Genomic DNA, 228,827 nt, shown 5'->3' with positions numbered 1-228,827 from the left:
GGTCAGCAGCGCGCTGTGCCACAGCAGTGCGTCCAGGCGGCCCGCCGCGAGGTAGGCACCCGCGGCCACGGCCGCCAGTGCGCACACGGCGCGGTCGACGATGCTCTCGACGGAGAGCAGGGTGGCGCGTGGTGCGCCATGTGGAATGGCGTCGTTGACCAGCTTGCGCTGGAGCGGGTAGACGAAGCCGCAGACGGCGGCGAACAGGCAGAGCAGAGCGATGGCGGTCCATGGGCCGCCGAGGGCGAGACCCGCCAGCGTCCCGGCCATCGCGAGGCTGAGCAGAGTCACCCATGCCGCCGGCCGCAGCCGTGAGCTGAGCCACTGCGGGCGGGCCGAGGCCACCGCCTCCGCGACGGTCATGGCGGCCAGAATCGCGCCGTGCGAGCTCTCGCCGATGCCGTGGTCCAGCAGCACCGGCTGGAAGAGGTTGACCTGGCAGATGCGCGAGAGGGTGAAGACCGCGACGCCCTGCACCATGACCATGGCGAGCCACGGGGTGGCGCGCACCGTGCGCAGCGCCGCCGCGGCGTCGTGCAGGGCCGCGGTCCGGCGGCGCGGTCCGGCCGCGTGCGGGGAGGGGGCCTGGCCCGGCAGGACCAGGGCGCAGAGCAGGGATCCGCCGGCGCTGACGGCGCTCAGTACATACGGTGCGCCGTGCGCGAGGTCCATGAGCGGGCCGACCAGCGGCCAGCACAGTACCTTCGCGCCCAGGCCCCAGGCCCTCGCCTGTCCCTCGGCCTTGAGGTAGTGCTCGTCCGCGCCCTGGGCGCGCAGGCTGTCGTAGAGATAGGCGCTGGCGGCGCCGGAGGTCAGGGAACGGCCGGCGGCGATCGCCAGGAAGTGCACCAGGAAGCCGGTGTAGGTGGGAGCGAGGACGGGGGCCAGGTTCGCCGCGGTCATCACCACGGCGCCGGCGCGCAGGCAGTTGCGGGCCCCGATGTGGTCGGCCACCAGCCCGGTCGGAATCTCGAACAGGCAGAAGGCGACGTAGTAGATGCTCTGGATGCCGAAGATCTGTCCGTCGGAGAGGCCCGCCTGCCGCTGGTAGGCGTAGAAGACCGGCATCCACCACAGCAGGTTGAACAGCAGCTGGAAGCCGTTGTTCAGGCGGATGATCCGGCGGGCCCGCGGGGGCAGGGGCCGGGTCGCCGTCCGCGGTCCACCGGCGCTGCCCGGGCGGGCGCTGCGGCGGCTCATCGCGCGTAGGGGCGGATCTGGACCAGGTGGAACGCTCCCTGATCGGTCATCAGCCACTCGATGTCGAGCGGACGGTCCACGTCCGGTGCGCTGAAGTGCGACTGGAGCAGCCGGCCGGCCAGGGCCAGCTGCGCCAGCCTCTCCCGCGTGGCGGCAGGCAGGTCCGTGCCGGACGAACCGAGCGCGACGGTGCGGCCACCGCCCTCGACCGTGTTGTAGAGGTACTGCAGGGGCAGCGCCGTGCCGTCGACGACGGCCTCGGGCGATCCGGGCGAGCAGTTGAGGCAGACGTTGCGGAAGTCCGCGCGCTTGGTCGGATTGCAGGTCACCAGCACTCCGCCGAGGTCGGCCGGCACATACGGCTGGACGATCACGCCCATGTAGGTGTCGTCGAGGGAGATGCCCGCCTGTTGGCGGAGCCGGACGCTGCGCGGCGACAGCAGGGAGGCCCACACCCGGCGTACGGCGTCCAGGAGTTGGTCCGCGCCGTGCACGGAGGTGACCGAGTCGTAGACACCCGCCGCGGAGAATCCGGGCAGGTCCTCGGCGTTGGCGGACGAGCGGACCACGAGACGGCGTCCGGCGGCCGGTCCGGCGGGCAGTGCCCGGACGATTTCGCGGGTCACCTCGTCGGGGAAGGCAGCGGTGCGGACGAGCTGCTGCAGCCGCAGACAGAGCGGCTCCACCGCATCGAGGGCGCCGCGGTCGAGGGCCGCCTTGAGCCGGTCGATGCCCTGTCGCAGTGCCGGGGAGGAGGTCACGAAGCGGTGCTGCAGGCCGAACGGAAGGGCGATGCCGTCCGGCGCGCTGACGGTACCGGTCACGAAGTCGGCTGCCGCGGCCCGGAGTTGCCCGGGGGCCGCCGGGTGCGTGGTGCCGAGACGGGCGGCAAGATGGCGGTAGAGGTCGGGGCGGGGCGGTCGCGGCTGCCCGTGGAAGGCGGTGAGGTCGGCGGTGCGGGCGTCCAGGACGTGGTGGAGCTCCCCGAGGTTGGCCGCCTTGGTGCCGTAACGGTTCTGATCCGCGCGGCGCAGCCGGCGCAACGGCCGCGCAGAGATGTCGTCCAGCAGCGGAGTTTGCAGCCGGATCGGCTGCCGGCGCCGGGCCGGGGCGGCCGGCACCGCCGCCGGGGCGAGCGGGACGAGGCTGATGTCGTCCTCGGTGACCCGGTAGCGGACCCAGCCGCCGTCCAGGCTCTCGGCGTCGATGAGCCGGTCCAGGTCACGGACGATGGCGTTGGGGATGCCCCAGCCGGCGGCGAGGACGTTGGTGTGCGAGAGCGGGGTGGTCGCCGCGGTGTTGATGAAGCCCGCGACGCGCGGCACGTCATCCGGCAGGCACGGCATGGCCAGGATGTCGGACCCGCCGAGGGCGCCGGCCGCGGCCGCGTACTCCTCGGGGGTACGGAAGTGGCGGAGCCGGCCGGCGGCTTCTCCGGGGTTGAGCGGTGTGCGGGTGCGATGGCCGAAGAGCTCGTGGCTGAGGATCCGCGGCACCCGGACGTCGCTGATCGGGGCGAGGGCGTGCTCCTGACCGTGGTTCGCCGGTTTCAGCAGCAGCGGCAGCCGGCCGTCGAGCCGGTGGCGGACGTACGTGTAGAACTCCTCCAGCAACGCGCCGTCCATCGTGTCGGCCTCGGTCGTCTCCAGGACGAGGAAGGGCCGGCGGCGGCCCTCGGTGTCCTCGTCGGTGTGCAAGGAGAGCACCCCCAGCAGGAAGCGGCGGTCGGGGGCCATGTAGACGGAGGCGTTGAAGGCGTCCAGGCAGGAGTCCAGCTCCGCCGGTTCCATGCCGAGGACGCGGGTGGCGATGTAGTCGACGTGGAAGGGGTGGACGGCGGTGTCGAGCAGGTGCCAGGTGTCCTCGGCGCGGTCCACCACGACCTTGAGGTACGGGTGGCCGGCCAGGGAGCCGGACAGGCTCCGGAACAGCGGCAGGGCAAGGTGCTCGCCGACGGCCGTGCGGTCGGCGACGGGACGCGGAGCGGCGGCCGGCAGGACGGTGGTGGTGTTCATGAGCGGGCCTCCGTGGCGCCGGCGAGGGGCAGGATCTTCGGCAGGGCGTGCACCAGGGCCTGGAAGTCGCGGAGCACGGCCTCCGGGTCGGTGGCGGACAGTAGGCACAGCGCCGCCATCGTGTTGGCGCCCGCGGCCGGGTCGTACACCGGCACCGGCGTGCCGTCCGGGAGCGAGTTCTCGGCCACCACGGACAGCCGGCCGCCGTCGCTGACCGGCACCGTGTCCCGTACCGTCGGGAAATCCCAGACGCGGCGGTCCGGCCAGGCGTCACCGGCGGCATCGACGGCAAGGACGACGAGCGAGCCGGCCGCGCCGCGCGCCTCCTGGGAGGTGAGGGCCTGGGCGGGCCATACGACCGGACGCCCCAGCAGGTGGTCGACGAGCATGCCGATGAGGTCCAGGCCGAAGACCTCCTCGATCTGTGGAACGGTCATCGCGCCACCGAACCGTGCGGCGGTCTCGATCACCCACATCCGGCCGTCCGCACCGAGCTTGATCTCGGTGTGGGTACCGCAGTTCTCCAGGCCCAGCGCGTCGACGGCGTCGCGTGCGAGAGCCACGATGCGCCGCTGGGCGTCGTCCGGCAGTGCCGCGGGGGTGATGCCGGCGCGCTCGGTGAACGGCGCCACGGTCGGCATCCGGCCACTGAGGCACACCGGGCGGAACTCCCCGTCGGCGACGACGCCCTCGACGCTGACGTAGTCGCCCCAGCCACTCTGGTCGAACCAGCCGTCGGCGGTGCCCGGGACGATCTCCTCGACGAGGAAGTCCCCGCCGGCTCCGGCCACATGGAGTTCGGCGTAGCCCAGCTCCGCGGATTCGGCCATCACGGCGCCCGCCCGCTCCCAGGCCGCCGGTATCTCGTCGGCGGAGCGGATGATCTGGTGTGCGGTCGAGCCCGCGCTCCAGGCGGCCTTCAGCAAGAGGGGGAGCCGGAGCGTGGCGGCCGCGTCGCGGAGCTCCTGCTCGTCGGCCACCGGACGAAACCGCGGCTGGGAGATGCCCCGCTGCATCCAGGTGCGGCGCATCAGCCGCTTGTCGCGGGCGAGCGCACTGGAGCCGCCGGCCCCGGCAAGGCCGAGCTTCGCACAGGCCTCGGCGACCGCGACGACCGCGTACTCGGAGAACGTGACGACCGCGTCCGCGCCGACGGCCTCGGCCCGGGAGACGATCAAGGACACCAGGTCGTCCTGTTCGGACCCGGCGGGGCTCAGCACCGAGGCGCACAGCCGCTCGGCGGCCGGGGCGACGGTGGGCGGAAGCGTGCTGAGCGCCAGCAGGTGCACTGCCGACCGCGCGGCGACCCGTGACAGGGCATACCCCAAGGGCGGACCGCCCTTGGCATACACAAACAGCACCGTGCTCACTGGAATCCGACTCCTCTACAGGCGGGTGGGGGGCCGTACCTACCGGTGGACCGGGGCGGCCGACGACGCCCGGATCGCTGTCCGTTCGCCGTACCTCAAGCGAAGCAGCAGGGCGCCGCCCGATGCGCCACTGCGGGCCTCACGCACTCAGGCAAACGCCAGAGTTGTGGAGTTCGCAGTCAGCCGGTGAAGATTCCGTGATGCCGTATGGCGGCGGAGGAAGTGCGTCCGGCGGCCGGGGCGCATGCGTCCAAATCGGCCGAGAAGCGGGTATGCGCCCGGGTGGCGCGGGATACGCATGCCGGTGGCGCGGCATGCGCCGTCGTTGAACTCTTCACCACAGAGAGGCCGTCGTGGACGAGACCGGTCTGAAGTCGCTGCTCGAACACCTTCCGGTGTCCTGGTGGGAGGCCGACCGTGAACTGCGGGTGATCGACAGCGGGGGTGGCGCCTTCGGCGACACGGGGACCGCGCAGCGCTTCCTGGACACCGTGCGCCAGGAGCTGTCCGGCCCGCCTGCTGCCGGCCTCAGCCACTGGCAGGCGCAGTTCGACGGCCGGCTCTTCGAGGTGAACTGGCGTCTCGGCGCGCCGCGGCAGGGCCGCTCCCGCGGGCTCGCCGTGGAGCTGGGCACCGGCCCGGCCGCCACCCGTCGTTACGACGCCTTCGCCGATCTCGCCCCCGCCGCGGCCTTCATCCGGGACGCCGGCGGTCGCCACCTGTGGGCGAACCACGCCTACGCCCATCTGTACGGCACCACACCGGAGCACATCATCGGCAAACACGTCGAGGACGTCGACGCACCCGCCGACGCGGCGCGGGTCCTCGCCCTCGACAAGGACGTGCTCACCCGCGGGAAACCGGTGCGGCACACGCTCACCTACCACCGCCCGGACGGCAGCAGCGGGCAGGCGGCCGGCCATCGCTTCCCCGTGCAGGAGGGCAACCAGACCTGTGTGGCCGGCATCTACATCGACATCAGCGACTACACCCGCGCGCTCCATCAGCGCCGGGAGGCCGAGGAGAGCCTGTGCGCGCTGCGTGACCACAGCGGGCTGCCGTGCGCACTGATCTCCGCGGGCGGCAGGATCCAGCAGGCGAGCGCGGCGGCCGCCGAGCTGCTGCAGATCCGGCTGTCCGACCTGGTCGGCCGCCGGGCCGACACCGTGCTGGCGTCCGCCCCGGAATTACCCGGTCTGCGGCGCGGCTGGCACGATCTGATAGCCCGTCGCAGCCGGCGGATCCAGACCTCCGCCCTGCTCGTCGACGCCCACGGCCGGCAGCGCCGGGCCCGGCTGCACCTGACGACGGTGGGCCGGAGCGCGGCCCGGGCCACCAGCGTCTGGGCGGTCGTCACCCACCAGGGCATCGCCCACGAGTCCCACCCTGCCTTGACGGCCAGTCAGGAACGCATTCTGTCCCTGCTGGCGGCCGGCCGCAGCAACGCGGAGATCGCCACCTCGCTGCACCTCTCCCGGCAGACCGTCGACTACCACCTCAGCCGCCTCCGGGACCTCCTGGACGCCCCCAACAGGTGCGCGCTGGTCGCTCGCGCCTATGTCCTCGGCATCCTCGCCCCCCAGATCTGGCCCCCGCGCCCGGCGACCGCCGGACCGCCACGGAAAGCCACCTGACGGGCCCGGCCGCCCCGGGCCCGGTACTTCCACGCCATCGCATCGAAGCGGGCCGCCGCCGAGGGGCCGTTCCCGACGCCGCCGTTTAGTGACCGTTGATCTCCGGCGGGCAGGATCACCTTCGCAGGCGCGAACCAACGACCACGAGGGGAAAACCTATGGGTGTCCTGAACATCGGCCGGCTCGAATGCGTCAAGCAGGAGGACTGGAACGGTAAGGACGACATCTACATCACGATCAACGGGGGGAAGCCGGTCTACTCGACCCGGATCGGCGAGGACGGCAAGCGCGACATCAACAAGTCCTTCCGGTTCGAGGGCGACGTCGCCGTCGTCCGCATGTACGAGAGCGACAGCGCCGATGACGACGACCTCCTCGGCGAGCAGGTCCCCCTCGCCGGCTACGGCGAGATGAAGTTCCGCGAGGATGACGCCTACTACACGCTCTCCTACAAGCTCGAACCGTAGCCACGGGCAGGATCCAGCAGTCCGTACGTGACAAATCCGGGTTGTAGTGCCGGCCCGGCTTTGCCAGTGGGGGCGGCGGCCGCGAACGTGCCTCAGGTCGACACGATTCCTCTGGCTTACGTGACCGGCCTCTGCCCGAGGCGGCCCGGACGGTCCTGCCGTCGTGCGGTGGGACCGGCAGGGCTGCTTGGCGGGTCAAGGAGCCGCTCTGCCTTCGTGGTGCGCTGGTAGTACACACGGTTTCCCGCGCGGGTGCGCGTGACCAGCCCTGCCTGATGGAGCCGCGTGAGGTGGTAGGAGACCGTCGACGGGCTCATATGGTGCTGTTCGGCAAGTTCAGTGGTGGTGTGCGGCGAGTCCAGGTGCGTCAGCAAACCGAGACGAGTGTGGCCGATGACGTTTCCCCACGGTTGTTCCGCCCTGCCGCCCGGCCCGCCTCGACTGCCTGGCCTGCTCGGGCGGCGCGTCGGATAGATGATGCTGGTGCCGCGCTCATTCCAAGGGTCGACGCTGACCAGCCAGCCGGGAGCCAAAGGGGAAGGGAAGAGGGACAGTCGCCGTCCGCAGTCCACGTGGCTCACATCGGCCCCGCGCCCGCTGCCGACGCTCAGGGTGTTGTCGCGATAAGCGATCATTGGGTGCAAGGAATTGAGGGCGCCGCTCAGGCCCGTCCGGGCGATGGCGTGCGCCCGATCGTCGATGTCGGCTTCCGCCCGCGCAGCGATCGAACTCCACACAGGAGCGAGGCAATCGTTCCAGAACTGCTCCAGCTCGCAGGCGACTTTCTGCGCGAACTCCCGCTCTCCCCGCTCCAGGAATGTCCGGACCGTGGGCTCGGCCGAGGATGCCGGATTGTCCCGTGGGGACGACATGCGCAGCACTCTGTCCATCTGCCGGGCGACGAGATGGGTGGGCGTGGTGGCGACCCGGTGGAGCTCGCCCGCGAGGTCGGACCCTGGACTGTCGCTCTGCCCGGCCATGAAGCCGGGGGCGTAGCCGCGGATCTCACGGCGCAGGGCGGACAGCAGGTGCAGCCGCCGTTCCCGGAGGGTCTCCCTGACTTCTCGGCCCGTGAAGTTTTCATGGTGCGAGGCCGCCGGGTAGCGAGGGTGAATCACGGCCCCCACCTGCATCAAAGGCGATATGGCAAAGCAGGTTGCGGCCAGCGAGTCCGCGCTCAGGCGTAACTGAAGCATCGGCACTTCCCCCGTGTCATTCGAGTCTCCTCGAATCACCTGTACGTGTCCTCTGATTAGCACTTGAATCGTCTCTGTCGCAAGGCGAGGCCCCCTGAGACCACGGGGAAGGGGGCCGGGCTACCAGCCACGCCGCACCGACAGACCATGACCTCATGGGGAGATGACACAGATGAAGCGCAAACTCGTCCTCACGCTCACCGCCGCGTCGCTGAGTGCAGTGAGCCTGCTCGGCCTCGGAACGGCGACCGCCGGTGCCGCGCCTTCCACGAGTTCCGCACCGGCCGTGGCTTCCGCCGAATTCGGTGTGCAGGCCGGCAAGTTCTACGTCTACAAGGACGACAACTTCAAGAACGGGTACTACCCCTTCGCCCGGTCCGACGGGAACGTGGCGAACAACAAGTGGATCGGGGGCGACCACGCCCGCAGGACGATCAACAACGGCACGAGCTCGGTCAAGAACGACACGGACCGCTGGGCGGATCTGTACGCCGACGCCGACGATGGACACGGTTGCGGCGGCGCCAAGTATTCCAGCCGACCGCACAGCAAGGACTCCGACCTGACGAACAACGGCTTTGACAACAAGGCAAGTTGCGTCCGGTTCCGGTAGGAGCGCGTTCGGGGTGGGGCGCCGGGCTCCACCGGTGCCCCACCCCTGACTCATGACTGTCAGAGGGCTCACCATGTCATCCCGTTCCGCGCTTGCCGCCCTGGCTCTCCTTGTCCTGGCCACCGGGTGTTCGTCGGCGACAGCAGAGCCGTCGTCACGGAAGGAAGCGGATGTTCCCGTCGTCTCTTCCATCGGCAAGGAGGCGCGACGCCTGGTCCTGCCTTTCGACGCATACGCGATATCCACTCCTCAGATCCATACCATCGAGTCCGCCGAAGATCTCCTGATCCGTGACTGCATGCGTGAACATGGAAGGGGATGGAAGGCTCTGCCCCGGCCGAGCGGGGTCGACTGGGACCCGTCGAACCGGCGACGTTACGGACTCATCGAATCGGAAATCGCCGCCCGCTTCGGCTACCACCTGCCGCCGGCCCCGCAGGAGCTGACCCGCCGCGAAGCGGCATGGGACGCACGAAAGAAGCTGCCGGAACAGGAACAGTTGGCCGTCTTCGGCAAGAAGGGTGGGGGAGGGTGCTGGAAGCAGGCGCACGAAAGCCTGCTCCGAGGGATTCCGCAATCCGACCAGTCCCTGTTCAACCGGCGCATCGGTGAGGAATTCGACGCCTCCAGGCGCGACAGTGAGGTGGTACGCGTCGTCCGTAATTGGAGCGCGTGCATGAAGGAGAAGGGCTTCCGCTACTCCGCCCCGCTCACAGTCACCGGTGATGCCCGGTGGGGAAAGTCAACTCGACCCTCCCGACGGGAAATCACCGTGGCGCAGGCGGACATACGATGCAAGGAGAAAACCGATCTCGTCTCCGTCTGGGCCGGCGTGGAGACCCGGATGCAGAACGACGCCATTCGTAGCCACTCGAAGGAATTCCGGGTGCTGAAGGCCGAAAAGGACCAGTGGCTCAAGGCCGCCCGCCGGGTCCTCGAACGCGGATGAGCCATGGCCGTCACGCCGCGGGTGGCCTACGGGAACCTTTGCTGCGGCGTCGACCGGTTCACCGACATGAATGCGTCCTTGGGGCTGTCCCGCGATGGCTACGCAACATTGTGCTTGAGCAGGTGGCCAAGGATGCCGGGTACGCGCACGGCGTGCCCTATCACCACGACACACCATCGAGAAACGTAACGGAGAGCATCATGAAGGTCGGCATGATAGCAAGCCACTATCCGCGCCCTTCCCACCATGAGGAGTTCATCTCCCGCGTCCACCGGGTCGCCGAGGAATTTCGGCGGACACCGGGATGCCTGTCGGCCGACTACTGGGTGTCCGCCGACGGCGACGCGGTGATTTCGATTGTGCAATGGGAGTCCGAGGAAGCATCCGCCGCGTCGTTCGCCGCCGTCCAGGCGGCAGGATTTGCTTTGGACCTCGCCTATGACGAGCGTGAATCACGCCCGCGCGAGATTGTCCGACTCGTGGCGCCCTGACTCCACTTCCTCATTTCGACACGCGACCGCGACAGCTTTCGCACATCTGAAGCCGCCCACCGCAGAGACACGCTCGCCCGAACCGCCCATCGGGCGAGCGAGCTCAACTCCACCCGACCCTCACCTGCCGGGCTCGTGCGCGGCCGTTCTCACCCGTCGAGTGCCGCCGCCATGTGGTCGAGGTCGGTGAGGAGCTCGGCGAGACGTTGCTCCGGGACGGCGTCGGTCATGCGCTGGTCGATGGCGTAGACGGCGGAGCGTGCGGCCGCGAGGCGACGGTGGCCCTCCTCGGTGAGGTGGGCGGGCAGAGCGCGACCGCGGTCGGTGGTGGCCGGCCGGGTGATGAGGCCGGCGTCCTGCAGTCCGCGAAGGACGACGTTCATGGACTGCCGCGTGACGAAGGTGCCGCGCGCCAGCTCGGCGTTGGACAGGCCGGGGCGCTGGTCGAGGAGTTCGAGGCAGGCGTACTGCGGCACCGTCAGGCCGTACTCGCGCAGCGCTTTGTCCATCGCGCTGCGCAGCGCTGCGGCGGCGCGCTTGAGGCGGTATCCCAGGCGCGCGGTCACGTCGGCGGCCGGGGCCTGGCTGGAGGGAGTCCCATCGTGCATGTCAGGAGTTTGACATGTCAGAGCGGTGCCGTCTATCTTCCGTCATGTCAAAGTCCTGACATCAATCATGATCGAGGAGTACGCATGACTGTCACCGTCAGCGGGCCGGACTTCATCGCTCTGCAGGTGCGCGACGTCGAAGCGGCTGCCGCCTTCTTCGAGGGGCATCTCGGGCTGCGCCGAGCGCCTGCCTCGCCGCCCGGCGCCGTGGTGTTCGCCACCGAGCCGGTTCCGTTCGCCGTCCGCGAGCCGCTGCCGGGAGTGGATCTCGACGCCGTCGAGCGGCCCGGCCTCGGGGTCGCCCTGTGGTTCCGGACCACCGACGCGCAGGCTCTGCACGACAGGCTCCATTCCGCCGGGATCCCCATCGTCAAGGCGCCCGAAGACGGTCCGTTCGGCAGGATGTTCACGTTCGTCGGCCCTGAGGGCTACGCCATCACTACGCACGAAGGCTGACCATGACCGCCCTCGTCATCACCCCGCGCGGGCCGTTCTCACTTGCGGCGAGCATGCGGTTCCTGGAGGGCTTTACGCCCGCCGGGTACCGCGACGCCTCGGACGGCAGGGTGCTGCGCCTGGCCTTTCCCGCCGACGACGGCCACTCGACGGTGAGCGCGGAGGTGAGGCAGGCGGGGGGCTCAGAGGGCTCGGCGGGCTCCGTACAGGCGAATGCCACCGTGCACACCGGGGGCCTGGACAAGGACGGGATGGGTGCACCATCCGCGGAATCGAATGGTGTGAGTGCGGTGCGGGCGCAACTGGCCCGCATCCTCTCGCTCGACGTCGACGGCAGCGGGTTCCCACGGCTCGCCGAGAAGGATCCCGTCGTGGCCGAGCTCATCGCGGCGTACCCGGGGCTGCGACCGGTGTGCTTCTACTCGCCGTACGAGGCCGCGGCCTGGGCGGTCATCGGCCACCGCATCCGGATGGTCCAGGCCGCCGCGATCAAGGCCCGCATCGCCGAGCACCATGGACAGCACGTCGTTGTCGCCGGACAGTTCCTGCACGCGTTCCCCACCCCGCTGATCTTGCGCGGACTCAGCCGTGTTCCGGGCCTGCCCGAAGTGAAGGTCGAACGGCTGCGCCTCCTCGCCGACGCGGCTCTCGCCGGCGATCTGGACGCCGCCCGGCTGCGCGCGATGCCGGTGGAGGACGCCCTCACTCATCTGCGGACCCTGCCCGGCATCGGCCCCTTCTCCGCGGAGCTCATCCTCATCCGAGGTGCCGGACACCCCGACGTCTTCCCCCGCCATGAACGCCGGCTCCACGCATCGATGGCCGAGACCTACGACCTCGGCGATCCGGACGCCTCCGACGCGCGCCGGCTCGCCGGGATCAGCGACCACTGGGCGCCCTACCGCAGTTGGGTCGCGCTCCTGCTGCGCACCCGCCGCGAGGAGAAGGCCGGGCCAGCAGCCCGCGGTCGCTCGGTGCGGTAGTGCCCGTGGCGGTCACGTTTCCAGCTGCTGAACCGCGGTGTGCGGTGTGTGGTTCATGGGCCAGTGCCAGAACGCGTCGTGCGCGTTCCAGTAGCGGCTTGTCGACCATCTGCCCGTCGACCGTGGTGACCGAGTCACCGGCGTGGAGGACGGCACGTGCCCAGTGCAGTTCCTCTGCCGAGGGCGCGAAACCGTCGGCGACGGCGGGGAGTTGGGCCGGGTGGATGCAGAGCTTGCCCGTGAAGCCCAGGCGACGGGCGCGGGCGATGTCGGTGGTGAGTACGTCCGTGTCCCGTACGGCGGTGGTGACGCCGTCGATCGGTGGACAGATGCCCGCTGCGGCCGACGCGAGGACCAGCTTGGCGCGGGCGTACGCCAGGGCCGCGTGGTCGTCGTGGGCGACGCCGAGTTGACCGGCGAGGTCGACGTTGCCGAAGGCGGCTCGGGCGACGCCGGGCGTGGTGCACACCTCGTGGGCCCGCTCCATGCCGAGAGCCGTCTCGATGAGCAGGATGAGGTCGCACCGTCCCGCCGTGCGGGCGGCGAGGTCCGCGAGTACGGCCGGGTCTTCGGCCTCGGGCGCCATGACCGGGCAGCCGTGGTCGGCAGCCGCGCTGAGGTCGGCCTCGGACCAAGGGGTTCCGGGAGGGTTGATCCGTACGATCGCCTGGTTGCCGAGCGCGAGCCAGGCGACGGCGTTGTCGCGGGCGCGGTCCTTGTCCTCGGCCGCGACCGCGTCTTCGAGGTCGATGACGACCAGGTCGGCGCCGGAGGAGGCCGCCTTGTCGAAGCGGTCGGGCCGGTGTCCAGGCACGAACAGCAGGCTCCGGGCGGTGGCGATGCGGTCGCTGAGCATGGTCATGCGAAGGTCACCTCCGCCGTGGCGTGTTGCGCCTCCCGGTGGGTGGCGATGCGCAGCTCGGCGCGCCCGTCGGAGGGTTTGCCGCAGGCCACCAGGTGCTCGCCGGTGAACACCGGCCGCCGGAGCCGGTAGGACAGCGTGCGCACCTGCTGTACCGGGGCGTGGCGGCGGGCCAGTTCCAGCATGAGGAGGGCCAGCAGCGGGCCGTGGACGACGAGGCCCGGGTACCCCTCCTGGCCCTGGGCGTACGGGGTGTCGTAATGGATGCGATGGGCGTTCGCGGTGAGCGCGCTGAACCGGAACAGCAGGGCCGGGTCGGGGCGTAGCGGCAGCTGCCACGGGTCGTTGGCGTCAGGGAAGGCGGACTCGTCGAGCGTGATGGCGTTCTGTTGTCCGGTGCTGTGTCCTGACCGGTAGACGATGTCCTGTTCCTCGACGAGGCACGTCCGGCCGTGCTGCCGGAACTCACGGCGCTCGGTGACGAACAGCATTTCCCCGGTACGGCCGTGCTTGGCGACCACAGAACTCAGGCTGCTGATGCGCTCGGCCGGTTCGCCGAGGCGGAGCGGCTCGGTGATCTCGCAGCGTCCGCCGGCCCACATCCGCTGCCGGTGGGGGATGGGCGGCAGGAAGCGGCCGTGCAGCGGGTGGCCGTCGGTTCCGAGGTCCCGTTGCGCGGGCCAGTGCAGGAAGTAGAGCCAGTGCCACAGCGGGGGGAGCGGGTCACCGGACTTCGCGACGGCGTCGGGCAGGTTCAGGGTCGCGGACAGAGCTGCCACCGGGCCGGCGGGCAGGGGGTCTTCGTCCGTGACCGGTCCGGGAGTCCACGACTTCACGCAGGAGCTGAGCGGGGGCGGGGTGGGCTGCATCGTCCTTCTGTCCTTGAGGTCTTGCTGTCCTTGCGTGCGGCTGGGCTGTGGTCAGGTGAGCGGGGCGGCCGCAGCGGGGCGCATCGTGTGGGGTGCGGTCGTGCGGAGCCGGCCGCGGGCCCGGGCTGATCCGAAAGACACGCCCTAGTAGGGCTTTGTTAGGTGGTGTCGTAGGGCTGCCATGGGGTGGGTTGGTGGCAGGTGGGGCAGGTGCCTGTCCAGGTGGCCAGGAGGTGTTGGAGGAGGTCCAGGGCCTGGTAGAGGGTCAGGCCCTGGCAGGGGCTTTTGGGCTCCTCCGCGCTTCGGTCAGGAACAGGTGGGCGGCGGTGACGAGGGTGACGTGCCGGTGCCAGCCGGTGAACGAGCGTCCTTCGAAATGGTCGAGCCCGAGGGCGGTCTTCAGCTCGCGGTAGTCGTGCTCGATGCGCCACCGTAACTTCGCGATGCGGACGAGGTCGCGGGCGGGGATGTCGGCGGGCAGGTTGGAGACCCAGTACTTGACCGGTTCGTCCGCGCCCTCGGGCCACTGTGCGATCAGCCAGCTCAGCGGGATCGTGCCGTCAGCGGCGGGTTTGGGCCGACGCCCTGCAAGACGAACCCGCACCAGCACAAAGTGCGAGCTCATCGCGGCCTTGGAGCCCTTGCGCCAGGTCAGGGTCCGCCCCTGGCCTCGCCCTGCAGCCAGCACGTGTTCACGCAAGGACACCGGCCGGGTGCGGTAACGCGGCAGGGGCCTGGGCCCGAGGCCGCTGTAGGCAGGCTGGTGGGGTTCGGCAGCCTCACCATGGGCGGTCATCTCGGCCTTGGCCTGCAGGACGTAGGCCAGGCCGCGGTCTTCCAGGCCGCGGCGGAAGTCGGCGTTGGCGCCGTATCCGGTGTCCGCGACCAGCGCGGCGGGCCTCAGGCCGACGCCGGCAAGTTCATCGAGCATCGCCAGGGCGAGCTGCCACTTGGGACGGTGGTGTTCGTCGTCGGGAATGCGACAACGTCCCCTGCGGCCGTCCGCCTCGGGCGTGTCCCAGCTTTCGGGCAGGAAAAGCCGCCAGGACAGGGGACACGAGGCGGTGTCGGAAGCGGCATGGACACTGACGCCGATCTGGCAGTTGCCGACCTTGCCCAGCGTGCCGGAGTACTGTCGGGCCACACCGGGCGAGGAGATGCCGTCCTTGGGAAAACCGGTGTCGTCCACCACCCACACCTGCGGACGGACCACCCGCACGGCCCGCCACGCCAGCCGGGCTCGCACCGCATCGAAGGGCCAGGTGGAGGACGTAACGAACTGCTGGAGTTGCTGGTGGTCCACCCCGAGGCGCTCGGCCATCGGCTGCATCGACTTGCGTCGGCCGTCCAGCAACAGCCCCCTCAGATACAAGGCACCCTTCTCACGCTGATCCCGCCGCACCAGCGGCGCGAACACCTCCCCAGCAAACTCCTCCAACCGGCCCCGACACGCAGCAAGTTCACCAGACCTCATACAACCAGCGAACTACCAGACACCGACCGTGACAAGGCCACGTAACAAAGCCCTACTAGAAGGTGCTCAGGCCCAGCGCGGCGCGGAAAGAGTTCTTGTTGGCGACGCCGTCCCGCGGCGGCAGGGCGCGCGGTGGCTCGTCGGCGTTGATCAGCACCTGCGCGTACGTGGTCGCCGCGCGCGCCTGGATACGGGCGGCGAGGTCCTCGGCCTGGGCGGCACCGGTGATCCGTACGGCGTCACGGATGCCGAAGCCCTGGGCGACGGCGAGGAGGTCGGTGCCCAGACCGGTGTGGCTGGGCTGCATCCCGGTCTCGCCGAAGTGGGCGTTGTCCAGCACGACGACGGTGAGGTTGGCCGGCAGTACGGCGCCGATGGTGCCCAGCGTGCCGATGCCCATCAGGTGTTCGCCGTCGCCGGTGATCGCGACGACCGGGTGCTCCGGCTGGGCCAGGGCGAGGCCGAGGGCGAGCGGTGCGGCGGCGCCCATCGCGCCCCAGAGGTAGAAGTTGCCCGGGCGGTCGCCGGCCGCGAACACGTCGTAGCAGGGGGAGCCGAGCCCGGTCACCACCAGGGCGTCCTCGGGGAGGCGGGCGATCAGATCGGCGACGAAGCGGCGTCGGTCGATACGGGCCGGGGTGTCGACGGCGGTCATCGGTCGCGCTCCCACTTCTTGCGGCCGATCAGCTTCTGCCCGAGGAGCACGGCGACGCGTTCGCCCGCCTCGAACACCGAGTCCAGAGCCGCCTCGGCGGTCTCCTCGACGTCCTTCGGGTCGTCGGCCCGCAGGACGGTGATGCCCATGAGTTCCAGCGCCTGCTGGGTGGTACGGCCCATGGGCCCCTGCCAGGGGTTGAACTCGGCGTACTCGCCCCGCATCGTCACCAGCGTCAGGAAGGGAAACCGGCACATCTGCAGCAGGGAGAACATGTTGACGCAGTTGCCCACACCGCTGCTCTGCATCAGCAGCACCGCGCGCTGCCCGCCCAGCCAGGCGCCGCTGACGACGGCGACGCCCTCCTCCTCGGTGGTCAGCACCACGTCGTGGATCGAGGGGTCGCGCTGCGCCTCACGGATGGTGTGCGAATGGCCGGAGTCCGGGACGTAGGCGATCTGCTGGACGCCGCGCTTCTTCAACGCGGCGAAGATGTCCTCCTGCCAGGAGGGGGCCGGTGCGTGTGTCTGGCTCATCCGTGCGACTCCGCTGCTCGGTCGGCTCAAGGTGCCAATCATCATGAGCGCTGATGGATGAGGTTGAACAATAGAAAGGCGTGATACCCGCATGCGCTGCTCGTATGGTGGGCGGCTGCGGCCCTGCGACCTGCGGCCGACTACGGGCGGGCTACAACCGTTCGCCGAGGAACGCCCCGACCAGAGCGCCGGCCTCGGTACGGCATTCTTCGAAGTAGGCGTGCCGGGCGTCGGGGAACAGATGCGTCCGGGTGTGGGGGATACGGGCGGCGAGCAGCGGGACGTTGTCCGGTGGCGTGAGCCGGTCGTGCTCGCCGTGCAGGATCAGGGTGGGCGCGCCGATGAGGGGGAGTACGTCCCAGGCGTCGTGCTTGTTGCTGGCCACCAGGTGGCCGCGCCGGGCATGCGGCGGCATGTCGGGGTCGCCGAGGGTGGCGTACGGGCCGGGGTGGTCGATGAGCCAGGCGGGGGAGTACATCAGGTCGATCAGGGCCTGCCGTGCGGCCTTCGGATCGGCTTGGGCCAGGGCGCGACGCACCGAGGTGTCGCGCTCGACGGCGTGCGGGCCGCCGGGAGAGGTGCAGCCCAGCACGAGGCGCCGGACCCGGTCGGGGTGGCGGGCGGCGACCCATTGGGCGACCCGGCCGCCCATGGAGGTCCCGTAGACGTCGGCGCGCTCGACACCCAGGTGGTCGAGGACCGCGATGACATCCTCGGCGAACTGCTGTGTGGAGTAGGGGCCGTGGGGCTTGTCGCTGTCGCCGGTGCCGCGGTAGTCGAGGGTGATCGTGGAGTGCGTGGTGTGGAAGTCCTCGCGTATGCCGTCCCACCAGTGGTGGTTGTTCGCCTGTCCGGCCAGGAGGACGAGTGGATACCCGTCTCCCCGGCGCTGGTAGGCCAGTGCCGTGCCGTCCTGGGCATGGGCGAGGGGGTGGAGATGTTGGCCGGTGTCGGTCATGGGGGTTCCTGAGGGTTCCTTCGACGGGGTGTTCTTGGGTGCTTGGGCAGGCGCGCGTGAGGTCACTCGCCCTCGGTGAGAACGTCGGCTCCCTGTACCTGGGCGGAGGGCCATCTCCCCTGGGCCACCGACGAGTTGATCTGACGGACCAGCTCGCGAGCGACGACCTCCACGGCGGGAGGGGTGCGCCCGAACCTCGGTGTGCCGAGGATGATCGAGCGCCACACGTCGGGTTCGCACAGCGGCGCGGCACTCAGGGCGCCCTGCGCGACGTCCTCGGCGATGCCGACGCCGGGCAGGACGGTCCAGCCGTGGCCGGCCAACACGAGTTGCTTCTGCACCCGCATGGAGTTGGTCTGAACGGCGACGTTCATGTCGGCTCCGGCGCGCACCGCCGCGGCGTCGATCAGGCTGCGCAGCGCATGCCCGGACGCGGGCATGACGAGCGGGTGCGTCGCCGCCTCCGCGAACGGGACGGGACGATCGGCCCGAAGACCGGCCGACGGCGGCGCGACCACCCACAGATGCTCGCGTACCAGCGGCCGGGCGTTGAGCGACGGCGTGCTGTCCAGGTTGTAGAGCAGCGTCAGGTCCAGGTCCCCGTCATCGAGCCACTGCTGCAGATGCCCCGAGTAGGCGGTGATCAGACGCAGCTCGACGCCGGGGTGGCCGCGGGCGAGGGCTGTCACGAGCGGCTCCGCCAGCAGATCGCTGGTGCTCTCCAACAGTCCGACGGTGACGATGCCCGTCACCACACCGGGAGTGGGCTGCACCTCGGCGCGGGCCCGCTCCAGCTCGTTCAGCGCGCGCCGCGCCCGGTCCACCATGATCGCCCCGGCCTCGGTGGGCCGCATGCCCTGCCCGGTCCGTTCGAAAAGGGGGACGTCGAGTTCCTGCTCCAGGGTGCGGATCTGCCGGGTCACCGCGGGCTGTACCAGGTGCAGCAGCTCCGCGGCACGCGTGACGCTGCCGACCTCGGCCACCGTGACGATTGCCTTGAGCTGCTTGATGTCCAAGGAGCTTCCTTCCACCCCCCATCCGAAGCATGCATGGGGTCATTACGTATTGCTATTTCGCCAAGGCTGTCATGACCATTCATGATGGTACTCCCGACCCGGGACCCGCACGCTTCTGGAGGTCACCCCATGACCGAGCTCCCCGAAGAACTGCCGCTCTCCGGCATCACCGTCGTCAGCGTCGAACAGGCGGTGGCGGCCCCCTTCGCCACCCGCCAACTGGCCGATCTCGGCGCGCGTGTCATCAAGGTGGAACGCCCGGGCGGGGGCGACTTCGCCCGCCGTTACGACACCACGGTGCACGGCGAGTCCAGCTACTTCGTGTGGCTCAACCGGTCGAAGGAGTCCGTGACGCTCGACCTGAAGTCGGACCAGGGGCGGAAGGTGTTGGAGCAACTGCTGGGCGGGGCCGATGTGTTCGTACAGAACCTGGCCCCGGGCGCGGCCGCCAGGATGGACCTGGGCGCCGAGGCCCTCGCCGAGCGCTTCCCGTCGCTGATCCCGTGCTCCATCTCGGGCTACGGATCCAGCGGGCCGTGGGCCGGCCGGAAGGCGTACGACTTGCTGGTGCAGTGCCAGACCGGCCTGGTCTCGCTGACGGGGAACGAGCACGGCTCGGCCCGGGTGGGAGTGTCGGTCGCCGACATCGCGGCCGGCATGTACGCCTACTCGGGCATCCTCACCGCGCTGTTCACACGGGCGACCACCGGCGTCGCCCGGTCCGTGGAGGTCTCGCTGTTCGAGGCACTGGCCGAGTGGATGAACCAGCCCGCCTACTACACCCGTTACGGCGGCACCCAGCCCCCGCGCATCGGCACGCAACACGCCACCATCGCGCCGTACGGCGCCTACACCGCGGCTGACGGCAAGGACGTGCTGTTCTCCATCCAGAACGAGCGTGAATGGGCGGCCCTGTGCGAGCGGTTCCTGGGCCTGCCCGGGCTCGTCGGAGATCCGCGTTTCGCCACCGGCCCCGACCGCGTGGCCCACCGCGAGGAACTCAACGCGATCGTGGCCGAGCGGTTCGGCAAGTCGGACAGCGGCGAGGTGATGAAGCTGCTGGACGAGGCGGGCATCGCGAACGCCGGCGTCAACGACATCGACGAGTTCGTGCGTCACCCCGTACTCGGCGCCCGGGACCGCTGGCGCGACGTACGGATTCCCGGGGGAGCGGTGGTGCCCGCGCTGCTGCCACCGGCGGACCTGGCCGGCACCGCCCCGCGTATGGACGCCGTCCCCGCCGCCGGCGAGCACACCGAGAGCATCCTGTCCGAGCTGGGGTACAACACGGCCGACATCGACGGCATGAGGGCCGACCAGGTCATCTGAACTGCCGGTCCAGGGCTGTCGGCGGCAATGACGCCGGCCGTCCCGTCCAACCCTTTCAACGAGGAGCGTCGCAGCATGAGCACTCTCGACATCCTGTCCGAGGACGAGCAGCTCATCGTCAGGACGGTGCACGACTTCGTCGACAACGAGGTGAAGCCCGTCGTCCGGGAACTGGAGCACGCCAACACCTACCCCGAGGCCCTGATCGAGCAGATGAAGCAGCTCGGGATCTTCGGCCTCGCCATCCCCGAGGAGTTCGGCGGCACCCCGGTCTCCGCCCCCTGTTACGTCCTGATCACCGAGGAACTCGCCCGCGGTTGGATGAGCCTGGCCGGTGCGACGGGCGGCCACACCGTGGTCTCCAAGCTGCTGCTGTACTTCGGCACCGAGGAGCAGAAGCGCCACTACCTGCCCCGGATGGCCACCGGCGAAGTCCGGGCCACCATGGCCCTGACCGAACCGGGCGGCGGCTCCGACCTCCAGGCCCTGCGCACCGTCGCCCGCAAGGACGGTGGGGAAGGATATGTGGTCAACGGTTCGAAGACATGGATCACCAACTCCCGGCGGTCCGGGCTGATCGCCCTGCTGTGCAAGACGGACCCGGAGGCCGAGCCCGCGCACAAGGGCATCTCGATCCTGCTCGTTGAGCACGGGCCCGGCCTGACGGTCTCGCGCGACCTGCCCAAGCTCGGCTACAAGGGCGTCGAGAGCTGCGAGTTGTCGTTCGACGCCTACCGGGCGCCGGCCGACGCCGTACTCGGTGAGGTCGAGGGCAAGGGCTTCGCACAGATGATGAAGGGCCTGGAGACCGGACGGCTCCAGGTCGCCGCTCGCGCGCTCGGGGTCGGCCGGGCGGCACTGGAGGACGCACTCGCCTACGCCCAGGAGCGCGAGTCCTTCGGCAAGCCGATCTGGAAGCACCAGTCGATCGGCAACTACCTCGCCGACATGGCCACCTCGCTGACCGCGGCACGCCAGCTCACCCTCTACGCGGCCCGCGAGGCCGAGGCGGGCCGACGCGTCGACATGGAGGCGGGCATGGCCAAGCTCTTCGCCTCCGAGACGGCGATGCAGATCGCCCTCAACGCCGTCCGCATCCACGGCGGTTACGGCTACTCCACCGAATTCGACGTCGAGCGCTACTTCCGCGACGCACCGCTGATGATCGTCGGCGAGGGCACCAACGAGATCCAGCGCAACGTCATCGCGAGCCAGCTCGTCAAGCGCGGAGGGCTCGACGCGTGAACATCGTCGCCCGTGCGAAGCACGTGCCCGACGCCACCGGGGATTCCTTGCGGATCGTGTTGACGACGGCCAGGAGCTACGTTTCCAGGAGGTCGGAGTAGCCGAAGGAGGGGGTTCGATGCCGGACCACACCGCAGACCGCTTCCCGTCTGCCCGGTGGCGTGGCGCGCTGTTCCCGATGCCTGCCCCCGTCGCCTCGCCATGCGCGTGGGCGCTCGTACACGCGATAACCCGCTGCCGTACGGCCGGACTCCAGCTGACCCTGCTCCTCGTAGTAGCGCAGGGTACGGGTCGTGGTCCCCGCCTCCGCGGCCAGTTCACCGATCGGCATTGCAGCCACCTCGAAAGAGACGTCGATGCCTTCGGGCGCGGCCTCGCGCAGCCGGTCCGCGATCGGGCCGTCGTGATAATCGAAGGCCGCGTCGAACCCGAGCTTCTCGGTGAGACAGGCGGCTTTGGCCGGCGATCCGGTGCTGCCGCTCACCCGGGCCGCTCCCTTGAGCCTGGCGATCTGGCCGGCCGTGCTTCCGGTCGCCCCCGCCGCGCTGGAGACGAAGACGGTGTCGCCGGGCCGCAGCTCCGCTGCGTCCATGAGCCCGACATAGGCGACCAGTCCGCAGCCCAGGTAGGTGGTGGGCGTCGGATAGGCGTCCCGGTCGACGCGGCGGAACAGCCCGGCCCGCGCCACTGCGTACTCGCGCCAGCCGAACCTGTGCATCCCAGGTCGCCTTCGCCCAGTGACGGATCGGCGGAGGCGACCACCTCACCGATGGCGTCGCCGTACATCACCTCGCCGACCTCGTAGCGGGGCATCGGCAGGCCGGGCTCGCCCGCGATCAGCAGCGGTCGGCGGGCGTGGTGGTCTTCCCCGCCGCCGACCGATCGTGAACGCGAGCCGCTCGGCCGCGTCAGTGCTGGAGCGCGACCTTGAAGACCACGATGACCAATCCGAGGAGAAGGTTCACCGCACCCGCGACCAGGATCAGACGGCGCGAGGCACCGGCGCGCACGGCGGCCAGCGTGGCCCAGCCGACCTGTCCGGCGAGAGCGACAGTGAGCGCCAGCCATGCCGTTCCCTGAACTCCCAGTCCGAAGAGTGGGCTGATCGCCACGGCAGCGGCCGGTGGGACGGCCGCCTTGAGGATCGGCCGCTCGTCGGCGAACAGGCGGCGAACCTCCTTCCGGCTCACGGGCCCGTGGACCATACGGGCTCCGAAGAGGCGGGAGAAGACGTGCGCGGCCCAGAACACCACACCGGTACCGAGCAGCAGCACCATGAGTTCCAACCGCGGAAACGAGCCGAGCGTTCCGGCGCCGACCACCACGGAGGCAGCGAGCAGCGAGCCGTAGACCGCGCCGCTGTAGTCGACGTGAGCGGCACCGGTCGGTGGCCGAGACTGTGCGTCATGCGCGCGGGTCCGGTGTGTCACACCTCCAGGGTGCCCGAGCAGGCGCGCTTCGCATGGTCACAACGTGCGACGGCCGGGGGAGCGGCCGGCGCTGATCAACCGGTGTCACGCCCCGCCGCGGCCCGTCCCACCGTGAGGGCCAGCCTGCGCACCCTGCGCCAATCCATCGGCGGCTTGCCGCGCGGCACGCCGGGACGGTGGCGGGGCAGTCGTACACGCAGCGCGCCCGGTTCGATCCAGCAGCGTACGGGGGTGGGCACGGTGAGGGCCTCGCCGTCGACACCGACCGGGATGACGGGTGCGTCGGCGTCGACGACCACCTTCTGGGCGGCGATCGAGGCCAGTCCGGGCCCATGACTGCCGCGCAGCATCGCGGCCGCCTGCACCGCGTTGTCGACCGTGACACCGAGCACTCCCAGGACACCGGAGTCCAGCCGTTCCCGGCGCCCCAGGCCCGCGGGGTCTCCCATCCGGTAGGGGTTGTTGCTCACCAGAACGGCTTGGGGCCCGTCGACGGTGACGTCATCAGCGTGCACCTTCAGGCGCGGACCACTGTGGTGGGTCAGCAGGTCGGGCAGCATCTGAAGGGTGGTACGGGCCTTGTCGTCGCGATAGGCCGGGCTCTGCACCACGGTCGCGTACGCGCCGAAGGAGGCGTTGTTGACGAAGACGCGCCCCCGGCCTTCCGCCGCGGGCGCCCCCACGTCGATGAAGCCCAGGTCGACGCGCAGCTCGACACCGTCGGTGAGCGCCTCAAGGCACGCCGAGGGATCCTCACGGTCGAGACCGAGGTCCATGGCGAAATGGTTGCGGGTCCCGGCGCAGATGACGACGAACGGAACGCCGCGCTCCGCCGCCACGCCCGCGACCAGGGCCTGCGTACCGTCGCCGCCCGCGACACCGAGCAGGTCTGCGCCGTCGTCGACGGCCCGCCTCGCCAGCTCGGCCACGTCCTGCGGCTGCGCGGGGTTCAGCACGACGACTTCGGCGCCGAGAGCCCTGGCCCTGTCCGTCAAGTGGAACCTCCCGACCTTCCCGCCGCCCGAGCGTGGATTCATGATGAGGAAGGGGCGTCTCGGAGGAGCGACCCGGCGTTCCGGCGTGCGCGCCGGCCGGGTGTCCTGTGCCAGTGCTGTTCTGCCCGTGACGACGGCAAGCGTCCACAGGGCGAGCGAGACGAGCACCACCCACAGCAGCCCGGCGACCGCGTAGAGCACCAGAACGGCGACCGGCGCGGCTGCCGCCAGCAGGAGACCGAGCACCCTGGCCGCACCTCCGTGCGCGAGCACCCACCACAGGCCGACCGCCGTGGCGGCCAGCCCGGCCAGCCCCACGGCCACCAGCACGACGCTCCGAAGCCCGGCGAACACCAGCAGGACCAGCAGCGCCGCCGTTCCCGCCGCCAGTGCCAGCCGTGCGGCCCAGCGTCTGTCCACGCGATCAAACCTCCCGCCGCCTGCCGCGGCCCCTCCCGCCTTCCACTCCACGGGCGCGGCCCGCGAAGCGCATCACCCGGCGCGGGCGATCCGTCCCCAGGTCGCCGCGTGGCGATCAACGGCCGAGCACGTGACCATGGGAATGCCGGTTCCGGTTCCCCGCCACGAGCCGCTTCACCCGGTGGCGGGAGCGGAGTCCATGCCCGGCCAGGCGCCGTCCATCGCCTCCTGGGGGTGGTGCTCATGCTTCCAACCAGTGCCTCAGGCGCAGAGGGCGGCGAGAACACCGCCGTCACGTCCTTCGTAGCCGGCGTGCCGCTGGACCCGGCCGGGGGCCCACTGCTCGCGGCCAAGTTCTCGGTCCCGGCCGTCGCTCGCGGCTTCGTCCGCAGACAGCGGCTCCTGGACCGGCTCACCGATGGCACGAACGGGCCGCTCACCGTCGTCACGGGCGCGGCAGGTGCCGGAAAGACGACTCTCGTCTCCTCCTGGACACAAGGGGGGACGCACCCGGGGCCGGTGGTGTGGGTGACCCTGGACTCCGACGACACCCCCAATGTCATCTGGGCCTACATCGTGGAGGCGTTGCGCCGCGGGTTCCTCGGACTCACCGGTGACATCGGCATGCCCGTCGGTGCCGGCAGCGCCGATCACTCGATGCTGGTCCGCCTCTGCTCCGCCCTGGAACGGCTTCCCGAGCCGGTGGTCCTCGTGCTCGACGGCCTGGACAAGGTGCCCGGCCGGGAGGTGGCATCGGGCCTGGGCTTCGTCCTGGACCACGCCGGGCCGCGGCTGCGCCTGGTACTGACCAGCCGGGTGGATCCCTCGCTGCCGCTCCACCGCTACCGCACCGAGGACCGGCTGTACGAGATCCGGGGCGCCGACCTGGCGTTCACCCCACGCGAGGTGGCCGTGCTGCTGCGCGGGCACGGGCTCGTGCCGGGCGGGGAGACCGTGCAGGCCCTCACCAGCCGTACCGAGGGCTGGGCCGCCGGGCTGCGGCTGTGCGCCCTGGCCATGGAGGGTTCGGGCGACGCGGACGGCTTTGTGCGGTCGTTCACCGCCTCCGAGCACGCGGTCGCCGACTACCTGACCGCCGAGATCCTCGACGCCCAGCCCGCCGCGACCCGGGAGTTGCTGCTGCGTGTCAGCATCCTGGACCGGGTGCACCCCGATCTCGCCAACGCGCTGACAGGGCGCCAGGACGCCGAGCGGATCCTGACGCGGCTGACGCGTGCCAACGCCTTCGTCGAACCCCTTGCCGACACGGGGTGGTGTCGCTTCCACCCGTTGTTCGCCGCGGTGCTCCATGCGCACCTGCGCAGCCAGCGGCCCGGCCTCGAACCAAGGTTGCACCGCCGGGCCGCACGCTGGTTCACCGGTTCCGGCCAGGTCACCAAGGCCCTGGCCCACGCGGCCGCGGGCGGGGACTGGAAGTACGGCGCCACCGAGGCCGTCCGGCACCTGATGCTCGGACGTCTGCTGGCCGACCCCGAGGCCGAGGGGCTCGAAGGGCTCTTCTCCCGCATGCCCGCGGACGTCCCGGGAGCCGAACCGGCCCTGGTCGCGGCAGCCTGCCACCTGTCCCGGCGCGACCTTGTGGGCTGCCGCGCGTGCCTCGCGCGGGCCGAGTACCACCTGCACCGCAAGGGGGCATGTCCCACGCCCGAGGCGCGGCTCACCCACACCCTGCTCCGGCTGTTGTCCGAGCCGTACGAGCAGCGGCACGGAGGTGCGGACGGCACGGCGGCCGCCGAGGAGGCGGCACGGCACATCGGGGAACTGATGGCGCAGCTGCCACGATTCCGGATCAAGGAACACCCCGAGATCGAGGCGCTGCGACGCCACGGGCTGGCCTGCTCCCTGCTGAAGTCCGGACGCCTCGACGACGCCAGGACGGCGTTCGCGGACGCCGTGCGGGCCTGTACGGCCGAGGTGACGCACCTCGTGCGGCACCAGTGCTTGGGGCGGCTCGCCCTGGCCGAGGGGATCGACGGGGCGCTGACCCTGGCGGCAGACCACGCCCGCTGCTCCCTCGCCGTCGCCGACCAGCACGGCATACCCCAGCCCCACCGTTCGGCGGCCGCTCACCTGGCGCTTGCCACCGTGGCATGCGAACGCGGCGAGGTCAGCACCGCGATTCGCCACATCGATCAGGCCGAGGCGCTCCCCGACACCCACGACGACCCGGTGCTGATGACGGAGAAAGCGATCCTCTGGTCCCGGGTGGAACTGGCGCAAGGCCGGTGGGCAGCGGCTCTCGCGGCCCTGGACGAACTCGTCCCTTCTCCCCACGCCTGGCCCGCCGAACGCCTGGCCGTCGCGCGCTCCACCGCGGCCCTGGCCCGCGGGGACCATGCGACGGCGATCTCCGCCTTGGACGGGGCCGAAGCCGCAAGCCCGGCCCGGACCGTCGCCCTCGCGCTCGCCCACCTCGCCGCCGGACACACCGAGACCGCTCTGCGCCTCGTCGCAGCGATCGAAGACTCACCCGGGCTGAGCCTGCCCGATCGCGTACGGATCGGGCTGCTGCGGACCCGCGCCGCGATGCTGGGCGGCGACCGGGCAGCCGCTCACGCCCTGCTCACCCAGGCTCTGGACGCGGCACGCCCCGAACAGCTGCGACGGCCTTTCACCGAGGCCAGACCCTGGATGCGGCATCTGCTCCACCGCCCGGACGGCTCGCTCGGCGTACATGCCTGGCTCACCGCGCGGCCACCGGACCGTCAGGACGACCCGATCCTGATCGAACCGCTGAGCGGCCGTGAGCGGGAGGTGCTCGCGTACCTGGAGCGGATGATGACCACCGACGAGATCGCCGCCGCCCTGCACCTGTCCGTCAACACCGTCAAGACGCATCTGCGGAGCATCTACCGCAAACTCTGTGTCTCCTGCCGCCGCGAAGCGGTCGAGCGCGGCCGGGAGTTCCGCCTTCTGTGAGCTTGCCGGGCCTGTCGTGCGGTCACCTGCTGTGGGTGATGCCGTCCCGTCGCACGACGGGCAGCATGCGGGAAGACGGTGTTCCAGGCGCGGGGAGGAGCGGTGGGACGCATGCGTTACGAGTTCCGCGTCACCGGCCACGTATCCGCAGGCCTGGCCGAGGCGTTCCCGGAGCTGGACAGGGTGCTGGCTCCCCGACAGACGCTGTTCTTCGGGGCGGTGACCGACGAGGCGCATCTGTACGGGCTGCTGAACCGCTTCCGGGATCTCGGCCTGCGCGTCGAGGAGATGCGCCGTCTCGCGGACTGACGCCGGGAGCATCAAGGCACCCGTGACAGCGACGCATCCGGCCCTCCACGCCACCACCCCGGCCGAGCGAGCCGCCCACGGCAAGGCCGCCTCAGCAGCGCGACACATGGCGGATCACCGCCGCAACCGACTGATACGGCACCGGTCACTCACCCGTCCCGGGCGATGCGGAGCGGCCGCGGCGATGGCCACGGTGGAGATCACCGCCCGGCCAGGGACGGTTCCGCGCGTGACGTGAAGGGAGGAGCCGATGGCCTCGTCCAGCCCCTCCGCTCCCCAAGACTCCGGTAGGCCCGAAGAGGAGCCCGCCCTGAGCGCCGCCGAACGTGCGGAGTACGACAGGCTGCGCAAGGCCGCCGCGGTGCGCCACCGGTGCTGGCGCTACACGGCAGGATCCGTCCTGCTGGTTCTGGCCTTCCTCCTCGCCCCGCTTGCTGTCGTTGCCACCTGGGTGGACAGGGAGGTTGTCGACACCGACCGGTACGTCCAGACCGTGGCACCCCTCGCCTCCGAGCCCGCCGTGCAGAATGTGGTGACCGACCGGCTGACCAACCGCGTGGTCGGCACCGTCGACGTCAAGGCGATCACCGAATCCCTCACCAAGGCCCTCCAGAAAGCCGGCGCACCGCCCGTGGTGGTGAAGCACACCCCGGCGCTGGCCGGCCCTCTGAAGAGCGCGCTCACCGACACGGTGCACGGTGTGGTGTCGAAGGTGGTGACCAGCCACCAGTTCGCCCAGGTGTGGGACGAGGCCAACCGTCTTGCCCACGCCGCGGTGGTGAAGGTCCTCACCGGCGAGGGGAACAGCGCGGTGCAAGCGCGGGGGGACACCATCGTCCTGGACATCGGCACCATCGTCGACAAGGTCAAGCAGCGCCTGGTGGACGCCGGCTTCGAGAAGGCGGCGGACATCCCCAAGATCGACCGGACCGTTCCGCTGTTGCAGGTCGACAAGCTCCAGCAGGCGCAGGGCGCCATGCGCCTGCTCGATGTCGTCGGCACCTGGTTGCCCGTCGTGGGCCTCGCGCTGGCCGCGCTCGCCGTCTGGGTGGTGCCCGCGCACCGGGTGGCCCTGATGAGCGCCGCGATCGGGATCGGCGTGATGATGATCGCGCTGCTCATCGGCCTCGCGGTCATGCGCGGGGTGTATCTGGACTCCGTCCGGCCGGCCACCATGCCCCGGGACGCGGCCGCCACCATCTTCGACACGCTCGTCCGCTTCCTGCGCCAGAGCACCCGCACCGTCCTCGTCATCGCGGTGATCACCGCCCTCGCGGCCTACCTGTACGGGCCCGGCCGCGGTGCCCGCGCCGTACGCTCCGGCGCCGCCTGGAGCACCGGGACCGCCGGCCGGGCCCTGGCCCGCTCCGGCCTGCGCACAGGCGGCCCCGGCCAATGGCTGGACACCCACCGCGGCTGGACCACCGGCATCGTCATCGCCGCAGGCGCGCTCGCCCTGGTGCTGTGGAATTACCCCACTCCGGCATCCGTGGCGCTCGTCCTGGGCATCGTGGTCCTCGTCCTGGCGCTCCTCGGCATTCTCGCCGGAGCGGCCGACAGACCGGGCCGGGCCTCCAAGGGCGCTGGGACGGGCACCGCGAGAGCCCACGACCGGTGAGGCGTGCGCATGGCACCTGGCGGTGGCTGCTCGTCCGGCCGGCGACGCTCATTCGACCAACCCGCGACTGCCGGAATCTCACCCGCGCCGGGTGAAGCGGCCGGCCCCCGTATCGCGCACACTCGGACATCGCCGGGGGTGGCATGGATGGGAGAAGGCAATGGAAAGTTCCGTGTACATGGCGTACGACTATCCGGTACTTGGCGCGTTCTGGACCATGATGTGGATCTTCCTATGGGTCCTGTGGTTCGTCCTGCTTTTCCGGATCATCGTTGACATCTTCCGCGACGACACGATGAGCGGCTGGGCCAAGGCCGGGTGGCTCGTCCTTGTGATCGCTCTTCCCTTCCTCGGCGTCTTCGTATACGTCCTCGCCCGCGGCAAGGGCATGGGCAAGCGCGAGATGGAGCACGCCCAGGCTCAGCAGAAGGCACTCGACACCTACGTGCGTGAGACCGCCCGGGGTGCAGGACGAACCAGTGAGGTCGACGAACTGGCGAAACTCTCGGAGATCCGTGCCAGGGGCGACATCTCCGACGAGGAGTTCCGCCGGGCGAAGGAAAAGATTCTGCACTGACCGCGGCACTTGCCGGCGGCCGCTCGATCGCGGTGATCAGCTCGTCCGGGTCCGGCGAAAGGGGACCGGGGACGAGCAGTGGCTGCCGGCCGGCGACGATGCCTATCGGGGCGGTGGCTGCTGCCGATGTCCGCGCTCGTGCGGGACCAGGGGCGAGGCCCATTCCGCCGGGAGGCGGCAGGGTCGTGTGGGCTCGGTGCCTTCTCTGAACCTTCCACGGTCAAGTGTCGGCCGCCCGTGGCATGCTCGCGCGGAAACGTTCCCACGAGAAAGCAGCGACATGACCGGTCAATCCCTGCTGGACTCCGACGGAAGGGCCCTTCCGCTTCCCCCCGATCCCCTGAGCCCGGTGCCGGACGAGGTCGAACGCGGGCTGGCGGCATACCGGGCGGGTGATGCCCCGGAAGCGCGGGCCCTGCTGGCCACGATCGCCGGCACGGGACGTACAACCGTGTCCGGGCATGCGGCAATGGCGCTGGCGGGCATCGAACTCGGCGAGAACGGGCTCGGCGGCTCCTGCCGAAAATGGCTGGAGCAGGTGGCCGCAGGAGAGGACCCTTGGCTTGGCCCCTTGGCCGCCGTGATGCTCGCCCCGGACTTCCGGTCCGATACATCCTTGGACTCCGACCGAGTGCTCCTTCGGAGCCTCGCGGCCCAACTCACCGGCGACCTGGACACGGCCCGGAACGGATTCGAGCAGGCCGCCGACGTCCACGAAGGCACGGAGACCGGGGACCTCGCCGGCCTCCTCCTCGGCAACCTCCTGCTCCAGAGCGGCGACCAGGCCGCGGCTCTCAAGCCGCTGAGGTACGCACGAGAGATGTGCGACGGCCTGTTCGCGGGCTATGCGGGTTACCTCGAAGGGCACGTACTCATCGGGCAGGACGAAAAGAACCAGGCGGGCAAGGTACTCCGGTACGCGCACAGAGAGTCCCACCCGGCCAGGGGCGGGAGTGCGGGGCTGCACCCCTGGGTCGCCGTCCGGTTCGGCGAGCTGCTGGCAGGCGACACGTTCGCCCTGGACCTCGTCTACGACCAGATGGAAAACAGCGGCGTGAGTGAGGGCGAGGTAGTGCGGGAGCCCTTCGAGTCCGCCCTGGACCTGAAGGAGGTCAGCCGTCCCGCGCTCGTCGACATCGGCTTCCATCTGTTCCCCTACACCGCGGAATTCGGGCCGGTGCACGCGGGACTGGAGCGCCTGAAGACCTGGAGCGACGAACGCTACGAGCGAGGCCGCAGGCTGGTACTCGCGCTCCACACCCATGTCGAGGACAGCCGCAACGAGCGATGCACACGAGGGCTGGCGGAGCTTCGGGAGAAGCTCGACCTTGCCCAACCCCGCTGAGCGCGCCACGGACGGAAGGCGAGAAGCTCGGACCGTCTCTCCGCGCTCCTGGCGGTCCTGGAAACGTGGGCCGGCCTCGTCGCCGCCTGCGTGATACCGAAGAGGCCGCCCAGCTTCGCCAACATGACCGCCGCCACCGGGATGGAACGTTGCCGGGCGGGCCGGCTCAGGCGTGCCAGATCTCCTTGATGCTGTTGACCTTGCCCTCGGAGTCCAGCGTGATGTCGTAGATGTTCCCGGAGCAGCTGTACGGGGCCTTCACCGCGCTCGGGTTCGTCATGCAGTCACCGGCGTGCATCCACAGCTCGCCGACGGGGACCGACTTCGTGCTGCCGGACCCGGTGGCCAGCTCCGCCTTCACGTCCCCGGCGAAGAGGTAGTACTTGGCCTTGCCCTGACCGTGGTAGATCCAGTCGTTGGGCGTGCAGACCGGCTTGGCGTCCTTCGCGGACAGTGAGCCCTTCGACGGGGGCGCGGCGGGCTCGACCATCTTGTGCCCGGCCGGCACCTTCGGCGGCGCCCCGCAGTCGCCGGGGCCACCGGCCTCGTCCGTGGGGCCATCGCTCGGGGACGGCTTCTTCGACGGCCGAGCGGAGGCGCTGGAGCCGCCGGCGCTGTCGCCATAGGGGTCCTCCGGACCGCAGGCGGTGAGACCTCCGAGCGTGGCGACGAGCGCAAACGTGCTGATGAGACGTTGAGTTGGCTTCATGCCGAATTCCCCCGTGAACCGAAAAATGACGTGATCATGCTCGATCGGGGAGAGTTCTACACCAGCGGGCTGCTCAAGGCCAATTGCGCCGCCAGAGGGTGCCGGGAGGGTCCGCCGCGCGGTCCACCGGACAGATTCTGGATGTGAGGTCCGGTGGTTCGCTTCAGCTATGACAGCGGGGTGAACGAGCCGAGTGCCATTGCCGGTTGGAGTGTCGCGCCGGTCCGTCGGCCATGTCGATGCGGGCAACCGGGGAGGCAACCCAGGCGGATCGCCGAATTGTTCACCTGCTCGTCCGGGCGGCGGCGTTCACTGCGGGCCGGGCCCTCGGAGGCGGTCGCGAGGAATGGCGGCCAGAACGGCCAGTGACACTGTGGTCCCGCAGACCCTGTATGATCATGACGTAACTCCGGTGCACCACACGGAGTCACGCGTCTGTGGTCCAAGGAAAGACGCCCGCCAGCCGGCGGGAAATGCAGGTGCAAGGCCTGCCGGGCGCTCCACACAAGGGTCCCTGTCTCCGTCGAGGCAGGGACCCTTCGCCATTCACACCCACTTCTCCTCGAAGGTGGCGTTGTAGCCGGCGTTGAGGAGGATGAGCGTCAGGGTGAGCGTCTCGTCCAGCCGTGCGGTGCCTTGGGTGTTGGTGGTGGCGGTGTACAGGAAGTGGCTGCCGGTCCTGCGAGTGCTCGTGGCCGCGCCCATCATCCCATGCGTGTCGACTCCTTCACTGCGCGTAAGTGAACCGTCCGAATAGCGGGCGTTCACCTCATACGCGCAACACGTCCCCTCACACTCTTGAGGCTCACCGAACGTCTCAAACAATGAACAGGCACGACCATGAGTCGGACAATCACCCGATCACCCCAGGGCTCCCCGCAGGCCGTGCAGAACGGCGAGTCCGTGCTGTCGCATGGCCTCAAACAGCGCCATCTGTCGATGATCGCGCTCGGCGGGGTCATCGGCGCCGGGCTCTTCGTGGGCTCGGGGGCCGGCATCGCCGCGGCCGGGCCGGCCATCGTCCTCCTCTTCGTGGGCGCCGGCGCGCTGGTCATGCTGATCATGCGGATGCTCGGCGAGATGTCCGCGGCCCGGCCCTCCACCGGTGCGTTCTCGGTGCATGCCGAGGAGGAACTCGGCTCCTGGGCAGGGGCCACCTCGGGCTGGATGTACTGGCTGATGCTCTGCGCCGGCGTGGCCGCCGAGGCCACTGCGGCGGGCACGATCATGCACACCTGGGTGTCGTTCATCCCGGCCTACGGCTGGGTGGCGATCTTCATGGCGTTCTTCTGCGCCAGCAATCTGACCGCGGTCAAGAACTTCGGCGAGTTCGAGTTCTGGTTCGCCGCAGTCAAGGTCACCGCGATCGTCGCCTTTCTGGTGCTGGGCGTGCTCGGCATTCTCGGGGTGTTCGGCAGTGCACCCGGCACGAGCCATCTCACCGGCCATGGCGGCTTCTTCCCGACCGGCGCCGCCGGACTCGCCGCCGGGCTGCTGACCGCCATTTCCGCGTTCGCCGGTCTGGAGACCGTCACCATCGCGGCGGCGGAGTCCGACCACCCGAGCCGGAACGTGGCCCGCGCCGTCCGTACCGCCGTCTGGCGTATCGCCGTTTTCTACATCGGTTCCATGGCCGTGGTCGTCACCCTGGTGCCGTGGAACAACCCGAAGGTCGCCACGGACGGCCCGTATGTCACCGTGCTCGACAGGCTCGGTATCCCGGCAGCCGGCACGATCATGCAGATCGTGGTGCTGGTGGCACTGCTCTCCGCGATGAACGCCAACATCTATGGCTCGTCGCGTATGGCGTACTCCCTCGTCAACCGGGGCCAGGGCCCGCGTTTCCTGGGCAGGGTCACCAGGGGCGTGCCGGCGGCGGCGGTGCTGGCGTCCTGCGTGTTCGGCTTCGCAGCCGTGATCGCCGGGATCGTCTGGCCGACCACCGTGTTCGCCTGGCTGCTGAACATCGCCGGCTGCTCGGTGCTGGTCGTCTGGTCCATCGTCTGCCTCACCCAGCTGAAGATGCGCCGCCGTTTGGAGCGCGAGGCACCCGAGCTGCTCTCCGTACGGATGTGGGGCTTCCCCTACCTGACCTGGCTCGCGTTCGCCGCCATCCTCGGTGTCTTCGCCGTCATGGCCGCCAGCGCGGACGGCCGTCATCAGCTCGCCGGTACGGCTGTCGTGGTGGCGGCGCTGGCAGGCGCAGGCCATCTCAAGCAGCGCCGCGACCGGCGGGCCGCCGTCAGCGCCTAAAGGTGTCGCTTCATCTGGCGAGGCGGCGGTTGCTGTTGAGGACTGTGGCCATGCCGACGAAGGCGAGGAAGTGTTCTGCCTCGCCTTCGAGGTCCCGGGGCTGACGGACGTGCAGACGCGCGGGACGACGCCCCGTCAGCCTGGTGGCCGGCGGGGCGTCGGGTTCGGTGACCTCGAGTCGAGAGGGCAGCCGCAGCGCCTGAGCGGGGTCCGATCAGAAGTCGTAAGGCTTGGCAGTGTTCCAGTTCGTGACGTCGGCGCTGGACCAGGTGAACTTCGACGGCACGCCCTTGCTGTCGAAGGCCTGCTGCTCGGTGCCCGGGCCGGTGTCGCCGGTCTGGTCGCGCAGGGCGAGGGAGAGGTCCGCCGACGTGTGGGTCTTCGCGCTGTCGGTGAAGAGGTTCACGGCGGCGTAGACCTTGGTGCCGGGCTTGACCGTGATCCGGGTGCTGCCGCCGGGGGCGTCCTTGGCCGAGTGGCGCAGGACGTTCGAGGTGTCCCCGAGGATGACGGACGGATACGAAGTGATCCAGCAGGGCTTGGAGTCGGCATTCCGTGCGGTGATCAGCAGGTGCTCGCCCTGCTGCTTCGGGAGACGGTGCAGTACGGAGTAGGACATCTCGTCGCCGTTGCACGGACGGGTGCCGGCGGAGTCGGCGACGGTGACCTTGCCGGAACCGGAACCGGAACCGGAACCGGAACCGGAACCGGAACCGGAACGCGAGCCGGAAGTGCCCTGTCCGGTGGACGCCTGGGACGACCTCGTCCCCGTCCCCTTGTCGCCGCCCGTCCCCGCCGTCTTGTCCGTGTTCTTTGAGCCCTCGGCCGTGCCGCCACCCTGGCTCGCGTCGGCCTTCACACCGCTGCCGCTGTCCGAGCCGCCGCAGGCGGTCAGGGTCAGGGCCAGTGCGGCGGTGGCGGCGGCCAGGGCGGTGGTGCCGATGCGGAATGTACGCATGATGAGGTTCCCCCGTGCGGTCGTGCGGGACTCGTGAGTCGTTCCCGCTGTGGAGACCAGCCTGGCCGGACCCATTGGCGTTCGGCTCACGCGCGGCTGACGTCCCGCTAACGCCACCGCGGCGTCTGCTCACGTCCCGGCCATGAGCCGTACCATCGCCGTGTCGTACCGTGCCTGCAGCCCCACATCCGCCGACACCCGCAGCAGCGCGCCCAGCGCCCGTACCGCACCGTCGTCGTAGCCGCACGACTCCGCCTCGCGCGCCGCTTCCTCGAGCCGTCGGACGCCCTCGGCCTCGTCACCCATCCCCAGCAACGCCTCCCCGGCCACTGTGAGTAGCAGCACCCGGGACGCCGTCGATGTGTCCGAGGGGGCGTGGAGGGCATGCGCGGCGATGGACGTCTCGAGGGCCGACTGCCATTCCCTGGCGTCCAGTTGGTGTCGGGCCAGGTGGTAGAGGGCCAGTCGCTCGGTGTGCCGGTCGTTGGCGCCGCGAGCCAGTCGTGCCGCCTGTGCACAGCCCTCGGCCGCCTCTTCCGGGCTGCCGAGCGCCGCTTGGGCAAGCGACAGATTGACTAGCGCGGTCGCCTCGCCGCGCAGGTCGCCGGCCCGGGAGGCGAGCACGGGGGCGGCCTCCAGATGGACCAGCGCCTCGTGGATGCGGCCCTCTTCGGTCAGCACCCATCCGAGCAGGGCGAGGATCCGCGACTCCGCGCGGGTGTCGGCATCGGCCCGTGCCGCCTCAAGTGCTGTCTGCAGCAGGGGAGTCCAGCCGTCGAGGACCCGCCACACCATCTGCGGCCACATGGCCAGGACGATCCGCCAGGTCCTGCTGTGCAGTCCGGCGGTGCGTGCGGCGGCCGCCGCCAGAGTCAGGTCGTCACGCTCGGCCGCGTACCAGGCCATGGCCTGGTCGTGGTCCGCGAACTCCCTTATCGCCTGCGGGGGATGGAAGTCCGCAGGCAGCGCGAAACACGACTCGTCGCCGGGCTCGGCCGCGCCGGCCGCGGCCAGGGCGGTGGCCACGGTGTGGTCGAGCATCCGCACCAGGGTGTCGGGTCCCGTGTCCAGGCCGCGCGCGTACAGCCGTACGAGATCGTGCAGAGTCCAGCGGTCCGGCGTGGCCCGGGTGACGAGGTGTGCCGCGGCGAGCCTGTCCAGCGCGGCCCCGGCCGTGTCCGGGTCCGTGTCCGCCAGGGCCGCCGCCGTATACCGGTCGACGTGTGTGCCGGGGTGGCGGCCGAGATGTGCGAAGTGGTGCGCGGCGTCTTCGGGCAGTCGGCGCACGGTGAGCCTCAGCGCTGCCCGTACGCCCGTGTCCTCCACGTCCAGCAGGCTCAAACGGCGTGACTCGTCGGACAGTTCGACGCTCATCGCGCTCAGGGACCAGTCCGGCTGATCCGCGAGCCTGGCGGCGGTCACTCGTAGCGCGAGGGGAAGCCCACCGCACAACTCGGCAAGCCGCCGAGCGGCCACCGCCTCCGCGAGCACCCGTTCCTTTCCGAGCACCGCGGCAAGCAGGGCCGTGCTGTCCTCCGGTTCGAGGACGTCCACGGGGACGGGACGGGCGGCATCGGAGGCGATCAGGCCGCGCAGCCGGTACCGGCTGGTGACCACGGTGACGCATCGGGCACCGCCCGGCAGCAACTCTCTGACCTGCTCGGAGCCGCGCGCATTGTCGAGTACGACAAGGAGCTGACGGTCCGCGGCAAGAGACCGGAACAGCGCGGACGCACCGCAGGCCGACTCTGGTATCCGGCGCGGTGCGACCCCCAGCGCCAGCAGGAACTCGCGCAGCACCTCGACGAGGGTCGGCTCTCCCGTATCGCTGAAACCGCGCAGGTCGACGTAGAGCAGACCGCCGGGAAACCGGTCGCGGTTGCGGTGGGCCCAGTGCACCACGAGCGCCGTCTTACCCACTCCAGCGGGCCCGGTGACCAGGCAGACGGGTGCTTCGCCGGCGGCGACCCTGGAGAGCGCGGTGAGTTCGCCTGCGCGCCCGTGGAAGCCGCGCGGCATGCGCGGGAGCAGGTCGACCGTGCCCGAGTGGGGGACAGCTGATGGCACCTGCGCCGTGACGGGCACGGGCACGGGCGGCGGGACCGCAGCCGGGGCGTGCGCCGCATCGTCATCCTCCCCGCGCAGCACCACCGCGTAGGCGTCTGCCAGCTCCCGTCCCGGATCGACCCCCAGCTCGTCCGCGAGCAGCCGCCGGGTGCGGTGGAACCAGTCGAGCGCCTCCGAGCGGCGCCCCGCACGCTGAAGTGCCCTCACGAGCCCGGCGGACAGCGATTCGCGCAGCGGATGGACATCCGCCTCCGCGCGCAGCACGGCCGCAGCCCGGGCGTGCTCACCCATCCGCGTGTAGGCCGCGGCCAGCAACTCCACGCAGGTCAGCCGAAGCTCCTCCAGCGCGTGCGCTGCTGTCTGGAGCGGCTGACTCGGATACGCGCCCGTCAGTGCGGGCCCCTGCCACAGCGACAGCGCCTCCTGATACATCGCCACGGCGTCGGCCGGCGCACGCTGACTGCGAGCCAGCGTCATCAGCTCTTCGAAGCGGTGGGCGTCCAGCAAGGTCTCCGGCATCCGCAGGACGTACGCTGTGCCCTGAGTGACCAGTTCGACACCGAACATCTCGGCGTCCGCACCGGCGAGCAGGACCCTCAGACGCGACACATGTCCCTGGATGACACTGCGGGCGCGCTGCGGCGGTTCGTGATCCCACAGCGCGGCCGTCAGCTGGTCCACCGGCACCGGGTGGTTGGGCCTGAGCAGCAGAGCGGCGAGCAGGCTGCGCCGCTTGGCGGGGCCGAGTGGCAGTTCGCCGATCTCGGTGGCGACGGACACCGCTCCGAGCAGCCGGAACTCCACTGGTGCAACTCCTCCTGCGGGGAAAGATCCAGGTTACCGGAGGTGTGGGCGAGTGTGTCCGGTGCCCACGGGCCACCGGTGGTGCCGTGGACACCGCCGTCCATGTGCCTACGGCTGTCTTCGCCGGAGGCCGGGCTGTCGCGTCCCCGATCGCCACCGGGCCGCGGGCGACCTGGAGCCGGCTTCCGGATCGTTACCGGTTCACGAACCAGGTCTCTTTCATCCGGAACGTGGCGCTGCTGGTGTGGCGGACGCGGAAGACGGACATCTGGAGGTCCGGGCGGCCCCACGGGTCGCACGGTCCGAGCGCGAGCCGGCCCAGGGCTCGCCAGTCGATTTCGTCGGACGCCGCGTCCAGGTCGATCTCTTCCTCGGCGAGGGTCTCAGGGCTGATGTCGAGGGCACGTACGACGGCCTGAGGGTCGCCGGTGACGTCCAACGGTTCCACGCAGGGCCAGCCTTCGGTGTGCAGCATCACACCGCCGGGAAGCTGGATGATGTCTTCGGTGTGGACCTCTCCGCAGTCGACGTCGGCCGAGCCGACGATCCGGGCGTCGGGGTAGCGCTCGCGGAGAGTGGCGGATGCCCCGAGCAGCGGCAGATCGCCGATGCTCTCGGCCAGGGCAGGGTCGGACAGGGAGATGACGTTGCCCCAGCAGCCCACCTTGATGATGTCCAGGTCCGCCCGCGTCTCCAGAGCCAGATAGTCGCCTGCGGAGACGGGGGGCAGCTCTTCGAGGATCTCGTCGATGGAGTCGAAGTCTTCGGCGAAGTGGCGGGCCCGTTCCGGGTCGTGGGGAGGCAGGTTCACGGTGCCTGTGGGGAAGGGGGGAAGGACGAGGGTGAGGGTGTAGTCGTCGCTATGTCCCCGGATTTCCCGGTCGGGTGGGCAGGTCCAGAAAGTGGTGTCGGTCATGAGCGGCACCGTAGCGAGGGGCACTGACAGTCCGAACCGGCCGCATGCCGGCGGGCGAGAACCCGAATTCACTTTCACAACAGGCCGGTTACCGGATCAGAGCGGCGGTGGTGGTCCCGCCGCCGCCCTCGGTGGCCGCGCTGCGTACCTGGAAGACGTGGCCGCGGTGCCTGTGGTGTGCCGGGCGGCCGTACGTCGGTCTCCCGTCACGGGCAGGGTCATTCCACGGCAGCGGGGAAGTCGCCGAGGGAAGCGGCGAGGAGGTCGAAGACGTGTGCCGCCTCCGGGGCCACGGTGGCCGCGATCCGGTCGTTGGGGTGCCCGGCGAGCGTGAGTTCCTGGATGCGCCGGAACAGCAGGCGGTGGGCGGCGGCGAGGAGAGCCGCTGCGGCTCGGGGAGCGATGGCCGGGGTCGCGGGGCGAGCGGCGTCGGCGAGTGCCCCAGCGAGGGCTTCTTCTCGCTGGTCGTGGAGGTCGCGCAGGCGGGCGGTGAGGGTGGGGCTGTCGGCGATCATGCGGGCGAACTCGGGGCCGGCGAAGCCCGCGACGGGGTTGCGCTCCTCAAGGGCGGTGGTGAACTCCCGCCGCAGCGCGGCGAGCGCCGACTCGCCGACAGCCCGATCGGTGACGGCGCGGGCCAGGGCGGCGGTGAACTCCTCGTGGTGATCGAGGGCCAGGTCCTCCTTGCGCGGGAAGTAGTTGGTGACCGTCTTCTTGGCGACCCGGGCCGCAGTGGCGATCTCGGTGATGGTCGTCTGCTCGAAGCCCTGCTCCATGAAGAGCCGGGTGGCGTGGTCGGAGATCAGCTGCCTGGTCTCCTGCTTCTTGGACTCGCGGAGTCCCAACGTGTCGATACCCATGAGGGAATCTTACACCCGTAGCAAAATTACCCTTGACGCACGTGGTGCGCCGCGCATAAAGTTACGTCCGTAGCAAAATTCGCCTCAAGGGAAGAGTCATACATGCGAAAGCTCAACACTGCGGGGCTCGCCGCCACCCAGGGCGTCGGCCCGGTCCCGACCGCCCAGCGACTGATCCGCGACCTGCCCCGTACCGGCCGCCGCAAGGCACCCATCCGCACCCAGTACCACGCGCCGCGCCGCACCTACTGACAACCGATCAGCCCGCCACACACCCCGCCGCACGCCTGCCGAGGAGCCGCCGTGAACGTCTCTGTCTCCACCCTTTCTCTGACCGTCGCCGACGTGGACGCCTCCCGCGACTTCCTCACCACCCACCTCGGCTACCAGGTGGCCATGGCCGATGACGGCTTCGCCTCTCTGACCCGTGACGACGCCGCCGTCGACATCGTTCTGCTCCGCCGGGGCATCGAGGTCCTCCCGGACGAGCAACGCGACCAGCAGGCGGCCGGCCTGATCCTGGCGCTGACGGTCACCGACCTCGAAGCGGAAGAAGCCCGCCTGCGTGGCGAAGGCGCCCCCATCACCATGCCCCTGCGCGAAGAGCCCTGGGGCGAGCGCCTCTTCCAGATGACCGACCCCAACGGAGTCGTCATCCAGCTCGTCGAATGGACCACCCCCACTCGCTCCACGGAAGACGAGGACGCGCCGTGCACGTGATCACCCCTTCGCCCGAGAACGTCACATCGCGACCGTCCAGGTGCTGAGTCCGGCGGACGGTCACCACCGGCACCTGGAGATCACCTGTGACGGCCGCACCGAGAAGACCTCGGCCGGCCGGACCGCGATCCTCCCGCCGGACCTGGTCCGCCAGGTCCACGCCCCCCCCAGACGGCCCAGGCGCACGTCGCGATGCGCTGCGACGGCCTCGCCTCGGTCCCCGGCACCGAGGACACCCGCGTCCCGCCCCGGGCCCGGTAACGGCGGGTTGCCGCACGCGGCCCCGGCCGGGCATCCTGCGTGCCGCAAGGTGCCCTGAACAGCTACGAATCAGGACGCACCAGGACGAGTAAATCGCCCGACCCGGCCGAGCAGACGCACTCCGCTCGGCCGGGCACACGGGTGAAAACTGATGCGCGGGCCGGAAGGGCGGCCCACCGCCTCAGGCCGCGACCGGCCCTCCGCATCAGCGCCGGCCCGGACGGCTCGCAGTCGCAAGGCCCCCATTCGCTGACGCGCGGACCGCTGCGAGGAACGCAAGCACGGCGACGATCTCAATGACCGCCCTTGTCAGCGCAGGTCGCACCCCACACCTCCGCCGACACGATCTGACGACTCTCACGGGACCTTGTCCGCATATCGCCCCAACCCCCGTTTGAGGGGCGGGTTTCAGAGGCAGTGCTCGTGCTGCCGGATCGGCTTCACGGTCTTGCTCAACTCCACGAGGAGCGTGTCGATGCCGGAGCCCTGGCCAGAGATCGTGGCCTCCACCGCTGGGTGGCGCCCGTAGGTGATGAGCAGCTTCCGTCCGTCCTGCGACTTGGCTTCCCGCAGCACCCAGTCCACGTCGTCGACATTGACACACGCATCAGTCGTCGGGCGGGGCGGCGTCAGCCCACAGCGCACCACCACCACCCCACCGCCCCAAGCGGCAACCCCCGGCAGATCGGTGTGATCCCGCTCCTGCCCGTTGAGGCGGTCCGGGTACTCCTTCGCGATCCGGGTGCACTCCGGCGCACCGCCCTTCGCCGCGGGCTCGACGCCGAACGTGGACGCGTTCACCTCACATATCACCATCGCGCCGGCGACCACGATCCCGGCGGCGGCCACACCCACCGCAACACGCGACCGACGAGAAAGCCGAACCATCCCAAACCCCCATGCTCTGTGCGGACCCGCACACTTCACTACCGGTCAGCACAGACGCTACGCCCACCCCTCAACTTCCCAGTGCACACCTCTCCTTCGGACACTGCCGACGCGAAAACCCTCCGCCTGGTGCTGTGGCCACGTAGGTTCGCAGGGTTGGTGGTCTCAACTGGTGCAGGCCGACGAGGCGGTGGTGCACGCTGATCTCCAAGTCACCCATACCTCCCGTCGTTCCCGCAGGCCAGCTGGCCCGGAAAGCGCAGCCGGCGGCGCAAGGGCCGCGCCGGGCACCGAAAACCGGCCTCGGGTACAACCCTCGCCCCGCTCAAGTGGTCTTCCCCGTACCGCGGATGCCGAGGAACGCACCGCGACCGCCAGCGCGGGCCGCCCGGCGGGCCGCACATGATCGGAGACCCCACACATCCATGCGCCAGAACCTTCGCCTCGCCCTCGCGGCGACCACCGTCGCTTCGCTCACCTGCGGGCTGCTCTGCCTCCCGGCGGCCGCGGCGACGGCTGCCACCCCCGCGGCTTCACCGGACGACTTCAACGGTGACGGATACCGCGATTACGCGTCCGCTTCCCGGTCCGCCGACGGCGGCGCCGTGCACGTCGTCTTCGGCACCGCGCACGGCCCCGGCACCACCTCCCAGACCATCGGTCAGGACAGCCCCGGTGTCCCGGGCGCCGATGAACCGGACGACATGTTCGGCGAGGTGCGCGCCGCCGGTGACTTCAACCGGGACGGCTACGGCGACCTCGCGGTCTCCGCGCGCGGCGAGGACGTGAACGGACGCGAGGACCAGGGCGCCGTCACCATCCTGTGGGGGTCCAGGCAGGGCCTTTCCGGCGGCACGTCCCTGCCTGGCAAGGCGACCCCGCAGCCGTACGGCTACTTCGGTGACGACCTGGCCGCTGGGGACTTCAACGGTGACGGCAGGCCCGAGCTCGCCGTGATCAATGCCGGGGAGACGTACGTCTACCAGGGCACGTTCTCCCGTACGGGAATATCCGGCCCGGTCGCGCACCCCGACCGGAGCAACCACCACGCCGCGCACCTGATCGCGGGCCAGGTCACCAAGGACAGGGCAACCGACCTGGTGATCCTCGGCGTTGCGGCTTTCCCGGAGTCGCGCACCGAGGCCAATGCGTGGTTCCTCAAGGGCGGCGCGACGTTCACATCCGGCACGGTGCTGAACGTCAACTCGCACGACTTCCACGTCGGAGACGGCCTGATCGCCGATTTCGACAAGGACGGCTATGGCGACATCGCCATCGGAAACCCCGATGACGCGAAGCGCAGGGGCGCCGTGACCGTCTGGAGGGGCGGCGCCCAGGGCCCCACGACCGCCACTCGCATCACCCAGGCCACCGCCGGGATCGCCGGCACCCCCGAGCCGGAGGACTCGTTCGGCGCCTCGATCTCCGCGGGCGACATCAACCACGACGGCTACGCCGACCTCGCGATCGGCGCGTACGGGGAGAAGCTCGGCGACAAGGAGTACGCGGGCGCCGTCCACGTCCTCCGCGGCCGCACCGGCGGGCTCTCCGGAAGCGGAGCCCAGTTCTTCACCCGTTCCGGCCCGGGCGTCCCCGGATCTCCTGACACCGACGACTCGTTCGGCGCGACGGTTCGCTTGCGCGACACCGACCGCGACGGCTTCGCCGACCTGTTCGTCACCGGTACGGGCGGATCGCTCCGCCTGCCCGGCAGCGCGTCGGGCCTCACGACCGCCGGGGTCACCTCCGTCGACGCCGATCTGATTGACGGTTTCCTCCAGTAGGTCTCCGGCGGGGCGGTGCCTGAGCAGCACAGCGGTGGAGAGGCTGGGCTCCTCTGCCGCGAAGACCCGCCGGGCATGCCCACACGGCGCTGCCGGCCCCGCGCCGGGAGTACCGGCGGCACGGGTTGGGCGGCCAGCGGCCGGTCAGGTCGGCGGGGCTCGCTCGGTGGGCTTACTAGGCGCTGGTCCTTCTCGGCTTCTGGCGACTCCGCCGCAAAGCCGATGTCTGGTCGTAGTCACCGAAGACCGACCGACATGCGGAAGCGGCCGAAGGCGCAAGCGAGCCCTGGACGACCGTCCATAACGGGATCGCCGACGCGCGGCCGTGCTCCAGTCGAGTGCTTGCACCGTTCGAATTCCGTTAGGGAAGCGGTCTCGTTGTCCGTATGGCATCGCTTCGCCCGACACGGTGGAGCCGGTCGGGGGTGCGCGGAGAATCAAGGAGGTCCGGGATGTGCGGAGCGATGATGTCGGCGGTGGTGTCGTGAGCGTGGAGCGCGTCGTGGGGTTGCTGGTGGCGGCGGCGCTGGTCGGGCTTCTTGTGGTCGTCGTCAAGTTCCCGGACCGGTTCTGAGGTTGTTCTTGGGTCCGGCCCAGCCCGCGCCGTAGTCCGATCGTCGCGTCTGTCGGCGTTTGGCCGGCCGCCCTGCTCGGGACAGGGCGGCAGTCAGACGGTCACTCGACTTGCGCCAGGCAACAGGGCGTTACGGGTCTCACTCCTCGCCGAGCCCGGCGTCTTCGAGGTCCAGTCTGCGTTGCAGTCGGCGTCGGGTGATGTCGCTGATGTGGTTGTCCGCGTAGAGGCGTTGGAGCTTTGCGGTTTCGGCGGCTATCACGGTGCGGCGTAATTCCCGGTAGCCGGTGGCGGAGACCGAGGAGGACGGGGCGGTGTCGTCGTCCTGGTCGGCGTCGGCCTGGTCGAGGCGGGCCAGCAGGCCGCGGCGTAGCTGGTTGATGAGGGTGGCGGGCGCGGCTTCGGCGGCTTCGAGTTCGTCCAGGCAGTCCAGCCCGGCCTTGGCGAGGCCGGCGCGTGCGCGGGCTTCTTCGCGGGCGGTGTGCTCCGGTTCCAGTGCGATCTTGGACCAGCGGACGACCGGGGCCAGGGTGAAGCCCTGCAGGACGAGGGTGAAGACGACGACGCCGGTGGTGAGGACGAGGATCAGTGGGCGGTGCGGCAGTGGGCTGCCGTTGTCGGCGGTCAGGGGGATGGACAGGGCGGCGGCCAGCGGCATGACGCCACGGGTGCCGGCCCAGGAGACCACCGCAGGGATGCGCCAGGTGACCGCGCCGTTGCCGCGGCGGCGCTGCATGACGGCGGAGAGGGGGAGGACCCCGAGGAGCCGTACGGCGATCACGGTGGCGGCCACCGCGAGCACACCGAGCGGCCAGCTGTGTTCGCCAGCGGTCAACTGGCGTACGAGGGAGGGAAGTTCGAGGCCGATGAGGGCGAAGACGACGCTCTCCAGGAGGAAGACCACGGTGGCGTAGACGGCGTGCACCTGGAGCCGGATGGTGGCGTTGGTGAGCTTGTGGCCGGTGCTGCCGAGCACCACCCCCGCGACCACGACCGCGGTGACGCCGGAGGTGTGCAGGTCCTCGGCGAGTATGTAGGCGGCGTACGGTGTGACCAGGGCGATCACCGTTTCCAGGATCGGGTCCTCGGTCCGCCGCCGGATCAACGCCACCGCACCCGCGACGGCACCGCCGACCAGTGCCCCGCCACCGCCGAGCACCAGGAACTGGCCGCCGGCCGCGGGCAGGGTGACCGCGTGTGCGGCTATGGCGGCGCCCACCGCGACTTTGAAGAGCACCAGGCTGGTGGCGTCGTTGAAGAGGCTCTCGGACTGGACGAGCACCTGGATGCGGGGCGGCAGCGCGATCTTGCGTCCGAGGGCTGTCACCGCGACCGGGTCGGTGCTGGCCAACACCGCGCCCAGGACGAACGCCATGGTGGTGTTGAGCGGGGTGACCGCGGACGCCACGGCGCCCACGGCTGCTGCGGTGGCCAGCACCAGGCCGAAGGCGAGGACGGTCACCGGCCGCCACACCACGCGCAGTTCGCGCCACGGGATCTCCTCGGCGGACGCGTACAGCAGCGGTGGCAGCACGACCACACTGATCACTTCGGGAGCGACCTGGACGTCCGGAATCCAGGGCAGCAGCCCGATGAGTACGCCGCCGACGACGAGCAGCGAGGGGGCGGGAATGCGCCAGTGGCGGGCGCCCGTGGCCACCAAAGTGGCGAACACAATGAGAAGGAGGAGGGCAGTAAGGTCGGTCACGTACTCGTCTCTCGATGGCTTCGGCTATAGCTGAACCGCCGCCGACCAGACTTCCCGGCACTCCGCAAGGAAACCTACCGGGTGTTGTCGGGTTACTGCCAGAGTCCTAACGCCTTATGTCATGGACGGCGGAGAAGGCGGAGCCCAGGTATGCGTGGGTCAGGTGGGCCAAGGCATGCCCGTTGGCCTCCCCGCCTGGCTTGAACGCGTCCTCCGGGATGAGCAGGGTGGTCACAAAGCTGGTGACGATCAGGAAAGCGCTCATGACCACGGCAGCGGCAGCGGTGGCGGTGGCGAGCAGCTTCTTCGGACATGTCGTCAGGAGACCTGACCGCACGGGCTGATTCGACCCACTCTCGCGGATGGCCGCACAAGCTCTCGATGCTGAAATCTGCCGTGGTGCCTTACCGGCCGAGTACGGCCGTGGCCCGCTCGCGGTCGGCACGGGTGAGCGGTCGGTCGGCCTCGTAGACGCGCCCGGCGCTTTGTGTGGGTGGCGCGGAGCCGTCAGGCCGGTCGGGCGCGCCGGTCCGGCGCCCGGTCGAGGAGGTGTCCGACCTTGTCCGCGACGATCCCCGGCTGCGCGGCCTGGATGAAGTGACCCGAGTCGACCCCTTCGAACCGACCATCCGGCAGCGTCTCGACCCAACGTCGCTGATGCTCGGCGATGGCGGCGTGCTGCTGTTCCCGGCCCTTCACGGGGCGGGATGCCGAGAGCAGGACCGTCGGACATGTCGGGAGGCCGGGCGGCTCGGCGCGGAACTGGGGGATGGCCGCGGCAACGGCTTTGAACTCTTTCCTCGTCTGCGCGATGCCGGCCGGGACGAAGTCCTCGGCGAGCATGGTCGCGTAGGTGTCCGCGGGGAAGGCACGGCGGACGTTCCCGCTGGCCATGCGGGCCAGCGGGCGGAACCGGGCCAGCGCCTGCGTCACGCCCAGTGCGCGGTCGACCTTCGCGGCGGTCTCGTCGAACGTGTCGTAGACGGGCGCACTCTCCGGTGTCGGATCGAGCAGCAGCAGCCCGCTCAGTCGCGGCCCCAGACTCTCCGCGGCGCGGCGCGCGACCAGCCCGCCCATGCTGTGCGCAACGAGTACCAGCGGGGCGGGCCCGGGTATCACCGCATCGACCAGCGCGACCAGGTCGGCGGCCATGTCGTCGATTCCCAACTGCTCCGTGGTCCGGCCGCTGCGACCGAACCCGGCGCGGTCGTAGGCCACCAGGCGCGCCCGGTCGGCCAGAAGCGGCATCACCGGGTCCCAGCAGGTCCGCCCCAGGCCCTGACCGGCCTCGAAGACGACCCAGTCGGTGCCCCGACCCGACTCCTCCACATGGACGGACCGCCCATTCACGGCCATCGTCTGCCCCGTCGCCTGCCTCACGCTTGCCCCCCGTAAGCCTACGATTTCATTTTCGATAACGGTATCATTTATGAAATAGTGGAGGGGTGGATATCGCCGAATTGCTTCTCCATCCGGTTCGCCTGCGCGTGGTTCACGCCCTGTCCGGCGGGCGCGAACTCACCACGGGCGAGCTGTGCGCCCGGATGCCTGAGGTGTCGAGGGTGACCGTTTACCGGCACGTCGCCCTGCTGGCGGAGGCCGGCTTCCTTGAAGTGGCCGAGGAGCACCGCGTGCGCAACGTCGTCGAGCGCCGGTACCGGCTGCGCCGTGACCGCCCCTCGATCGACGGCGACGCCGCCGCGGCCATGTCCCTGGAGGACCACCGCCGCGGTTTCGCCGCCGCCATGGCCGTCCTCATCGCCGAGTTCAACGCCTATCTCGACCGCGACGGGGCGAACCCGACAGCCGACTCGGTTTCCTACCGCCAGGGCACGCTCTGGCTCAGTCCGGACGAACTCACCGGGCTCATCGGGAAACTGGTCTCGGCACTGCAGCCCCACCTCGGCAACCAGCCCATCCCGGGCCGTGCGCCGTACCTCCTCAGCCCCATCCTCTTCCCCACCGCGCCGCCATCACCCTGACGACAGATCGTCAGATCGTCAGGTCGGCGAGGGGAGCTGTATGCCGTTCGCCGGCACCGCTACATCAGAGGCTGTGGCGGAGGTGGTTGCCGGGGCTGGGGGATTCACCTGGGCAGCGCGGCTGTCCGCCCGTACGGAGGTGAGGGGCCTGCGGGGGATGGGCACACCAAGCAGGCCCGTCAGGGGCTGAGGCGTGCGGGTACAAGAAAGCTGACGGTTGACGTGATGGTCAGGGCGTGGAGGGTCCTTGCTCATCGGCCCGCAAGGAGAGGACCATGGTCAGCCCGCCTCCGGGCGTGTCCTCGGGGGTGAGGGTGCCGCCCATCGCCTCGGCCAGGCCCCGGGAGAGCGCGAGCCCGAGTCCCAGGCCGGTGGTGTTGTCGTTGTCGCCCAGGCGTTGGAAGGGGACGAAGATCCGGTCCCGGTCCTCCGGCCGCAGGCCCGGCCCCCGGTCGATGACCCTCAGCTCGACTCGCGAGCCGAGGGCGCTGGCGCTGATCAGCACCCGCTGGTGTTCGGGAGAGTGCCGTACGGCGTTGATCACCAGGTTGGCGATGACGCGCTCCAGCAGCGGCGGATCCGCGAGCACATCGCAGATCTCCGCCAGCCCCTGGGACTCGATCGGCACCGACGTCGCGGAGAGGGTGTCGAGTGCCAGGGGGAGGACGTCCGCGAACGCCGTGGGCTGAAGGTGCAACGTCAGGGCGCCGGCCCGGAGACGGCTCATGTCGAGGAGGTTGTCCACCAGGCGGTTGAGCTTGGTGAGCGACTCGTCGGCCGTCGCCAACAGCTCGTCTCGTTCCTCTGCGGAGAAGTCCACGTCCGTGCTGCGCAGCGAGCTGATGGCGGCGCGTCCGCCGGCCAGTGGCGTCCGCAGGTCGTGGCTGACCGCGGCGAGCAGCGCCGTACGCATCCGGTCCGCCGCCTTCACCGGTTCGACCTCGGCCGCGGCCTCCGTGAGGCGGGCGTGGTCCAGCGCAGCGGCGAGGTGCGCCGCGAAGGCGGTCAGCACCCGGTGCTCGGAGGCAGGAAGGCTGCGGCCTCGTAGGACGAGCACGCGGTCCGGCCCGGCCGGCACCTTCACGAGTCCGTCGGCGCCGTCAACCGCTTCGGTCTCCTGGTCCGAACGCGGGACGAGTTCGGCCGACTCCATGCCGAAGGTCTCACGGGTGTGCTCCAGCAGCATCGATACCGCTTGCTCACCACGCAGGATGTTCCCGGCCATGGAAGAGAGGGTCTCCGCCTCCGCGGTGGCGCTCGCCGCGCGACGTGCCAGTCGCAGCGAGCGGTCGACGATGGCGGCGACCGTGACGGCGACCACCACGAAGACCGCAAGGGCGAGTGCGTTGTTGGGCTCGGTGATGGTGAATTGTCCGCTCGGCGGGATGAAGTAGTAGTTCAGCAGGAGGGAGGCGGTGAGCGAGGCGAGCAGTGCGGAGACCACGCCGCCGAGGCAGGCCACGCCGATGACGGTGACCAGGAAGAGCAGGGCCTCGCTGGTCAGGTTGAGCGTGCCGCGGGTGTTGGCGAGGACGACGGTCAGCAGCAGGGGGAGGAGGAGGCCGGCCACCGGTCCCGCGACGCGGCGCGCGTGCGGCAGTTGCCGGCCGGGTACGGGCAACCGGCGTCCTCGGCCGGCTCGTTCGTGGGTGACCATGTGGACGTCGATGTCGCCGGAGAGCTCGACCGTGTCCTCGCCGATGCCGCGCGGCGCCAGCAGACGGGACAGCCAGCTGCGGCGGCTGGTGCCCAGGACGAGCTGGGTGGCGTTCTCGGCGCGTGCGAAGTCCAGCAGCGCGGTGGGCACATGGTCGCCGACGACCGAGTGGTAGCTGCCGCCGAGGCTCTCGACCAGTTCGCGTTGTTTCGCGAGGGCGGCGGGGGAGGCGTCGGCGAGGCCGTCACTGCGGGCGACATGCACGGCCAGCAGATCGCCGCCCGAGGAGCGGTCGGCGATCCGTTCGGCCCGGCGGATCAGGGTTTCGCCCTCCGGGCCGCCGGTGAGCGCCACCACGACGCGTTCGCGGGTCTCCCAGACCGTGCCGATGCCGTGCTCGGACCGGTACTTCTGCAGGGTTTCGTCCACCCGACCGGCGACCCACAGGAGCGCGAGTTCCCGCAGGGCCGTCAGGTTGCCGACGCGGAAGTAGTGCGCGAGCGCGGCATCGACCTTCTCGGGCTGATAGATGTTGCCGTGGGCCATGCGTCGGCGCAGCGCCTCGGCGGGCATGTCGACCAGTTCGATCTGGTGGGCGCGGCGGACGATTTCGTCGGGAACGGTCTCCCGCTGCGGCACGCCGGTGATCTTCTCCACGACGTCGTTGAGCGACTCAAGATGCTGGACGTTGACGGTGGTGACGACGTCGATCCCCGCGGCCAGCAGCTCTTCGATGTCCTGCCACCGCTTGGCGTTGCGGCCGCCGGGAACGTTGGTGTGGGGCAGCTCATCGACGAGTGCGACCTCGGGGTGGCGGTCGAGGACGCGGTCGAGGTCCATCTCGCTGAAGGTGCTTCCCCGGTACTCGCGGTACGTCCGGGGCAGTATCTCCAACCCTTCGAGCTTCTCCTCGGTGTGCGGCCGGGCATGGCACTCGGCGTACGCCACCACCACATCCGTGCCGCGGCGGGCACGGCGCCGCCCCTCGTCCAGCATCCGGTAGGTCTTGCCGACCCCCGGCGCTGCCCCGAGGAACACCTTGAGCTTTCCTGGCCGTACGCCTACGCCCACGCCTGGCGTATCGGCTGCGACAACCCTCGGCGCCACCGAAAGCCCCTCCCTCACCGGTCCTGCACAGCCCCACGTCGCCTGGTGCTGCGAGGGGGACCTCGGGTGGCCGAGCGGCATAGGTGGTGTTCCATGGTCACATCGGCCCGGCAAGATCGTGGTTGAGCCCGACGATGTTGACGCTTTCCTGATCCAGGAACCCCAGGACGCATGCGGAAACGCACTCAGGCGCGGTAGCGCAAGGCACCCCGTCAGGAACCTGTCCCCGTCAAGAACTCGTGAAGAACACCCCTTCCCCCGCCAAAGGTCCGCCAAGGCCCGCGGCGGCAGCCGTCGCGCCGCGCACGCTGGGCTGGTCCAGCACAGTGCCGCACGGAGGTACGACGAACGATGTCGATGGTGTCCCAGCCCGATGGCCGGCCCGAGGAACCGCCGGACACCGCCACCGGCGCCCTCACCACCCGGCCGGTCAGCGGCTCCGGCCAAGCCGCCTCCGACGCCCCGGCCATCGGCTCCGCGAGCGCCGGTGCCCCCGAGCCGGACGCCCGCCACCGGCTCACCGCCCTCCAGGGTCTGGCCGCCCTCTCCCTCGACGCCATGGCGTCCGTCGCCTACGGCCCCGAATCGATCGTGCTGGTCCTGGCCGCGGCGGGCGGCTACGGCCTCGGCTTCACGCTCCCGGTCACGCTGGCCATCGCCGCACTGCTCGCCGTACTGGTCGCCTCGTACCGCCATGTGATCGCCGCGTTCCCCCACGGCGGCGGCTCGTACGCGGTTGCCAGGGCCCACCTCGGCCGCCGCACCGCCCTGGTCGCCGCCGCCTCCCTCATCCTCGACTACGTGCTCAATGTCGCCGTCTCGGTGACGGCCGGCGTAGCGGCTCTGACCTCGGCGTTCCCTGCCCTCTACGACGACCGGGTGGCCATCTGCCTGGCGGTCCTCCTCCTCATCACGGCCGTCAATCTGCGCGGCATCGTGGACTCCGCGAAGGCGTTCCTCGTACCCACCGCGGTCTTCATCGGCGCCATCCTGACGATGGTCGTCGTCGGCCTCTTCCGGGACGCCCCGGCCTCCACCGTCACCGCCGACGGCCATGCCTCCGCCCTCGCCCACAACGCCACCTCTGTCGGCGCCCTGCTCCTGCTCAAGGCGTTCGCGTCCGGCTGCTCGGCGCTGACCGGTGTCGAAGCGGTCGCCAACGCGGTGCCGTCCTTCCGGGCCCCGGCCGCCAAGCGCGCCCAGCGCACCGAGGTCGCGCTCGGTGCCCTGCTCGGCGTGATGTTGATCGGTCTGTCCGTCCTCATCGGCCGCTTCCACCTCCAGCCGGTCGAGGGCGTCACCGTCCTCGCCCAGCTCGCCGACGCCTCACTCGGCCACAACTGGGCCTTCTACGTGGTCCAGTTCGCCACCATGGTGCTGCTGGCCCTCGCCGCCAACACCTCCTTCGGCGGTCTGCCCGTTCTGATGGGCCTGCTCGCCCGGGACAACTACCTTCCGCACGTCTTCGGGCTGAAGGCGGACCGCCAGGTCCACCGGCACGGCGTGCTCGCCCTCGCCGCCGTCGCCGCCCTGCTCCTCGTCTTCTCCGGCGGTGACGTCAACACCCTCGTCCCGCTCTTCGCCATCGGCGTGTTCGTCGGCTTCACCATCTGCCAGATCGGCATGGTCCGCCACTGGCGCCTCGATCGCTCCCCGGGCCGGCGCGGCAGGATGCTGCTGAACGGGTTCGGTGCCCTGCTCACCGGCGTCGCGGCCGTCGTCGTGACGGCGACGAAGTTCACCGAGGGCGCCTGGCTCATCGTCATCGCCCTGCCGCTCCTCGTCCTCGCCTTCGAGGCCGTACACCGCGCGTACGCCCGGATCGGCGAGCGCCTGGGGCTGGGCCGCATCCCCGAACCCCCGCGCCGTGCCCGCTCCCTCGTCATCGTGCCCGTGTCCCATCTCTCCCAGCTGACCTGCGAGGCCCTGAACGCGGCGGTGTCCCTGGGCAACGAGGTCGTGGCGGTCACCGTGACGTACGGCGCTCCCGAGGACCGCACGGCCGCCGAGGCCCTGCGCCGCGACTGGGAACTGTGGAACCCCGGCGTGGAACTCCTCGAACTGCCCTCGGCCACCCGCTCCATAGGGCGCCCGATCGCCGCGTACGTCACCGACCTGACCGCTCGCCACCCCGCCACTCGCATCACCGTCCTCATCCCGGAGGCCGAACCCGCCCACCTCTGGCAGCGGTTGCTCCAGAACCAGCGCGGCGCGGTCGTCGCCCACGCGGTGCGCCGGGACACGGACGCGGTCATCTGCCGGCTGCGCTTCCGCCTGGAGGCGGCCGACCGCACGTGGTAGCGGCTCATTGTCGGTGGCGGCCTCCACCGTGACGGCATGAACTCCACCGTGAGCGTCCAGCCGGCACCGGCGGGCTGGTCCCACGAACGTGGGCGTATGTGAAAATGTCCCGGATATCCCTTGATTCCCGTGCGGGTTGCCCGAAGACTGACGCACAGGGGGAAGGGGTGCAGGGTGGCCGTCGAGATCTGCTTGCTCCACACGATCGGTGCGCAGGTGGACGGTCGGGAGGTGGATCTGGGGCACCTGCGCCAGCGCCAGGTGCTCGCGGCTCTCCTCGTTGACGCGAACCGCCCTGTCTCCGTCGAGCGGTTGATCGACCGGCTGTGGGGCGAATGCCCGCCGCAGCGTGCCGCGACGACGCTCTACAGCTATGTGTCACGGCTGCGTCGCGTCATCGAGGAACTCGGGGCGTCGATCAGCCGCCACCCGAACGGCTATGTGTGCGAGGTGGACCCTCGGACGGTGGACCTGCACCGCTTCCGCGACCTGGTCGCACGGGCCCGTTCCGCCGGGGAGGAGACCTGCGCCGCACGGCTGCTCACCGAGGCGCTGCGGCTGTGGCCCAACGACGCGCCGACCGAGCCGGACACCCCGTGGTTCAACGCGCTGCGCGACACCCTCGAAGGGGAGCGCCTGGGCGCCGAACTGGACCTCAACGACCTGCTGCTGCGGCAGGGCCGGGAATCCGAGCTCCTGGCCCCCCTTCGCCTTCGGGCCCAGGCGCACCCCCTTGACGAGCGGATCGCCGCACAACTGATGCTCGCCCTGCACCGGCAGGGCCGCACCCCGCAAGCGCTGGAGGTCTACCGGGGCATCAGGCGGCTCCTGGAATCGGAGCTCGGCCTCGTCCCGGGCCCCTCGCTCCAGCAACTGCACCAGGACATCCTCGTGGGCGCGCCAGACCTGGACGCCGACAGACCGGCCGGGCCCCTCGGGCCACCCATCGCCGGCTCCGGTTCCGATGACGGTGCCGACGGATCGCCGGCGGCCCCCGCGGCCCGCCCGTTCCCCGTGCCGCGTCAATTACCGCCGCCCCCTCCCTTGTTCACCGGGAGGGGGCGCGCCATGGCGGAGCTCGACCGGCTCCTGGAACCGCCGTCCCGCCGCGGCGGTACGGTGGCGATCGCGTGCATCGGCGGATCCGGCGGGATCGGCAAGACCTGCCTCGCCCTGCACTGGGCGCATCAGCGGCTGGACCGGTTCCCCGACGGACAGCTCTATCTGAATCTGCGCGGCTTCGAGCCCGCGGGGTCGCCGACGACCGCCGCCTCGGCGCTCCGCGAGCTGCTCGACAGCCTGGGCGCGCCCGAGGGATCCGTCCCCACCGGACTGAACGCCCAAGTGGGGCTCTATCGCAGCCTGATCCAGGGACGCCGCATCCTCGTGATCCTGGACAACGCACGCGACGCCGAACAGGTCATGCCCCTGCTACCCGGCAGCCCCACATGCGTCGTCATCGTCACCAGTCGCCACCAGCTGGCCGGCCTGGTCACCGCGCACGGCGCCCGCCTGCTCACGCTCGGCCCGCTGTCCGCCGCCGACGCCGCGTCGCTGCTCACCCGTCGTCTCGGCCGGAAGCGGGTGCGGGAGGAACCCGCCGCGGCCGCCGGCCTTCTCCAGCTGTGCGGCGGGCTGCCGCTGGCCATCAGCATCATCGCCGCCCGGGCCGCCGCCCACCCGACCTTCCCGCTCCAGGTGCTCATCCGCGATCTGCACGGGGCGGGCGGCACCCTCGACACCCTCGACGCGGGAGACGACTCCGCCGACCTGCGGGCCGTCTTCGCCTCGTCCTACGGCGCGCTCAGTGAACCCGCACAGCGGCTCTTCCCCCTGCTCGGCCTGCACGCGGGCCCCGACATCGGCCTGGAGGCGGCGGCCGCCCTGGCCGGGTCCGAGCCCCGCCGGGTCAGCCGGGCCCTGACCGAACTGGTCCGCTCGCACCTGGTGACCGCCCACCGGCCGGGCCGCTACACGATGCACGACCTGCTGAGCGCCTACGCCGCGGAACTGGCCGTGTCGGAGCCGACGAGCCGCCGCGCGTTCGAGCGCCTGGTCGACCACTATCTGCACACCGCCCACGCCGCCGACCGGCTCCTGTCCCCCCACGCGGAGCCGATTGCTCTGACGCCGAGCCTGCCGGGCGCGGCGCCCGTCCAGCCGGCCGACCACCGAGCCGCCCTGGCGTGGTTCTCCAGTGAACGCGCCGTGCTGACCTCCCTCGTGGAACACGCCCTCCACTCCGAACTGCACGCCCAGACCTGGCAACTGGTCTCCGTCCTCACCACGTTCCTGGGTCGACAGGGCCTCTGGGACGACCTCACCACGACGCAGTACGCCGCGCTGGAAGCGGCGAACGCCCTCGCCGACCGCTCGTACCAGGCACGCATTCACCGCGAACTGGGCAACACCTGCTGCGAAACCAGTCAGTTCGACGCTGCGCACGCCCACCTGAAACAGGCCCTCGCCCTGTACCAGGCACTCGCTGACGTGGTCGGGGAGGCCCACACCCAGCTCAACCTCGGATGGCTGTGGGAGCGCCGGGGCGATCAACAGCGGGCCCTGGAACACGATCTGCTCGCACTCGACCGCTTCGACGCCGCGGGCCACGAGACCGGCCGGGCCAGGGCCCTCAACGCCGCCGGCTGGGACCACGCGCAGCTCGGCAAGTACGAGGAAGCGGCCGACTTCTGCCGACAGGCGCTCGCCCTCCAGCAGCATCTCGGCGACCGCCGTGGCGAGGCGAACACCTGGGACAGCCTCGGATACGCGCTCCAGCACCTGGGCGACCACCGGCAGGCCGCCGACTGCTTCCTGCGGAGCCTGCACCTGAACGAGGAACTCGGCCACCAGTACAACCAGGCCGAGGCGCTCGAACATCTCGGCGATACCCACGAAGCCAGCGGTGACACCGCGGCGGCCCGCGAAGCCTGGCAGCGGGCAGCGGACCTCCTGCACACCATAGGGCACAACGACACGGACCTCGACCGGCTGCGTGCCAAACTCCAAAGGCCCTCCTGACCAGCTCATTCAAGAGATGGACAAGGTTTGTCCAAGGCGGCCCGAGCATCGTTCGGGGTGCCAATTCGGCGCCCGGCAACGAGTAGGGAGTATGGACATGTACCGGAAGATTGAAGCGATGGGGAGCAGGCTCCTCGAACGGTTCGTGCCCAAGGCCGAGGCATCTGCCGCCGGCTGCTACGTGTGCGTCACCGGCGGGCCGGGTTCCGGCTGCGCGCGGTGGAACCACACGTGGGTGAAGGACCAGTGCACGAATACGTTCATCCGCTGCGGCTGCTTCTGACGGCGCAGTTCTCACAGGTCGCCGCCGTCCGGCCGGGTCGCGCACTGCGGTGCCGCCCGGTCGGCTCCGGCGCACGGAGGGGTACCCGTACCGTGGAAATTTTTGCCGTAGCCAGCGCGTCCTGCCTTGCCGCCGTCTTCGGGGTGGCGGCGCTGAGCAAGATCCGCAGCCGGGCCGCGTTCTCCCGGTTCGCGCAGTCGCTGACAGCCATGGACGTGCTGCCGGCCGGCTGGGTGCGCGTATGCGCCGTGCTTGTGGCGGGGGGCGAGGTGGCGGTGCTCTTGCTGCTGCTGGCAAGCCCGTTGGCAGCGCCTGCGGGCGTCGTGGGGTGCGCCCTCGCCGCCGGCCTTCTGCTGGCGTTCACCGCGGGCGCGACGCTCACGGTCATCAGAAGAGTACGTGTGGTGTGCCGCTGTTTCGGGGCCTCCGACGCCCCGATGGGCCGGCTTCACATGCTGCGCAACGGTGTGCTGACGCTGATCGCGGCGGGGGGAGCGCTGAACAGCGGCAGCGCGGGCGGGACCACACCGGCGTACTGGGCGGTGGCCGTGGCGGGCGGCGCCGTCATCGGGGCGCTGGTGACCAGGCTCGAAGACGTCGCAGCGCTGTTCCGCCCGTCGCTGCCGGCCCGGCCGGAACACACGCACGACTGACGGGATCAAGGCCCGGCCCGTCACCGCAGGGGCCGTACGGATCAAGAGGAGTTGGGGAATGTCTTTCCTGATGGCGGCAGTGGTGTTCGTCGGAGCGCTGTGCATGCTGGACCTGGTACTCACACTGGGGGTGATCAAACGCCTGCGGGAACACTCCGAGTTGCTGTCCGGGGTGAGTGGGCCGGGCAGTGGGTTCGACACGCTCGATATGGCCGTGGGTGAGGAAGTGGGGGAGTTCGCCACATCCACGGTGGACGGCGAACCGCTGACCCACGGAATGCTGGCAGCGGACACACTGGTGGCGTTCTTCTCACCCGGTTGTCAGCCGTGCAAGGAGAAGATGCCGAAGTTCGTGGACTACGCGCGGACCCTGCCCGGCGGGCGCGAACAGGTGGTGGCTGCCGTGGTCGGCGACCCCGCCGAGGCCGCCGCGTTCGTGGCCGAGCTGTCCCCGGTCGCCCGCGTGGTCGTCGAGGAAGGGCCCGACGAACCGCTGAGCGCCGCGTTCCGGGCGAGATCGTTCCCGACGCTGCTGCGGGTGGCCCCGGACGGCCACGGCAGGATCCTGGTCACCGCGAACCGCGTCGACCTGGACCGACCGGTCACCGCGGCGCTATGAGGGACACGAATGTCACGCCGCGCGGACGCGGGGCGACCCGGGGCCTGGGGGCCCGGGTCACCACGGCGTGGTCGCTCGCGGCCGGAGCCGCTCCCGGCACCCTCGTGTCCTTTGTGCTGCTGACGCTGGCGACCGGTGCGCTGCCGGTCGCCACGGCCCTGCTGACCAAACTGGTGCTGGACCACCTGGTCGCCGGTGCTTCGCTCGGGACGCTGACCGGGCTGGGGTTCTGCCTTGCCGCGGTCGGCGTCGTGGCCGGGGCGGCGCCGCAGGTCAGCCAGTATCTGCGGTCGGAGCTGGACCGCCGGGTGGGACTGCTCATGCAGGACCGGCTGTTCACCGCCGTGGACGGGTTCGTCGGACTGGAGCGGTTCGAGAACCCCCGCTTCCTGGACCGCCTGCGGCTGGCCCAGCAGACCGCCGGAAGCACCCCCAACGAAACCGTCTCCGGAGCACTGGGCATCGTCCGGGCTGCCGTCACCCTCACCGGATTCATCGGGTCGCTGCTCCTGCTCAGCCCCGTGCTGACCGGGCTGGTGCTGGTGGCCGGAGTGCCGGTGCTGCTCGCGGAGATCGCGCTGTCACGACGGCGGGCGCGGATGGTGTGGGACATCGGCCCCGCCGAGCGGCGGGAGCTGTTCTACAACGATCTGCTGTCCAGTATGGAAGCCGCCAAGGAGGTGCGGCTGTTCGGCATCGGGGGCTTTCTGCGCGGGCGGATGCTGGCCGAGCGGCGCACGTCCGACGCCGCCAAGCGAGCGGTGGACCGGCGGGAGGTCCGCGCCCAGGCAGGGCTCGGGCTGCTCGCCGCGCTGGTCTCCGGCTGCGGGCTCTTGTGGGCGGTGCGCACGGCACAGTCAGGAGCTCTGTCGGCCGGTGACGTCACCATGTTCGTGGCCGCGGTGGCCGGTGTACAGAGCGCGCTCGCCACGCTCGCGGTGGAGGTCGCCCGTACACACCAGGCGCTGCTGATGCTCGACCACTACCTGGAGGTGACCACAGCCGGGCCCGATCTGCCCCTGGCGGCGGCGCCACGGCCCCTCCCCGCCCTGAGCGGTGGAATCGAACTGCGCGACGTGTGGTTCCGATACTCCGACGCGCACCCGTGGATCCTCCGCGGTGTCAGCCTGCGCATCCCCCACGGCAAGGCGCTGGCGCTCGTCGGGCTCAACGGAGCTGGAAAGTCCACTCTGGTGAAGCTGTTGTGCCGGTTCTACGACCCCACCAGCGGAGCCATTCTCTGGGACGGGGTGGACCTGCGCGAGGTGGACGTCGCTGCGTACCGTCAACGCCTCGGCGTGGTGTTCCAGGACTACATGCACTACGACATGACGGCGGCGGAGAACATCGCCCTCGGCGATCTGGACGCGCTCCACCACGACGAGCGGCTCCGCGCCGCCGCCGAGCGGGCCGGCATCCACGAGAAACTGGCAAGTCTGCCGCACGGCTACCGCACCCTCCTGTCGCGGATCTTCTTCACGCAGGCTGAGGGGGACGAGGCGCAGAGCGGGGTGATGCTCTCGGGCGGACAGTGGCAGCGGCTGGCGCTGGCCCGCGCGTTCCTGCGTGAGCGGCGGGACCTGATGATCCTGGACGAGCCCTCGGCCGGCCTCGACGCCGCGGCCGAGCACGAGATCCATGCCGCCTTGCGCGGCCACCGGCGCAACCGGACCAGTCTGCTGATCTCCCACCGGCTCAGCGCGGTACGTGACGCAGACCGGATCGTCGTGCTCAAGGACGGCCTCGTCGCCGAACAGGGCAGTCATGACGCACTGATGGCGCTGGACGGCGAGTACGCCCGTCTGTTCACTCTGCAGGCGACCGGTTATCTGACGGACGCCGCGCCGGTGGGCGTGCAGCCCGGTGCGGCAGCGCCATGAGGGCGGTGTCATGGGCCCTGGCGGGGGGCGTACCGGCGCTGGCAGTCGGCCTTGCCCTGACCGTCTCCGCGCTGGGGCGGCATCTGGTCGCGGTCACCGTACGCGGTGCGAGCATGGAACCGGCCTACCGGGAGGGCGACCGTGTCCTCGTGCGGCGCGGACGCCTGCCCGTACCGGGGCAGGTGGTCGTGGTGACGGATCTTCCGGATGCCGGCCCGGCCACCGCTCCGGTACCCGCGGCCGCGGCCGCAGCCCGCCCGGTGCCGAGTCCGGCGTTAGTGATCAAACGCGTGGCCGCGGTGCCCGGGGACCCCGTGCCCCGCGACCGGGTGCCCGCGCTGGCCGGTGTTCCGGAGCGGTACGTGCCCCCGGGAAAGCTCGTCCTGCTCGGGGACAATCCGGAGGCGAGCTTCGACTCGCGCCACAGGGGCTACTTCGCGACCGCGTGTGTCGTGGGAACGGTGTGGCGTTCCCTTCCTGCCTGACCGGGGCGCACCGACATCGACGACGTCGAACTCGACGACGTCGAACTCGACTCCTGACAACCGGTGAGGCCACGTTTCTCCGTGGGAGCGGCACGTGCTCTTCCAGCACCGTCTCCAGCACGCGGACACACCGCCGCTCACCAATTGCCCTCCGGTACAAGGAATTTCGGTATTTTGAAGTTCGATTTCTTCCGCTTCTGAAATGTGGACGGAATTACGAACTCCGCTTCAATCGCCTGTCACCCCGAGGGCGGCAGCGGAAGCTTCACCGCCAAGGTCGCGGCCGTCGCCAAAGTCACCGGCACCACCAGGTGGGATGACCACAACAAGTCCATCGCCGACGGTGAGCGCACCGTCATCCAGCCCCTCGACCCGACGCCCACCATCGCAGAGGCGACGGCGAAGGTGAAGCGTCCCAAGAGCCTGCACGTACAGCACGACATGTTCGCCGACTTCCTCACGCCGGGCTGGGTGTGGCAATCGCATCCCAAGGGCTGCGGCGGCGCCGGAACACCGGCAGTCAAGTGCACCATCGACTATAAGTCGTTCACGGTCCAACAGATCTGACAGACATGGCCGGACCGGAAGCCGGATCCAGGATATCCTGAATCCGGCTTCCGGCGCTGTCGATCGAAAACAAGGGGGCAAGATGTGGTCAGGCAGGCACGACGATTACCTCGAACAAACCGGACGGATGATCGTCGAGGAGTTACAGCGCAACCGCTCCAGACAGCGCGCCAAGGCCGTCAAGTACAGCAGAGAGCAAGTAGAACAGAGCCGCAAGATCGCCCATGAAATCGAAGCCGCCGAACTGGAACGCCTCGCGGTCCTCGGGCAGATCCCGCAGGCCGAATACAAGGCCCGCATGGCCGCCCTGGAAGAAGACACTGCCCGACGGTGGCCTGCGGGATGAGATATCCGGTGACGAGCCGGACGCGTGGACACGGCGCCTCCGGTCGGCTGCCGCGGGCTGGGCGGCCTACCGCCGCAGGCATCCCTCGAACGTGAACTGCCCCTTCACCATCGTCCTGCTTCGGTGAAGGGGCTTCTGTTTCCTGGCGTCTGAGGCTCAGCTCCAGGATGGGCACTCGTCACCCGCTGGTGCCGGTTGTGCCGGACGTGGTGCCGGAGGTGCCGGTTGTGCCGGACGTGGTTCCGGACGCGCCGGACGTGGTTCCGGACGTGGTTCCGGATGCCGTGCTGGACGTCGTGCCGGTCGATGTTGCGGCGATTGCGTTGCATCCGGACTCGGCCAGTGGACCGCAAGGCGGGGGAGCGCCGGGCGTTGTGCCGGCTGATGTCTTCCCGGCCGATGTTGCGGCGATTGCGCTGCATCCGGACTCGGCCAGCGGACCGCAAGGCGGGGGAGAACTGGGCGTTGTGCCGCTGCTTCCGCCGATCGTGCCGCCAGGAGGGAGCTGGCTGCAGCCTCTAGGGAACGTGACGATCTTTCCGGTCTTCGTGCCGGTGCGGAACTGGCAGGCCACTTTCGGCGCCGTACTCGATGTTTCGGCCGTGGTCTTCGCTGTTCGAGGCGCTGTCTCGGCGCTCACCACGCCCATCGTTCCGGCGAGCATCACGGCCAGGCATGACGCAGCGATCAGTCGGGGGATGCGTCTCCAGATGCCGCTCGCCATGACGCCTCCTCCTGAGTGGATGGGTGATGTGGTACCCCCCCCACCAGGGATCGGTTATGTGGGTACTCCCGTCAGAATGGAAAGTCGGCCATGACCGCGGCGTTGAACCGGCGTGACCGCCGCGTGACTTCTGCTCCGTACCGGGCATGGGACCGACGTCTCGTGCAGCCTCCGCACCGTGGTCGATCGGCCTACGGCCTGCGTCGCCTGCGGTCCCCATGACCCATGGCGGTGCCAGTCAATTAATTCGGCATGCGGGGGTGATGGACGAGGTTCAGCATGCCGCTCGGTGGATTCGGGAAGGTCTGTATCGGTCGCTCATTTTCTGAAAACGTGCGGGGTGGAAGGAAATGAATCTGGAATAGTATTCCGGACCCTGAATCTGCTCCGGAGAGCCCATCATCCTGAACGTGGGGCGGCGTCTCGTCGGTGAAGACCGCGGGCCGCTACGTATTCCGAGCCCGGCGCCTGACCTGAGGGGTGGGGGTCGGAGTATGTATGGGGTGCGGCCACGGAAAAACGTCGAGTCGTTTTCAGGCATTGCTGGAGCTCATTCACCTGGGCTGACGTCAGCGGGCCCGATATTATTTTCTTGGCATTCACAGTGTCGGCGAATTTGACTGCCATCGTTGGCGGCGGTCTTCCAAGTGCTGCGGGTGGCACCTGCCCTGGTCCGGGCCATCCTGAATGGGCGATGGGTGGACCGCTGCCCGTCAGCGAGGCAGGCTTTACACATGCGGTCGCCGTTCCGCTCACTTCTTCGGCCTGGAGGGGCTGGTCACAGCCGGATCCTCTTCAGACTCGCGCAGTGTGTACCCTTCGCGATCATCCTGCTCGGGCTGGGCATCGAACTCTCGCCCGCGCACTTTCTGTATACGGGTCCGCTTCTCACCGCGATGCCGGCGCTGGCCGCGCTGACGATGGGCCCCAAAGGCACGCTCTCGGCCGCGGCTGGTGCTCTGGCCGTCAGTGTCACGACCACCACCCTTCACGACGCGTGGGGTGGCATGCAGAGCTACAGCAACCTCCTGGGGCTTCTCGTGGTCTCGGTAGCGAGCGTCATGACGAGTAACGCTGTGCGCAGGCGGAGGCAGACCGAGCTCGACCAGGTCCGCAGGATCGCCGCGGCCGCACAGGAGGTGCTGCTGCCGCCTGTACCCGCCCGGCTGGGGCCCGTACTCGCGGCCGGCATGTACCTCGCCGCCGAGGCCGGGGCGCAGATCGGCGGTGACCTGTACGAGGCCGTGCAGACCCGGTACGGGGTCCGGATGATCGTGGGGGACGTCCGGGGCAAGGGGCTGCCTGCCGTGCGTGCGGCTGCCGCCGTACTGGGCGCCTTCCGGGAGTCCGTGCACTACGACGACGACCCTACGGAAGTTATGAACCACTGTGCCTCCGCCCTGCAGCGCCAGCGCGCCATGCCCGGTGTTGATCCGGAAGTCCAGATGGAAGGCTTCGTCACTGTGCTTGTGGCCCAGCTGTCAGCGGACAGACCTGAAGTCCAGCTGGTCAACCGCGGCCACCCACCCCCGCTGGTGCTGCACCACGGCAAGGCCCATGCGCTCATGCCCACCACACCGCTGCCGCCCCTCGGGCTGGAAGACCTCCTCACCGGGCCTCTTCCAGAGGCGGAGAGCTATCCGTTCGCCCCTGGCGACCGCCTGCTGCTGCACACCGACGGCGTCATCGAAGCCCGGAACCGCGACAACGACTTCTTCAACCTTCCCAAGGCCATGGAGGCCGTGAACGCCGTTACCCCGCAAGAGTTCCTGGAGGAATTGCACCCGGCATTGCTTCAGCACTCCCAGGGCCACCTGGCGGATGACGCGGCCATGCTCCTTGTCGAACGGCTTGACGAAGAAGACGGCACGCCTTTACGCCAGTCTGAAGGGAAGCCACTTGGGCAACAGGATTGAGAGACGACCCTGCCCCCGGCTGGGTGCCCGGCATCGGCTCCATGAGCCGGAGCCGGAGGTGGACCGGGCCGGCCATGACGAGGTCGTGGCGATGTTCCGGGCCGGCCGCTCGGCCCGGGACCGCTACGCGCTGGAGCATCATCAACTGCTGGGTGCCGGCGGAGCGACTTCGTGCTCGTCAACCTCTTCCGCCCGCCATAGGGATCGTCGGTGACTCCCCGAAGCGATCGGTGAGCTGTGTGAATCACTGTCCCGGCGCGCCGACCTGGACCGGCGGATCACTTCTTGGATGTGCGATCGACCGCGTTCCCTCCCCCGGCGCGGAGTGAGGAGGGCGTCCGGTGACGGTCACGCCCGACAGGATCCACCTCAACCACCCAGAGCCGCACAGCTTGTTCGCCCAAAACGTGGGTTGAATCTGCGTAATCCTGTCCGACCTTGTTGACATGTGCGCGATCGTGGTTTTAATACTGGGCAACTGGCTTGCTGTGCAATTTCACGTAGGGCTGGCCGCAATGCGCCTACCGGGAGACCAAGTTCGGCAGGTACGACTGCCCACCCGGGCCATCCCTCCGGCGGTGCCGCGGTCCGCACCGCACCGCGCAGCGAGAAGCGAACCGCCGCACCGCGGCAGGCGCGTTCCGTCTTGAACCTGTGGCGGCCAGTCCCCGAAGTGCCCGCTTCTCGGGGCACTCTCCCTCAGTCACGTCGAGGAGCGGATCAATGAAGTGCTCCGCCCCGCCTAGAGGCCCTGACGCAACGGAGTGATCATGTCCCTGGCTCGTGAACCGCACCGCACATTCCGGCGCCGGCCATCGCTGGCGCACCATGGCGACGTCATGCTTGGCCGCACGCGCCAGGAGAAGGCACAGGGCACGCCCGGCGGCGGCACACCCACGCCGATCGATGCCCGTGACGTCACCGGAGTCCGCGTCCGGCGGCGTGCATCAGGCGCGGACCCCGCCAGGCTGACGTAAAGGACGAACCTGCCCCGGGTGGACCGGTCTTCCCACTCCCGGCCGGGGCCGACACTCCGGGCCGGGGCCAACACTCCCGGCCGGTGCCAACACCCCGGGCCCGCCTCCGTGAGGTGCTGGTCCGGCGCAGAGGCGCTCAGACGAGTGCTCCATGTTCGCGAAATCCTTCAAGGAGTCTGCATGACCTGGAAATCACGCAGTCACACCTGCCATCTCACTGTCCTGGCCCTGCTCTTGGGCACATTGTTCGGTCTGACCTCCCTCGAACCCGCGCATGCCGCGCCCTCGACCACGATCACTGTGGACGGCACCAAGCCGGGTCGCACCTTCGACGGCATCGGCGCGATATCCGGCGGCGGCGGGAATGCGCGGCTGCTGGTCGACTACCCCAAGGCGCAGCGCACGCAGATCCTGGACTATCTGTTCAAGCCGGGGTACGGGGCGGCGCTGCAGATGCTCAAGATCGAGATCGGTGGCGACACCAACTCCACCGACGGCGCCGAAGCCAGCCACATGCACACGTGGAGCACGGTCGACTGCAACCAGGGCTACGAGTGGTGGATGGCCAAGGAGGCCAAGAAGCGCAACCCCAACATCAAGCTGTACGGGCTTTCCTGGGGCGCTCCGGGCTGGGTCGGCAACGGGAACTTCTGGTCCCAGGACATGATCGACTACCTGATGTCATGGATGGACTGCGCGAAGCGGCACAACCTGACCATCGACTACATGGGCGGCTGGAACGAGCGCGGCTACAACGTGCAGTGGTACGCGAAACTCAAGCAGACTCTGAAGGCCAAGGGGTATGCGACCAAGGTCGTCGCGGCGGACGAGTTCAACTGGTCCGTGGCCGACCACATGACCACGGACCCCGTGCTCAAGTCCGCGGTCGACATCGTCGGCGCTCACTACCCCTGCGGTTACATGGGCGACTACAAGACGTGCAACAGCACGGACGCCGCGAAAGCGCTGGGCAAGCCGCTGTGGTCGAGCGAGGGCGGCACGCTGCCCACAGATGAAGGCGCGGCGTCGGTCGCGCGTGCCCTGAACCGGGACTACATCGACGGGAAGATGACCGGGTATCTCAACTGGCCGGTCATCGCCGCGCTGTATCCGAACCTGTTCTTCTCCAAGGCCGGGATGTCCCTTGCGAACCAGCCGTGGTCCGGTGCCTACCACATCGGCAAGACAACGTGGGTGACCGCGCACACCACGCAGTTCACCCGGCCCGGCTGGCGCTACATCGACTCCGCGAGCGGATACCTGGGCGGCAACCGCGACAACGGCAGCTACGTCTCGCTCAAGTCCACGAACGAATCCGACTACACCACCGTCATCGAGACCATGGATGCGACGGAGGCGCAGACCGCGAAGTTCACCGTTACCGGCGGCCTGTCCACCGGCCACGTCCGCGTCTGGGCCACGAACTTGACGTCGGGTCGGTCCAGCGACTGGTTCGTGCGCCAGCCGGACGTGACACCGTCCAACGGCTCGTACACCCTGACATTGCAGCCCGGCTACCTCTACACCGTCACGACCACCGCCACAGGGGGTAAGGGAACGGCGGCCTCCCCGCGGCGGGCGGCGCTGAAGCTGCCGTACGCGGACACCTTCGATGTCCCCGCCACCACCACGTCTCCGAAGTACTTCTCCGATATGAATGGCGCCTTCCGGACCGTCGGTTGTGGCGGCGGCCGCAGCGGCACCTGTCTGCGCCAGATGGCCCCCCAAACCCCGATTCGCTGGACGGACGAGCCCCACAACAGCCCGTACACGATCATGGGAGACGGTTCCTGGGGCAACTACACGGTCTCCGTCGACACGATGCTGCAGAAGTCCGGCAGTGTCGAGGTCCTGGGCCGGGTCAACCGGCAGGCCAAGAACAACAACGGCCTGAACGCCTATCACCTACGGGTGAGCGACACCGGCGCGTGGTCGATCCTCAAGAGCGACACCTCTTGGAACTTCACCACGCTGGCCGCCGGTACCACGAGCGCGCTCGGCACGAACCGGTGGCACACCATCGCCCTCACCATGCAGGACTCGAAGCTGACCGCGAAGATCGACGGCGCCGCCGTTGGCAGCGTCACTGACGGCAGCTTCACCAACGGTCAGGCCGGCCTGGGGGTCATTGGCTACGAGACCCATCAGTTCGACAACTTCGCCCTCACACCCGGCACAGGCTCTGCAGACCACGTCGGCGCCGTGCCCTCGGGGCTGTCCGGTATGTGCCTCGGAGCCGAGGGCGGCTCGGACGCCGACGGCACCCCTGTCCAGATCTGGGGCTGCGACGGAACCGGCGCCCAGGTCTGGACGTGGGTCAACGGCGAACTCACCCACAAGGGCAAGTGCATGGACGTCAGCGGCGCGGGCACGGCCGGCGGCACCAAGGTGGCCCTGTGGGAGTGCCACGGCGGCGCCAACCAGCAGTGGGTCCCGCAGTCGGACGGAACCCTCAAGGGCGCACAGTCCGGGCGCTGCCTGGACGTCCCGGGCGGGAACGCTGCGAATGGCACTCAACTGGTCATCTGGGATTGCGACGGCGGCGCGAACCAGAAGTGGACGCTGCCCTAGGGCCTGCCGTCAAAGTGATCTTGAATTGTGGATCACGGGGTCGCGATACGCCGTCATGAACTGTCCGATGCCGAATGGGAATTCGTGCAGTCGTTGCCGCCTCGACCCGTGTGTGGGGGCGGCTGCGGCTGGGCGACCGGATAGTCCTCAACGGGATCGTGTGGAAGTTCCGGATCCTGGGTCCATCGGTAGGCCGGGCCGGGCCGGTGCCCCGCACGTCCGTGTCCCGCCCGCCTGGTTCACCGTGCTCAGTCACGAACCCTTGTGCTCGTTTCTGTTCTACATAACACTCTCAATGCACAGAAGCGCGCACCACTGAACATGTTCGAACCTTGGGTGACGGCAAGCCGAGTCGAGGAGCAGACATGACACAGTTCAGCCGACGTAGATTTCTGAGCGCGGCCACGGTGGGGGTCGCGTCCGTGGGTGTCGCCCTGGGCAGCGGCCGTACGACCCTCGCCCAGGCCGACAGCCCGCGGGGGCTGACCATCCGTGGGAACGAATTCCTGCTGGACGGCGAGCCGTTCCGGATCCTCTCGGGTGCCTTCCACTACTTCCGGACGCATCCCAAGGACTGGCGCGACCGGTTGCAGCGGATGCGGGCCATGGGCCTGAACACGGTGGAGACCTACGTCGCCTGGAACTTCCACCAACCGTACGAGAAGAAGGCCGACTTCACCGGATGGCGCGATGTCGCCGCCTTCGTACGGACCGCGGACGAGGTCGGGCTCAAGGTGATCGTGAGACCGGGACCGTACATCTGCGCGGAATGGGACTTCGGCGGACTGCCGGCCTGGCTTCTCAAGGACAAGGACGCGCCGCTGCGCCGCTCCGACCCCGCCTACGAGCGGGCGGTTGACGCCTGGTTCGCCGAACTGCTGCCCCGGTTCGTCGATCTGCAGGCCACGCGCGGCGGGCCCATCATCGCCATGCAGGTCGAGAACGAGTACGGCAGCTACGGCGACGACCATGCGCACCTGGAACATCTGCGGGACACCATGCGGGCGCAGGGCGTGGACAGCCTGCTCTTCTGCTCCAACGGGGCCACCCAGGAAGCGCTCAAGGACGGCAGCCTTCCCGACCTCCTCTCCACCGTCAACTTCGCCGGCGACCCCACCGGACCCTTCGCCGAGCTGCGCAAATTCCAGCCGGACAAGCCCCTGTTCTGCACGGAGTTCTGGGACGGCTGGTTCGATCACTGGGGAGAACCGCACCACACCACCCACCCGGCGCAGACCGCCGCCGACGTGGAGAAGCTCCTCGAAGCGGGAGCGTCAATCAACTTCTATATGGCGGTGGGCGGAACGAACTTCGGTTGGTCCGCGGGTGCCAACCTGAGCGGCAGCGCCTACCAGCCCACCGTCACCAGTTACGACTACGACTCCCCGATCAGCGAATCCGGCGAACTCACGGAGAAATTCCACAAGGTGCGTGACGTACTGGCCAAGTACACCACCCTGCCGAACACACCCCTGCCGGCCACACCGCGCCGCATGCCGGCCCAGAGGGTCGCCGTCCGCGAGTCGGTGCCGTTGATGGACGCGCTCGACGCGCTGAGCACTCCGGTACGGCGTACCACTCCCGTCCACATGGAGGCGCTCGGGCAGTCGTACGGACTGATCCACTACCGCACTCGGGTGCGCGGGCCGCAGGGGACCAAGGGCCTGAGGGTCACGGGCCTGGGCGACCGTGCGCTGGTGTTCGGCGACGGCAAGCGGATCGGCACTTTCGACCGTAACCAGCCGTACCACACCGTCGACTTCACCGTGGCCGGCGCGTCCAGCACCCTCGACCTCCTGGTCGATCCCACCGGGCGGGTCAACTTCGGCCAGGGACTCAACGACCCCAAGGGCATCAGCGGCAAGGTTCTCCTCGACGACGAGGAACTGAGCGACTGGGAGATCCGCCGGCTGCGCCTCGACAACCTCGCGGCTCTGAAGTTCGGCAGCGGAGACACGCCGACCGGCCCCGCGTTCCACCGGGCCCGGGTCCATGTCGACACCCCCGCGGACGGCTTCCTCGCCTTTCCGGGCTGGGACAAGGGCATGGTGTGGCTCAACGGGTTCGCGCTCGGCCGGTACTGGTCCCTCGGGCCGCAGGTCACCCTGTACGCGCCGAGCCATCTGTGGCAGCGGGGGCGGAACGAGCTCGTCGTCCTGGAGATGGAGCGGACGGGGGACCGGATCGAGGTACGGTCCGAGCCCGACATCGGTTAGGTTCCGCTCACCGGGAGTTCGACCATTGCGCGCCGGCGTGTCGCGCGCTGCTTTCACTGCGGCTCAGATCTTCGGGAGGGCACCTGCTGTGCCGTAGGCAGTCACCCCCACGAGGTGCTTCCGCGCCGCGACAAGAAGGCGGGCGTGCCCAGCGCGCATACGGGCGCCGCAGCGCACATCGTGGGGCGCGGGCGTGATCACCGTGTTCACGGTATTCCTCACAACCCTTCCATGCCTCGTGTCAGCCCTGGTACTGGGCGAATGCTCCTATCACCGTTGCCGACAGGGCTTCAACTCTCTTTGCCCGCGTGACAACGGGAAAGCCAGCAGCGACGCGGGCCTCCTCTCACCCTGCACCAGGAGGAACGTCGTGAGGATCAAGCACATCGCCCGGAGAATCAGCGCGCCGAGCCGCCCCGGCCGCCCGGCTGGACGGCTCCGCACGCTGGCCCTCGTATCGGGTCTGGCCGCCGCGTTCGCGTTAACCGCCCCCGGAACCGCCGACGCGGACCAGGGTCGGCCCTTCAGCGCCGGAGACCTCAAGGCGGCGAGTGACGGGGTCCTCGCCGCGGACGTCGGCGGCACGGCGTGGACCGTCGAAACGGGAAGCAAATCCGTCGTCGTCCAGGCTGACAGCACCGTCTCGGACGCCGAACTCGCCAAGATCAAGAAGGCGGCGGGCCGGAACGCCGGTGCGCTGCGCATCGAGCGCACGCGGGGCAAGCTCACCAGACTGCTCTCTGGCGGAGACTCGATCTACGCTTCCGCGGGCTGGCGCTGCTCGGCCGGCTTCAACGTGCACGTCGGCACCTCGTACTACATCCTGACCGCCGGGCACTGCACCCAGGGCTATCCGACCTGGCGCACCCCCCTTGGCCTGTCCATCGGCCCGACGGCCTACTCCAGCTTCCCGGTCAACGACTACGGCTACATCTCCTACACGAACGCGTTGTTGCCGCACCCCAGCAACGTGAACCTGTACAACGGCACTTACCGCACCATCACCGGTGCGGCCAATGCCAGCGTCGGCATGCTCGTCGAGCGCAGCGGCAGCACCACGGGCCTGCACAGCGGCACCGTCACCGGACTCAACTACACCGTCAACTACGGCGACGGCGACATCGTCTACCAGTTGATCCAGACCAATGTGTGCGCCGAGCCCGGCGACAGCGGCGGTCCACTCTTCTCGGGCAACACAGCGATCGGCCTCACTTCCGGCGGCAGCGGCGACTGCGACTTCGGCGGCATCACGTACTTCCAGCCGGTCGTCGAGGCCCTCAACAACCATGGGGTGAGCCTCCCGTGAAGGCTCTGGCATGAACAAGCCTCCCGCCGGCACGGTCGACAGGGAGGGCTTCGGGCCGGATCCGTCATAGCGCCTCCGTACCGGTGAGACGATGCTCGGGCGGTTCGATTCTCGGCGTGTGGCACCATGCCCTGGCTGATGTGGGGGATGGACGAGGGGCGGAGACGAGAGAGGTGACTCGAAGGCCGCGATGGTCACGCCGACGCGTGGGGCTGGGCGTGCTGGTCGCCTTTCCCGTGTTGGTCGCAGCTGCGACCTGGGCGCCTATCTACACCGCAAACCACCAGGTGCGATTGGCGAAGATCGCTTCGCCCGGCGCTGTCGTGGGCACCTGGAAGGTCTCCGGTGGGGCTGGGCAGATCCAGTTGGAAGCCGACGGCCGGTTCTCGGCGACGGACCCCGACGAGTTGTTCACCAGCGACCCATCGCAGGGCGGGGTGACCAGCACTACCGGAACGTGGACGCTCACTCGCGGGGGCGGTCACGTGGCGCTCGTTCCGCTCGGTTCACGGTCCGGAACGGAGCCTGACACCGGTCTGGCTGTCGTCGAAACCAACCACGTCCAACAGCTGTGCGTGCTCTCGGGGTCCCCAGGAGTCCTCTGCGACGTCCTGCTGCAACGCGTACCCCATTGACAGGCACGAGCAGGGCCGCGGTCGGGTACCGAGCACGGTGGTGCTCGTGATCCACACTGCGCGATCATCTGCCGGCGACGACGGACAGCGGCGACACCGGTGGCCATGGCGTCGAGATCGTCACCGTGTCCCGCGCCGTCGCCATCTGCGACTTCAAGAACCTCGACGGGCCCCTCGTTCACCTTCACCCTGAATGCCGTCACCGCCTTCGTCCGCGCCTCCGCGAGCAGTGAGACCGGTACGCGCCGGTAGCGGAATCCGGTCTTCAACTGTTCTGTTCCGCTTCACTTTTGAAGTTCTGACAACTTCACGACGGCCCTCCTACGGTTGCCTCGCTTCAACGAGAAACGCCACTCCCCGCGCCGTCCACGGTTCTTTCTCGGAGGTCCGCTGTGTCCATGCTCTCCCGTATTCGACGGCCGCGCTGGTCCGTCTCGATCTTCGGTGTCGCCGCCGGCCTTGTGGCCGCCTCGCTCGGGCTGTGGGGCGGCGCCCCCGGCGTCGCGCAGGCCGCGACGTTGCCGACGCCCGACCACGTCGTGGTCGTGGTGTTCGAGAACCACGCCTACGAGCAGGTCATCGGCAGTTCGAGCGCTCCGTACCTGAACAACACGCTCAAGGCCGGTGGCGCGAACCTCACCAACTCCTTCGCACTGACCCACCCCAGCCAGCCCAACTACATGGACCTGTTCTCGGGCGCCACGCAAGGCGTCACCGACGACAGCTGCTACTCCCCGCAGTTCTCCGGCGCCGCCAACCTCGGCTCCGAGCTGATCGCCGCCGGCAAGACCTGGGGCAGCTACAACGAGGGCCTGCCCTCCGAGGGCTCCACGGTGTGCACCAACAGCGCCACCAAGTACGCCCGGAAGCACAACCCGTGGTTCGGGTTCAACAACGTGCCGCTGAACACCGCCCACACGTTCAGCCAGTTCCCGACGAACTACAGCACGCTGCCGAAGGTCTCCTTCGTCGTGCCGAACCTGTGCAACGACATGCACGACTGCTCGATCACCACCGGCGACAACTGGCTGAAGAACAACCTCGACGCGTACGCCCAGTGGGCCAAGAACAACAACAGCATGCTCCTCGTCACCTTCGACGAGGACGACCGGTCCCACAACAACCACATCGCCACGGTGCTGTACGGAGCGCACGTCGCCCCGGGCAGCTCGTCCTCCGCGACGTACAACCACTACAACGTCCTCCGGACCGTCGAGGACCTGGCCGGCCTGACCACGCACGCCGGCAACGCCGCCTCCGCCTCCGACATCACCGGCATCTGGAACTGACACGCCGTGTACGTAGCAGACAGCCGTACCACCCCTGCTCCGGCCGACCCGGGTACCCGCCCGGGCGGCCGGGGCAGGGCCCTGCCGCACACCAAGGTCGCGACCGCATTGCGGGCCGTGCCCCGGACCGTGTTCGTTCTCGGCACGGTCAGCCTCATCACCGATATCTCCTCCGAGATGGTCACCGCCGTCCTCCCGCTGTACCTGGTCGCCGCACTGGGTCTGTCCCCGCTGGGCTTCGGCCTGTTGGACGGTGTCTACAACGGCGTCAGCGCCCTGGTCCGGCTGGCCGGCGGCCATCTCGCCGACCGCGGTGGGCGGCACAAGGCCGCTGCCGCAGCGGGGTACGGGCTCTCCGCGCTGTGCAAACCGGCGCTGCTGCTGGTTCACAGCGTGCCGCTGATCAGCGTGGTGCTCGCCGCCGACCGCACGGGCAAGGGGCTGCGCACGGCACCGCGCGACGCGATGATCTCGCTGGCGTCCACGCCCCGGACGCAGGGGCGCTCGTTCGGTGTGCACCGTGCGATGGACACCGCCGGCGCCCTGCTGGGCCCGGTCGCCGCCTTCGCCATCCTGCGGGTGACGGCCGGGGGCTACGACGCCGTGTTCACCGTGAGCTTCTGCGTTGCCGTGACGGGTGTGCTGGTCCTGCTGCTCTTCGTGCCGGGCCGCACCCCGACGGCCGGGACCTCGGCGCCCACCGCGCGGGTCTCCCTGGCCGCGGCGGTCGGGCTGCTGCGCCGGGCCGAGCTGCGACGGCTGACCCTGTGCGCGCTGCTGCTGGGGCTGGCCACGGTCTCCGACTCCTTCCTCTACCTGCTGCTGCAGCGGCGCCTGGACCTGGCCCAGGAGTGGTTCCCGCTGCTGCCGATCGCCACGGCGGGCTCCTTCCTGCTGCTGGCCGTCCCTCTCGGACAGGCCGCCGACCGCTGGGGCCGGTGGCGGATCTTCCTGGCCGGGCACATGGGCCTCCTGGTCGCGTACGGGCTGGTGCTGGCGCCGGTCCACGCGCGGGTGTTGCCGGTGGTAGCCGTGGTGCTCGTGCTGCACGGCGCCTTCTACGCCGCGACCGACGGGGTGCTGATGGCGGCGGCTGCCGGGGTGACGCCGCCGGAGCTGCGCTCCAGCGGTCTGGCCCTCGTCCAGACCGGGCAGGCCGGGGCTCGCTTCGCCTGCTCCGTACTGTTCGGCGCGGCCTGGACGGCGTGGGGGGAGCGGACCGCGCTGTCCGCCGCCGCGGTGGCGCTGGCGGCGTGCGCGGGTGTCTGCGCCCTGCTCCAGCCGCTGCGTACGACGACCGAGGTGGCTGCGACCGACGAAGGCCCTGCGGACGCCTCCGCCGCGGCCGAACCGCCCACGACCGACTCTGCCGACTCTGCGCCTACGACGGAGGCCGCTGAATGAACACCCGTACCCGCATCGTCGTCCTGCTCGTCGCCGTGCTCGTACTCAGCGGCGTCGCCGTGGGCTCGGTGCTGCGGGCCGCCGACCAGGCGAGTCGCAAGGACCAGCAGCAGAGCACCGGTCCGCGGGTGACCGCAGGGCACGTGGCACTGGCCGGAGCAGCCTCGGTGCGACAGCCCCGACTGGTCTTCCGCAGCACGCTGTGGGGCCCGCACCGCGACGAGGTGGTGTCCGTACCGGCCTCGGACCCCTCCGGCCCGCGTACCGCATCCGGCCTCCGCTGCCTGCGCTTCTACACCGCCGCCGGCACCGGCAGTTGTCTGCGCGCGGTGCCCGGCGCGATGGCGGGCCACTACGAAGCCCTCGTGCTGGACTCCCGGCTGCGGGCACGCAGGCACGTCCCCCTGGTCGGGAGCCCCACCCGGACCCGGGTCTCGCCCAGCGGGCGGATGGTGGCGTGGACCGTGTTCGTCAGCGGAGAGTCGTACACCGGGCTCAACTTCTCCACCCGCACCTCGATCCTCGACACCCGCACCGGGAACCTCCAGCCCAACCTGGAGAACTACCGCGTGATCAAGGACGGGCGGCCGTACCGCAGCCCGGACATCAACTTCTGGGGGGTGACGTTCGCCGACGACGGGCACTTCTACGCCACGCTGGCCACGCGCGGGACCGCCTACCTGGTACGCGGGGACATCGCCAAGCGCACGGTGACCGCCCTCCGGAGCAATGTCGAATGCCCGTCGCTCTCCCCGGACGGGACCCGGCTGGCGTTCAAGAAGCGTCTGCCGGGCCTTCCGGCGGACGCACCCTGGCGACTGCACGTGCTGGACCTGCGCAGCATGCGCGATCACCCGCTCGCCGAGCGGCGCAGCGCCGACGATCAGGCCGTCTGGCTGGACGACCACACCGTCGCCTACGCCCTGCCCGGAGACTTCGAGACCGACGCCTGGGCCGTCCCGGCCGACGGCACCGGCCACCCGCGCCGCCTGATGCCCGCGGCCCAGGCCCCGTCCGCGGTCCGCTGACTTCCCGTCGGCCCTTGAGAGGCCCCCCGGCCAGGAAACCAGGCTGCCGCGTGCGTGTGGGGCACCTTGCCATTTGGACAGAGTGTTCTTGTCCGCGCCAGGGCGGATCTCAGGCCGTTGACTTCAGTTTCGTGTGGATCACCCGCGGTGACGCGCCGGCTTTCCCCGACATGGTGGCCCGCCTGCACGTTCCTCGTCGCCGCGGGCGACCTCGCGTCCGGCCTGGCGTGGTCCTGGCCGACAACGCGTACTTCTCACGCGCCATCCGCGAGCACCTGCGCAAACGCGGTATCCGGGCGGCCATCCATGACACGGTCAGTGGAATCGGGACCCCGACTGCACGGACACCAGGTCCGGCCCGGGTGTTGCTGAGGTGGCACCTTTCTGGTGGCGGGGCGCGTCAGCTCCCTGCCAGTCCCTCATCCCAGGCGTTCCGGAGAGCGGTCCGCACGCTGCCACCCAGCACGTGGTGCACGGTCATGCCCGGCAGGGTGGGCAGTTCTGCCCAGTGGGTGACGGGTTCGGCGCAGGGGCGGCCATAGGGCAGGCGGACGACACGGTCGGAGTCGACGAAGCAGTCGCGGTACTCGGTCCCGTCCGCCCCGATGTGGCGGGTGGTGAAGTACATGGGCAGCACGAGCCAGAAGTCCTGCCCGAACGCCGTATCGGGCTCCGCCGCGTCGGGCGGGTAGCGGCCCGACGTCGCCGCTGCCACGGGCATCCCATCCCTCGGCAGCCTCTCGCGTGCGTCCACCCACTCCACCACTGCGTCCATGTCCGCTCCCGGCTCGGGTCCCATCAAAAACGCCATTCTCGCCGCTCAGGCCTGGCGTGTCAGAGACTTGCGGCTGCACGCCGCTCACCGCCACCGTGGTGCCGCGGCCCATCGCCTGGGTGAACACCGCCTCGGCGGACGGCACGCACAATCTCGCACCTGCGAAGTTCTGAGGAAAGCGGTGTCGGGAGTCGCGGCTTTGGCCCGCCGCATCGTCGGCCACCGGCCGGTCCAGAACGGCGGACAGGACACGGTCGCAGAGTGCCTCCAGGGGGAGTTGATGCTCGGCGAGCACGCGGGTGAGGCGGCCAATCCCTTCGTCCATGTCGTGGTGAGGGGTCTGGACGAGACCGTTGGTGAACAGGGCGATGGGGCTGCCCTCGGGCAGGGCGATCTCCACGGACTCGAAGGGCAGACGGTCCACTCCCAGCGGCGGGCCGACCGGCGCGTCCGGGCAGGTCACGGTGTCGCTTCGGGCATCGACGACGGCCGGGAGCGGGTGGCCCGCCCGAGCCGGCGCGCAGCGCCCGGAGACGGGGCCGTACACCGCGTACAGGCCGTCGCCCCCACGGCCTCGTCCGCCCACGGCTCCGGGGCGCTTCCCCCTCCCGGTAGCGATGCCCCTTCCACGGTGGACCGCCCGATCAGGTCAATGAGGCGCGAGAGGAGTTCGTCGGGTGCAAGGTCCAGCCGCGCGAAGGCCCGCGCGGTGGTGGGCAGACGTCCCATGGTGCGGCGGCGCACAGGCGGCCGTGGCCGACGACGTGGCCGACGACCAGGGCGACCCGGGCGGCCTGGCCAGGGTGGTGGCGGACGAACTCGGGGAGCCGCAGGGAAAGGTTACGGTCGAGGATCTGCCCGACGGCGACCAATCGGTGGGCTGAGCCGAGCCGTCCGTCGCGCGTAGGCGAGGCGGCCGTACGCAGGAGTTCCGAATGGTGTGAGCGGGTTCGTGCACGCGTCAGCGGCGAGTGTGCCGAAGACCGTCTGGGGAGTGGGTCATGAGGCGACGAGCCGGTCACAGGCACCCCTCAAAAAAGCGCGGACGGTTGAGAGGACGTCGACATCGCTTTGCGAACGGTGATGGGGGCCGGAAGGGCGCTGCTTGACACATGGGAAGCGGCTCCGCACAAGATGCCTGATCATCACCATCGGCCTTGGCCTGGGGCACAGAACGGAGCGGCAGGAGTATGCCAACGGACCACACCATGCAGGAGCCCGGCGAGACGGCGGTAAACGAGCGGTGTCGGCCACGGAGGTCACTGTGGGCTCCCGTCCTGGTCAACCTGGTGCTCGGCGTGCCCGCGCTGGCCCCGTTGTACTGCGCCCAGTGGCTGCTCACCGAGTATCTGCCGATGGACTGCCGCAGTTCCGCCGATATTGCAGGTTCGACCAGCTGCGACCACCACACGCTCGACCACGCCGGCCCGATGATGGTGGTCCTGGTGTTGACTGGCGCCTTCGTCCTGGCCCTGATGGTGGTGGTCAATAGTGCGCTGCCGCTCGTACACGGTCACCGACTACGATCCTGGCTGGGCTCGGCCGCCCTGCTTCTCGTCCCGTACGCGGCGCTCTGGGCTCTATACCTGACCGGCCTCGGTCGCTGACCCGATCAACCAGCACGCCTTGCGGCTTTGTCAGGTTACGGACAGTCTTTAGCGATCAACCACGTTCCTCGCTTCCAGGCCGCTGCGTGATGAGGCGTTGACCTGGGCTGTTGTTCCCTCTCGTCCAATCTTCCCGGTGGCAAGTCCTGCTGCTCCGTCGCCGAACAGCGCCTGCAGATGAAGTGGATCGGGATTCAAACGCGGCCTTTGCGTGAACTGCTTGTTGGTAGACATGCGCTGACCGGCGTTCGGCGCCTCATGGCGAGGCCAGGAAGAGACATTGGGGGATCTCCAGCATGGCCTTGAACAAGATCATTTCGGGTTTCGGGGCGACGGTTGCGGCCGTCGGCCTAATGTTCGCCACGAGCCCGCCCGCAGCGGCAGCGGCAGCGGGCAAGTCGTGCAATAACTCGGTCTGAACGAGACGTACGACACGGGCACTTACCTGGGCAGGGTGGAGGTATCGGTCACCAACATGAACCAGCCGCACAGGATCAGCGCATGGGTGTGGACCACCAATGTGTAACACCGATGGAGCTGCTGCTCACGATCGACGGCTCCGAGTGGGACGGCGGCAGCGGCAGCCGGACCCGCTGGAGGGCCAGGACCTGCCGGGGCGTCTGCGATCCGACGCGCCGACCGAGGTCACCATGGGCCGCCGCGGTGAGCTGAACGTCTTCGCCTGCCTGGCCGATCCGGCACACCTGCATCGCCGGAGCATGCGGTAGACCGCTGCGCCGCCGGACAGTCGTCGTCCGGCCTCATGCTGGAAGGGAGTCCCCGGCCCAGCCAAGGACACGCCCGACCGGCCCGCTCCCGCAACGCCGCCTGCACGAACTGGCTGATGTAAACGGGACGTTCCAGGCTGTATCCCCACCGGCGGTGCACTCAGCACCAGCCTTGTCAAAGACCCCGCGTTTCGGTAGAGCCGCGGTTAGTGGCTCCGCAGTCGGGGATGGTTCCTCCATACCCAGTCGTCCCGAGGCAAGGTCGCGATGGACAGGAGGCCGGATGGCAACGGAACCGGTGGGGACAGTTGATCTGGCAGCACTGGGGGAGGACTTCGTCCGCAATCCGTATGAGGTGTACGCGCGGCTGCGCAAGCAGGGCCCGGTGCACCGCGTACGTCTCCAGGAGGGCACAGTCGTCTGGCTGGTCGTCGGCTACGACGAGGTGCGCGCGGCTCTCAGCGATCCTCGTTTGTCGAAGGAGTGGCGGCACGCCTCGTCGGCGCAGCCGATGCAGCCGGTGTCCAGCGGTGTGTCGATGCTCCGCTCCAATGCACCGCAGCACACCCGGCTGCGCGGACTGGTCTCCCGCGCCTTCACCGTGCGCCGGGTGGCGTCCCTGGCGCCGCGCGTCCAGGAGTTGACCGATGAGCTCCTGGACGCGATGCTCGCCGCTCCCGAAGGCCGCGCCGACCTCGCCGAGGCGCTGTCCTTCCCCCTACCGATCACCGTCATCTGCGAGCTCTTGGGCGTGCCTTTCCTGGAGCGGGATGCCTTCCGTACCTGGACCGACATCCTGATGATTGGCGCCGCGACGCCGCAAACCAGGGAAGCCCTGGCGGCCATGACGGGCTATCTCGAGGGCCTGGTGAAGACGAAGCGCGCCCACCCCGGCGACGACCTGCTGAGCGATCTGATCGCGGTGAGCGACGAGGAAGGAGACCGGCTCAGCAAGGGCGAACTGCTGGGAATGGCCCAATTGTTACTGATTGCCGGCTACGAGACCACGGGCAATCTCATCTCCAACGGTGTCCTGGCGCTGCTCTCCCACCCCGATCAACTCGCCGCGCTGCGCGCCGATCTGTCCCTCATCGACAACGCGGTCGAGGAGATGTTGCGCTATGACGGACCGCTGGAGACGTCCACCTTCCGTTTCACCATCGAATCAACCGAGATCGCGGGCACTGTGATACCCGGTGGCGGCGAGGTCGTGCTCCCCGTGATCGCCGACTCGGGACGTGACCCCGTCCGATTCGACGATCCCGACCGCTTCAACATCACCCGCGACGCCCGTGGCCATGCGGCCTTCGGCCATGGCATCCACTTCTGCCTTGGTGCCCCGCTCGCACGGCTGGAGACGCGGATTGCGGTGCGCACGCTCCTGGAGCGCTGCCCGAAACTGGAGCTGGACGCCCACCCGGCCGACCTGCGCTGGCGGTTGGGCGCGCTGCTCCGCGGTCCGCGGCATCTCCCGGTCCGCTGGTCGTGAAAGGGCAACACCAGCGTTCCCACCACCATGGTGCGATGAAGTGGCCGGACCACACGCGCACGACTGAGGACGCCTCGAAGGCCCCAGCCCAGGAGGCGCGGCGGTAGACACAGTGAACACACGCCCACTGGGGGAGTCGGCCCGCCGACCGCGTCGGACAGGGCTTGAATCTGCCCCGCCAATTCCCTCCAGATCTAGAGTGCTTACGGCGCGACTGCAGGCTAAGACGGGGGTGAGCATGGGGCGTGTGGTGGCTGTGCATGGTGTTGGGAAGCAACTCATGGGAGAGGACACCCTCCTGAAGGACTGGTATCCGGCACTGTGTGATGGGATCCGGCGTGCTGGCGGCCCGCTGCCGTCTGCGGCTGAGGTCGCCGTGGGGTTCTATGGAGATCTGTTCCGGCTGTCGGGGCGTGCATTGACCGTGGGGGAGCCCCGGTACACCGCCGCCGATGTCGAAGAAGGCTTCGAGCAGGACTTGCTGATGACATGGTGGGAGTCGGCAGCCCGTGCGGAGTCCTCCGTGGCGCCGCCCGGAGCGGGGACGCTCGTGCGCACGCCGAGAGCAGTGCAGACGGCGTTACGCGCTCTGTCGGGTTCCCGCTTCTTCTCGCGACTTGCCATGCGGGCGCTGGTGTCCGACCTCAAACAGGTGCGCCTCTATCTGATGGACCAGCATGTCCGGCAGTCGGCGCGGACGAGAGTGGCCGCTCTCATCGACGACGACACGCGTGTCGTCGTGGGACATTCGCTGGGTTCGGTGGTTGCCTACGAGGCGCTCTGCGCGTCGCCTGGGCACCGGGTGCGGGCTTTCGTGACCCTAGGTCCCCCCTGGGAATCCCCGTGATCTACAAGCGGTTGATGCCAGAACCGGGACGTTGGCCCGGTGGCAGTGGGCTGACGTGGACGAACATCGCGGACGAAGGCGATGTGGTGGCTCTGGTGAAGGACCTGCGCCCTGTTTTCGATGAGCGGATCCGCTCGATCGTGGTGAACAACGGGGTGCACGCGCACGAGGCATCGCCCTATCTGACTGAACGGCTTACCGGGGCTGCGATTGCCGGGGGCCTCGATGCCGTCTGAATCCGAGCCGCGCCGGTTCCTGATCGCTACGGCTACCGCGCACTATAAGAATGAGCCGTCGTGGGACCGTCCCGGCCTGGTCGACGCGCGCCAGGACATCATCGACCTGTTCACGAAGCAGTTCGGCTACGAGCACGTGAGTGATCTCGGTCTCGACCCCAGTCAGCATCAACTCACCGAACGGCTACGTGCGTTCTGTAGGTCCTCCGAGCGCGAAGACGACGACCTCGTGGCGGTGTACCTCGCCGGCCATGGCGAGGTGCTGGACGAGGAGGACGGTGGTGGGCACGTTCTGCTGACGCACGACACCGACCCCGACGACATCACCGATGCCCTGCCGACCGAACTGCTGGCGCGAAAGATGTTGTCCGGAACTCGGGTTCGACGCCTGTTGCTCTTGCTGGACACGTGCTATTCGGGCCAGGGCGGAAATGAGCTGACGGCGGCGGCTCTACGGAGGCTGAACCGTGCCTGGGGCACCGTGTCGGAAACAGGATTGGTGATCGTTTCTTCCGCGCAGCCCTTCGAGCAGGCGGAGGCCGGTGCCTTTCCCCGGATGCTGCGCGAGGCGGTGGAGAATGTCGCCACTGCCGGGCACGGCCCCAAGGCCTTGGCGCTGGAGGCCGTGGTGCAGCAAATGAACGCCCAAGGTGGGCACCAGCGTGTCGGCCTCACCCAGGTGGGACTGACGGGCAAGGTTCCGGCTTTCTTCCCGAACCCCCGTCACGATCCTCAGCTGACGCATGTCGACCTCGCTGTACAGCAGGAGGCAGCCTGGCAGCGTGAGGCGGATCGCCGTGACGTCGAGTTGCACACCCGCCTGCTGAAGCGAGCGATGGGCAGTGCCGACCCGGGACGCCATGGATGGTGGTTTGCCGGACGCCGAACCGCGCTGGGCGACATCACGGACTGGCTGGCAGAGCCCCGATCCGAGCCGACGCGCTGTGCACTGGTAGTCACCGCGGGGCCCGGTTCCGGAAAGACCGCTGTGCTTGGCCTGTTCGCCGCCCTCGCCCATGACGGCGCTCGACGGTGCTCCGGTTGCCCTGAGCGGCGGCAACTGGGCAGACCTGCAGATGTGGGACGTGTCGGCCCGGCGGCCCTACAGTCACCTCTCCACCCAACGCCACTCCGACCGCTGCACGGCCATGGCGTGCACAGTCCTCGACGGCAGGCCAGTGGCAATCAGTGGAAGTCATTCAGCCTGGAATGGCGGCCTGCAGATCTGGGACCTGCAGAGCGGCACCCCCCGTGACTTCCTCAGTCCACGCGGGCCCGTGACGGCATTGGCATGCGCGCGGGTGAACGACGTACCGGTTGCCGTCATCATCGGAGCCGCCGGGGTCACCTCTGCTTACGTGTGGGACCTGGCGAACGAAAGCCTCCGCAGCTGTGTTGAGACCGGACACTCCGACACGATCACCACAGTGACATGCACAGTCTGGGATGATGCGCCCCTCATGGTGACTGGTTCCTGGGACGGGACCGTACGCGTGAGGGACCTGACGAGCGGGCAACCGTACGGTCCACCCTTCGTCGGCCATACGGATCGGGTGACCTCGGTCGCGTGTGGCGTTGTAGACGGCAGAGCCCTTCTCTTCAGCGGCTCCCGGGACCACACTGTTCGGGTCTGGGATCTCGTCAGCGGATCGACCACGGCGGTGCTCAAGTTGCCCGCAGTGTGCTCGACGGTGGCCTTTGCGGCCCCGGAGCTGCTCGTCTGCACCTTCGGCAGCGACATCGCTTCGTTCGGGTTCCGTACCTGAGCGATCGATGTGGCTGGTGTATCCGTGGGCGCTCAGGCAGTGTCCTATGTGGTGAGTTGAGGATTCGCTTGTAGTAGGGCAGGGCAGGGCAGGGCAGGGCAGGGCAGGGCTGCTGCGAGGCCGAGAAAGGCCAGGTAGTTGCGGGGGTGTTGGAGCTCAGCTCAGCGTCTTCAGCGCCGCCGCGTCGTACGGCTTCAGCTCCTCGAACCGGTCCGCCAGAACCTTCGCCGCCCACTCCGGGTCCTGGAGCAGGGCGCGGCCGACGGCGACCAGGTCGAACTCGTCGCGCTCCAGGCGGTCGAGGAGGTTGTCGATGCCCTGGACCGGGGCACCCTCGCCCATGAAGCCGCGGATGAAGTCTCCGTCGAGGCCGACCGAGCCGACGGTGATGGTGGGCCTGCCGGTGAGTTTCTTGGTCCAGCCCGCCAGGTTCAGGTCCGAGCCCTCGAACTCCGGGAGCCAGTAGCGGCGGGTGGAGGCGTGGAAGGCGTCGACGCCGGCCGCGGCGAGCGGGGTCAGGATCGCCTCCAGTTCCTCGGGGGTCTCGGCGAGCCGCGCGTCGTAGGCCTCCTGCTTCCACTGCGAGTAGCGGAATATCACCGGGAAGTCGGGCGAGACACTCTGGCGGACCGCGGCCACGATCTCGGCCGCGAACTTCGTACGGGCCACGGAGTCGCCGCCGTAGGCGTCGGTACGGCGGTTCGTCCCCGACCACAGGAACTGGTCGACGAGGTAGCCGTGGGCGCCGTGCAGTTCGACGCCGTCGAAGCCGATGCGCTCGGCGGCCTCGGCGGCCTCGGCGAAGGCGCCGATGACGTCGTCCAGGTCGCGCTGGGTCATCGCCTTGCCGGTGTCCTCGGTGCCGTCGACGCGGATGCCGGAGGGGCCGACGGCGGGGGCGTCGGCGTAGGGCGGGTCGCCCTGCTTGCGCACCATGCCGATGTGCCACAGCTGCGGAACGATCGTGCCGCCCGCCGCGTGAACGGCCTCGGCGACCTTCGCCCACCCCGCCAGCTGCTCCTCACCGTGGAACCGCGGCACACGGTCACTCTGCCCGGCCGACTCGTGGCCGACGTAGGTCCCCTCGGTGACGATCAGGCCCACACCTGCGGTGGCGCGACGGGCGTAGTACGACCGCACGTCCTCACCGGGGACGCCACCCGGGGAGAACATACGCGTCATCGGCGCCATCACGATGCGGTTCGGGACGGTCAGGCCGTTCAGCGCGACGGGCCGGGAAAGGATCTCGGCCGCGCGGGAGGCGGCGGACGCAGTGACGGTCACGGGGGTGCTCCTCGTAGGTACCAGACGGTATGTGCACATGCATTGAACGCGTGAGGGGGTCAACCGTCCCGGCGGTCATGGCATTCCGCGCGTCCGGCGAGCCGCCCTGTGATCCCGGACACGCGCCCAGAGTCAGGGGCGGTCGGTGCTCCCGCAGCCGGGCACGGAGTGCCGAAGTGCTTTGCGGGCGTTGCCGTTCAAAGCCGCTTCGAGTCCGCGCGATGGTCGGCCCACCCTCGGCGGCTGTCAGGTGGAGACGGCAGGAAGGACTTGGCTCAGCAGGCGCTGGAAGGAGTGCCGGTCCTCCTTGCCGAGGCTTTCCAGCCCCGTGAGGTTGGACATCAGCTCGGAGCGGATCTGCCGAACGGTCTCCTCGCCCTCCTCGGTCAGCATCACCATCTTGACCCGCCGGTCAGAAGGGTCGGCCTCGCGGCGTACCAGACCACGCGCCCCCAAGCGGTCGACGATGCCGGTGACGTTCGAGGCGTCGCAGGCCAGCAGGTCGGCGAGGGCCCTCATCGGCATCGGCCTCCGCAGCAGGCTGAGCATCTTGCCCTGCATCAGGGTGAGATCACGTTCCGCCGCCACGGCTGCGAAGTTCCGGTAGTAGAGGGCCGCGGCCTGCGCGAGCTGGTCCATCAGCTGCACGGGCGTGGGTACGGGAGCCTCCGGCGGTGAGACCGATGGCGGTGCCGGCGGCTTTGGGCGAGTCATGACTCCAGCCTAGGCGAGAATACTTGACTTTCTCAACCATTGAGGTTTACCTTCACCCCGTTACTTGAAGGCTTCAATCATGTAAGGCTTCAATCTCCCTGGAAGGTGAGCCGCCCTTCATGCGTCACGTCTCCCCTTCGCCCATGCCGCGGTGGGCGGCCCCATTCGCTGACCTCCGTCATCACAGCCCGCCCAAAGGAACGACACCATGACCACCTGGCACCCCATCGACCACCGCGCAGCCGTGGCGTCCGAGACCGCCAAGTTCACCGCCGTGCTCAAAGGGGCCGACCTGGCAACCTCTGTGCCCACCTGCCCTGACTGGACGCTGGTCGACCTGGTCAAGCACACCGGCAGCGTGCAGCGCTGGTTCTCGGCCCTGCTGCACGCACGCATCCAAAGCCCCCCGCAAAGCCGCGAGGTGGAACTTCGGCTCCCGACGACGACGGACGCCTACCCCGGCTGGCTGGACGAGAGTGCGGCCGTGGCCGCCGACGCGTTCGCAGCCACCGACCCGAACCTGCCGATGTGGGCATGGGGCGCCGACCAGCATGCCCGCTTCTGGGCGCGCAGAATGCTCTTCGAGACCTTGCTGCACCGGGCCGATGCCGAACTGACCCTCGGACTCCAGCCCGCGATCGACCGCGCGCTCGCGGTTGACGGGATCGACGAGTTCCTCGTCAACCTGCCCTTCGCCACCTTTTTTGCACCCAAGGTGGCCAACCTGCGCGGGAACGGCGAGACCATCCGCTTCCGCACCACCGACGGGAACGCCGACTGGCTCGTCAGCCTGCGTCCCGACGGCTTCGGGATCGACCAAGCCGGCGCAACAGCAACCACCGCCGCGGACGCGACCGTCCAGGCAACCGCGGCCGACCTGCTGTTGGCCCTCTACGGCCGTCGGCACCACAACACCGAGGCCGTCGAGCACGAGGGCGACCAGGAACTGCTGTCGCGCTGGTTCGCCAACTCCGCCTTCTAACTGATCATTTCCCTGCCCTTGAACATGCCCTGGACCTCATCAACACCGGCTCTCCGGCCCTGCTGACCGGATATCAGACCCCCGGTGGCGATTCGCCGCGCGGGCGTCCGCCGCCTCACCACGTGGTTGCGTGACCGCAAGGTCTACAACCCCGCCGCTCTTGCCGCCAAGGCGGTGGGACACAGCGGCTCCCCTCGGCGAGGCAGGCCGAACGATGACTGCCTCGGCCGCCGCCGAAGTCAGCGCGAGCGAAAGCAGCCTGAGGGGAAGCGGCCTGACGGACGCCTTCGTCATCGCCTCCGTCTTCGCCGGGCCGGCGAAGACGGATCAGCCGCCGACGGTCTTGGCCCAGTTCTCACGGACGGTGCGCAGCGCCTTGTTCAGCTGGGCCTCGGTCGGGAACTGCGGTGTGCCCTCGACCGTCGGCAGCCGTGAGGCCAGGGCCTTGTCGAGGGTGCCGTTCTTCGCCATGGCGGCCATCAGCACCGGGCGGGCGTAGTCCACGAGGCGGAGGTTCTGGCCTTCCGGACTGTAGAGGTACTCCTCCCACAGTCGCGCCGCGGCCGGGTGGGGGGCGTCCTTGTTGATCGCCTGCGCGTAGTACTGCGAGAAGCTGCCGTCGAAGGGAATGGAGACCTTCCATTTCACGCCCGTCCCGCGGAGCTGGTCGATGTGCTCCAGGTTGAGGTAGTCCCACTCGATGCTGATCGGGGTCTTGCCCTTGGCGATCGCGGCCGGGTTGGGGTCGGCCCGGTTGTAGTTGCCGACCTTGTCGAGCCGGGCGAAGAAGTCGATGCCCGGTTGGATGTTGTCGAACGACCCCCCGTTGGCGAGCGCCGCCGCGTACACGGCGGCGAAGGCCGATCCCGCGATCGTGGGCTGTCCGTGCATCGAGACCAGGCCCTTGTACTCCGGCCGGAGCAGATCTGCGAAGGACGCGGGGCAGGTCCGGACACGGGCGGCGTCGCAGCCGATGGAGACGTAGCCGCCGTAGTTGTTGTACCAGCGGGCCTTGGCGTCCTTCTGCTCCGGTGGGATCTGGTCGAACTGCGCGACCCGGTAGGGGGCCAGCAGGTGCTGCCGCGCCGCGGACTGGGCGAAGGAATCCCCGAGGTCGAGTACGTCGGGGGCGCGCTCCTGGCCACGGTAGCGCTTGACGGCATCGATCTCCTGCTGGCTGTGGCCGTACGGATCGTCGACGACGACCTTGATGCCGTACTTCTTCTCGAAGCCGTCGATCAGCCTGCCGTAGTTGGCCCACTGGCGCGGCAGCGCGATCGCGTTGAGCCTGCCCTCCTGCTTCGCCGCCTTGATCAGTGCCGCCGTCCCGCCCACCTCCGCGGCGGACCCGGCCCGGGAAGGCGCGACCGGCCGGGTGGTTCTCTCTTCCTGGCAGGCACCGAGACCGAGCGCCGCAAGGCCGAGACAGCACAGGAGAGCGCCTGCGCGGACCCGGTGATGTGTAGCCACGACGCCTCCAGCAGGGCCAAGTGGGGGAGTGGTCCGCCGAGCGACGGGGCCTCGCAGGCTTGCCGAGCGGGCGTCCTCGGCACTCCCGCAGGGCCGCCGACGCCTTGGCACGCGGGCGGTCCTGGCGCCACCCCGCCGCGACGTGTCACTGCCCGAGACTTCTCTCTGCAGCAATGGTCCGAACCAGCGTACTCCGCCCCCTTGCGGGCCTCCGTCAGGACGATGATCGGGCCAGGTCATGGCGGCGAGTAGGCGCCACACGCGTATGGAGGCAGCACGCTCGTCCCCGGGCACGGGCGCCAAGCCACGGCCTCACCGCCCCTCGCCGTCCTCCCAACGGCTGAGGAGGTCCTCCCACGGCTCCTCTTCCGAGGGCAGGGCGTCGGGGCCGATCGCCTGAGCGGCCCAGATCGTCTTGCCCCTGGGGGAGTAGCGGGTGCCCCACTGTTCGGCGAACTGCGCGACGAGGAAGAGGCCGCGGCCGTCTTCGTCGGTGTCCTTCGCCTGGCGGATGTGCGGGGAGGTGCTGCTGCCGTCGGACACCTCAGAGATCAGGGTGCCGCGGGTGTGCAGGAGCCGCACGTGGATGGGCTCGGCGCCGTAGCGAACGGCGTTGGTGATCAGTTCGCTGAGGATGAGCTCGGCACCGTAGGCGATGTGCTGCAGACCCCAGTCCGCCAACTGGCTGACGCAGGCGTTGCGGACCGGGCCCACCGCCGCCGGGTCGCGGGGCACGTCCCACTCGGCGACGTGTGCCGGGTCCAGCCGCCGGGTCCGGGCCACCAGCAGCGCGACGTCGTCGGCGGACCTCGCGGGCAGCAGCGATTGCATGACGGTGGCGCAGGTGTCCTCCGGCGTACGGTCCGGTCCGGCGAGGGCCGCACGCAGTGCTTCAAGCCCCGCGTCCAGGTCGCGGCTGCGGTTCTCGACCAGCCCGTCTGTGTAGAGCACCAGCCGGGAGCCCTCCGGCAGCGACAGCTCAGCGGTCTCGAAGGGCAGGCCGGTGCCCAGACCCAGCGGCGGGGAGACCGGCGAATGCAGGAACTCCACCCTCCCGTCGGGGTGGGCCACGGCCGGCGGCAGATGGCCCGCCGTGGCCGCGGTGACCCGCCCGGAGACGGAGTCATAAACGACGTACAGACAGGTGGCGCCGGTGATCGCCGGTCCCTCCTTGGCGTCCTCGTCCTGGACGTCGATGTGGGTCACCAGCTCGTCCAAGTGGCCCAGCAGCTCGTCGGGGGAGAGGTCCAGGGCCGAGAAGTTGTGCACGGCGATGCGCAGCCGGCCCATGGTGGCCGCCGCGTGCAGGCCGTGTCCGACCACGTCGCCGATGACCAGCGCCACCCGGGCGCCGGGCAGCGGGATGACGTCGAACCAGTCCCCGCCCACTCCCGCCTGGGCGGGGAGATAGCGGTGCGCCACCTCCAGGGCGTCCTGGTCGGGCAGGCCGCGGGGCATCAGGCTGCGCTGGAGCGTCATCGCCATCGTGCGTTCACGGGTGTAGCGCCGGGCGTTGTCGATCCCCACCGCGGCCCGCCCCGCCAGTTCCTCGGCGAAGGACAGGTCCTCGTCGTCGAACGGAGGGGAGGGCCTCGACCGCCAGAAGTCCACCAGCCCCAGCACCACTCCCCGGGCGCGCAGCGGTACGACCGCCAAGGAGTGCACCCCGTGGTCCAGGATGCGTTGGGCGCGTTCCGGGTCCTGGGACCGCCAGGCGGAAGAGCCGGCCAGGTTTGGCTCCACCATGGAGCGGACCTGGTCCACACCCGCCGCCGGGGTGCCCGGGACGAACCGGATCAGCTCGCCGACGGGATAGAGCGGATGGTCCGTCGCCAGGCCGGCGATGGCCGTCCGGCACAGCTCGGCACCCGCCACGGCCGGCTCCTCGCCCTTCAGGACCGGGTCCAGCAGCTCGACGGTGACGATGTCGGCGAACCGGGGGACCGCCACCTGGGCCAGTTCCTCGGTAGTGCGCTCGACATTCAGCGTGGAGCCGATCCGTACCCCGGCGTCGTAGAGGAGTCGGAGCCGCTCCCGCGCCACCTCGGCGCGCCCTGACAGCCACCTCAGCTCGGTGGTGTCGCGCAGGGTCACCACGCTTCCCTGGTGGGCTCCGTAGGGGGTGGTGGACCGCTTGTTGACGGCCAGCAGTCTGTCCTGGGCCAGGTGCACCTCGTCGGTGGCGATGCGGTCCGACGCCAGGAGTTCGGCGGTGCGGTGATCCAGCTCCAGGTCGCCGATATGGCGGCCCTCCGCGTCCGCCGGCAGGTCCAGCAGCCGCCGTGCCTCGTCGTTGGCCAGCAGCAGCCGCCCGTCGTGGCCGAGGATGAGCACGCCCTCCCGCACCGCGTGCAGGACCGCATCGTGATGCTCGTACATCCGGGTCATCTCGGCCGGTCCCAGACCGTGGGTCTGCCGGCGCAGCCGACGGCTCAGCAGCCCCGCGCCGCCTCCGGCGAGTGCCAGCGCCCCGACCGCGGTGCCCAGGAAGATGGGCAGCTGCTGGTTGACCGATTTCTGCACCTTCTCCACCGTGACCGGCGCGGCGACGATGGCGACGACCTTGCCCGAGGAGTCCTTGACGGGCGCCGCAGAGATCACGGAGAGGCCCAGGGCGCCCTCGAAGGTCCTGGTGAAGGGCTTGCCCCGGGCGGCGTCGGCATACGGGCCGATGACGTGCTTGCCGATCTGCCGCGGGTCGCTGTGGGTGAGGGTGATCCCGTCGAGCTTGTACACGATGAGGGCGTCGACGCCGGAGGCCTTCCGGGCCGCCTCGGCGAGCGGCTGGAGCTTCGCGGTCGGATTGTCGCTGTTCAGCGCCTCCTGGAGCCCCCAGGAGTGCGCGAAGGACTCAGCGGCGGCGAGCGTCCGGTGCCGGGCGTCGGTCATGGTGTCCCGCTGGGCCTGGACGACGATGGCCACCACTGCCGCCGCGACGAGCAACACCACGAGCACCAGCTGGAGGAGGAAGACTTCCCGGGCGACGCTGTGCGTGGCCAACGAGGGCCGTATGTGCTTCGGACCTCCGGCCCCCGCAGGGCGTTCGTCCTGCCGGGCGCCGGTACCGCTCCCGGCAGGGGTCACACCCGGAAAAGCGGAACGGCCGGGCGCGCGGCTCAGCCAACGCCGGAAACGACCCGAATGTCCGCTCATGGTTCACATTTATCCTGCTTTGCCTGGGCGCTGGCAAGGCGTGCTACGGCAGTTGCCCCGCGGGCCGGCGCGAGCCGCCAGGCTGCGGCTGCACCGGCCCTCGCCTGTCGGTCATCTGTGATGACGGCGGTTCCCTCCAGCGTCGACCAGCGACGTCCCCTCGGCCTGGCTGACCACGACCAACGTCGGAAGGCTTGCCCTCACCCCTGAGGGCCGTCGCCTCTACGTCAGCACCGGTACCCGACCTGAGCTGGGCCAGGGCTCCGCACAGGACGCCACTCCGGTGGCGATGCGCCCAACCGGTGATGGCCGTAAAATCATGTCTCAACGCATGAGACGCGGCCGGTCATGTGACGCTGTAGCGAATTCTTGCTGCCATAACAGCCACATCGAGATCGCAAGCACATCGAGAGCGCGAGGACAGGTCAATGCGCAACTCGGCAACTCACTGGACCGGATGATATCGGGCTGAGTGGCGGCGACGGGCTGACCGCACGCGATCGGCGTGAAGGAGTCAATCGTGTCGCACTCCACAGGAACGCGGGTACTTCGGCGAGGTGATGAGGGCTACGAGCAGGCACGCCGAGCGGTCATATGGCACGCGGGTGCCCCGAATCGCTTTCCCGAGGTGATAGTTCGGGCACGCGATGAGGACGACGTCATGGACGCTGTTCGGCTGGCCCGGGACGAGGACCGGCAGATGGCCGTGTGCTCGGGCCACCACAGTTGGTCCGGCTCGCACCTGCGGGACGGGATCGTGCTGCTGGATCTCGCCGGACTTCGGGATGTGTCGGTCGACTCGGAGGCTATGACGGCAACGGTGCAACCAGGCGTCCGGGGGTCGGAACTCGGTGCGCTGCTCCATGAGCGCGGGCTGTTCTTCCCGGTCGGCCACTGCGAGGGCGTCTGCGTCGGGGGGTACCTGCTGCAAGGCGGTTTCGGATGGCGTGGCCGTGAACTCGGCCCCTCATGCATGAGCGTCACCGGTATCGACGTGGTGACAGCGGACGGCAACCACACCTACGCGGACGGCACGAGGAACACGGACCTGTTCTGGGCCGCGCGCGGCGCCGGACCAGGATTCTTCGGCGTCGTGACCCGGTTCCACGTCAAGCTCTATTCGCTGCAACCCGTCACCCTGACCAGCTTCTACCTCTACCCTCCCGATGTTTGGGAGGAGTACCTGCGATGGTCACGGTCGGTCGAACCCACGCTGCCGGCCGAGGTGGAACTGTGGAACCTCATGTACCGCGACGAGTCGGTGAGTTCCGAGGGGCCGGTCATCTCGGTGAGCGCGACGGCGTTCGTCGACACCGAGGAGCGGGCCCGCGAGGCGCTGGCCCTCTTCGAGAGGTGTCCGGTACGGGATCGAGCGTTGATCGCTGAGGTCAACAGGGAAACGACCACGAGTGAGCTCACGGCGCGCAACACGCACTATCCGCCGGACAGACGCTTCATCGCCGACAACACGTGGACCCACGCCTCGTTCGACGAACTGCTGCCCGGGCTCCGTGCGATCCACCAGGACTTCCCACCGGCCCCCAGCCACCTGGTGTGGTTCCCCTGGACTTTGACTCCACAGCGCCCGCCCATGGCGTACTCGGTGGAAGACGAGCTGTACCTCGCTCTCTACGCGGGCTGGGAACACCCGGCCGACGACGAGACCTACCGGCGCTGGGTGACCGAGCGCATGCGTGCCATGGAACCACTCGCCACCGGCATCCAGCTGGCCGATGAGAACCTGATCAACCGGCCCCGGCGTTTCGTCACCGAGGACAGCCTCCACCGTCTCGACGAAATCCGGGCCCGGTACGACCCCGACGGGCGCTTCGTGTCCTGGCTCGGCAGACCCCAGTTCGCGCATGTGCCGTAGCGAGGTGACTCGTCATGGCTGACCGTACGCAGACCACAGGGGCTCTGGCGCGTCCCGCGCTGCCACCGGAAGGCGAGCACGACTTCCTGACCGACCATCCCTTCGACATCACAACCCACCGGCTCCCACGGGACGTCCTGGTCGAACAGGCTGCCATCCCCATGCGAGATGGCGTACGACTGGCAGCGACCGTCTTCCGGCCCGACGCCGGGCCACGGGTTCCGGTGATCACCACCGCGACGCCGTACGGCAAGGACCGATTCGACCAGTGGAACTATTTCCGGGACGCTCCCGAGGGATCCGTCCCCGGCGGCGGTGGTTTCTACCTCGGGCGGCTGGAGTTCTCCGACCACACCGCGTTCGAGGCCCCCGACCCAGGGTTCTGGGTACCCAGCGGGTATGCCGTCGTACTCGTGGACCTGCCGGGGCGAGGGAAGTCCGAGTCGAACCCGTCCGGCACCCCGGGGCCCGAGGCACGCTGGTGGGACGTGATGGCCTGGCTGGAACGGCAACCGTGGTGCACCGGCAAGGTCGGGATGAGCGGGGTTTCGGCGCTGTGCGCGACGCAGTGGATCGCGGCCAAGGACGAGGCCCCGCCCCAGTTGAAGGCGATCATCCCGTGGGAAGGCATCAACGAGACGGGCCCCGGAGGCGGCTACGGCGGAATCCGGGAAACGGCGTTTGGCCCCTGGTTGGAGTCGCAGTGGCACCAACCGAACATCAATCCTGGCGCCGCGGGGCCGGAACCGTACATCGCCGACTGGGAGTTCGACACCTCCGCCATCATCATCCCGGCGCTGGTCTGCGCCAGTTTCTCCGATCAGGAATTGCACACCTGGGACACCTTCGACGCCTTCACCCGTATACGCAGCCCGCACAAATGGCTGTACAACCACCGCCGGCAGAAGTGGGCCGCCTACTACGGAGCCGAGGAACTGGCTTTGCAGAAAAGGTTCCTCGACCGTTTCCTCAAGGGCGACGAACACGCCATGGACGGTGTTCCGCCGGTTCGCCTCGAAGTGAACACCGACCGCTTCGACCACAAGGTGGTGCACGCCACCTCATGGCCGGTCGAGGGCACCCGCTACGACTCCCTGTACCTGAGCGCCGGCTCCGCCACGATGGCGGTAGAGCCGCCCACGATCGCTGCCAGCACCAGCATCGCCCCGGCACCCGTCGGCGACCCGGACAACCGTGCCGTCTTCGACCATTGTTTCGAGGAGGATACGGACGTGGTGGGGCACATGGCGCTCACCTTGTTCGTGGAAGCGGTCGGTAGCGATGACGTCGACCTGTTCGTCGGTGTCGAGAAACTCGATCACCACGGTGACAAGGTGTACTTCTTCAGCGCCTCCGGCGGCAACGCCAACGGACCGGTGTCGCGCGGCTGGCTGCGAGCCTCCCGCCGCGAACTGAATACCGAACGCTCGACCCCCTGGCGGCCGGCGCCTTCCTTGACCACCAGATCGCCGCTGTCCCCGGGGCAGATCGTCGAGACCAACATCCCGATCATGCCCTCCGGCACGACGTTCCTTGCCGGGGAGACGCTGCGGCTGATCGTCCAGTCCTGGTCCGCGCCCGGCGAGTTCGAGGGCGGCGAAACCCGGCAGTGGGACTCGATCACCACCGGCCGATGCCGCCTGCACACCGGGAGGCAACACCCTTCAAGCCTGCTCATCCCCATGGTGAGCTGAGGTTACTTGGCCAGCGCCTCGATGCATTCACTGAGTACGCCGAATGCATCGTCAACGTTCTCCGCCTTGTCGGCGAAATTGCTTTACCTGCTCTGCGAGTCGGTAGCCCACCTGCTTGAAGTCCCGGGAGAATGCCCGGAGTTCGCCCGCATGGATGGTGAAGTGATCACAGCAGCGCGAGCGGGTGGTCACTTCTCCGGGGCGTGGACGGTTTGGCCGCCGAGCAGCGTCCGGGTGGGGTTGAGGTCGCGCAGCTGGTCGGTGTCGCAGGTGGTGGGGTCGGTGGGCCAGATGGTGAGGTCGGCGAGGCGGCCGGGGGTGAGGGTGCCGCGCAGGTGGCTCTCGCCGAGGAGGCGGGTGGCATTGGTGGTGTGCAGGGCCAGGGCCTCGTCGCGGGTGATGGCGTGCTGGGGTCCGCGTATGCCGGTGACGGTCTGGCGGGTGACCATGCCCCAGACAGATCGCATTGCGCCGTAGGCGCCGACGGGGAAGTCGGAGCCGCCGGTGACCAGTGCGCCCTGGTCGATCCATTCCCGGGCGGGGAACAGGTTGTTGACGCGCTCGGGGCCCCAGAATCCGTCCTCGACCTCGGCGGTGTCGTGCAGCAGGGGCTGCTGCACGGTCACCGGGATGCCCAGGGCGACGGCGCGGGCGCGCTGCTCGGCGTCGGCCAGGCCGCCGTGCTCCATGACGAGCATCCCGCCGGGCAGGCCGGGGTTTCGGTCCAGGACCTGCTGGTAGGCGTCCAGCAGGTTGCGTACGCCGCGGTCGCCGTAGGCGTGGGTGCCCACCTTCCAGCCACGGCGCACCACGGCCTCGACGGACCGCACCAGAGCGTCGGGCTCCCACAGGAGCGTGCCGTAGAAGTCTGGATGGTCGCAGTAGGGCTGTTCGGTGGCGCCGGCTTCCAGGCCCCCATCGAGCATGAACTTCACCCCCCATACCCGCAGCAGCGGATCGTCGGTGCAGCGCCAGTCCTCCATGCCGTCGAGCAGGTCCTCGATCTGGGCCGGGTCGGTCATTCCGATCGTGGACACCAGGGCGCGGACCCGGGTGTGAAGTGCGCCCTGCTGCTGGGCTGCGCGCAGGACGGCGAGGTCGGCGAGGGGGACCATGGCGTCGCGGACCGTGCCGATACCGGTGGCGGCGTAGTCCCTGGATGCCTGCCGCAGGCCGGCGACGCGGGTGCGCAGGTCCGGCGCCGGTAGCAGGTGCTCGACCAGGCCCATCGCGTTGTCGATCAGACGCCCGTTGAGACGTCCCTGCTCGTCGCGGCCGATCTCACCGCCCGGGGGTGTGGGGGTGTCCTCGGTGATGCCGGCCAGGCGCAGGGCGAGGGTGTTGGCCACGGCGTTGTGGGCGCCGCGCTTGACCAGGATCGGGTGCCGGTCGCTGGCCTGGTCGAGCTCGGCGGCGGTGGGCATGCGCCGCTCGGCGAGGTTGAGTTCCTGCCAGTTGCTGGTGGTGCGGATCCACTGCCCCTCGGGCGTGGTGGCGGCCCGCTGCCGGATCAGGTCCAGGAACTCGCCGATGGCGCGGGCCTGGTGCACCGGCACGTCATGGGCGCCGTGCCCGGCGAAGATCAGGTGGGTGTGGGTGTCGTCGAACGCGGGGAGCACGGCGGCGCCCGGCTCGTCGATGACCGTGGTGCCCTCGGTGATCCAGCCGTCCAGGCCGTGCGGATCCTCCGACAGTGCGGCGATGCGGTCCCCGACCACCGCCAGCGCGCGCCGGGGCTTCTGCCCGGCCACCAGGGTGTGCACCGTTGTGGCACGCACCACCACATCTGCTCCTCGAACAACCATGATCAACTCCAAAGTAGATGCTGTTGAGCCTGGTGGGACGGCGCGCCCGACGGGTGCCGAGCGCGCGTTCGGCACCCGTCGCCGTGCCCGGCGTCACGACACGTGCGTGGAACCGGTGACGGCACGGGGCCGGTTGCGGGGTAGCGCTTGAAGTCGCCGACGTCGTAGCGGAGTTCGGCGCCGAGCTTGTCGGCGGAGGCCGGGAAGTCGGGGTCGTCGGCGCACGGCGCAGCATGGTGAGAGTGGTGTTGGGCAGGTGCTACCGGGCGTGTGGGGGCGGCGCGCCCGGGGCTGCAATTGGCGGTCAGGTGCCGGCGGTCTGCAGCTCGGGGACGGGTTCGTTGCGGCGGGCGGCAGGGATGGCCAGCATGACAAGCATCCCCAACGCGGCGGGAATGGCGAAAGCGTAGAAGTTGGCGGACAGCCCCCAGCCGGAATTTATGACGAAGGCGCCGTAGAGGGGGCCGAGGATGGCGCCGAGCCGGCCGATGCCCAGAGACCATCCCAGTGCGGTGGCGCGCATATGGGCGGGGTAGAACGTCGCGGTGTAGGAGTTCACGATGATGGTCGTGCCGATGGTGCAGGCTCCGGCGACAGCGACGAGGGCATACAGCACGGCTGGTGGGAGGTTGTAGCTGAGCGCCCAGATGCAGGCGGCGGCTGTCAGGAACATTCCGGCGGAGACCTTCTTGGCCCCGACGCGGTCGGCCAGCCTGCCGAGCAGGGGAGTGCCGATGATGGCGCCGAGATTGAGTGCTATGAGGAATGCCAGGGACGATCCGAGACCGTAGCCGGCCTTGCGCATGATCTGGGCGAGCCAGGTGTTGAGGCCGTAAACGAGCAGCAGCCCGAACGCGGTGGCCACCCAGAACAGCAGCGTCGCGACCACGTAGCGCCCAGAGAACAAGGTCCGCAGGCCGCTGAGTGCACTCGGCTTGGCGGCGCCGGTGCTGTGGACGGGTTCTTCGAGTGTCAGGTCGAAGCGTGCCGCGAGGGCTTCAGCTTCGGCGCGCCTGCCGCGGTTCAGCAGGTAGCTCGCCGACTCCGGGAGCTTGAACCACATCAGGGGCAGTAGCACCAGGCCGAGTGCGCCGCCGGCGGTGAACATGGCGCGCCAGCCGAACTCCGGAATGATCCAGATGGCCGACAGGGCGGCGACGATACCGCCGGTGGGATATCCGGAGAACATCAGGGCGTTGGTGGCGTTCTGCCGCTGGGGATGGGCGTACTCGACGGTCAGCGCTATCGCGGTGGGGACGACGCCGCCGAGACCCACACCGGCGACGAGCCGTGCCAGGCCGAACAGGTCGGGGTTGGGGGCGGCTGCCGCGAGAAACATGGCGGCGGAGAACCACAGGGTGCAGGCCATCATGATGCGGCGGCGTCCGAAGATGTCGGTGACGGTGCCGATGAGCAGCGCCCCGATGAGCATTCCGATCAGTGTGTAGGAGCCGATCCGGCCGGCTTCGGCAGCGCTGAGCGTCCATTCGGCGCCGCCGCCGAGCAGGGTCGGCAGTACCGTGCCGTAGACAATCAGGTCGTAGCCGTCGACGACGATGGTGGCCGAGCACAGGGCCACTGCCAGGAAACGTGCGTGCGACCGGCCTTGCGGGGTGGGACGCGTCATCTCGCTGCTTCCTTACGTGGGGACCGGCGCAAGGGCGTGGTCGGCGGCCGTGAGGTGGTAATTCCGAGCGGGGCGGGCGGTGTTGTGGGAGCGGGCATGGCGTTCCCCTCTTGGCGTGGGCAAGGAGGTCGTGACCGACCATGGTGGATCGCCGGGCGCTGGTGTGCTGTCCACCCAGCGCCGGGTGCGGCAGCCGCCGCAGATGCGGGTATGGGCGGTGGGGCCGGTGGCCGTGTGCAGAGGGGGGTGGCTCCTTGCCGGCTGGCAAGGAAGCTACTCATCAGGCCGGGATGCCTGCGCTTCGGGCCATGTACGGGACCGGTGGGCACAGTGGATGCGAAGCCATGTGGGCCTGTCGGCACCGGCTGCGGGAGATGAAATCTGAGGCCAGGTGACGTTTGTGACGCGGCGTTCTCCCTTGGAGAAACAATGTATGCCGCTTTCAAAACGGTCGTCAATGATTCGGCAGAGATGATTGCGCTTCGGATGCCGGGTCATGTGCCGGGGCCGGAGCGGCCTGGACCGTACGCCGGACACCCGCGGGGTGCCGGGCAACCCAGCGGGTCTTGCCCGGCCCAGGAGCGCCGGCCAGGCGCCTACGGAACCGCGACTGCCGTCCCGTAGGGCCGTACGGAACGCCTCCTGCTCCTCCGGGCCCGGACAGGGTGAGCAACTTCTCCAGCTGGTCGACGGCGAGCAGCGTGGGGCGGCTGTCGGGACATTCCGCAAGGCACCGTTCGAGGGCGCCGATCGGGTCCAGGCCCGGCGAGAACGGTGCGGCGACGGCCCACCGCCCCGCCGCCGAGTGCGTGCTTGAGCGGCCGTCGATCCCATACAGGAGCGCCTCGGACAGGTTTCCGCTGACGCTACCCGTGCCTGTGGATCACCGAGAGAGCGTGCTCGCGCGCCGGTGCGCTCAGTAAGCTGTTCAGCTCGTCGAACAACGCGCCTGCTGTCACCCCACTCCATCCCGGGGGCAGCAGCGACAGCGGAATCCCCGGGTCGCGGTAGGGCAGTCGCCGCCACTGGGTGAGCATGGGTATGTACGTCCGGAACGCCTCCAGCGGCGTCGTCCCGCCGGACGAGGCCGCGTCGAGGACCGGGCGGTGGCGTCGCAGGAAGTCCTCGTACAGCTCGGTGAGTTCGCCCAGGTCCCACCACGTGCGGACCTTCGACCGCAGGTTGCCGAAGGCGAAGTGGTCGCCGGTGAAGATGTCGACGTATTCGGACAGCCCGCGGCATTCCAGGGTCCGCCGGGTCTCCGCCGCCAGGTTCCCCGGTGCGACCCATACCCCGGGTGCCGCTGTGCCGAAGCCCAGACGGGTCAGGCTCGACCGGAGCTCGTGCCGCTTCTCGCGCTCGGACTCGGGCACGGAGAACACGACCACGAGCCAACCGTCCTCGGTGGTCGCCCGGCAACGCTCGAAGATCCGCACGTCTCCCTCGGCGAGCGCATCCAGGGTCGATTCGGCGAGAGAGTAGCCCGCGGCGCCCGCGTGGCGTTCGCTGCGGAGCACTCCACGACGCTTCAGGCGGGAGACCGAGGACCGCACGGCCTGCCCCTCCACCCCGAGGTCCGCCATGAGCCTCACCACAGACGCCACGGAGAGCCAGTTGCGCTCGCCCCGGGCGTACAGCCCGAAGACCGTGATGATGAGCGGGCCGAGGCGGGTGTCACGGCCGCCTGCGGCATTGGGGGCCGACTGGGACTCCGCCGTCATGTCCGCACCATCGTCACCGTCGTCGAAGACTTCCCAACGCCGGCATCCGACGGAAACCGCATTCGGACGTCCCGCGCCATCCAGCCCTGCTCTCTTGGTACGCCGGGTGTCTGTGTTCGCCTCGGCTCGCTGGCGCCGTTCAGTGCCGTCTCCTCGTCCTTCCCGCGGGTGGCTTCCGGCCACCGGATGATCGTCTGGCAGTCTATCGTTTGACGTCGTTATCGCTCTCGGACGCTTGCGTCCACGATCATCGGGCAGCGGCGCCTGATGCCCATCACCTCCTGAGTGGGGCGTGCCCACCGTTCGGGGCGGTCGCCGGATGGTCCGCCCCAGGGGAAGCCGACCGCGACGCACGTGGTGGGCGCCCGGACTCAGCTGCGACGCACACGCGGACCGTCATCCTGCGGGACCGGCATCCACCTCGGTCACGTAAGCCGGGTCGACGCCACTTTGTTGCGCAGTTCGCCCAGCCCGCTGACCCGGGTGACGACCACATCACCGTCCCTCAGGAAGATCTGCGGTTCGCGCGCGTTGCCGATGCCGCTCGGGGTGCCGGTGAGCACCACGTCCCCGGCACGCAGCGTCATGCCGCGGCTGAGCTCGGCGATGATCCGGGCGAACGAGAAGGCCATCTGGGCACTGGAGGCGTTCTGCAGCAGGACGCCGTTGACCTCGCACTGCACCCTGAGGCCCATGGGGTCGTCGATCTCGTCGGCGGTGGTGAGCCACGGGCCGAGCGGCATCGTCGCGTCGATGCTCTTGCCCTTGAGCCACTGGCCGCCGTGCGCTCGCTGGAGGTCGCGCTGGGAGACGTCGTTGGCGACCAGGTAGCCGAAGACGTGTTCCAGGGCCTTTTCCTCCGGGATCGACCTGGCGTCGCGGCCGATGACGAGGGCGATCTCGGCCTCGTAGTCCCACTTGGCGGAGAGATCGGGGTCGTAGGCGATGTCGTCGGCGGGGCCGATGACGGTGTCCGGGCCCTTGGTGAAGAACGTGGGGTGCTTGGGGCGGGAGGAGGGGTCCTGGCCCTCGCGTTTGCCCTTGGACTCCTCGAAGTGGTCCCAGTAGTTCCAGCCGGTGCACAGGATGTCGCGGTTGAAGCGGTGCAGCGGCGACTCCAGGCGGACCTCGGAGAGTGGCAGCGTGTCGGCGCCGGCGAGCATGGTCCGGGCCGCGTCGAGTGCCGCCGGGCCGCCGCGGACGATGTCGTCGACCGTGCCGGCGGACGCGGGCAGCAGCGCCACCGCGAGCCCGGCCTCGTCGACGGCCCCCGCCCGCCGGACGCCGTCAACGGTAAGAGATGCGAGTTTCACTCTGGTCGTCCCTCAGCTCTCGGTTCCGGCGGTGGAGTCGTCCATCGCGGTGACGGCGCGCGTGACGTCGGCCTCCCGGACGATGGGATCCGGAGTGGTCTTGGTGCCGTCGCGGACGATCGTGCTGGTCATCATGTGGTGGTTCCTCACTTCCCGGTTGCTTCCTATGGGGTGTCGCATGCGGAGTACGGGGGTGCGTGACCCACAGCGAGCCTGCCCCGGCCGTGCCGCGGCGCCGGGGGCCCGTTACGGGCCCCCGGGCGCGCGGGTACACGGGACGCTCGGCCGTCCGGACAGCTGCGTCCGTCGTTCCTGTCACGTCTTCGCCCCGTCCCCGGAGCGCAGTGCGTTCCCTTTTCAGTCGTCAACGAAGGGCTATATCTGTTGCGTGTGGGGCTGCGTGCGCTCGTGGCTCGGACGTACGGCCACGGCTCGGAGGGATGCGGCGCTGTGGATCGCTAGTGGCGCGGTATCGCGAGTCGGTGTTCCGGGATGACGGCCACTCCGAGGATCTCGATCATGGCCTCGGGCTGCCACAGGGCGGTGCAGCCGATGCCGGCCATGGCTGGGTAGACGGGGCCGGCGAGCTCGCGCCAGACCTTGCCGATCTCCTTCCCGTGGGCCTGGTAGTCGGGGATGTCGGTGAGGTAGATAACCACGCTGACCAGGTCTTCCGGTTGGCCGCCCGCCTCGTGCAGCGTGGTGAGCACGTTGCTGAACGCCTGGCGGAACTGCTCGACGATGCCGCCCGGGACGATCTTCATATCGGCGTCGAGAGCGGTCTGTCCGCCGAGGTGGAGGGTGTTTCCCACCAGGGTTCCGTGTGAGTAGCCATGGGGAGCGGGAAGGGCGTCCGGGTTCACGGCAACGGGTGTCATGAGGCCTCCAGTTCGGGTGGGACTCGGGGGTGGGATGGGTCCGCCCCGTCCCTCGATGTGTATTGACAATAGATGACGGCCGTGAAGAATACGAGATATCGCTCGCTCGCTTTGCTCGTCAGAAGGGCAGGGGACGAACCGGTGGGGCCGCTGCGGCCCAGGGGTCTGTACGTGACCCGCACGCAAGGCGGCACCGGAGCCCCAATGGCCCTGCGACGGCGATCTCTTCGAAAGCGAACAGCGGCACCGGCACCCCGTGCCGTCAGGTCCGCCACGCCAGGGCCTCCCCGACCACCACTGAAACGGAGCCGATCCCATGGAGCCTGACTTCAGCAAGTACCGACTCGAAGGCGACAACTCGATGTACCGGCTGACCAGCGGTCTCGTCGCTCCTGTGGTGACGCGCGGCGGCTTGGAGGACGCGGGCACCGCGGACTCGGGCGGGGCCGTCCGGATCTCGGGTGTGAGCATTCAGCACACCCCGGCCACCAGGCTGTGGTTCGGGAAGGTCAGCAACGATCCCGGCTACCGCTCGGTCTCCCACCACCACGGCGAGGCCGAGACCGGCGGCTACGTCCTGTCGGGCCGGGCGCGCATCTACTTCGGCGCGAAGTTCGAGGACTACGTCGACATGGAGGAGGGCGACTGGGTCTTTGTGCCGCCCTTCATGCCGCACGTCGAGTGCAATCTCTCGCGCACGAAGCCGCTGACGTGGATGACCACCCGGACGCCGGAGAACATCGTCGTCAACCTGCCCGACGTCGACGACGCCGATCTGCGCGACTGGATGGACCGATGACGACCGGGACCGGAGCAACGGCGATCGAGACGCTGCCGACCTCCGCCGTCTTCACCGCAGCTGTCACGCTGACGCCCGCCGACCCCGAGCACTTCGACCTCGCCTTCACCGCCGTCACCCAGCCCTGCCCGTGGCCCAAGGCGTACGGCGGCGACCTGGTCGCCCAGGCCGCGGCCGCGGCGATGCGGTCGGTGACCGACGGCAAGATGCTGCACTCGATGCACAGCTACTTCCTGCGCCCGGCCGACATCGGGGCGAGTGTGCGCTACGAGGTGGAGCTGCTGCGCGACGGCCGCGGATACAGCACCCGGCAGGTACGCGGCTACCAGAACGGCAAGCCGCTCTACGTCTGCCTGGCCAACTTCGCCGCCGGCGAACCCGGTGGGACGTTCCAGGCCGAGCTCACCGAGGCCGTTCCCGACGCCGGAGACCTGGCCGGCGCGGCGGCGTACCTCGCGGAGCGCAGCGGCGGCTCGATGACCGAGGCGACGAAGAGCTACTGGTCGGGCGGACGCGGCTTCGACATGCGGCACGTGCCCGGCCCGGTCTACCTCACCGTCGAGGGAGAGCGGGTGCCCCACCAGGCGGTGTGGCTGAAGCCGTTCGACCCGCTCCGGCCCGTCGCGGGACTGACCGACGCCCAGCGGGACCTGGCCGCGCTCGCCTACGTCTGCGACTACACGATCCTCGAACCCGTCCTGCGGGTGCTCGACCTGCCCTGGGCCAAGCCCGGGCTCATCACCGCCAGCCTCGACCACGCCATGTGGTTCCACCGCACGGGGCCGGTGGACGACTGGCTCCTCTACGTCCAGGAAGCGGTCGCCGCCGATGCGGGCCGCGGCCTGGGTACCGGCCGCTTCTTCACACGCGACCACCGCCACCTGGCCACTGTCGTTCAGGAGGGCATGATCCGCCCCGCCTGACCCGCCGCATCCGCTGCGTGCTCCCGGAAGGACTCCCCCCGTTGACTCTTCCGCTCTCTCTTTCGAGCTCGGCACACCTGGACACCTTCGCTCGCGACCACCTTCCCCCCGCGCACCTGTGGCCGACGGTCGAGTTCACCACGCCGGAACTTCAGTACCCGGACCGGCTCAACGCCGCCACCGAGCTCATCGACATCCCTGTATCGAAGTTCGGGGCCGACCGGCCCGCGCTGCGTACGCCGACCGGGGAGACCTGGTCCTACGGCGAGCTGCGGACGCGCGCCAATCAGGTCGCCCAGGTGCTGACCGAGGACCTCGGCCTGGTGCCCGGACAGCGCGTCATGCTGCGCTCGCCCAACAACCCGTGGACGGTCGCCGCCTGGCTCGGCGTGCTCAAGGCCGGCGGCGTCGTCGTGACCACCATGGCCGCCCTGCGGGCCCGCGAGATCGCACCGGTCGTCGAGCGGACGCGCCCCTCGATCGCGCTGGTGGACCACCGGTTTGCCGAGGACGTGTACACCGTCCGGGACACCACACTGCCGTCGCTGACGGTCGTGGAGTATGGCGGCACAAGTACGGAGGATCTTGTTGCGCGCGCCACGGCCAAGTCCGGCGAGTTCACCAATGTGGACACCGCCGCCGACGACGTGGCGCTCCTCGGACCGACGTCCGGAAGCACCGGCGTCCCGAAGATCACCATGCACTTCCACCGCGACATTCTGTCCATCGACAACACCTTTAGCCGCCATGTGTTGGGACTGGTCCCGGGCGACCTGGTCGCCTGCACAGCACCCTTCGCCTTCACGTTCGGCCTCGGCATGCTCGTCGTCTTCCCGCTGCGGGCGGGTGCCTGCGCCCTGCTGATAGAAGCTGCCACCCCGCCGCAGCTCGCGGAGCTCGTCGAGCAGGTGGGTGTCACCGTGCTCGCTACGGCGCCCACGGCGTACAAGGCGATCGTTCGAGACGGGAAGGAACAGCAGCTCGCCGGGCTGCGGGTGGGGGTATCGGCCGGCGAACACATTCCCCAAGACACGTGGGAGCAGCTGCGGGACCGGCTCGGGCTCAGGGTCATCGATGGCATCGGCGCGACCGAGTTGCTGCACATCTTCATCTCGGCCGCCGCTGACGACATCCGTCCCGGCGCCACCGGAAAGCCGGTGCCGGGCTACCGCGCCACCATCCTCGACCTTGATGGTGTGGAGCTCGGCCCCGGTGAGCCGGGGCGGCTGGGTGTCATCGGTCCGGTCGGCTGTCGCTACCTCGACGACGAGCGCCAGAAGGACTACGTCGTGAGCGGCTGGAACGTCACCGGCGACATCTTCCACCGGGACGAGGACGGCTACTTCCACTACCACGCCCGCAGCGACAACATGATCGTCTCCTCGGGCTACAACATAGGCGGGCCCGAGGTCGAGGCCGCCGTCGACACCCACCCCGATGTCCTGGAGTGCGCCGTCGTCGGCCGCCCCGACGCCGAGCGCGGCTCGGTCGTGTGCGCCTTCGTCGTGCTCCGCGAAGGAGTGAGAGGCGATGCCGCCAAGGCCAAGGAGATCCAGGACCACGTCAAACAGGTCATCGCCCCCTACAAGTACCCGCGTGACGTGCGGTTCTGCGACTCCCTGCCCCGCAACATCAGCGGCAAGTTGCAGCGTTTCGCACTCCGTAAGATCGTCGAAGACGAGCAGGCCCCAGCGCCCGCCGCCGAGCAGTGAGAGGAACTCCCTTGAAGATCGCGATTGTTGGTGGTGGCCCAGGTGGCCTCTATCTCGCTGCTCTCATGAAACAGCTCGATGCGGCCCACGACATCACCGTCTGGGAGCGCAACGCCCCTGACGACACCTTCGGGTTCGGCGTGGTGTTCTCCGACGAGACGCTCGGCGGCATCGAGAACGCCGACCCCGAGTTCGCCGAGGCCATGGCGCGGCGGTTTGCCCGATGGACCGACATAGACATCCACTTCGGTGCGGAGAGCCGCACCGTCGGTGGCCAGGGCTTCGCCGCCATGAGTCGCAAGGAGCTGCTCCGCCTGCTGCAGGAGCGATGCCGTGACCTCGGGGTCGTCGTGCGCTTCTCGACGCTCGCCCCCGATGCCGACGCTCTTCGCGCGTCGTACGACCTGGTGGTCGCGGCCGATGGCGCCAACTCCCAGGTCCGGGCGGCCTACGCGGACTTCTTCCGCCCCGCTCTGGACCGACGGCACAACAAGTACATGTGGCTCGGCACGGACCGGGTGTTCGAGGCCTTCCAGTTCTTCGTGAAGCAGACGGAGTGGGGGACCATGCAGGTCCACGGGTACCCCTACTCCGAGACCGGCTCCACGTTCATCGTCGAGATGCACGAGGACGTCTGGCGCCGCGCCGGCTTCGACGCCACCGAGGGGGTCGACTTCCCGCCCGGCGTCTCCGACGAGCAGGCCGTCGAGCGCATGCGCGAACTCTTCGCCGAGGAGCTCGCGGGGCACCAGGTGTTCGCCAACAACTCGAAGTGGCTCAACTTCACCACCGTACGCAACGAGCGGTGGCACTACGGCAACCTCGTCCTCGTCGGCGACGCCGCGCACACTGCGCACTTCTCTATCGGGTCGGGGACCAAGCTGGCGATGGAGGACTCGCTCGCCCTCGCCGCCTGTCTGCACGAACACCCGGACGTGGACTCCGCGTTGACCGCCTACGAGGCCGAGCGGCGCTCTGTCGTCGAGTCCACGCAGCGAGCCGCCCAAGCCTCGCTGGAGTGGTTCGAGAACATCGGCATGTACGTCGACCAGGAGCCGACCCAGTTCTGCTTCAACCTGCTCACGCGGTCGCGCCGCATCACCTACGACAACCTCCGTACCCGCGACCGGGAGTTCGCCGACCACGTCGACGCCGCCTTCGCCAAGTCCCAAGGACTCGACGGCACCGCGCCCGCGATGTTCCAGCCGTTCCGACTGGGGCAACTGGAGCTGAAGAACCGGGTCGTCGTCTCCTCGATGGACATGTACAGCGCGGTCGACGGCCTGCCCGGCGACTTCCACCTCGTCCACCTCGGCTCCAAGGCCATGGGTGGTGCCGGACTGGTGATGACGGAGATGGTCTGTGTCTCGCCCGAGGCCCGCATCACCCCCGGCTGCACGGGTCTGTGGACCGACGCACAGCGCGACTCCTGGGCGCGGATCGTGTCCTTCGTCCACGACCGGAGCACCGCCCGCATCGGTCTCCAGCTCGGCCATGCGGGCCGGAAGGGCTCCACCCGGCTCATGTGGGAGGGCATGGACGACCCGCTGCCGGAGGGGAATTGGGAGATCACCGGCCCGTCACCGCTGCCGTACGGTCCCGGATCGGCCGTTCCGCGCGAGCTCACCCGCGCCGACATGGACCGGATCACCGCCGACTTCGTGGCGGCCGCGCGCCGCGGCGCCGAGGCGGGTTTCGACCTGCTCGAACTTCACTGCGCGCACGGCTACTTGTTGTCCTCCTTCCTCTCCCCGGTCGCCAACCACCGCACCGACGAGTACGGCGGCCCGCTGGAGAACAGGCTCCGGTTCCCCCTGGAAGTGTTCGACGCCGTCCGTGCCGCCTGGCCGGCAGAGCGGCCTGTGATCGTGCGCATCTCCGCGACCGACTGGGTCCCGGACGGCAACACCGAGCACGACGCGGTCGAGATCGCCCGCGCCTTCATCGCCCACGGGGCGGAGGCGATCGACGTCTCCTCGGGCCAGGTCACCAAGGGCGAGCGCCCCGCGTTCGGCCGCTCCTACCAGACGCCGTTCGCGGACCGGATCCGGCACGAGGTCGCTGCCGCCACCGGTACGGCGGTCATCGCGGTCGGCGCCATCGCGTCGTACGACGACGTGAACTCGATCCTGCTGGCGGGCCGCGCCGACCTGTGCGCCGTCGGCCGCACCCACCTGTACGACCCGCACTGGACCCTGCACGCGGCGGCCGAGCAGGAGTACCGGGGCGCCGCTGCAGAGTGGCCGGTGCAGTTCAAGGCCGGCCGCCGAAAGCCGCCGACCTCGCGCACCGATGCCGTACGACCCCGGCTGTCGCTGCTACGGGCCGACGAGTCCGACCAGACCGTCCACCTGCGCTGGACGCCGTCACGTGAACCGGCCCCCGTCTCCTGAGCCGGTGGACGGCACGAGCGTGACCCGTGCCGTCCACCGCTCCCGCGTGGGGTGGATGGACACCGACGCCGCCGGACACCACCACAACACGGCCGTAGTCCGATTCGTCGAGGAGGCCGAGGCGACGCTGATGAGGGAGCGCGGCATCACCGGCTACTTCGGCGCCGCACCACGCGTGCGGTACGAGGTCGACTTCGCATCGCCACTGTGGTTCGGGCAGGAGGTCACCACGACCGTCGTCCTTGAGCGCATCGGCACGTCCTCGTTCACCTTTCGCTTCGAGGTGTGGGGCGAGGAGACCGACCGCCACGCACGTCGGCTTGCGGCATCGGGGCGTTACGTCACGGCCCATGTCCCTCGGGGCGCGGACAGGAGCGCGCCGTGGCCCGTCCCCTGGGTCACCGCCCTCAAGGGCGACGCCCACACTGCGTAACCCGAGCGGGGGCAGTGACCGCCATGCCTCACGACGGTCACAGCCCCTGTTTGACGCCTCCGCCGAGTTCGGCAGCCTGGCCCCGGTACTTGCCTGCGTAGGCGACCATGCCCGCGTAGCGGGGATGGTGGAGCATCTTGGCGATCATCGTGGAGGACCAGGTACGGGCGACAGGAGGCCTGCTCGGCCGTTGTCGCGCGGGACGGCGACCGCGTCACCGTCTCAACGGGCCACGCCGACACCGAGTATGGCTTCACGGGCTCCGAGGCGTGACCTGCCTGGGGAGGTCATGGTCCCAGGACCTGAGCCGTTCCAGCGCCTCCCACTCGGCGCGGAGCAGGGACAGGAGCGCGAGGTCGTAGCGGCGGCCGCGGTGCAGACACGCCGAGCGGCGTACGCCCTCGCGGACGAAGCCCGAGGCGGCGAGGACGGTGAGGGCTGCGGCGTTCTCGGTGTGGGTGACCGCTTCGAGGCGGTGCAGGGGGAGTTCGCCGAAGGCCAGGTCGGCCAGCGCGTCGAGGGCGTCCCTGCCGTGGCCCCGGCCGCGGCTCTGCGGGGCCAGCATGAGGTATACCTCGGCCGTGCCGTCGGCGAGGTCCTGGGCGATGAGGGCTATGTGGCCGATGGGGGTGCCGTCGGGCAGCAGGACGAGGAAGTCGTCGCGATTCTGATCGTCGATGTCGCGCTCTATGCGGTCGCGGAGCGAGGACAGGGGGCGTGGCCAGAGGCCGATCTCATGGGCGGCCGTCGGGTCGGACCGCCACTTCTGCAGGAGCTCGGCGTCATCGGTCTCCAGCGGGGTGAAGCCGACGCTCCGCCCCCGCCAGCAGGGCTCCCGGCCCCTCTCCGCTGCGATGTCCTTACCCAAGTTCTCGGCCACGGGCGGAGCGTACTGGCCGGGGCGGGCGGTCGGCCACGGAGTTTCCGCGTGGTTTCCGCGCCGGGGCGGTGGAAGCCGGCCGCTGTGGCTATGCCTGCAGACCGCGCAGGACCAGCTCGCGTACGGACTCGAAGTCGGCGGTGATGTCCGGGCGGGACCTGGTAGTTGTCGCTGGTGGGGACGAGCGCGGGGGGAACGTGCGCCTGGTCCACTCGGACGACATCCTGGCCCTGGGCATCCTGTGCGAGGCGTACGGCTTCGGCATACCCACCGCGGTCCTGCCGTGCCTGAACTCGGCACAGGCCGCGCATTCCGCGTACAGCAGGGCCTTGACCGGCTGCGCGAAATGGGCGTCGTGATCGGCGTGTACGAACCTCACAAGCCCATGGCCGGTGGTGGAGCCGACGGCTTCCGCTGGGACGAGGCGCTGGAGCTGCTCACCCCTGGGAGGTCGTGGGCCAGATGCTCGACCACGCCGCGAACGGCGCCCGTTACCGGCCCGCCGCGCTGCTGCGGCGCTCTCTCGAGGAGGCCTGTAAGGCCGACGGCCGGTTGCTGGAGGAGGCGTACGGGTGCCGTCGTGGCGTTGGCCGGGGCGAGGCGGACGGCGCCAACGGGTGACCATGGCCATCGCAGGCGAGGTGGATTTTGCTGGTCAACTCGCTTCGGGAAGGGACGAGGGAGCGAGCGTCCGGTTCTCGTGGGGACGTTGACAGGGGAGTCGCGTCATGTAGCGGTTCGGGTGGTTTACAGTCCTCGTCCGTGTGAATGCACTGGCTCCGCGTCGCTCGTATGCCAAGTGTGATGCCCGATGAGTACACAACATATGAACACTCCAGGCGTGAGCACTCCGAGCACGAAGAACACGGACGCATCGAGCGAGGAGCGACTCGCGTCGGATGCTTCGCGCGCCTCGCACCCCTCGCCTCGGCCGCACGGCGCTCAGCCCTCACGGCGCTCCGTGGTCACGGCGACCGGTGCCTCGGCGCTCGCTGCCGGACTCACCGCCGCCTCGGTCGCGCCCGCGACCGCGTTGAGCCCTGCCACCACACCCTCGACGGCGCCGGCCGTGGTGCCGCCCGGCGTCGATCCCAAGGCGTACACCACGGTCGCCCGCGCCATCGCCGTCTACGACGAGCACGACAAACCCCTCGTCCCGGCCTACCTGAAGGCCATCGAGAACGGCTTGCCCGCCAGCCGGGCGAAGGCAACGAAGCGGGTCCTGATCGTCGGGGCCGGACCGGCCGGCCTGCTCGCCGCCAACCTGCTCAACCGGGCAGGCCACGATGTCGTCGTGATCGAGGCCAACGGCAACCGCGTCGGCGGCCGAATCAAGACATTCCGCAAGGGCGGCCACGAGAACGGGGAGCAGCCCTTCGCCGACCCCAAACAGTACGCCGAAGCCGGGGCCATGCGGCTGCCCGACAGCCACCCGCTCCTCATGGCACTGATCAAGAAGCACGACCTCGCGCTCCAGGAGTTCTACCTGGTGGATGTGGAGGTCGACAACCCGACGAAGAAGGCCAACCGCACCTGGATCCACGTCAATGGCATCCACATGCGCCGTGCCGACTACGAGAAGAACCCCGAAAAGATCAACGACACCTTCGGTGTCACGGGCCCCAACCGCACGAAGACCGCCTCTGCCATCCTCGCGCACGCCCTCGAACCCGCACACCGGCTCATCCGGGGCAAGGAGGGGACGGCCCTCGTCAACGGATGGGTCGAGATTCTCAAGACGTACGGCCACTGGTCCATGTACCGGTATCTCACCGAAGTCGCCAGGCTCGACACCAGGACCATCGACCTCATTGGCACCATCCAGAACCTGACCTCCCGACTGCACCTCTCCTTCACGCACAGCTTCCTGTCCGCCGCGCTGATCGACCCCAAGACCAAGTTCTGGGAGATCAAGGGCGGCACCGCACTGCTCGCCGACGCGCTGTACACGCCTGTGAAGGGGAAGGTAAGGCTCGACAGGCGCGTCGTACGTATCGAACACAACGGCGGCAAGGTCAGGGTGCACACCGTTTCCGAGGACTGCCAGACCGGCGAGGGGGGTGTCACGGAGGTCTTCGAGGGCGACGAGGCGATCATCACCGTCCCCTTCTCCGGACTGCGCCACGTGACCTTCGACCCTCCGCTCACCTACGGCAAGCGCCGGGCCATCACGGAACTGCACTACGACGCCGCGACCAAGGTGCTGCTGGAATTCTCCCACCGTTGGTGGGAGTTCACCGAGGCGCAGTGGAAGGAGGCGCTGAACTCCATCGAGGACAAGCTCTACGAAAAGTACAAGGCTGGCGGGGTCAAGCACGGCAAGTACCTCGGCGCGCACAAGTCCGTGAAGAACCTGGGGGTGACGATCCCCGACGAACTCAAGAAGTGCTTCGCCGTCTTCCGGCCCGTCATGAGCGGCGAACCGGACGCCGCTCATGTCCGTGGCGGCGGCTCCGTGAGCGACAACGCCAACCGCTTCATGTACTTCGAGCACGCGCACCCTCTGGAGGGCAGCGACGGAGGCATCATGCTCGCCTCCTACAGCTGGTCCGACGACGCCCTCAAGTGGGACGCCTTCGCCGACGAGGAGCGGTATCTGCGCGCGCTCGCTGGAGTGCAGGCTGTCTTCGGCCGCCGCTGCGAGGTTTTCTTCACCACCAAGTGCAAGACCCAGTCGTGGATGCGCGACCACTACGCCTATGGTGAGGCTTCTGTGCTCTTCCCCGGCCAGCACACGGAACTGTTCCCCGACGTCCCCACATCCGAAGGGCCGCTGCATTTCGCGGGGGACCACACGTCCATCAAGCCCGCCTGGATCGAAGGCGCCCTCGAATCCGCCGTCCGGACGGCATTGAAGGTCCACACGGGCTGACAGGGGGATGGGACGCCCCGGTCCGGCGCCCCACTCGCCGGGACACCGGACCGGGGCGCCCGTCCGCTCAGCGCCCCCGCTATTTGTTGTGCGGTCCTGCAAGCAAGAGGGCCGCTGGGCTCCGGGCCCGACATGGCTGTGCCCCCTGTCGAAGGGATGACCTGGGGGGTGGTGTCACCGGGCCCGAGGGGTGCCGTTGGAGACGCTGATGAGGGGTCCGACTACCGCCCGGCCGAGCGCAACGCCCGGCCGAGCGCAACGCCCGGCCGTCTGCGGGCGGCAGGTCTGCATAACGTGGATGCGCGCGTACGGCGCCGACACCAAGGCCAGCGCACGACCAACCCGTTGGGAGAGGGTGCGATGCACGACACTGACGACGTGGGCGTCTTCCTCGGCCTGGGCGTCTTCCGCGGCCTGGACGTCGGCGAGAGTGCCCACCACGGGCACGGGCTCACGCCCGCCGGCAAGAAGGTCTTCGACAAGCAGCTGCCCAACAGCGAGCCCCTTCCATCGGCGCGGAGCTTGCCCATGCCTTTGTCGACGGGCGAGTTCGAACACACTGTTCTCAGCTGACTGGTGCGACACGAAGAACACCGGGACCGCAAGTGTCCGAACCGCCTGTGTGCCGTGATGCGACCACGGTGGAACGTGCGCTCCGCGCGACCGTGTCACGTTGATAGCGAGGCGACCGATGTTGGCCGCACCATGCCGGCCAAGGCCCCCACTGTCAGCCACAGTCCTGTGGCCAAGAGCTCTTAACACGATCACGGGTTGGTCTTCTTGAGGCGTATTCAGTAGACGAGGCCGAAAGCCGGTTGACGTGGGGCGTCGTGCAAGTCGAGGCGTCCGGGGACCGAACCACCCCAGATTTCGAGGTGGAAGCTCCCGAGAAGCCACTGGGGCAGGTGCGGCGCCCGCGTGGAGGCCGCACACGAGTGCCGGACCTCGACTCAAGACTGCGGCCGACGTTGTTGGCGTTGGTCGAGCCGAGGGGTGATCCGGGGAACATGGCCGGCCAGGCGCCAGGCCCTTCGGTAGTGCGGGCCGGCACGCCCCCGGCGGGCTGACTGACCAGCCCTTTTCGCAATGTGCCGCGCTGGGGTCGGGGCACGACGCCGTGTGGCCGTGACAGATGTCGGACGGCAGGCGCTACTCGGCTCCGCCGGAGAAACCGTAGTACAACCCGCGGCCCGGGACGGGCAGTCCTGCGGGCAGCCGAGGACCAGACAGCTCGGGTACGGCGACGGCATCCCAGTCCACGAAGCCGTCGACGAGGTGCTGGTCGAGGTCGATCGAGCTCACCTCGGTGGCGTCCACATACGTAATCAGGGTAAGGGCGCCAAATCCACCCTCGGACAGCGCCAGCCACTTATCGCAGGCCCAACGGATCTCATCGGCGTCGGACGCGACCACGGTTGCGCTGTGCCGCACGGATCCGCTCTGTGCCTCGTCCTCCAGCACATAGAAACTGTACGCCGCCTCCGAGGCGGGCTTGCCGCTCACACCGAGTAGCACGGCCAGCTCGTCCAATCCGGCCTCCGCATGGCCGAGGGGTCCGGCCGCGCGTATCCGGGCATACAACTCCTCCGCCTCGATCTGCCGCCGTCCGACGGTGTCCTCGTCCTCCCCGTACTCCGCCATGACGTCGGGGTTCATGTCCAGCACGGCCTCCCAGTAGGAGATCTGCTGGGCAAGACGCCCCGTCAGCAGGGTCAAGGCCTCGACATCATCTGGGCGTGCCTTCACGGCGGCGCGCAGCCAGTGCTCCTCGGGCCAGGTCGGGCCGCCGTCGCCAGACTCCGCCGGGTCCAATGCCGTCAGGCACAGCAGCCGCCCCAGCTCCAGCGCAGCCTGGGCGTCGCCGGCAGCAGCAGTGCTCCGCAGCCGTGTGATCGTCTCGTTCGTGATCGCCATGGGCCGACGCTACAACCCGCCACTGACAACGGGCATCCCGCAGATCCGGCGAGACACCCAACGAGCCGTGGCAGTCCTCGCCCGGCGTCCGGCGGGGTCGGGCAGAGCCTGCCCCTGGTGCCCCACCCTGCCGGTCGGGCGGCGAGGACTCGACACGCCACCCGCCCCTGGTCACCGTGCCATCCCTGCGTGTTCCCATGAGCATGAGCCGCTGCCGATCCGAGAGACCTGACCCAGGCACTGTCCGATGGGCCGTGTGACCAGTCCAGCATTCACATCGTTCCGGCCGGTGTGGGGCGGGGCGCAAGACGTCAGTACTCAGTGCTTGGCGGGCTCGCGCGGCGGCATCCAGTGGTGGACCGTGTAGTCACCCTTCTCCAGGGTTTCGATGGGGGCGGAGCCCAAGCACTTGCCGACGCTGTTCTTCGGCAGACCGTCTATGGCCCAGCTGTAGCCCAGCCGGTCCTTCTTGCCGTCGTCCAGCACGGTGAAGCCGAATCGCTTGCCCTTGAGCTCGCCGATTTCCGGCATGCCCGGTGCGCCCTGGAAGTGCGACTCGGTCACGATGCCGGTGGCGACGGCGACCGGGCCGCCGGTCACCAGGCAGTCGATTCGGCCCTTGAAGTAGCCGCCCCACTGCTTGCCGATGTGGTGGCTGGCGTAGAAGGTGCCGCGTGCCTTGTCGGCGAATCCATGGGCGTCAAAGGTGAAGTGGACGTTGTCGCCCGGCTGGCGCTTGAGCTTGGCCGACCCCTTGAGCAGCGGTTCATCGGCGGTGTGCCGGGCGGCATGGGTCCCGGTCGCGGCGGGGGCTCCGACGGCGGATTCGGCCGCGGTGGCCGCGTCCGTGGTGCCCAGGGTCAGTGCGGTCGCCGCGCCGAGTGTGAGGGCCGTGGCGGCAACGAGGAAAGGGTGGCGAACGCGGGCGCGGGTGCGGAGCATTGCTTCCTCCAACGGAAGTGGCGTCGAGCGGACCGTCATCGGGTCCGTCGGCCGGGAGATTCCCGGCCGCTCACCACAGTGCCGACCGCGCTCGTATCACCACATCGCACCACAGGCCGGTGTGCCTCCGCCGTACGGCGGAAGGAGGGGCGGTACGCCAGGCCGATGCGGGAGAGCCCGAAGGGCTGAGGCGTGTCCGACGAGGGGCATGACTGGTCCATCGGTAGATCGTTCCGCTCGGTGTGAGGCGGGGAGATCTTGAGATCTCTCTGACACGGAGTGGGCTCAGCTTGGGCCGCACCTTCCGAAGATCTCGGGGCGGGTGGGCGCTGAAAGTACCACCGCATCGTCGTCAACGGGATCTTCTTCCGTCAGCGGACCGGCATCGCGTGGCGCGACCTGCCTGCTCGGTTCGGGAAGTGGAGAACCATTCATGATCGCCACCGGTGGTGGTCGGCGGCTCACGCCGGAACCGGCAATACCTGCGGCGACGGCAGATCCGGCACACGATCCCGAGCGCCGGGACCAGCGGGCCAACCGCCGACGGCGCGGCAGTCGGGGCGGTCGCCCCGCTGGCTTCGACGGGCGCGCTACGCCTGCAGGAACGAAGTCGAGCGGACGATCAATCAGCTCAAGGGCTTCCGGGCCGTCGCGACCCGGTCCGACAAGAGAGCGTACGTCTTTCACGGCACGGTAACCGTGGCCGCGATCCGGCTGTGGATTCGTCAGCGGTCCGCCGGACAGCCCTTAGGCGGGGAGGGAGAAGCCCTCGGGCGGCGCGCCCTCGAAGAACAGCATCCCCACCCGAACCTTGCCCTCTCGTATCTCCCGGGCCCGCCGATACTCGGGGGAGTCGTACCACTCCCGGATCCGGTCCATGTCGGGAAACTCGATGACCATGAACCGGGAGGAGTCCCAGGTGCCTTCGACGGGCTTGGGCGTGGGGCCCGCGACCAGGTAACGGCCGCCGTGGCCAAGGATGGACTTCTGGGCCACGGGTGCGTAGGCCAGGCCGGCCTCCTCGTCGAGCACATCCACATTGACGATGACGTAAGCGGGCATGGGAGTCCCCGTTCGCTTGGGCACGGCGTGTACTGATGTCGCGGTAGAGACTATTGACCACCGCTGCCCTGCTCGGCAGCGCGGGCACCACCGCCGGGCCGAACCTCAAAGCGCGTTGGGAGCCGACAGCTCACCAGCCCTCGGAAGAGCGACAATTCCATGTCGCGCTCTTGGCCACGTCATCGGCGTATGCGTCATCCACGACCCATCGGACAGCTCCTGGCGCCTGTCCGCTGGGTCGATGTCCAAGCTGAACACGAACGACTGTCTTCCATCGGTCACATTTCTCTGTCGCGATCCGTCAGGGCAGTGACAGCAACATGAAAGCCCGAAGGAGACGGCGATGGAAACACGTTCGATCACGGCGGAGGTCCCGATGGTTCCGCGGATGGCCGAGGACCCTGCGGAGCTCGTACCCGAGCTGGCAGCGGTGTCGGCGGCGCTGTTCAAGGTCACTGGCAACGGTTCGGTACCGCGCTCCACGATGAGCCTGGTCCAGCTGCGTGCAGGCCAGATCGTCGGCAGCACCTACCTGACCGTTCTGCACACGGGCTTCCTGCGCAAGGCCGGGGAGTCGGAGGAGCGCATCACGTCGGTGGCCTCCTGGCAGGACTCGCCGTACTTCACCGGTGCCGAGCGTGCCGCGCTGGCACTCGTGGAAGCCGTGCTTCAGCCGTCCGCGCACGGCGAGAGGGTCTCCGACGAGCTGTATGCCCAGGCAGCGGAGCACTATGAGGCCAAGGCGCTTGCCACCCTGATGTTCGCGATCGGCCAGGTCAACTTCTTCATCGCCGTGGCGCTCATCGCCAAGCCGGTGCCCGGCCGGTCGTTCACCGACCCGTGGAAGTGAGACCGCCCGGGTAAGGCTCGACGTTCGGATCCCGTGCGGGATCCGAACGGGCCGACCCGCAGACGCATCGAGCCCCAACCGGCGCGTCATGCGACTCATCGGACACGCCCGACAGCGAGCCGTCTGAACTGATGGAGCAGTGCGAAGGTCTGCTCGATGACATGGCGGAGCTGGCCCATGCCCTGGATATTGAGGGCGTCCTTGCGGGAGATGACGGGCAGGATCCGGTGCTTGCGCAGTTCGCGGCGGTTGGGGGCGGAGTCGTATTCCGTATCGCCGAGCAGGGCCTCGGGCCGGCGGCGCGGTCGGCCGGGACGTCCGGCGACGGGTGGGATGGCATCGACCAGGGGAGGGTCTGGGTGACGTCGTTGACGTTGGCCGCGGTGGTGATGCCCTTCAGCGGTGTGCCGCGTCCGTCGCAGATCAGATGGTGTTTGCTGCCCGTCTTCCGCCGGTCGACCGGCGACGGAACGGTGTCGGCTCCCCCTTTCGCGCGGATGCGACCAGATCGCCAACCGCAGGAAGCGCGGATCCCGCGGTGGCCGGCCGCCGAAGTTCGACAACGCCGACTACAAAGAGCGCCACGCGGGGGAGTGCGGAATCAATCGCCTCGAGCGACATCGCGCCGTCGCCACGAGATACGACAAACTCGCCGTCCGCTACGAGGCGACTGTGCTGGTCGCAGCCATCAACGGGTTGCTGTGACCGGCACTTTCAAAACGCACCCTGGCGTCGCGGTCCTGGGAACATTCCGTTGGGCCGCCTCGTTGGGCTCAGGACCACTGCCCTTCATGTTCTCCGAACCGCGAACCCTGGGGGATTGCCGTGCCCGAAACCGCACCCACCGCCACCCGCGACCTCGCTCTCCCCTCCCTCGCCGCTCAGGCCGAGCGCCTGATCCAACTCGAAGTGCACGAGATCGCTGGGCTGTCCGCCGCCGAGCTGCTCGCCTTCGCCGAAGCCGCCACTGACGAAGGCGGCGGCCTACTTGCCGTCCACCCGGACCGCGCCCCCGCCTCCGCCCTCGCACCGCTGCTCCGCCACGATGGCAAGCCCGGTTTCGTCGTCACCGACATGACCGACGTCGACCGGTTCGCCCCACTCGACACCGTCGAACTGCCTGGCTCCCCTCTCTACCTCCTCACCGGCGTCGACCGCGGCGACCGCATGGCCAACTGGAGCCCGAACGAGGCGCTGCCCGCCCTCACCGCGGAACGTCGCACCCCGCTGCTGCTCACCGAGGGCATCCACTGGCTGCTGCAGCAGCCCGCCGCCCTGGAGCCCAACCACTGCTTCATGACCATCGGCTCCCGGCTGCGCAAGGCAAACAGCACCCTGGACGCCCGCACCCCGGCAATCTGGATCAGCAACGGCACCGGGCGGGACGGCCGCGAGCGCCGCAACGCCCCCAAGGTCGGCTGGTGCTGGGCAGGTAACCGACACACCTGGCTGGGCTTCGCCTCGGCGACGAGCCGCAGGCCCCCAGGGTCTGATTCCAAAGTGATCAATGGGACCGCCGTGCCCATCACAGCCACTCGTTGATGGCTGCGACCGGCACGGTCCCTTGTAGCGGACCGCGAGCTTGTCGTATCGCGTGGCCACGGTCCGGTGCCTTGTGAGGCGGTTGATACCGCACTCGACAGCGTGACGCTCGCGGTAGTCACCAGGGTCGAACTTCGGAGGTCGGCCGCCGCGGGATCCGCAATTCTTGCGGTTACGGGCCTGGTCGGCCTCATCCGGAATGGTGCAGCGGATACCACGCCGACGGAGGTACGCACGGTTCTTGCGGGAGGCGTACGCCTTGTCGGCGCGTACGCGATCGGGCCGGGTACGGGACCTGCCCGGCCTGAGACAGCAACAGCATTTCCAGCCGGACCCACTGCGTACCGTCAGATCCCCACGAACCACGAACAAAGATCGTCTGACGCCCGGGGACCACTTACGAAACACGCCCTGGTGGTCGTCGGCTGCAGCGCAGATGCACCACTGGGGGGCCTGTTAGCGCCGTGCCGAGGCTGGTGCATGATGATGCTGCCGAGCAGGACCGTGGGCGGCGTCAGAACCGAGGGGTGGCGTGTGCCAAGCGCGGAAAAATGGCCGCAATGGCCGGAACGACCGGCCGGGGCGCGGGCTTTCGTCCCGTCCGAGCGACCGTGGAAGAGGCGCGTCGCCGGCGGTTGCGTCGGGGCTCTTGGTTGCGGATTGGCACTCCTTCTCGTTCCTGTGGCGCTGATCGCGTGGATCGCCCTGAACCGCCTCTGGGTCCCTGGCGCTCCGGGCGACGCCCTCGTGCTGACGAATGCAGAGCTGGCGGGAGCGTGGAAGGACGACCAGGGCGGAAGGCTTGTTCTGGCCGGGGACGGAACGTTCAGCGCCTCGTCCGCCTGTGGCGACTACCTCGACGGTGAGAGTGACGCCAGCTCTGGGTTCGGTCTCGCGTCGACCAAAACGGGCAGGGGTACCTGGGATCAGTGGGAGTCGGGCCTGCCTCGCGAGGACAGTCCGCATGTGTGGGAGATCCACCTCGAATTCGGCTCCGGCCATATGAGCGCCGAGTACGAGGTGAGCGGCACGACCAAGGCCCCGATGCTCTGGACGTACATCGGTGATCCCGACGACGGAAAGCGCTGCATCCTGACGAAGGTGACCTCCCGGTGAGCGATGGAGGGCCCCGTCGGGAGCCTCCAGCGCTCACACAAGCCGGACGTGAGGCCGCAGGTCATCTCCTGGGCTCTCACAGGGAAGAGGGCGCACCGCAATCGGCCATCGGCGGTTACGCGGGCGTCGGTGGTGGTGATTGCTCCGCGGCCGCGATGGTTGACACGGTGCACGGCGGCGGTTCGCGAGGCGCCGGGGGCGCGGCAGGCACGCACGGGGTCGGCATGGGCGGCCCATGGGGGACCTTCCGCGCCCCCTCCGGGGCGGTCAGCCGCGTCCGGTGAAGTTCTGCCCGACGCCGAGCCCGCGCAGGTTGGCGAGGACCTGAGGGTCTTGCACATCGAGCCAGTCGCACAGCTGGCGGAAGGAGACCATCCGGACGTCCTTGTGCTTGTCGTCGGCGATGTGCTTGATCGTGTCCTCGACGGCGTCCATGTAGATGCCGCCGTTCCACTGCTCGAAGTGGTTGCCGACGAAGAAGGGGGCCCGGTTCGTCTCGTACGCCCGCTGGAAGCCGGCTATGTAGGCGTCGGTGGCCTGCTTGCGCCAGGCCGGGTAGTTGGCCGGCGGGCCCTTGGTGGAGTTCCTCGACTGGTTGGCCAGGATGTTGTAGTCCATCGAGAGGACCTGGAAGGAGTGGCCGGGGAACGGCATCGACTGGAGCGGGAAGTCCCAGAGGCCCAGCTTCTTGGTGGGCCAGACCTGGACGCCGCCGGGGGAGCTGGCGTCGTACCGCCAGCCGCGCTTCTTCGCCGTCGGCAGCAGGTTGTTCTGCCCCTTCAGGCAGGGCGTACGGCCGCCGACGAGCTCCTTGCTGTAGTCGAACGGCAGCGGTTCGAGGTCGGTGAAGCCGGTGTTCGTACGCCACTTGGTGACGAAGTCCATGGCCTGCTCGATCTCGGAGTCCCACTGGGCGGGGGTCCAGTGCTCGACCGAGCCGGTGCCGTCGCAGAAGTGGCCGTTGAAGTGGGTGCCTATCTCGTGGCCCTCCAGCCAGGCCGCGCGCAGGTTCTTCAGCGTCTCCTTGACGTGGTCATCAGACAGGTAGCCGATCGCGGAGGCGCCGACGGGGTTGTTCGGCGGCCGGTACAGGCGCTTCTTCGACTCGGGCAGCAGATAGAGCCCGGAGAGGAAGAAGGTCATCGAGGCGTTGTGATCTTTGGAGATCTTGCGGAACCTCGGGAAGAGGCCGTTGCCCACCTCGCCCGCCCCGTCCCAGGAGAAGACCACGAACTGGGGCGGCTTCTGGCCGGGCTCCAGCTTCTCCGGCTTGGGCGGCTGGCTCGGCTGCTTGCCCGTGTAGGCGGTCGAGCCGTCGCCGATCGGCTTCGCCCTCGACTGCGTCGTCCCACCGGGCTCGGTCCCGACCATGCCGGATCCTGACGACCCGGAGGAGGAACAGCCGGCGACGGACAGCGCCGCCGCCGCTCCTACCCCGAGTCCGAGCATCCCCCGCCGGCTGAATTCGCGCATAACGGTACCCATCGCATTCTTTCCGCTGGAAGTCTTCATATCCGGACGCCTGGAATCCGGACGTGCTGTTCACCGGATCCGTCGAATCCGGCCTGTTCAAGGGGGAATCGCCTGCCGGCTTGACGCGGTCGGCAGCTCCAACCGCACCTCGTGCTTGGCCCCGAATAGGGGAGAAGGTCTTTGCGGCCACCGCCGGGATGGCCATCAGTCCCAAGCGAGCCGAACATCGGGGTGGCCGGGGCCGTTCCGGTGACGCACCAGCCCCGGAACGGCCCCGTGGCCCGAGAGGGCGGGTGTCAGCCCAGCGACCCGGCCTCCACCGTGGTCACGGTGAAGGTGCCGCCGCACACCCGCAGCCCGCCGCTGCTGGTGGTCATGGACTCCTTGGAGCCGGGCGGGTAGACGGAGACGTTCTGCGAGTTCTTCCAGCACGGGGTGTCCGAGACCCCGTCGTTGACCGTGTGGAGCACGGCGTGGGCGCTCTGTCCGGGCTGCAGCCGGACGCTGCCGCCGGCGCCGCCCTCGCGGCTGGCGGGCTTGCCGATGGCCGACCCGTCGCGCTGGGTCAGCGAGACGCCCGGGAAACCGCGCAGCGAGCACGCCTTCTTGCCCTTGTTGGTGAAGATCAGCGGGACGCGGATGTTGCCCGCGCCGATGTCGGTGCGCCCCAGCCGCAGAGACATGTCAGTGGTGGTGCAGCGGTCCGACGCCGTCATCGCCGAGGCGTTGGCCTGGCCGGCGTTGGTGGCGCCGGCGCTGTTTCCGGAGGGCTTGGCCGGGTGGGACTGCTGGGCCGTGTTCGGCTGGGACTGCGCGGCGGCGTCGGCCGACGAGGGGCGGGACGAGGCATCCGTGCCGCTCTGGCAGGCGGTGAGTGTCAGCGCCGTAAGGGCGATCAGCGATCCGGCGACGACACGGCGGCCACGGCCGACGGTCTTGATGGTGAGCGACATGAGTCAACCTCGTGCGTAGGTGCTTCGTAAAAGTGGGTGCGTACGGTCCGTCCGTTGCGCTTCCAGCGTGCTGCCGCCCGCTGCCGGTCAGCTAACGAGGCACTAACGCACCGCTAATGAGGCCACGCGAGCCGTATGGCACTGCCCGGTGGCTGTACGACCAGCCCACCCGCACAGCCCGAAGCCCGCTACTTCTGCGATCCGAGCTCAGCTCGATAGCACTCAGTCACATAGGGCATCTCCATCGGACGCTTTGCGTCCAGTAGCGCGCGGACCCGCCCCAGCAGTTCCTCCCGCGTTGCGGGCTCCAGAGTGATCACGTAGCTGCGGGAGGCGACCATGTCCATGACCTCTCCAGCCGTCATCGGATTGCTCCAGGGGAAGTCCTGACGCTCAACGGGACCGAACGGCTTGCCCACGCGCTCCACTTGACGGTCTTCCGTCGGCGCTGCGGCACAGTCGCGCAGGATCCGGTCCAGCTCTGCGACCCAGGGCACCGACACGTCACGGCAGTTCCACACCAGGCCCAGCCGCCCGCCTGGGCGCAGCACCCGGGCTGCTTCCGGGACCGCCCGCTCCGGGTCCACCCAGTGCCAGGCCTGCGCGCAGACCAGGGTGTCCACGCTCGTGTCCGGTAGTGGGATCGACTCCCCTGTCCCTTCCAGAACCCGCACATCAGGGAGCACTTGGGAGAACTGCTCGCGCATCCCGACCGAGGGCTCCACCGCGACGACCTCCCGGCCTGGTGCCCGCAGGGCACGGGTCAGCTTGCCAGTGCCTGCGCCGAGATCAACCACGGTCCGTGCGTCCTCGGACACCAGCCAGGCCACCGCCTCCGGCGGGTAGGGCGGGCGGCCACGCTCATAGGCGTCCGCTGCGGCTCCGAACGAGCCCGCCTGACGGTGTTTCTCCTGCTCCTCGGCTGTCGTCATGCCCGCATCCTCCCAGGTGGCCGCTCGGTGCAGCCTCGCGGACCGGGACACGTATGCCGATTTGGACCGGAAGTAGCGTCACAACAAGACCCGCCCCGACGACGCGACCACCAACCCGGCGAACCTTCCCGGTCAAAGCACTGGGCGGTTTGGTTCGGATCAGCGAGCTGGTCAGCGGAAGATCGCAGTGCCCTTGGTCACAGGCCCATGTACCTGGCGAGCACGCCGACGAGCACAGTTGCGACGATGCCAATGACGGCCCACAAGGCTGCCGCCCGGGTGCACTTGCGTTCCGCCTCGACACGTCCCTGCCTTCCCACGACTGAGGCCCTGCCGCTCTCCCGCTCCGCGCGATCAGCCGAAGTGACGACGCTGCCGCCAGGCTCGGGCATCATGTGCGCCTGAGGGGGATGCCATGTGGTCTCGTCAACCGGTGACGCGTCTATCTGGCACGACACTGGCACGGCGGTGCACTCGGCCCCGGAACCGGGGTGTTCCCGTAGGAGGAGTCTCGCTGCGCGCCACGGGCTCTGCTGCCGGCGGTGCACGGATTGGTTGCGTGAAGGGATGCGCCTGCCGGGTGGAGGCGCGGTTGCGTGACGGTCAGCCGGCCTTGGCGATGGCGCGGAGCGCGTCGAACGTTTCCTGTTCGTCCTGCTGGTCGCCGTAGTCGCTGAGTTTGACGATGACGGGTTTCGTGTCGGGGCTGAGGTGGATGTACTGGCCGTAGAGGCCCACGGCGGAGAAGTCCTTGCCGTCGCCGCCCGGGGGATGCCATCACTGGGCGGAGTAACCCCAGCCGTCGACCTTGTGGGGGGTGGGGGTGGCGATGCGCTTGATCCACGACTACGGGATGATGTGCCTGCCGTGGAACTGCCCGTCATTCAGGACGAGTTGCCCGAGCTTGGCATAGTGGCGGGCGGTGGCGTTGATGCAGCAGCACGCCTTTTCGTTGCCGCCGTCGTGGTCCAGGTTCCAGGTCGCGCTGTCCTGTGCGCCCCATTGGCGCCCAGATGTTGCGGGCCAGGAGGTTGGCCAGCGGCTGTCCTTCGACCTTGGCCAGGACTTGGCCGAGGAGTTCGGTATCGATGCTGCGGTAGGTGCCTTTGCTGCCCGGCTGATACCGCACACCGCAGCTTGCCTGCCTCGATGGCCTGCCCGGTCAGCAAGGACACCACTGATGTGGCGGCCGACCAGGAGGACAGGCGGGTAGCCGGTCCGATTCCGTCGCGGTACCACTCGTGCGTGTGTCAGCCGGCCATCGCGTGCAGTACCAGGAACGACTGGGCCTCAACTGCGGAGCGGGTGCCGGGAATGTTCGTCTGGGTGGTCACGATGGGGCGGGAGGGTTCTGGCCCGCGGGGGAGGGCGGAGTCGGGGTGGGTGAGCTTTCCAGGGCGACCTACTGGGCGGGACGGTGGATGGCGATGAGGGCGGCGTCGTCGTCGAGGCGTCCGCCGGCGTGGTGGAGGAGGTCGCGCCGGAGGTGGTGCAGGAGTGCCTCTGGGGAGCTGCCGGTCCACTGGGTGGCCCGTTCCGCGAAGGGGTAGAAGTTTCCGTCTCGGTCGCGCGCTTCGATGACGCCGTCGGTGTAGAGGAGGAGGGTGTCGCCGGCCTCGAAGGTGACCACGTCGACGGTGTAGTCCGGTGGCCCTGCGCTGCCGACTCCCAGTGGGGGCGCGGGGTGCAGGCTCGTCGCGGTGACGGTGTGGGCGGGGTTGAGCAGGAGCGGCGCGGGGTGTCCGCAGCTGGTCATGTGGGTGATGTGGCCCCTGTCGGGGATCTCCAGCAGCAGGGTGGTGACGAATCGTTCCCCGGCCTCGTCCTTCGGCTCGAAGTCGGCCTGGTAACGGGTGACGCTCTGCTCCAGGGCGGCGACCAGGGCGGGCAGTGTGGTGTGCTGGTGGGCGGCCTCGCGGAAGGCTCCGAGCAGGAGGGCGGCTTCTCCGATGGCGGCCAGGCCCTTGCCCCGCACGTCGCCGATCATCACCCGAGTCCCGTCGTCGATACGGGTGGCCGCGTACAGGTCGCCGCCGATCTGCGCCTCGTCCTCGGCGGCCAGGTACAGGGAGGCGATCCGCAGCGGCCCGATCCGGGCAGGGAGCGGCCACAGCAGGACGTGCTGCGCTGCTTCGGCCACCGACCGCACCTGGGCCAGCTCCCGTCTGCGCCGGTCGCGCAGGACGCAGTAGAAAACGACCAGGACGGAGAGCACGGCAAGGGCGACGATCTGCACCATCACGTTCCGCGAGGACAGCACACCGAAGTACAGACCGATGTATGCCTGGGCCGCCACGGCCAGCAGGCCGATCACCGCGGTCAGCAGCGGGCCGGCGAAGGAGGCAGTGATCGCGGGCGCGATCACCAGCAACGGTCCGAGGTGCACGTCCTCCGGCACCAGGATGTCCACAATCGTGATCACGATGATGAGCACCACAGGAATCGCCAGCAGCGCATGACCCGGCCGCCATGGCTCCCGCAGACCCGTAAAGCGCTCCCTGAGGCCCACGTCTTCCACAGTGCACCGCCCACGGGCGGCGGACGAGTCGACCAGGCGTGACCGACTCCGGTTCCGGGTTGTGACGGTGTTGCCGGTGTGCCGCCCCGTACGGCGGACAGCGCCCGTTGGCCTGGCGTACCGGCAATTCTCGGAGGCAACGCTGCTGCCGAGCAGGCGAGCCAACGCCCTCGTCGCCAGAGACGGATGTTCGCGGCAGCCGCCCCAGGTGCAGCTGCTGTGGCTGACCTCTGGACGGTCCAGCAGGAGTCCCGGCGAACGCATATCGACGGTCCTGCGCAGTCGGCAGCAGTCCGCTTATGCCTGGTCAGAGGACATCTGGCCGACGCCAGGTCCAGCCCCGGGCGGCCCGTGTCACGCCGTCCGCTCACGCATCGCTCACGCCGTCCGCTCACGCATCGCTCACGCATGGCGGACGACTGGCCAGTCATCCGGCGCGGTTGATCAAGGGGGTGCGGCGTCGACCCACTGCACCACCAGGGCTCTCGTCCCCGCGGACGGCCTCTGGGCCCGTGGCCCCACAGCCCAGAGAGAGGGATCATGGAATGGAGGTCATCTGTGGGCACTGGGCCCACACCCGCTCGGCGCGGGAAGTGAAATTCGATGATGTTCTGGCATGACCACTATGGCGTCGGCGCTTGGGGCTGGCTGGCGATGTCGGTCAGCGTGTTTCTGTTCTTGGCGTTGATCATTGCCATCGCTGTCCTGATCGTCCGCGCCCTGAGCCGGCCGGGTCCTTTCCGCAATGGGCACACAGCCACTCGCGGCGGACCTACCCCCGAGCAGATCCTCGCTGAGCGGTACGCGCGCGGCGAGATCGACGAAGAGGAGTACCAGCGACGGCTGGCCACCCTCCGCGGCTCCCCGCCGTGAGGACCCGGCGCTGACGCTTCGGCTTACGGGCTCGGCACGCGGTCTGGGTGATTCGCCAGAGGCGGGGTGGGGTGGCAGGTCGCCTTCCTCGAAACGGGTGGAGCCCGCGGCGGCGAGGGGTTCCATCAGCCTGCGACGGGCAGCCCCTCGCGCGTGTAGGCGGTAAACCATGCAGCCCCTGAACCGATCGCTGCGAGCTGCCTGAGTAGTCTGCTCCGCGCAGCACGTGCGACAGCTGAGGGGCAAATAGACATGCAGGGCATGCTGGGGCGCAGCATGAGAGTCGGCCTGCTGATGGCAGGCATTCCGGGCATCCCATGGGCTGCGCTCGCGATGGCGGTGGCCGCGGTGGAGTTCCTCAGAGGAGGGGACACGCAGCTTGCCGCTCGTGATGTGCGGTACTGCGGGCTGCTCTTCGGAGGTAGCTTGCTGGCCGGTGTGCTGATGGGCTTGATCATCGCTGGAGGACTGGCCCTTGCCTCTCTCGTCGTCACCCGGACATGGGGGCTTGCCCTCGTCGGAGCACTGCTGGGAGCGCTGGCCTTCCCTGCCGAGTTCGTGGTCGTCGGCGTAGGCACGGATGGGGCTTACCTGCAACTTGGGACGACCCTCCTGGCCTGGCCGGCAATGGCGGCGGTGGCAGCCGCGCACAGCGCCGACATCGTCGGCCGAACCCGCACGCGTACATGGCTCTGGACCTCAGGAGCGGCCCAGCGGCTCGGGCGAGGCTGACAATTGGCAAGCCTGGGTGTCCGCGCCTGCATCCACGCCGTTCTGAGCCCGCTCGACGCGTCAGACCCCACCCGTCCGTAGTTGCGGGACAGCCCTTGGGCCGGGAGGGGATGGCACGACCGGATCATGGGCTGGTGGCAGAGGGATCTCTACGACCTTGGCCCCGACGGTTTGGCAGCCGCCGCCCCTATGGCCGTCTAGGAGGCGCGTCTGCGCGGAGTGCGCTCGCCATCGGAACTCGGTATTGCGGACGTCAGGTGCGAGGGAGGCAGCCTACTGACGCTTCCCGGCCTTGCTCTCGGCCACTGAGGCTCGGCTGGGGCACGGCCTCGCAGGGCTCTGGGCGCTGAGCATCGTTGATTGACTATCTGGACGTTCGACGGGAGGACAGCCGTCACACGTGGAGGATCACGTCCACAGAGCCAGGGGCTCCGGGGCACGATCGTGTCCGCTACCGGATCGGGAAAGACGATCACGGCTGCTGCGTCCGCGCTGGATTCAGTTGCTTGGATCTTGGAAGGCCTCGCTCCGTCTCGCCCTCGTGCCACGCCGTGGACCCGGACACCGCGAGACGGCGCACCCCGGCTCATCCACGGCTCATCCACGAGAGCCCAAAAAAATCGGACGGCGATGTCGAGAACCCGTGGCCGGCTCCGTCCCCGCTGTGAACGCGAACCACAATGGGTCGCACCAGCACCGAGGAGAAACACGATGGCCAAGTACTTGCTGCTCAAGCACTACCGCGGCGCTCCGGCTGCGGTCAACGACGTGCCCATGGACCAGTGGACGCCGGAGGAGATCTCGGCCCATGTGCAGTACATGCAGGACTTCGCGGCCCGGCTCGAGGGGACCGGCGAGTTCGTCGACGGTCAGGCGCTTGCCCCCGAGGGGACGTGGGTCCGGTACGACGGTGAGGGGCGCCCGCCGGTCACCGACGGCCCGTTCGCCGAGACCAAGGACCTCATCGCCGGCTGGATGGTGATCGACGTCGACACCTACGAGCGCGCCGTCGAGCTGGCCGGGGAACTGTCGGCCGCCCCCGGGGCGGGCGGGAAGCCGATCCACGAGTGGCTCGAGGTGCGCCCGTTCCTGGCCGCGCCGCCCACCATCACGGAGTGACCTCATCGATGAACGAGGCCCTGCTCCGGAGCCTCACACCGAGCGTGCTCGCAATCCTCGTCCGCCGCGGAGCCGACTTCGCGGCGGCCGAGGACGCCGTGCAGGACGCGCTGGTCGAGGCGGTCCGCGTCTGGCCCACCGACCCTCCGCGGGATGCCAAGGGCTGGCTGGTCACCGTGGCTTGGCGCCGGTTCCTCGACGCGACCCGGGCGGACGCCGCCCGCCGCCGGCGTGAGGACCTCGTCGACGAGGAGCCGGCGCCCGGGCCCGCGCCCGCGGTGGACGACACGCTCCGGCTCTACTTCCTCTGCGCCCACCCCTCGCTGACGCCGTCGTCCGCGGTCGCGCTCACGCTGCGCGCCGTCGGCGGGCTGACCACCCGCCAGATCGCCCAGGCTTACCTGGTGCCCGAGGCGACCATGGCGCAGCGCATCAGCCGGGCCAAGCGCACCGTCTCCGGAGTGCGGTTCGACCAGCCCGGCGACGTCGCCACCGTGCTGCGCGTCCTCTACCTGGTCTTCAACGAGGGCTACTCCGGCGACGTCGACCTCGCCGCCGAGGCCATCCGGCTCACCCGGCAGCTCGCGGCCGCGATCGACCACCCCGAGGTGGCGGGGCTGCTCGCCCTCATGCTGCTCCACCACGCCCGGCGCGCCGCCCGGACCGCGCCCGACGGCAGCCTGGTGCCGCTCGCCGAGCAGGACCGCGGCCGGTGGGACACCGAGTCGATCGCCGAGGGCGTCGAGATCCTGCAGGCGGCCCTCGCTCGCGACCGGCTGGGCGAGTTCCAGGCCCAGGCCGCCATCGCGGCACTCCACGCCGACGCGCCCACCGCCGAGGAGACCGACTGGGTGCAGATCGTCGAGTGGTACGACGAGCTCGCGCGCTTGACCGACAGCCCGGTCGTCCGGCTCAACCGCGCGGTGGCCGTCGGCGAGGCCGACGGACCGCGCGCCGGCCTGGCGGCGCTCGCGGCGCTGGACGACTCACTGCCCCGCCACGCCGCGGTGGCGGCGTACCTCCACGAGCGCGACGGCGACCTGGCGACGGCGGCACAGCTGTACGCCGAGGCGGCCCAAAAGGCACCCAACCTCGCCGAGCGCGACCACCTGACGCGCCAGGCCGCCCGGCTCAACGCCCGTCGGTGTCGCTGACGGGTCGCGCTCGGATTTCCCGCGGCACTTGGCGCGGCCCCGTGGCCAGAGCGTTCGCCTCAAAGTGAGTAGGCGGGTCGAGACCAGCTGCACGACGCGTTGCCGGCGGGGAAGCTCCGCGGCGACGACAGGCGCGCTGAAGGCGTGGTGTCTCAATGGACCGGCACGCTGAAGTGCCCGGTGAAGATGGCCCATCTGCGACGGTTCGGCTGCCCGAAAAGCGGCTCACCCAGGCTTATCTACGAAGAGCCCGTTTTCTTTGACGAGGGAATGCCCGACGCCACCGAGTTCCGCGGGGCAATGTTCACCGGCGTCGACTTCCGAGGCAACGTTCACCGGTCAAGCCTCCTTCCGCAAGGCAACGCTGGGCGACGCAGGGCTCGGCGGGGCGACGTTCACCGGCAACGCCCTGTTCGACAACGCGACCTTCACCGGCGACGCAGACTTCACCGGCGTCGACTCACCGGCGACCCCGACGCCATTGACGCTGCCTTCGCCGGCCATGCCTCCTACTCCGGAGCGACGACGTTCACCGGCAAGGCGGGGGGAAGGTTGATCGCCGTTCACGTCCCCCGCTCCACCTGCAATACCGGACCAGCGCCGCGCCGCAGGGTCTAATGCATCCGTTTCTGCTGTACCGCGGTGACGGCACGGACGACGAAGACGCCAGCCACGGCCGCGCCGACGAGGGCCGCATCGACCACCAGCAGCAGGGGTACGTCCGTGTAGGCGCGGGCGATGACGGCGTCCGTGGTGCCGGCGTACAGGCCTGCCCCGACCAGGGAACCGACCAGCCACAGGCCCCACCACCAGTTCACGGCGCGCGGCAGGCGCTCGCCGGGGGCGCTGGCGCGGTGGATGTCCGCGACGATCCCTCGGGGAATCCACAGGTTGGCAATGGGGACGATCCAGCCGGCGTAGACCCATGGCCAGGCGTAGCGCGGGCGCTGTCCCGAGAGGGCGCGCGCGTTGTCCCGGACGCGCCACAGCCAGGCCAGGAAGGCGATCATGCAAAGCACCGTGGCCGCGTCTCCCAGGGCACTGACGATGTGGTACGCGTTCTCCAGCGCGGTCAGCGTGCGGTGCCGGCCGTCGCCCTGGTCCGGCGGTCCGGACGGCGGCTGTCCAGCCGTGGCGAGCAGGATCTGCCACACGGCCCGGGCCGCCCAGGCTGCGCCGGCGAGGACGAGGGCGGCCACGGCGCAGCGGGCCGCTCCCCGGATCGAGCGCAGGGCGGGAGGGGCTATGTGATCGTTCACGCGCTCATCCTTTCTACGGGAGGTCGCGTCCGCCACACGTGACACCGACGCCCCCGCCTCGCCCCTCGACGAGCGTCAGTCATCGAGGGGCGGAGAGTTTGGGGTGGCCCGCGGGGTTGAGGAGCGGCTGGCCCTCATGGCGCGCCGTTGCGCGGGGGGCTCCGAACGGACCTTCTGGCTACTGTACCGAAGCGATCCTTTAACGCGTTGACCTGCGTGGTTGATCTTCAGTGGCATAAACCGCGCGGTCCACCGGGTGTGGCCGATCGCCTTCCGCGCCACCGAGCTCGCCGACGCCGCGACCGCCGAGGAGAACGGGTACGGCGATGAGTACACAGCCGACGACGAAGAAACATGCGCATGAACACCGCCGTCCCCGGACCCCGCACAGCCGCCGTCCTGGCGGCCCGCCGCCGCAAGACCGAGACCGCCCTCCAGCGGGTCCACTCGGCAATCGCCCGCCTCCGGTGTGAGAAGGCGCAAGTCAAGTGTCGCCGCCATCGCCCGCCGTACGGACGTCTCCCGCACCTTCCTCTATGACAGCCCCGAGGACAGAGCCGCGGTCGACAAGGCCATGACGGAGGCAGGTGAACGCTGCGGGCAGATGTTCGCCGACCAGGGCGACGAGCGCGAGGCGACCTTGCGCGAACGCGCCCTCAACGCCGAGGACGCCCTCAAGAACGCCCACGCCGAGATCCTCGCCCAGCGCACCCACATCGGTGAACTCCTCGGCTGGAACAGCGACTTGGAAGTCAATCGGACCGAGGAGGCCATCCGGCGGATCACCACCGGGAGCAGCGGGCTCAAGCAGCGCGTCCGCCGCCTCACCACCGACAACCGCACCCTCGACGAGCGACTGAAGGCCGCCCGCTCGAACCACCGTTTCCACGACTGCCGCGTCGCCGACCTCGAAGCCCGCATCGCCCCTCGAAGCCCGCATCGCCGACCCGGGATCAGCGACGCGACCGCGTCCCGCTGACGTCCAAGCCGCGTGATCAGTTTCGGACGGTACCGTTCACACTCGGAGCCCTCCCGGCGTCCATTTTCAGGGCCATCAGCGCCCTGTCCAGCGACCAAAGGTTCCTCATAGCTGGTGACCGTAGCGAGCGAGGGCTGCTTCCAGTTCGGCCCATTGCCGGTCTGTCATCGGCCCGAGGGCACAGACAAGGATCAGCCCGTTCGTGCGGACGATGGTCCTCTCGTGGTACCGCGGCGGCCAACCTTCCGGACGCGGCTCGACCGAAGGCTCATCATCCTTTGTGACCTTGATGTGGAGCCCGGTGTACCGGTAGAGGGGATCGGGGGGCGCGCTGACGTCGACCTCTTTGATGGCGAACCCCTGCACCTGGCTCCATCGGTATTCACGCCTGCCCATGGCGCTGGTGGTCCCGATGCTCCGCGGTCCGATGCTCCGCGGTCCGATGCCCCGCGGTCCGATGCCCCGCGGTCCGATGCGCAAGGACCAGCCTTCGAGCATCCGGAACACGCGCGCCAGTGCAGGCTGCCCGAGCAGGAATCCGAGCGCGAACAGCCCGAAGGTAACTGACACCGAGAACATGCCCACCATCGCGCCGTCTGGCTCAGCCCCCAGGATGCCCCCAGGCCCCAGCGAGATGATGACGCCCGTGGACGTCGCTACCAACCCGATCGCCGACCCGCGGACCCAGTTGTCCTTCCCGCGAGAATCGGTGTAGGTGGACAGCGGTTCCTTTCCCGTCCAGCGAGACGGAGAACGGGGCGTCCGGTCCGGCCTGGGCGGCCGCTGCGTGTCGTCCGTTGCCTGTGTGCGCGACAGCGGTGGCTGCACCGCGGTGGTCTGCGGCCCCGACCTGCCCGCATTCCCCGGGCCAAGGGCCGACTGCAGTTGCGCCTCCCGAGCTGTCGCCGGTACTGCACAAACTGTGCGGACGCGTACGTGTGCGCGACTCCGCGCAGCGGCCGCTGAGCCGGTGCAGGCGCGCTGACGATTGCGGACTTCCCTGCGCAGAGCGCGGAGGGCGTTGAGTTGTCAGACGGCGCCGGTGCATGCGGTGCAGACCTGCTCGGCGATCTCGTCCAAGACGTTCAATCTTCCGCACTGGAAATCGACCTGGCTCAGTCGCGGTCGACCTCTTTGATGCAGGATTTTGCCGGTCGCGCCGTCGCGACGGCGCGACCGGATTCATCGGCTCCCATCTGCCGCCGCGATGTTGCGAGTGGTACCGAGGTGATCGGAGTCGATCATGGCCGCCGCCACTGGCATCGCCCAAGAGGGCGACGAAACGGCGTGCCGGTCGGCGGCCGCGCGCCGCTCCGACGACCAATGCCCGCAGCGTGATCAACGTTGGTAAGTGCCCACGAGCGTGCCGCTCGCCAACTCCTGGCCTCTCACGGCACGATGCACAGCGTCGACCGTCGGTTTGCCGTGCAGGGAAGGCGACTCCGAAACGGCCCACAGGCGAAAGAAGTAGCGGTGCACGCCGTGCCCTGGCGGAGGCATCGGACCGCCCCAGCCCACCCGGCCGAATCCGTTGGGCCATTCCTGGCCGCCGTGAGGTGACTCTCCCTCCGCTACTCCGGAACTCCCAGGATCGATACCCGTGACCAGCCAGTGCAGGAACGACCCGCCCGGCGCGTCAGGGTCCTCGCAGAGAAGAATCAACTCCGACGCACCGTCCGGCACCGCCGACCAGGTCAGCGGCGGTGAGATGTCGTCGCCCTCCCCACTGTGGCGTCGAGGGATTGCTGCATGGTCGTTGAACGCCACACTTCTGAGCTCAATTCCCGTCATACGCGCGGCTCTACCCCGATCGGCCCGGTCGGCACCGGTCCAGGCGGGCAGAACACCCGACTGGCCGCGTACGCCGACCAGCGCGCCGGGAATCCTGTAAGACGCACCCGATACGGAGCACAAGATGCCGACGAGAATCCTGCTTGAGGGACGCCCCGGTGTGGGCAAAACGACCGTTGTCCGCCGACTGGCCGCGCTGCTGCTCAACCGCAGGGCCGTCGGCTTCACCACGGAGGAGATCCGGCAAGGCGGCGCCCGGACCGGTTTCGCGCTGGAAGCACTGGACAGCGGTCTACGGGCCGTCCTCGCCCACGTCGACTTCCCAGGTCCACCGCGGGTGGGCCGGTATGGCGTTGACCTGGGCGTCATGGAGCGGCTCGCCCTGCCACCGCTCAGGTCAGCGGATCCGGCTCGTGGAGAGCTCGTGCTGATCGACGAGCTCGGGCGTATGGAGTTGGCATGCACCGCGTTTCAGGACGTGGTCCGGTGTCTGTTCACGTCCGACATCGACATCGTCGCCACCGTCCACGCGAAGAGCGCCCCGTTCACCGACGCCCTCAAGCTGCGCGCCGACATCGAACTCGTCCAGGTGAACCGGGCGAACCGGGACGCCCTCCCCGAGGATCTGGCAGCCCGGTTCGACAGCCCCTGACGACCTTCACCGGGTCGAGGCCCCCGGTCTCCAGCGGCTCCCGCCACCCGTTCGGCTACGCCGATCACCCCAGAGAGGTCACCACTGCTGAGAGTGCGTTGTTCTGGTCGGAGAACGACATCTCTCGCCCCTCGCCCCTCGCACCGATCACAGATGTGGGCCGTTCCTCGGCCTGCGGCAGGCGACAGCGTCCAGGTCGAGAGGCCGGCTCGGGCCCTCGTCCATATGGCGTCGGGCTTCGGTCCTCTGGTAGTCGGCCTACCACGCGGGGAGTGCATCTGTACCTGGAGGTGTGGCGGCGGTGGCGAGGGTGACGTGGCGGTGAGATGCACGGTCGCCCGCTGCTCCACCCGTTCCCCAAGGTCAGGGCGGCCGAAGGCGAGCAGGCCAACGCCCGGCACAACCCGATGCCGCCACGCCGTCGGCAGTCCCGGCTGGCGGAGTACCAGCCGCAGGAGCCCCGGCGTAGCCCACGCAGCATCCCCGACCAGGCGTTCAGCGAGCTGTTCGCCGGTTTGGCGTCGCACCGGGACCGTGCGCTGGTTGCGTTCTGCATCTCGACCGCCGCCCGGGTCTCCGAGTTGCTCGCTTCGTTCGCCCAGCCCGATACCTTTCCGACCTGGCGGCCGAAGTTCTTGCCCTGACCACGGTGAACTGGAACCCGACCCGCCTCGACGGACGCTCACTCCGTGGAGCGAACCGGTAGCCGAAGACCTGCAGGACATCGTTGGTTGGCGCCGCACCTCTCGGGGGGCTGGCGCGGTGCCGGTGGTGCGGGTGCGGCTGCCTGGATCGTCGAATGTGGAGGCATCCGGGTGTGGCTCGGGTCAGCTTTGCGGCTGGCTGATGTTGACCATCCAGGGGATGCCGAAGCGGTCGGTGCACATGCCGAACACATCGCCCCACATCTGCTCCTCCAGTGGGACGGAAACCGAGCCGCCGGTGGACAGCCTCTCCCAGTAGCCGCGCAGTTCGGTGTCGTCGTCGCCGCTGAGGCTCACCGAGAAGTTGTTGCCTTTGGCGAGCTCCATGCCGGGTGGGGTGTCGGCGCCCATCAGGGTGAAGCCGCTGGGCGTCTCCAGCATGCTGTGCATGATCTTGTTGGCCTCCGGGGTGTCCTTCTGGCCGAACTCCCCGAAGGTGTTGAGGCGGAGTGTGCCGCCGAAGACCTCCTTGTAGAACTCCATCGCCTGCCGGGCGTTGCCGTCGAAGCTGAGATACGGGTTAAGGCGCGAGGCCATGACAACCTCCCCGAATGGGGCAAATGGTCAGATGCGGGCAGACTAGCGCGGGCCGCTGACAACGGCCTGCCGTGCGCGACTGCATGACCCGTTCAACAACCGTCTGTGAACGTGACGGGTGAGATTCCGCGAGGCGTGCGGAGGACTGCTGTCGGGCTTTACGAGGCCGCAGGGCTCACGAGCACATCGGCGAGGCGGCCGAGCACGTCGGACCGCCGTCCCCCATGTCGTCGAAGGCGGCCTTGCCGGGGGGAGTCGAGGGCCGAAGCCCTCGTCGGTGAGGAAGAGCCAGACGCCGTGGCCTTCGGGTTCCAGGCGCTGACACTGCGACGGGCGCGGACCCGGTGTCGGCGGTCCTGACGGTGCCAGGGACGGACTTCGACGCGGGGCCCGGTCGAACACCCTCGGTCCGTGGGCGCCGCGTCCGCAGGAACGACGTTTCCACTTCTGCCGCGGCAGGCCGGGGAACAGGTCGTGGACGGGATGGTCGAGGGCCCAGCGGGTGACGACGGTGTCATGGCTGGTGGTGGCCATGACGTGGAAGACATCGGCGGTTGCGGCCTTTGCGTCGATGGTGGCTGGCGGGACGGTTGCGCGCTGCCGCGGCCGTTATCTGCGCCTACTCCTCACGAGCGCGAGTACGAGTACGGGTACGGGTACAGGTGCGGATACAGGTGGCGTACCCCAACAGCCCATGGAAGAACGGCCATTGGCCTGATCGCCTTCCCCATACCGCCGTCACCCCCCAATCACTCCCCCCAATTCCCCCAATCAACCCCCCCCACTCAACCCCTGATCTACGGCTTCCGGGATTTCCGGGATTTCCGGGGTTTTCTGGGACGACTGGCTCACCGCTTCCACGCTCGTACGGCCGCTCACTCTGGCGCGCTTCTACACCCTCACCATCCCGGCGGCCCTGGCCGTCTCCGCCATCCTGTAGGCAGCCTCGGATTGCCGAACGCCCAGGGAGTGGTTCCATGGAATTAGGTGTGTTATAGCAGCGGGCCCGAGGGCTGGAGACGCCGTCGGGCCGCGGTACCTGGGGCGCGCGGCGTCCGTATCTGGCCGATCGTGCCCGCGAGCATCTCGGCGAAGGAGGCGACCATGACGCGCACGATGTTCGACGCGGTCACGCCCAGCAAAATCCCGTCCAACGCGACGATGGTGGCTGGGTACGTCGATGGCCAGTTCGCCAACATGGGCAAGATGGCGGCGCGGTTCCCACGCGCGAAGCGGGTGTCGATCGCGATCAGCCGCAAGACCAGGGCGCAGGTCCTGGACGTGGAGCCCGGCGGTGCCGATCCGGACGGCGCGGTCTTCTGGTGCACCCACACCATGGCCGACACACCCAACAAGGAGCTGACCGTCTACTGCAACACCTCCACATTGCCCACGGTACGTGAGAAGTTTCGCCAGAGGGGGGTCACCGAGCCGAACTACTGGGTGGCGCGTTTCGACGGCGTGGCCCAGATCCCGGGCGGCGCCATCGCCAAGCAGTTCGAGAACACCCCTGGATTTGACAGGTCGGTGGTGGCGGATTTCTGGCCCGGCGTGGACGGGCCGAGCACCGAGCACGGGGAGCCGACGACCAAGCCGCAGTTCGAGCCGTTCCCCGGTGCGTCGTTCTTCCACACCGGACAGAAATCGCCGATCATCGCCGCGATGCACAAGCGGCTCGTCGCCGAAGACTGCGATCGATACGAGTCCACCAGTAACACCGATGTGTGGGGCTCGGGCGATGTGAAGTCCTACGCCGCCTGGCAGCGGAAACTCCACTTCTCGGGCAGTGATGCCGACGGCGTCCCTGGCAATTCCAGTTGGGACCAGCTGCGCGTCCCCAACGTCTGACTGACCGATCGCGCCGGATTGGCCGCGGTTCGCGGAGACGGTCAGCGCGGACCGGGCGCTGCGGCTGCATGCGCTGGGCGAGTCTGGGGCGGAGGCGATGCTGCGGACGTTCGGGCCCCTGATGCGGTGGCGGCCGCCGGCCGGCCTTATGTCGGTGCGCGTCATCTCGGTCGCGGTCGTCCACGCGGCTTTCCCATTCTGGTACTTCACGATGCACCGGGCCGGCGGTCCGCCCTCGCCGTGCCCGGAGAGCTCGAGCCGGACGCCGTGTTCGCGGTCGGGCAGGTAGGTGCCGACCGCCTGTAAGGTGCTCGACCAGGCCGCGTAGATGACCCCTTCGAGTGCCTCGCCCTGCTCCGGGGGCAGCGGGTCCTCGGTGAACACCAGGACGTGCCGGTGCGGGTGCCAGTTGTTCTCTTCGCCCTAGGTGACCTCTCAGGCCCGGACGAAGCTGACGATGCCGACCCCCTTCTTCGCCGCACGTCAGTTGCGGCCCGCGTTCTGCCCCAGGCTCCGCTTCCACGCCTCGTGCTGCTGGGCGACCAGCGCAAGTTGAGGGTGACTTGACCGACGCGGGTGTGGGCGGGGCCTCGAAGTCTTGCCAGACGGTGGGGGCTGCTGCGGGCGATGTCGGCTTCTGGTGCTCGGTGGCTCGACACCGGGCACGCTCCGGCGAGCCCAGCGTCTGGGTGGTGTCGTAGAGCTGCTGGAGGACCCGCGCCTGCCTACCTGGTACTGATCACATGCGTACTGACTTTGATCCCGCTGTCATGTCCCGCAACGACTTCTACCGGCTGCTGACCGCCACACTGGTGCCGCGGCCCATCGCCTGGGCGTCCACCACCTCGGCGGACGGCACGCACAACCTTGCCCCTGCGAAGTTCTGAGGAAAGCGGTATCGGGAGTTGGGACGTTGGCGCAGGTCAGCGCGCCGGAGCAATTGGCGTTCCGATGCTCTCCTCGCGGTCACCGGAGGCGGGGATGGCGCTGGTCTGCATTTCCTCTTCGGCGGCCTTCACGTTGGCGAGGACCGCGAGCACGGTGCCGCGGTTCGAGGTGAAGACACCCCGCAGGTCGCCGATCGAGGTGGTTGAGCAGCTGGAGCGGGCAGGAGGTCGCAAGGGGGCGGCGAGACGGCTGCAATGGTCACCCGTGTGGGCTACGCCGAGTTGACCGCCGTCTGAGCTGCGTATGTGTCGGGCAGCCGGCCTTGTGCCGTACCGGCCGGTGTCCCGGAGCGTCGGTGGTCAGGCGTTGACGCCGTGCCCGGTCGGACGAAGTTGCGGCGTCCGGGGCACGGCGTGACGCTGTGGGAGAGAAGCCGGAGGCCGGGGAGCCGGAGGCGAATCGTAGGGAAGGACGACAAGCCAGTGACCGACCCTGTACAGATCCTGTGGATGCCTTCCGGGATATCCCTGCCGTCGTTGGGTTCGCGCGCCCTGGCCCACGTACACGACGGGGACACGCCGTACGTCGAGATGCCGATCCGCATGCTGTCCGTCGACACTCCGGAAACAACAGCGGATACCGCTGAGGGGGCCAAGAGGGTCGACGAGGAGTTCAAGCAACTCGCCGCGTGGATACGGGACGGCATCGCACCCATCTCCGACGACCTCGCGGAGTTCCTGCTGCCGAAGATCGAGACGGGGAACGCGGGCAGCTTGCAGTTCGGCCAGGGCACGGCGGCAGCCACGTTCAACACGGAGAACATCAAGAAGAGGCTGGCCGAGGGCAGGGACCCCGGCAAGGAACGCGGCATCTTCATCCGCACCGCCGGTGATTTTTTCGACGACAACAACCGCTTGCTCGCCTACATCGCGCCGAACTATTCAAAGAAGGAACTGGACACTCTTCCGAGGGAGAAGAGGCCGACGTTCAACCTCGATCTCATCACCGAAGGATGGGCGGCACCCTTCGTCATCTACCCCTCCATCCCCGGCGAACTCGACCTGCCCCTCTTCCTCAGGGCCGCCGACAAGGCTGTCAAGGACGAGAAGGGGATCTGGAAGGATCCCCACACGCTGCTCGCCTACGAGTACCGGGCCCTCGAAAAGCTTCATGGCGTGACGAAGAAGAAGGCCGAGGGGAAAAAGCTGGAGCCCGGCGAGGCATTCTCCTGGCGGACGCGGTACTGCGCAGATATGCGCGATCGTGAACTGCACGGTCCGGAGGACTACTTCCGGGTACCGCCGATCTACCGGTTGTGGCTCTGGCCGCAGGACGTGAACGAGGCTTTCGGCCATCTCAACCTGACACCGTCGCAACGGCTCACCGGAAGCGGCAGCCGCACGCGCTGAGATCATCTGGAAGCGGGGCCCCCGGCGCGAAGATCTTGTTGGCCCGCTTTAACTCCGCTATTTCCTTGTGGAGTTGTTTCGACTCCTCGCGCTCGGCGATGGCCAGTCGATCGTCGCGGTCGCCGACATCCGCCTCGACCTCGCGGACCGCCCGCTCGTGGAGCTGGTCCGGGTATGCGCGTGGTGCTGGCACTGCTCGTGTGTCTCCGTACGACGAGATCGTAGATCTGGCTCCAGGGACGCTACGAAACAGGGCGCGGCTCACATTCCGTGACTGTACGACGGCGGTTTGCCGCGACCGGATTGTTGGTTAGGGTGACAACTAGAGGCTGATCCCGATGCCCTTGGCCAGGGCGATGGCCAGGCTGGCGAGTTCGGGGCTGCACAGGCTGACGGATCCCGCGAAGTCGTACAGGCCGGGAGCGGGTGTCCGCGAGGCGGTTATGGTCGCTGGAGGGTGGGTCGGACACGACGGGGGGCTCGCGTTGGATCGCCTGGCCGGAGCGGACCTTGAAGTCGGCCCAGTCCAGTTCGTGCTCGACGGGTTTGTCCTCTTGCTCGGTCCAGCCGCGCAGCCCGTACAGGATGACGATCCCGGCCATGTCGGCGGGCGGCAGCGGACAGTTCTTGCGCGGCTCGACCGCCGCCACGTGGGGGGTTGCGGCGCGGTCGAGTTCGGCAATGAAGTGCGGGTTTTCGTTGGGGCCGTAGAAGCAGTCGGCGACCAGCGCCCGAAACGCGATGCCCTTGGCGCGGGCCCGGGCGGTGGTGGCCGTGACGATGCCGTTTCCGACCTGCCCGCGGGAGCCGAGGTACTGACGGGACACATAGGCCGTGGCGTGCCCGGACTTACGGGCACCGGAGTCGTCCGGAAACAACGCCCCGCCGTCGTGGGGCGCGGTCACCGGCTCCGCCAACGCGGTCAGCGTCTTGTTGCGGTCCCGCGGCGCCGGCAGGGCGGCGACGTAATCCCGCAACGCCCGACGCTGCGCACGGCAGACAAGAAGGTCACTACCGCACGTCGACCGGACGCGGTGGGCGTGTGACCGGCCGGTCTGCGCCCGCGGTGCTGCCCCCATCGCTGCGCGCGTGGCTCGGGCTGATCGCGGCGCTCGCCACGCTGGTGGTCGTCGTGCTCGGGGTCCTGTATGCCGACGACAGCAAGCCCGGCATGGTGGACGCGCGGATCTGGGCGGCGGTGGACGGTGTGGGGCCGCCGTGGCGGCAAGTCGCTCTGGCCACGGACTTCTTGGGGGAGCCCGTAGGAGCGGCGACGCTGGTCGTGGCCGCCGTGACGGGCTGCCTGCTGCTTCGGCGTCCTCGCGCAGCGGTGCTCATCGTTGCCGGCGTCGGCATGGCCGTCGGGACGGCGACGCTGCTCAAGCACCTGGTGGGACGCACCATCCACGGCGACGGCAACCTGTCCTATCCGAGCGGGCACACCGCCTTCGCCACCGCGCTCGCCCTCGTGGTGGCGCTGCTCGCGACCGGCCGGCTCGGCCTCGGCAGGACGGCCGGCACGTTACTCGTGCTCGCCGCGGCGCTGGTTGCCGGCGCTGCCATGGGCTGGGCGCAGGTCACCCTGGGCGCGCACTACCCGACCGATGTCCTCGGCGGCTGGTGTACCGCGCTGGCGGTGATACCGGCGACCGCGTGGCTGGTCGACCGGCTGGGTGATCGGATGGCCGACGCCGGTCGGCGGGAGCGCCGCTGACGTCACGTCACGTCTCGTCACGCCAAGCGGCGGAATACCGGCTTTACCGGTCGCCCGGCCAGCCAGGGAGTGGGGTCAGTGGCGTCAAGTGCCTTTCGGTACACCGCACATGCCTGGGCCACCACCTCGACGGTGCGGTCGATGTCGGCGTCGCCGAGCGCGCTGCTCACCACGAACGACGGGGCCAGCACCCCGCCCGCGAGGAGCCGGCGCAGGAACAGGGTGCGGTACTGCTGCGACGGCTGCCGGTTCTCGTCGAGGGTGGCGAAGACCAGGTTGCTGGCCCGGCCCCGGACGACGATGTGGTCGCCGACGCCCATGCCGGCCGCGGCCTCGCGGACACCGGCGGCCAACCGCTCGCCGAGGGCGTGCAGCCGCGCGGTGACGCCCTCCTCGACGTAGGTGGTCTGCACGGCCATCGCGGCGGCCAGCGAGTGCGTTTCCGCACCGTGCGTGGTGGACAGCAGGAACACCCGGTCGCCGGAGTGACGCAGCCCGCCCCGCTCCATCAGATCGCGGCGCCCGGCCAGCGCGGAGACGGCGAACCCGTTGCCCAGCGCCTTGCCGAACGTGGAGAGGTCGGGGACGACGCCGTACAGGCCCTGGGCGCCAGCCTCGGACCAGCGGAAGCCGGTGATCATCTCATCGAAGATCAGTACGCAGCCGTGCCGGTCGGCCAGCTCGCGCAGGCCGGCGAGGTACCCGGGAGTGGGGTCTCCACTTTTCTGGGGGCACCTCCCGGCCGAAGGCTGGGGGAGAAGTTGAGAGCTTGGGGAAGGCTCGGTGTGGGTGGCGGGTTCGAGGATCAGGCAGGCGACCTCGTCCTGGTACCGAGTGAGCAGCTCCTCCGTGGCGGCCAGGTCCCCGTAAGGGAACGCCACGGTGAGCTCGTTGGTCGCCGCCGGAACACCGGCGGACATCGGCGTGGTGCCGATGAACCAGTCGTCGACGGAGAAGAACGGATGGTCGGCGCAGATGGCCACCCGCGGGCGCCCGGTGGCGGCGCGGGCGAGGCGCACCGCGGCGGTGGTGGCGTCGGAGCCGTTCTTCGTGAACTTCACCATCTCGGCGGTCGGTACCGTGGCCAGGAAGCGTTCCGCGGCCTCGACCTCCACGATGGACGGCCGGACGAAGTTGCTGCCGCGGTCGAGTTCCCGCCGCACCGCCTCGATCACGCGTGGGTGGGCGTGGCCGAGGCTGACCGACCGCAGGCCGGAGCCGTATTCGATGTAGCGGTTGCCGTCGATGTCCCATACGTGGGCACCGCGGCCGTGGCTGATGACCGGGGCCAGGTTCTCGGGGTACTGGTCGTCGCCCTTGGCGTAGGTGTGCGCGCCGCCGGGGATCATGGCGTGCAGCCGTTCGTTCGCCATCCGCGACCGGGGCAGGAGGAACTTCTCGGTCTCTTCGGTGTGTTCGGTGTGCTCGGTGTCCACGCCGACCCTCACTTCTCTGTGTGCTTCAGGACCTCGGCGAGGCTCGGCGCCTCCCGGTCCCGCTGGGACATCGATGTGACCGGCAGCGGCCAGGAAATGGCGAGCTCCGGGTCGTCGAAGGCGATCGTCACGTCCTCGGCCGGATCGTGCGGGCGGTCGATCCGGTACGAGGTGTCAGCGGTTTCGGTCAATGCCTGGAAGCCGTGCGCGCACCCCGCCGGGATGTACAGGGTCGCCTGCGTGTCACCGGACAGCTGGAAGAGGGCCCGGTTGCGGTAGGTCGGCGAGTCCGTCCGCAGGTCCACGACGACGTCGAAGATCCTGCCGTACGAGCACCGCACCAGCTTGGCCTCGCCGGCGCCGGAGCGCAGGTGCAGGCCGCGCAGCACGCCCCGGACCGAGCGGGACAGGCTGTCCTGGACGAAGGCGTCCGGGTCGAGGCCCACCGAGCGGATCACGTCGGCGTCGAAGGTGCGGCAGAAGAAGCCGCGCTCGTCGGCGTACGGCGTCGGCTCGAACAGGTACGCGCCGTCGATCTCCGGGACTTCGGTCGCTTTCATGGAGCCTCCTGCCGAGCGTGGGAGTGGGCGTGGTCGGTCGCCGGGAACAGGGCCGCGGTCAAGTCGGTGAACTGGTGCTCGAGTTGTCGGGCGGCGGCCTGGTTCCGCTCGATGAGCGTCTGCCGCAGCTCGGCCGATCGCTTCTCCAGCGCCCGGAACTGCTCGAGCAGCCGGTCGGCGTCGACCTCGCGGGCCGGGTGGCAGTACGCGCCCAGACCCATCTGGGCCATGAGCGCCTCGCTCTTCGCCGCATAGCTGAGGGCGAGCACCGGCGTGCCGGTCTTCAGCGCGCAGATCAGGTTGTGGTAGCGGATCGCCACCACGGTGTCGGCAGCCGCCATCTCCTTCATCAGGTCGGCCAGTGAGGACGGCTCGGCAGCGGTGACCAGCGGCGAGTCCACCGCGTCGAGGATCGCGGCGACCACCGACGCATCGCACGCGTCGCCGGTGAGCAGTCGGACCGGCCTGCCCTCCTCGACCAGCGTGCGGACGAACCGGGTCGTCCCCTCTAGGTAACGCCGGTATATCTCATCGGCCCGGGCGCGGTCGTCGTTGCCGCCGTGGAAGTCCATCACACCGACGCAGACCGGGCCCGGCGAGCCCGAGGGCGCTTCCCCAAGCTCTCCGACAGGCTCCGAGCAGGGGATACCCCATTCCCGCGGCGTCGGCAGGGCGAACGCGAGGTCCGGGTAGACCTCGTCGCGCGCGGTGTCCACGCCCATCGCCCGCATCGCCTCGCGGGACTGGGCGTCCCGGTACGACCGGTACGCGGCCAGCCGCGCCGACCAGCGCACCAGGGCTCGGGTCGGCCGGTTGCCGATCTCGGCCGCGCCGACGCTGACCAGCGCGACCCGGGTGCGCAGCAGCCGGCCACTCGCGCAGAGCAGGAACAGCGAGTACGGGAAGCCCCACGGCCGCAGCGGCAGCGTGGCCTCCAGGACGCCCATGCCCGGCACGATCACCACGTCGTGCCGGCGCACCCAGGCGGCGGTGCGGACGGCGTCGACGAGTTTGCCCAGACCCTTCGCCGCGATCGCGCCCGCACGCGACGCGGTCCGGTACTCCCCGCGGTACCAGTGCAGCCGCGTCGCGGGGATCCCGAACCGGGCTGCGACGGCCTCGGGTCCGCCGCACAGCGCGTCCACGGCCGCCTCCGGGTGCTCGGCGCGGAGGTACCCGAGCACGGCCTGGAGCGACCCGTCGTTGCCGAGGTTGCCGGAGCCGAGCAGGCCGAACACCCCGACGCGCACCGGAGTTTCGTCCGCAGACGTCATGCCTGTCTCCCCTCACGTCCGGCGACGAGGGCGTCGACGGAGACGGTCAGCTTGGCCGGGTCGACCGGGGCGCGGTCCTCGACCCGCTCGCCGGCGCCCGGCCGGACCCGGCTGGTCATCCATGCGGCCAGGTGGCGGTAGCACGCGCGCCGGTCGGCCGCGGACAACGGGGCCCGCCGGATCGCCGAGGCGAAGCCCCAGACGTACTCGGCGAGCAGCCGGGGCGTCGGGTGCAGCAGGCCCGCCCGGCGCGGGTCCAGGTTGACGCACCGGGAGCGCTTGCTCGGGTTCGCCCGCTCGGCGCGGGTGGGGTGGTCGCGGCGGAAGTACAGGAGTTCCGGCACCTGGTGGAAGCGCCCGTGCAGGGCGATCTCGGCGACGAACGTGCGGTCCGCGTGGTGGTAGCTGTCCATCGGCTTCACCCGGCGCAGCGCGTCGGCCCGGATCACCCCGTAGAAGTCGTCACCGCCGGGCTCGAACAGCATGCTCCGGAAGCGCTCCGGCGGGTGCGGTGAGTCGGTGGCGAGCGTGTACGCGTACGGGACCTTCACCTGGCCGTCGCCGTCGATGACCGCCTGGTCGGCGTGCGCGAGGATCACGTCCGGCCGCTCGTCCAGCGCCTGGACGCAGCGCCGCAGCAGATCGCGGGCGTAAAGGTCGTCGTGCGAGGCCCACTTGAACAGCTCGCCGCGGCACTCGGCGAACACCCGGTTGTGGTTCGGCGTGGCGCCGATGTTCCGGGGCAGCCGGAGGTACCGGATGCGCGCGTCCTGCGCGGCGTACTTGCGGCAGATGTCCTCGGTCCCGTCGGTCGAGGCGTTGTCGGAGATGACCAGCTCGAAGTCCTCGTAGGTCTGGCCGAGCAGGGCGTCGAGCGACTCGGCCAGGTACTCCTCGCCGTTGTACACGGGCAGGCCGATGCTCAGCCTGGGTTGGGCGGTCATGGGGTCCTCACTTCGGGGATGGGGTGGTGGTGGCGCTCGCGCAGGGCGGACCGCAGTTGCAGCCACCACACGGCCGAGCCGCTGACGGTCGCGGCGGCGACGCCCCAGGCCGAGCCGACCGTGCCGGCGACGGCCGCCCCGCCGAGCCCGCCGCTGACATAGCAGGCCGAGGCGAACAGCTGGCAGCGCAGGCTGCGCCGGGCCGCGCCGAGCGCGCGCAGCCCGGCCGCCGCCCCGGTGCCGAGGCCGGCGCCCGCGACGCCGAGGGTGACCGGCACGACGAGCTGTGCGGCGGAGTGCCAGACGCCGCCGAGCACGAACTCGCCGAGCCGGTCCGGCATCAGCAGCAGCGCCCCGCCCCAGAGCAGCGCGCCGGCGACCTGCCCGCCACCCAGCAGGAGGCAGAACGCGCCAAGGCGGTGCGGGGCCCGCCGGAGCACCCGTGCCGCCTCCGGGACGGTGACCAGCGAAAGGCCCATCAGCACGGCGAGGAACGGGCCGAGCAGGAGCTCGGCGCCCCGCACCGCACCCACCGCGCTGAGCCCGACGATCGCGCCGAGCCCGTACGCCCGCAGCTGGCTCGCGCCGCTGAGGCAGGTGTTCTCGACCAGGTACCGGTAGCCGAGATCGCGCTGCTCGCGAAGCCACCCGCGCGCCCCGGTCACCCGGGGCCGGATGCCGGACTGGAGGTAGCCGTACCCCGCCGCCACCGTGGCGGACGCGCCCCAGGCGAGCACGAAAGCGGCCACGCTGCCCACGCGGGCGGCCACGATCATGGCCGGGACGAGCGCGACGCCCCACACGACGTCGTTGACGAACGCCTTCCGCCCGGTGCCGGCGGCGAAGAACGAGAACCGCCAGGCGTCCTGCAGAAGCAGCCCCGGCAGCATGACGCCGAGGCAGGCGAACGCGGGTCCCACGCGGCCGCCGAGGGCCGTCCCGACCACCAGACACGCCGCGCCGATGGCTGCACCTACGCCGAGTGCGGTACCCGACGACCGGGCCACCGCCCCGCGCCAGGACGCGTCCGACACGCCGCTGAAGCGCACCACGAGCGGATCGGTGGCCAGCCCGCGGGAGATGTTGAGCACCACGCCGTAGGTCACCCAGGCCAAACTGAACACGCCGAACGCGGTCACCCCCAGCGAGCGGGCCACGTAGATGCCCACCGCGAAGTTGGACATGCTGGAGGCCGCCTGGTCGGCCAGTCCCCAGGACAGCCGGCCGACGAGGGCCCGCTTGGCGGATCCGGCCGGTGTCGTCGTTGTCTGCGGATTCTCCCCCTCGGTGGTCATCGGCGTCATACCTTGATCAGCCCGGCGCCGCGCAGGGCGTCGGCCGCGACGGCGACGGCGCTGAACGGCAGCCCGGACCGCTCGGCGACGTCGAGCAGACTGTGTTCGCCGTCGGAGAGGTTGAGCACCCAGAGCATGGCCATCTGGGCCTGTTTGGTGTCGCTGCGGCCGCCGAGCGCGTCGTACAACCCTCGTCGGCCCAGCTGCGGTTCGCCGTAGGGGCTGAGGTTGATGTACCGCCGGTTGCGGTCCAACACGGCGAATGCCTCGCGGCAGACGGCGAGCGTGTCCGCCATCGCCTCCGAGGAGACGAAGTCCAGGTTGTCCGCCGAGGTGTGGTACTCGGGGTAGCCGGCGTACGGGGTCCGGGTGAGCGAGCCCACGCCGAGGTCGAACCCGGGCGAGCAGAACTGCCGCTCGTCGTAGCCGTAAGGAGTGAACTCGGCGACGTGGTGCGGGCGTTCGGAGACGGCCAGCACGTGCCGCATCACTCGGTCGATCTCCGCGTCGCCGCGCCTGCTCTGCTTGTACGTCAGGCTGCCCGGGTCGCCGGCGCAGGCCAGCACAAGCCCGTGCTTGACCCTTCCCCAAGCTCTCGACTCCTCCCCCAGCCTTCGGCCGGGAGGGGCCCCCAGAGCAGGGGATACCCCTTTCACCCGCTCCGCGTTGCGGGCCAGCCAGGTGATCGCCCCGATGGTGCCGGGCGCGAACAGGAACCGGTAGGTGTAGTACGGCGTCTGTTCCGCCAGTGCCCGGGCCAGGAACGTCGCCACCGCGATGCCGGCCAGGTTGTCGTTGGCCAGCGACGGGTGGCAGACGTGGCAGGAGACGATCACCTCGTCGGGGACCTGTCCGGGGACCACGTGCTCGGCGTAGGTGAGGTGGCCGTCGGTGAGTGTGGAGTTGATGCGCACCTCGTACTCGCCGTCCGGCAGCGCGTCCAAGGTCTCCTGGGCCAGGCAGAACCCCCATTCCGGCTTGTAGTAGCTGGTGCGGTACGGCACCCAGGACGGGTGGTCCGGCAGGGTGTGCAGGTGCGCGCGAAGCTCGGCCAGCGGCATGGTCGTCGACACCGGCACGCTGTAGCCGAGCACGTGCAGGCTGGACGCGGCGAAGTCGACGACCCGGTTGCCGGCGGTGTCGGCGATGTACGCGTCCCGGATGTTCCACTCCTGCGGCACCGTCCAGTCGAGCACCTGCGTCCCGGTCGGTACCTCGTGCACCTGCAGCGGAACGTACTCGCCGACGATCTCCAGGGTGGCGCGCACACCGTCGCCGGTGATGCTCCGGCACAGCGGGTACAGCCGCTCCACCAGCGCGTACATCTCTTCGCCGGGCTCGGTCATCGGCGCCGCCGCAGGGTGTCGTCGACGGTGCCGGCGTCGGACGCCGCGCGCAGCACGGCAAGGCGGGTGAAGCGTCGCTCGAAGTCCTCCCGGGTCAGCCCGAACTTCCGGTAGGCGTCGGCGAGTTCGAGCGCGCCCTGCTTCACCGTCCACTCGCAGTCGAAGCCGGGTATCGACGTGCGGAACCGGGAGAAGTCCACCCGGTACGAGCGCGGATCGGCACCGGTCTCCCCGGTGATCACCACCTTCGAGCCGGACACCGCCTCGGCGACCTGCTCGGCGATCTCGGCGACCGTGACGTTGTTGATCTCGCTGCCGATGTTGAACGCCCGGTCGTGCACCGCTTCGCGGGGCGCGGTCAGCGCGGCCGTGAAGGCCCGTGCGATGTCGGCGGCGTGCACCAGCGGGCGCCAGGGGGTGCCGTCGGAGAGCACCAGCACCTCGCCGGACAGGAGCGCGTGGCCCACCAGGTTGTTCAGCACGATGTCGGCGCGCAGCCGGGGTGAGTAGCCGAAGGCGGTGGCGTTGCGCATGAACACCGGGCTGAAGTCGCCGTCGGACAGTGCGTGCAGGTCGTCCTCCACCCGCACCTTGGACTCCGCGTACGGCGTCACCGGGCGCAGCGGGGCGTCCTCGGTGACCAGGTCGTCCCCGCCGGCGGCGCCGTAGACCGAGCAGGTCGACGCGTACAGGAAGCGCCGTACTCCGGCGTCGCGGGCCAGCCGGGCCAGCCGCACGGACGCGTGGTGGTTGATGTCGTAGGTGAGCTCCGGCGCCAGCGATCCCAGCGGGTCGTTGGAGAGCGCGGCCAGGTGGATCACGGCGTCCACCCCGGCCACGTGTTCGGCCGTGACGTCGCGCAGGTCCACCCGATGCCCCTGCGGGTCCGCGGGCGGCTCGCCCAGCACGCAGTCGGCGAACAGGCCGGCGTCAAGGCCGACGACCTCGTGCCCGGCGGCGGCGAGGACCGGGGCCATCACGGTGCCCAGATAGCCCTGGTGTCCTGTCAGTAGTACGCGCAAGGTTCAACCCCCCAGGTTGAGCGTGAGTTTGGTGACGGCGAACGCCTCGGCGTATCGCGCGTGGCATTCGATGCCGCGGATCCGCGCAAGACCGAGGAAGGCCTCCCGGTCGTACCAGGGCCGGTGCCGCTGCGAGGGGTAGTGCTCCTGCAGCAGCCGCACCTTCTGTTCGGCGATCTCCGGCGACAGCGGCTGATACGCCGCCATACGGCCGAGATCACCGTCCCATTTGACGATCTCGTAGCCGAGCACGAGGTGGTCGCGGAAGGCGGTGGGTATCAGCTTCGCCAGGCCGCGGTGATCCTGGTGCGCGTCATCGGTCCGCGGAGCCAGGATCAGATGCGGGTCGGTCTGCTCGCGCAGCTCCTCGACCGCGGCCTTGGCCTCCTCCCAGTGCGCGGGCAGCCGACCGTCCGGCAGCTTGTGCACGGTCAGGCGCAGGTCGGCGCCCGGGCAGAAGGCGGCGAGCGCGGCCTGCTCCTCCTGCTCCCGCTCGCTGCCGCCGCCGGAGAGAACCAGTGCGTCGACGCGGAGACCCGGCCGCGCGTGGCACAGCGTCAGCAGTGTGCCGCCGGCGCCGATGGCGATGTCGTCGCAGTGCGCGCCCAGCGCGACGATCCGGTCCGGGCGCCCGGCACCGAGCCGGATCACGCTCTCACTCCGGAGCCGTTGCTGCTGGCGGTCGCCCCCTGGAGACCAGCCCCCGCGCCGTCCCGTTCCCACACGGTCCACGGGCGGTCTCCCCGGGCGTAGGCGGCGTCGAGTGCGGCCCGCTCCTTCACGGTGTCGGTCGGCTTCCAGAAGCCGCGGTGCTGGTGCGCCACCAACCGGCCGCGCTTGGCGAGTTGGGCGCATCCGTCAGCGACCAGATCCCCGTTCTCCGGGATGTGGTCGAAGACCTCCTGGCGGAGCACGAAGTAGCCGCCGTTCTCCCACAGCGGCAGTTCACTCACCGCGGTGATGCCCCCCACCAGGCCGTCCTCGCCCAGGTCCACGCAGTGGAACGAGGACTGCGGAGGCACCACCATCATCGACGCACCGGCGTCGCGCCGGGCGAACCGGTCGATCATCTCCGGCAGCGGGGCGTCGGTGAGTACGTCGGCGTAGTTGGCGAGGAACATCTCGTCGCCGTCCAGGTGGTGCCGCACCCGGCGCAGCCGCTCCCCGATCGGCGACTCGATGCCGGTCTGCGCGAACGTGATCGTCCAGGAGGCGATGTCGGTGGACAGCAGCTCGGTCTGCCCGTTGCGCAGCACGAAGTCGTTGGACGTCGTCTCCTCGTAGTTGAGGAAGAAGTTCTTGATGTGGTGCGCCCCGTACCCGAGACACAGGATGAACTCCGTGTGCCCGAAGTGCGCGTAGTAGCGCATGACGTGCCAGATCAGCGGCCGCGGGCCGACCATCGCCATCGGCTTGGGCATGTCGTCGGAGGCTCCGCTGCGCATACGCAGCCCGTAACCGCCGCAGAACAGAACGACCTTCACGACTTGACCTCGACAATGCTCAGTTCCGGGATGGGAAAGACCAGCCGGCCGCCCCAGTCGTGCACGAAGGACAGTTGCTCGACCAGCTCGGCCCGCAGGTTCCACGGGAGGACGAGGACGTAGTCCGGTCTGTCGGCGGCTATCTGCTCGGGCGGCAGGATCGGGATGCGGGTGCCCGGGGTGAACCTGCCGTGTTTGTAGGGGTTGCGGTCGACCGTGTACGGGAGCAGGTCGGGCCGGATGCCGCAGTGGTTGAGCAGGGTGTTGCCCTTGCCCGGGGCGCCGTAGCCGACGACCGTCTCGCCGCGCTCGGCCGCCTCGATGAGGAACCGCAGGAGGTCCCGGCGCACCTTGGCCACCCGGGCGGAGAACTCGGTGTACCCGGACAGCTCCTGCAGCCCGGCGGCCTTCTCCCGGTCCAGCACGTCGGCCACCCTCCGGGTCGGCTCGCCGGCCACCTCGGCCGGCCGGGCCCACAGCCGGATGGAGCCGCCGTGCGTGGGCAGTAGCTCGACGTCCACGAGCGCGAGTCCGCCGCTCGCAAGGGCTCGGATCGCGGACGCGACCGTGTAGTACTGGAAGTGCTCGTGGTAGATCGTGTCGTACTGGTTTTCCTCGATCAGGGTCAGCAGGTGCTGCACCTCGATGGAGACCCAGCCGTCGTCGGCGACCAGGGCGCGCAGCCCCTGGGTGAACCCGACCACGTCGGGGATGTGCGCGTACACGTTGTTGGCCACGACCAGGTCCGCCGGGCCGTGCTCGGCGCGGACGCCCGAGCCGGTGGCCGGGTCCAGGAACTCCGTGAGCGTGGGCACACCCGCGTCCCGCGCCGCGGCGCCGACGTTCACCGACGGCTCGATGCCGAGGCAGCGGATCCCGCGGTCCACCACGTGCCTCAGCAGGTACCCGTCGTTGCTCGCCACCTCGACCACGAAGGCGTCGGGGCCGAGACCCACCCGCTGTACGGCGTCGGCGACGAACGTGCGCGCGTGCTCCACCCAGGAGGTCGAGTACGAGGAGAAGTATGCGTACTCCTTGAACGTCTCCTCCGGCGTGATCAGCGGCGGGATCTGCGCGAGCCAGCAGTCGGTGCAGACCCGCAGGTGCAGCGGGTACGCCGGCTCCGGCTTGTCCAGTTGGTCCGCGGCGAGAAAGCTCTCACATGGTGGCGTCGCCCCAAGATCGACGACGCTCGTCATCGCTTCCGAGCCGCAGAGTCGGCATCGTGTCATCTGCTATCCCCATCCCCCCTGCTCGCGCGGGTGTCCCCGCCGCGAGCCAGTGCTGACCGACCCGCGATCGCGGTGCGGTACCCCTCCACCAGGCGCTCCAGCCCGACGGCCGGGCTGAAACCCTGCTCGTAACGGCGCCGGGCCGCCTGGCCCATCTCCCGGTTGCGGGCCGGCTCGGCCGTGATCCGGCGCACGTAGGACGCGAGCGAAGCGGGCTCGCCCGGCCGGTGCAGCAGCCCGGTCACGCTGTCCTCGACGAGTTCGACGAAGGCGCCGTGACCGGCGGCGACGACCGGGACCCCCGCCGCCATCGCCTCGACGACCACGAGACCGAACGCCTCCAGCCACGTCGAGGGAGCCACTACGGCGACCGACCGCGCGATGGCCTTCTGGCACTCCGCCGTGTCGTACAGGCCGACGTATTGCACGTCGTCCCGGCCCGCCGCCCATGCGGTCACCTCTTGCTCCAGCGGTCCCGTGCCGGCGATCACCAGCGGCACGCCCACGCCGCCGTCAGCGGCGATCTCGTCCCACGCGGCCATGAGCAGCCGCACGCCCTTGGCCTCCGCGAGCCGGCCGAGATAGAGCAGATGCTCGCCGGCGCCTTCTCGGCAGGCGCCCGGGTCGGGCACGAAGTTGTGCTTCACCGCCAGCCGCTCGGATGGCATGCCGGCCTGCACCAGGACGTCGCGCTGCGCCGCGGAGATGCAGAAGAACCGCTCCACGCCGGACCACCACCGCCGCCGGTTGACCGACAGGCTGACCGCGAGCGGCACCGTCGCCAGCCGGGAGCTCCGGTAGCAGCCGTGCCGGACGGCGGGCAGCGGCGCCGACCCGACGCACTCGGTGCACGGCCGGCCGTCCCGCTGCAGTGTGCCGGGCGGGCAGACCTGGGTGTAGTTGTGCAGCGTGGCGACGGCGGGCACGCCGGCGTCGGCGCAGGCGGCCAGCACCGCGGGCGACAGGAGCGGGAAGACGTTGTGAACGTGCACCACGTCCGGCCGCTCGCTGCGCAGCCGGGCGGCGAGCTCCGCGCGGACCGCCGGGTTCCACGGCACCAGCAGCGGCACCGCGGCCTTGCCCAGCAGGGACCGGGCGGCGATGTCGTCGCTGCGCCGCTCGAACACCTCGACCCGGTGGCCGGCCGCGCGCAGCAGCTCCACCTCCTGGTCGACGACCTTGTTCTCCCCGCTCGGCTGCGCCGAGGAGTAGCGGTTGTGCACCACGAGGACGTGCATGCTCAGGTCACCTCCGATCTTCGGGCCCATCGCGGTATGTGTCGTCGAGGGACTTCGGGCGTCGAGAGGGGAGTGGCCGCGGCGGCCACGGCAGGTGCCGCCAGCAGCGAGGCGGCCAGGGCCAGATGCAGCAGATACGGCGAGGCGTCGCCCAGCCCTGCCTCGGTGTACGACGCGATCGCGCAGTAGCTGATCAGGAAGATCGCGCAGGCCCTCGACAGCGACGGTGGCCGCAGCAGCGCGACGCCGCCCAGCACGATGATGATCGCCGCCACCAAGGCGACGCCGATCAGCCCCTGTTCGTTGTAGACGGCCAGCCAGCTGTTGTCGATCGGCAGCCCGCCGAACGACTTGTCGCCCAGGCCCGCGCCGAACAGCTGCTCCGAGGTCGTCCGGGGCGCTGCCAGCAAGGCGTCCCAGACCTTGGCCCGACCGGTGAGGTTGGAGAAGTTCTCCTGGCTCTGTCCGCGCAGGAACCATGCCTGTAGCGCGGAGCTGAACGCCACCGCGGCCACCGTGGCGCACAGCACCGCCCAGGTGAAGAACCGGCGGGCCGCGGCGCTGGTCAGGATGAGCGAGCCGATCGCCAACGCCAGCCCGATGAACAGGCCGAGCGTGGCCGTCCGGGTATGGGTCAACGCGAGCAGGACGAGTGACGGCACGATGACCACCGCCGCGCTGGCCCTGTCGGTCCGGCGGCCCAGTACGAGCAGCACGGTGAGCCCGATGATCACCGCGGCGTACTGTCCGATCTGCGGCGGGGTGAGCGGCCACAACGCGCCGACCAGTCGCCCGCCGTAGAGATCGGGCAGGGCCGCGCCCGGTGAGACGACCAGGCCGGCGGCCACCGACCCGAGCACCGCGAAGTACATCCGGATGTGGCGCCGGACGAACGTCAGTCCGCCGTCCCACCAGCGGCTGAGCAGCCACAGCGTGCCGACGAAGAGAGCCAGCCGGGTGCAGCGGAACAGCGCGCCGAACCCGGCCTCCAGGTTCGCGCTGGAGATCACGCTCGGCACCAGCAGCAGGGTGAGCAGGAGCACGTAGGCGCTGGCCCGGATGCGCAGCCGAAGATTGACCGCGAGCGCCAGCGCGAACGCGGCGACCAGCGCGCCCATGGTGACCATCTGGATGAGGGAGCGGGGCAGCGGGATGATGGTCTTCGCCCCGGCGGAGCCGAGCGTGTTGAGGATCAGCAGCCCCCAGACCGTCCCGACGCTCTTCGACGTGTGGTCCGCGCCCACCTCAACCACCGGTCCGTGGGTCGAAGGTGCTGCCCGCGTCCTGCTGGTACGGCGTGCCCTGCCACTGCCCGGAGTCGAGTATCCGGCTCGGGTCGTGGGCGACGAATTTCCATGGTCCGAGGTAGACGTTGTCGTGCCAGCGGTTGTGCTGCTTGCGGGTGATCGCCTCAGCGACCCGCTCGCCCTGGTACGGCGACCAGTCCGGATAGGTGCCGTAGTTGGCCAGCATCGCCATTCGGTCGCACTTCACCGTGCAGTCGACGATGGACTTGTCCAGCACGAAGCGGTTGCCGTGGATGTCCACCCGCTGGGTCTTCCACCGGCAGTCGGCGTAGAGCGGTGCGGTGGCGATCGCCGGCCGCGCGCAACGCTCTGGGCGCCGCGCCAGCAACGTGCAGTCACCGGACGAGGTGTTGGCCGGGCTGTTGCAGAACCGGTCGGCGTTTTCCCACAGGGTGATCCCGTTCCAGTTGTTCTCCAGCACGTTCCGGTAGAACTCGATCTTGTCCGTGCGGGCTCGGATCCGTGGTTCGCCGCCGGACTCGGACAGGTAGATGGTCGCCAACGGGAAGCTGTCGTCGCGGTCGGCGTACCTGCGGCCCTCGACCCAGTTGTTCCGCCGGATCGTGTTTTTCCGGATGACCGCGTTGTAGCTGGTCTCGTAGATCAGCGCGGCACCGTCGTTGGCCTCGAGCACGTTGTCCTCGATGCGGAAGTCGTTGTTGTTGGTGTCCGCCCATAACCCGGAACCTCGGTTGTCGTGCACCCAGTTGCCGCGTACGTCGGCGCCGTTGACGGCCCAGAACTTGACGCCTCCAGTGCAGCCGCAACCCGGCTTCCGCCGCTCCCAGTCGTCGGTGTTGTTGGCCACGATCTCGTTGCCCTCGACCACCAGGCCGCGGATAGGGTCGCCGGCCTTGTACGCGTTCATTCCGTACTGTCCGTTGCCGCGCAGGCAGCTGGCGCGGACCCGCTGGCGGGCACCGGCCATCAGCCCGGCGCCGGAGTTGTGCTGGATCGTCGCGTGCTCGATCACCCACCCGTCGGCCGAGTCATGGTTGACCACGCCCTCGTTCTGCGGCGCGACGAAACCCTGCACGGTCAGGTAGCGGATGGTGACATTGTGGGCGGTACCGCCGAACGCGTACTGGTTGATCTTCCGGCCGTCGAACACCGCGCCTGGCGCGCCGAGGTAGCGGTTTCCCTTCTTGGGGATGACCTGGGAGTAGCGATCCCGCTCGAGCCTGTGCTTGCCCGGTCGAAGCCAGAACGTGGTGTTCGGAGGGTTGCTTCGGGTCTTCGCAGCCAGGTCACCGACCACCGCGGGGTCGACCGTCACCGCGCCCGCCGGTGCCTTGGCCGGCCCGGCCGCAGGCTTGGCACACACCCGGGCCCGGGCCACGGACGTGGATGGTGCAACGGTCGGCTCCGCCGCCGGGGCGCCCGGCGTGCTCACACAGCCGGTCGCCAGCAGGGCCAGCGCCAGCGCCGCCGCCGGTAACGCCCAGTTCCGAGACTTGATCACCACGCGTCCTCCCTAGCCGCGGAACCTGAGTACGGTGGTGAACCCCTCCGCGCCGTCGGCGAAGCCGGTGCCGACCAGCGTGGTGGTGGGTTCCTTGCGCCCGAAGCCGGCGGAGTACCAGCCCAGCGGTGGGTCACTCTCGCCGCGATGCGCCCGCCAGCTCAGCTGCCCGGGCAGGTCGAGTACCGCGGAGCGGTCCTCGCCGTCCCGGGTCCAGGTGAGCACTGCCCGGTTCCCCACCAGGTCCGCGGTGATCGCCGGGCCTAGGTGGAACGCCAGGTGCGCGGCCCGGCGCGGGCCGCGCACCTCGTCGACCACCCGCAACTCCTGGCTCGCGGCGGTCAGTTCCACCCGGCGGCGGTGCACGGAGCGCTGGTAGCCGTCGTGCTCGGCGGACCAGCGGGCCGTCCCCCCGTCGGAGGCGCCGGATGTGTCCGCGGCCAGGACGCGGCTGCGGGCATGCCGGGTCCACAGGAACGGGCCGCCGGAGACGGACTGGTCAACGCCATCCAGCTGCAGGGTGTTGTGGCCGAGGGTCGACCGGAAGTACTGCCGCCACTCGGGCTGCCCGTGGTAGCAGAACGTCCCTGGGTCGGCGAGCACGTCGATCCCGTCGTGCCGGACCTCAACGGACAGCGCGTCCGCGTGGGCATGCGCGGCGATGGACAGGAACCCGTGCGGACCACCGTCGCAGCGGCACCAGATCTCCTCCGGACCGCGCAGGATGGTCATGCCCGCGTCGGCGAAGTGGGCCGGTCGGCTTGCCGGGCGGGTCACGGCCGGTGCAGTTCCATCTTTCGAGTACGGCCGGATGAGCGCGGCCAGCAGCGGGGTGCGCACATCGGTGCCGGTCACCGCCGGCCACCAGGCGAGCCGGCCGAACACGGCGTCCCCGGTAGCCAGCAGCGAGGCCCAGCGGTCGGTGCCCGCGCCGTCCACGACAAGACCGTGGCCGTCGTCCGCGTCCCCCTGGCGCGGCGGCCGTAACCGACTGTCCACGAGGGCCGCGAGCGCGTCGGTCATCCGCAGCAGCACCAGCCGGACGGACCCGGGGACCGGCACGCCGGCGGCATCCGCCTCGGCCACCGCGGCCAGGCCGAGCTCCAGCACAAGTCCGTGATACTCGGTGGCCAGCTCGCGGTTGAGGCCGGAGGCGAAGGTGTTGCTGCGCAGATGCCGCTCCAGCGACCGCAGCGCGTCGGCTCGCCAACGCGCCGAGGAGGGGAACCACCCGAACGCGCAGGCCGCGGCGAACTGCCCGGCGGCCTCGGCGATGATGTGGTTGTTCGCCGAAGACCCCCGGCTGGGGAAGGCGGCCAGCCAGCGCTGGTGGTGCCAGATCTGGTTCAGAGCCACCTGGTTGCCCTCGAACAGCCCGGCCACGCCCGGCCAGCCGTCGAGCAGCCGGCGGATCCACACCCAGGACAGCAGCCGGATCCCCAACTCGATGCCGCTGACCCAGTGCACTCCGCGCAGCGGCGCGTTGGCCGCCCACCACGACCGCAGGTGCTCGGCCACTCGCTCGGCGTACCGCTCGTCCCCGGTGATCGCGTAGGCGACGGCGAGCACGGTGAGGTACTGATGCCGGGACAGCTCCCAGATCTGCTTGATGTCCCCGACCGCGTCCTCGTTCCGGTACGGCACGTCGAAGGCGTAGCCCCACGGAGCCCGGCGCCCGGTCTTCGGGTCGTACCACCAGTCCGGGTCGGCCAGGTCGTCGCGGTTCACCCCGAAATACTCGGCGTGCCCGGCCATCAGCCGGTCCGCCTCGGCGATGAGACGTTTCGCGGCGTCCGGAGGTATTGCGGCGATCGTCCCTGCGGGCAGTACCGCGGTGAACCGGGCGCCGGTCACGCTCGGGCAGTCCGGCCGCGCCGACCGCCACCGCCGCCTGCGCACCGCGTCTCCCACCCGGCCGCCGACCTCCCGCGGTCCCATCCGCGACAGCCGCCGCAGGTACCAGCCCGCACTCCCCGAGCTCACCGTCATCGCGCCCTCGCCAACGTCACCGGCGCGCCGCCGACCAGGCCGGCCTGCACGGCGAGGGTGGCCGAGGTGGTGGCGACCAGCGACTCCAGCGGCACCGGCATCGGCCCGCCGGTCCGCACGGCCTTGATGAACGCGGCCAGTTCGGCGGACTGGCCCTTGTCCCGGGCCTTGGGCAGCCGCGAACTGACCCACCGCTTGCGGCCGTAGACCGAGGCGCGGACGAAGTCGTCGAGCCGCAGCACCTTGCCGTCCGCGACAAGATCCAGTGTCTCTTTGGGGAAGCCGGGTGCGCCGGTGGTGACGTAGCTGATGGTGGCAGTGGACCCGTCCGGGTAGCGCAGCACGACCTGCAGGTCCTCGTTGCCGGACGTGGCGACCGCGTACACCGATACCGGGTCGGCCTCAAGCAGCCAGCTCGCCGTGTCGATGAAGTGCCCGCCCTCGCCGGCGAACCGCGAGCCCTCGGTGCCCTGTTGGAGGTACCAACTGCCGTGCTGCAGCCGGCCCGCGTTGACCAGGTAGCGGAGGCTCGCCGGACCGGTCCGGGCGCCGAACCGCTTCCTGGCCTCATTCAGCAGCGGCGCGAACCGGCGGTTGAAGCCCACCTGCAGCCGGTCATTGCCGGACTCCTCCACCGCCGCGAGCACGCCGGCCAGCTCGTCCTCGGTGAGGGCCAACGGCTTCTCCACGAACACCGCCTTGCCGGCCAGCAGCGCCCTTCGGGTCAGTTCGGCGTGCGAGCTGTGGCGGGTGACCACGAACACCGCGTCGATGGACTTGTCGCCGAGCACGGCGTCGAGGTCGGTGGTCGCCTCGGCGAAGCCGAACTTCCGCTGCGCGTTGGCCGCGGACAGCGCCGTCGTGGTGACGACTGTCGACAACTCGACGCCGTCGCGCTGTGCCAGGTGCGGCAGCAGCATCGACGTCGCGTAGTTTCCCGCGCCGACGAACGCCAGCCGCACCGCCTTGGCGGACCGGGCCGGGGTGGGCGCTTTGCCGCTGCCTCTCTTCACCGCGGGCACGGCCACCACCGGGGCCTCCGCCTCCACAGCTTGGTCGGGGTGGCCGGGGTACCGGAACAGCACGGCCACGGCCTTCAGGTCGCCGTCCTTCAGGCTCTGGTACGTCTCGACGGCGTCATCGAAGTCGGCGATGTGGGAGACCAAGGGCTCCACGTCGACGCTCCCGCGGGAGAGGAGATCGAGGAAGCAGGCCAGGTTGCGGCGCTCGGTCCAGCGCACGTAGCCGATCGGGTAGTCCCGCCCCTCGAGCTCGTACTCCGGGTCGTAGCGCCCGGGGCCGTACGAGCGGGAGAACCGGACGTCGAGTTCCTTCTCGTAGTAGGCGTTCCACGGCAGGTCCAGGCGGCACTTGCCGATGTCGACGACCCGGCCGCGGTCCCTGCTCAACTGGGCTGCCAGCTCGACGGGTTGGTTGCTGCCGCCGCCGGCGGCCAGGTACACCTGGTCCACGCCCAGGCCGCCGGTGAGTTCGGCGACGGAGGCTTCCACGGCCGCGGACGCGGGGTCGCCGCAGGCCGCGGCGCCCAGGCGCTCGGCGAGTTCGCAGCGCACCGGGTCGGGGTCGACGCCGATGACGCGGACTCCCGAGGCGGTGAGGAGCTGCACCACCAACTGCCCGATCAGGCCGAGGCCGATGACCAGCGCCACTTCGCCGAGTTGGGGCTCGCCGCGGCGGACACCCTGCATCGCGATCGACCCGACGGTACCGAAGGCCGCATGCCGCGGCGCGAGGCCGTCCGGCACCCGGGCGTAGAGGTTCTTCGGCACCCAGTTCAGCTCGGCGTGCAACGCGTGCTCGTTGCCGGCGCAGGCCACGAGGTCGCCGACCTTCACATCGTCGATCCCGGGGCCGACCTGCTCGACCACCCCGCACAGCGAGTAGCCCAGCGGCGTGTAGGAGTCCAGCTTGCCCATCACCTTGCGGTAGGTGGCGGGCACCCCGTTGGTGGCCACGCTCTGCATGACCTTGGCCACCTGGTCCGGCCGGGAGCGGGCCTTGCCCAGCATCGACATGCCGGCCTCGGACACCTTCATGAGCTCGGTCCCGGTGGATATCAGCGAGTAGGCGCTGCGGACCAGCACACCGCCCGCCTTGCACCCCGGCACCGGCACGTCGAGCACCGCCAGCTCGCCGCTCTTGTAGTTCTGCACAACCTGTCTCACCCGAGCTCCTCTTGTTTCCACGCCGTCAAGCCGCCCGGCTCTGGCCGGAGCCAGAGGTCGCGCCGCGATACCAGTACTCGAGGGTCAGCACATGCCACAGATGCTTGGAGTAGTCCCGCTGCCCGGCGGCGTCCTCGGCGACGAGCCGCGCCAGCGCGTCGCGGCGCAGGAACCCGGAACGGACGAGCACGCCGTCGTTCACCACTTCGCGCACCAGCGGTGCCAGATCCCGGCTCATCCAGGCGCGCAGCGGGGCGCTGAACAGGCCCTTGGGCCGGTAGACGATCTCCCGGGGCAGGACCGAGGTGGCCGCTTCCTTGAGGACGGCCTTGCCCTGCCGTCCGACGATCTTGCGATCACCGGGTACGGCGAACGCCGCCTTGACCACCTCGACGTCCACGTACGGCACCCGCACCTCGGTCGACGCGGCCATGCTCGACCGGTCCGTGTACGTGAGGTTCAGGCCCGGCAGGAACATCCGGGCGTCGCCCAGGCACATGCGGTTGACGAAGTCGTCGAGGTCGTTGTCCTGATAGATGTCCGCGTGCTCGGTAAGCACGTCCTCGACCGTCCCGGCCAGGTCCGGATCGAGCAGGGCGAGCAGCTCGTCCTGGTCGTACATGGTGTAGCTGCGCCGGAACGCGGTCTCCTCCGGCAGATCGGCGAAGGAGAGGAAGCGCTTCGCGAAGCGCACCGACCGGTACCCGCGGCGGGCCGAGGCGACCGGCAGCCGGTCCACGACCCCGGACACCCCACGCCGCAGGGGCCGCGGGACGCGCTGGTAGCGCAGCGCGAGCAGGTTGGCCAGGTGCTTGCGGTACCCGGCGAACAGCTCGTCGGCGCCCATCCCCGAGAGCATCACCTTGACCCCGGCCTCCCGGGCGGCCGAGCAGATCAGGAACGTGTTGATCGCGGCGGGGTCGCCGATCGGCTCGTCCAGGTGGTACGTCATCTGCGGCAGCAGGTCGAGCACGTTCGGAGCGATCTCGATCTCATGCAGGTCGACGCCGAACCGCTCGGCCACTTGCCGGGCATAGCGCAGGTCGTCCGGCATCGCCTCGAACTTGGCGTCCTCGGCGCGGAACCCGATCGTGTACGCGGAGATCCCGGGTCGGTCGCGGGCCGCCAGCGCGGTCAGGTAGCTGGAGTCGAGACCACCGGAGAGGAAGGTCGCCACGGGTACGTCGGAGAGCAGGTGGCGCCGAGTCGACTCCTCGACGATGGCGGCCAGGTCCGGCTGCTCGCCGCCCCGGGCCCGCTCCCGGCCCTCGGCGGCGACGTCCTTCAGGTGCCAGAACCGGCCGCGCTCCACCCGGCCGTCGGGCCGGCACCTGAGCCAGCTCCCCGGCGGCAGCTTCTCCGCTTCGCGGAACGCGCACCGTGAGTCCGGCACCCAGTAGTAGAGCAGCGAGGCCACCAGTGCCGCATGGTCCACCTCCAGCGACCCGCCGGTCGCGGCGGCGAGCGCCTTGAGCTCGGAGGCGAACACCAGGCCTGCACCGCGCCGGAGCAGGAACAGCGGCTTGATGCCCAACTGGTCGCGGGCGAGCACCAGTTCACCGGTGCGCTCGTCGAAGATCCCGAACGCGAACATGCCGCGCAGCCGGGGCAGGCAGTCCGTGCCCCAGCGCCGCCAGGCCTCAAGGAGCACCTCGGTGTCGGAGGTACCGCGGAAGCGCACCCCGGCGGCTGCCAGCTCGGCACGCAGTTCGGGCGCGTTGTACAGCTCGCCGTTGTACGTCAGGACGAGGCCGCCCGAGACCATCGGCTGGGCGCCGGTCTCGGACAGGTCGATGATGGCCAGCCGACGGTGCCCGAGGTGCACTTCGCCGTCACCGACGGGGTGGCCGTACCGGCCCGCCCCGTCCGGACCGCGGTGGGCGAGGGTATCGGTGAGCCGGTCGGTCACGACCTTCCCGTCCGGCCATCGGTAAGTGCCTGCGATGCCACACATGTCCTACTGCGCCTCCTGGTTGCTGTCCGGGACCCGGGCCGCCCACATCGGCAGCCGCTCCGTCCGCCGCCGGCCCGTCCCGTTCTGTCGGGCCAACCGCTCGTTCTGGCCGCGCAGCGCGGTGTGCAGCCCGTCCCACAACGTGCCGTCGGTCCGGTCACGCGGATCGGGGTCGATCAGCACCACACCGATCACCGGAATGCGCTGGTCCGCGAGCTGCCGCGCCACGGTGTGCAGCCATGCGGCGCTGCCGTGCCCGGCACGCACGACGAGCACGGTCTGAGTGCCGAGGTACTGCAGGTCGGTCCACGTCGCGCCGGGCGCCACCGAGCCGACGCCGAGCCGGCGCTCCTGATGCGACACGGCCGCGGCATGCTCGCCGCTGACCACGGTCGGGTCTCCTGGCTTCGGGCGGCGGTTGGCGAGCTGCGGGCCGGGCAGACCATCGATGATGACCACTGGCCCCTCCGCCGCCAGTGCCCTGGCGACGTTCAGGGCGATCACGCTCGTGCTGCGCGCACAGCCCAGTTCCAGCAGCGACACCGGTTCCGCGGAGCTGCGTACGGTGCGGGCCAGGGACGCGGTGAGCCGTTCGCGTGCCGCCCGGATCCGTCGGCGCTGCCACAGCCCGGCCGGCCGGTGGGGCGCGCGGCGCAGCTCCGCGATGACCGAGGCGCCCAGGTTCGCTGCGATATCCCGGCGCAGCACGGGGCGGTCCGCCACCACCGTGCCGACCGCGGCCACCGCGAGCCCGAGGACGAGCCCGAGGACGAGCCCGATCGCGCCGTTGGTGGCAGCGGCCCTGAGCAGGGAGTGCTGCACCGCGCGCGGGGCGTCCACGATCTGCGTGCCGGCGATGAGCCGGGGCGTGCCCATGCGCGCCTCCTCGGCGCGCTGCTCGAAATCGGCGATCCGCGAGGTGAGCTCGGCCCGGTGGGCGAAGTGCGACTCGATGCTCGCCGACGCCTTCGGGTCGCTCTCCGGCGATCTGCCCCCGATCGCCTTGTTGACCTGGGCGAGTTCGTCCCGCATTCGGTCACGCTGGTCGCGCAGGGCCTTGGCCTCGGCCTTCGCGGCTTCTTGCATCCGCCTCACATGGTCCGCGACGAACGCATCGGCCAGCGCCTTGGCCCGGGCCTCCGCATCCGCGTCGCTGTCACCGGTCACATCGATCTGCAACAGGTTGTTGGTCAAGCCGGTACCCCGGTAGTCCCGCATGAAGTCTTCCGGGAGTTCCGGGGACTTGAGGGACTGCAAGGCCTTGTCGGCGATCCGCGTGGTCCCCAGCAGCTCCACGTCGGTGCGGATCAGCGTTCCGGTGTCGTTCGGCTGGTCCTCCTTATGCGCGACCAGCACCTTGGTCACCGCGGCCGGCGGCGGCGGCATCAGGACCGCCACCGCCGCGCCGACCAGCAGTCCCAGCAGCGCCATGGCGCACCAGAGGCGGCGGCGCCTGCGCACCGCCACCACCAGCGCCTGTAGGTCCAGCAGCGGAGGGGCGGCCGACGACTCCGAGGTCGTGCTCGTCGTCACACTGAACCTCCCGTCGCGTGGCCGCGAACCGCGAGCGCCGGAGTGGCGTTGTCCGGAGGATGGTCGGCAGACCGCGTCGGACGGGCCCGGACCGTGCCGGCGACGACGATGCCGGCGACGACGATGCCGAGGACCTCATGCCCGCCGTCCGCACACGCCTCGGCGATGCCGGCGAGCTCCTCTGCGGTCCAGCTGCCCGCGCTGAGCACGACCAGGGCACCGGACTCGGTGCCGCGGTCCGGCACCAGTGGCCGGGACCCCGAAACTCCCACCACCCGCAGCAGCGGGTCGCTCTCGGCCTCGGCGACGAGCTGCCCGGCGGCCCGGCGGGCGATCTCGTCGCCGTCAGGGACGACAACCAGCAGCCGCCGGGGGACCGGCAGTTGGTCCCGGAGGCGGGCGCACACCCGCCGGTAGCGGATCTGCCTGCTGGCCTCGTCGCCGGACGTCTGCGGGGTGGGTAGGTCCCACCGGATGTCGACGCCCAGCAGCCGGCGGATCCGGGCCCGCGGGCCACGGCCTTCCGGCCGGTGCGCGGGTCGTTCACCAGGTACGTCGACGGTACCCAGCAGCGCCGAGCCCAGCGCCGCGGCGATCTCCGGTTCGGTGCGCAGTCGGCGACTCATCCGTGCGGTGGTGAGATGGCCGATGACCGCGAGCAGGAAGAACAGCAGCGCCCCGGCGACGATGAGCTGCATTCTGGTCGGCGGTGCCTCGGCGGCCGGCCGGGCCGCCGGCCCCATGACGACCATGTTGGCCTTGTTGGTCGTCGGGTCGGCCTCGTCCAGCTTCTTCATGGCCTCCTGCAGCGCGGTGCGCAGCTTCTCGAGCTCGGTGCGCGCCTGCACGCCCTCCACGGTCTGCCCCGGATCGGCCGCATCGGCCAGCTCGGTGATGCGGCGGCTGGTCTGCACCACCTTCTGCCGCAGTGCCTCGGGCCGCGCCGCCGCTTCAGCGTCGGTGCTGTCGCCTGCGATCCGCGCGGCGAATGTGACGAATTGCTGGGCCACCTGGTCGGAGAGCCGCCCTGCGCGCTCCGGGGTGTCGGCCGTACCCGAGATCTTGATGATGTTCCCGTCGGTGGCCTTGGCGCTCACCCGATCCCGCAGCTCGCTGCCGCTGACGCCGGTCCAGCCGAGCGTGGCGGCCGCGCGGTCGACCACTGCCGAACTGGCCGCGATCTCCGCCTGAGTCAGCAGCTCGCGCTCCTCCCACTGCCCCGCCAGCAGTACCGATGTCGATGTCGTGTAACTCGGCGGGAACAGCAGAGAGGCGCCGTAGCCGACGAGCGCGCCCACCACGGTGACGATGACGAGAAGCCGCCAGCGCCGACGGAAGATCCGCCCGATCGTGACCAGGCGTATCGTGTCCTCGCTCAACGGCGCGGCCTCTTCCCTGCCCGGTACGGGTCGCCCGCCGACACCGGAGCGTGGTCACGGCAGGCAGTGGCGTAGGCGGCGAGCAGCGATCGCTGGGAGTTCCGCCAGGAAAGCTGCCCGCTGATCCGCTCCTGGCCGATCTTGCCCATCCGGGCCCGCTTCTCCGGATCGTCCAGCAGCAGCGCGATGAGCTTGGCGAACTCGGCCTCGTCGTTGGCGGGCGCGTAGACGGCGGCATCACCGGCGGAGACGCGCGCCTCCCGGAGGTCGAAAGAGACGATCGGTCGGCCCATCGCCATGTACTCCAGGACCTTGTTCATGGTCGACACGTCGTTGAGCGGATTGCGCGGGTCGGGGGACAGGCACACGTCCGCGGCGGACAGGTAGCGCACCAGGTCGGCGTCCGGAATGCGCCCGGTGAACTGCACCTGCTCCGAGAGTCCGAGCCGCCGGGACAGCTCCACCATCGCGTCGAAGGCGTCGCCGGCGCCGACGAACACCGCATGCCAGTCGGTCCGTCCGAGCTCGTCGCGCAGCTTCGCAAGGGCCCGCAAGGCGTAGTCGACGCCGTCCTGAGGACCCATGACGCCGAGGTAGCACAGCAGATGAGGCTTGCCACGCTTCAACTCCGGCTCGGGCGGCACCGGTTGGAACCGTTCGATCGCGGGCGCGCTGCGCACCACGAAGACGTCCTCCGGCCGCCGACCGCCACGGCGCATCGCGACGTCCCGGTAGCTCTCGTTCGTGGCGAGCACGACGTCCGCGGCCCGGTAGGTCAGCCGTTCCAGCGCGCACACGGCGCGGTAGAGCAGATCCTCGCCGCGGTCGAACCGGGAGAGGTAGAGCTCGGGTACCAGGTCGTGCTGGTCGAAGACGAACCGCGCGCCGCGCCGCTTCAGCCACAGCGCCGGCAGGAACAGCAGGTCGGGCGGGTTGCAGGCGTGGACCACGTCGACCGGGCCGACCTTCCGGGCCAGCCGGACCGTATGCCACAACGCCGATCCGTACTCCCGCAGGTAGCCGGCCGGCCCTCCGGTGGCCGCGCGCAACGGGTAGCGGTGGATCCGCACCCCGTCGATCTCCGCCTCCGGCTCCGTGTCCCGCTTTTCCCCCCGGGGGCAGATAACGTGCACCTGCCAGCCCGCGTCGCGCAGCGTCGTGCACTCCTGCCACACCCGCCGGTCGAACGGCACCGACAGGTTCTCCACCAGGATCAGCGCGCGTCGGTTCGAGCCGTCGCCGCTGATTGCGTTACCAAGCAAGGCCTATGTACCCCGGTTCGGTCCGGCGCGCCTCGGCGTCGGGAAGGTGGATGAGGTCGACGATCATCGGGCCGTCGCCATGGGGCAGCGCCGACAGCACGGCCGGATCCCTCGTCCCGACCAGGCACACCTCGGCGTGGTCGAGCACCTCGTCGACGGACTCCGCGAGCAGTTGCGCGAGGTGCGGCAGCCGGGTCTCGATGTACTCGCGGTTCGCGCCGATCAGCCGGGACAGGCTCACGTTGGCGTCGTGGATCCGCAGGTCGTAGCCCTTGCCGAAGAGCCTCTCCGCCAGCTCGACGAGCGGGCTCTCGCGGAGGTCGTCGGTGCCGGGTTTGAAGGACAACCCGAACAGGCCCACCCGGCGCTTGCCGGTGCGCTCGACCAGCTCCACCGCGCGCTGCAGATGGTCGGAGTTGGAGGGCAGCACGTGGGCGAGGATGGGGACCGAGATGTCGGCCCGCCGCGCCGCGTGGACCAGGCTGCGCAGGTCCTTGGGCAGGCAGGAGCCACCGAAGGCGAAGCCGGGCCGCAGGTAGGCGGGGCTGATGTTCAGCTTGCGGTCGGCCAGGAACACGTCCATCACCTGGTGCGAGTCCACCCCGAGCGCCTGGCACACCGCGCCCAGCTCGTTCGCGAAGCCGATCTTGAGGCCGTGGAACGCGTTGTCCGCATACTTGATCGCCTCGGCCGTCGGGACCGGCACCCGGAACACCTCGCCGGGCAAGCCGTCGTACAGCGCCATCACCGCATCGCCGCTTGCCGGGTCGAGCTCGCCGATGACGGTCTTGGGCGGGTCGAAGAAGTCCCGCACGCTCGTGCCCTCGCGCAGGAACTCCGGGTTGACCGCGACCCCGATGTCCACCCCGGCCGTGCCGCCGACGTACTTCTCCAGGATCGGCACCAGCAGGTTCAGGCAGGTGCCCGGGAGCATGGTGCTGCGGAACACGACGGTGTGCCGCCCGCTGCGCTCACGACGATCCGCCAGCGCGGCGCCGATCTGCTCGGTGACCCGCTCCAAGTACGTGGTGCACAGGCTGCCGTTGGGCTCCGACGGCGTGCCCACGCAGACCAGCGACACCTCGCTGCCCATGATCGCCTCGCGGACGTCGCCGGTGGCGCGTAATGCTCCGGTCCGCACGACCTCGGCGATGAGCTCGCCGATCCGCTCCTCGACCACCGGGGCCTTGCCGTCGTTGACCAGGTCGACCTTCACCTGGTTCACGTCCACCCCGATGACCTCGTGACCCATGCTGGCCAGGCACGCGGCCGACACGCAGCCCACGTAGCCGAGCCCGAAAACGCTGACTCTCATGACCCGTTCCTCCCCCCAGGCAGGCCCTTCCGGCCTGCGGTCCGCGCGCCGGCGGGACCGTTGAGTTGCAGACCCCCGCGCATCAGTAGGCCCCCTGCCCATAGAGCACCGCACGCAGCGTCTTCCACAAGATCACTGTGTCCAGGGCGAGCGACCAGTCCTCCACGTACCGCAGGTCCAGCCGGACCGCCTCCTCCCACGACAGGTCGCTGCGTCCGCTGATCTGCCACAGGCCGGTGAGCCCGGGCTTGACCAGCAGCCGCCGCCGGATGTCCGGGCCGTACGCAGCGGACTCCTCCGGTAACGGAGGCCGCGGACCCACGAGCGACATCGATCCGGTGAGCACGTTGAAAAGCTGCGGGAGCTCGTCGATCGAGTACCGGCGCAGCACCGCTCCCACCCGGGTCACCCGCGGATCCTGGCGGAGCTTGAACAGCAGGCCGGCGCCCTCGTTGAGGTCGGCCAGCTCGGCACGTGCCCGGTCAGCCCCGGCGACCATGGTGCGGAACTTGAGAATGGTGAACTCGCGGCCGTCCTTGCCGACCCTGCGCTGGCAGTAGAACGCCCCACCCCGGCTGTCCACCAGCACGAGCAGCCCGACGAACACCATCAGCGGCGCGAACAGCATCAGCAGGATCGCTGCGCCCATCCGGTCGACGACCCCTTTGACCGCCCGGCGGCCCCCGGTGAAGGTCGGCATGCTGACCCGCAGCAGCGGGATCCCGAGCACCGCGTCGACGTGCAGCCGCGGGCCGGCCACCTCCATCAGCACGGGGGCCACGACCATCTCGGCGTCGCTGCCTTCGAGGTTCCAAGCCAGCCGCTGCAGCCGGTCCGGTGACCAGTGCGGGTCCGGTGTGACCGCGACGACACGGTAGCCGTCGCGGCGGACGTGGCCCGCGACGTCCGCCAGTCGGCCGACGACCGGCACTCCGTCCAGTTGGTCACCGTCGAGCCCGAGACCGTCCGTCGTGCACACCGCGTCCACCCGCCAGCCGAGGTGCGGGAACTTGCGGGTTCGGGTGATCAGGTCGCGCACGGTGGCCAGGCTCCCGGCAGCGAGCACCGGTCGCAGGCACCGTCCTTCCTTCCGCTGTTTGTGCAGCCAGAGGCGCAGCAGATACCGCGCGGTCATGGCGATGAGCGCGATCGCGGGGATCGCGACGAAGATCCAGAGCTTGATGTTGCGCGAGGTGAGGGCGATCCCGCCGAGCGCCAGTACGACGGTCGCCGTGAACAGTGAGCGTCCGAGCCGGCGGAATTCCTCGGCGCCCTGGCCGAGCACGGCCGGAGCCCACGACCGGGTCACCGCAAGTGCCCCCAGCACCAGCAGCTCGGTGCCGAATGCGAGAATTCCCCACTTCTCGTGCCAGTTGGCCGCGTCGCGGGCCCCGAAGAAGTTGCCGATCGCCGCCACCACGAAGGCGGTGGCCACGGTATCGCTGGTGATCACAGTACGGCGGTACCGCTGCTCCCAGTCGATCGCGGGCTGACTGATTGCCCCGTTCACCGGACGCCCGCGCGCAGATAGAAACGGGCTGACTAATTCCCCCTGCTGCACAGACCCCCCAAGGTCGCCAGTGGGCTCGACGTGTTCGCTCCACACGGTTCCTCCCCCCGGGAGGCCCGTGCCCCCCGCACCGTTCCTCCCCTCGGGAGGCCCCCGCCCCCCGCGCCGCGCTGTTCCTCCCCCCGGGAGGCCCCCGCCCCCTGCGAATGACATCCCGGCTAATGCAGCGCTACTTGAACACCCCACGCAGGCGGCAGCGGACTCGCATGTTCTGCCGGACTCTCGAGGTGCGCGGGAACCCGTCGAACCCTCGGGCTCCCCACCCAAGGCCCCCTCTCGGGCTCCAAGAATTGATCAACCCCACGACTGGCGCCGGGGACGCGACTGCTGGCTTTCCGTAGCGCCGAACCCATAGATCATCATTTGTCGCCTCGTGTCCGCATGTGAAGCACGGTCAATCTAGACCATCGGGGCCCGTCTGAAGAGAGGATGTGTGGAACTTGTGCTCAACCCTTGAAGCTGGATCCACCGAACGATCACCACTTGCGGGTGCCTTGACGACGAAGACGTACCTTGTGACCTGTGATGACGGGAGTTCTCCGGGCTGCTGGCACCGGCAACCCCGAGGCGTCCCGGCACTGCCGGCTGGGCCGCGCTTAGTAGTGCTTCGTCAGGTTCTGGCTCGGGTGAGGTTCCGGCCGCAGGTGGTGCAGGTACCGGTCCAGCACCGCAGCAAGCCCTGCAGGGCATCGAGGACTTGGTGACGTGGTGGTGCCGGCCGCGCCAGCTGCGGCCCTCGAAGTGGTCCAGGCCCAGGCCGTGTTTCAGCTCCCGGTAGTCGTGCTCGACGCGCCAGCGCATCTTGGCCCATCGCACCAGGTCCTCAATCGGTGTGGTGACGGGCAGGTGGGAGATCCAGTACCCGGTGGGAGCCGAAGTTTCCGGCGGCCATTCGACCAGCAGGGTGCGGGTGGTCAGCACACCATCCCAGCGGTTGCGGCCCCCGCCGGCCTCCTGCGCGGCCCGGGCGGCGAGCTTGCCCGCCGGACGGATTTCCAAGGCGGCGAAGTGCGACGTCAGGCCCGCCTTGCTGCCCTCGCGCCAGGAGATCTCGGCGAACTCTGTGTCAACGGTGGGGAGTTCGGGCAGCGCCCGGTGGCGGCCGCGATAGCGCGGCAGGGTGGGCGGCCCCAGGCCGCCGTACTCCGGCCGGTGGGGCACCGCGCCGACGGGCCGGGCGGTCTCCTTGGGCTCGACGCCCGGTCGGTGGCCGCATGCACGCTCACGCCACCTGGCAGTTGGCCCGTTCCCCCAGCACACCGCAGTACTGCCGGGCCACCCCCACCGAGCCGGTGCCGCACTTGGGAAACGAGACGTCGTCGATCACCCACACCTCGGGGCCGATCGCCTCCACCAACCGAGCGGCGATCCGCCGCCACACCGGCAGCGGATCCCACGGCGACTGGTTCACGAACTGCTGCAGGGCCTGCATGTTCCCGTCCGGCAGCCGCGCGGCCATCGGCTGGATCGACTTCCGCCGCCCCTCCAACATCAGACCGCGCAGATACACTCGCCCCACCGCCGCTGATTTCGCCCCGGCAACGAACCGAAGGCATCGGCCACGAACTTCGCCAACTCACCCCGGAGCCGGTCCACTTCCCCAAGCTTCATGCCCGCCAGCGTGCTCCCGACCAGGAAAGGTCGGCACACCTGACGAAGCACTACTAGGCATGTGGCTGGTATGTGGAAGGCAGGCCACCGTGCGGATGAGGGTGACGTCTGGCGTGGATGTGGGCGGAGCTTCGAAGCCCCCTCAGGCAGACGGTGGTCGCTGCGGGGCAGCAGTGTCGATCCTGGCCTCAGCGCTTACCGGTGCCGGGCGACCTTCATCAGATCTCGCGGTTGGTGGTGCCGTGGATCCCCGGTTGGCGTGCGGGGGTGCCGCACGGTGCATACTGCGGATCATGCGTGTTGACTTCGATCCTCGGTCCATGACCAGCCGGGACTTTTAAAAGCTGCTGACGACTACCGTGGTGCCGCGGCCCATCGCCTGGGTGTCCACCACCTCGGCGGACGGCACGCACAACCTAGCCCCTGCGAAGTTCTGAGGAAAGTGGTATCGGGGTTGGGACGATACCGGTGGTCGGCATGGTGGGGCCAACTTGAGACCGGCTGACCACAGTCGTCGGTGTCAATTCCCGCAACCGGGCCCACGATTGAAGCGGCCGTCAACGGTTTCCAGACCTCCCGGGCCGACTGTGCCGGGGGCGTGGACGGTGCGTTCCGCAGAATCCGCTCACCGTCGGCCGAGCGGGTCATCAACCCGGACGATGCGACAGAGGCTGACTGTTGCGGTGGCGCCCTGTGTCTGCCATGTCTGGCCGTCCGGCTGCACGGCGAAGCCTTCGTAACCGCCGAGCGACTCGAGCCAGGCGCGAGCGGCCGGGCCCATGGCGAAGGCGGCGGTGGCGTAGGCATCGGTGAGTGTCAGGCTGCGGCCGACCACCGTGACGGAGGCAGGGCCGTCGGCGGGGGCGCCGGTGCGCGGGTCGAGGATGTGGGGACCGCGTTCTGCGGTTCCGGATGTGGCGATGGCGAGGTCGCGGCCGGTGACCACTGCGCACAGTTCACCGGGGTGTGAGGGGTGGGCGATGCCGATGCGCCAAGGGGATCCGGGTGCCGCTTCGCCGTTCAGCTGGAGGTCGCCGCCGCCGTTCACGCAGGTATTGCGTGCCCCCGCAGCGTGAAGAATCCGAGCCGTGCGCTCGATGGCCCAGCCTTTGACCAGCCCTGACGGGTCGAGGGTGCCGTCCGTCGTGTGGCTGAACCAGCCGTCGGTGGCGCGTCCGACGCGCTCGCAGAGGTCAAGGACCTCGCTTACCTCCGACGAGCAGTCGTCGCGTCCGATCTCGCCCCGTGAGAGCCGGCTGATGATGCTGTCGTGGCGGTAGGTGGAGAACACCTCGTCGACGTGGTGCAGCCAGCCCACGGCCTGACCGAGGGCATCGGCGATGGCGGTGGTCGGTGTGTCCCGGATGTCGAAGGAGAACACGGTGCCCATCGCATGCTCGACGTGCCGCAGTCCCCATTCCATGTCAGACACCGGCCTGGTCCAGTGCGCTCTGGAGGGACCGGATGTAGCCCGCGCTGGTGTAGCTGGCGCCGGATACTGCGTCGATGCGGGCGCTGTGGACGCTCAGCGCCTCGTGCGTCAGACGTGGCAGGGCGTAGGCGGCGATTTCCCGGTCGCGGCCGTTCTCGGACGGCGCGCGAAGCACCTTGACGGCCGCCAGCTTGCCTGCCTTGACGGTGGCCGCGACCTGCACGGTGCCGTAGCGGGTACTGATCGGTGCGCCGGTGTACGTGCCGTTGGCGGGGTGGGTGCCCCGGTGCGGGGTGCCGGTCGGTGCCGGAGCCGGTGTGGTGTCCGGCGGCGCGGCTTCGCCGGTCAGGCCGGCACTGTGGTGCGGCTTGAGGGTGAGCAGCAGGATGACCAGGGCGCTGGTGGACGCGGTGGTGAGGACGGCTCGGCGCACAGGGTGACTCCTCAGAACTCGAATGACTCGTGGTGGATGTGACGGCGCGGCACGCCCGCCCCTCGTAGGGCACGCATGGCGGCTTCGGTCATGCCGGGCGGGCCGCAGAGATAGACCTCGTAGGCGGCCAGGTCCGGTATGAGGCGGTTCAGTGCGCGGGCCGTGAAGGGCATGGAGTACGCGGCCGGTTCGCTGACGACGTAGTGCACGACCGCGCCGCGGGCGGCGGCGATGGCGTCGAGCTCGGCGCGCAGCGCGAGATTCTCGGGCCGCCGTGCCCGGTAGAGCAGTGTGACCTCGCCGGGGAGGGTTTCGAAGAGGGCGCGCAGTGGTGTGATGCCGACACCGCCTGCGATGAGAAGCACCTTGGGGGCTCTGAGGCGGGCCGCGGTGAGCGCACCGTACGGGCCTTCGGCCCACACCCGCGTTCCCGGCCGCAGTCGTGCGAGTGCCGCGCTGTGCCCGCCGGCCTCCTTCACCGTGATGCGCAGGCGGTGGGGGAGCGGCGGCGCCGAGAGGGAGTAGGGGCTGGCGGTCCACCACAGTCCTGGTGCCAGAAAGCGCCAGCGGAAGAACTGGCCGGGCTGCGCGCCCAGTTCGGCCAGGTGGTGACCGGTGAGATGGACCGAGACCACGCCCGGTGCCTCCTGGCGGACGTCGGCGACGCGGAGCCGGTGGCGCAGCGCCCGCTGTACGGGAAGCAGGAAGCGGTACCAGGCGATGAGCGCCGCCACCGCGAAGTAGAGGGCGTACCAGGCCAGTTGGGCAGGACGGTGGCCAACGAAGTCGGCACCGTTGGAGAGCTGGTGGCCGAAGGCGAGGAAGACGGTCAGATAGGTGGCGAAGTGGAGGTAGTGCCACGTTTCGTAGCTCATTCTGCGGCGTGCCGCCCGCGCTGAGACGATCCCGGTGGCGATCAGGAGCAGAAAGGCCGCGGTCGCTTTGAGCATGTCGGGATAGTCGAAGACGAGATCGCTCGTCTCGCTCACCACGTTGTTGTGCGAGGCCAGCGAGTACCCCCAGATGATCAGCAGGGTGTGGGCGAGTACGAGGGAGATGGTGTACCGGCCGCCCATCGCGTGCCAGCGGGCCAGGCGGTCCGTTCCCAGACGGTGATCCAGCAGGGGAACCCGGGCCATCAGCGCGACCAGCACCGCGCAGGCGTATCCGGCGAGCAGGCCGGTGATCCGGCCGGCGCCGGTCAGCCAGTCCGCGGGGCCCACCACCGAAGCGGTGCCGGTCCACCACAGGCCGAGGACTCCGGCGGCGCCCGTCCAGATGACTCCCTGGGCCAGCAGCGGTGTGAGGGACGGTGGCAGGCTGCGGGGTGCACCGCGGCGGGTGTGCGAGATGGTGCTCATATGGCTCCCTTTCCGTGGTGGGCGCCAGCGTCGCAGTGCAACCTCTGAAGAACCTCTGAGCGCCGCGACGACTCCGCACTGCACGGGGAACCCAGAGCGCAATTCATAGGAAACTCAGAGCAAGCTCTTAACCTTGCGCGCCGGAGTGCGGGGGATGCTGGACAGACCATGAACACTCACCGCCCCGCTGCCCATCCGCGAAGCGACGACGGCTCGCCGATGCGTGTCCTCGTGATCGACGACGAGCCGGACCTCACCGAGGTGCTGTCCGGCGTTCTGTCCGGCGAGGGGTGGCAGGTCCGCACCGCGGCCGACGGCGGCACGGCGCTGGCCGTGGCGCGGACCTTCCGCCCCCACGCCGTCGTCCTGGACTGGATGCTGCCCGACATGGATGGCCTGCGAGTGCTGCACCTCCTGCGCCAGGAGCTGGAAACGGTCCCTGTCCTCTTCCTGACTGCCCGAGACGCCGTGGAGGACCGTATCGCCGGGATCACTGCGGGCGGCGACGACTATGTGACCAAGCCGTTCAGCCTGGAAGAGGTGCTCGCCCGACTGCGTGGCCTGCTGCGCCGGGCCGGCAGGACACCGGAGACGGACGGTGACCGCCTGGTCGTCGGGGATCTGGTGATGGACGAGGAGGCCAGGGAGGTCATCCGCGCGGGCGAACTGATCGACTTGTCCCGTACGGAGTTCGAACTGCTGAGATTTCTGATGCGCAATCCGCGGCGGGTGCTGTCCAAGGCACAGATCCTCGACCGCGTCTGGTCCTATGACTTCGGCGGCCGGTCACATGTGGTCGAGCTCTACATCAGCTATCTGCGCAAGAAGATCGACGCAGGCCGGGCCCCGATGATCCATACGGTCCGCGGCGTCGGATACGTCCTCAAGCCGCAGTTGTCATGATCAGCGCCCCCATTACCCGGGCCTTTGTGAAACGGCTGCTCCCGCGCACGCTGCGCAGCCAGCTCACCGCGGGGCTCGTCGCGCTCCTGGCGCTCGCGTGCGTGGCCGTGGGGGTGACCACGGTCGTCGCGCTCGAGGGCTTTCTGGTGCGCCGCCTGGACCAGCAGCTCGCCGCGTCGGCCGGCCGGTTCGCGGTGAGTCTGGAACACGAGGCGCGGCCGGACGCCGACAACCGGCCCGATACCCGCGGCCAGTCGGAGGGCACCTTCGGCGCACGGCTACTGCGCGGCACACCGACGCAGGCAGCCGTCGTGCGGCGGCAGACGGATGCCACGGTGCCGCTCACCGCCACCGACCGCCGGGCTCTGGCGGGCCTGCCCACCGACGGCACCGGCCACGGCATCCGCCTGTCCGCGCTGGGCCGGTACCGCGTCAACGCCGTAGTGGGGGACGACGGCGATGTGCTGATCACCGGCCTGCCGCTGCACCCGGTCGAGGAAACCGTGCACCGGCTGGAAGCGGTGGAGACGGCGGTCTTCGGCGGGGCACTCGTGGTCACCGGCGTGCTGGGGGCGCTCTGGGTACGGCTGTCGCTGCGACCGCTGCGGCGCGTGACCGCCACGGCTGCGAGCGTGGCGGAGCTGCCGCTGGCCAGTGGTGAGGTGGCCATGCCGGCGCCCGTGCCGGTGGCCGACCCTCGCACCGAGGTCGGCCAGGTGGGCACCGCCCTCAACCGCTTGCTCGGCCATGTCGGAAACGCCCTGGAACGCCGTCAGGCGAGTGAGGAGCGACTGCGTCACTTCGCTGCCGACGCCAGCCACGAGCTGCGGACCCCGGTGGCCAATGTCCGCGGTCACGCAGAACTCGCCCTCCGCCACAAGGGGCCCGTGCCCGGCGAGGTACGGCGCGCCCTGGACCGTATCCAGTCCGAATCGGAGCGGATGAGCCGCCTGGTGGACGACCTGCTGCTGCTCGCCCGCATCGACGCGGGCCGTGCTCTGGAGCGGAAGCCGGTGGATCTGACCCGACTCGTACTCGATGCCACCGATGACGCACGGGCGGCCGGGCCCGACCACCGGTGGCTGCTCGACCTTCCTCGGACGGCGGTGACCGTTGCCGGGGACGAACACCGGCTCCACCAGGTCATCGGCAACCTTCTCGCCAACGCCCGTACCCACACCCCGGCCGGCACCGCGGTGACGGTACAGCTGGTGAGTGGCGAACAGGGCACTCGGCTGACGGTTGCGGACGACGGCCCCGGCATCCCCGAAGAACTCCGGCCCGAGGTCTTCGGCCGCTTCGTACGGGCCGATCACAGCCGTTCGCGTACCGCCGGCGGCACCGGGTTGGGTCTCGCGATCGTCCAGGCGGTGGTCATCGCGCACGGTGGCACGGTCACCGTGACGAGCCGTCCCGGGGGCACGGCGTTCACGGTGGCGTTCCCTCCGAACCCGAGCGCCGGAGGCTGACCGTTCGGCTCCGGGGGCTTCGTCGGGCGCGGGCTGCCACCCTGCAGCGGCGGGATCGGTTCGGCCAGGAACTACGGACGCCGGTGCCGCATGCACCGGTTCGATGCCGCGGGCGAGGTCACGTCGTCGCACAGATGGTTTCGACGAAGTGCCCCACCTTCTCTTCCGGGAGGTGCCGGGCCAGGTCGGCTTCACTGATCATGCCGACCAGCCGATGGTCGTCGATAACCGGCAGCCGCCGGATCCGGTGTTCCTCCATGGCGTGCAGGATCTGCTCCGTTCCCGCTTCGGCGCTGATGGTGAATGGCTTGCCCTGGGAGAGCTCGCCGGCGGTCATGGTCTTGGGGTCCTTGCCCCTGGCGAGGCACTTCAGGACGATGTCGCGGTCGGTGATGATCCCATGGAGCCGGTCGTCAGGACCGCAGATGGGAAGTGCGCCGACATCGAGGTCGTGCATCCGGCGTGCCGCGTCCACCAGGGTCTCGGTCTCCTGCACACAGGTAGCGCCACTGTGCATGATGTCGCGTGCGGTAGTCATTGCGCTGACGTCCTCAAGTTCGTACGGGATGGGCGTGCGGCCTGAGCTCCCGCGCGCCGCCCTGTGGGGCCTGGAACCAGTGTCCGGCTCATGGACTGCGGGTTGAAATAGGTCGAATGGCCCCGCCTTACGCGGCTGAGCAGCAGGACTGCCGGGCGAGCGGCCTCGAAGCGGTGGTCATCCCTTGAGCACTCCCATGGGGACGAGGCCCGGGGCGGTGCAGTGTGGAAGCCGTGCGACGGAACCATGCCGTGACTCGCCACCTCGTCCGAGTGGGGCCAGGGTGCCGGTCGTGCCGAGAACGGCCAGCATGGAAGAAGCAGAATCAACTGCCGCCCATTCGCGGAGGTGAACCGCGATGACTCTGCCCATACGACACCGCCATGGCAGCCTGATGGAGCGGGGATTTCCCTGGCATGAGCCGATGACGGCCGATTTTGAGGACCTGTTCGAGAGGATGAACCGGTTTCTGCAGTCGGCTTCCCTCACACCGTCGTTGACCGAGACGATGAACTGGGCTCCGCTCGCAGACATGCACGAGACCGACGATGCGTACACGGTCGAATGCGAACTGCCCGGCATGAAGCGTGAGGACATCGACGTCGAGATCACCGAGCGCGAGCTGTGCATCTCGGGAGAGCTGAAGGAACGTGAACGGGAAGGCGTGCTGAGGCGCCGGGGACGCCCCACCGGGCGTTTCGAGTACCGGGCCTTGCTGCCCACCGACGTGAAGGCCGAAGACGTCCAGGCAACCCTTTCTGACGGGGTCCTTACGGTGACCATTCCCAAAGCCAAGGCGGCCAAGCCCCGCCACATCGAGATCCAGGGCTGAGTCTCAGGCCGCTCAAGAGCTGACCGTCCCTCGCGCAACCGGTGCGGCCCGTACCTCAGCCGCCTGTGGCCGCCTCACCCAGGGCATGGTTCCTCGCGGTGCACAGCCGCCCGGCGCGGAGGACGGCCACCGTCACGCCGGCTGCGGGACCGGGCAGGTATGTCGTCACCTCGCCACAGTCCGGTTCTGCCGCCGGTGGAACGGGTCAGGGATCTTCCGGGTGGCGTTGACCACGGCGGCCAACTCACCCAACTGCCCGGTGACGAACCAGAACAGGTCGTCGAAGGAGACCACTCCGACGAGCCGCCCTTTGTCCACCACGGGCAGATGGCGGGCTTCGATCGAGCGCATGGCATGCATCGCGGCCGGGACCGGGGTGTCCGCCTCCACGGTGACCGGGTCCGTCGACATCAGAGCCTCGACCCGCACTGTCGGCGAGAGCCCGCGGGCCATCGCCCGTACGACCAGATCCCGGTCGGTGATCATGCCCACCACGTGATCGTCTTCGACCACGGGCAGAGCCCCGACGCAGGCGTCGGCCATGTGCCGGGCCGCATCCTGCAGTGACGCGTCCAGGGGGACGCTGGCCGGGGGAGTAGTCATGAGGTATTTGATCTGCATCTTCTTCGCTGCCTTCCTGGACGGTTCCGGTGCCCGCCCCTGCCTGGCCAGGGGAGTGGGCACGCCCGCCTGCCCAGCGCACGAAGGCAGGCGAGGTGGTTCAAGGGCATGACGGGTTCCTCCTGGCCGATCGTGCGGGTTTCCACGGGTCGTCGACCGAGGCCGGGAGCCACCCAACAGGCCGACGGTTGGATATGGGCCGCTTCACCACGACGTGAACCGCAGCAGCACTTCCCAGACTGGTCCCCGATCGACGGTGAGCGGAGGGCTGAAGGTCCCTGCAGCCGGACAACCGGCCCCCAAGCCGGGACGACGCATGTGAGGTCGCGGGTTGCCGTGTTCCGTTCTGCAGGACGTGGGAAAAACGTCGACCGTGGAAGGGAGACGACGGTCGCGACTCCCGCCGTCCGTATCGCGGAAACGGCCTCGTCGAAGGGCCTGCCCCGCGTCAAGGGAGCTGTCAGTGATCACAGCAGTCCGCCTGTCAGGCCGCCATCCGACGCGGTCGGCCAAACCGGGGCCACCACGTGAGCCGCCCAAACCGCCGGCTCCGTCGCCGGCTCCCGCCTGGCGGCCGTGGCTGCTACCCATCGCCCTGGTGATCGTGTTCGTTGTCCTCCTGATGCGTTCCCAGACCTCGCCGGGGACTGCGTTCTCGTACAGCGACTTCCTCGGCAAGGTGAACACCGGCCAGGTCAAGACCGTCGACATCAACGACAAGGGAGCCGTTGACGGGACCCTCATGGACGGACGGAAATTCACCACCCGGATTCCTACCGCGCTGGACAACAGCAGCCTTGAGCCACGGTTGCAGTCCAAGAAGGTGGACATCACCGCCTCCAGCAGCGGCGGCAGCAACTGGCCGGGGACGCTGCTGGCGGTGCTCCTGCCGCTGGTGCTCCTTGGTGCGCTGTTCCTGTGGACTGGGCGGCAGGCGGCACGCACGCTGTCCGGAGGGCTGAGTGGCATCGGACGGTCCCGGGCGAAGATCATCGAGGCCGAGCGGCCGACCACCCGCTTCGCCGATGTCGCCGGGTACGAGGGCGTCAAACAGGAGATCAGTGAGGTCGTCGAGTTTCTGCGCCACCCCGAGCGCTACGCGGTGGCCGGCGCCAAGGGCCCGCGCGGTGTGCTCATGGTCGGGCCACCAGGCACCGGCAAGACCCTGATCGCACGCGCCGTGGCCGGGGAGGCGGAGGTCCCCTTCCTGTCAGTGACCGGATCGGCATTCGTGGAGATGTTCGTCGGGGTCGGTGCCTCCCGGGTACGCGACCTCTTCGCCGACGCACGCAAACGTGCTCCGTCGATCATCTTCATCGACGAGATCGACGCCGTCGGCAGCCGTCGCGGCGGGGTGCGGCTGGGAGGTAACGACGAACGCGAGCAAACCCTCAACCAGCTCCTGGCCGAGATGGATGGCTTCGACCAGAGCAGCGGCATCGTGGTGCTCGCCGCCTCCAATCGCCCCGAAGCGCTCGACCCCGCACTGCTGAGGCCAGGCCGCTTCGACCGGCATGTGACCGTACCGCTGCCCAACCAGGCCGAGCGCGCGGCGATCCTGGCCGTCCATGCCCGCGGCAAGACACTGGCCCCCGACATCGACTGGAACGTCGTCGCCCGAGCCACCCCGGGCTTTTCCGGTGCCGATCTCGCCAACCTCGTCAACGAGGCCGCCATCAATGCGGTCCGTGCGGGCGGCACCGTCATTTCCGCCCAGGACCTGGACACTGCCCGCGACCGGGTCCTGCTCGGACGGCGCGAAACCTCCAACGCCCTGCTCCCCGAGGAACGCCATGCAGTCGCCGTCCACGAGTCCGGCCACGCCCTCGTCGCTGCCCTGTGCGAGCATGCCGACCCGGTCGCGAAGGTGACCATCCTGCCCTCCGGACCGACCCTGGGCGCCACCGAGCAGCTTCCCGAAGCCGAGCGGCACCTCTACAGCGAGGCATACCTGACCGACCTGCTGACCGTCCGGCTGGGCGGCCGAGCCGCCGAACTCGTCGCCTTCGGTGAAGGCTCGACCGGAGCCGCCGACGACCTGGCCGGCGCCACTCAGATCGCCGGCCGCATGGTCCGCGATTTCGGGCTGTCCCCCGCCCTCGGCCCGGTCGGCTACGCCGCGGGCACCCCTCAGCGCATCGGCGGCGAGACCCCCGAAGAAGCCCTGCAGCGGCCCTACTCCGAGCAGACCCAGCGCATCATCGACGAGGAGACCGCCCGCCTGGTACGGCAGGCCGAGAAACGCGCAGTGGTCCTGCTGCGCGAACACCGGACGGCGCTGGAGACCCTCGCCGGGCTGCTCACCACCCGTGAAACCGTCGATGGTTCCGTCGTCCTCGGCGTACTACGAGAACACCGGCCAACCGGTGATCGCGATGTCGATGCGGCGGGCAACCCCACGACGTTGTCCTGATCGCAACAAGGTCGGCAGCCAAGGCGCATCCGGAGAGTGCGGTGGCGAGGCGGCCCCCGGTGGCCGTCCGCCGGACGACCCGCGGCCGGCCCGCCCAGGTGGTCCCGCCATGACAGCTCTGGCAGGCCTCCTCGGCCGACCGGCCACGGAAGGGTCCGGACGGCCCCTGTCGGGCGGGCCCCGGCGCATCCGAGGCTGGAGGTGTCACCGGGGCCATGTGACGCCGGTCCGCGTACCGAGGAGGCATCATGCTGAACACCCCGCACATCGTCCGTGACGTGATGACCGAGACGGTGGCCGCGGTCGACCGGGAGGCGCGGTTCAAGGAGATCGTCGAGACCATGGAGCGCTGGAAGGTCAGCGCGCTGCCGGTCCTGGCGGGGGAGGGCCGCGTGGTCGGAGTGGTGTCCGAGGCCGATCTGCTGCCGAAGGAAGGGTTCCGGGAGGCGGACCCCGGCCGCCTGGAGCAGCTGCGGCGGGTCGACGACGTGCGGAGAGCGGAAGCGGTGACGGCGGGGGAGCTGATGACCAGCCCCGCTCTGACCGTGCGAGCCGACGCCACGCTCTCCCAGGCCGCGCGGACCATGGCGCGAGAGTCTGTCAAGCGGCTGCCTGTGGTGGACGGGCACGGCGTACTCCAGGGGATCGTCAGCCGTGCCGATCTGCTGAAGGTCTTCCTGCGCTCGGATGAAGACCTCGCGGAGGATGTCCGCCGGAACATCCTGGGAGAGCTGTTCGCGGTGCCTGCCAAGGATTTGCAGGTCACGGTCGTGGACGGGGTCGTCACGCTCAGCGGGCGGGTCCGGGACACCTCACTCATCCCGGTGGCCGCACGGCTGGTGCGCGCGGTCGAGGGCGTGGTGGACGTGGAGTTCGACGTGACCGGCCCGGATCCCGCGCGGACGGGGCCAACGACGGTCAAGGACCGGCACATCTGACCGTGCGGTCGCCGCTCTGACGACGATGCCGTCCCGGGTGCGCTGGACGATGGCGAGCAACTCCGCCCTTTCCTGCTGGGCGACGTGGAACTTGTCGAGCGCCCGGTGGAAGTCGTCGATGAAGGTGTTTGGAACGACGGCACTGTCGTGTCCACGAACGTGGGACGGCCAGCCTCTCGTCAGAGCGGCTGGCCCTCGAAGGGGTCGCCGGAGCCGGGCTTGAACGTCGTGCCGAGGTCGTACTGCGCGATCCCGAAAGGTTGAAAATCGGCATCGGCAAGGACGCGGTAGAGGAACTCAGAGGTGGACATGTCGTACCGGTGCCATCCGCCGACGTCATTGGACCGCGCAAGGACGGGGTACTCGCCCGGCCGCTCGGCATCGATCAGCCAGAAGTACTCGTCGGCCCATTCGGTGGAGCCCCACTCAACCAGCCCCTTGCCGCCCGGCGCGTAGATCGCATAGGGATCGACGGCGGAGGCGCTTCCGAGCTTGCTGTCCTGGTCGGTCGACAGGGAGACCCGCCACTGTGTCAGGAAGTCGAACGAGATGCCCTCGTCGCGCCCCAGAATGTAGACGGAATCACTGAAGACGCCGCCGCTGAACGCCTCGTAGAGCTCCTTGTAGTCCGCCGGCAGCGGAACCCCCAGCTCTCCCTCGATCGCCGCCCAGTCGACGGAGATCCCGAGTGGCTCCCACCCGGTCAGTTCGATCACTCGCTGAACCCACATACAACAATCTTTTAGCACTGGTTTTCGTTCCGATGTCCCTCACCCCCTCGTTGCTCACGTCAAGATCGGCAGCTATCGCACTCAGCCGACCTCGGCGGGTTCCTCAGCCGGGGCTCGTGTGCTGACGAGGCGATAGGAGTCAGTGCCGGTCTCGATGATGGTGCCGCTGAGGGTGAGGCGGTCGACGAGGGCCGCGCAGAGCCGGGGCGTGCACGGACGTGAGGGGACGCATGCGTGGCGTGCCCGGGACCGGCCGACCGGCAGGGGTTGGGGCCGGACGGCCCCTGCCCGGGGCGGACGGGAGAAAGCAGGCTGGAGGTGTCACCACGGCCGTGCGACGCGGTCCGTATCGGTCCGTATCGAGAGGAGGCGTCATGGAGCACTCTCCGCACACCGTCAGCGATGTGATGACCCAGACCGTGGTCGCGATCGGACAGGATGCGCGGTTCAAGGAGATCGTCGAGACGATGGAGCAGTGGAAGGTCAGCGCTCTGCCCGTGCTCGCGGGGGAGGGGCGGGTGATCGGGGTGGTCTCCGAAGCCGACCTGCTGCCGAAGGAAGAGTTCCGGGAATCGGATCCGAGTCGTCTGGAGCAGCTGCGGCGGCTGGACGATGTGCGCAAGGCCGGTGCGCTGACGGCGGGGGAGCTGATGAGCGCGCCCGCCCTGACGGCGCACGCCGGTGACACTATTGCCCAGGCGGCACGGACGATGGCGTACAAGTCTGTGAAACGGCTTCCCGTGGTCGATGGTGAGGGGCTGTTGCAGGGCATTGTCAGCCGCTCCGACCTGCTGAAGGTCTTTCTGCGCTCCGACGAGGACCTGGCGGAGGAGGTGCGTACCGAGATCATCGGGCGGCTGTTCGCCGGCGCCTCGACGCATCTGGAGGTCACCGTCACCGACGGCGTGGTTACCCTCCGCGGCACGGTCGGCAACACTTCGCTCATTCCCGTCGTGGCACGCCTGGTGCGGGCGGTCGAGGGTGTCGTGGACGTGACGTTGGACGTGAAGGGTTCGGCTCCCGCCCGGATGGGACCGCCGGTGGTGGGTCCTCAAATCTGAGAGCTGCTGTGCATCGCAGGGCCGGTCGGCTCGCGAAGGGCACCGGGTGGCCCTCGTGAGGATGGTCCGCGACAGCAGATCGTGAGAGTCAGATCCCTGGAGAAGGGCATCGCGATGACACACACCACCTCCGGTACGCGTGAGGTCTGCGCACTGCTGGCCGACGGAAGCACGGTACGGCTGCGTCCGGCGTGCCAGGAGGACCGCGGACAGGTACTCCAGCTCTACGACGAGATGTCCGCCGACAATCTGCGCAGAAGGTTCTTCGCAGCGAGCCGCCGCTCCGGAGAGCAGGCTGCGGACAGGCTCTGCGCGCCGCCTGGCCCCGGACACCGCACGCTGGTCGCCGTGCATGGCGACCGGCTGGTCGGCGTCGCCGAGTACGAGACCATCGACGACCCCGCTTCCGCGGAGATAGCCCTGGCGGTGGCTGACGACTTCCACCATCGGGGCGTGGGCACCCTGCTGCTGGAGCATCTCGTCCACACCGCCCGCGAGAACGGGGTCGCTGTCCTTACCGCCGACGTACTCGCCGACAACCATCCCGTACACAGGGTCTTCGCAGACCTCGGGCTGCATGTCACCCGGCGGTACGAAGGCACCACGGTGCGCGGCATCATCCGCCTCGCGCCGGACGAGCGGTTTCTCTCGGCGGTGGACATCCGTGGCCGTACGGCTGACATCGCGAGCATGCAGCCGCTGCTGCGCCCCCGTTCCATCGCCGTCATCGGAGCCGGGACCCGGCCGGGGTCGGTCGGGCGGGCCATCCTGCACAACCTCCGCGAGGCTCACTTCTCCGGGCTCCTCCACGCGGTCAACCCGCATGCACACGCCGTGTTGCGCATCCCGGCGTACGCGTCCGTCGCAGACCTTCCCCGGCCGCCCGACCTCGCCGTCATCGCGATACCGGCTCCTGCTGTTCCCGAGACGGTGGTCCAGTGCGGAAGGGCGGGGGTCAGAGCGCTGGTGGTCGTGACATCCGGTCTGGACGCGAGCCGGACCGCGGAGTTGACGGCGGCCTGCCGTCACTGGGGGATGCGGCTGGTGGGCCCCAACTGCCTGGGCATCGCCAATACGGAAGAGCCGGTCCGTATGGACGCGACCTTCGCCGTGAGAAAGCCGCTGCCGGGAACCGCGGGGGTCGCCGTGCAGTCCGGCGGGATCGGCATCGCGCTTCTCGACGGGCTCTCCCGCTTGGGCATCGGCATCTCCAGCTTCGTCTCGCTCGGTGACAAACGCGATGTGAGCAGCAACGACCTCCTGCAGTGGTGGGAGTGTGACGGCCGAACCGATCTGGCGCTGCTGCACCTGGAGTCGTTCGGCAATCCGCGCGCCTTCTCCCGTACGGCCCGGCGCGTCGCGCGCCGCATGCCGCTGCTGACGGTCGACGCCGGGCGTTCGGGCGCAGGCCGTCGCGCCGCCGCCTCGCACACCGCGGCCGCGGCGACCCCGACCATGACCCGCGGGGCGCTGTTCACGCAGGCCGGTATCACCGCCACCCGCACCCTCGGCGAGCTGCTGGACGCCGCGGCTCTGCTGCACTCCCAGCCACTGCCCGCAGGCGGAAGGGTCGCCGTGGTCTCCAATGCCGGCGGGGCCGGAGTGCTCGCCGCGGACGCGTGCGTGGACGCGGGACTGACCGTCCCCGAGCTGCCATCGGACCTGGTGGGCGAGCTGCTCGCCATGCTTCCGGGAGGCGCCGGCGCCGGAAACCCCGTCGACACCACGCCGGCGGTGAGCGTGCGGACGATGAGCGACTGCGTGGACCGGCTCGCGCATTCCGGAGCGGTTGATGCGGTCCTGGTCACCCTGGTACCGACCGCGCCGGCCATGGCGGTCGGCGCTGACCTGGTCACCGCGTTGACGGTCCGGGCGCCACGGGCCCGCACCGGCCGGCCTGTCATCGCGGTGCTGCTCGACCAGGTGGAGCGGGTCCGGCTGCTCCGGACCGAAGACGGGCAGACGGTGCCTGCCTACGGTGAACCGCAGTCGGCGGCTCAGGCGCTCTGCCACGCGGCCGGACGCGCCCGCTGGCTGGCCAGGCCGCAGGGCAGCGTCGTGGAGCCGGCAGGCGTCGACCCCCAACGGGCACGCGCACTGGTGGAAGCTTTTCTCGCGCGAGCCCCGGCGGGCGGCCGGCTGGATGCGAGAGAAACCGAGCAGCTCTTCGCCTGCTACGACATTCCACTCCTGCGGCAGGCATGCGCCGTCACCGAGCAGGAAGCGGTCGATGCCGCCGAGCGACTCGCGGGCACCGATGGTGACGTGGTGCTCAAGGCCCAGGGGCCCGAACTCCTGCACAAGAGCGACTGGGGCGCCGTTCTCCTCGATCTGCACGACGAGCAGCAGGTACGAGCCGCTCACCGTGACCTGACGGCCCGTCTCGGCGCGGCCATGACCGAAGTCCTCGTGCAGCCGATGGCCGCCCGGGGCACGGAACTGCTGGCCGGCATCGTCCAGGACGACGTCTTCGGCGCCCTGGTCCTCTTCGGACTCGGCGGCACCACCAGCGAACTGCTCGCCGACCACGCTGCGCGCCTCGCCCCGCTCACCGACACCGACATCCGCGAACTGATCACCGCACCGCGCTGTGCGCCGTTGCTGTTCGGCTACCGGGGCAGCGCCCCGGCCGATGTCGGTGGCCTGGAGGACCTGCTGGCGCGTCTGTCCCGGATGGCCGATGACCTGCCCGAGCTGGTCGATGCCGAGTGCAATCCGGTCATCGCCAGGCCCGACGGAATCACCGTCGTCGATGCCGGGGTCCGCCTCCTGCCACGCCGCGCGATCGATCCCTACCTGCGCCGGCTGCCCTGAGCCATGACCACGAGCTGAGAGCGGGGCCGAGGTGAAGCGTCGACGTGTTGGAAGCGTGATGACCGGTGATGTCGTGAGCGCGCGGAGCGGGACACCGGTCGACGAAGTAGCGCGGTGGCTGGCGGAGTACGACATCAATGGCCTGCCTGTGGTGGATGCCGATGACAGGGTGATCGGCATCGTCTCCACGACGGACCTGAGGCGCACACGGCGCGCGACAGGCGCAGACGGCGGGCTCACCGTCGGGGCTGTGATGTCCGCTCCGGCTCGTACGGTCCGTGCCGACGACTCCGTTGTTCATGCGGCCCGCATCATGAGCACAAGCGGCATCGAGCGTCTCCCCGTGGTGGATGAGGAGGCCCGCTTGGTCGGCATGGTCACCCGGCGCGATGTGCTGCAGATCTTCGCCCGTCCTGACGCGGATATCCGCGACGAAGTGACCGACGAGATCGTGGTGCGGGCGCTGTGGCTGGCCGCGCAGAGCGTGGACGTCGCGGTCCATGACGGTGTGGTAACCCTCAGGGGGAATCTCGAGAGCAGCGGCGAAGTGGCCATCGCGGTACGGATGACACGACAGGTCGACGGCGTGACAGCCGTGGTCAACCGCCTCACCTATCGGCGTGAGGCTTCGTACCGGCAGGTGGTGTAGCCAGCGGCTCACGTCGATCTACTCCAGATGACCTCCGCGCTGATGACGTGGCCGCGCTCGGCGCGGAAGAAGGGGCACGTTTCGCGAGCCGCCCGGCACATCCGCCGCGGTTCAGGGCTGCCGATGTCCCCATTGGGAGTCCGTTTCCGCCCAGTCCTTCTCCCACTGAGCGTAGCGTCGGCGGTTCAGCAGGGCGACTCCGGCTTTGTCCGCGCCGAAGAGGAGCAGACCGGTACCGGACGCGGCGACAATGCCGACCGCGATGCTCTGGGCGACGGCATCGTCAGGAGTGACGGGATTTCGCAGCAGGGAACCGTGCCGGTCGAGCCGGGCGGTGGTCCGATCGCCGGCCCGTAGGCCCGGTGGCACGGCCGTCTCTCCGGTTCGGGCCGTGCCGTCCGTGGCCGTCCACCGCACTGTGGCGAGGACCCGGCCACCGGCGCCGTCCGCGGAACCAACGCCGATACGAGCGGGGGGATCTTCCGTGAGCACGGCGGACACGCTCCGCCACTCGTGGCTCTGCCGCTGGGACGCGGCGTCCAGTGCACTCGCGGCCGCCACACCGGCGGCGGGCGCCGTCACGGCGATCAGGACCGCAGTGGCCAGGAGCATCCAGGACTCAGCCACGTCCGTGCCGCGCTTCAGCGGGCTGCGCAGCCACAGTCGGCGGATCTTCTTCAAGGGCATCGCGCACCCCTTTCGCCTGTCCTTCGACCTTGGCACGCCCGACGAGCACAGGTGAGGGGCCGAACGGCCTCAGCAGAGACGCGGGCGGCGGCGCCGGTACGGCGGGCGTGGGACCGTTCGGCCCTGGCGCGCTCATCCGGCACGATTCACGATGGGCGGTAGGCGGGGCGGACGTCGTACCCCAGCCCGGAGGGCATCATGAGCGACGCGGAAGGATTCTCACCTCAGCGGCCGATCCGCGTGTTCCTGCTCGACGATCACGAGGTCGTCCGCCGAGGCGTGCAGGACCTGCTCGACGCCGAGCCTGATATCGAGGTGGTGGGCGACGCCGGTACGGCCGAGCACGCGCTTGCCCGGGGCCCGGCGCTGCGGCCGGATGTCGCGGTGCTGGACGTGCGCCTGCCGGACGGCGATGGGGTCTCCGTATGCCGGGAGCTGCGTTCTCGCATGCCGGGGCTGGGCTGTCTGATGCTCACGTCGTTCGACGACGACGATGCGCTGCTCGACGCGATCATGGCCGGTGCGGCCGGCTATGTGCTGAAGGAGATCAAGGGTGCCGATCTTGTCGCCGCGGTGCGTTCGGTCGCCTCCGGTCGCTCGATGCTCGACCCCGCGACGACGGCGCGGCTGATGAGCACTCTGCGGGGCGAGTACTCCGACGAGGAGCCCGAGGCGGATGCGCTGTCGAGTCTCTCGCCACGGGAGAGGGAGATCCTCGGACTGATCGGCGAAGGGATGACGAACCGTCAGATAGGAAAGCGGCTCTACCTTTCGGAAAAGACCGTCAAGAACCACATCTCCCGGCTGCTGGCCAAACTCGGTGTGGAGCGGCGTGTCCAGGCAGCCGTCCTCGCCACTCAGGCCGCCGCGGCACCGGACCCGGCAACGGGTCGGCATCACGACTGAGGCGTGTGGCGCGTACCGCTACCCCGAGGGCAGCGGTACGCGCCACACCAGGCGGGCTCCGCCTTCCGCGGGTGCCTCAATGGTCATCTCTCCGCCCATGCTCTCCGCCCGGTTGGCCAGGTTGTTCAAACCGCTGTGCCGACCGTCTCCCGGGATGCCCTCGCCGTTGTCCTCGACCGTCACCGTCAGCCCCCGGTCGCGGACGGTCAAGGACACATCCGCCGCACTGGCGTGAGCATGCTGCGCGGTGTTGGACAGCGCTTCGCCGAGCACGGCCAGCACATGATCGGCGATCTCCGCCGGCACATCCGTGTTGAGGAGTCCCTCCATGCGCAGGGACGGCGTGAACCCCAGCGTGCGGGCCGCCTGTTCCACCGCAGCGACCGTACGGGACCGCAGGCCCTGTGCGGCCCGCCCGGAGTCGTGGGCGCGGAGGCCGAAGATGGTGGACCGGATGATCTTGATCGTCTCGTCCAGATCGTCCACCGCCCGGAGCAGGCGTTCACTGGCCTCTGGATGATCGACAAAACGCAGCGCGCTCTGCAGTGTCATGCCGGTGGCGAAGAGCCGTTGAATGGCCAGATCGTGCAGGTCACGCCCGATGCGGTCATGGTCCTTGAGCAGAGCCAGCTGTTCGGCGTCCTGGCGTTGGTCGGCCATCTCCATGGCGAGGGCCCCTTGACCCGCGAACGTCAGCAGCGGCGCGGTCTCCGGCTCGGTGAACGGATCGCGGCCGTGGAGCCGGGCCAGCAACAGCACACCGCGCACCCGCTCGCCGGTAATCATCGGGACGGCGACCGCGGGCCCCAGTCCTGTCCAGCGGGGCGGGCCGGCGGTGATTCTGGGATCGTGCTCGACGTCAAGGCTGATCAAGGGACTCCGGGCGGTGAGTGCCGCCCCGACGAACGACCCCTGGCGGGGGAGGACCAGGCCGTGGTGTGCCTCGGCATCCACGCCCGCAGCGAGGGCCACACTCAAGCTGTCGCCATCGATGGGCAGCGCCAGCACGCCGAGATCGGCGGAGAGAATACGCACGGCGTGGTCGACGATCATTTTGAGGACGTCGGTGTCGCCCGCGCCGGGCAGCAGACCGGCGACGATCTCACCATTGGCCTCCAGCCACCGTTGCCGGTAGCGCGCTTCCTCGTACAGTCGGGCATGCTCAATGGCCACACCGGCCGCCACCGCCAGCGTCGACAGTACGGTCTCGTCCTCGGCATCGAATTCCCTGCCGCCACGCTTCTCAGTGAGGTAGAGATTGCCGAAGACCTCGTCGCGGATCCGGATCGGCACCCCGAGGAACGAGTGCATCGGCGGGTGATGCGGCGGCAAGCCGTATGACGAAGGGTGCTCACCCATTTCGGTCAGGCGCAGCGGTGCGGGATGGTGGATCAGCTCACCCAGAATTCCGTGGCCGGCCGGGAGGTGACCGATGGCCTCGGCCTCCTCCTCGGAGATCCCGACGGTCAGGAACTGGGAGAGCGGGGAGTTCTCCCCGATCACGCCGAGCGCCCCGTACTCGGCGTCCACCAGGACGGCGGCGGCCTCGACGATACGGCGCAGCACCTGCGACAACTCCAGCCTGCTGCCCACGTTCATCACCGCTTCGAGCAGGAGACGGGCCGGTCTGCCGGTGCTCTGTTCCACCGCCTGGAGGCGCTCCTGGAGGTCAATCGGCAGCGCGCTCAGCCGCGAGCGTGTGACTTCGTCTCGGCCAGGTCTCTCGTCAGGCACGTCACCCTCCGCGGTGGCCACCCGGTGCGCGGCCACACCTTCCACGGTAGCTACCGCGGACGTACGAGCACTTCGAAGCGAGGTGAGGGGAACCGGAGAACAGTAGGCCATTCGGCCCCCTGGCCGCGCCCACCGGCTCATTGATCGGAGGAGGGAGCGTCCAGCAGGCTCGATATCGGGCGACGTCCTCACCATTCGTGTCGAGCGTGCAGAGCATCCGAAAAGCAAGGAGAATTCTGAATTCCACCGTCGGCGCCATACCCTCCGTGCCGCCGTTCCTCTCAGGTACACAGCCCTCTCGTTGGCCCGGTCAGATCTGTTTCCCTTTCTCCGTTCCCCGAAAGAAGGAAAGCCATGGAGCCGGAATTGATCACTGTGGGGCTCGACGGCTCACCGGAGAGTCTGGCGGCTGCACAATGGGCAGCTGACGAGGCGGACCGTCGGAATGCAGTGCTGCGACTTCTCCATGCCTGGATCCTGCTGGCTGCCGAGGCGCCGGATACACCCCCCGAGCGCGACCAGAACGTCGGCGCACGGCAGATCGTGCACCAGGCCGCGCAAGAGGTGCGTGAACGCCATCCCCATCTGCAGATCATGGAAGACCTGGTGGGATCCGAGGCCGAGCCGGCACTGCTGCGCGCGGCGGACGAGTCACGGATGGTCGTGCTCGGGTCACGGGCTCTCGCGCCGTTGGAGAGCTATGCACTCGGAGATGTCAGCCTGGACGTCGTGGGCCGGGCAGAAGGGCCGGTCGTTCTCGTCCGAGGGGAGAGGCGTGCAAAACCACCGCGGCCTGCGCCACAGGTCCCGGAGCCACGGGTCGTCGTCGGCGTGAGCCTGAACGGGCCCTGCGAACCCCTGCTCGCCTTCGCCTTCGACGCCGCGGCGAGCCGTGGACTTCCGCTGCAGGTCGTGCACGGGCGTACGCTCCCTGTGCACGCCTACGTGCCTTGGGGGATCGAGCCGGAAGTCGCAGAGGAGGTCACCAAGGAGGCGGAGGACGTGCTGCGGGAGACCGTACGTCCTTGGCGGGAACGCTTCCCCGACGTGCCGGTACGGCTGACCGTGTTGCCGGAAAGTCCGACCCGGGCCATGGTGCAGACAGTTCCCGGGGCGGCACTTCTGGCAGTCGGCCGCAGGCGGCACCGCCCGTTCCTCGCGCCGCGCGTCGGCCCCGTTGCGCACGCCGCGATCCACCACGTGACCTGCCCTGTGGCTGTGGTCCCGCACGACTGAGGGAACGGCTGGCGGCGGCAAGCCCGGACATACAGGCGACCGGGATCAGTCGCTCAGCGGGCCGCGGTGCGCCCTCGTCGGTCGGCTTGACCGGTCGGCTGCTTCCGGTTCCCGATTCCGCGCGACGAGGCCCGTACGCCCTCCAAGTCGTCGTAGGCCGTTTTCATCAACTGGGCTGCCAGATCGCTCATCGCCCGGCGGCCGCCAGTTCGTCGCCGATCTCGGGGACGTCCACGTCCTCCGGCCGGCACCGGGCCCTGCCGTGCCCGGTGAGCGCTGTGGTGCCGGTATCGACCACCATGCGTGCCTTGGTCGGCCGGTCTTCTTCGAAGAGGTAGAGACGGACTGTCCATTCTCCGGTCCTGGTCATGACCTGCCTCCTGTGTCGGGGCAGGTGGACGGAGCCCCGGTGTTGAGTGGCTGCGCCGGGGCCGTTGCGGGCCGCCGATGGATACGGTGCCTTCACTGTGGGACGACGCCGCTGCCGACAGGGAGGGGCTGAACTTCCTTGGGTCGGACCCGACCGGCCGCCTTGAGGGAGAAATCGTTGAGGGCCCGTGAGTCGTGTGCCGAGGGTGGCCGATGCCAGGAAGCCGCAATCACTCATCGGCCCGAGCGTGGTGTACGAGGTCCTCTTGGATCCGCTGGACGAGCGGTCCGACTGCGGCCGCGACCTGCGGCGACAGCCCGGTTCCCGGACTGGTGTCGGCGGCCTCGACGGCGTAGACGAGCAGCTGCCCAGGCAGTCGATCCAGTGTGCGGGCGAGCCGGACGGTGTCGCCCAGCGCGAAGCCGTGCGAGCTGTTTGTATCGCGAGGCGTACGCGGCGGACCGCCGTCGAGCGGCAGGCGGTGCACGCGGCCGGGGCGGGCAGGATGGGCGTGTGCGGCGTCCACGACGATGGCCAGGCGCGCGTCTTCCCAGGCGCTGATCAGGCGCGTGGGCTCGCCATCGGTGCGGGTCAGCCTGGTGCCGTCGGGGAGTGGCCGCCGCGCTGCCCGGTCCGCGAGGCCGGCCACGACCGCCCAGCCCACGCCGTCGTCGCGCCGGAAGTCGTTGCCGACACCGATGACCACGATCTGTGTGGTGGCAGGAGAAACGTCCATGACCCGATGCCTTCCCACGCGCTGCCGTGTGCCGGGCTTTCTGTAAGCGCAGCTGTACCCGCCAGGCCCGTCCGGGGCACGGGGCAGGTCCGTATGGGCCACAGCAGGGACCGTCGACCCACGTCTACGGACGAGGGCGGCACATACTGGCCGCGTTTTCATGATCGGGCTGGAAGGTGGGCGATGACGGGCGACGGCAGCACCGCGGTGATCGGCACGGACGGGCTGGCGGCGCTGATCCGCGTCCTGGCCGCGCGGGGCCGTACGGTCATCGGGCCGACCGTGCGCGATGGGGCGATCGTGCTGGCCGAAATCGCCGACGGCGACGAACTGCCCTATGGCTGGGGCGTCGAGCTGGAGGCCGGGCACTACCGGCTGCGCCCGCGCGAGGACGGCGCGGCCTTCGCGCACAGTGCGGGGCCGCAGTCGTGGAAGACGTTTCTGCACCCGCAGAGGGAGCGCGAGTGGACCGCTGACCGCGGGGCCGACGGCGCGATGACGGTGACCACGGACGACACCCCACCGCCGGCGTACGCCTTCCTCGGGGTGCGCCCGTGCGATCTGCGGGCCATCGCGGTACAGGACAAGGTGCTGTCCGGCGGGCCGCACACCGACAGCCGGTACCGGGCCCGTCGCGAACGGGCCTTCCTGGTGGCGGTGGAGTGCACGGAGCCAGGAGCCACCTGCTTCTGCACGTCCATGGGCGCCGGACCCGCCGCGGAACCTGGCTACGACCTGGCGCTCACCGAGGTCGTCGACGACGGCGGCCACCGCTTCTGGGCACGGGCCGGCAGCGACGAGGGTGCATCCGTACTGGCCGAGCTCCCGCGCAGGCCCACCGACGGTACGACCGAGACCACCGCCCGGGAACGGGTCGCCGAGGCGGCCGACCGGATGGGTCGCAGCATGCCGCCCGTGGACCTGCAGTTGCTGATGCGCGACACCCTGCACGCCGAGCGCTGGAACGATGTCGCTTCGCGCTGCCTGACCTGCGGCAACTGCACCATGGCGTGCCCCACTTGCTTCTGCACCAGCGCCGAGGACGTAACCGACCTGACCGGGGACCACGCCGAGCGGTGGCGGCGCTGGGAATCGTGCTTCGACCTGGAGTTCTCCCATCTGCCCGACGGCCCGGTGCGCGCCTCCGGCCACAGCCGCTACCGGCAGTGGGCCACCCACAAACTCGGTACCTGGTACGACCAGTTCGGCAGCTCGGGCTGCGTCGGCTGCGGGCGGTGCATCGTGTGGTGTCCGGTGGGCATCGACATCACCGAAGAGGCCCATGCGCTGAACGAGGAGCGCGGGGCATGACGGCGCCTCTCGGGCACGGAATCCTCGGCGCATTGTCGCCCCAGCACCGTGACCGGCTGCTCGGCTTCGCGCGGGACGTCTCCCTCCCCGCGGGCATCCGGATCTTCGAGGAGGGAGGTGTGGCCGACCGGTTCTGGATCCTCCGCTCCGGGCTGGTGGCCCTCGATGTGCACGAGCCGGGACGTGGCGCGACCGTCGTCGAGACCCTCGGTGAGGGCGAACTGCTGGGCTGGTCCTGGCTGTTCGAGCCCTACCGATGGCACCTGGGCGCGCAGACCAGGCGCGACGTGGAGGCGTACGAGTTCGACGCGCACCGGGTCCGCGCCGCGATTGATGACGATCCTGCCTTTGGCCTGGCCGTGACCCGGTGCGTGGCTGCTGTGGCGATCGGGCGACGGCTGCGGGCTGCCCGTACCCGCCTACTGGACCTGTACGGCCCGCCCGGCAGCAAGCCCGCGGCAGTCGGTGGTGATGCGCCATGACGGCCGCTCCCCCTGCCCTGATCCCGTTCCCCTACCGAGTGGTTGGGCGTACGGACGAGACCTCTGACACGGCCGAGATCGTCCTCGAACCTGTGGCATTGGCGCTGCCGCCTTTTGTCCCAGGGCAGTTCGCGATGGTGTACGCCTTCGGTGTGGGCGACATCCCGCTGTCGCTGAGTGGTATCGACGGGAGCCGGTTGACGCATACCGTCCGCGCGGTCGGGGCGATCTCCGGCGCCTTGCACCGCGTGCGACCAGGTGAGGAGGTCGGAGTACGCGGGCCACTCGGCACCGGCTGGGACCTCGCCACCGCCGTCGGCCACGACCTGGTGGTCGTGGCCGGCGGCCTCGGCCTGGCACCGCTGCGGCCGCTGGTCGTCGCCGCGCTGGCCACGCCCCGACAGTACGGCCGTCTGAACATCCTCATCGGCGCCCGTACACCCGGCGACCTGGTCTGCGAGCGGGATATCGATGGCTGGCGGGCGGCCGGCGCCCGCGTGCAGGTCACCGTCGACCGCCCCGACGACAGATGGCACGGGGACGTGGGCGTGGTGACCGCCCTCCTCGACCGGGCCCGATTCGACCCGGCCAATGCGACGGCCTTCATCTGCGGTCCCGAGGTGATGATCCGGGCTACCGCTCGCGACCTCGCCCACCGGGGGCTCGCCGCGGACCGGATCCGGATTTCCCTGGAACGCACCATGCACTGCGGGACCGGTCACTGCGGCCACTGCCAGCTCGGCCCGCTGCTGCTGTGCCGGGACGGGCCGGTCGTCACCTGGACGCAGGCCGAACCACTCCTCGCCGTAAGGGAGTTGTGACATGGCGTCCACCTCCGACCGGCGTCCGCAGCTGGCCGTGTGGAAGTTCGCCTCCTGCGACGGCTGCCAGCTCACCCTGCTCGACTGCGAGGACGAACTCCTCGGTATCGCCGAGCGGCTGGGGATCACCTACTTCCTGGAAGCCTCGAGCGCGCCCGGTTCCGGCCCGTACGACCTCTCGCTGGTCGAGGGCTCGGTCACCACGGCACAGGACGCCGAGCGGATCCAACAGATCCGTGCCGCCTCCCGCCGCCTGGTCACCATCGGTGCCTGCGCCACCGCGGGCGGGGTCCAGGCACTGCGCAACTACGCCGACGTAGCGGAGTTCCAGGCCGCGGTCTACGCCCGGCCGGACTACATCGACACGCTCGCCACCTCCACCCCCATCAGCGCCCATGTCCCCGTCGACTTCGAACTGCGCGGCTGCCCCATTGACCGTGGCCAGCTCATCGAGGTCATGACCGCCTACCTGGCCGGCCGGACGCCCGATGTGCCCGCCCACAGTGTGTGCTTCGAATGCAAGCGACGCGGCACCACCTGTGTGACCGTCGCGCACGGCACCCCCTGCCTGGGCCCGGTCACCCACGCCGGGTGCGGCGCGCTGTGCCCCGCCTACGGGCGGGGCTGTTACGGCTGCTTCGGCCCCTCGAACTCGATCAACTTCCCCTCCTTCATTCCACTGTTGCGCCGCGATGGCATGGACACCCTGGACGTGGTCCGGGTGCTCCGTACCTTTAACACCGCCGCGCCGGAATTCGATGCAGCCTCACGGAAGGAACTGCCCGGGTGACCCACCGCGAAGCGAAGGTGCTGCGGGTGTCCTCGCTCGCCCGGGTCGAAGGCGAAGGCGCGCTGCATCTGCGACTTCACGACGGAGAGGTGGCCGAGGCGCGGCTGAAAATCTACGAACCCCCGCGGTTCTTCGAGGCCTTCCTACGCGGACGCTCCTACACCGAGCCGCCCGACATCACCTCCCGGGTGTGTGGAATCTGCCCGGTCGCCTACCAGATGAGCGCCTGCCGCGCGGTCGAGGACGCCTGCGGCATCGTCGTGGACGGGCAACTGGCCGCGCTGCGTCGGCTCCTCTACTGCGGCGAATGGATCGAAAGCCAGACCCTGCACATCTACCTGCTGCACGCCCCCGACTTCCTCGGCGCCGACAGTGTCATCGACCTCGCCCGCACCCACCGCACCCACGTCGAGCGCGGCCTCAGCCTCAAGCAGGCCGGCAACGCCATCATGGAGCTGCTCGGCGGCCGCGCCATCCACCCCATCAACGTTCGCCTCGGCGGCTTCCACCGCGTACCGACCAGATCGGAACTGCGGCCCCTGGCGGAACGGCTCAAGCGCGCCCGGGACGATGCGGAGGCGACCGTTCGTTGGGTCGCGGGCTTCGACTTCCCCGACGCCGGGATCGACACCGAACTCCTCGCGCTCACCGAACCCGGCACCTACGCCATCAACTCCGGCACCCCCACCGCGATGGCCGCCCCGAGCACTGCAGGACTGCCCGCGGACACCAACCGCGCCCTGCCCACCCGTACCTTCCCACTCCCCGCCTTCCCCGACCACGTTGTCGAGACCCAGGTGCCGCACTCCACCGCCCTGCACTCCACACTCGACGGACGGCGCCACCTCACCGGCACGCTCGCCCGCTATGCCATGAGCGGCCGCTGGCTGCCACCCCACGTGCTGTGCGTCGCATGGGAGTCCGGACTCGGCGACCCCCGCGAGGGCACGGTGTGCCGTAACCCGTTCCGCAGCATCATCGTCCGCGCCATCGAGGTGCTGTACGCGGTCGACGAAGCGCTGCGCCTCATCGACGCCTACGAGCCCCCGCCCCGCCCGTACGTCGACGTGCCCGCGCGGGCGGGCACCGGCCACGGCGCGACGGAGGCGCCCCGCGGCCTCCTGTACCACCGCTATACCCTCGACGCCGACGGCACCGTCACCGAGGCCGCCCTGGTCCCGCCCACCGCCCAGAACCAGGCCACGATCGAGCAGGACCTGCGCCGCACGGTGCAAGAACGCCTCAGCGCCGGCCCCCACCCCACCGACGCCGAGCTGACCGCCCTCTGCGAACGGGTGATCCGTAACCATGATCCGTGCATCTCCTGCTCCACCCACTTCCTCGATCTGACGATCGCGCGCGACTGAGGACGCTCGGGCCCACCAGGCCCGGTGGTGTCCCACCCGGCCCTACCCAGGAGCTCCGGGGAGCGGCAGGCTCGTCAGCACAGGACTCCCGGCGGGGGAGCCCGAGAACCCCAGACCAGGCGTATCCCGGAAGGACCGGCCCGAGATGAGGCATCGCAGCGTTGCCGATCTGATGACACCCGACGCCGTCGTCGTCCAGCCGGGCACCCGGTTCAGGGAGATTGCGCACCTGCTCGAGGAGTACGACATCACCGCCGTGCCGGTCATCGACGAGGACGAGCGGCCGGTGGGAGTCGTCTCCGAAGCCGATCTGCTGCGCCGACAGACCGACAAGTTCGGACCGAGTACCGCCGAAGCGATCATGACCAGCCCCGCTGTGGTGGCGCACCCCGAGTGGAACGCGGTGCGGGCGGCCAGGACGATGGAGGAGAAAAAGGTCAAACGGCTGCCCGTGGTCGACGACTCGGGCCGTCTCATCGGTGTGATCAGCCGCCGTGACCTCGTGCAGCTCTTCCTGCGGCGCGACCGGGCGATCCAGGAAGAGATCCTGGAGGACGTGCTGACCCGCACGCTGGGTGTCTCACCGTCCGCCGTCACGGTTGATGTCGCTCATGGCACGGTGACGCTCAGCGGCAGCTTGGAGCGCAAGAGCCTGGTCCCCATCGCCGTGCGGCTGTGCGAAAGCGTCGACGGCGTGGTCGAGGTGAACGACCGGCTCACCTTCCTGCAGGACGACACCGCCACCCAGGGGCGGAAGGCAGCGGAGCCGGCCCGGTCTGTCCAGGGCCTGCCTCCGGAAGGAGAGGGAGCATGACCAGCTACGACGTACACAAACCGGTAGTAGTGGGGGTCTCCCGCTCGGCGGCGGCCCGAAGTACGGTGAGCTGGGCGGCGGATGCCGCGGCCAGACGGGGGCGGCCGCTGTGCTTGGTACACGCGCAGGAGTGGCCCGCCGGGGCCGCCCCGAAAGACCGGCACGACGCGCCGGAGCAGGTCTGGGCATCGCATTTCCGCGCCGGCGGGCAGTCACTCCTGAACGAGCACCGGGAGTCGGCCGCGCAGCGCGTACCCGGACTGGAGATCACCACGAAACTGCTCGACGGCCGCCCGGCGTCCGTTCTGCGCGAGGTGGCCGAGCAAGCTTCCCTGCTGGTGGTAGGCGTTCATCGGGTGTCCGGGCCGGGCGAGGTCGTCACATTCGGCGGTGTCGGGCCGGCTCTCGTCGGGCACCCTCTGTGTCCGGTCGTGCTCGTCATGGAGCCGGCACACGGCGACCCGCTCGGGCCTGTCATGGTGGGGGTGGACGGTTCCGCGGCCTCGGCGCCTGCGGTGTCGTTCGCCTTCGTGGAGGCCGCCGCGTGGGACGCGGACCTGTTGGCGGTGCAGGTACGCCGCCCACGCCACGGCGATTGGCCTGAGGACCTGGAGGAGTCTGCCATCGACGTCTCCGAGGCGCTCGCCGGTTGGCGGGAAAAGTACCCGCAGGTCATGGTGCGAGAGCAGGTGATGGTCGGAAACCCGGCGGTCAAGTTGGCCGAGGCGGCCGCGGACGCGCGCTGCCTGGTGGTGGGGACACGCGGGGTGGGCGGGTTCCGCGGCATGGTGCTCGGTTCGACCAGCCGCACCCTCTCGCACATGGCGCCCGGATCCCTCGTCGTTGTCCCGGGGGAGGCCGCATCGGGGTGACTACCGTGTGGTGAACCACCGTTCAGAGGGGTACGTCCTGAGCGCGTTCGACCAGGAATCGCGTACAGCCGTCCAGAGTGGTCAGGCGCGGGGTGTCCTCGTCGTCGATTCGGATTCCCGTGCGCCCGCTGAGGATCTCGACAAAGCTGAGGAAGTCCAGTGAGTCCATTTCGAGAGCGTCCCGGAACGTGCTGTCGGGCCGCAGCGTGTTTCTCGCCTTGCACGGAAGTGTGCCGGTCGACGGCCTCGTACGCCATGTTCAGCCCGCCGCCGGGAAGCCCTGCCAGGGCTTCCCTCGCCTGTGACCAGGTGAATTCGGCCCGTGCCCGGTCGTAGTCGGTGAGATTCGGGGCGACGCGCGCCGCGGTGACATCCTTACAGATCGTCTCCCAGGTCATGGCGGCTCCTTCCGGCGCGGGGCCTGCTTCCACGGTCCCTGAAGGGTGGCCCGGAACGCATGGGGCCAAAGGGCCCGGAACCGGGGCCAGTAGGCCGCCCGTAGCCTCGGAGGCCCCACTTCCTACCGGCCTGACCCGGCGCCTTTCGCCGCCCAGCGCCGACGGACCGCGTCCTCGTGCTCCGACTGCTCCAGAGCGAGCTCGACGGCGGCGAGGTCCTGCTGCAGGCGGGGAATCCGCAGCCGACGCAGTGCTCTGACCCGCAACCGTGTGCTGCGCACATGCGCTTCGACCATGCGGGAGGCGGCCGCGGCGGCAGCGTACTCGGCGGCTGCTGCGACGGCCGCGCAGTACGCAGTCCGCGCGTGGACCAGTGCCGTATTGCCGGGGGCCGCGTCGGATGCGGCTCCGGTGCCCGCGGAGAAGGCTGCCCCGTCCGGGTGCCGTACGCCGAGGGAATCGCTCCACTCCACGGCGACGTCGGCTGCCGATACCCGCGAGGCGGTCCGCAGGGCGCTCTCACCACCGAGCAGCAGTCCGCACCGCAGCCAAATCCGTGCCTCGCGCACGCGCGCCTCCCAGGCGGCACGGGCGGTTGCCTCGGCCTGCCGTCTGCGGTCCAGTTCGCTCTGCAGGAGGTGCAGCTGCCGGTCGAGCAGGTCGGCGCCACGCGTGGCGACCTGGAGGCTGTGGCGCAACCGCAATCGAGCCGCACGGCCGACGGGCGGAGGAGAGGCCGGTGTCACGGCGCGGCCTCGCTCTTCGGGGCGATGACTTCGCTCGGGAGACGCGCATCGAGCAACGCGGCCGGAAGCATGCCCAGTTCGCTGCGCGGCAGTGTCAGCAGGACCTGCCAGGCTCGCTCCAGGGACTCGTCCAGAGTCAGTCTCTCGTTACGCCCTTGGTGCAGAAAGCTGTGCAGGAAGGCCGGATACATGGCGAGGTAGTGGCGGTCGGCCGGGCTCAGGGCGGATTCTCCGGCGAGATCGGCGAGTTCACCGGCCTGCCGGGCGCGGGCGAGCGCGGCGAGGAGTTGCGCCGCCACGTCCAGGTGGTCGGGGCGGGTCCTGCCGGGGCCGGCGCCTTTGCGCATCAGCCGGGAGAGCGAGGACAGGGCGTCCACAGGGGGGTAGACGCCCTGGGCATGGACCCGCGGGGAGAGCACGACCTGGCCTTCGGTGATGTAACCGGTCAGGTCGGGTACCGGGTGGGTGATGTCGCCCGCGGGCATGGTGAGGACGGGCAGCACCGTGACCGAGCCGGGTCGGTCGATGATGCGCCCGCACCGCTCGTACAGGGAGGCCAAGTCGCTGTAGAGGTATCCGGGGTAGGCGCGGCGGGCCGGAATCTCACCGCGGGCGGCGGACACCTCGCGCAGGGCCTCGGCGTAGGCCGTCATATCCGTCATGATCACCAATACGTGCCTGCCTCCGGTGAAGGCGAGATGTTCGGCGACGGTGAGTGCCAGGCGCGGTGTGAGGATGCGTTCGATCACCGGATCGTCCGCGGTGTTGAGCAGCAGGGAGAGTTCACCGGCTGCCGAGCGTTCCTCCAGCGCGTCGCTGACGAAGAAGGCGTCCGCGTGGGTGAGACCCATGCCCGCGAAAACGACGCTGAATCGCTCGCCCGCGGTCGTGGCCTGAGCCGCGATCTGCACAGCCAGTTCCAGATGGGGGAGCCCCGCCACGGAGAAGATCGGCAACTTCTGTCCGCGTACCAGCGTGGTGAGCGCATCGACGGCGGCGACGCCCGTGAGCACCGGCTCGGCGGGCGGCTGTCGGCGCACCGGATTGATCGCCACCCCCTCCACCGGTGCCTTGGCGGCCCCGAAGACGGGTGGTCCGCCGTCGAGCGGGGTGCCCTTGCCGTCGCACGTCCGGCCCAGCCAGCCCTCCCCGACGGGAATCCTCAGCGGGGACCCGCTGAAGGCGACCCGCAGCGCGGCCGGGTCCATGCCGCTGGTGTTCTCCAGCACCTCGACCACGGCGAGATCGTCCTTCACCTCCAGCACCACGGCATGCCGGCGCTCCCCCGAGCCGAGGGTGATCGTGGCGAACTCGTCCCAGCCGACCCCGGTGACCCCCGCGACGACGACGAGGGGCCCGCGCAACTCCCGCACCGTGGTGTACTCGACGGGCTCGGGACCGGTAGTCACGGCAGATCTTCCAGCACGCCGAGGACCGCGTCACGACTGGCCTCCACCACGGTGGTGTCATCCGGCCCGGCCTCTTCGCGGGCTCTGAGGAGGGCGGTGAAGTCCGTTTGTTCGACGCTTTCGGGCGGGACCCCGGAGGTGACGAGGGCGCGGCACCGTTCGACGACGGCGAGCACGGCGTCGACGAGCGCAGCCGTCTTGGCCGGAGTGCTGTGGGCGTCGGTGGGGGAGAGGGCGCTCTGTTGCAGGACGGCCTCCCGGACCAGACGGCCGGCGAGGACGCTGATGCGCTCGTGCGCGGGCAGCGCGGTGATGCCGACCAGATCGACCAGGTCCGCCAGGCGGTCGGCCTCCGCCAGCAGACCGGCCACGGCGGCGCGCCGGCCGGCCGCTTCCTGCTCGGCTCCCGCGGCAGGGCCGCCGGCGAGGATGTCGGCGTCACGGGAGAAGGAGCGCGACCATGAAAGTGCCGGGTAGTGGCGGGCGTAGGCCAGGTCCCGGTCCAGTGTCCACAGGCCGCGCACGAACCGTTCGGTGTGTGAGGTGACCGGCTCGGCCATATCGCCGCCGGGCGGGGAGACGGCACCGATGACCGTCACCGAACCGGGCCCCGCCCCCAGCGTCGTCACCGCCGCGGCCCGCTCGTAGAACGCCGCGAGGGCGGACGCAAGACCGGCCGGATAGCCCTCTTCCGCGGGGAGCGCACCGGTACGGGAGGCGAACTCCCTGAGGGCCTCGGCCCATCGGGACGTGGAGTCGGCGATGACCACGACGTCGTACCCCATGTCCCGGAAGTACTCGGCGACGGTGACACCGGTGTAGACGCTGGCCTCGCGGGCCATCATCGGCATGTTGGAGGTGTTGGCGATGATTACGGTGCGGTCGGCGAGGCGCCCTCCGGTCCGTGGGTCGCTCAGGGCGGAGAAATCCGTGATGACATCGGCCATTTCGTTGCCGCGTTCCCCACAGCCGATGTAGACGATGACATCGGCGTCGCACCACTTGGCGATCTGCTGCAGCAGTACGGTCTTGCCCGTGCCGAAACCCCCGGGCACAGCGACGGTGCTGCCGCGCGCCACGGGAAAGAGCAGGTCGATCACCCGTTGCCCGGTGGCCAGTGGAGCCCGGGCGGGGACCCGCTCGCGGACCGGACGTGGACGGCGTACGGGCCAGCCGGTCCCGGCCCGGATCTCGACGCCGCCGACGACGGCGAGCACTGCGTCCTCGGGATGCTCCCCTTCGGCGGCTACGAACTCGACTTCGCCCGAGCATCCGGGCGGTACGAGGACGCGGGGCCGCAAGCGCCCCTCGGTGGCTACTTCCCCTACGATGCTCCCTTCCGTCACGTGCCGGCCGTGGGGGACGGACGGGCTGAACAGCCAGGTGCGGCGCGGCTCGGCTTCCCCACGCGTCCCTGGTGAGAGCCAGTCCCCGGCGGCCGACAGAGGGCGCAGCAGCCCGTCATACACACCGCCCAACAGTGCGGGAGACAACTGCGCGGACACCGGAACACCCAGTGAGCGGGCGTGGTGTCCCGGTGCCAGACCACCGGTGTATTCGTAGGCCTGGACCGTGACGCGGGACGAGGTGATCGCGACGACTTCGGCGGGCAGTTGTACCGCGCCGAGCAGAACCATGTCGTTCATGGCGACATCGCCCGCGTACTCCAGCTCGACGAGAGGTCCGGCCACCCGCAGGATGCGGCTGGACCGAGACCGGGTGGCGCTGCGCCCCGTGGCGGTCAGGTCTTCCACAGGGACTCGATCTCCGCCCCGGCGCAGTCCAGCGCCCGGGCGGCCATGGCGTCGAGGCTCAGGTCGGTGGTGCGGCCGGGAGCCGTCCCGATCACGCCGCCGTGTGGGTGATCGGTGACGGTGGTGCCGGAGCCCAGGGTGCGGCGGGCACGTTGGGCCAGCCGGTCGCGAACGGCCGGGTACGTCTCCTCCCATCGGCAGTCTCGAACGTGTTCGACAACCCGCCGGTGCAGGTCATCGCACGCCTGCGCCTTGGCCTGGAGGAGCTCGCTGCGGGCTTCGCGGCGTGCCTGGGCCAGGGCGGCTTCCGCATCGTGTGCACCTTCGGCCTCGCCCTGGAGGCGGGCCTCGCGGAGGAGTGCCTCGGACTGCGCGCGTGCTCCGGCGATCACCGCCACGGTGTCGCGGCGGGCGTCGGCGATGAGCTGGTCGGCCTCCTCCCGGGTGGCGTGCAGCAACGCGGCCCGAACGGGGCCGAGTGGGTCGGTCGGGACGGTCGGGGCTGCGGTCACGGGGGCATCACCACCGTCAGTGGCTGCGGCGCGTTGAGCGCACCGGGGCCCAAGGCCACGGCGGCGGCCGGCGTGAGGATCACCAGGGCGACGTCACCGGGGAGCTCCTGCCAGACGGCACGGACACTGTCGGGTGCTTCGGCAGGCCGCACGATCACGCCCGCAAGGGCAAACCCGGAGGTCTTCACCCCTTCTCCTATGGCGACGACGGTGCCCATGTTCAGGCCTTGCCGATCAGCAGCACGGCGACGACCAGGCCGTAGATTGCAATGCCCTCCGCGAGACCGACGATCACCATGGCGCGGCCGAAGAGTTCCGGGCGTTCGCTCAGCGCGGCCAGTGCCGCGGCACCGGTGTAGGCGACGGCGATGGCTGCCCCGATCGAGGCACCGGCAACCGCGATGGCGGCTCCGATCAACGCTGCGGAGTTTGTGCCGGCCGGGTCGGCCGCGGCTGTCGGCGTGGCCTGTGCGGCACCTCCGCTCAAGGCCACGATCAGCAGAGCCAAGGCTCCCGCCAGGAGCACCAGGTTCGCACCGACGGTGTAGCGCAAAGCGCTCTTGCCGCTTCGGCGGGAAACCGCGCGGCCGGCGCAGAAGACCACAGCGATGACGGGGAGAGTGAGGAGCCAAGTGATCACAACGCGACCTCCGAACGGCGGACCGGAACGTGCCACGGGCGGAAGGGGCGGCCTTGGCCGTCGTAGACCCGGGAGAAGAGTTCGAAGTACTCCAGGCGCAGCGCCTGCACGCCGGCCACCAGCGCCTCCAGCAGGAAGACGAGCGCATTGCCCACCAGGAAGAGGGCCACGGCACCCACTACCCCGACGGGGCCGTGATGGCTCAGCCCCAGCGTGCCGCTCCAGACGACCTGGCTGAGTGCCGCGTGCGTGAGCCCGAAGGCCGCGAGGCGGGCGAAGGACACCCCGTTCGAGGCGATGCGGATGACGCCGTCGAAGAGCTGCACAGTGGTCTGAAGCAGGCCGGCGATGCCGCGCGCTGTGCTGGTGTAGGTGCCGACCGCAGCGAGGGCGACACCGGCGACGGCAAGCACGGATCCGGCCAACAGGAGCCAGGTCAGGTGCAGGGCGGCACCTGTTGCCAGCCCGGACAGCCCCAGGAAGGCGGTTCCTCCGGCGATGCCGGAGAGGGCGTACAGCGCACCGGGAAAGCCGCCCTCCCGCCACCGGTTGACGGCCCCCGCCACATACGCGAGGAGGAGGAGAACGGCACCGACACCCACCGCCGTCAGCAGCAGTCGCTCAGGTTGGCGCAGCGGCTCCAGCCACAGGACAGGCAGCACACCGGTCGGCCCGAAGAACTCTCCGTAGGCGAGCCCGGCCACCATGCTCGTCGCCGCGGCCGCCGCGGCGAAGGGCCACGCATCGTGCCAGCGGGCGAAACGGCGGGGACGGCGAAAGTACAGGCCCAGCGCGCCGAGCAGCAGCAGCGCACCGTGCCCGACGTCGCCGAACATCATGCCGAACATCACGGCGTACAGAGCCGCGGCGGCCCAGGTGGGGTCGAGGTCGGCGTAGGGCGGGGTCCCGTACGTGGTCACCAGAGAGGTGAAAGATCTGCGGACCGGCCCGGTGGTGCGCAGCGCGGTCGGCGGGTCGATGCCCCGTGGAGCCCGCAGCGGCACCAGTACGCTGCCGAGGCCGGCCAGGCGTGCATTCACCTGTGCCACCTCGGTGGCCGGGCACCATCCGGCAAGGGCGGCGACGGTCCCGCGGTGCACCGCGTCGTTCAGACGTTCCGCCAGCTGTGCCTCCCCGGCCAGCAGGTCGGCGTCTCCGACACGTTCCAGGGCCTGCAGATCAGGGCGGGCGGCGGAGAGCGCCGGTTGGGCCGGAGCCTCGCGCAGCCCCCGTGTGCGGTCTGCCGTCGGCGCGCCTTCGGCCTGCCCGGGGCCGCCCACCCTGTCGAGGTCGATGCAGCCGACGTCGGCGATGCACACCAGGGATTCCCGCAGGGCCGCGTGCGGCGTCACGAGCGCCACGCGCTGCATGGGGACCGGTGAAAGCTGCTCAGACCAGTGCATCGAAGCCCTCCGGCGGAGCGGTGTCGTCGGCGGCGAGTTCCAGCACGGCGCGCGTCCGCCAGGCGTCCGTGGAGAGCACCGCGACAGCTCCCACGACGGGAACCATGTCGTACCGTGCACGGCGCGCCATGCGCAGCCCGTCCTGCTCGATGTCCCGCCACCATCGGCCTTCCGCCTGCCACAGGTCGGCCGGGTCATCGATGCCGTGCAGTGCCCAGCCGGCCGACGCCGGCAGACGGCGGCGGTAATCGCGGTAGGTGGGGGCACGGGCGGCGGTCCCCAGGACACCGGCCGCCGGGCCGTCGGCGGTGGCGGGCAGCGGCCGGTCGTGTACGAACCGTTCTCTGGCGACGAGGAGGGCGGCACGGCCCGCCGACCAGCGTGCTGCGGGTGGTATCCGAGCGGCGATACGGGCGGCGGCGGTGAGCCGCAGGGTGACGGCCATCGTGGCTGCGGTACCGCCGGGATCGCGCCATGGGGAGGCGGTGAGAGCGGCACGCAACCCCTCCGGCTCCGTCGCGCGGGTGACCCTGCCCCATACAGTGGCGAGTGCTCCCAGCGCATAGGGCGGCGGCTCCTCGCCGCCCCCGGCCAGCCGGCGCGAATGCGTCTCGATGTTGGCGATCTCGAAGCCGGACGCCAGCAAGCGGAGGCACTCCACCCCGCGCCGCGGAAGCCAGCCGGCGAGCACCCGCAGATGCCAGAGCAAGGTGGCCGTGACCGCTCGTTGCGCCGCCGGCAGGGAGGTGTCGGGATTCAGTTGCCGGCTGTACGGGGTGGTGCCCAGCCCCCGCAGTGCGTCTTCCAGCGTCGCGGCGGCCGCGATGTGGCGGGCGCCGGGTATGCCCAGACGCCGGACCAGCATGCCCCGGGCCCTGGTCACCCCTGCTACCCACGCGGTGCCCATGAGCCTCCTTCCGTACTGCCGGGCGGGCGGGGCTGTCGGTCGGGGAGCCCCAGCTGACGACGCACCTCCGAGATCACCTGATCCTCCACAGCCGGCATGCGTGACGCGGCCCGATGTCTCAGTGCGGCTGCTTCTCGTTGCCCGGCCGTACGGATCGCCGCAGCTTCGCGTCGGCCGACTTCGCGCCGGTGAGCGGCGGCTCGCGTTCGTACGCTGTCGCAGCGGTCGGCTACCTCCGCCATGAGCTGTTCGGCTTGTTGTGCGGCATCCCTTCGGATCCGCTCGGCCTCGTGCCGCGCCGCATCACGTACGGCTCCGGCTTGTTCGGCGGTCCGGTCCAGGAGGGCGAGGGCGGGTGTCAGCTCAGCCGCCAACTCCGCGGTGCGGTCGGCAGGTACGCCGGTCGCCGCCGGTCCCGGTGTGCTGACAGGACGGAAGCGCATCAGGAGATCACGTAGACCGGCCATGAGCACTCCTCCCTGTGTGCTGGCCTTGCTTCCAGTTTCCATAGAAAGCGGTATATGTCGCCCCCAGGTAAGCTGCTGCCATAGGGCCAGCGGCAGCGGTCGGAGCGCTGCCCGGCCCAACGCCGAAGCAACGAGCGGCGCATGCGATCGACTTGCCGGACGCTGGTCCGGCAAGTCCTCGCTGCAATGCCGGGAAGGCTGCGGTAGCGCACATGACGACACCTTCCAGAGGCGGCCGCCCCATCGTCGTCGGCATCGAATCCCACGCTCATCACCGACTACCTCTGGCCTGGGCCGCGGACGAGGCGGCTCGCCGGCGCTTGTCGCTCGTGGTGGTGCACGCACAGGGAATGCCCACGCCGACCGGTGCTGAAGGGCACCTGCCGTCCTGGCAGGAGTGGCGCGGCATCGTGCACAAAACGGCGGAGAACACGCTTGCCGAGGCCCTCTCCTTCGCCGAGTCACGCCATCCTGACCTGCGTGTCAGCGGCCTGCTGGCCGAGGGCGAGCCCTCCTGGGTCCTGCGCGAGCAGGGCGCGGAAGCGGCAATGATCGTGCTCGGGACCCGCTATCTCTCAGCCCGGCAGGAGCTCTTCACCTCCACTGCCGTGGCGCTTCCCGTGACGGCTCACGCCCGGTGTCCCGTGGTGGTCGTACGGGAATGGGAGCATGCTCTCGAAGCAGACCCGTTTCTCGTCGTCGGTGTCGACGGCAGCCCGACCTCGCAGGCCGCGGTGGACTTCGCGTTCGAGGAGGCGGCGCTGCGCCGCGCCCGGCTGCGCGCGGTGTCGGTGTGGCAACGGCCGCTGCTCGGTGTGCTGGACGAGGAGGCGGTTCTCGGTGAGTGCCGGGAGACGCTGTACGAAGCGGTCGCCGGACGGAAAGAGAACCATCCGGACGTCGATCTGCACCATGAGGTGATGACCGGTCACCCGGTGGAAGTCCTTGTCCGGGAGTCACGGCACGCCCTCGCACTGGTGACCGGAACCCGGGGGGTGGGTGGATTCGCCGGCATGCTCCTCGGATCGGTGAGCCAGGGAGCGCTGCACCACGCGCAGTGCCCGGTCGTCACCGTTCCCCCGTCGGACGGGCGCCCCTAGCCGCGCTGGTGGTGAATTCTCAGATGCGCGGAACGACCGCCACGGGGCAGAAGGAATGGTGCAGGGCGGCGAAGACGACAGGGCCGAGGAGCATGGGTGTTCTGTGCATGCGGCGCCCGACGACCAGCAACCTCGCCTGTGAGCAGGTTCCCAGCAGTACGGGTGCGATTCTGCCGCGCTGTACGTGTGCGATGACGTCGACATCGGGGAACTTCGCCCGCCAGGGTGCCAGGATGCCGGCAAGCTTCTTCTCCTCTCCGGCCGCGAGCTCCTCGTCGTTCGGTGGGTGGGCGGGGGCGGTGGGCACGAAGTCTGTGACCGTGGCGGGTTCCCAGGCGCGCACGCTCGTGTGGTGGGCCTCGGCGGCAGAGAACGCGAAATCCAGCACTGCCTCACCTTGTGTCCCGGCCTCCTGGACACCGACCACGACCTCGGGTCTGCCGTAGGTGGTGGCTTCCTCCTCGCGGACGGTGACCACCGGGCACTGCGCGCGTCCGAGAACGTGCAGGCTGACCGAGCCGAGCAGGAAGCCGGCGATCGCGCCGTGCCCGCGCGATCCGAGCACCATCATCGTGGCCTGCCTACTACGGTCCACCAGTGCGTCGACCGCTTGCTCCGAGACCTGTTCGGCCGTCACGGAAATGCCGGGGTGCAGCTCAAGCGCCATCGCTTCGGCTGATTCGAGCACCTCGGCTCCGTAACGCTTCTTGTTGGCGGCTTCCTGGGCGATGGGGAGGTTCAGCGGCTGCGAGACCCAGGAATGCAGAAGGTGAAGCGGGAGGCCTCGGGCCGCTGCCTCCTCGGCGCCCCAGCGCACTGCCGGCACGCTGTTTCCGGCGCCGTCCAGCCCTACGACAACAGACCCGCCCATGACCTACCTCCGCGCAACCGGCGCTACGGATTCAAGCTTCCTCGCTTCCAGCATCGCCGCAGCCCAGAAGCAAACCATGGGCCGAGCGGGCCCTACCGGGGGCCATGTGGCGTGCTCAGGGTGCTGCTCTCGGTGTCGTGCTCGCCACAGGAGGCCCCGATGTGGCGATCTGCATTCGGGGTCCTTCGGCCCATCGCCTTCCCGCCTTGCTTCAGGTGAGTCTGTAGGGGCGAGGACATCGGTAGCGAGGAGGCGCAGGCGGCCATGTCGGTTCGCATACGGGCGCGCCCCCAGTGACAAGACCACTGGCTCCGGCGGGTCGGCCACCGAACTTGGCGACGTCCAGCAATTGCCGCCTGCCCGAACGCACTTCCGATTCCCTGTAGGTACTGGTGCCGCACCGATGCCGCGTACTGCGGGGCGGGGAGGCGAGCGACATCCCGGTGGTGGGCCTTGTTCCCGGTGACGTGGTGCTGTGGGAAGCGGGGGACGCCGTGCCCGCTGACTGCCGCTTGGTCGAGGCTCATGACGTCACCGTGAACAACGCGGCGCTGACGGGCGAGAGCGCCCCCGTGGCCCCGCAGTGCGGAGGCGGTGGATGCGGGCCTGGTGCTCCAGGACCGCAATCGCGTCTTCATGGGCACCGATGGCATCTCCGGGAGCGCCCGCGCCGTGACGTTCGCGACCGGAACCGGCACCGAGTTCGGTCGCATCTTCAAACTGGCCGCAGTCGCCCCGAGGCAGAAGCCCCCTTGCAACACCAGGTTGCCGCGATGGCCCACCGAGTGGCGGGGACGGCCATCGCGATCGGTGGTCTGCTGTTCGCGGTACGCCTGCCCGCCGGGGAAGGGCTCGTGCCCTCCTTCGTCTTCGCACTTGGAGTGATGGTCGCGCTCGTTCCAGAAGGTCTACCTGCCACCTTGTAGGTGTCGTTGGCGATCGGCGTACGCGCATGGCACGGAGCCACGCCTTGGTGAAGAAGCTGCTCGCGGTCGAGGCGCTCGGGTCGACCACCGTGGTGTGCACCGACAAGACGGGCACGCTCACCCAAGCGGAGATTGACCGTCCCGCGGATCTGGGACGGAGGCAGGACACACGTTGTCTCGGGCGTGGGGTACGCCCCTGCCGGAGACGTTCACGATCCCGCCGGGTGCGGCAGCTGCTGCTCAGCGCCGTCCTGCGCAGCAACGCGCGGCTTCTCCGGCCCGCAGGGGCGCGGGCACTGGTGGGTTCTGGGGGACACCACAAGCGGTCCTCGCAGGGTGCACCGACATCGCCTGGCAGGGACGCAGTCGGCCGCTCGACGAAACCGCCCGGAAGACGGTCGATGCGGCCAACGACGAACTCGCTTCCCAAGGACTGCGTGTCCTGGCCGTGGCGGGTCCGTACCGCAACCAGGGCGCCAGGAAGCCGAGTCCGGGCTGACCTTCCTGGGCCTGGCCGGCATGCTCGACCTGCCGAGGCCCGAGGCCAGAGCGGCGGTCTCCGCCTGCCGCCGAGCCTACCTGATCGAGGAGGCCACCGGAGCCACCGACACCGTCGCGCTGCTGCGCCTGAGCAAGGCCGGCGTCGAGGTGATGGAGACGGTGATCACTTCGCGGTCCCGTACGGCGGGCGCCGCGCTGTCGGACATCGTGTTGCCGAATGGGACGGTTATCGCCACAGTGGTGCGCGACGGACAACCCACTGCCCCCGAACCGGACATGCGACTGCGTCCCGGCGACGAAGTTCTCCTGGCGTCCCACCAAGCGACGGAGCAGGACGTCCAGTCGGCCTTTCAGTGAGCGGCAGAAGTCAGGCGGTGTCGGCTCTCCTCCTGCCGGCCTTCGTTCGGGCGGGACCGGGCGTGGTCGTCCCAGCAGGGTGCTCAACATGCCGGATGTGCGCGTCGGGCCCAGGAAAGACGACCGATACATGGTTGGTGTCCGACCAGCGCACGTCATAGGGCGGAGAGCCGTCCTCGTGGTGCAGTCCGATGATTTCCCCATCCCGCCGAGTGGCACCCGTGGTCGGACTCTCGACCACGAGCTGATCGCCGATGTCCGCCTTCACGGTCCTCACTCCTCTGCGCGCGCCAATGCCATGTTCCGACCGTGCCACGGCGAGGGGTGGGCGCGTATGGGGCGAAGCGCCCGTGCCAGGGGCCGGATGGCCCTCGGCCGAAAGCAGGGCCGGTCGGCCCATGGACAAGGCCCGACCGGATCTCGTGCATGGCGGGCGTGTGAGCTTTACTGAAAGTGACGAGGAGGACAGGGAGACGCGGAGCAGCGGAGCGATACCGCGCACCGCGCAATCGGGGCCCGCGAGAAGTGGGCAGTCCTCCTCGCCTCTGTGTGCGCCTGTCCGGCGATGGCGTTACCTGTGATGGTGGTCAGTCGGCACTTCCTTCGGCGGGAACGATCGCGATGTTGCACTGCGCGTAGTGCAGCATCGCGTGGTTGACGAGTCCCAGCTGCAACGCGAGCGCGTCTCTCCGCCGTCGAGCTCCCACCACCAGCAGATCTGCGGCGGCAGCGGCCTGCAAGAGTGCCGGTCGCGCACGGTTCTCGACCACGACACGACGCACGGGCACATCAGGATGCATGGCCGTGGGCCGTGCGAGAGCCTCATCCAGCCACCGCTTCGCCTGCTGTTCATGGGAAAGCCGGGTCTCGTCGAACTCTCCGGCGCGCACGGTGGCGCTTTCCCGGCGCGGACGCGTCCAAGCGTGCACCACTTCGACCCCACAGCCGCGCAGAGCCGCTTCCGTGAAGGCGAAATCGACGGCCGCGGTCGTGGTGCCCGGCGTTCCGAGCCCGAGCACGACCCACCGTTCGCGCGTCGCGCCCGGGGCATCGCCACGTACCACGATGACCGGACAGCGGGCACGAGCTGCGACCGTCAGGCTCACCGACCCGAGGATGATGCCGGAGAGGCCGTGCCCCCGGCTGCCGACAATGATCGCGGCAGCACGGTCGCTCGCATCGAGCAGTGCGTAGACCGGGTCCTCTTCGCAGACGTCGGCCGTCACGGCCACCTCCGGGCGCCGCGCCCGCGCCCGCTCTTCAGCGGCGGCGGCAATGCTCCACGCGGCGCTGGCGCGCTGCGCCCGGGGCCGGCCACCGACAGAGAGCGCCGACGCTTCATAGCGTGCCCACAACGATGCGTACAACAAGCGCAGCGGACATCCGCGAAGTGCCGCCTCATCGGCGGCCCAGTCCACCGCGTGCAGGGCATCAGCGGAACCGTCGGTGCCTACGACCAGGGGAGTGGCCATCTGCCTCACCGCCTTGAAGGAAGGCCCGCCAGAAGCCATCGTGCGGCCTGTGTGGAAGGGAGGACAGAGGCTCAACGGCCCAACGGCGGGCCTTTCGGCCTTGGGGCGGGTAGGGAAGGGGCTGTGGACCGGCGTCGCCATGCGCGGTGCCTCACCGCGTCGGAAGCTGGTGGGAGAGCATGAGTGCGCACGGCGGTGCTGGGAGTGCCGACCGGATTCCGCATCGCGGAGGTAGCCATGAGCAGCCAGCCGAAGGAAAGCGGCCGCATCGTCGTCGGAGTCGATGGATCGGAATCGTCCAAAGATGCCTTGCGCTGGGCGGTGCGTCAGGCGGAGCGGACCGATTGCGTCGTCAACGCGGTGATCGCATGGGAGTACCCGCCGCTCTACGGTTCGGTCGGCCGGCTCGATGCGCCGCAGTCGATCGCGGGGGACATGAAGGTGTAGGCGCACCAGGCCCGCCGCCCCGCCACCCCCGGAGGTCGACCGTGCCTACCGAGCAGCAGAGAGCAGCACCGGATGCCACGCCGGGGCTCTCCGAGCACGAAGCGACGCGACGCCTCGCGGTGCACGGTCCGAATGTGATCGCAGCACGCCAACCGACACCGTGGTGGCGACGGGTCTGGTGGCAGATCCGCGATCCGCTGATCGTGGTGCTCCTGGCAGCTGCCGCACTGACCCTTGCCACCGGGGACCTGGCCGACGCAGCCGTCATCATCCTGGTCATCACGGTCAACACCACTGCCGGGTACATCCAGGAGGTCAAAGCGGAGCACGCGGTGGCGGCCCTCTCCGCGATGAGCGCCCCTGCGGCCAGAGTCCTGCGTGGTGGCGCAGACCGCTCTGTGGCGGCATCGGACGTGGTACCCGGCGATCTGATTCTCCTCGCTGAGGGGGACATCGTCCCCGCTGACGCGAGAGTCGTGGAGGCGGTGCGGCTGCTGGCCGATGAATCATCGCTCACAGGCGAATCCGCGCCCGTGGCCAAGGAGGTCGCGGAGGGATCGCAGCCCCCGCTTCTGGCGGCCGGCACGGTTGTCGTCCGCGGCCGCGGACGTGCGGTGGTCACTGCTACGGGCTCCGACAGCACCTTGGGCCGGATAGCCACGATGGTGACCCGCGCGCCAGGACCGACACCGCTGCAGCAGCGTCTGGCGGCGTTCGGCCGACTGCTGGCAGCGGTGACGGTTGCCCTTTGCGCCGTGGTGCTCGCTCTCGGCCTGGTGCGCGGCCAGCCGGTGGAGTTGATGGTCGTGGCCGCCATCAGCTTGGCCGTGGCGGCCGTACCCGAGTCCCTGCCGGCCGCGGTGACGCTTTCGCTCGCGCTCGGGGCGCGCCGCATGGCCGCACGGCATGCCATCGTGCGGCGGTTGCCCGCCGTGGAGACGCTCGGCTCCGTCACGGTCCTCGCCAGCGACAAGACCGGAACCCTCACCCAAGGCCGCATGCTGGCCGAGCGGCTGTGGACTCCCACCAGCCGGGCCACCGTCACGGGAAGCGGGTACGCGCCGGCCGACCGTCTGGAACGGGCGGGCAGCACCGTTTCGCCCGAGGACGCCCCCGACCTCGTGGCGCTCCTGGAAGCCGCGGTCCTTTGCAACGACGCGGCGTTGCAGCCCCCGGACCAAGGCGACTCCGCATGGCGTGCGTTGGGCGATCCGACGGAAGCGGCGCTGCTTGCCGCAGCGGCAGGTCTGGGCTTGGACAAGACAGCAATCGACCGCAGGCTGCCGCGGATTCAGGAAGTCCCCTTCGACCGACGTCGCAAGCGCATGACGACCATCCACCGCCTCCCGGCAGGTGGCTTGCGGGTCGTCTGCAAGGGCGCTCCCGAGTCCGTGCTGCGGCCCGATGAGGTACTCAGCACCGACGCGGCACTGTGCGAGCGGGCCGTGGCACTTGCCGACGAGTGGTCGGCCGAGGGCTACCGCGTACTCGCCATCGCCTCCGCCGACATACCGGAGCAGGAAGCACCACGGGAGCGCTGGGAGTCGCATCTGTCCCTCGTCGGCCTCGTCGGCATTCTCGATCCTCCCCGTGAGGCATCCCGCGCCACCCTCGCCACCTGCCGCGAGGCAGGCATCACGCCGCTCCTCATCACGGGAGACCACCCCCTGACCGCCACCGCCATCGCGCGCCGTCTGGGCATCGTGGCCGATGCAGACCAGGTCACCACCGGGGACCGTCTTCGCGAGGGGAGCAGCGGGCAGTTGACCGGCTCTCGGGTATATGCACGTACCAGCCCGGAACAGAAGCTGGACATCATCCGGGCATGGCATACCGCCGGGCATGTGGTGGCGATGACGGGGGACGGCGTCAACGACGGCCCCGCCCTGCGTCACGCTGACATCGGCGTGGCCATGGGGCGGCGCGGAACCGAAGTGGCCCGCCAGGCAGCGGACCTGGTCCTGGCCGACGACAACCTCGCCACCGTCGTATCGGCGGTGGAAGAAGGCCGACGCATCTACGCCAACGTCCGTCGCTACCTGCTGTACGCCCTGACCGGAGGGACCGCGGAAATCCTCGTCATGCTGATCGGGCCGTTCATGGGCCTGGCGCTGCCGCTGCTCCCCGCACAGATCCTGTGGATCAACCTGCTCACCCATGGGCTGCCCGGAGTGGCGCTGGGCGCGGAGCCGGTGGAACCGGGCGTCATGCGGCGTCCGGCGCGCCCTCCTGAGCAGAGCGTTCTCGGGGCGGGGCTATGGCCTCGCATCCTCGCGATGGGGGTCGTGGTCACGGCGGGCACCCTGGCAGTGGGCGTCTGGGCACAGCAGACCGGACGTCCCTGGCAGTCCCTGGTCTTCCTCGTGCTCGGCGCGACGCAGCTCGGCGTCGCCCTCGGGTCGCGCAGTCGCCCGCGCAGCCTTGCCAACCCCTTCCTCCTGGCTGCGGTGGCGGCTGCCCTGGCCCTTCAGGTGGCCGGCATTCTCCTGCCGCCCTTGCGGTCTCTGCTGGGAACCGAGCCGTTGGCCTGGCCCGATCTGGCGCTTGGCCTTGCGTCTGTGTGCTGGGGATATCTGGCGATGCGTGTCCAGAGCAGATTTTTCCGAGCGGCTCCCGCAGACCAACGTGGCGGCCTCCAGTCCCGGTGAGCTCCCCTGCCCTGGGGCCCTTCGGCCCACCACAGCGCGCCGAACAGCCCCTGCACCGAACACCGACCGCGTGCGCACTCTGGTGGTGACCGGCTTGTGCAAAGCCGGCGGCCGCACGTCGTCGGCGGAAATCCGGGAGAAACCGCCATGACCACCACACCACTGCTCAATGCGCTTCCAGTCGACGGGCGCGAACGCCTGATGCAGTTCGCCCATGAGGTGTCGTTTCCGGCAGGGACGCGGATCTTTGAGGAACACGGGCTCGCCGACCGGTTCTGGATCATCCGCACCGGCTCGGTAAATCTCGACGTGCAGGTAGCGGGCGGGCGGCCGGCAGTTGTCGACATGCTGGGCCATGGCGACCTGGTGGGCTGGTCATGGCTGGTACCGCCGTACACCTGGCGCATGGGCGCGGAGGCATTCACCCCCGTGCGGGCATACGAGTTCGATGCGACGGCAGTGCGTGCCCTGTGCGAGGCGGACCCGGCGCTCGGCCTGGCAGTGACCCGTCGCGTCCTCGACGTGGTCGCACGCCGCCTCCAGGCCACGCGGCTTCGTCTGGTCGATATGTGCGGGCCCGGAGCAAGCACCATGCCGGCCCCGCCGTGAAGGCAGCCGGTCGACGTAACACTCCTTCGCCGACGCGGGAAGGCGGTGGGGGCGATGGTGCGCCCCCTGGTCGTCGGTGTGGACGGATCGGATGCCGGTTTCCTGGCGTTCGACTGGGCGATGGACGAGGCTGCCCTCCACGAACTGCCGCTGCGTCTGGTGTACGCCTCCCGATGGGAGCGTTACGAGGACGCGGCGCTCGGGCTGAGCCTGAAGCGCCCTGCCGGGTGGCTTTGTTCACGACGAGAAGGGACAGCAGATATTCACCATTGTGGGAGGCGGTCACGGGGGCTGCAGCGTTCGAATTGTTCACGAGCTGCGGCAGCGCCGTTGCCGATGCTCAGTGGCGGTACGCGGCTGTCGCGATCTCGATGAATGATCGGATCAACGGGTTGGTGTCTCCTTCGTTACACACCGCCACCACTCGGCTCGGTGCCATGTCGATCAGCGGTACCACGGTGAACTCCGCGGGCAGGTCGTGTCCGAGCGGGGCCAGGCCGACCGTGCCGTTCCACAGCACAGCCTGCAGGCATTCCTGGACGGCGCGCACCACTGGTCCCTCGCGCGGCCTGCCACCGTTCCAGTACGACTGCCAGATGGGGTCGGTGCCCTGCGGAAACTGGAACCAGCGGCGGTCGCGCAGCTCGGCCAGCCGCAGCCCATCGCGGCGGGCCAGCGGATCGTCGGCGCGCAGGACCACGCCGACCGGATCGGTCCGCAGCGCACGCACCGTCAGGGCGGTCTCGTCGAACGGCGCCCGGGTGAGGGCGACGTCGACCAGTCCAGCGCGCAGTCCGCACGTCGGGTCAGTCAGATCGGTGTCGCGGATGCGGATGTCGACTCTGGGGTGGTTTCGGCGGTAGGCGGCGGCCAGCCTGGCCACTCCGGGGTCGGTGCCGTCGCCCAAGATGCCGACGGTGATGGTCGCGACGTCGGCTGCTGCGCTCACGCGTACCCGGACGCGGTCGGCGTGGTCGAGTAGGGCTCGCGCCTCGTCGAGCAGCACCGTGCCCACCGGAGTGAGCGTGACGCCGGTGGTCGAGCGGGCGAAGAGCAGAGCCCCGACCTCGGCTTCCAACTGCTTGATCGCCCGGCTCAGCGGCGGCTGACTCATATGCAGTCGGGTGGCGGCCCGGCCGAAGTGGAGTTCCTCGGCGACCGCCACGAAGTAGCGCAAGGTCCGTAGCTCCACGCTGCAACGATACCCATGAGGTATCGGCGCTGCTGAATAGGTCTTGGACACCGGGGAGGTCCCGGCGGTGCACTCGTGAACATGACCGAAGAAACCAAGACCAGCGAGCCGCAGGCCGACCCCGCCGTATCGGTGGTGGGTCCCCGCGACGGCGAGACGATCGTTCTGGGCACCACGCGCATGCGCATTCTGGAGGACGGCAGCCACACCGGGCACCGCCTCGCGATCACCGAGTCCGTCCTCGCCCCGCACACGCAGGGTCCGCCGCAGCACCGCCATGGCCAACACGACGAGGGCTTCTACGTCCTCTCCGGCAACGTGCGGTTCACCGTCGGGGACGAGGACTACGACGCCACCGCGGGGACGCTCGTCATGGTTCCGCCCGGCACCCCGCACACCTTCGCCAACCTGACCGACCAACCCGCCGTCATGCTCAGCACATTCACACCCGACCTGTACGTGCAGTACTTCCGAGACCTTCAGGAGGTGCTCGCCGGCGGCCGGCCGCTGACGCCACAGGCCAACATCGACGCGATGAGCCGCTACGCGACACAGCCCGCCACCGACCTCGCCTGAAGCGGACGGGACGGAACGGCTCGGCCGCCCTCCTTCGACCTGTGGGGCGTGGCGCTCCCGTCTTTCGCGTCCGAACCCCTCGGACGACGGACCGGCCTTCTCCAGGGGCTTCCCTGACACTCGACGCAATCGACAGGCCCCCGCGAACCGGGGCCCCATGAACGGGAACCATGAACATCGCCTATTGGATCGTCGCGGGACTGCTCGCGCTCTTCTACTTCTACGCAGGCACGCTGAAGGTGATCCGCAGCCGCGATCATCTCCGACCGATGATGGCTTGGGTCGACCGCATGCCCTTGCCTGCCCTCAGGGCGCTGGGGGCGGTCGAAATAATCGGCGCGACCGGTCTGATCCTGCCACCGCTGACCGGCACCGCTCCCTGGCCGGCGCCGGCCGCAGCCGTCGGCTTCGTACTCCTGCAGACCGGTGCGATCGCCGTTCACCTGACCGGCGAAGACCGCGGGATCACACTCAATGTCGGACTCACCGCCACAGCGGCCGTGACCGTCTGGTTGGCCACCAGGCCGTGATCGTGGCTCAGTCCTCGACCGGCGGAGGCGACTGCTGGGCCGGCCGCCTGACGGCCGCTGCCACTTCTCATGAACATCGAACACGCCGCCGTCCACGCGCTGCCCGGTGAGGCGTACATCTGCTGTCGAAACTCGTGAACAAAGCCATGCCGGGGAAGTACTCGCCGACAACATCGTCGGGGCCGCGGTCGAACGCGCCAACCTGCGCAACGCGGACGTCAACGTCTCCACACAGGTCCTGCGGGACGACCCGGAATCCGTGCTGCTGCGCGAAGCCGACCGTGCGTTGCGGTGATCGTCGGATCGCGCGGCCGCGGCGCATTCACCGGCCTGCTGCTGGGATCGGTCGGACTGGCTGTCGGAGCCCGGGCCCGGTGCCCCGTGATCGTCGTACGCGGAGACAAAGCGGGGCTCGAAGCGACACATGAGCGCGTTCTCCTTGGCGTCGGTGACTCAACAAAAGGCTCGGAAGTCGTCCGGTTCGCCTTCCGGGAAGCGGCAGCCCGTGGCTGCACTCTCGATGCCGTCCGCGCCTGGCGCTGCCTCGCGCACGAGACCACTGACCACCCGCTGCTCGCCGGAGATCCGGAGCGCTACCACGAGGAGCGGGCATCGGCCGTACTGGACGAGGCGCTGGAGGAGACGGCTGGTGAGTATCCGACGGTGCGGGTACGTCGAGCCACGGTTGAGGGACCGGCCCACAAGGTGCTGATCGCGGAGTGTCCCGTGGCGGTCGTGCCGCAGCCGGCGTGAACGCGGGCCCGGCCCCGGCCCCGGAGGGAGGAACCACGCATGCGAACCCGTGATGTGATGCGGACACCGGTGGTGAAAGTGTCGCCCGACGCCACGCTGACAGAGACCGCACAGAGGATGCGCGAGTGCACCGTCGGGTGCGTCGTGGTGGCGTCCGGCGAGACGATTCAAGGGGTTGTCACGGACCGGGACTTGACCGTGCGCGGACTGGCGGCGGAGGCGAGTGCGACCACTCCGGTCAGCGACGTGATGACGGCACCGGCCATCACCGTCCGAGCGGACGACGATGTGGATGAGGCGTATCACACCATGCGCCGAGCGGGCGTTCGGCGGCTTCCCGTCGTCGAAGGGCGCCGGCTCACGGGTCTGGTGGCGCTGGACGACCTGCTCTTGGACGTATCACGGCGCATCGGCGAACTGCTGGAGCCCCTGTCGTGGTGTGCACTTGGCGAGCCACCCGGGCCGCCGCACTCGACGGACGATACGGATGCGCACAGCCGAGCGCCGGGACTGTGAACTCCGTGCGTCCGACCGGCCTCCTCCTCATCTCCTCGTCCTCATGAGGTGGCTGTCGTTGGCGCATGGGCACCCATGACGCGAATTCGCCGGCCGGTGATCCGAGTCGGGTGGATCGCGATCCACTGATGGCGGCCATCACCCACCCAAGGGGCGGTGTGCGCGTGTTCCTCCAGCCGACGCGACTCGTAGGAGTTGGTGACCACATGGGCGCGCCCGACGACCAGGACACTCCACCCCTGGCTGAATGCGTCATCGATGTGATCGACCTCCAGCGCGACCTCTTGGCCGGCCGCCGCGGCCGGTCCGGCTTCCGGGGCGGTGCGATAGGCGATCAGCTCGTCGGCGACGGTGTAGTTCACGGGGAAGACCGCAGGTGCGTCATCAACGGTCACAGCTACTCTGCCGACGCCGTGGGTGGAGAGCCTCTCGTGGCACTCAGCGGGGCTGAGAACGAGCACCTCGGGATGGGCCGCGGCCTTGCCGAAGCCCGCCGGCAGCTCCATCGTCCCTCCTACCAGCTCGGCCACCGTCGTATCCAGCGCACCGGCAAGGCGCAGCATGAATCCGATGCCCGGTTCGGCAGCGCTTTCCTCCACGTACTGGAGATACCCCGGCGAGGCAGCGGCCCGGGCCGCGACCTCCTCGCGAGTCAGCCCCAACTGCTGTCGGCGCAGCGCGGCGCGCCGCCCAAGGTCACTGCGGGTCCGGACCGGCTCCGAGCGGGAGTCGGGCTCCTTGTCCGTCATCGTGTACACATCCCTTCGTCGAACGGGGTCAGCGGTACTCCGGCGGCGGTTCGCGCAACGGACGCGGTCAGTGCGGTCATGGGGCGGGCCCGTTCAGGACGACCTTGAGCGCGCCGCTGTCGGCCGGGGTGGAGAAGACGTCGTAGGCCTCTTCCATGCGACCGAGGGGGAACGTGTGGGTCACCAGCGACGAGAGGCCGAGCCGTCCAGCTGCCGCCATCCGCAGCAGCACGGGGGTCGTACAGGTGTCCACGAGCCCGGTTGTGATCGTCACGTCCTTGATCCACAGATCTTCGAGGTGCAGCAAGGCCGGCTTTCCGTGGACGCCGATGTTGGCGATGTGGCCGCCAGGGCGTACGACGCGGGTGCACAGCTCGAAGCTCTCCGGCACCCCTACCGCCTCGATGGCGACATCGGCGCCGAATCCGTCGGTGAGGTCCGAAATCATGTCTTCGGGCGCCTCCGAGGCCTTGACGATTGCGTCCGCTCCGAGCCGACGAGCCGCCTGTAGACGGGACTCGGCCAGGTCGACGGCGATGATCCGGGCGGGGGTGAGGAGCCGCGCCGTGACGATGGCAGCCAGCCCGATGGGTCCCGCACCGATCACGGCGACCGTGTCGCCCGGCCGGACGGCTCCGTTCAAGACCCCCACCTCATAGGCCGTGGGGAAGATGTCTGCTGGCATGACCGCGTCGTTGCTCGCCACGGAATGCGGCAGCGGATGGACGGAGAGGTCGGCGAACGGGACGCGTACGTATTCGGCCTGCGTCCCGTCGATCAGGTGCCCGAGAACCCAGCCGCCGCCTCCCAGGCACTGGCCGTACCGGGCTTCTTTACAGAAGCGGCAGCGGCCGCAGGCGCAGATGCACGACACCAGTACCCGGTCGCCGGGGTGGACGGTCCGTACGTCGCCGCCGATCTCCATGACCTCGCCGACGGCCTCGTGCCGCAGCACAGTGCCCGGTGCCACGTCGGGCACATCCCCTTTGAGAATGTGCAGGTCAGTGCCGCAGATCGTGACGGCGTCGACGCGGACGACGGCGTCGGTCGCGTCCTTGATGCCAGGATCCGGGACCTGGTCCCATGAGGACTGGCCGGGCCCGTGGTGGACGAGTGCCTTCATGGTGCGCATCTCCGTGCACGAGGCGAGTGCGTTGCCTTCATGCCCAGCCTCTGGCGGCGCGCATTCCTGGTACATGGGCCGGTCGGTCCCCACACGGGGTGCATCGGCCCCATCTGCCCAGGTGCCGCGCGTGTGACCGTTGAAGGTGATGCACCGTGCCCTCAGCGGCAGGAGGTTTCGCCATGGGAGGTGCTGTCCTTGTCGAGAGCGACCACGCCCGTGGAGTGCGGACTGTTCCACGGAATCTCCGAACCGCGGCGCCGCAACTGGCGCCGGTTGCCGTGCGACGCGGACTCCATCCACACGGTAGTGCTGACCCACGCGCACCTCGACCCTTGCGGTTACCTGCCAAGACTGGTCCGCCATGGCTTCCGCGGGCCCATCTTCGCGACGGCCACGGCGCGGCTGGTCGAAGCACCGCCCCTCCCGCCCTCTCTACACCAGCGACGACGCCGAGCGCACGATGAGCTTCTTCGCCTCAGTGCCCTTCGACGAGCGGGATCCAGGCGTGCAGCAGCCGAAGCCGCGCCTGGCGCAGCTCCGCCTCCCGCGCTGCCCACAGCGCCGCGGACAGCGACTGGAGGGTGCCGTCCGGACCGACCGTGATGAGGTCCTTCATGCGTGTGCTCCGCTTCCTTCGGCAGAGCCGGCCTCGCCGGCGGCCATCGCCGGCTTCAGGTCGTCGGAGACCGAGACGACGCCGTCGACACTGGCGCACATGCGGACAAGAACGGGAATCAGGAGAGGGTCGTCCACCGAGCCGTGCAGTGCCACCTGCCCCTGCACGACGTCAGCGGTCACACTCGACGCGCCGAGGCGTGCGGTGCGCCCGATGACCTCCCGCGAGATCTCCTCCTGGATCGCCTTGTCCTGACGGAGGAAGACGCGCAGCAGATCGCTGCGGCTGACAATGCCCAGCAGCATGTCCGTCTCATCGACTACGGGCAGCCGCTTCACGTTCTGCACCTCCATCAGCCGTGCCGCCTCCACCACGGTCCATTCCGGGTGGGCGCAAACTGCTGGAGCGGACATGAGCTCACCGGCGGTACGGCCCTCGGCTCGTGCACGTTCCCATGCCTCCAGGTGAGGCAAGGGCGTCCTGCCGGAGAGATCGGGCTGGTCGGCCGCCTTCCGCAGCAGGTCGGCCTCCGAGACGATGCCGGCCGGCCTGCCGAGGCTGTCGAGCACCGGCACAGCGCTCACCGCGTTGTCGGCGAGGACCTGCGCGATGTCCTTGAACGGCGTATCGAGCTGAACGCTCACGACCTTCTTGGCCATGAGCTCACTTATCGTGCGGTGCTCCATCTCCAGCTCCTCTCGCCATGGCGGACGACGCATTGCCCCCACCTCTCCAGCGTGGCCGGAGCAGCGGCTGTCTTGGCATGAGCCACTCGGCCCCATCGGCCGGCCGGCAGGCCCGAAAGGCCCGGGTGGCCTGGGGTGAGGGACGTATGGCCCCTGGCGCGACCCGAGCACCCCCAACCACGCTGAAAAGGATCATCGATCCACCGTCTGCCCATCCGGGAGGCCCCCGGTGTTCACCAAGACCCTCGATGACACCTTGGTCAAGAGCCTCGTCGCCGACGCCGTCACTGCGCCGTCCATGCACAACGCCCAGCCATGGCGCTTCAGTTACACCCGCCACAGCCGTACCTTCACCCTCTCCGCCGACCTCGAACGCGCGATGCCGCACGCCGACCCGACGACTCGCGGCATGCACCTGGGCTGCGGAGCCGCGTTGCTGAACCTGCGCGTTGCCGTGGCCCACGCCGGCCATCGCACATCGACGATCCTCCTGCCCGACCCGCACGCCCCGGCGCTCCTTGCGGCCCTGCGCCTGGACGACCCTCATGGGGCCGGGGACGAGTCCCTCCCCGGCCTCCACCCCGCAATCCGCGATCGCCACACCAGCCGGTATCCCTTCACCGAGCGGCAGATCCCGGAGAACGTCCGCGCCGTCCTCACCGACGCCGCGGCTCGACAAGGCGCACAGCTGAGCTTCCTCACCACCCCGCACCGCGAGACCGTCCTGGACCTGATCATGCATGCCGAGGGCTACAACCGCATGGATGCCGACCGTGACGCCGAACAACGCCGCTGGACCCGTGACACCGCTGCCGGCGCAACCGTCGACGACGGCATTCCGGACTACGCCTTCGGACCCCGGAAGCGCGTCGGCTCGACTCCCGTCAGGGACTTCGCCGGCCGGCGCACGCTTCCCGGCCGCGCCTACGCCGACTTCGAGAAACACCCCCAACTGGCATCGCTCAGCACCGCGGGCGATACCCCGGCTGACTGGCTACGTGCCGGCCAGGCATTGGAGCATGTGCTGCTCCTGGCCACCCTTCAGGGGCTCGTCAGCTCCTTCGCGACGCAAGCCGTCGAATGGCCGGACCTGCGATGGATCCTGCGCGACCCGGTCTCCGGCACCGGCCATGTGCACATGATCCTGCGCCTGGGGTACGGCCCACAGGGGCCCCGCACCCCGCGCCGACCGGTGGACGAGGTGCTGACGATCAAGCCGTGAATGATTGCCGGGCGGGCAAGCGAAGGCGAGGAAGACCACCGCAGGGCCGGGCGTTGCGGTTTCGCGTACGTCAGTTCGGCGCTGACTGAGGCTCTCGCCGGCGCCGAGCCGGTGGCTCACGTGGAAGTGGTTACGCCTCCCAGTTTTCTCCGGCCGACGGGGCCGGCCGGCCGACGTGCCGATTGCGCGACCAGATCGCTGTGCGGTGGTGACGGCGGGCGAGGCTGCCTATCCCTCCGCAAGGCCGCACACATGAGGCCGGAGCCTCGTCCGCCGCCGTAATCGGGATCCGGGCCGTTCGGCCCCGGGGAAGGGCCGGTCTTCCCTCCCGGGCGGAGCCGCAGCCGACGCATCTTGGACGTAACGGATGCCGGCGCACCGGCCCTGGGAAGGTGAGCGATGATGTGGTACGACGGCTGGGGCTGGGGTGGCTGGTACGTCATGGCTGTGGTCATGGTGTTGTTCTGGGGGCTGATCATCGTCGGTGTCGTGGCGCTGGTCCGGTACCTCACGAGCAGTCATCACAGCCACCCGAGCGGTCCACAGCCCCCCTCTTCCGGTGAGTCCGGGCAGGGGAGCAGGCGGGCCGAAGACGTGCTCGCCGAGCGGTTTGCCCGTGGGGAGATCGACGAGGACGAGTACCAACGCCGGCTGAAGCTGCTGCGGGAGCACCGGTGAGTGTGAACCGCCCGCGCGGGATGTGGCTGGCCGTGGGAGCAGTCGCCGCACTGGTACTGGGTATCGCGACAACCTTGCTGATTGCTGCCGTCGGCGGCTTCGGCGGCGATGGTGGGCCGACGACCTGGCGAGGTCCGGGAGCGCAGTGCAGTGCGCCCGCCCTGAAAAGCCACACTGTGCATGTGACCGTGGGGGACATGGGGCCGGGCATGAGGGGGCGCCCCGACGACGGAGGTTCCCCCAACGGCGGCCCTGGCGGCGGGCATGGCATCGGCATGATGCGTCTGCGCGCCACCCCGAGCACGGTACCGGCGGGTGTGGTGTCGCTGCGGGTGGTCAATGCAGGCGCCCTCACCCACGAGGTGGTCGTTCTCCCCCTGCCGGCGAGGCAAGCGGCGGGGGAGCGCCCCACCGGTGCTGACGGGCGCGTTGATGAGGCGGGCAGCTTGGGTGAGGCTTCGCGCAGCTGTGGTGCGGGGGCAGGGGACGGGGTTGCCCCCGGAGCGATGGCCTGGACCACGGTGACGCTGCAGCCCGGACACTACGAGCTGGTGTGCAACTTCCCCGGCCACTACAGGGCCGGCATGTACGCCGAGCTCGACGTCACCCGGTAACCACGGTAGGGGAGCTGCTGCCGGAGCTGGAGTGTCGCCGACGGCGTGCACAGGGGGCGCCCCCGGGGCGATCAGTGACATGGCGTTCGCTTCGGATGCGCATCTGTGGGGGCAGGGCCAGGACATGCTGGAGGGCGGTTGTCGCCCCGGTGGGGTCTCCCTGGAGGATGCCGGCGGTGATCAGATCGATATGGGCCAGGGCCTCGTCCCCGTACGAGCGCTCTTCTCTCGGGCCGCTGCGGTATGCGGCGATAGCGGCGGTGGAGTGCTGGTGGGCCTCCTTGTACATCCCGAGCAACGTGTAGGTGCCACCGAGGTAGTAATCTCACCTTCACGGCCGGCGGACGCAGCAGCGTCGTCAAGCAGACGGCGATCCGCGCCGGGACGGTGGTCGTGGTGGTCTCCGGCTCCTCGGCGCCAGGGCTCTACTCGATATTGTGCCCGACGGCGAGTTCGGCCACGCCGAGCTGCGCGGCTCAGGGCCGGCCGACGCCGAAGGCCGACTGCGCTCACTCGTCCGCAGATGCCTGTCCGACCTGGACCGCGTGGCCGGCGCAGCGTCGCACGCCGTTGCTGCAGCACCTGGTCGCGGCGGTCGGTGTGGTGCCCGGATGCTGCGCATCCTGAACGTCACGCTTTCGCGGTGCACTGACTCTCCCAGCTGATGCCGGTGCCGCCGCTGGTTGCGCCCCGAGCATGGGGGGGGGACGACTTGGCGGCAGCCGGCCCCGGACCGAACGCCCTTGCGCGCCCTTGGCGGCTTCCTTGAGCTTGGAGCCCGCGGAGCCCTTCGTGCTGTAGGCCGACGGGGATGTCGATCGGGTCGCCCTGCGACGATATGGCACAGGCGGGCATGAGCAACCCTTCGATCACATGAGCCTCGACTACCCACATGATCAAGGCATCCATGCCCGCCCACCCGCGAAAAGATGCCCTACGCTACGACTTTGCCGCGGCGTCGGGCAGCACGTCGGGGATCTGCCACAGCTGGCCGGCCAAGTTGCTGACGTAGATCTTGCTGGTGTCGCTGTCCAGCCCGACGCCGCAAGCATCGCCGAGACCGGTGGCCACCACGCGCTGCAAGCCCTTGGTCTCTTCCTTCAGATCGACCTCATGCAGGCAATCGCCCAGATGGTCGGAGACGTATGCGTTGCCCTTGCCATCCAGCGCTACGCGGGTGCTCGCGGAAAAGGTGGCCACCTCGCGCTTGGTGGGGTGGGGAGAGGCATTCAGGTCGACCTCGTACAGGGGACCGTTGTCATACCGGCCGACGTACGCCTTCTTGCCTGCCCTGTCCAGCGCTACTCCGGAGGCATGTGTCATGCCTCCGATGATCGGCTCGGTCCTCTTCTCTTCGTCCTTGAGGTCGTCCTTCAGGTTGACCGCGATCAGCTGCCCGTTGTTGTAGTCGGTGACGTACGCCTTGTTGTTCGGCTCGTCCAGCGCGAGACCGTACGCGTAGGGGACCTTGGCGACGTCGACGACCTCGACGGCCTTGGAGTCATCGAACAGGTTTTTCACCTTGCGCAGGCGGCCGCCGCTGTAGTCGGCGACGTACGCCACTTTCTTCGACCGGTCCAGCGCCACATCGACGATGTCGCCCAGGCCGCTCGCGACCTCGCGCCAGTTGCCGGAGGGGAGATTCGAGGTGAGATCCACCTCGTACAGCTTGCCGCTCCGGTCGGCGACGTACGCCTTGTTGTTCGGCTCGTCCAGCGCGAGACCGTAGGAGCTCCCTAACCCGGTGGCGCGCACTGATGGAGCCTTTTTCGAGCTCTCTCGCTCTTCGCCGCCGTCCTTGTGCAGAGGGTGATCCTTCATGTCGAAATTAAGTTTTTCAAGCTCGAAGACCTCGTGCACCCCGGCGAGGGTGGAAACGACCTCGGCCTCCCCTTTTTGCATGAACGGCTTGCCTTCATCGGTCAAGTCGAAAGTCTCCGTAGCCGTACCAGTCTCGCCGAGTTTCCATGCAATCACCTTGGAGTATTTCGGCTCCTGGGCCTGTGGGCCGCTGGGGCGGGTCTCCTTTACTTCTACTGGCTCGGGGTAATGCAAAGCGACCCACCCACCGAAGGAGATAGGGAATTCGTAGTCGAACCTCCTCACCTGACGTCGCTGCGTGGCCAGGACGTCTACCCGGCTGCCAACTTCCCCGCTCAGCGTGGACGATGTTTTGAACGCAGTGGTCAACGAACCACTGACAGAAGCAGTGATCCCAAGCATCAGCTGTGCCGATAATTCCCCGGTGCCTGTGGCGGTACTCGTTGCTGTTGTCGTGCTTGTCGTTTGTGACTGAGACTCCGTGTCAACGCCCTGATTGTCTTTGCTGTTCTTCAGAGTGGTCTTCTGGGATTGGTTCAGCGCCATGCTCTTCTGCAGTTGCTGCTGCAGTGATGCAATGGCTTTTGCCCCGAAAGTGAGCTGTACCTGTCCCTGGAGCGACCAGCTGATGGTGTTCGAAATCGAGAATTCGACAGTGTGTGACCATTTGGTGGGGGTGGGGTCGGTTCGATTGACGTACGTTTGCTTGGAGATCACGTCGGGAGGGGGTTGTGCAATGTCGCCTCGCTCTTCGATAAGCGGTACACCCACCGTCATGTAAGCGCGCCACCCGCGCTGGTGTGCCGTATCCTCCCCATCGGGAAAGTCGCCGAATCGCCCCTTGTTCAGAGAAAACCCGGTAGGGGCGATATACCGGTCCCTTCCATCTGCTGATTTCTTCTCGGCCTTCCTCTTCAGTTTCTCCTTGTCCCGCTCAAGGATGACAGAGGTCTTGTCGGCAATTTTGAGCTCCTTCAGGTTTCGCCCTGTCAGTGGGTGGCGCATAAATCGTTCGCCAAGATGAGTTGTACTCACGTTGTTTTTGGTGGGGCCGCTCATGGCCTTCAGCCTCCTTGCGCAGCAGAACTGAACGATTTGTGAGTGATTATTCGTGAGCTGTTTCCAGCCTGGCGTGACCTGGTGAGAAGTCGTCAGGCTACCGAGCTGGGGCGTTGCTACTGTTCAAGGGCAGGATCACGAAACCGGTACTTTTGAACAGCCTTCCGACCTGCGAGCTGACTTCGAGATCGACCCTCACCCCTTGGTCGACCCATCGTCAGTCCTTTTGATGTCTTTGGCCGATTTGGAGTTGTCCTTTCTCGATTCTTCTAGCTGTTCATTGCTGATCTTTGGCCGGTCTTCTTCGCTAATCTTTGGCTGGTCTTCATGCCTAATCTCCACCCCCACCTTTTTGAATGCCTCATCCTTGGTCGAAGATGCCATACCGGATGTCGATTCGGGATTCTCGCTGGCTTCTCGCTGCTTGGCTGCTACCGTCTGGGTGTTCTTGAATAGGGGGGTGATGAAGTTGTTCATGATATTGAGCGCCTCGGGCGACGTCTCGCGCACAATCTTCGGGTCACGCGCAGCTTCAGGAATGCCGTCGTAGAGCTCCGGATCGACCCCTTCCTGTTCAGGCCAAGCGCCGGGAATTTTTTCAGAGACCTTTTGAGCGGACTCTTCGGCGGACTTGGCTTCATTTCCGCCGCCGTCGAAGATGTTCTTAAAAGACATGAGCTTCCCTTCGGATCCTCTCGGTGGACGCAAAATCACCCCTTGCAAAGAGGATGATTTTTCTCGCCATGATCAAGTTTTTCGCATTCGAAGACCTCGCGCACCCTGGAAAGGGTAGCAACGATTCCGGCTTCCTTTTTTGCGTAAACTGCTTGCCTTTGTTGGTCGGGTTGAAACTCTCCTTACTGTTGTTTCCAGTCTCGCCGAGTCTCCACGATCACCTTGGAGCATTTCGATTCCTCGGCCCGTGGTCGTCTGGGTGGACTCCTCGACCTCTACTGACTCGGGGGAATGCAAAGCGACCCACCGACCTCGAGTCTCCTTGCGTCATTCGCCGTGTGCACCAAGATCTTCGTGTGCTGCCTACCCCTCCGGTGATCAATCTATCCAGCTCGGCCCTGCGGTTTCTCGCCCATCACCTGGCCTGGCTGGCTTGACGTTGTTATTTCGACCACCATGACGGCTGAAAGTGATCCCCGGTTGATTTCCGATTGAACGATGCTCTGAAATGGCCCTGCCTGCGACCTGCGACGACCAGCTTGGAGGGGCCGCTTCAGGGCGTCGTCGAACTGAAGATTCCGTTGATTCCTGGCCAACTCGGTGGTCCCCAATATTGAGCCGAAACTGGTGGGTCTCCTGCTTATTGGTCGGGAGTGAGTGTCGAAAGTGGGGACATGCGTCGGCTGGCGCCCGTGGCGCAGGAGGATCTGCGGCTGCGGGGCGTTGCGGCCCTGGAGTCGGGGCGGGTTCGGACGTGCGGCCAGACCGCAGAGGTCTTCAGGGGGGCCGAGCCGTCGGTGGGCACCTGGTGGCGGCCCTTTCGGCCGGTCGGCAGGCGGCACTCGCGGCGGTGCGGCAACTGCGCACCGGAATGGGTGAGTTGCTCGATGCCTCGGTGCGCGGAGGCCTGGTCCTCAACGCCGTGGTCCTGTGGACCCCCCCGCTACCTGGCCGCCGCGGTCGCCCAGCTCCGCGCCGAGGGCCACGACATCAAGGACGAGGACGCCACCCGCCTTTGCGGCGAGGACGAGCGGTCATCGATCCGTTCGGCTCTGGCATGGGGGAGCAACTCGTGGGCCAGTCGTACCGGGTGTGTGTGGCAGAACTTCTTGCGGACTCTCCGCTGACCTCGGAGGCTGTCATTACGGATGTGCGCCACCTGATTCAGCACGGCGCGGAGGCATTGGCGTTCGACACGGCGCGCTCGTGGATCTCTGAGGACGATCTGCCCGTACCCGGCAGTACCACGCACGACTTGTGGCACTGGCCACTGAGATGGAAACCCCCAAGTCCGTGCAGGCATGACGAGCTGCTGGTCGACCGACACCACCTTCTCGGTGATCTTGCTGAGGGATGATCCTCTCCCATGGCCGGTGTGATCACGGCGTCGGAACCTTCCTGGATAGCCCCCGTTCACTGGGCTGCGCCCTCGTCAGTTCAGCGTGCTGATCAACGCGATGCGGCGCGAAGGCGCGGATCTGTGCGCAAGGCCCGGCCGTGGAGCCTGTCGCTGGAACTCGCTCCACGGCGATGCTGTGCTGGGCGAGGAAAGCATGGGCTCGCGACCGGAAGGCGACGGCACAGCACATCGAGAAGGCGGTGGGAGGACGACCTCAGATGGTGAGCGAGAGCCCTCTGGTCACGCGCTTCGCCGCCGGTATCAGCCGATCACGGACCTGGTTGATCTGCGAGAGCCGGTCCACTCGCAGGGACACACTCCGAGCGAACCGGGTGTCTGCCCGCGGAAGACCGGTACCGCAACGCAGTACGTCCCGAGCGCGTACTCCTCCCTGCCCGTGACGACCGGCGAGCGGGGCGAGGTGTCGAGCCGCCGCACAAGTTCGGAGCGGCCGGTGATGGTGCGCGGCGTGAGGTCGGCGAGCGGGTGCCGGGAGAGGTAGTCGTTGCGCGCCTCGTCGCCGAGTTCGCGCAGGAGGCACTTGCCCAGCGCCGTGGCGTGACCCGCGTCCTCGAAGCCCACCCAGATGTCGACCCGCGGCGCCCGGGGACTGTCGACGATCTCGGCCACTTGGATCTCGCCGTCCTCGTAGAAGGTCAGGTAGGCGGCGACCGAAAGATCGTCCCCCAGCGATGCAAGAGCCGGGCGGACGTAGCTGAGCTGCGTCTGTTCACGGCCGCTGGATTGCAGGGTGTCCAGCCGGT

The 228,827-nt window shown here is 69.4% G+C and carries 204 protein-coding genes and 19 pseudogenes (2 of these 223 running past the window's edge); 110 read left to right on the top strand and 113 right to left on the bottom strand.

The window, feature by feature from the left end:
• The 3 genes in view from KI385_RS04115 to KI385_RS04105 are tightly spaced (each overlapping or abutting the next) and all read right to left on the bottom strand, a layout consistent with a single transcriptional unit that may run on beyond the window.
• A protein-coding gene (locus KI385_RS04115; RefSeq protein WP_238570858.1) for an MFS transporter crosses the window boundary here: on the bottom strand, positions 1-1,200 show its 5' portion. 150 nt of this gene lie to the left of the window's left edge; the window shows 1,200 of its 1,350 coding nt (coding positions 1-1,200); it begins with the start codon at positions 1,198-1,200; its stop codon lies beyond the left edge, outside the window.
• Entirely contained in the window at positions 1,197-3,215 is a 2,019-nt protein-coding gene (locus KI385_RS04110) for a PEP/pyruvate-binding domain-containing protein (protein WP_238570857.1), read from the bottom strand. Before KI385_RS04110 ends, KI385_RS04115 begins: the two co-directional genes overlap by 4 nt.
• Entirely contained in the window at positions 3,212-4,585 is a 1,374-nt protein-coding gene (locus KI385_RS04105) for an ATP-grasp domain-containing protein (RefSeq protein WP_238570856.1), read from the bottom strand. The genes KI385_RS04110 and KI385_RS04105 overlap by 4 nt, the downstream gene beginning before the upstream one ends.
• Positions 4,586-4,938: 353 nt before the next feature.
• Between KI385_RS04105 and KI385_RS04100 the strand changes: the two genes are divergently transcribed.
• Together KI385_RS04100 and KI385_RS04095 are read left to right on the top strand one after the other, a co-directional pair.
• The gene (locus KI385_RS04100; RefSeq protein WP_238570855.1) at positions 4,939-6,219 is read left to right on the top strand and encodes a helix-turn-helix transcriptional regulator; all 1,281 of its coding nucleotides are present in this window, start codon (positions 4,939-4,941) and stop codon (positions 6,217-6,219) included.
• Positions 6,220-6,377: 158 nt separating this feature from the next.
• Complete coding sequence (locus KI385_RS04095; RefSeq protein ID WP_238570854.1) at positions 6,378-6,686, top strand: hypothetical protein; 309 nt, start codon at positions 6,378-6,380, stop codon at positions 6,684-6,686.
• 116 nt (positions 6,687-6,802) lie between these two features.
• Here the strand turns inward: KI385_RS04095 and KI385_RS04090 are convergent, their stop codons facing one another.
• Positions 6,803-7,882 carry an ArsR/SmtB family transcription factor gene (locus KI385_RS04090; RefSeq protein ID WP_238570853.1) on the bottom strand — a complete coding sequence of 360 codons (1,080 nt, stop codon included), beginning with the start codon at positions 7,880-7,882 and terminating at the stop codon, positions 6,803-6,805.
• A 163-nt stretch (positions 7,883-8,045) separates the two neighbouring features.
• On the opposite strand from KI385_RS04090, the gene KI385_RS04085 reads away from it, so the two are divergent.
• From KI385_RS04085 to KI385_RS04075, 3 genes are all read left to right on the top strand, one after another.
• Positions 8,046-8,495, top strand: a complete 450-nt coding sequence (locus KI385_RS04085) for a hypothetical protein (RefSeq protein ID WP_238570852.1) — start codon at positions 8,046-8,048, stop codon at positions 8,493-8,495.
• 73 nt (positions 8,496-8,568) lie between these two features.
• Positions 8,569-9,444: a hypothetical protein gene (locus tag KI385_RS04080; protein WP_238570851.1), complete on the top strand. Its 876-nt coding sequence runs from the start codon at positions 8,569-8,571 to the stop codon at positions 9,442-9,444.
• 122 nt (positions 9,445-9,566) lie between these two features.
• The gene (locus KI385_RS04075; RefSeq protein ID WP_238570850.1) at positions 9,567-9,935 is read left to right on the top strand and encodes an antibiotic biosynthesis monooxygenase; all 369 of its coding nucleotides are present in this window, start codon (positions 9,567-9,569) and stop codon (positions 9,933-9,935) included.
• Between the two features lie 149 nt (positions 9,936-10,084).
• Here the strand turns inward: KI385_RS04075 and KI385_RS04070 are convergent, their stop codons facing one another.
• Positions 10,085-10,543 carry a MarR family winged helix-turn-helix transcriptional regulator gene (locus KI385_RS04070; RefSeq protein ID WP_238570849.1) on the bottom strand — a complete coding sequence of 153 codons (459 nt, stop codon included), beginning with the start codon at positions 10,541-10,543 and terminating at the stop codon, positions 10,085-10,087.
• An 84-nt stretch (positions 10,544-10,627) separates the two neighbouring features.
• Between KI385_RS04070 and KI385_RS04065 the strand changes: the two genes are divergently transcribed.
• Both KI385_RS04065 and KI385_RS04060 read left to right on the top strand, forming a co-directional pair.
• Positions 10,628-10,999, top strand: a complete 372-nt coding sequence (locus KI385_RS04065) for a VOC family protein (protein WP_128512405.1) — start codon at positions 10,628-10,630, stop codon at positions 10,997-10,999.
• Positions 11,000-11,001: 2 nt separating this feature from the next.
• Positions 11,002-11,982, top strand: coding sequence for a DNA-3-methyladenine glycosylase family protein (locus KI385_RS04060; protein ID WP_238570848.1), 981 nt, complete (start codon positions 11,002-11,004; stop codon positions 11,980-11,982).
• On the opposite strand, the gene KI385_RS04055 is transcribed toward KI385_RS04060, so the two are convergent.
• From KI385_RS04055 to KI385_RS04025, 7 genes are all read right to left on the bottom strand, one after another.
• Positions 11,879-12,844, bottom strand: coding sequence for an HpcH/HpaI aldolase/citrate lyase family protein (locus tag KI385_RS04055; protein WP_238570847.1), 966 nt, complete (start codon positions 12,842-12,844; stop codon positions 11,879-11,881). The two genes, KI385_RS04060 and KI385_RS04055, sit on opposite strands and share 104 nt — an antisense overlap.
• The gene (locus KI385_RS04050) at positions 12,841-13,713 is read right to left on the bottom strand and encodes an HTD2 family dehydratase (protein ID WP_238570846.1); all 873 of its coding nucleotides are present in this window, start codon (positions 13,711-13,713) and stop codon (positions 12,841-12,843) included. The genes KI385_RS04055 and KI385_RS04050 overlap by 4 nt, the downstream gene beginning before the upstream one ends.
• 265 nt (positions 13,714-13,978) lie before the next feature.
• Positions 13,979-15,187: an IS701 family transposase gene (locus tag KI385_RS04045; RefSeq protein ID WP_238570845.1), complete on the bottom strand. Its 1,209-nt coding sequence runs from the start codon at positions 15,185-15,187 to the stop codon at positions 13,979-13,981.
• 55 nt (positions 15,188-15,242) lie between these two features.
• A complete protein-coding gene (locus KI385_RS04040; RefSeq protein ID WP_238570844.1) occupies positions 15,243-15,842 on the bottom strand; it encodes a thiamine pyrophosphate-dependent enzyme in 600 nt (199 codons plus the stop codon).
• Positions 15,839-16,378: a thiamine pyrophosphate-binding protein gene (locus KI385_RS04035; RefSeq protein WP_238570843.1), complete on the bottom strand. Its 540-nt coding sequence runs from the start codon at positions 16,376-16,378 to the stop codon at positions 15,839-15,841. Before KI385_RS04035 ends, KI385_RS04040 begins: the two co-directional genes overlap by 4 nt.
• 151 nt (positions 16,379-16,529) lie before the next feature.
• Positions 16,530-17,336, bottom strand: coding sequence for an alpha/beta fold hydrolase (locus tag KI385_RS04030; protein WP_238570842.1), 807 nt, complete (start codon positions 17,334-17,336; stop codon positions 16,530-16,532).
• A 62-nt stretch (positions 17,337-17,398) separates the two neighbouring features.
• Entirely contained in the window at positions 17,399-18,352 is a 954-nt protein-coding gene (locus tag KI385_RS04025; RefSeq protein WP_238570841.1) for a LysR family transcriptional regulator, read from the bottom strand.
• Positions 18,353-18,481: 129 nt separating this feature from the next.
• On the opposite strand from KI385_RS04025, the gene KI385_RS04020 reads away from it, so the two are divergent.
• Positions 18,482-19,681: a CaiB/BaiF CoA transferase family protein gene (locus tag KI385_RS04020; protein WP_238570840.1), complete on the top strand. Its 1,200-nt coding sequence runs from the start codon at positions 18,482-18,484 to the stop codon at positions 19,679-19,681.
• Between the two features lie 75 nt (positions 19,682-19,756).
• Positions 19,757-20,926: an acyl-CoA dehydrogenase family protein gene (locus KI385_RS04015; protein WP_238570839.1), complete on the top strand. Its 1,170-nt coding sequence runs from the start codon at positions 19,757-19,759 to the stop codon at positions 20,924-20,926.
• A 76-nt stretch (positions 20,927-21,002) separates the two neighbouring features.
• Here KI385_RS04015 and KI385_RS04010 read toward each other — a convergent pair whose 3' ends face one another.
• The 3 genes from KI385_RS04010 to KI385_RS04000 form a co-directional block, all read right to left on the bottom strand.
• Entirely contained in the window at positions 21,003-21,644 is a 642-nt protein-coding gene (locus tag KI385_RS04010; protein WP_238570838.1) for a MerR family DNA-binding transcriptional regulator, read from the bottom strand.
• Positions 21,645-21,834: 190 nt separating this feature from the next.
• Positions 21,835-22,356: a hypothetical protein gene (locus KI385_RS04005; protein ID WP_425356864.1), complete on the bottom strand. Its 522-nt coding sequence runs from the start codon at positions 22,354-22,356 to the stop codon at positions 21,835-21,837.
• 74 nt (positions 22,357-22,430) lie between these two features.
• Positions 22,431-23,771, bottom strand: a complete 1,341-nt coding sequence (locus tag KI385_RS04000; RefSeq protein ID WP_238570837.1) for a diacylglycerol/lipid kinase family protein — start codon at positions 23,769-23,771, stop codon at positions 22,431-22,433.
• Positions 23,772-24,014: 243 nt separating this feature from the next.
• Between KI385_RS04000 and KI385_RS03995 the strand changes: the two genes are divergently transcribed.
• The 5 genes from KI385_RS03995 to KI385_RS03975 all read left to right on the top strand — a co-directional run bounded on the left by KI385_RS03995 (position 24,015) and on the right by KI385_RS03975 (position 30,560).
• Positions 24,015-26,711: a winged helix-turn-helix domain-containing protein gene (locus KI385_RS03995; protein ID WP_238570836.1), complete on the top strand. Its 2,697-nt coding sequence runs from the start codon at positions 24,015-24,017 to the stop codon at positions 26,709-26,711.
• A 111-nt stretch (positions 26,712-26,822) separates the two neighbouring features.
• A complete protein-coding gene (locus KI385_RS03990; RefSeq protein WP_128512396.1) occupies positions 26,823-27,020 on the top strand; it encodes a hypothetical protein in 198 nt (65 codons plus the stop codon).
• A gap of 250 nt (positions 27,021-27,270) precedes the next feature.
• Positions 27,271-28,638, top strand: a complete 1,368-nt coding sequence (locus KI385_RS03985; RefSeq protein WP_238570835.1) for a hypothetical protein — start codon at positions 27,271-27,273, stop codon at positions 28,636-28,638.
• A 160-nt stretch (positions 28,639-28,798) separates the two neighbouring features.
• On the top strand, positions 28,799-29,215 hold the full coding sequence (locus tag KI385_RS03980) for an SHOCT domain-containing protein (RefSeq protein WP_238570834.1): 417 nt from the start codon (positions 28,799-28,801) through the stop codon (positions 29,213-29,215).
• 280 nt (positions 29,216-29,495) lie between these two features.
• Positions 29,496-30,560 carry a hypothetical protein gene (locus KI385_RS03975; RefSeq protein WP_238570833.1) on the top strand — a complete coding sequence of 355 codons (1,065 nt, stop codon included), beginning with the start codon at positions 29,496-29,498 and terminating at the stop codon, positions 30,558-30,560.
• Between the two features lie 166 nt (positions 30,561-30,726).
• Here KI385_RS03975 and KI385_RS03970 read toward each other — a convergent pair whose 3' ends face one another.
• Positions 30,727-31,269 carry a hypothetical protein gene (locus KI385_RS03970; protein ID WP_238570832.1) on the bottom strand — a complete coding sequence of 181 codons (543 nt, stop codon included), beginning with the start codon at positions 31,267-31,269 and terminating at the stop codon, positions 30,727-30,729.
• A gap of 546 nt (positions 31,270-31,815) precedes the next feature.
• The gene (locus tag KI385_RS03965; protein ID WP_238570831.1) at positions 31,816-31,977 is read right to left on the bottom strand and encodes a hypothetical protein; all 162 of its coding nucleotides are present in this window, start codon (positions 31,975-31,977) and stop codon (positions 31,816-31,818) included.
• Between the two features lie 132 nt (positions 31,978-32,109).
• Between KI385_RS03965 and KI385_RS03960 the strand changes: the two genes are divergently transcribed.
• Positions 32,110-33,522 carry an amino acid permease gene (locus KI385_RS03960; protein WP_238570830.1) on the top strand — a complete coding sequence of 471 codons (1,413 nt, stop codon included), beginning with the start codon at positions 32,110-32,112 and terminating at the stop codon, positions 33,520-33,522.
• 214 nt (positions 33,523-33,736) lie between these two features.
• Here KI385_RS03960 and KI385_RS03955 read toward each other — a convergent pair whose 3' ends face one another.
• From KI385_RS03955 to KI385_RS03940, 4 genes are all read right to left on the bottom strand, one after another.
• The gene (locus KI385_RS03955; protein WP_238570829.1) at positions 33,737-34,480 is read right to left on the bottom strand and encodes a DUF4232 domain-containing protein; all 744 of its coding nucleotides are present in this window, start codon (positions 34,478-34,480) and stop codon (positions 33,737-33,739) included.
• A gap of 129 nt (positions 34,481-34,609) precedes the next feature.
• Complete coding sequence (locus KI385_RS03950) at positions 34,610-37,351, bottom strand: AfsR/SARP family transcriptional regulator (protein ID WP_238570828.1); 2,742 nt, start codon at positions 37,349-37,351, stop codon at positions 34,610-34,612.
• Positions 37,352-37,544: 193 nt separating this feature from the next.
• Positions 37,545-38,267, bottom strand: a complete 723-nt coding sequence (locus KI385_RS03945) for a DUF6333 family protein (RefSeq protein WP_238570827.1) — start codon at positions 38,265-38,267, stop codon at positions 37,545-37,547.
• A 218-nt stretch (positions 38,268-38,485) separates the two neighbouring features.
• Positions 38,486-39,127 carry a TetR/AcrR family transcriptional regulator gene (locus KI385_RS03940; RefSeq protein ID WP_238570826.1) on the bottom strand — a complete coding sequence of 214 codons (642 nt, stop codon included), beginning with the start codon at positions 39,125-39,127 and terminating at the stop codon, positions 38,486-38,488.
• A gap of 102 nt (positions 39,128-39,229) precedes the next feature.
• Between KI385_RS03940 and KI385_RS03935 the strand changes: the two genes are divergently transcribed.
• Both KI385_RS03935 and KI385_RS03930 read left to right on the top strand, forming a co-directional pair.
• Entirely contained in the window at positions 39,230-39,379 is a 150-nt protein-coding gene (locus KI385_RS03935) for a hypothetical protein (RefSeq protein ID WP_238570825.1), read from the top strand.
• A gap of 51 nt (positions 39,380-39,430) precedes the next feature.
• Positions 39,431-39,847, top strand: coding sequence for a VOC family protein (locus tag KI385_RS03930; protein WP_238570824.1), 417 nt, complete (start codon positions 39,431-39,433; stop codon positions 39,845-39,847).
• A gap of 669 nt (positions 39,848-40,516) precedes the next feature.
• Here the strand turns inward: KI385_RS03930 and KI385_RS03925 are convergent.
• A complete protein-coding gene (locus tag KI385_RS03925) occupies positions 40,517-40,963 on the bottom strand; it encodes a DUF3515 family protein (RefSeq protein ID WP_238570823.1) in 447 nt (148 codons plus the stop codon).
• A gap of 458 nt (positions 40,964-41,421) precedes the next feature.
• On the opposite strand from KI385_RS03925, the gene KI385_RS03920 reads away from it, so the two are divergent.
• Both KI385_RS03920 and KI385_RS03915 read left to right on the top strand, forming a co-directional pair.
• Positions 41,422-42,780 (top strand): FG-GAP-like repeat-containing protein, encoded by a 1,359-nt coding sequence (locus KI385_RS03920; RefSeq protein ID WP_238570822.1) that lies wholly within the window; start codon positions 41,422-41,424, stop codon positions 42,778-42,780.
• Positions 42,781-43,234: 454 nt separating this feature from the next.
• The gene (locus KI385_RS03915; RefSeq protein WP_220377977.1) at positions 43,235-43,354 is read left to right on the top strand and encodes a K(+)-transporting ATPase subunit F; all 120 of its coding nucleotides are present in this window, start codon (positions 43,235-43,237) and stop codon (positions 43,352-43,354) included.
• Positions 43,355-43,493: 139 nt separating this feature from the next.
• Here KI385_RS03915 and KI385_RS03910 read toward each other — a convergent pair whose 3' ends face one another.
• The 3 genes and pseudogenes from KI385_RS03910 to KI385_RS03900 all read right to left on the bottom strand — a co-directional run bounded on the left by KI385_RS03910 (position 43,494) and on the right by KI385_RS03900 (position 46,418).
• Positions 43,494-45,062, bottom strand: coding sequence for a Na+/H+ antiporter (locus tag KI385_RS03910; protein ID WP_238570821.1), 1,569 nt, complete (start codon positions 45,060-45,062; stop codon positions 43,494-43,496).
• Positions 45,063-45,177: 115 nt separating this feature from the next.
• Positions 45,178-45,369, bottom strand: a pseudogene (locus KI385_RS03905) (hypothetical protein); the annotation flags it as partial.
• Between the two features lie 200 nt (positions 45,370-45,569).
• Positions 45,570-46,418, bottom strand: a complete 849-nt coding sequence (locus KI385_RS03900; RefSeq protein WP_238570819.1) for an alpha/beta fold hydrolase — start codon at positions 46,416-46,418, stop codon at positions 45,570-45,572.
• Between the two features lie 89 nt (positions 46,419-46,507).
• On the opposite strand from KI385_RS03900, the gene KI385_RS03895 reads away from it, so the two are divergent.
• Complete coding sequence (locus KI385_RS03895; protein WP_238570818.1) at positions 46,508-47,044, top strand: helix-turn-helix domain-containing protein; 537 nt, start codon at positions 46,508-46,510, stop codon at positions 47,042-47,044.
• A 229-nt stretch (positions 47,045-47,273) separates the two neighbouring features.
• Here the strand turns inward: KI385_RS03895 and KI385_RS03890 are convergent, their stop codons facing one another.
• Entirely contained in the window at positions 47,274-49,697 is a 2,424-nt protein-coding gene (locus tag KI385_RS03890) for a sensor histidine kinase (RefSeq protein ID WP_238577553.1), read from the bottom strand.
• Between the two features lie 462 nt (positions 49,698-50,159).
• Between KI385_RS03890 and KI385_RS03885 the strand changes: the two genes are divergently transcribed.
• The 16 genes from KI385_RS03885 to KI385_RS03810 all read left to right on the top strand — a co-directional run bounded on the left by KI385_RS03885 (position 50,160) and on the right by KI385_RS03810 (position 74,029).
• Positions 50,160-52,109, top strand: a complete 1,950-nt coding sequence (locus tag KI385_RS03885) for an APC family permease (RefSeq protein WP_238570817.1) — start codon at positions 50,160-50,162, stop codon at positions 52,107-52,109.
• A 174-nt stretch (positions 52,110-52,283) separates the two neighbouring features.
• Positions 52,284-55,130 (top strand): AfsR/SARP family transcriptional regulator, encoded by a 2,847-nt coding sequence (locus tag KI385_RS03880; protein WP_238570816.1) that lies wholly within the window; start codon positions 52,284-52,286, stop codon positions 55,128-55,130.
• Between the two features lie 375 nt (positions 55,131-55,505).
• On the top strand, positions 55,506-56,066 hold the full coding sequence (locus KI385_RS03875) for a MauE/DoxX family redox-associated membrane protein (protein WP_238570815.1): 561 nt from the start codon (positions 55,506-55,508) through the stop codon (positions 56,064-56,066).
• Between the two features lie 58 nt (positions 56,067-56,124).
• Positions 56,125-56,685: a TlpA family protein disulfide reductase gene (locus KI385_RS03870; protein ID WP_238570814.1), complete on the top strand. Its 561-nt coding sequence runs from the start codon at positions 56,125-56,127 to the stop codon at positions 56,683-56,685.
• On the top strand, positions 56,682-58,565 hold the full coding sequence (locus tag KI385_RS03865; protein ID WP_238570813.1) for an ABC transporter ATP-binding protein: 1,884 nt from the start codon (positions 56,682-56,684) through the stop codon (positions 58,563-58,565). Before KI385_RS03870 ends, KI385_RS03865 begins: the two co-directional genes overlap by 4 nt.
• Positions 58,562-59,050 carry a S26 family signal peptidase gene (locus KI385_RS03860; protein WP_238570812.1) on the top strand — a complete coding sequence of 163 codons (489 nt, stop codon included), beginning with the start codon at positions 58,562-58,564 and terminating at the stop codon, positions 59,048-59,050. The genes KI385_RS03865 and KI385_RS03860 overlap by 4 nt, the downstream gene beginning before the upstream one ends.
• Before the next feature lie 204 nt (positions 59,051-59,254).
• Positions 59,255-59,617 carry a hypothetical protein gene (locus KI385_RS03855; RefSeq protein ID WP_238570811.1) on the top strand — a complete coding sequence of 121 codons (363 nt, stop codon included), beginning with the start codon at positions 59,255-59,257 and terminating at the stop codon, positions 59,615-59,617.
• 127 nt (positions 59,618-59,744) lie between these two features.
• Positions 59,745-59,963: a hypothetical protein gene (locus tag KI385_RS03850; RefSeq protein ID WP_238570810.1), complete on the top strand. Its 219-nt coding sequence runs from the start codon at positions 59,745-59,747 to the stop codon at positions 59,961-59,963.
• Between the two features lie 197 nt (positions 59,964-60,160).
• On the top strand, positions 60,161-60,781 hold the full coding sequence (locus tag KI385_RS03845; RefSeq protein WP_238570809.1) for a hypothetical protein: 621 nt from the start codon (positions 60,161-60,163) through the stop codon (positions 60,779-60,781).
• A gap of 640 nt (positions 60,782-61,421) precedes the next feature.
• Positions 61,422-62,603: a PP2C family protein-serine/threonine phosphatase gene (locus KI385_RS03840; protein ID WP_238570808.1), complete on the top strand. Its 1,182-nt coding sequence runs from the start codon at positions 61,422-61,424 to the stop codon at positions 62,601-62,603.
• A gap of 1,157 nt (positions 62,604-63,760) precedes the next feature.
• A complete protein-coding gene (locus tag KI385_RS03835; protein ID WP_238570807.1) occupies positions 63,761-66,151 on the top strand; it encodes a ricin-type beta-trefoil lectin domain protein in 2,391 nt (796 codons plus the stop codon).
• Between the two features lie 365 nt (positions 66,152-66,516).
• Positions 66,517-68,367: a glycoside hydrolase family 35 protein gene (locus tag KI385_RS03830; RefSeq protein ID WP_238570806.1), complete on the top strand. Its 1,851-nt coding sequence runs from the start codon at positions 66,517-66,519 to the stop codon at positions 68,365-68,367.
• 370 nt (positions 68,368-68,737) lie between these two features.
• A complete protein-coding gene (locus KI385_RS03825) occupies positions 68,738-69,673 on the top strand; it encodes a S1 family peptidase (RefSeq protein WP_425357058.1) in 936 nt (311 codons plus the stop codon).
• Between the two features lie 1,033 nt (positions 69,674-70,706).
• The gene (locus KI385_RS03820; protein WP_238570805.1) at positions 70,707-71,597 is read left to right on the top strand and encodes an alkaline phosphatase family protein; all 891 of its coding nucleotides are present in this window, start codon (positions 70,707-70,709) and stop codon (positions 71,595-71,597) included.
• Positions 71,598-71,603: 6 nt separating this feature from the next.
• Complete coding sequence (locus KI385_RS03815) at positions 71,604-73,001, top strand: MFS transporter (protein ID WP_238570804.1); 1,398 nt, start codon at positions 71,604-71,606, stop codon at positions 72,999-73,001.
• The gene (locus KI385_RS03810) at positions 72,998-74,029 is read left to right on the top strand and encodes a TolB-like translocation protein (RefSeq protein ID WP_238570803.1); all 1,032 of its coding nucleotides are present in this window, start codon (positions 72,998-73,000) and stop codon (positions 74,027-74,029) included. The genes KI385_RS03815 and KI385_RS03810 overlap by 4 nt, the downstream gene beginning before the upstream one ends.
• Positions 74,030-74,429: 400 nt before the next feature.
• Here KI385_RS03810 and KI385_RS03800 read toward each other — a convergent pair whose 3' ends face one another.
• Entirely contained in the window at positions 74,430-74,804 is a 375-nt protein-coding gene (locus tag KI385_RS03800; protein WP_342593432.1) for an AQJ64_40280 family protein, read from the bottom strand.
• Between the two features lie 56 nt (positions 74,805-74,860).
• On the opposite strand from KI385_RS03800, the pseudogene KI385_RS03795 reads away from it, so the two are divergent.
• A pseudogene (locus KI385_RS03795) lies at positions 74,861-74,974 on the top strand (flavin reductase family protein); the annotation flags it as partial.
• Between the two features lie 95 nt (positions 74,975-75,069).
• On the opposite strand, the pseudogene KI385_RS03790 reads toward KI385_RS03795, so the two are convergent.
• Positions 75,070-75,351 (bottom strand): annotated as a pseudogene (locus KI385_RS03790) (SpoIIE family protein phosphatase); the annotation flags it as partial.
• A gap of 205 nt (positions 75,352-75,556) precedes the next feature.
• Between KI385_RS03790 and KI385_RS43850 the strand changes: the two are divergent.
• Both KI385_RS43850 and KI385_RS03785 read left to right on the top strand, forming a co-directional pair.
• On the top strand, positions 75,557-75,688 hold the full coding sequence (locus KI385_RS43850; RefSeq protein WP_281066791.1) for a hypothetical protein: 132 nt from the start codon (positions 75,557-75,559) through the stop codon (positions 75,686-75,688).
• Between the two features lie 306 nt (positions 75,689-75,994).
• On the top strand, positions 75,995-76,411 hold the full coding sequence (locus tag KI385_RS03785) for a hypothetical protein (protein WP_238570801.1): 417 nt from the start codon (positions 75,995-75,997) through the stop codon (positions 76,409-76,411).
• 48 nt (positions 76,412-76,459) lie between these two features.
• On the opposite strand, the gene KI385_RS03780 is transcribed toward KI385_RS03785, so the two are convergent.
• Complete coding sequence (locus KI385_RS03780) at positions 76,460-76,645, bottom strand: hypothetical protein (RefSeq protein WP_238570800.1); 186 nt, start codon at positions 76,643-76,645, stop codon at positions 76,460-76,462.
• Between the two features lie 329 nt (positions 76,646-76,974).
• On the opposite strand from KI385_RS03780, the gene KI385_RS03775 reads away from it, so the two are divergent.
• The 6 genes from KI385_RS03775 to KI385_RS44500 all read left to right on the top strand — a co-directional run bounded on the left by KI385_RS03775 (position 76,975) and on the right by KI385_RS44500 (position 81,477).
• Positions 76,975-77,139, top strand: a complete 165-nt coding sequence (locus tag KI385_RS03775; protein ID WP_238570799.1) for a hypothetical protein — start codon at positions 76,975-76,977, stop codon at positions 77,137-77,139.
• 283 nt (positions 77,140-77,422) lie between these two features.
• The gene (locus KI385_RS03770; protein WP_238570798.1) at positions 77,423-78,628 is read left to right on the top strand and encodes a cytochrome P450 family protein; all 1,206 of its coding nucleotides are present in this window, start codon (positions 77,423-77,425) and stop codon (positions 78,626-78,628) included.
• 280 nt (positions 78,629-78,908) lie between these two features.
• The gene (locus tag KI385_RS03765) at positions 78,909-79,475 is read left to right on the top strand and encodes a lipase family protein (protein WP_342593431.1); all 567 of its coding nucleotides are present in this window, start codon (positions 78,909-78,911) and stop codon (positions 79,473-79,475) included.
• Positions 79,472-79,711 (top strand): hypothetical protein, encoded by a 240-nt coding sequence (locus KI385_RS44150; protein WP_342593430.1) that lies wholly within the window; start codon positions 79,472-79,474, stop codon positions 79,709-79,711. The genes KI385_RS03765 and KI385_RS44150 overlap by 4 nt, the downstream gene beginning before the upstream one ends.
• Positions 79,701-80,966: a caspase family protein gene (locus tag KI385_RS03760; RefSeq protein ID WP_238570797.1), complete on the top strand. Its 1,266-nt coding sequence runs from the start codon at positions 79,701-79,703 to the stop codon at positions 80,964-80,966. The genes KI385_RS44150 and KI385_RS03760 overlap by 11 nt, the downstream gene beginning before the upstream one ends.
• Positions 80,860-81,477 carry a WD40 repeat domain-containing protein gene (locus tag KI385_RS44500; protein WP_425356863.1) on the top strand — a complete coding sequence of 206 codons (618 nt, stop codon included), beginning with the start codon at positions 80,860-80,862 and terminating at the stop codon, positions 81,475-81,477. Before KI385_RS03760 ends, KI385_RS44500 begins: the two co-directional genes overlap by 107 nt.
• 156 nt (positions 81,478-81,633) lie before the next feature.
• On the opposite strand, the gene KI385_RS03755 is transcribed toward KI385_RS44500, so the two are convergent.
• Positions 81,634-82,761, bottom strand: a complete 1,128-nt coding sequence (locus KI385_RS03755; protein WP_238570796.1) for an NADH:flavin oxidoreductase — start codon at positions 82,759-82,761, stop codon at positions 81,634-81,636.
• A gap of 246 nt (positions 82,762-83,007) precedes the next feature.
• Positions 83,008-83,475 (bottom strand): MarR family winged helix-turn-helix transcriptional regulator, encoded by a 468-nt coding sequence (locus KI385_RS03750; RefSeq protein WP_238570795.1) that lies wholly within the window; start codon positions 83,473-83,475, stop codon positions 83,008-83,010.
• A 208-nt stretch (positions 83,476-83,683) separates the two neighbouring features.
• Between KI385_RS03750 and KI385_RS03745 the strand changes: the two genes are divergently transcribed.
• Complete coding sequence (locus tag KI385_RS03745) at positions 83,684-84,457, top strand: maleylpyruvate isomerase family mycothiol-dependent enzyme (RefSeq protein ID WP_238570794.1); 774 nt, start codon at positions 83,684-83,686, stop codon at positions 84,455-84,457.
• Positions 84,458-84,784: 327 nt separating this feature from the next.
• Here the strand turns inward: KI385_RS03745 and KI385_RS03735 are convergent, their stop codons facing one another.
• A complete protein-coding gene (locus KI385_RS03735) occupies positions 84,785-85,927 on the bottom strand; it encodes an ABC transporter substrate-binding protein (protein WP_238570793.1) in 1,143 nt (380 codons plus the stop codon).
• A gap of 312 nt (positions 85,928-86,239) precedes the next feature.
• Positions 86,240-88,927, bottom strand: a complete 2,688-nt coding sequence (locus KI385_RS03730) for a SpoIIE family protein phosphatase (RefSeq protein WP_342593429.1) — start codon at positions 88,925-88,927, stop codon at positions 86,240-86,242.
• A gap of 658 nt (positions 88,928-89,585) precedes the next feature.
• Here KI385_RS03730 and KI385_RS03725 point away from each other — a divergent pair.
• Both KI385_RS03725 and KI385_RS03720 read left to right on the top strand, forming a co-directional pair.
• Positions 89,586-90,953: an FAD-binding oxidoreductase gene (locus KI385_RS03725; protein WP_342593428.1), complete on the top strand. Its 1,368-nt coding sequence runs from the start codon at positions 89,586-89,588 to the stop codon at positions 90,951-90,953.
• A gap of 14 nt (positions 90,954-90,967) precedes the next feature.
• Positions 90,968-92,647 (top strand): CocE/NonD family hydrolase, encoded by a 1,680-nt coding sequence (locus KI385_RS03720; protein ID WP_238570791.1) that lies wholly within the window; start codon positions 90,968-90,970, stop codon positions 92,645-92,647.
• Positions 92,648-92,835: 188 nt separating this feature from the next.
• On the opposite strand, the gene KI385_RS03715 is transcribed toward KI385_RS03720, so the two are convergent.
• From KI385_RS03715 to KI385_RS03695, 6 genes are all read right to left on the bottom strand, one after another.
• Positions 92,836-94,428, bottom strand: coding sequence for an amidohydrolase (locus KI385_RS03715; protein WP_238570790.1), 1,593 nt, complete (start codon positions 94,426-94,428; stop codon positions 92,836-92,838).
• Between the two features lie 328 nt (positions 94,429-94,756).
• The gene (locus tag KI385_RS03710; protein WP_238570789.1) at positions 94,757-96,079 is read right to left on the bottom strand and encodes an MFS transporter; all 1,323 of its coding nucleotides are present in this window, start codon (positions 96,077-96,079) and stop codon (positions 94,757-94,759) included.
• An 866-nt stretch (positions 96,080-96,945) separates the two neighbouring features.
• A complete protein-coding gene (locus KI385_RS03705) occupies positions 96,946-97,800 on the bottom strand; it encodes a PaaX family transcriptional regulator (protein WP_238570788.1) in 855 nt (284 codons plus the stop codon).
• Positions 97,801-98,225: 425 nt separating this feature from the next.
• Positions 98,226-99,113 (bottom strand): fumarylacetoacetate hydrolase family protein, encoded by an 888-nt coding sequence (locus KI385_RS03700; protein WP_238570787.1) that lies wholly within the window; start codon positions 99,111-99,113, stop codon positions 98,226-98,228.
• Positions 99,114-99,125: 12 nt separating this feature from the next.
• Entirely contained in the window at positions 99,126-99,248 is a 123-nt protein-coding gene (locus KI385_RS43845; RefSeq protein ID WP_281066788.1) for a hypothetical protein, read from the bottom strand.
• A gap of 323 nt (positions 99,249-99,571) precedes the next feature.
• A complete protein-coding gene (locus KI385_RS03695; protein ID WP_238570786.1) occupies positions 99,572-99,991 on the bottom strand; it encodes a RidA family protein in 420 nt (139 codons plus the stop codon).
• A 316-nt stretch (positions 99,992-100,307) separates the two neighbouring features.
• Between KI385_RS03695 and KI385_RS03690 the strand changes: the two genes are divergently transcribed.
• Genes KI385_RS03690 through KI385_RS03670 form a run of 5 tightly spaced genes read left to right on the top strand, consistent with a single transcriptional unit; the run spans position 100,308 to position 106,251 of the window.
• Entirely contained in the window at positions 100,308-100,790 is a 483-nt protein-coding gene (locus KI385_RS03690; protein ID WP_238570785.1) for a cupin domain-containing protein, read from the top strand.
• Positions 100,787-101,713: an acyl-CoA thioesterase gene (locus KI385_RS03685; protein ID WP_238570784.1), complete on the top strand. Its 927-nt coding sequence runs from the start codon at positions 100,787-100,789 to the stop codon at positions 101,711-101,713. Before KI385_RS03690 ends, KI385_RS03685 begins: the two co-directional genes overlap by 4 nt.
• Positions 101,714-101,754: 41 nt before the next feature.
• The gene (locus KI385_RS03680) at positions 101,755-103,425 is read left to right on the top strand and encodes an AMP-binding protein (protein ID WP_238570783.1); all 1,671 of its coding nucleotides are present in this window, start codon (positions 101,755-101,757) and stop codon (positions 103,423-103,425) included.
• An 11-nt stretch (positions 103,426-103,436) separates the two neighbouring features.
• Positions 103,437-105,818, top strand: coding sequence for a bifunctional salicylyl-CoA 5-hydroxylase/oxidoreductase (locus tag KI385_RS03675; RefSeq protein WP_238570782.1), 2,382 nt, complete (start codon positions 103,437-103,439; stop codon positions 105,816-105,818).
• Positions 105,819-105,822: 4 nt separating this feature from the next.
• On the top strand, positions 105,823-106,251 hold the full coding sequence (locus tag KI385_RS03670) for an acyl-CoA thioesterase (RefSeq protein ID WP_238570781.1): 429 nt from the start codon (positions 105,823-105,825) through the stop codon (positions 106,249-106,251).
• 37 nt (positions 106,252-106,288) lie between these two features.
• On the opposite strand, the pseudogene KI385_RS03665 reads toward KI385_RS03670, so the two are convergent.
• Positions 106,289-106,426: pseudogene (locus KI385_RS03665) on the bottom strand (recombinase family protein); the annotation flags it as partial.
• 78 nt (positions 106,427-106,504) lie between these two features.
• Entirely contained in the window at positions 106,505-107,131 is a 627-nt protein-coding gene (locus tag KI385_RS03660; RefSeq protein WP_238570779.1) for a GNAT family N-acetyltransferase, read from the bottom strand.
• Between the two features lie 218 nt (positions 107,132-107,349).
• On the opposite strand from KI385_RS03660, the pseudogene KI385_RS03655 reads away from it, so the two are divergent.
• The 4 genes and pseudogenes from KI385_RS03655 to KI385_RS03640 all read left to right on the top strand — a co-directional run.
• Positions 107,350-107,576: pseudogene (locus tag KI385_RS03655) on the top strand (flavoprotein); the annotation flags it as partial.
• Positions 107,577-107,584: 8 nt separating this feature from the next.
• Positions 107,585-107,752, top strand: coding sequence for a hypothetical protein (locus KI385_RS03650; RefSeq protein ID WP_238578087.1), 168 nt, complete (start codon positions 107,585-107,587; stop codon positions 107,750-107,752).
• Positions 107,753-107,942: 190 nt separating this feature from the next.
• The gene (locus KI385_RS03645) at positions 107,943-110,003 is read left to right on the top strand and encodes an FAD-dependent oxidoreductase (protein ID WP_238570778.1); all 2,061 of its coding nucleotides are present in this window, start codon (positions 107,943-107,945) and stop codon (positions 110,001-110,003) included.
• Positions 110,004-110,363: 360 nt separating this feature from the next.
• The gene (locus KI385_RS03640; protein WP_281066999.1) at positions 110,364-110,576 is read left to right on the top strand and encodes a hypothetical protein; all 213 of its coding nucleotides are present in this window, start codon (positions 110,364-110,366) and stop codon (positions 110,574-110,576) included.
• Between the two features lie 576 nt (positions 110,577-111,152).
• Here KI385_RS03640 and KI385_RS03635 read toward each other — a convergent pair.
• Positions 111,153-111,917: a hypothetical protein gene (locus tag KI385_RS03635; RefSeq protein WP_238570777.1), complete on the bottom strand. Its 765-nt coding sequence runs from the start codon at positions 111,915-111,917 to the stop codon at positions 111,153-111,155.
• Positions 111,918-112,235: 318 nt separating this feature from the next.
• On the bottom strand, positions 112,236-112,859 hold the full coding sequence (locus tag KI385_RS03630; RefSeq protein ID WP_238570776.1) for a hypothetical protein: 624 nt from the start codon (positions 112,857-112,859) through the stop codon (positions 112,236-112,238).
• Positions 112,860-113,169: 310 nt separating this feature from the next.
• Here KI385_RS03630 and KI385_RS03625 point away from each other — a divergent pair.
• Positions 113,170-113,585: pseudogene (locus KI385_RS03625) on the top strand (transposase); the annotation flags it as partial.
• Between the two features lie 21 nt (positions 113,586-113,606).
• Here the strand turns inward: KI385_RS03625 and KI385_RS03620 are convergent.
• Positions 113,607-113,921, bottom strand: coding sequence for a DUF1330 domain-containing protein (locus KI385_RS03620; protein WP_238570775.1), 315 nt, complete (start codon positions 113,919-113,921; stop codon positions 113,607-113,609).
• Positions 113,922-114,264: 343 nt separating this feature from the next.
• Between KI385_RS03620 and KI385_RS03615 the strand changes: the two genes are divergently transcribed.
• The 3 genes and pseudogenes from KI385_RS03615 to KI385_RS03605 all read left to right on the top strand — a co-directional run bounded on the left by KI385_RS03615 (position 114,265) and on the right by KI385_RS03605 (position 116,313).
• On the top strand, positions 114,265-114,771 hold the full coding sequence (locus KI385_RS03615) for a carboxymuconolactone decarboxylase family protein (RefSeq protein ID WP_238570774.1): 507 nt from the start codon (positions 114,265-114,267) through the stop codon (positions 114,769-114,771).
• Between the two features lie 501 nt (positions 114,772-115,272).
• A pseudogene (locus KI385_RS44495) lies at positions 115,273-115,476 on the top strand (IS5 family transposase); the annotation flags it as partial.
• 120 nt (positions 115,477-115,596) lie between these two features.
• Positions 115,597-116,313: a DUF5701 family protein gene (locus KI385_RS03605; protein WP_238570773.1), complete on the top strand. Its 717-nt coding sequence runs from the start codon at positions 115,597-115,599 to the stop codon at positions 116,311-116,313.
• Here the strand turns inward: KI385_RS03605 and KI385_RS03600 are convergent.
• Positions 116,297-116,613: pseudogene (locus KI385_RS03600) on the bottom strand (transposase); the annotation flags it as partial. The gene KI385_RS03605 and the pseudogene KI385_RS03600 sit on opposite strands and share 17 nt — an antisense overlap.
• Positions 116,614-117,060: 447 nt before the next feature.
• Between KI385_RS03600 and KI385_RS03595 the strand changes: the two are divergent.
• Positions 117,061-117,429, top strand: coding sequence for a hypothetical protein (locus KI385_RS03595; RefSeq protein WP_238570772.1), 369 nt, complete (start codon positions 117,061-117,063; stop codon positions 117,427-117,429).
• Positions 117,430-117,696: 267 nt separating this feature from the next.
• Here KI385_RS03595 and KI385_RS03590 read toward each other — a convergent pair whose 3' ends face one another.
• The 6 genes from KI385_RS03590 to KI385_RS03575 all read right to left on the bottom strand — a co-directional run bounded on the left by KI385_RS03590 (position 117,697) and on the right by KI385_RS03575 (position 123,296).
• On the bottom strand, positions 117,697-118,902 hold the full coding sequence (locus KI385_RS03590) for a polysaccharide deacetylase family protein (RefSeq protein WP_238570771.1): 1,206 nt from the start codon (positions 118,900-118,902) through the stop codon (positions 117,697-117,699).
• Between the two features lie 296 nt (positions 118,903-119,198).
• The gene (locus KI385_RS03585) at positions 119,199-119,855 is read right to left on the bottom strand and encodes a DUF4232 domain-containing protein (protein ID WP_238570770.1); all 657 of its coding nucleotides are present in this window, start codon (positions 119,853-119,855) and stop codon (positions 119,199-119,201) included.
• Between the two features lie 188 nt (positions 119,856-120,043).
• The gene (locus KI385_RS03580) at positions 120,044-120,787 is read right to left on the bottom strand and encodes a class I SAM-dependent methyltransferase (RefSeq protein ID WP_238570769.1); all 744 of its coding nucleotides are present in this window, start codon (positions 120,785-120,787) and stop codon (positions 120,044-120,046) included.
• Positions 120,788-121,390: 603 nt separating this feature from the next.
• A complete protein-coding gene (locus KI385_RS43840) occupies positions 121,391-121,525 on the bottom strand; it encodes a hypothetical protein (RefSeq protein WP_281066787.1) in 135 nt (44 codons plus the stop codon).
• Between the two features lie 142 nt (positions 121,526-121,667).
• Positions 121,668-121,916 carry a serine hydrolase gene (locus KI385_RS44490; RefSeq protein WP_425356862.1) on the bottom strand — a complete coding sequence of 83 codons (249 nt, stop codon included), beginning with the start codon at positions 121,914-121,916 and terminating at the stop codon, positions 121,668-121,670.
• A 273-nt stretch (positions 121,917-122,189) separates the two neighbouring features.
• Positions 122,190-123,296 carry a PP2C family protein-serine/threonine phosphatase gene (locus KI385_RS03575; RefSeq protein ID WP_238570768.1) on the bottom strand — a complete coding sequence of 369 codons (1,107 nt, stop codon included), beginning with the start codon at positions 123,294-123,296 and terminating at the stop codon, positions 122,190-122,192.
• Positions 123,297-123,911: 615 nt separating this feature from the next.
• Here KI385_RS03575 and KI385_RS03570 point away from each other — a divergent pair.
• The 5 genes from KI385_RS03570 to KI385_RS44485 all read left to right on the top strand — a co-directional run bounded on the left by KI385_RS03570 (position 123,912) and on the right by KI385_RS44485 (position 127,739).
• Positions 123,912-124,178 (top strand): SHOCT domain-containing protein, encoded by a 267-nt coding sequence (locus tag KI385_RS03570; protein WP_425356861.1) that lies wholly within the window; start codon positions 123,912-123,914, stop codon positions 124,176-124,178.
• A gap of 252 nt (positions 124,179-124,430) precedes the next feature.
• Positions 124,431-124,910 (top strand): hypothetical protein, encoded by a 480-nt coding sequence (locus tag KI385_RS03565; RefSeq protein WP_238570766.1) that lies wholly within the window; start codon positions 124,431-124,433, stop codon positions 124,908-124,910.
• Between the two features lie 711 nt (positions 124,911-125,621).
• Positions 125,622-126,029: a YciI family protein gene (locus KI385_RS03560; protein ID WP_238570765.1), complete on the top strand. Its 408-nt coding sequence runs from the start codon at positions 125,622-125,624 to the stop codon at positions 126,027-126,029.
• Positions 126,030-126,037: 8 nt separating this feature from the next.
• Positions 126,038-127,183 (top strand): RNA polymerase sigma factor, encoded by a 1,146-nt coding sequence (locus tag KI385_RS03555; protein WP_238577550.1) that lies wholly within the window; start codon positions 126,038-126,040, stop codon positions 127,181-127,183.
• Between the two features lie 259 nt (positions 127,184-127,442).
• Entirely contained in the window at positions 127,443-127,739 is a 297-nt protein-coding gene (locus KI385_RS44485) for a pentapeptide repeat-containing protein (RefSeq protein WP_425356860.1), read from the top strand.
• A gap of 58 nt (positions 127,740-127,797) precedes the next feature.
• Here KI385_RS44485 and KI385_RS03550 read toward each other — a convergent pair whose 3' ends face one another.
• Positions 127,798-128,442, bottom strand: a complete 645-nt coding sequence (locus tag KI385_RS03550) for a DUF4328 domain-containing protein (RefSeq protein ID WP_238570764.1) — start codon at positions 128,440-128,442, stop codon at positions 127,798-127,800.
• 220 nt (positions 128,443-128,662) lie between these two features.
• Between KI385_RS03550 and KI385_RS03545 the strand changes: the two genes are divergently transcribed.
• Positions 128,663-128,806: a hypothetical protein gene (locus KI385_RS03545; protein ID WP_238570763.1), complete on the top strand. Its 144-nt coding sequence runs from the start codon at positions 128,663-128,665 to the stop codon at positions 128,804-128,806.
• Positions 128,807-128,911: 105 nt separating this feature from the next.
• The gene (locus tag KI385_RS03540; RefSeq protein WP_238570762.1) at positions 128,912-129,421 is read left to right on the top strand and encodes a hypothetical protein; all 510 of its coding nucleotides are present in this window, start codon (positions 128,912-128,914) and stop codon (positions 129,419-129,421) included.
• 105 nt (positions 129,422-129,526) lie between these two features.
• Here KI385_RS03540 and KI385_RS03535 read toward each other — a convergent pair whose 3' ends face one another.
• Together KI385_RS03535 and KI385_RS03530 are read right to left on the bottom strand one after the other, a co-directional pair.
• Complete coding sequence (locus tag KI385_RS03535) at positions 129,527-130,249, bottom strand: hypothetical protein (protein WP_238570761.1); 723 nt, start codon at positions 130,247-130,249, stop codon at positions 129,527-129,529.
• A gap of 510 nt (positions 130,250-130,759) precedes the next feature.
• A complete protein-coding gene (locus KI385_RS03530; protein WP_238570760.1) occupies positions 130,760-131,212 on the bottom strand; it encodes a YbhB/YbcL family Raf kinase inhibitor-like protein in 453 nt (150 codons plus the stop codon).
• 124 nt (positions 131,213-131,336) lie between these two features.
• Here KI385_RS03530 and KI385_RS03525 point away from each other — a divergent pair, with 124 nt between their 5' ends.
• Positions 131,337-131,864, top strand: a complete 528-nt coding sequence (locus KI385_RS03525; RefSeq protein ID WP_238570759.1) for an NTPase — start codon at positions 131,337-131,339, stop codon at positions 131,862-131,864.
• Positions 131,865-132,190: 326 nt separating this feature from the next.
• Positions 132,191-132,508, top strand: a complete 318-nt coding sequence (locus tag KI385_RS03520) for a hypothetical protein (protein WP_238570758.1) — start codon at positions 132,191-132,193, stop codon at positions 132,506-132,508.
• 183 nt (positions 132,509-132,691) lie between these two features.
• Here KI385_RS03520 and KI385_RS03515 read toward each other — a convergent pair whose 3' ends face one another.
• Both KI385_RS03515 and KI385_RS03510 read right to left on the bottom strand, forming a co-directional pair.
• Complete coding sequence (locus tag KI385_RS03515) at positions 132,692-133,105, bottom strand: VOC family protein (RefSeq protein WP_238570757.1); 414 nt, start codon at positions 133,103-133,105, stop codon at positions 132,692-132,694.
• A gap of 317 nt (positions 133,106-133,422) precedes the next feature.
• Positions 133,423-133,657: pseudogene (locus KI385_RS03510) on the bottom strand (IS701 family transposase); the annotation flags it as partial.
• 552 nt (positions 133,658-134,209) lie between these two features.
• On the opposite strand from KI385_RS03510, the gene KI385_RS03505 reads away from it, so the two are divergent.
• Entirely contained in the window at positions 134,210-134,953 is a 744-nt protein-coding gene (locus KI385_RS03505; RefSeq protein ID WP_238570756.1) for a peptidoglycan-binding protein, read from the top strand.
• Between the two features lie 923 nt (positions 134,954-135,876).
• Here KI385_RS03505 and KI385_RS03495 read toward each other — a convergent pair.
• Positions 135,877-136,074 (bottom strand): hypothetical protein, encoded by a 198-nt coding sequence (locus KI385_RS03495; RefSeq protein WP_238570755.1) that lies wholly within the window; start codon positions 136,072-136,074, stop codon positions 135,877-135,879.
• Between the two features lie 180 nt (positions 136,075-136,254).
• Between KI385_RS03495 and KI385_RS03490 the strand changes: the two genes are divergently transcribed.
• Positions 136,255-137,250 carry a thermonuclease family protein gene (locus KI385_RS03490; RefSeq protein ID WP_238570754.1) on the top strand — a complete coding sequence of 332 codons (996 nt, stop codon included), beginning with the start codon at positions 136,255-136,257 and terminating at the stop codon, positions 137,248-137,250.
• 692 nt (positions 137,251-137,942) lie between these two features.
• Here the strand turns inward: KI385_RS03490 and KI385_RS44480 are convergent.
• Positions 137,943-138,260: pseudogene (locus KI385_RS44480) on the bottom strand (transposase); the annotation flags it as partial.
• A gap of 32 nt (positions 138,261-138,292) precedes the next feature.
• On the opposite strand from KI385_RS44480, the gene KI385_RS03480 reads away from it, so the two are divergent.
• Positions 138,293-138,964 carry a phosphatase PAP2 family protein gene (locus KI385_RS03480; protein ID WP_238570753.1) on the top strand — a complete coding sequence of 224 codons (672 nt, stop codon included), beginning with the start codon at positions 138,293-138,295 and terminating at the stop codon, positions 138,962-138,964.
• Between the two features lie 17 nt (positions 138,965-138,981).
• On the opposite strand, the gene KI385_RS03475 is transcribed toward KI385_RS03480, so the two are convergent.
• From KI385_RS03475 to KI385_RS44470, 23 genes and pseudogenes are all read right to left on the bottom strand, one after another.
• Positions 138,982-140,337, bottom strand: a complete 1,356-nt coding sequence (locus KI385_RS03475) for a glutamate-1-semialdehyde 2,1-aminomutase (RefSeq protein ID WP_238577549.1) — start codon at positions 140,335-140,337, stop codon at positions 138,982-138,984.
• Between the two features lie 71 nt (positions 140,338-140,408).
• Positions 140,409-140,960, bottom strand: a complete 552-nt coding sequence (gene rfbC / locus KI385_RS03470; protein ID WP_238570752.1) for a dTDP-4-dehydrorhamnose 3,5-epimerase — start codon at positions 140,958-140,960, stop codon at positions 140,409-140,411.
• Entirely contained in the window at positions 140,957-142,234 is a 1,278-nt protein-coding gene (locus tag KI385_RS03465; protein ID WP_238570751.1) for a polysaccharide pyruvyl transferase family protein, read from the bottom strand. The genes rfbC and KI385_RS03465 overlap by 4 nt, the downstream gene beginning before the upstream one ends.
• Positions 142,231-143,178, bottom strand: coding sequence for a glycosyltransferase family 2 protein (locus KI385_RS03460; protein ID WP_238570750.1), 948 nt, complete (start codon positions 143,176-143,178; stop codon positions 142,231-142,233). The genes KI385_RS03465 and KI385_RS03460 overlap by 4 nt, the downstream gene beginning before the upstream one ends.
• A complete protein-coding gene (locus KI385_RS03455) occupies positions 143,175-144,473 on the bottom strand; it encodes an MATE family efflux transporter (protein WP_425356859.1) in 1,299 nt (432 codons plus the stop codon). Before KI385_RS03455 ends, KI385_RS03460 begins: the two co-directional genes overlap by 4 nt.
• Before the next feature lie 5 nt (positions 144,474-144,478).
• On the bottom strand, positions 144,479-145,819 hold the full coding sequence (locus tag KI385_RS03450) for a DUF4910 domain-containing protein (protein WP_238570748.1): 1,341 nt from the start codon (positions 145,817-145,819) through the stop codon (positions 144,479-144,481).
• On the bottom strand, positions 145,816-146,841 hold the full coding sequence (locus KI385_RS03445; protein ID WP_238570747.1) for an NAD-dependent epimerase/dehydratase family protein: 1,026 nt from the start codon (positions 146,839-146,841) through the stop codon (positions 145,816-145,818). The genes KI385_RS03450 and KI385_RS03445 overlap by 4 nt, the downstream gene beginning before the upstream one ends.
• Positions 146,842-146,844: 3 nt before the next feature.
• Entirely contained in the window at positions 146,845-147,492 is a 648-nt protein-coding gene (locus tag KI385_RS03440; RefSeq protein ID WP_238570746.1) for a PIG-L deacetylase family protein, read from the bottom strand.
• On the bottom strand, positions 147,489-148,325 hold the full coding sequence (locus KI385_RS03435; RefSeq protein ID WP_238570745.1) for a glycosyltransferase family protein: 837 nt from the start codon (positions 148,323-148,325) through the stop codon (positions 147,489-147,491). The genes KI385_RS03440 and KI385_RS03435 overlap by 4 nt, the downstream gene beginning before the upstream one ends.
• Entirely contained in the window at positions 148,322-149,557 is a 1,236-nt protein-coding gene (locus KI385_RS03430) for a class I SAM-dependent methyltransferase (protein WP_238570744.1), read from the bottom strand. The genes KI385_RS03435 and KI385_RS03430 overlap by 4 nt, the downstream gene beginning before the upstream one ends.
• On the bottom strand, positions 149,554-150,795 hold the full coding sequence (locus KI385_RS03425; RefSeq protein WP_238570743.1) for a glycosyltransferase: 1,242 nt from the start codon (positions 150,793-150,795) through the stop codon (positions 149,554-149,556). Before KI385_RS03425 ends, KI385_RS03430 begins: the two co-directional genes overlap by 4 nt.
• Positions 150,796-150,797: 2 nt before the next feature.
• Entirely contained in the window at positions 150,798-152,039 is a 1,242-nt protein-coding gene (locus tag KI385_RS03420) for an O-antigen ligase domain-containing protein (protein ID WP_238577548.1), read from the bottom strand.
• A 1-nt stretch (position 152,040) separates the two neighbouring features.
• Positions 152,041-153,567, bottom strand: coding sequence for a right-handed parallel beta-helix repeat-containing protein (locus tag KI385_RS03415; RefSeq protein WP_238570742.1), 1,527 nt, complete (start codon positions 153,565-153,567; stop codon positions 152,041-152,043).
• Between the two features lie 9 nt (positions 153,568-153,576).
• A complete protein-coding gene (locus tag KI385_RS03410) occupies positions 153,577-155,553 on the bottom strand; it encodes an alginate lyase family protein (protein WP_238570741.1) in 1,977 nt (658 codons plus the stop codon).
• Positions 155,550-157,739 carry a bi-domain-containing oxidoreductase gene (locus tag KI385_RS03405; protein ID WP_238570740.1) on the bottom strand — a complete coding sequence of 730 codons (2,190 nt, stop codon included), beginning with the start codon at positions 157,737-157,739 and terminating at the stop codon, positions 155,550-155,552. The genes KI385_RS03410 and KI385_RS03405 overlap by 4 nt, the downstream gene beginning before the upstream one ends.
• A 25-nt stretch (positions 157,740-157,764) precedes the next feature.
• On the bottom strand, positions 157,765-159,693 hold the full coding sequence (gene asnB / locus KI385_RS03400) for an asparagine synthase (glutamine-hydrolyzing) (RefSeq protein ID WP_238570739.1): 1,929 nt from the start codon (positions 159,691-159,693) through the stop codon (positions 157,765-157,767).
• A gap of 3 nt (positions 159,694-159,696) precedes the next feature.
• The gene (locus tag KI385_RS03395) at positions 159,697-161,226 is read right to left on the bottom strand and encodes a Wzz/FepE/Etk N-terminal domain-containing protein (RefSeq protein WP_238570738.1); all 1,530 of its coding nucleotides are present in this window, start codon (positions 161,224-161,226) and stop codon (positions 159,697-159,699) included.
• Positions 161,223-162,605 (bottom strand): Wzz/FepE/Etk N-terminal domain-containing protein, encoded by a 1,383-nt coding sequence (locus KI385_RS03390; protein WP_238570737.1) that lies wholly within the window; start codon positions 162,603-162,605, stop codon positions 161,223-161,225. Before KI385_RS03390 ends, KI385_RS03395 begins: the two co-directional genes overlap by 4 nt.
• Positions 162,602-163,867 carry a glycosyltransferase family 4 protein gene (locus KI385_RS03385; protein ID WP_238570736.1) on the bottom strand — a complete coding sequence of 422 codons (1,266 nt, stop codon included), beginning with the start codon at positions 163,865-163,867 and terminating at the stop codon, positions 162,602-162,604. The genes KI385_RS03390 and KI385_RS03385 overlap by 4 nt, the downstream gene beginning before the upstream one ends.
• Positions 163,857-165,182 (bottom strand): nucleotide sugar dehydrogenase, encoded by a 1,326-nt coding sequence (locus KI385_RS03380; RefSeq protein WP_238570735.1) that lies wholly within the window; start codon positions 165,180-165,182, stop codon positions 163,857-163,859. Before KI385_RS03380 ends, KI385_RS03385 begins: the two co-directional genes overlap by 11 nt.
• 82 nt (positions 165,183-165,264) lie before the next feature.
• Positions 165,265-166,743 carry a sugar transferase gene (locus KI385_RS03375; protein WP_238570734.1) on the bottom strand — a complete coding sequence of 493 codons (1,479 nt, stop codon included), beginning with the start codon at positions 166,741-166,743 and terminating at the stop codon, positions 165,265-165,267.
• A gap of 408 nt (positions 166,744-167,151) precedes the next feature.
• Positions 167,152-167,913, bottom strand: coding sequence for a hypothetical protein (locus KI385_RS44475; RefSeq protein WP_425356858.1), 762 nt, complete (start codon positions 167,911-167,913; stop codon positions 167,152-167,154).
• A 64-nt stretch (positions 167,914-167,977) separates the two neighbouring features.
• Positions 167,978-168,211 (bottom strand): annotated as a pseudogene (locus tag KI385_RS44470) (transposase); the annotation flags it as partial.
• A gap of 445 nt (positions 168,212-168,656) precedes the next feature.
• Between KI385_RS44470 and KI385_RS03365 the strand changes: the two are divergent.
• Positions 168,657-168,797 (top strand): annotated as a pseudogene (locus KI385_RS03365) (flavin reductase family protein); the annotation flags it as partial.
• 191 nt (positions 168,798-168,988) lie between these two features.
• Here the strand turns inward: KI385_RS03365 and KI385_RS03360 are convergent.
• Genes KI385_RS03360 through KI385_RS03350 form a run of 3 tightly spaced genes read right to left on the bottom strand, consistent with a single transcriptional unit; the run spans position 168,989 to position 171,589 of the window.
• Positions 168,989-169,795, bottom strand: a complete 807-nt coding sequence (locus tag KI385_RS03360) for an FAD:protein FMN transferase (protein ID WP_238570733.1) — start codon at positions 169,793-169,795, stop codon at positions 168,989-168,991.
• On the bottom strand, positions 169,788-170,228 hold the full coding sequence (locus tag KI385_RS03355) for an FMN-binding protein (RefSeq protein WP_238570732.1): 441 nt from the start codon (positions 170,226-170,228) through the stop codon (positions 169,788-169,790). The genes KI385_RS03360 and KI385_RS03355 overlap by 8 nt, the downstream gene beginning before the upstream one ends.
• 11 nt (positions 170,229-170,239) lie before the next feature.
• On the bottom strand, positions 170,240-171,589 hold the full coding sequence (locus KI385_RS03350; protein WP_238570731.1) for a ferredoxin reductase family protein: 1,350 nt from the start codon (positions 171,587-171,589) through the stop codon (positions 170,240-170,242).
• A 168-nt stretch (positions 171,590-171,757) separates the two neighbouring features.
• Here KI385_RS03350 and KI385_RS03345 point away from each other — a divergent pair, with 168 nt between their 5' ends.
• Both KI385_RS03345 and KI385_RS03340 read left to right on the top strand, forming a co-directional pair.
• Positions 171,758-172,492 carry a response regulator transcription factor gene (locus KI385_RS03345; protein ID WP_238570730.1) on the top strand — a complete coding sequence of 245 codons (735 nt, stop codon included), beginning with the start codon at positions 171,758-171,760 and terminating at the stop codon, positions 172,490-172,492.
• A 26-nt stretch (positions 172,493-172,518) separates the two neighbouring features.
• Complete coding sequence (locus tag KI385_RS03340; RefSeq protein WP_238570729.1) at positions 172,519-173,961, top strand: sensor histidine kinase; 1,443 nt, start codon at positions 172,519-172,521, stop codon at positions 173,959-173,961.
• Positions 173,962-174,079: 118 nt separating this feature from the next.
• On the opposite strand, the gene KI385_RS03335 is transcribed toward KI385_RS03340, so the two are convergent.
• A complete protein-coding gene (locus KI385_RS03335; protein WP_238570728.1) occupies positions 174,080-174,499 on the bottom strand; it encodes a CBS domain-containing protein in 420 nt (139 codons plus the stop codon).
• Between the two features lie 358 nt (positions 174,500-174,857).
• Here KI385_RS03335 and KI385_RS03330 point away from each other — a divergent pair, with 358 nt between their 5' ends.
• Positions 174,858-175,331: an Hsp20/alpha crystallin family protein gene (locus KI385_RS03330; protein WP_238570727.1), complete on the top strand. Its 474-nt coding sequence runs from the start codon at positions 174,858-174,860 to the stop codon at positions 175,329-175,331.
• A 165-nt stretch (positions 175,332-175,496) separates the two neighbouring features.
• Here the strand turns inward: KI385_RS03330 and KI385_RS03325 are convergent, their stop codons facing one another.
• A complete protein-coding gene (locus KI385_RS03325; protein ID WP_238570726.1) occupies positions 175,497-175,934 on the bottom strand; it encodes a CBS domain-containing protein in 438 nt (145 codons plus the stop codon).
• Between the two features lie 481 nt (positions 175,935-176,415).
• Between KI385_RS03325 and ftsH the strand changes: the two genes are divergently transcribed.
• Together ftsH and KI385_RS03315 are read left to right on the top strand one after the other, a co-directional pair.
• Entirely contained in the window at positions 176,416-178,365 is a 1,950-nt protein-coding gene (gene ftsH, locus KI385_RS03320) for an ATP-dependent zinc metalloprotease FtsH (protein ID WP_281066784.1), read from the top strand.
• A gap of 248 nt (positions 178,366-178,613) precedes the next feature.
• Positions 178,614-179,303, top strand: a complete 690-nt coding sequence (locus tag KI385_RS03315; RefSeq protein ID WP_238570724.1) for a CBS domain-containing protein — start codon at positions 178,614-178,616, stop codon at positions 179,301-179,303.
• Between the two features lie 179 nt (positions 179,304-179,482).
• Here the strand turns inward: KI385_RS03315 and KI385_RS03310 are convergent, their stop codons facing one another.
• Together KI385_RS03310 and KI385_RS03305 are read right to left on the bottom strand one after the other, a co-directional pair.
• On the bottom strand, positions 179,483-180,034 hold the full coding sequence (locus KI385_RS03310) for an SMI1/KNR4 family protein (RefSeq protein ID WP_238570723.1): 552 nt from the start codon (positions 180,032-180,034) through the stop codon (positions 179,483-179,485).
• A gap of 81 nt (positions 180,035-180,115) precedes the next feature.
• A pseudogene (locus KI385_RS03305) lies at positions 180,116-180,241 on the bottom strand (IS21-like element helper ATPase IstB); the annotation flags it as partial.
• A 167-nt stretch (positions 180,242-180,408) separates the two neighbouring features.
• Here KI385_RS03305 and KI385_RS03300 point away from each other — a divergent pair.
• The 3 genes from KI385_RS03300 (at position 180,409) to KI385_RS03290 (ending at position 184,558) form a co-directional block, all read left to right on the top strand.
• Entirely contained in the window at positions 180,409-181,095 is a 687-nt protein-coding gene (locus KI385_RS03300) for a CBS domain-containing protein (RefSeq protein ID WP_238570722.1), read from the top strand.
• Positions 181,096-181,209: 114 nt separating this feature from the next.
• The gene (locus tag KI385_RS03295; RefSeq protein WP_238570721.1) at positions 181,210-183,909 is read left to right on the top strand and encodes a bifunctional acetate--CoA ligase family protein/GNAT family N-acetyltransferase; all 2,700 of its coding nucleotides are present in this window, start codon (positions 181,210-181,212) and stop codon (positions 183,907-183,909) included.
• A gap of 58 nt (positions 183,910-183,967) precedes the next feature.
• Positions 183,968-184,558, top strand: coding sequence for a CBS domain-containing protein (locus tag KI385_RS03290; RefSeq protein ID WP_342593427.1), 591 nt, complete (start codon positions 183,968-183,970; stop codon positions 184,556-184,558).
• A gap of 111 nt (positions 184,559-184,669) precedes the next feature.
• Here the strand turns inward: KI385_RS03290 and KI385_RS03285 are convergent, their stop codons facing one another.
• On the bottom strand, positions 184,670-185,245 hold the full coding sequence (locus KI385_RS03285; RefSeq protein ID WP_238570719.1) for an Rv1733c family protein: 576 nt from the start codon (positions 185,243-185,245) through the stop codon (positions 184,670-184,672).
• 198 nt (positions 185,246-185,443) lie between these two features.
• Here KI385_RS03285 and KI385_RS03280 point away from each other — a divergent pair, with 198 nt between their 5' ends.
• The gene (locus KI385_RS03280) at positions 185,444-186,151 is read left to right on the top strand and encodes a response regulator (RefSeq protein ID WP_238570718.1); all 708 of its coding nucleotides are present in this window, start codon (positions 185,444-185,446) and stop codon (positions 186,149-186,151) included.
• 18 nt (positions 186,152-186,169) lie between these two features.
• On the opposite strand, the gene KI385_RS03275 is transcribed toward KI385_RS03280, so the two are convergent.
• Positions 186,170-187,798, bottom strand: a complete 1,629-nt coding sequence (locus KI385_RS03275) for a sensor histidine kinase (protein WP_425356857.1) — start codon at positions 187,796-187,798, stop codon at positions 186,170-186,172.
• Positions 187,799-188,239: 441 nt separating this feature from the next.
• On the opposite strand from KI385_RS03275, the gene KI385_RS03270 reads away from it, so the two are divergent.
• The gene (locus KI385_RS03270) at positions 188,240-189,121 is read left to right on the top strand and encodes a universal stress protein (RefSeq protein WP_238570716.1); all 882 of its coding nucleotides are present in this window, start codon (positions 188,240-188,242) and stop codon (positions 189,119-189,121) included.
• Positions 189,122-189,174: 53 nt separating this feature from the next.
• Here the strand turns inward: KI385_RS03270 and KI385_RS03265 are convergent.
• Both KI385_RS03265 and KI385_RS03260 read right to left on the bottom strand, forming a co-directional pair.
• Positions 189,175-189,491: pseudogene (locus KI385_RS03265) on the bottom strand (DUF1876 domain-containing protein).
• 229 nt (positions 189,492-189,720) lie between these two features.
• Positions 189,721-190,227 carry a hydrogenase maturation protease gene (locus tag KI385_RS03260; protein WP_238570715.1) on the bottom strand — a complete coding sequence of 169 codons (507 nt, stop codon included), beginning with the start codon at positions 190,225-190,227 and terminating at the stop codon, positions 189,721-189,723.
• Between the two features lie 183 nt (positions 190,228-190,410).
• Between KI385_RS03260 and KI385_RS03255 the strand changes: the two genes are divergently transcribed.
• The 7 genes from KI385_RS03255 to KI385_RS03225 all read left to right on the top strand — a co-directional run bounded on the left by KI385_RS03255 (position 190,411) and on the right by KI385_RS03225 (position 196,684).
• Positions 190,411-191,538, top strand: coding sequence for a 4Fe-4S dicluster domain-containing protein (locus KI385_RS03255; RefSeq protein WP_238570714.1), 1,128 nt, complete (start codon positions 190,411-190,413; stop codon positions 191,536-191,538).
• A complete protein-coding gene (locus KI385_RS03250) occupies positions 191,535-192,020 on the top strand; it encodes a cyclic nucleotide-binding domain-containing protein (protein WP_238570713.1) in 486 nt (161 codons plus the stop codon). Before KI385_RS03255 ends, KI385_RS03250 begins: the two co-directional genes overlap by 4 nt.
• Positions 192,017-192,841, top strand: coding sequence for an FAD/NAD(P)-binding protein (locus tag KI385_RS03245; RefSeq protein WP_238570712.1), 825 nt, complete (start codon positions 192,017-192,019; stop codon positions 192,839-192,841). Before KI385_RS03250 ends, KI385_RS03245 begins: the two co-directional genes overlap by 4 nt.
• Before the next feature lies 1 nt (position 192,842).
• Positions 192,843-193,631, top strand: a complete 789-nt coding sequence (locus tag KI385_RS03240; protein WP_238570711.1) for an NADH-quinone oxidoreductase subunit B family protein — start codon at positions 192,843-192,845, stop codon at positions 193,629-193,631.
• Complete coding sequence (locus KI385_RS03235) at positions 193,628-194,998, top strand: Ni/Fe hydrogenase subunit alpha (RefSeq protein ID WP_238570710.1); 1,371 nt, start codon at positions 193,628-193,630, stop codon at positions 194,996-194,998. The genes KI385_RS03240 and KI385_RS03235 overlap by 4 nt, the downstream gene beginning before the upstream one ends.
• A gap of 145 nt (positions 194,999-195,143) precedes the next feature.
• Entirely contained in the window at positions 195,144-195,812 is a 669-nt protein-coding gene (locus KI385_RS03230; RefSeq protein ID WP_238570709.1) for a CBS domain-containing protein, read from the top strand.
• Positions 195,809-196,684 (top strand): universal stress protein, encoded by an 876-nt coding sequence (locus tag KI385_RS03225; RefSeq protein ID WP_238570708.1) that lies wholly within the window; start codon positions 195,809-195,811, stop codon positions 196,682-196,684. The genes KI385_RS03230 and KI385_RS03225 overlap by 4 nt, the downstream gene beginning before the upstream one ends.
• Positions 196,685-196,706: 22 nt before the next feature.
• On the opposite strand, the gene KI385_RS03220 is transcribed toward KI385_RS03225, so the two are convergent.
• The 9 genes from KI385_RS03220 to KI385_RS03180 form a co-directional block, all read right to left on the bottom strand.
• Positions 196,707-196,853, bottom strand: a complete 147-nt coding sequence (locus KI385_RS03220; protein WP_238570707.1) for a hypothetical protein — start codon at positions 196,851-196,853, stop codon at positions 196,707-196,709.
• 351 nt (positions 196,854-197,204) lie between these two features.
• Positions 197,205-197,780, bottom strand: coding sequence for a V-type ATP synthase subunit D (locus tag KI385_RS03215; protein ID WP_238570706.1), 576 nt, complete (start codon positions 197,778-197,780; stop codon positions 197,205-197,207).
• Between the two features lie 44 nt (positions 197,781-197,824).
• Positions 197,825-199,237, bottom strand: a complete 1,413-nt coding sequence (locus tag KI385_RS03210; protein WP_238570705.1) for a V-type ATP synthase subunit B — start codon at positions 199,235-199,237, stop codon at positions 197,825-197,827.
• A complete protein-coding gene (locus tag KI385_RS03205; RefSeq protein ID WP_238570704.1) occupies positions 199,234-200,991 on the bottom strand; it encodes a V-type ATP synthase subunit A in 1,758 nt (585 codons plus the stop codon). The genes KI385_RS03210 and KI385_RS03205 overlap by 4 nt, the downstream gene beginning before the upstream one ends.
• A complete protein-coding gene (locus KI385_RS03200; protein ID WP_238570703.1) occupies positions 200,979-201,503 on the bottom strand; it encodes a V-type ATP synthase subunit E in 525 nt (174 codons plus the stop codon). The genes KI385_RS03205 and KI385_RS03200 overlap by 13 nt, the downstream gene beginning before the upstream one ends.
• Complete coding sequence (locus tag KI385_RS03195; protein WP_238570702.1) at positions 201,500-201,721, bottom strand: hypothetical protein; 222 nt, start codon at positions 201,719-201,721, stop codon at positions 201,500-201,502. Before KI385_RS03195 ends, KI385_RS03200 begins: the two co-directional genes overlap by 4 nt.
• A 2-nt stretch (positions 201,722-201,723) precedes the next feature.
• Positions 201,724-202,107 carry an ATP synthase subunit C gene (locus KI385_RS03190; RefSeq protein ID WP_238570701.1) on the bottom strand — a complete coding sequence of 128 codons (384 nt, stop codon included), beginning with the start codon at positions 202,105-202,107 and terminating at the stop codon, positions 201,724-201,726.
• A 32-nt stretch (positions 202,108-202,139) separates the two neighbouring features.
• Positions 202,140-203,513: a V-type ATPase 116kDa subunit family protein gene (locus KI385_RS03185; protein ID WP_238577547.1), complete on the bottom strand. Its 1,374-nt coding sequence runs from the start codon at positions 203,511-203,513 to the stop codon at positions 202,140-202,142.
• A 19-nt stretch (positions 203,514-203,532) separates the two neighbouring features.
• On the bottom strand, positions 203,533-204,453 hold the full coding sequence (locus KI385_RS03180) for a V-type ATPase subunit (protein WP_238570700.1): 921 nt from the start codon (positions 204,451-204,453) through the stop codon (positions 203,533-203,535).
• A 679-nt stretch (positions 204,454-205,132) separates the two neighbouring features.
• Here KI385_RS03180 and KI385_RS03175 point away from each other — a divergent pair.
• Entirely contained in the window at positions 205,133-206,020 is an 888-nt protein-coding gene (locus KI385_RS03175) for a universal stress protein (RefSeq protein WP_238570699.1), read from the top strand.
• Between the two features lie 19 nt (positions 206,021-206,039).
• Here the strand turns inward: KI385_RS03175 and KI385_RS03170 are convergent, their stop codons facing one another.
• A complete protein-coding gene (locus KI385_RS03170; RefSeq protein ID WP_238570698.1) occupies positions 206,040-206,891 on the bottom strand; it encodes a universal stress protein in 852 nt (283 codons plus the stop codon).
• A gap of 392 nt (positions 206,892-207,283) precedes the next feature.
• Here KI385_RS03170 and KI385_RS44465 point away from each other — a divergent pair, with 392 nt between their 5' ends.
• The 3 genes from KI385_RS44465 to KI385_RS03160 all read left to right on the top strand — a co-directional run bounded on the left by KI385_RS44465 (position 207,284) and on the right by KI385_RS03160 (position 208,675).
• Positions 207,284-207,817: a P-type ATPase actuator domain-containing protein gene (locus tag KI385_RS44465; RefSeq protein ID WP_281066783.1), complete on the top strand. Its 534-nt coding sequence runs from the start codon at positions 207,284-207,286 to the stop codon at positions 207,815-207,817.
• A gap of 172 nt (positions 207,818-207,989) precedes the next feature.
• Positions 207,990-208,316 carry a hypothetical protein gene (locus KI385_RS44895; RefSeq protein WP_483439806.1) on the top strand — a complete coding sequence of 109 codons (327 nt, stop codon included), beginning with the start codon at positions 207,990-207,992 and terminating at the stop codon, positions 208,314-208,316.
• 20 nt (positions 208,317-208,336) lie between these two features.
• Positions 208,337-208,675 (top strand): TrkA C-terminal domain-containing protein, encoded by a 339-nt coding sequence (locus tag KI385_RS03160; RefSeq protein ID WP_238570697.1) that lies wholly within the window; start codon positions 208,337-208,339, stop codon positions 208,673-208,675.
• 34 nt (positions 208,676-208,709) lie between these two features.
• Here KI385_RS03160 and KI385_RS03155 read toward each other — a convergent pair.
• Positions 208,710-208,943 (bottom strand): annotated as a pseudogene (locus KI385_RS03155) (DUF1918 domain-containing protein); the annotation flags it as partial.
• A 319-nt stretch (positions 208,944-209,262) separates the two neighbouring features.
• Positions 209,263-210,147 (bottom strand): universal stress protein, encoded by an 885-nt coding sequence (locus KI385_RS03150; RefSeq protein WP_238570696.1) that lies wholly within the window; start codon positions 210,145-210,147, stop codon positions 209,263-209,265.
• A 237-nt stretch (positions 210,148-210,384) separates the two neighbouring features.
• Between KI385_RS03150 and KI385_RS03145 the strand changes: the two are divergent.
• The 4 genes and pseudogenes from KI385_RS03145 to KI385_RS44460 all read left to right on the top strand — a co-directional run.
• A pseudogene (locus KI385_RS03145) lies at positions 210,385-210,549 on the top strand (universal stress protein); the annotation flags it as partial.
• Between the two features lie 86 nt (positions 210,550-210,635).
• A complete protein-coding gene (locus KI385_RS03140; protein ID WP_238570695.1) occupies positions 210,636-213,242 on the top strand; it encodes a cation-translocating P-type ATPase in 2,607 nt (868 codons plus the stop codon).
• A gap of 147 nt (positions 213,243-213,389) precedes the next feature.
• Positions 213,390-213,851: a Crp/Fnr family transcriptional regulator gene (locus tag KI385_RS03135; protein ID WP_238570694.1), complete on the top strand. Its 462-nt coding sequence runs from the start codon at positions 213,390-213,392 to the stop codon at positions 213,849-213,851.
• 54 nt (positions 213,852-213,905) lie between these two features.
• Positions 213,906-214,226 carry a universal stress protein gene (locus KI385_RS44460; protein WP_425356856.1) on the top strand — a complete coding sequence of 107 codons (321 nt, stop codon included), beginning with the start codon at positions 213,906-213,908 and terminating at the stop codon, positions 214,224-214,226.
• Here KI385_RS44460 and KI385_RS03125 read toward each other — a convergent pair.
• On the bottom strand, positions 214,192-215,043 hold the full coding sequence (locus KI385_RS03125) for a LysR family transcriptional regulator (RefSeq protein ID WP_238570693.1): 852 nt from the start codon (positions 215,041-215,043) through the stop codon (positions 214,192-214,194). The two genes, KI385_RS44460 and KI385_RS03125, sit on opposite strands and share 35 nt — an antisense overlap.
• 81 nt (positions 215,044-215,124) lie before the next feature.
• Here KI385_RS03125 and KI385_RS03120 point away from each other — a divergent pair, with 81 nt between their 5' ends.
• The 5 genes from KI385_RS03120 to KI385_RS03105 all read left to right on the top strand — a co-directional run bounded on the left by KI385_RS03120 (position 215,125) and on the right by KI385_RS03105 (position 217,418).
• Positions 215,125-215,619 carry a cupin domain-containing protein gene (locus KI385_RS03120; protein ID WP_238570692.1) on the top strand — a complete coding sequence of 165 codons (495 nt, stop codon included), beginning with the start codon at positions 215,125-215,127 and terminating at the stop codon, positions 215,617-215,619.
• Positions 215,620-215,789: 170 nt separating this feature from the next.
• Positions 215,790-216,149, top strand: a complete 360-nt coding sequence (locus tag KI385_RS03115; protein ID WP_238570691.1) for a DoxX family protein — start codon at positions 215,790-215,792, stop codon at positions 216,147-216,149.
• Between the two features lie 106 nt (positions 216,150-216,255).
• Positions 216,256-216,444 (top strand): hypothetical protein, encoded by a 189-nt coding sequence (locus KI385_RS44145; RefSeq protein WP_342593426.1) that lies wholly within the window; start codon positions 216,256-216,258, stop codon positions 216,442-216,444.
• The gene (locus KI385_RS03110) at positions 216,441-216,902 is read left to right on the top strand and encodes a universal stress protein (protein WP_342593425.1); all 462 of its coding nucleotides are present in this window, start codon (positions 216,441-216,443) and stop codon (positions 216,900-216,902) included. The genes KI385_RS44145 and KI385_RS03110 overlap by 4 nt, the downstream gene beginning before the upstream one ends.
• Before the next feature lie 39 nt (positions 216,903-216,941).
• The gene (locus KI385_RS03105) at positions 216,942-217,418 is read left to right on the top strand and encodes a CBS domain-containing protein (RefSeq protein WP_238570690.1); all 477 of its coding nucleotides are present in this window, start codon (positions 216,942-216,944) and stop codon (positions 217,416-217,418) included.
• Between the two features lie 41 nt (positions 217,419-217,459).
• Here the strand turns inward: KI385_RS03105 and KI385_RS03100 are convergent, their stop codons facing one another.
• The 4 genes from KI385_RS03100 to KI385_RS03085 form a co-directional block, all read right to left on the bottom strand.
• Positions 217,460-218,167 (bottom strand): helix-turn-helix domain-containing protein, encoded by a 708-nt coding sequence (locus KI385_RS03100; RefSeq protein WP_238570689.1) that lies wholly within the window; start codon positions 218,165-218,167, stop codon positions 217,460-217,462.
• Positions 218,168-218,243: 76 nt separating this feature from the next.
• Positions 218,244-219,290 carry an alcohol dehydrogenase catalytic domain-containing protein gene (locus KI385_RS03095; RefSeq protein ID WP_238570688.1) on the bottom strand — a complete coding sequence of 349 codons (1,047 nt, stop codon included), beginning with the start codon at positions 219,288-219,290 and terminating at the stop codon, positions 218,244-218,246.
• A gap of 478 nt (positions 219,291-219,768) precedes the next feature.
• Positions 219,769-219,909, bottom strand: a complete 141-nt coding sequence (locus KI385_RS03090) for a universal stress protein (RefSeq protein WP_342593424.1) — start codon at positions 219,907-219,909, stop codon at positions 219,769-219,771.
• Positions 219,906-220,595 (bottom strand): CBS domain-containing protein, encoded by a 690-nt coding sequence (locus tag KI385_RS03085; protein WP_238570687.1) that lies wholly within the window; start codon positions 220,593-220,595, stop codon positions 219,906-219,908. Before KI385_RS03085 ends, KI385_RS03090 begins: the two co-directional genes overlap by 4 nt.
• Before the next feature lie 229 nt (positions 220,596-220,824).
• Between KI385_RS03085 and KI385_RS03080 the strand changes: the two genes are divergently transcribed.
• The 3 genes from KI385_RS03080 to KI385_RS03070 all read left to right on the top strand — a co-directional run bounded on the left by KI385_RS03080 (position 220,825) and on the right by KI385_RS03070 (position 223,109).
• A complete protein-coding gene (locus KI385_RS03080; protein ID WP_238570686.1) occupies positions 220,825-221,817 on the top strand; it encodes an Acg family FMN-binding oxidoreductase in 993 nt (330 codons plus the stop codon).
• 399 nt (positions 221,818-222,216) lie between these two features.
• Positions 222,217-222,495 carry an SHOCT domain-containing protein gene (locus KI385_RS03075; RefSeq protein ID WP_238570685.1) on the top strand — a complete coding sequence of 93 codons (279 nt, stop codon included), beginning with the start codon at positions 222,217-222,219 and terminating at the stop codon, positions 222,493-222,495.
• Positions 222,496-222,677: 182 nt separating this feature from the next.
• Positions 222,678-223,109, top strand: coding sequence for a sulfocyanin-like copper-binding protein (locus KI385_RS03070; RefSeq protein WP_238570684.1), 432 nt, complete (start codon positions 222,678-222,680; stop codon positions 223,107-223,109).
• On the opposite strand, the gene KI385_RS03065 is transcribed toward KI385_RS03070, so the two are convergent.
• From KI385_RS03065 to KI385_RS03055, 3 genes are all read right to left on the bottom strand, one after another.
• Positions 223,099-223,398, bottom strand: a complete 300-nt coding sequence (locus KI385_RS03065) for a hypothetical protein (RefSeq protein WP_238570683.1) — start codon at positions 223,396-223,398, stop codon at positions 223,099-223,101. The genes KI385_RS03070 and KI385_RS03065 overlap by 11 nt on opposite strands.
• A gap of 650 nt (positions 223,399-224,048) precedes the next feature.
• On the bottom strand, positions 224,049-225,989 hold the full coding sequence (locus KI385_RS03060; RefSeq protein WP_238570682.1) for an NHL repeat-containing protein: 1,941 nt from the start codon (positions 225,987-225,989) through the stop codon (positions 224,049-224,051).
• Between the two features lie 195 nt (positions 225,990-226,184).
• The gene (locus tag KI385_RS03055) at positions 226,185-226,664 is read right to left on the bottom strand and encodes a hypothetical protein (protein ID WP_238570681.1); all 480 of its coding nucleotides are present in this window, start codon (positions 226,662-226,664) and stop codon (positions 226,185-226,187) included.
• A gap of 904 nt (positions 226,665-227,568) precedes the next feature.
• Here KI385_RS03055 and KI385_RS44455 point away from each other — a divergent pair.
• Both KI385_RS44455 and KI385_RS03050 read left to right on the top strand, forming a co-directional pair.
• A pseudogene (locus tag KI385_RS44455) lies at positions 227,569-227,680 on the top strand (Tn3 family transposase); the annotation flags it as partial.
• Between the two features lie 350 nt (positions 227,681-228,030).
• Positions 228,031-228,180 (top strand): annotated as a pseudogene (locus KI385_RS03050) (IS5/IS1182 family transposase); the annotation flags it as partial.
• A 97-nt stretch (positions 228,181-228,277) separates the two neighbouring features.
• Here KI385_RS03050 and KI385_RS03045 read toward each other — a convergent pair.
• Positions 228,278-228,827, bottom strand: a pseudogene (locus tag KI385_RS03045) (IclR family transcriptional regulator); it runs 207 nt beyond the window's last position.

Origin of the sequence: Streptomyces inhibens (assembly GCF_022221585.1) — a bacterium.
GTDB classification, from domain to species: domain Bacteria; phylum Actinomycetota; class Actinomycetes; order Streptomycetales; family Streptomycetaceae; genus Streptomyces; species Streptomyces inhibens.
This window is presented reverse-complemented; position numbering and strand designations above follow the sequence as displayed.

Bases quoted from the DNA above. Each gene is read 5' to 3' on its own strand.
- KI385_RS04110 (WP_238570857.1), bottom strand. From the start codon at position 3,215: ATGAACACCACCACCGTCCTGCCGGCCGCCGCTCCGCGTCCCGTCGCC.
- KI385_RS04095 (WP_238570854.1), top strand. From the start codon at position 6,378: ATGGGTGTCCTGAACATCGGCCGGCTCGAATGCGTCAAGCAGGAGGAC.
- KI385_RS04090 (WP_238570853.1), bottom strand. From the start codon at position 7,882: ATGCTTCAGTTACGCCTGAGCGCGGACTCGCTGGCCGCAACCTGCTTT.
- KI385_RS04085 (WP_238570852.1), top strand. From the start codon at position 8,046: ATGACACAGATGAAGCGCAAACTCGTCCTCACGCTCACCGCCGCGTCG.
- KI385_RS04080 (WP_238570851.1), top strand. From the start codon at position 8,569: ATGTCATCCCGTTCCGCGCTTGCCGCCCTGGCTCTCCTTGTCCTGGCC.
- KI385_RS04070 (WP_238570849.1), bottom strand. From the start codon at position 10,543: ATGCACGATGGGACTCCCTCCAGCCAGGCCCCGGCCGCCGACGTGACC.
- KI385_RS04065 (WP_128512405.1), top strand. From the start codon at position 10,628: ATGACTGTCACCGTCAGCGGGCCGGACTTCATCGCTCTGCAGGTGCGC.
- KI385_RS04060 (WP_238570848.1), top strand. From the start codon at position 11,002: ATGACCGCCCTCGTCATCACCCCGCGCGGGCCGTTCTCACTTGCGGCG.
- KI385_RS04055 (WP_238570847.1), bottom strand. From the start codon at position 12,844: ATGACCATGCTCAGCGACCGCATCGCCACCGCCCGGAGCCTGCTGTTC.
- KI385_RS04050 (WP_238570846.1), bottom strand. From the start codon at position 13,713: ATGCAGCCCACCCCGCCCCCGCTCAGCTCCTGCGTGAAGTCGTGGACT.
- KI385_RS04045 (WP_238570845.1), bottom strand. From the start codon at position 15,187: ATGAGGTCTGGTGAACTTGCTGCGTGTCGGGGCCGGTTGGAGGAGTTT.
- KI385_RS04040 (WP_238570844.1), bottom strand. From the start codon at position 15,842: ATGACCGCCGTCGACACCCCGGCCCGTATCGACCGACGCCGCTTCGTC.
- KI385_RS04035 (WP_238570843.1), bottom strand. From the start codon at position 16,378: ATGAGCCAGACACACGCACCGGCCCCCTCCTGGCAGGAGGACATCTTC.
- KI385_RS04030 (WP_238570842.1), bottom strand. From the start codon at position 17,336: ATGACCGACACCGGCCAACATCTCCACCCCCTCGCCCATGCCCAGGAC.
- KI385_RS04020 (WP_238570840.1), top strand. From the start codon at position 18,482: ATGACCGAGCTCCCCGAAGAACTGCCGCTCTCCGGCATCACCGTCGTC.
- KI385_RS04015 (WP_238570839.1), top strand. From the start codon at position 19,757: ATGAGCACTCTCGACATCCTGTCCGAGGACGAGCAGCTCATCGTCAGG.
- KI385_RS04010 (WP_238570838.1), bottom strand. From the start codon at position 21,644: ATGCACAGGTTCGGCTGGCGCGAGTACGCAGTGGCGCGGGCCGGGCTG.
- KI385_RS03995 (WP_238570836.1), top strand. From the start codon at position 24,015: ATGCTTCCAACCAGTGCCTCAGGCGCAGAGGGCGGCGAGAACACCGCC.
- KI385_RS03990 (WP_128512396.1), top strand. From the start codon at position 26,823: ATGCGTTACGAGTTCCGCGTCACCGGCCACGTATCCGCAGGCCTGGCC.
- KI385_RS03985 (WP_238570835.1), top strand. From the start codon at position 27,271: ATGGCCTCGTCCAGCCCCTCCGCTCCCCAAGACTCCGGTAGGCCCGAA.
- KI385_RS03980 (WP_238570834.1), top strand. From the start codon at position 28,799: ATGGAAAGTTCCGTGTACATGGCGTACGACTATCCGGTACTTGGCGCG.
- KI385_RS03975 (WP_238570833.1), top strand. From the start codon at position 29,496: ATGACCGGTCAATCCCTGCTGGACTCCGACGGAAGGGCCCTTCCGCTT.
- KI385_RS03970 (WP_238570832.1), bottom strand. From the start codon at position 31,269: ATGAAGCCAACTCAACGTCTCATCAGCACGTTTGCGCTCGTCGCCACG.
- KI385_RS03965 (WP_238570831.1), bottom strand. From the start codon at position 31,977: ATGATGGGCGCGGCCACGAGCACTCGCAGGACCGGCAGCCACTTCCTG.
- KI385_RS03960 (WP_238570830.1), top strand. From the start codon at position 32,110: ATGAGTCGGACAATCACCCGATCACCCCAGGGCTCCCCGCAGGCCGTG.
- KI385_RS03955 (WP_238570829.1), bottom strand. From the start codon at position 34,480: ATGCGTACATTCCGCATCGGCACCACCGCCCTGGCCGCCGCCACCGCC.
- KI385_RS03945 (WP_238570827.1), bottom strand. From the start codon at position 38,267: ATGACCGACACCACTTTCTGGACCTGCCCACCCGACCGGGAAATCCGG.
- KI385_RS03940 (WP_238570826.1), bottom strand. From the start codon at position 39,127: ATGGGTATCGACACGTTGGGACTCCGCGAGTCCAAGAAGCAGGAGACC.
- KI385_RS03935 (WP_238570825.1), top strand. From the start codon at position 39,230: ATGCGAAAGCTCAACACTGCGGGGCTCGCCGCCACCCAGGGCGTCGGC.
- KI385_RS03920 (WP_238570822.1), top strand. From the start codon at position 41,422: ATGCGCCAGAACCTTCGCCTCGCCCTCGCGGCGACCACCGTCGCTTCG.
- KI385_RS03900 (WP_238570819.1), bottom strand. From the start codon at position 46,418: ATGGCCGTGAATGGGCGGTCCGTCCATGTGGAGGAGTCGGGTCGGGGC.
- KI385_RS03890 (WP_238577553.1), bottom strand. From the start codon at position 49,697: ATGCTGGACGAGGGGCGGCGCCGTGCCCGCCGCGGCACGGATGTGGTG.
- KI385_RS03885 (WP_238570817.1), top strand. From the start codon at position 50,160: ATGTCGATGGTGTCCCAGCCCGATGGCCGGCCCGAGGAACCGCCGGAC.
- KI385_RS03870 (WP_238570814.1), top strand. From the start codon at position 56,125: ATGTCTTTCCTGATGGCGGCAGTGGTGTTCGTCGGAGCGCTGTGCATG.
- KI385_RS03865 (WP_238570813.1), top strand. From the start codon at position 56,682: ATGAGGGACACGAATGTCACGCCGCGCGGACGCGGGGCGACCCGGGGC.
- KI385_RS03860 (WP_238570812.1), top strand. From the start codon at position 58,562: ATGAGGGCGGTGTCATGGGCCCTGGCGGGGGGCGTACCGGCGCTGGCA.
- KI385_RS03850 (WP_238570810.1), top strand. From the start codon at position 59,745: ATGATCGTCGAGGAGTTACAGCGCAACCGCTCCAGACAGCGCGCCAAG.
- KI385_RS03840 (WP_238570808.1), top strand. From the start codon at position 61,422: ATGCGGTCGCCGTTCCGCTCACTTCTTCGGCCTGGAGGGGCTGGTCAC.
- KI385_RS03835 (WP_238570807.1), top strand. From the start codon at position 63,761: ATGACCTGGAAATCACGCAGTCACACCTGCCATCTCACTGTCCTGGCC.
- KI385_RS03830 (WP_238570806.1), top strand. From the start codon at position 66,517: ATGACACAGTTCAGCCGACGTAGATTTCTGAGCGCGGCCACGGTGGGG.
- KI385_RS03820 (WP_238570805.1), top strand. From the start codon at position 70,707: ATGCTCTCCCGTATTCGACGGCCGCGCTGGTCCGTCTCGATCTTCGGT.
- KI385_RS03810 (WP_238570803.1), top strand. From the start codon at position 72,998: ATGAACACCCGTACCCGCATCGTCGTCCTGCTCGTCGCCGTGCTCGTA.
- KI385_RS03800 (WP_342593432.1), bottom strand. From the start codon at position 74,804: ATGGACGCAGTGGTGGAGTGGGTGGACGCACGCGAGAGGCTGCCGAGG.
- KI385_RS03785 (WP_238570801.1), top strand. From the start codon at position 75,995: ATGCCAACGGACCACACCATGCAGGAGCCCGGCGAGACGGCGGTAAAC.
- KI385_RS03780 (WP_238570800.1), bottom strand. From the start codon at position 76,645: ATGTCTACCAACAAGCAGTTCACGCAAAGGCCGCGTTTGAATCCCGAT.
- KI385_RS03770 (WP_238570798.1), top strand. From the start codon at position 77,423: ATGGCAACGGAACCGGTGGGGACAGTTGATCTGGCAGCACTGGGGGAG.
- KI385_RS03765 (WP_342593431.1), top strand. From the start codon at position 78,909: ATGGGAGAGGACACCCTCCTGAAGGACTGGTATCCGGCACTGTGTGAT.
- KI385_RS03760 (WP_238570797.1), top strand. From the start codon at position 79,701: ATGCCGTCTGAATCCGAGCCGCGCCGGTTCCTGATCGCTACGGCTACC.
- KI385_RS44500 (WP_425356863.1), top strand. From the start codon at position 80,860: ATGGCGTGCACAGTCCTCGACGGCAGGCCAGTGGCAATCAGTGGAAGT.
- KI385_RS03750 (WP_238570795.1), bottom strand. From the start codon at position 83,475: ATGACTCGCCCAAAGCCGCCGGCACCGCCATCGGTCTCACCGCCGGAG.
- KI385_RS03745 (WP_238570794.1), top strand. From the start codon at position 83,684: ATGACCACCTGGCACCCCATCGACCACCGCGCAGCCGTGGCGTCCGAG.
- KI385_RS03720 (WP_238570791.1), top strand. From the start codon at position 90,968: ATGGCTGACCGTACGCAGACCACAGGGGCTCTGGCGCGTCCCGCGCTG.
- KI385_RS03710 (WP_238570789.1), bottom strand. From the start codon at position 96,079: ATGACGCGTCCCACCCCGCAAGGCCGGTCGCACGCACGTTTCCTGGCA.
- KI385_RS03705 (WP_238570788.1), bottom strand. From the start codon at position 97,800: ATGACGGCGGAGTCCCAGTCGGCCCCCAATGCCGCAGGCGGCCGTGAC.
- KI385_RS43845 (WP_281066788.1), bottom strand. From the start codon at position 99,248: ATGATGACCAGCACGATCGTCCGCGACGGCACCAAGACCACTCCGGAT.
- KI385_RS03695 (WP_238570786.1), bottom strand. From the start codon at position 99,991: ATGACACCCGTTGCCGTGAACCCGGACGCCCTTCCCGCTCCCCATGGC.
- KI385_RS03690 (WP_238570785.1), top strand. From the start codon at position 100,308: ATGGAGCCTGACTTCAGCAAGTACCGACTCGAAGGCGACAACTCGATG.
- KI385_RS03685 (WP_238570784.1), top strand. From the start codon at position 100,787: ATGACGACCGGGACCGGAGCAACGGCGATCGAGACGCTGCCGACCTCC.
- KI385_RS03645 (WP_238570778.1), top strand. From the start codon at position 107,943: ATGAGTACACAACATATGAACACTCCAGGCGTGAGCACTCCGAGCACG.
- KI385_RS03640 (WP_281066999.1), top strand. From the start codon at position 110,364: ATGCACGACACTGACGACGTGGGCGTCTTCCTCGGCCTGGGCGTCTTC.
- KI385_RS03635 (WP_238570777.1), bottom strand. From the start codon at position 111,917: ATGGCGATCACGAACGAGACGATCACACGGCTGCGGAGCACTGCTGCT.
- KI385_RS03630 (WP_238570776.1), bottom strand. From the start codon at position 112,859: ATGCTCCGCACCCGCGCCCGCGTTCGCCACCCTTTCCTCGTTGCCGCC.
- KI385_RS03620 (WP_238570775.1), bottom strand. From the start codon at position 113,921: ATGCCCGCTTACGTCATCGTCAATGTGGATGTGCTCGACGAGGAGGCC.
- KI385_RS03615 (WP_238570774.1), top strand. From the start codon at position 114,265: ATGGAAACACGTTCGATCACGGCGGAGGTCCCGATGGTTCCGCGGATG.
- KI385_RS03590 (WP_238570771.1), bottom strand. From the start codon at position 118,902: ATGCGCGAATTCAGCCGGCGGGGGATGCTCGGACTCGGGGTAGGAGCG.
- KI385_RS03585 (WP_238570770.1), bottom strand. From the start codon at position 119,855: ATGTCGCTCACCATCAAGACCGTCGGCCGTGGCCGCCGTGTCGTCGCC.
- KI385_RS03580 (WP_238570769.1), bottom strand. From the start codon at position 120,787: ATGACGACAGCCGAGGAGCAGGAGAAACACCGTCAGGCGGGCTCGTTC.
- KI385_RS03570 (WP_425356861.1), top strand. From the start codon at position 123,912: ATGTTCTGGCATGACCACTATGGCGTCGGCGCTTGGGGCTGGCTGGCG.
- KI385_RS03565 (WP_238570766.1), top strand. From the start codon at position 124,431: ATGCAGGGCATGCTGGGGCGCAGCATGAGAGTCGGCCTGCTGATGGCA.
- KI385_RS03560 (WP_238570765.1), top strand. From the start codon at position 125,622: ATGGCCAAGTACTTGCTGCTCAAGCACTACCGCGGCGCTCCGGCTGCG.
- KI385_RS03555 (WP_238577550.1), top strand. From the start codon at position 126,038: ATGAACGAGGCCCTGCTCCGGAGCCTCACACCGAGCGTGCTCGCAATC.
- KI385_RS03530 (WP_238570760.1), bottom strand. From the start codon at position 131,212: ATGACGGGAATTGAGCTCAGAAGTGTGGCGTTCAACGACCATGCAGCA.
- KI385_RS03525 (WP_238570759.1), top strand. From the start codon at position 131,337: ATGCCGACGAGAATCCTGCTTGAGGGACGCCCCGGTGTGGGCAAAACG.
- KI385_RS03520 (WP_238570758.1), top strand. From the start codon at position 132,191: ATGCACGGTCGCCCGCTGCTCCACCCGTTCCCCAAGGTCAGGGCGGCC.
- KI385_RS03515 (WP_238570757.1), bottom strand. From the start codon at position 133,105: ATGGCCTCGCGCCTTAACCCGTATCTCAGCTTCGACGGCAACGCCCGG.
- KI385_RS03505 (WP_238570756.1), top strand. From the start codon at position 134,210: ATGACGCGCACGATGTTCGACGCGGTCACGCCCAGCAAAATCCCGTCC.
- KI385_RS03475 (WP_238577549.1), bottom strand. From the start codon at position 140,337: ATGGCGAACGAACGGCTGCACGCCATGATCCCCGGCGGCGCGCACACC.
- rfbC (WP_238570752.1), bottom strand. From the start codon at position 140,960: ATGAAAGCGACCGAAGTCCCGGAGATCGACGGCGCGTACCTGTTCGAG.
- KI385_RS03465 (WP_238570751.1), bottom strand. From the start codon at position 142,234: ATGACGTCTGCGGACGAAACTCCGGTGCGCGTCGGGGTGTTCGGCCTG.
- KI385_RS03460 (WP_238570750.1), bottom strand. From the start codon at position 143,178: ATGACCGCCCAACCCAGGCTGAGCATCGGCCTGCCCGTGTACAACGGC.
- KI385_RS03455 (WP_425356859.1), bottom strand. From the start codon at position 144,473: ATGACCACCGAGGGGGAGAATCCGCAGACAACGACGACACCGGCCGGA.
- KI385_RS03450 (WP_238570748.1), bottom strand. From the start codon at position 145,819: ATGACCGAGCCCGGCGAAGAGATGTACGCGCTGGTGGAGCGGCTGTAC.
- KI385_RS03430 (WP_238570744.1), bottom strand. From the start codon at position 149,557: ATGACACGATGCCGACTCTGCGGCTCGGAAGCGATGACGAGCGTCGTC.
- KI385_RS03425 (WP_238570743.1), bottom strand. From the start codon at position 150,795: ATGCACGTCCTCGTGGTGCACAACCGCTACTCCTCGGCGCAGCCGAGC.
- KI385_RS03410 (WP_238570741.1), bottom strand. From the start codon at position 155,553: ATGACGGTGAGCTCGGGGAGTGCGGGCTGGTACCTGCGGCGGCTGTCG.
- asnB (WP_238570739.1), bottom strand. From the start codon at position 159,693: ATGTGTGGCATCGCAGGCACTTACCGATGGCCGGACGGGAAGGTCGTG.
- KI385_RS03380 (WP_238570735.1), bottom strand. From the start codon at position 165,182: ATGAGAGTCAGCGTTTTCGGGCTCGGCTACGTGGGCTGCGTGTCGGCC.
- KI385_RS03350 (WP_238570731.1), bottom strand. From the start codon at position 171,589: ATGAGCACCATCTCGCACACCCGCCGCGGTGCACCCCGCAGCCTGCCA.
- KI385_RS03345 (WP_238570730.1), top strand. From the start codon at position 171,758: ATGAACACTCACCGCCCCGCTGCCCATCCGCGAAGCGACGACGGCTCG.
- KI385_RS03335 (WP_238570728.1), bottom strand. From the start codon at position 174,499: ATGACTACCGCACGCGACATCATGCACAGTGGCGCTACCTGTGTGCAG.
- KI385_RS03330 (WP_238570727.1), top strand. From the start codon at position 174,858: ATGACTCTGCCCATACGACACCGCCATGGCAGCCTGATGGAGCGGGGA.
- KI385_RS03325 (WP_238570726.1), bottom strand. From the start codon at position 175,934: ATGACTACTCCCCCGGCCAGCGTCCCCCTGGACGCGTCACTGCAGGAT.
- KI385_RS03315 (WP_238570724.1), top strand. From the start codon at position 178,614: ATGCTGAACACCCCGCACATCGTCCGTGACGTGATGACCGAGACGGTG.
- KI385_RS03310 (WP_238570723.1), bottom strand. From the start codon at position 180,034: ATGTGGGTTCAGCGAGTGATCGAACTGACCGGGTGGGAGCCACTCGGG.
- KI385_RS03300 (WP_238570722.1), top strand. From the start codon at position 180,409: ATGGAGCACTCTCCGCACACCGTCAGCGATGTGATGACCCAGACCGTG.
- KI385_RS03295 (WP_238570721.1), top strand. From the start codon at position 181,210: ATGACACACACCACCTCCGGTACGCGTGAGGTCTGCGCACTGCTGGCC.
- KI385_RS03290 (WP_342593427.1), top strand. From the start codon at position 183,968: ATGACCGGTGATGTCGTGAGCGCGCGGAGCGGGACACCGGTCGACGAA.
- KI385_RS03285 (WP_238570719.1), bottom strand. From the start codon at position 185,245: ATGCCCTTGAAGAAGATCCGCCGACTGTGGCTGCGCAGCCCGCTGAAG.
- KI385_RS03280 (WP_238570718.1), top strand. From the start codon at position 185,444: ATGAGCGACGCGGAAGGATTCTCACCTCAGCGGCCGATCCGCGTGTTC.
- KI385_RS03270 (WP_238570716.1), top strand. From the start codon at position 188,240: ATGGAGCCGGAATTGATCACTGTGGGGCTCGACGGCTCACCGGAGAGT.
- KI385_RS03260 (WP_238570715.1), bottom strand. From the start codon at position 190,227: ATGGACGTTTCTCCTGCCACCACACAGATCGTGGTCATCGGTGTCGGC.
- KI385_RS03255 (WP_238570714.1), top strand. From the start codon at position 190,411: ATGACGGGCGACGGCAGCACCGCGGTGATCGGCACGGACGGGCTGGCG.
- KI385_RS03250 (WP_238570713.1), top strand. From the start codon at position 191,535: ATGACGGCGCCTCTCGGGCACGGAATCCTCGGCGCATTGTCGCCCCAG.
- KI385_RS03245 (WP_238570712.1), top strand. From the start codon at position 192,017: ATGACGGCCGCTCCCCCTGCCCTGATCCCGTTCCCCTACCGAGTGGTT.
- KI385_RS03240 (WP_238570711.1), top strand. From the start codon at position 192,843: ATGGCGTCCACCTCCGACCGGCGTCCGCAGCTGGCCGTGTGGAAGTTC.
- KI385_RS03230 (WP_238570709.1), top strand. From the start codon at position 195,144: ATGAGGCATCGCAGCGTTGCCGATCTGATGACACCCGACGCCGTCGTC.
- KI385_RS03225 (WP_238570708.1), top strand. From the start codon at position 195,809: ATGACCAGCTACGACGTACACAAACCGGTAGTAGTGGGGGTCTCCCGC.
- KI385_RS03220 (WP_238570707.1), bottom strand. From the start codon at position 196,853: ATGGACTCACTGGACTTCCTCAGCTTTGTCGAGATCCTCAGCGGGCGC.
- KI385_RS03195 (WP_238570702.1), bottom strand. From the start codon at position 201,721: ATGGGCACCGTCGTCGCCATAGGAGAAGGGGTGAAGACCTCCGGGTTT.
- KI385_RS03185 (WP_238577547.1), bottom strand. From the start codon at position 203,513: ATGCAGCGCGTGGCGCTCGTGACGCCGCACGCGGCCCTGCGGGAATCC.
- KI385_RS03180 (WP_238570700.1), bottom strand. From the start codon at position 204,453: ATGGGCACCGCGTGGGTAGCAGGGGTGACCAGGGCCCGGGGCATGCTG.
- KI385_RS03175 (WP_238570699.1), top strand. From the start codon at position 205,133: ATGACGACACCTTCCAGAGGCGGCCGCCCCATCGTCGTCGGCATCGAA.
- KI385_RS03170 (WP_238570698.1), bottom strand. From the start codon at position 206,891: ATGGGCGGGTCTGTTGTCGTAGGGCTGGACGGCGCCGGAAACAGCGTG.
- KI385_RS03160 (WP_238570697.1), top strand. From the start codon at position 208,337: ATGCTCGACCTGCCGAGGCCCGAGGCCAGAGCGGCGGTCTCCGCCTGC.
- KI385_RS03150 (WP_238570696.1), bottom strand. From the start codon at position 210,147: ATGGCCACTCCCCTGGTCGTAGGCACCGACGGTTCCGCTGATGCCCTG.
- KI385_RS03135 (WP_238570694.1), top strand. From the start codon at position 213,390: ATGACCACCACACCACTGCTCAATGCGCTTCCAGTCGACGGGCGCGAA.
- KI385_RS44460 (WP_425356856.1), top strand. From the start codon at position 213,906: ATGGTGCGCCCCCTGGTCGTCGGTGTGGACGGATCGGATGCCGGTTTC.
- KI385_RS03120 (WP_238570692.1), top strand. From the start codon at position 215,125: ATGACCGAAGAAACCAAGACCAGCGAGCCGCAGGCCGACCCCGCCGTA.
- KI385_RS03115 (WP_238570691.1), top strand. From the start codon at position 215,790: ATGAACATCGCCTATTGGATCGTCGCGGGACTGCTCGCGCTCTTCTAC.
- KI385_RS03105 (WP_238570690.1), top strand. From the start codon at position 216,942: ATGCGAACCCGTGATGTGATGCGGACACCGGTGGTGAAAGTGTCGCCC.
- KI385_RS03100 (WP_238570689.1), bottom strand. From the start codon at position 218,167: ATGACGGACAAGGAGCCCGACTCCCGCTCGGAGCCGGTCCGGACCCGC.
- KI385_RS03095 (WP_238570688.1), bottom strand. From the start codon at position 219,290: ATGAAGGCACTCGTCCACCACGGGCCCGGCCAGTCCTCATGGGACCAG.
- KI385_RS03090 (WP_342593424.1), bottom strand. From the start codon at position 219,909: ATGAAGGACCTCATCACGGTCGGTCCGGACGGCACCCTCCAGTCGCTG.
- KI385_RS03085 (WP_238570687.1), bottom strand. From the start codon at position 220,595: ATGGAGCACCGCACGATAAGTGAGCTCATGGCCAAGAAGGTCGTGAGC.
- KI385_RS03075 (WP_238570685.1), top strand. From the start codon at position 222,217: ATGATGTGGTACGACGGCTGGGGCTGGGGTGGCTGGTACGTCATGGCT.
- KI385_RS03065 (WP_238570683.1), bottom strand. From the start codon at position 223,398: ATGTACAAGGAGGCCCACCAGCACTCCACCGCCGCTATCGCCGCATAC.
- KI385_RS03060 (WP_238570682.1), bottom strand. From the start codon at position 225,989: ATGAGCGGCCCCACCAAAAACAACGTGAGTACAACTCATCTTGGCGAA.
- KI385_RS03055 (WP_238570681.1), bottom strand. From the start codon at position 226,664: ATGTCTTTTAAGAACATCTTCGACGGCGGCGGAAATGAAGCCAAGTCC.